At 28.4% G+C, this 230,686-nt stretch carries 232 protein-coding genes, 10 pseudogenes, 3 riboswitches and 2 other annotated features (2 of these 247 only partly in view); of the genes and pseudogenes, 43 read left to right on the top strand and 199 right to left on the bottom strand.

All coding sequences use genetic code 11. The features are described 5' to 3' along the window. The 11 genes and pseudogenes from CNEONATNEC86_RS07195 to CNEONATNEC86_RS07155 all read right to left on the bottom strand — a co-directional run. A protein-coding gene (locus CNEONATNEC86_RS07195) for an alpha/beta fold hydrolase (protein ID WP_159135776.1) crosses the window boundary here: on the bottom strand, positions 1–927 show its 5' portion. 75 nt of this gene lie to the left of the window's left edge; only the first 927 of its 1,002 coding nucleotides appear in the window; its start codon is at positions 925–927; its stop codon lies beyond the left edge, outside the window. A 206-nt stretch (positions 928–1,133) separates the two neighbouring features. After that, a complete protein-coding gene (locus CNEONATNEC86_RS07190; RefSeq protein ID WP_058294573.1) occupies positions 1,134–1,679 on the bottom strand; it encodes a folate family ECF transporter S component in 546 nt (181 codons plus the stop codon). 134 nt (positions 1,680–1,813) lie between these two features. Beyond that, positions 1,814–1,915, bottom strand: a riboswitch (THF riboswitch). Positions 1,916–1,998: 83 nt separating this feature from the next. Beyond that, a pseudogene (locus tag CNEONATNEC86_RS07185) lies at positions 1,999–2,289 on the bottom strand (pyridoxamine 5'-phosphate oxidase family protein); the annotation flags it as partial. After that, positions 2,285–2,392: pseudogene (locus CNEONATNEC86_RS07180) on the bottom strand (winged helix-turn-helix transcriptional regulator); the annotation flags it as partial. The pseudogenes CNEONATNEC86_RS07180 and CNEONATNEC86_RS07185, both read right to left, overlap by 5 nt. A gap of 172 nt (positions 2,393–2,564) precedes the next feature. Beyond that, on the bottom strand, positions 2,565–2,693 hold the full coding sequence (locus CNEONATNEC86_RS21795) for a hypothetical protein (protein ID WP_276508209.1): 129 nt from the start codon (positions 2,691–2,693) through the stop codon (positions 2,565–2,567). A gap of 79 nt (positions 2,694–2,772) precedes the next feature. After that, entirely contained in the window at positions 2,773–3,828 is a 1,056-nt protein-coding gene (locus tag CNEONATNEC86_RS07175) for an HD-GYP domain-containing protein (protein WP_125149055.1), read from the bottom strand. A gap of 31 nt (positions 3,829–3,859) precedes the next feature. Beyond that, a complete protein-coding gene (locus CNEONATNEC86_RS07170; RefSeq protein ID WP_159135774.1) occupies positions 3,860–4,924 on the bottom strand; it encodes an HD-GYP domain-containing protein in 1,065 nt (354 codons plus the stop codon). 118 nt (positions 4,925–5,042) lie between these two features. Beyond that, the gene (locus tag CNEONATNEC86_RS07165; protein ID WP_058294571.1) at positions 5,043–5,921 is read right to left on the bottom strand and encodes a DUF368 domain-containing protein; all 879 of its coding nucleotides are present in this window, start codon (positions 5,919–5,921) and stop codon (positions 5,043–5,045) included. A 196-nt stretch (positions 5,922–6,117) separates the two neighbouring features. Then, positions 6,118–6,276, bottom strand: a complete 159-nt coding sequence (locus CNEONATNEC86_RS21215) for a hypothetical protein (RefSeq protein WP_172437789.1) — start codon at positions 6,274–6,276, stop codon at positions 6,118–6,120. A 96-nt stretch (positions 6,277–6,372) separates the two neighbouring features. Next, complete coding sequence (locus CNEONATNEC86_RS07160) at positions 6,373–6,723, bottom strand: arsenate reductase family protein (RefSeq protein ID WP_159115950.1); 351 nt, start codon at positions 6,721–6,723, stop codon at positions 6,373–6,375. Positions 6,724–6,830: 107 nt separating this feature from the next. Further along, on the bottom strand, positions 6,831–7,115 hold the full coding sequence (locus CNEONATNEC86_RS07155) for a hypothetical protein (RefSeq protein WP_148097351.1): 285 nt from the start codon (positions 7,113–7,115) through the stop codon (positions 6,831–6,833). Between the two features lie 333 nt (positions 7,116–7,448). On the opposite strand from CNEONATNEC86_RS07155, the gene CNEONATNEC86_RS07150 reads away from it, so the two are divergent. After that, entirely contained in the window at positions 7,449–9,299 is a 1,851-nt protein-coding gene (locus CNEONATNEC86_RS07150; RefSeq protein WP_159115949.1) for a PspC-like choline-binding domain-containing protein, read from the top strand. Positions 9,300–9,601: 302 nt separating this feature from the next. Here the strand turns inward: CNEONATNEC86_RS07150 and CNEONATNEC86_RS07145 are convergent, their stop codons facing one another. From CNEONATNEC86_RS07145 to CNEONATNEC86_RS07115, 7 genes are all read right to left on the bottom strand, one after another. Next, positions 9,602–9,853 (bottom strand): hypothetical protein, encoded by a 252-nt coding sequence (locus CNEONATNEC86_RS07145; RefSeq protein ID WP_125149059.1) that lies wholly within the window; start codon positions 9,851–9,853, stop codon positions 9,602–9,604. Between the two features lie 116 nt (positions 9,854–9,969). Then, a complete protein-coding gene (locus CNEONATNEC86_RS07140; RefSeq protein ID WP_159135773.1) occupies positions 9,970–10,704 on the bottom strand; it encodes a YwqG family protein in 735 nt (244 codons plus the stop codon). 1,156 nt (positions 10,705–11,860) lie between these two features. Beyond that, on the bottom strand, positions 11,861–13,033 hold the full coding sequence (locus CNEONATNEC86_RS07135; RefSeq protein WP_159135772.1) for a M20 family metallopeptidase: 1,173 nt from the start codon (positions 13,031–13,033) through the stop codon (positions 11,861–11,863). Positions 13,034–13,171: 138 nt separating this feature from the next. Beyond that, a complete protein-coding gene (locus CNEONATNEC86_RS07130) occupies positions 13,172–14,029 on the bottom strand; it encodes a MetQ/NlpA family ABC transporter substrate-binding protein (protein ID WP_159135771.1) in 858 nt (285 codons plus the stop codon). Between the two features lie 19 nt (positions 14,030–14,048). Further along, positions 14,049–14,720 (bottom strand): methionine ABC transporter permease, encoded by a 672-nt coding sequence (locus tag CNEONATNEC86_RS07125; protein WP_159135770.1) that lies wholly within the window; start codon positions 14,718–14,720, stop codon positions 14,049–14,051. After that, the gene (locus CNEONATNEC86_RS07120) at positions 14,710–15,723 is read right to left on the bottom strand and encodes a methionine ABC transporter ATP-binding protein (RefSeq protein ID WP_159135769.1); all 1,014 of its coding nucleotides are present in this window, start codon (positions 15,721–15,723) and stop codon (positions 14,710–14,712) included. The genes CNEONATNEC86_RS07125 and CNEONATNEC86_RS07120 overlap by 11 nt, the downstream gene beginning before the upstream one ends. A 30-nt stretch (positions 15,724–15,753) precedes the next feature. Beyond that, positions 15,754–17,082: a CapA family protein gene (locus tag CNEONATNEC86_RS07115; RefSeq protein WP_159135768.1), complete on the bottom strand. Its 1,329-nt coding sequence runs from the start codon at positions 17,080–17,082 to the stop codon at positions 15,754–15,756. A 523-nt stretch (positions 17,083–17,605) separates the two neighbouring features. Here CNEONATNEC86_RS07115 and CNEONATNEC86_RS07110 point away from each other — a divergent pair. Next, positions 17,606–17,878 carry a hypothetical protein gene (locus CNEONATNEC86_RS07110; protein ID WP_230132072.1) on the top strand — a complete coding sequence of 91 codons (273 nt, stop codon included), beginning with the start codon at positions 17,606–17,608 and terminating at the stop codon, positions 17,876–17,878. 44 nt (positions 17,879–17,922) lie between these two features. Here the strand turns inward: CNEONATNEC86_RS07110 and argC are convergent, their stop codons facing one another. After that, positions 17,923–18,981, bottom strand: a complete 1,059-nt coding sequence (argC, locus tag CNEONATNEC86_RS07105; protein ID WP_159135767.1) for an N-acetyl-gamma-glutamyl-phosphate reductase — start codon at positions 18,979–18,981, stop codon at positions 17,923–17,925. 60 nt (positions 18,982–19,041) lie between these two features. After that, positions 19,042–19,289 (bottom strand) — a binding site (T-box leader). A 223-nt stretch (positions 19,290–19,512) separates the two neighbouring features. Next, complete coding sequence (locus CNEONATNEC86_RS07100) at positions 19,513–19,962, bottom strand: phage holin family protein (protein ID WP_268259405.1); 450 nt, start codon at positions 19,960–19,962, stop codon at positions 19,513–19,515. A 299-nt stretch (positions 19,963–20,261) separates the two neighbouring features. Here CNEONATNEC86_RS07100 and CNEONATNEC86_RS07095 point away from each other — a divergent pair, with 299 nt between their 5' ends. Continuing rightward, on the top strand, positions 20,262–20,876 hold the full coding sequence (locus CNEONATNEC86_RS07095) for a hypothetical protein (RefSeq protein WP_058294561.1): 615 nt from the start codon (positions 20,262–20,264) through the stop codon (positions 20,874–20,876). Between the two features lie 499 nt (positions 20,877–21,375). Here CNEONATNEC86_RS07095 and CNEONATNEC86_RS07090 read toward each other — a convergent pair whose 3' ends face one another. The 9 genes from CNEONATNEC86_RS07090 to CNEONATNEC86_RS07050 form a co-directional block, all read right to left on the bottom strand. Continuing rightward, on the bottom strand, positions 21,376–23,232 hold the full coding sequence (locus CNEONATNEC86_RS07090) for a PAS domain-containing sensor histidine kinase (protein ID WP_159135766.1): 1,857 nt from the start codon (positions 23,230–23,232) through the stop codon (positions 21,376–21,378). Between the two features lie 102 nt (positions 23,233–23,334). Then, complete coding sequence (locus CNEONATNEC86_RS07085; RefSeq protein WP_159135765.1) at positions 23,335–23,481, bottom strand: cyclic lactone autoinducer peptide; 147 nt, start codon at positions 23,479–23,481, stop codon at positions 23,335–23,337. 5 nt (positions 23,482–23,486) lie between these two features. Beyond that, positions 23,487–24,035 (bottom strand): accessory gene regulator B family protein, encoded by a 549-nt coding sequence (locus CNEONATNEC86_RS07080; RefSeq protein ID WP_230132071.1) that lies wholly within the window; start codon positions 24,033–24,035, stop codon positions 23,487–23,489. 107 nt (positions 24,036–24,142) lie between these two features. Continuing rightward, positions 24,143–24,580: a hypothetical protein gene (locus CNEONATNEC86_RS07075; RefSeq protein ID WP_159135764.1), complete on the bottom strand. Its 438-nt coding sequence runs from the start codon at positions 24,578–24,580 to the stop codon at positions 24,143–24,145. 291 nt (positions 24,581–24,871) lie between these two features. Continuing rightward, on the bottom strand, positions 24,872–25,315 hold the full coding sequence (locus CNEONATNEC86_RS07070; protein WP_125149070.1) for a xanthine dehydrogenase: 444 nt from the start codon (positions 25,313–25,315) through the stop codon (positions 24,872–24,874). A 468-nt stretch (positions 25,316–25,783) separates the two neighbouring features. Next, positions 25,784–28,387, bottom strand: coding sequence for a CHC2 zinc finger domain-containing protein (locus CNEONATNEC86_RS07065; protein ID WP_159135763.1), 2,604 nt, complete (start codon positions 28,385–28,387; stop codon positions 25,784–25,786). Between the two features lie 14 nt (positions 28,388–28,401). Next, a complete protein-coding gene (locus tag CNEONATNEC86_RS07060; RefSeq protein ID WP_125149072.1) occupies positions 28,402–28,623 on the bottom strand; it encodes a hypothetical protein in 222 nt (73 codons plus the stop codon). A gap of 108 nt (positions 28,624–28,731) precedes the next feature. Beyond that, the gene (locus CNEONATNEC86_RS07055; RefSeq protein WP_058294554.1) at positions 28,732–28,953 is read right to left on the bottom strand and encodes a helix-turn-helix transcriptional regulator; all 222 of its coding nucleotides are present in this window, start codon (positions 28,951–28,953) and stop codon (positions 28,732–28,734) included. A 331-nt stretch (positions 28,954–29,284) separates the two neighbouring features. Further along, complete coding sequence (locus CNEONATNEC86_RS07050; protein WP_159115943.1) at positions 29,285–31,279, bottom strand: oxidoreductase; 1,995 nt, start codon at positions 31,277–31,279, stop codon at positions 29,285–29,287. A gap of 195 nt (positions 31,280–31,474) precedes the next feature. On the opposite strand from CNEONATNEC86_RS07050, the gene CNEONATNEC86_RS07045 reads away from it, so the two are divergent. Further along, positions 31,475–32,020, top strand: coding sequence for a PadR family transcriptional regulator (locus CNEONATNEC86_RS07045; RefSeq protein ID WP_125149074.1), 546 nt, complete (start codon positions 31,475–31,477; stop codon positions 32,018–32,020). 189 nt (positions 32,021–32,209) lie between these two features. Here the strand turns inward: CNEONATNEC86_RS07045 and CNEONATNEC86_RS07040 are convergent, their stop codons facing one another. The 7 genes from CNEONATNEC86_RS07040 to CNEONATNEC86_RS07010 form a co-directional block, all read right to left on the bottom strand. Next, entirely contained in the window at positions 32,210–32,965 is a 756-nt protein-coding gene (locus tag CNEONATNEC86_RS07040) for an AIM24 family protein (protein ID WP_159135762.1), read from the bottom strand. A gap of 411 nt (positions 32,966–33,376) precedes the next feature. Next, positions 33,377–33,823 carry a hypothetical protein gene (locus CNEONATNEC86_RS07035; protein WP_159135761.1) on the bottom strand — a complete coding sequence of 149 codons (447 nt, stop codon included), beginning with the start codon at positions 33,821–33,823 and terminating at the stop codon, positions 33,377–33,379. Positions 33,824–34,290: 467 nt separating this feature from the next. After that, positions 34,291–34,590 (bottom strand): ClbS/DfsB family four-helix bundle protein, encoded by a 300-nt coding sequence (locus CNEONATNEC86_RS07030; RefSeq protein ID WP_407712866.1) that lies wholly within the window; start codon positions 34,588–34,590, stop codon positions 34,291–34,293. A 231-nt stretch (positions 34,591–34,821) separates the two neighbouring features. Next, positions 34,822–35,265, bottom strand: coding sequence for a GNAT family N-acetyltransferase (locus CNEONATNEC86_RS07025; RefSeq protein WP_159115941.1), 444 nt, complete (start codon positions 35,263–35,265; stop codon positions 34,822–34,824). Positions 35,266–35,307: 42 nt separating this feature from the next. Further along, entirely contained in the window at positions 35,308–35,493 is a 186-nt protein-coding gene (locus tag CNEONATNEC86_RS21920; protein ID WP_316338640.1) for an SRPBCC family protein, read from the bottom strand. Positions 35,494–36,305: 812 nt separating this feature from the next. Beyond that, positions 36,306–36,866 (bottom strand): GNAT family N-acetyltransferase, encoded by a 561-nt coding sequence (locus tag CNEONATNEC86_RS07015; RefSeq protein ID WP_159135760.1) that lies wholly within the window; start codon positions 36,864–36,866, stop codon positions 36,306–36,308. 117 nt (positions 36,867–36,983) lie between these two features. Beyond that, entirely contained in the window at positions 36,984–38,369 is a 1,386-nt protein-coding gene (locus tag CNEONATNEC86_RS07010) for an MDR family MFS transporter (RefSeq protein WP_125149080.1), read from the bottom strand. A 152-nt stretch (positions 38,370–38,521) separates the two neighbouring features. On the opposite strand from CNEONATNEC86_RS07010, the gene CNEONATNEC86_RS07005 reads away from it, so the two are divergent. Further along, positions 38,522–39,085 carry a TetR/AcrR family transcriptional regulator gene (locus tag CNEONATNEC86_RS07005; protein WP_058294545.1) on the top strand — a complete coding sequence of 188 codons (564 nt, stop codon included), beginning with the start codon at positions 38,522–38,524 and terminating at the stop codon, positions 39,083–39,085. A 524-nt stretch (positions 39,086–39,609) separates the two neighbouring features. On the opposite strand, the gene CNEONATNEC86_RS21485 is transcribed toward CNEONATNEC86_RS07005, so the two are convergent. The 3 genes from CNEONATNEC86_RS21485 to CNEONATNEC86_RS06995 all read right to left on the bottom strand — a co-directional run bounded on the left by CNEONATNEC86_RS21485 (position 39,610) and on the right by CNEONATNEC86_RS06995 (position 41,345). After that, on the bottom strand, positions 39,610–39,801 hold the full coding sequence (locus CNEONATNEC86_RS21485) for a cysteine hydrolase family protein (protein ID WP_230132067.1): 192 nt from the start codon (positions 39,799–39,801) through the stop codon (positions 39,610–39,612). A gap of 538 nt (positions 39,802–40,339) precedes the next feature. Beyond that, positions 40,340–40,510, bottom strand: a complete 171-nt coding sequence (locus CNEONATNEC86_RS21210; protein WP_185738741.1) for a hypothetical protein — start codon at positions 40,508–40,510, stop codon at positions 40,340–40,342. A 499-nt stretch (positions 40,511–41,009) separates the two neighbouring features. After that, on the bottom strand, positions 41,010–41,345 hold the full coding sequence (locus CNEONATNEC86_RS06995) for a YnfA family protein (RefSeq protein ID WP_159135759.1): 336 nt from the start codon (positions 41,343–41,345) through the stop codon (positions 41,010–41,012). Positions 41,346–41,572: 227 nt separating this feature from the next. Between CNEONATNEC86_RS06995 and CNEONATNEC86_RS06990 the strand changes: the two genes are divergently transcribed. After that, positions 41,573–42,394, top strand: coding sequence for a hypothetical protein (locus tag CNEONATNEC86_RS06990; protein ID WP_159135758.1), 822 nt, complete (start codon positions 41,573–41,575; stop codon positions 42,392–42,394). Positions 42,395–42,433: 39 nt separating this feature from the next. Here the strand turns inward: CNEONATNEC86_RS06990 and CNEONATNEC86_RS06985 are convergent, their stop codons facing one another. The 7 genes and pseudogenes from CNEONATNEC86_RS06985 to CNEONATNEC86_RS06955 form a co-directional block, all read right to left on the bottom strand. Continuing rightward, a complete protein-coding gene (locus CNEONATNEC86_RS06985) occupies positions 42,434–43,306 on the bottom strand; it encodes a methionyl aminopeptidase (RefSeq protein WP_159135757.1) in 873 nt (290 codons plus the stop codon). 104 nt (positions 43,307–43,410) lie between these two features. Then, positions 43,411–43,815, bottom strand: coding sequence for a ribosomal maturation YjgA family protein (locus CNEONATNEC86_RS06980; protein WP_125149082.1), 405 nt, complete (start codon positions 43,813–43,815; stop codon positions 43,411–43,413). Positions 43,816–43,977: 162 nt separating this feature from the next. Further along, the gene (locus CNEONATNEC86_RS06975; RefSeq protein WP_159135756.1) at positions 43,978–44,544 is read right to left on the bottom strand and encodes an HD domain-containing protein; all 567 of its coding nucleotides are present in this window, start codon (positions 44,542–44,544) and stop codon (positions 43,978–43,980) included. A gap of 92 nt (positions 44,545–44,636) precedes the next feature. Further along, a pseudogene (locus CNEONATNEC86_RS06970) lies at positions 44,637–45,097 on the bottom strand (GNAT family N-acetyltransferase). Positions 45,098–45,252: 155 nt separating this feature from the next. Continuing rightward, positions 45,253–45,687 (bottom strand): hypothetical protein, encoded by a 435-nt coding sequence (locus CNEONATNEC86_RS06965; RefSeq protein ID WP_058294538.1) that lies wholly within the window; start codon positions 45,685–45,687, stop codon positions 45,253–45,255. Between the two features lie 136 nt (positions 45,688–45,823). Next, positions 45,824–46,462, bottom strand: a complete 639-nt coding sequence (locus tag CNEONATNEC86_RS06960) for a lysozyme inhibitor LprI family protein (RefSeq protein ID WP_125149086.1) — start codon at positions 46,460–46,462, stop codon at positions 45,824–45,826. 328 nt (positions 46,463–46,790) lie between these two features. Further along, on the bottom strand, positions 46,791–47,120 hold the full coding sequence (locus CNEONATNEC86_RS06955) for a winged helix-turn-helix transcriptional regulator (protein ID WP_159115936.1): 330 nt from the start codon (positions 47,118–47,120) through the stop codon (positions 46,791–46,793). A gap of 127 nt (positions 47,121–47,247) precedes the next feature. On the opposite strand from CNEONATNEC86_RS06955, the gene CNEONATNEC86_RS06950 reads away from it, so the two are divergent. After that, complete coding sequence (locus CNEONATNEC86_RS06950; protein WP_159135755.1) at positions 47,248–47,640, top strand: pyridoxamine 5'-phosphate oxidase family protein; 393 nt, start codon at positions 47,248–47,250, stop codon at positions 47,638–47,640. 336 nt (positions 47,641–47,976) lie between these two features. Here CNEONATNEC86_RS06950 and CNEONATNEC86_RS06945 read toward each other — a convergent pair whose 3' ends face one another. From CNEONATNEC86_RS06945 to CNEONATNEC86_RS06875, 14 genes are all read right to left on the bottom strand, one after another. Next, entirely contained in the window at positions 47,977–48,228 is a 252-nt protein-coding gene (locus CNEONATNEC86_RS06945) for a kinase to dihydroxyacetone kinase (RefSeq protein ID WP_058294536.1), read from the bottom strand. 432 nt (positions 48,229–48,660) lie between these two features. Then, positions 48,661–50,121 carry an oligosaccharide flippase family protein gene (locus CNEONATNEC86_RS06940; protein ID WP_159135754.1) on the bottom strand — a complete coding sequence of 487 codons (1,461 nt, stop codon included), beginning with the start codon at positions 50,119–50,121 and terminating at the stop codon, positions 48,661–48,663. A 73-nt stretch (positions 50,122–50,194) separates the two neighbouring features. After that, positions 50,195–50,707 (bottom strand): tunicamycin resistance protein, encoded by a 513-nt coding sequence (locus CNEONATNEC86_RS06935; protein WP_159135753.1) that lies wholly within the window; start codon positions 50,705–50,707, stop codon positions 50,195–50,197. Between the two features lie 187 nt (positions 50,708–50,894). Next, positions 50,895–52,070 (bottom strand): acyltransferase family protein, encoded by a 1,176-nt coding sequence (locus CNEONATNEC86_RS06930; RefSeq protein ID WP_159135752.1) that lies wholly within the window; start codon positions 52,068–52,070, stop codon positions 50,895–50,897. Between the two features lie 210 nt (positions 52,071–52,280). Then, positions 52,281–52,535 (bottom strand): immunoglobulin-like domain-containing protein, encoded by a 255-nt coding sequence (locus tag CNEONATNEC86_RS06925; RefSeq protein ID WP_159135751.1) that lies wholly within the window; start codon positions 52,533–52,535, stop codon positions 52,281–52,283. Between the two features lie 120 nt (positions 52,536–52,655). Then, positions 52,656–53,138: a GyrI-like domain-containing protein gene (locus tag CNEONATNEC86_RS06920; protein ID WP_353797273.1), complete on the bottom strand. Its 483-nt coding sequence runs from the start codon at positions 53,136–53,138 to the stop codon at positions 52,656–52,658. Between the two features lie 16 nt (positions 53,139–53,154). After that, entirely contained in the window at positions 53,155–53,529 is a 375-nt protein-coding gene (locus CNEONATNEC86_RS06915) for a nuclear transport factor 2 family protein (protein WP_159135750.1), read from the bottom strand. Positions 53,530–53,620: 91 nt separating this feature from the next. Continuing rightward, positions 53,621–54,091 carry a pyridoxamine 5'-phosphate oxidase family protein gene (locus tag CNEONATNEC86_RS06910; RefSeq protein ID WP_159115930.1) on the bottom strand — a complete coding sequence of 157 codons (471 nt, stop codon included), beginning with the start codon at positions 54,089–54,091 and terminating at the stop codon, positions 53,621–53,623. A gap of 55 nt (positions 54,092–54,146) precedes the next feature. Then, positions 54,147–54,602 carry a GNAT family N-acetyltransferase gene (locus CNEONATNEC86_RS06905; RefSeq protein WP_159115929.1) on the bottom strand — a complete coding sequence of 152 codons (456 nt, stop codon included), beginning with the start codon at positions 54,600–54,602 and terminating at the stop codon, positions 54,147–54,149. A gap of 356 nt (positions 54,603–54,958) precedes the next feature. Then, complete coding sequence (locus CNEONATNEC86_RS06895) at positions 54,959–55,411, bottom strand: GNAT family N-acetyltransferase (RefSeq protein WP_159135749.1); 453 nt, start codon at positions 55,409–55,411, stop codon at positions 54,959–54,961. A 78-nt stretch (positions 55,412–55,489) separates the two neighbouring features. Continuing rightward, entirely contained in the window at positions 55,490–56,029 is a 540-nt protein-coding gene (locus CNEONATNEC86_RS06890; protein ID WP_058294527.1) for a nitroreductase family protein, read from the bottom strand. A gap of 60 nt (positions 56,030–56,089) precedes the next feature. Then, complete coding sequence (locus CNEONATNEC86_RS06885; protein WP_159135748.1) at positions 56,090–56,692, bottom strand: HD domain-containing protein; 603 nt, start codon at positions 56,690–56,692, stop codon at positions 56,090–56,092. Between the two features lie 138 nt (positions 56,693–56,830). After that, on the bottom strand, positions 56,831–57,331 hold the full coding sequence (locus tag CNEONATNEC86_RS06880) for a DNA topology modulation protein (protein ID WP_159135747.1): 501 nt from the start codon (positions 57,329–57,331) through the stop codon (positions 56,831–56,833). A gap of 122 nt (positions 57,332–57,453) precedes the next feature. Then, entirely contained in the window at positions 57,454–58,056 is a 603-nt protein-coding gene (locus tag CNEONATNEC86_RS06875; RefSeq protein WP_125149098.1) for a hypothetical protein, read from the bottom strand. Between the two features lie 376 nt (positions 58,057–58,432). On the opposite strand from CNEONATNEC86_RS06875, the gene CNEONATNEC86_RS06870 reads away from it, so the two are divergent. Continuing rightward, positions 58,433–58,837, top strand: a complete 405-nt coding sequence (locus CNEONATNEC86_RS06870) for a hypothetical protein (RefSeq protein WP_125149099.1) — start codon at positions 58,433–58,435, stop codon at positions 58,835–58,837. 29 nt (positions 58,838–58,866) lie between these two features. Here the strand turns inward: CNEONATNEC86_RS06870 and CNEONATNEC86_RS06865 are convergent. The 17 genes and pseudogenes from CNEONATNEC86_RS06865 to CNEONATNEC86_RS06785 all read right to left on the bottom strand — a co-directional run bounded on the left by CNEONATNEC86_RS06865 (position 58,867) and on the right by CNEONATNEC86_RS06785 (position 70,764). After that, positions 58,867–60,335 (bottom strand): annotated as a pseudogene (locus tag CNEONATNEC86_RS06865) (IS1182 family transposase). Positions 60,336–60,432: 97 nt separating this feature from the next. Then, positions 60,433–60,762, bottom strand: coding sequence for a hypothetical protein (locus CNEONATNEC86_RS06860; protein ID WP_125149101.1), 330 nt, complete (start codon positions 60,760–60,762; stop codon positions 60,433–60,435). Between the two features lie 317 nt (positions 60,763–61,079). Continuing rightward, entirely contained in the window at positions 61,080–61,310 is a 231-nt protein-coding gene (locus tag CNEONATNEC86_RS06855; protein ID WP_058294522.1) for a hypothetical protein, read from the bottom strand. A 385-nt stretch (positions 61,311–61,695) separates the two neighbouring features. Continuing rightward, the gene (locus CNEONATNEC86_RS06850; RefSeq protein WP_058294521.1) at positions 61,696–62,118 is read right to left on the bottom strand and encodes a flavodoxin family protein; all 423 of its coding nucleotides are present in this window, start codon (positions 62,116–62,118) and stop codon (positions 61,696–61,698) included. A 159-nt stretch (positions 62,119–62,277) separates the two neighbouring features. Continuing rightward, positions 62,278–63,249, bottom strand: a complete 972-nt coding sequence (locus CNEONATNEC86_RS06845; RefSeq protein WP_159135746.1) for a MerR family transcriptional regulator — start codon at positions 63,247–63,249, stop codon at positions 62,278–62,280. Between the two features lie 55 nt (positions 63,250–63,304). Then, the gene (locus tag CNEONATNEC86_RS06840; protein ID WP_157065767.1) at positions 63,305–63,451 is read right to left on the bottom strand and encodes a hypothetical protein; all 147 of its coding nucleotides are present in this window, start codon (positions 63,449–63,451) and stop codon (positions 63,305–63,307) included. 64 nt (positions 63,452–63,515) lie between these two features. Beyond that, the gene (locus tag CNEONATNEC86_RS06835) at positions 63,516–64,481 is read right to left on the bottom strand and encodes a phosphotransferase family protein (RefSeq protein WP_159135745.1); all 966 of its coding nucleotides are present in this window, start codon (positions 64,479–64,481) and stop codon (positions 63,516–63,518) included. A gap of 160 nt (positions 64,482–64,641) precedes the next feature. After that, entirely contained in the window at positions 64,642–65,208 is a 567-nt protein-coding gene (locus CNEONATNEC86_RS06830) for a GNAT family N-acetyltransferase (RefSeq protein ID WP_125149106.1), read from the bottom strand. 74 nt (positions 65,209–65,282) lie between these two features. Continuing rightward, complete coding sequence (locus tag CNEONATNEC86_RS06825; protein WP_230132182.1) at positions 65,283–65,423, bottom strand: aminoglycoside 6-adenylyltransferase; 141 nt, start codon at positions 65,421–65,423, stop codon at positions 65,283–65,285. 50 nt (positions 65,424–65,473) lie between these two features. After that, positions 65,474–65,602: an aminoglycoside 6-adenylyltransferase gene (locus tag CNEONATNEC86_RS06820; RefSeq protein ID WP_125149108.1), complete on the bottom strand. Its 129-nt coding sequence runs from the start codon at positions 65,600–65,602 to the stop codon at positions 65,474–65,476. Positions 65,603–65,762: 160 nt separating this feature from the next. Further along, complete coding sequence (locus CNEONATNEC86_RS06815; protein ID WP_159135744.1) at positions 65,763–66,266, bottom strand: DUF2798 domain-containing protein; 504 nt, start codon at positions 66,264–66,266, stop codon at positions 65,763–65,765. Between the two features lie 381 nt (positions 66,267–66,647). Next, the gene (locus CNEONATNEC86_RS06810) at positions 66,648–67,349 is read right to left on the bottom strand and encodes a LiaF transmembrane domain-containing protein (protein ID WP_159135743.1); all 702 of its coding nucleotides are present in this window, start codon (positions 67,347–67,349) and stop codon (positions 66,648–66,650) included. An 18-nt stretch (positions 67,350–67,367) separates the two neighbouring features. Then, positions 67,368–67,823, bottom strand: a complete 456-nt coding sequence (locus CNEONATNEC86_RS06805; protein ID WP_125149111.1) for a LytTR family DNA-binding domain-containing protein — start codon at positions 67,821–67,823, stop codon at positions 67,368–67,370. 8 nt (positions 67,824–67,831) lie between these two features. Then, positions 67,832–69,097, bottom strand: coding sequence for an MFS transporter (locus CNEONATNEC86_RS06800; protein ID WP_159135742.1), 1,266 nt, complete (start codon positions 69,095–69,097; stop codon positions 67,832–67,834). Positions 69,098–69,287: 190 nt separating this feature from the next. Then, positions 69,288–69,713, bottom strand: coding sequence for a VOC family protein (locus CNEONATNEC86_RS06795; protein ID WP_159135741.1), 426 nt, complete (start codon positions 69,711–69,713; stop codon positions 69,288–69,290). A gap of 22 nt (positions 69,714–69,735) precedes the next feature. After that, positions 69,736–70,287, bottom strand: a complete 552-nt coding sequence (locus tag CNEONATNEC86_RS06790; protein WP_159135740.1) for a GNAT family N-acetyltransferase — start codon at positions 70,285–70,287, stop codon at positions 69,736–69,738. 210 nt (positions 70,288–70,497) lie between these two features. After that, a complete protein-coding gene (locus CNEONATNEC86_RS06785; RefSeq protein WP_159115920.1) occupies positions 70,498–70,764 on the bottom strand; it encodes a LysE family transporter in 267 nt (88 codons plus the stop codon). A 224-nt stretch (positions 70,765–70,988) separates the two neighbouring features. Between CNEONATNEC86_RS06785 and CNEONATNEC86_RS21205 the strand changes: the two genes are divergently transcribed. Continuing rightward, positions 70,989–71,333 carry an aminotransferase-like domain-containing protein gene (locus CNEONATNEC86_RS21205; protein ID WP_200848179.1) on the top strand — a complete coding sequence of 115 codons (345 nt, stop codon included), beginning with the start codon at positions 70,989–70,991 and terminating at the stop codon, positions 71,331–71,333. Between the two features lie 274 nt (positions 71,334–71,607). On the opposite strand, the gene CNEONATNEC86_RS06775 is transcribed toward CNEONATNEC86_RS21205, so the two are convergent. Beyond that, positions 71,608–72,237, bottom strand: a complete 630-nt coding sequence (locus CNEONATNEC86_RS06775) for a TetR/AcrR family transcriptional regulator (protein ID WP_159115919.1) — start codon at positions 72,235–72,237, stop codon at positions 71,608–71,610. A gap of 163 nt (positions 72,238–72,400) precedes the next feature. On the opposite strand from CNEONATNEC86_RS06775, the gene CNEONATNEC86_RS06770 reads away from it, so the two are divergent. The 4 genes from CNEONATNEC86_RS06770 to CNEONATNEC86_RS06755 are packed head-to-tail and all read left to right on the top strand — an operon-like array spanning position 72,401 to position 78,035. Next, a complete protein-coding gene (locus CNEONATNEC86_RS06770; RefSeq protein ID WP_058294504.1) occupies positions 72,401–74,128 on the top strand; it encodes an ABC transporter ATP-binding protein in 1,728 nt (575 codons plus the stop codon). Continuing rightward, positions 74,125–75,975, top strand: a complete 1,851-nt coding sequence (locus tag CNEONATNEC86_RS06765; RefSeq protein WP_159135739.1) for an ABC transporter ATP-binding protein — start codon at positions 74,125–74,127, stop codon at positions 75,973–75,975. Before CNEONATNEC86_RS06770 ends, CNEONATNEC86_RS06765 begins: the two co-directional genes overlap by 4 nt. 26 nt (positions 75,976–76,001) lie before the next feature. Continuing rightward, positions 76,002–76,631, top strand: coding sequence for an HlyD family secretion protein (locus tag CNEONATNEC86_RS06760; RefSeq protein ID WP_159135738.1), 630 nt, complete (start codon positions 76,002–76,004; stop codon positions 76,629–76,631). Between the two features lie 27 nt (positions 76,632–76,658). Further along, on the top strand, positions 76,659–78,035 hold the full coding sequence (locus CNEONATNEC86_RS06755; protein ID WP_159135737.1) for an efflux RND transporter periplasmic adaptor subunit: 1,377 nt from the start codon (positions 76,659–76,661) through the stop codon (positions 78,033–78,035). Between the two features lie 334 nt (positions 78,036–78,369). Here the strand turns inward: CNEONATNEC86_RS06755 and CNEONATNEC86_RS06750 are convergent, their stop codons facing one another. The 37 genes and pseudogenes from CNEONATNEC86_RS06750 to CNEONATNEC86_RS06580 all read right to left on the bottom strand — a co-directional run bounded on the left by CNEONATNEC86_RS06750 (position 78,370) and on the right by CNEONATNEC86_RS06580 (position 114,595). Next, a complete protein-coding gene (locus CNEONATNEC86_RS06750) occupies positions 78,370–79,593 on the bottom strand; it encodes an IS256 family transposase (RefSeq protein ID WP_159135701.1) in 1,224 nt (407 codons plus the stop codon). Between the two features lie 470 nt (positions 79,594–80,063). Next, positions 80,064–80,915, bottom strand: coding sequence for a transposase-like zinc-binding domain-containing protein (locus tag CNEONATNEC86_RS06745; RefSeq protein WP_125149120.1), 852 nt, complete (start codon positions 80,913–80,915; stop codon positions 80,064–80,066). Positions 80,916–81,347: 432 nt separating this feature from the next. Next, entirely contained in the window at positions 81,348–81,482 is a 135-nt protein-coding gene (locus CNEONATNEC86_RS21790) for a hypothetical protein (RefSeq protein ID WP_276508208.1), read from the bottom strand. A 31-nt stretch (positions 81,483–81,513) separates the two neighbouring features. Then, the gene (locus CNEONATNEC86_RS06740) at positions 81,514–82,551 is read right to left on the bottom strand and encodes a polysaccharide deacetylase family protein (RefSeq protein WP_125149121.1); all 1,038 of its coding nucleotides are present in this window, start codon (positions 82,549–82,551) and stop codon (positions 81,514–81,516) included. Positions 82,552–82,827: 276 nt separating this feature from the next. Further along, a pseudogene (locus tag CNEONATNEC86_RS06735) lies at positions 82,828–83,562 on the bottom strand (ATP-binding protein). Between the two features lie 11 nt (positions 83,563–83,573). Further along, positions 83,574–83,981, bottom strand: coding sequence for a hemerythrin domain-containing protein (locus tag CNEONATNEC86_RS06730; protein WP_159135736.1), 408 nt, complete (start codon positions 83,979–83,981; stop codon positions 83,574–83,576). Between the two features lie 33 nt (positions 83,982–84,014). Then, positions 84,015–84,347: a cupin domain-containing protein gene (locus tag CNEONATNEC86_RS06725; protein WP_058294496.1), complete on the bottom strand. Its 333-nt coding sequence runs from the start codon at positions 84,345–84,347 to the stop codon at positions 84,015–84,017. A 262-nt stretch (positions 84,348–84,609) separates the two neighbouring features. Continuing rightward, a pseudogene (locus CNEONATNEC86_RS06720) lies at positions 84,610–85,166 on the bottom strand (GNAT family N-acetyltransferase). 193 nt (positions 85,167–85,359) lie between these two features. After that, the gene (locus CNEONATNEC86_RS06715) at positions 85,360–85,902 is read right to left on the bottom strand and encodes a BUD32 family EKC/KEOPS complex subunit (RefSeq protein WP_159135735.1); all 543 of its coding nucleotides are present in this window, start codon (positions 85,900–85,902) and stop codon (positions 85,360–85,362) included. A gap of 46 nt (positions 85,903–85,948) precedes the next feature. After that, positions 85,949–86,707, bottom strand: a complete 759-nt coding sequence (locus tag CNEONATNEC86_RS06710) for a DeoR/GlpR family DNA-binding transcription regulator (RefSeq protein ID WP_159115915.1) — start codon at positions 86,705–86,707, stop codon at positions 85,949–85,951. Between the two features lie 137 nt (positions 86,708–86,844). Next, entirely contained in the window at positions 86,845–87,672 is an 828-nt protein-coding gene (locus CNEONATNEC86_RS06705; protein WP_159135734.1) for a pentapeptide repeat-containing protein, read from the bottom strand. Positions 87,673–88,173: 501 nt separating this feature from the next. Further along, complete coding sequence (locus CNEONATNEC86_RS06700) at positions 88,174–88,980, bottom strand: MBL fold metallo-hydrolase (RefSeq protein WP_159115913.1); 807 nt, start codon at positions 88,978–88,980, stop codon at positions 88,174–88,176. Between the two features lie 21 nt (positions 88,981–89,001). Next, positions 89,002–90,147: a glycerate kinase family protein gene (locus CNEONATNEC86_RS06695; RefSeq protein WP_159135733.1), complete on the bottom strand. Its 1,146-nt coding sequence runs from the start codon at positions 90,145–90,147 to the stop codon at positions 89,002–89,004. A gap of 20 nt (positions 90,148–90,167) precedes the next feature. Beyond that, the gene (locus tag CNEONATNEC86_RS06690) at positions 90,168–91,025 is read right to left on the bottom strand and encodes an aldo/keto reductase (RefSeq protein ID WP_159135732.1); all 858 of its coding nucleotides are present in this window, start codon (positions 91,023–91,025) and stop codon (positions 90,168–90,170) included. Between the two features lie 8 nt (positions 91,026–91,033). After that, entirely contained in the window at positions 91,034–92,929 is a 1,896-nt protein-coding gene (locus CNEONATNEC86_RS06685) for a sigma 54-interacting transcriptional regulator (RefSeq protein WP_159135731.1), read from the bottom strand. Between the two features lie 137 nt (positions 92,930–93,066). Next, positions 93,067–94,023 carry a D-2-hydroxyacid dehydrogenase gene (locus CNEONATNEC86_RS06680; protein WP_159135730.1) on the bottom strand — a complete coding sequence of 319 codons (957 nt, stop codon included), beginning with the start codon at positions 94,021–94,023 and terminating at the stop codon, positions 93,067–93,069. 20 nt (positions 94,024–94,043) lie between these two features. Further along, a complete protein-coding gene (locus tag CNEONATNEC86_RS06675) occupies positions 94,044–94,946 on the bottom strand; it encodes a sugar phosphate isomerase/epimerase family protein (protein WP_125149131.1) in 903 nt (300 codons plus the stop codon). Positions 94,947–94,973: 27 nt separating this feature from the next. Next, positions 94,974–95,885 (bottom strand): sugar phosphate isomerase/epimerase family protein, encoded by a 912-nt coding sequence (locus CNEONATNEC86_RS06670; protein ID WP_159135729.1) that lies wholly within the window; start codon positions 95,883–95,885, stop codon positions 94,974–94,976. A 5-nt stretch (positions 95,886–95,890) separates the two neighbouring features. Further along, positions 95,891–96,823, bottom strand: coding sequence for a transketolase family protein (locus CNEONATNEC86_RS06665; RefSeq protein WP_058294486.1), 933 nt, complete (start codon positions 96,821–96,823; stop codon positions 95,891–95,893). Continuing rightward, entirely contained in the window at positions 96,823–97,650 is an 828-nt protein-coding gene (locus tag CNEONATNEC86_RS06660; protein ID WP_159136069.1) for a transketolase, read from the bottom strand. The genes CNEONATNEC86_RS06665 and CNEONATNEC86_RS06660 overlap by 1 nt, the downstream gene beginning before the upstream one ends. A 27-nt stretch (positions 97,651–97,677) precedes the next feature. Beyond that, the gene (locus tag CNEONATNEC86_RS06655; protein ID WP_159135728.1) at positions 97,678–98,334 is read right to left on the bottom strand and encodes an aspartate/glutamate racemase family protein; all 657 of its coding nucleotides are present in this window, start codon (positions 98,332–98,334) and stop codon (positions 97,678–97,680) included. A gap of 11 nt (positions 98,335–98,345) precedes the next feature. After that, positions 98,346–99,176 (bottom strand): sugar phosphate isomerase/epimerase family protein, encoded by an 831-nt coding sequence (locus CNEONATNEC86_RS06650; protein WP_159135727.1) that lies wholly within the window; start codon positions 99,174–99,176, stop codon positions 98,346–98,348. 748 nt (positions 99,177–99,924) lie between these two features. Further along, positions 99,925–100,572 (bottom strand): fructose-6-phosphate aldolase, encoded by a 648-nt coding sequence (fsa, locus tag CNEONATNEC86_RS06645; protein ID WP_125149135.1) that lies wholly within the window; start codon positions 100,570–100,572, stop codon positions 99,925–99,927. A 290-nt stretch (positions 100,573–100,862) separates the two neighbouring features. Beyond that, complete coding sequence (locus CNEONATNEC86_RS06640; protein ID WP_230132298.1) at positions 100,863–101,867, bottom strand: PdxA family dehydrogenase; 1,005 nt, start codon at positions 101,865–101,867, stop codon at positions 100,863–100,865. 48 nt (positions 101,868–101,915) lie between these two features. Further along, the gene (locus CNEONATNEC86_RS06635) at positions 101,916–102,839 is read right to left on the bottom strand and encodes an AEC family transporter (protein WP_159135726.1); all 924 of its coding nucleotides are present in this window, start codon (positions 102,837–102,839) and stop codon (positions 101,916–101,918) included. A gap of 94 nt (positions 102,840–102,933) precedes the next feature. Further along, positions 102,934–104,109 (bottom strand): amidohydrolase family protein, encoded by a 1,176-nt coding sequence (locus tag CNEONATNEC86_RS06630; protein ID WP_159135725.1) that lies wholly within the window; start codon positions 104,107–104,109, stop codon positions 102,934–102,936. 949 nt (positions 104,110–105,058) lie between these two features. Further along, a complete protein-coding gene (locus CNEONATNEC86_RS06625) occupies positions 105,059–105,655 on the bottom strand; it encodes a nitroreductase family protein (protein WP_159135724.1) in 597 nt (198 codons plus the stop codon). Positions 105,656–105,816: 161 nt separating this feature from the next. Continuing rightward, the gene (locus tag CNEONATNEC86_RS06620) at positions 105,817–106,485 is read right to left on the bottom strand and encodes an epoxyqueuosine reductase (RefSeq protein ID WP_159135723.1); all 669 of its coding nucleotides are present in this window, start codon (positions 106,483–106,485) and stop codon (positions 105,817–105,819) included. A gap of 169 nt (positions 106,486–106,654) precedes the next feature. Next, on the bottom strand, positions 106,655–106,909 hold the full coding sequence (locus CNEONATNEC86_RS06615; protein WP_058294478.1) for a TfoX/Sxy family protein: 255 nt from the start codon (positions 106,907–106,909) through the stop codon (positions 106,655–106,657). Between the two features lie 14 nt (positions 106,910–106,923). Beyond that, positions 106,924–107,169: a tautomerase family protein gene (locus tag CNEONATNEC86_RS21785; RefSeq protein WP_338149280.1), complete on the bottom strand. Its 246-nt coding sequence runs from the start codon at positions 107,167–107,169 to the stop codon at positions 106,924–106,926. Continuing rightward, positions 107,167–107,256: pseudogene (locus CNEONATNEC86_RS21780) on the bottom strand (tautomerase family protein); the annotation flags it as partial. The gene CNEONATNEC86_RS21785 and the pseudogene CNEONATNEC86_RS21780, both read right to left, overlap by 3 nt. A 726-nt stretch (positions 107,257–107,982) precedes the next feature. Next, a complete protein-coding gene (locus CNEONATNEC86_RS06605) occupies positions 107,983–108,648 on the bottom strand; it encodes a DUF5105 domain-containing protein (protein ID WP_159135722.1) in 666 nt (221 codons plus the stop codon). Between the two features lie 170 nt (positions 108,649–108,818). Next, positions 108,819–109,679 carry a MurR/RpiR family transcriptional regulator gene (locus CNEONATNEC86_RS06600; RefSeq protein WP_159115897.1) on the bottom strand — a complete coding sequence of 287 codons (861 nt, stop codon included), beginning with the start codon at positions 109,677–109,679 and terminating at the stop codon, positions 108,819–108,821. A 39-nt stretch (positions 109,680–109,718) separates the two neighbouring features. After that, on the bottom strand, positions 109,719–110,573 hold the full coding sequence (locus CNEONATNEC86_RS06595; RefSeq protein ID WP_058294474.1) for a Cof-type HAD-IIB family hydrolase: 855 nt from the start codon (positions 110,571–110,573) through the stop codon (positions 109,719–109,721). A 683-nt stretch (positions 110,574–111,256) separates the two neighbouring features. After that, positions 111,257–111,385, bottom strand: a complete 129-nt coding sequence (locus CNEONATNEC86_RS21475) for a DUF2798 domain-containing protein (protein WP_230132295.1) — start codon at positions 111,383–111,385, stop codon at positions 111,257–111,259. Between the two features lie 548 nt (positions 111,386–111,933). Next, positions 111,934–113,412, bottom strand: coding sequence for an SMI1/KNR4 family protein (locus CNEONATNEC86_RS06585; RefSeq protein ID WP_159135721.1), 1,479 nt, complete (start codon positions 113,410–113,412; stop codon positions 111,934–111,936). 430 nt (positions 113,413–113,842) lie between these two features. Then, the gene (locus CNEONATNEC86_RS06580; protein ID WP_159135720.1) at positions 113,843–114,595 is read right to left on the bottom strand and encodes a class I SAM-dependent methyltransferase; all 753 of its coding nucleotides are present in this window, start codon (positions 114,593–114,595) and stop codon (positions 113,843–113,845) included. Between the two features lie 279 nt (positions 114,596–114,874). Between CNEONATNEC86_RS06580 and CNEONATNEC86_RS06575 the strand changes: the two genes are divergently transcribed. Next, a complete protein-coding gene (locus CNEONATNEC86_RS06575) occupies positions 114,875–115,351 on the top strand; it encodes a GNAT family N-acetyltransferase (RefSeq protein ID WP_058294471.1) in 477 nt (158 codons plus the stop codon). A 138-nt stretch (positions 115,352–115,489) separates the two neighbouring features. Here the strand turns inward: CNEONATNEC86_RS06575 and CNEONATNEC86_RS06570 are convergent, their stop codons facing one another. Both CNEONATNEC86_RS06570 and CNEONATNEC86_RS06565 read right to left on the bottom strand, forming a co-directional pair. Further along, complete coding sequence (locus CNEONATNEC86_RS06570; RefSeq protein WP_159135719.1) at positions 115,490–116,416, bottom strand: DMT family transporter; 927 nt, start codon at positions 116,414–116,416, stop codon at positions 115,490–115,492. Between the two features lies 1 nt (position 116,417). After that, the gene (locus CNEONATNEC86_RS06565) at positions 116,418–117,170 is read right to left on the bottom strand and encodes an AraC family transcriptional regulator (protein ID WP_338149279.1); all 753 of its coding nucleotides are present in this window, start codon (positions 117,168–117,170) and stop codon (positions 116,418–116,420) included. 371 nt (positions 117,171–117,541) lie between these two features. On the opposite strand from CNEONATNEC86_RS06565, the gene CNEONATNEC86_RS06560 reads away from it, so the two are divergent. Beyond that, positions 117,542–118,117, top strand: a complete 576-nt coding sequence (locus CNEONATNEC86_RS06560; protein WP_125149149.1) for a helix-turn-helix domain-containing protein — start codon at positions 117,542–117,544, stop codon at positions 118,115–118,117. 92 nt (positions 118,118–118,209) lie between these two features. Here the strand turns inward: CNEONATNEC86_RS06560 and CNEONATNEC86_RS06555 are convergent, their stop codons facing one another. From CNEONATNEC86_RS06555 to lgt, 11 genes are all read right to left on the bottom strand, one after another. After that, positions 118,210–118,683 carry an LURP-one-related/scramblase family protein gene (locus CNEONATNEC86_RS06555; RefSeq protein ID WP_058294467.1) on the bottom strand — a complete coding sequence of 158 codons (474 nt, stop codon included), beginning with the start codon at positions 118,681–118,683 and terminating at the stop codon, positions 118,210–118,212. A gap of 204 nt (positions 118,684–118,887) precedes the next feature. Next, positions 118,888–119,205 carry a quaternary ammonium compound efflux SMR transporter SugE gene (gene sugE, locus CNEONATNEC86_RS06550; RefSeq protein WP_058294466.1) on the bottom strand — a complete coding sequence of 106 codons (318 nt, stop codon included), beginning with the start codon at positions 119,203–119,205 and terminating at the stop codon, positions 118,888–118,890. 172 nt (positions 119,206–119,377) lie between these two features. After that, positions 119,378–119,472: riboswitch (guanidine-I (ykkC/yxkD leader) on the bottom strand. A gap of 380 nt (positions 119,473–119,852) precedes the next feature. Further along, entirely contained in the window at positions 119,853–120,233 is a 381-nt protein-coding gene (locus tag CNEONATNEC86_RS06545; protein ID WP_125149150.1) for a desulfoferrodoxin family protein, read from the bottom strand. Positions 120,234–120,336: 103 nt separating this feature from the next. Continuing rightward, positions 120,337–121,440 carry a DHHW family protein gene (locus CNEONATNEC86_RS06540; RefSeq protein ID WP_125149151.1) on the bottom strand — a complete coding sequence of 368 codons (1,104 nt, stop codon included), beginning with the start codon at positions 121,438–121,440 and terminating at the stop codon, positions 120,337–120,339. A 9-nt stretch (positions 121,441–121,449) separates the two neighbouring features. Continuing rightward, the gene (locus CNEONATNEC86_RS06535; RefSeq protein WP_125149152.1) at positions 121,450–122,853 is read right to left on the bottom strand and encodes an MBOAT family O-acyltransferase; all 1,404 of its coding nucleotides are present in this window, start codon (positions 122,851–122,853) and stop codon (positions 121,450–121,452) included. Beyond that, positions 122,854–123,354 (bottom strand): DUF4358 domain-containing protein, encoded by a 501-nt coding sequence (locus CNEONATNEC86_RS06530; protein ID WP_159115891.1) that lies wholly within the window; start codon positions 123,352–123,354, stop codon positions 122,854–122,856. It lies immediately after the preceding gene. Positions 123,355–123,611: 257 nt separating this feature from the next. Continuing rightward, positions 123,612–124,526 (bottom strand): permease-like cell division protein FtsX, encoded by a 915-nt coding sequence (gene ftsX / locus CNEONATNEC86_RS06525; protein ID WP_058294461.1) that lies wholly within the window; start codon positions 124,524–124,526, stop codon positions 123,612–123,614. Then, on the bottom strand, positions 124,516–125,202 hold the full coding sequence (ftsE, locus tag CNEONATNEC86_RS06520) for a cell division ATP-binding protein FtsE (RefSeq protein ID WP_125149209.1): 687 nt from the start codon (positions 125,200–125,202) through the stop codon (positions 124,516–124,518). The genes ftsX and ftsE overlap by 11 nt, the downstream gene beginning before the upstream one ends. 117 nt (positions 125,203–125,319) lie before the next feature. Then, positions 125,320–126,498 (bottom strand): murein hydrolase activator EnvC family protein, encoded by a 1,179-nt coding sequence (locus CNEONATNEC86_RS06515; protein ID WP_159135717.1) that lies wholly within the window; start codon positions 126,496–126,498, stop codon positions 125,320–125,322. 190 nt (positions 126,499–126,688) lie between these two features. After that, a complete protein-coding gene (locus tag CNEONATNEC86_RS06510; RefSeq protein ID WP_058294459.1) occupies positions 126,689–126,949 on the bottom strand; it encodes a hypothetical protein in 261 nt (86 codons plus the stop codon). A 136-nt stretch (positions 126,950–127,085) separates the two neighbouring features. After that, a complete protein-coding gene (lgt, locus tag CNEONATNEC86_RS06505; protein WP_058296874.1) occupies positions 127,086–127,868 on the bottom strand; it encodes a prolipoprotein diacylglyceryl transferase in 783 nt (260 codons plus the stop codon). A 436-nt stretch (positions 127,869–128,304) separates the two neighbouring features. Here lgt and CNEONATNEC86_RS06500 point away from each other — a divergent pair, with 436 nt between their 5' ends. Further along, positions 128,305–129,000, top strand: a complete 696-nt coding sequence (locus CNEONATNEC86_RS06500) for a hypothetical protein (protein ID WP_125149156.1) — start codon at positions 128,305–128,307, stop codon at positions 128,998–129,000. A 133-nt stretch (positions 129,001–129,133) separates the two neighbouring features. On the opposite strand, the gene CNEONATNEC86_RS06495 is transcribed toward CNEONATNEC86_RS06500, so the two are convergent. The 4 genes from CNEONATNEC86_RS06495 to CNEONATNEC86_RS06480 all read right to left on the bottom strand — a co-directional run bounded on the left by CNEONATNEC86_RS06495 (position 129,134) and on the right by CNEONATNEC86_RS06480 (position 131,864). Continuing rightward, complete coding sequence (locus tag CNEONATNEC86_RS06495; RefSeq protein ID WP_125149157.1) at positions 129,134–130,009, bottom strand: 50S ribosomal protein L11 methyltransferase; 876 nt, start codon at positions 130,007–130,009, stop codon at positions 129,134–129,136. Positions 130,010–130,098: 89 nt separating this feature from the next. Further along, positions 130,099–130,344: a GNAT family N-acetyltransferase gene (locus CNEONATNEC86_RS06490; RefSeq protein ID WP_125149158.1), complete on the bottom strand. Its 246-nt coding sequence runs from the start codon at positions 130,342–130,344 to the stop codon at positions 130,099–130,101. Positions 130,345–130,371: 27 nt separating this feature from the next. Continuing rightward, positions 130,372–131,097 (bottom strand): DUF421 domain-containing protein, encoded by a 726-nt coding sequence (locus CNEONATNEC86_RS06485; RefSeq protein ID WP_125149159.1) that lies wholly within the window; start codon positions 131,095–131,097, stop codon positions 130,372–130,374. Between the two features lie 218 nt (positions 131,098–131,315). Next, positions 131,316–131,864 carry a DUF4865 family protein gene (locus CNEONATNEC86_RS06480; RefSeq protein ID WP_125149160.1) on the bottom strand — a complete coding sequence of 183 codons (549 nt, stop codon included), beginning with the start codon at positions 131,862–131,864 and terminating at the stop codon, positions 131,316–131,318. Positions 131,865–132,079: 215 nt separating this feature from the next. On the opposite strand from CNEONATNEC86_RS06480, the gene CNEONATNEC86_RS06475 reads away from it, so the two are divergent. Further along, positions 132,080–132,922, top strand: coding sequence for a LysR family transcriptional regulator (locus CNEONATNEC86_RS06475; RefSeq protein WP_230132291.1), 843 nt, complete (start codon positions 132,080–132,082; stop codon positions 132,920–132,922). Positions 132,923–133,065: 143 nt separating this feature from the next. Here the strand turns inward: CNEONATNEC86_RS06475 and CNEONATNEC86_RS06470 are convergent, their stop codons facing one another. The 4 genes from CNEONATNEC86_RS06470 to CNEONATNEC86_RS06460 form a co-directional block, all read right to left on the bottom strand. Beyond that, positions 133,066–133,980 carry a PhzF family isomerase gene (locus CNEONATNEC86_RS06470; protein ID WP_125149161.1) on the bottom strand — a complete coding sequence of 305 codons (915 nt, stop codon included), beginning with the start codon at positions 133,978–133,980 and terminating at the stop codon, positions 133,066–133,068. A 65-nt stretch (positions 133,981–134,045) separates the two neighbouring features. Next, positions 134,046–134,168, bottom strand: coding sequence for a hypothetical protein (locus CNEONATNEC86_RS21775; protein ID WP_276508207.1), 123 nt, complete (start codon positions 134,166–134,168; stop codon positions 134,046–134,048). 319 nt (positions 134,169–134,487) lie between these two features. Next, on the bottom strand, positions 134,488–135,699 hold the full coding sequence (locus CNEONATNEC86_RS06465; RefSeq protein WP_058294453.1) for a GNAT family N-acetyltransferase: 1,212 nt from the start codon (positions 135,697–135,699) through the stop codon (positions 134,488–134,490). A 339-nt stretch (positions 135,700–136,038) separates the two neighbouring features. Beyond that, positions 136,039–137,178 (bottom strand): deaminase domain-containing protein, encoded by a 1,140-nt coding sequence (locus CNEONATNEC86_RS06460; protein ID WP_410746161.1) that lies wholly within the window; start codon positions 137,176–137,178, stop codon positions 136,039–136,041. A gap of 721 nt (positions 137,179–137,899) precedes the next feature. Here CNEONATNEC86_RS06460 and CNEONATNEC86_RS06455 point away from each other — a divergent pair. Then, positions 137,900–139,323 (top strand): IS3 family transposase gene (locus CNEONATNEC86_RS06455; protein ID WP_230132317.1). Its coding sequence is split into 2 segments (ribosomal slippage): positions 137,900–138,389 and positions 138,389–139,323, totalling 1,425 coding nucleotides; the frame shifts between segments, so codons are not numbered across the junction. 1,089 nt (positions 139,324–140,412) lie between these two features. Beyond that, positions 140,413–141,903: a helix-turn-helix domain-containing protein gene (locus CNEONATNEC86_RS06450; protein ID WP_159135716.1), complete on the top strand. Its 1,491-nt coding sequence runs from the start codon at positions 140,413–140,415 to the stop codon at positions 141,901–141,903. A gap of 81 nt (positions 141,904–141,984) precedes the next feature. Here CNEONATNEC86_RS06450 and CNEONATNEC86_RS06445 read toward each other — a convergent pair whose 3' ends face one another. The 4 genes from CNEONATNEC86_RS06445 to CNEONATNEC86_RS06430 form a co-directional block, all read right to left on the bottom strand. After that, the gene (locus CNEONATNEC86_RS06445) at positions 141,985–142,509 is read right to left on the bottom strand and encodes a dihydrofolate reductase family protein (RefSeq protein WP_058294450.1); all 525 of its coding nucleotides are present in this window, start codon (positions 142,507–142,509) and stop codon (positions 141,985–141,987) included. 95 nt (positions 142,510–142,604) lie between these two features. Next, positions 142,605–142,985, bottom strand: coding sequence for a VOC family protein (locus CNEONATNEC86_RS06440; protein WP_058294449.1), 381 nt, complete (start codon positions 142,983–142,985; stop codon positions 142,605–142,607). Between the two features lie 488 nt (positions 142,986–143,473). After that, the gene (locus CNEONATNEC86_RS06435) at positions 143,474–144,532 is read right to left on the bottom strand and encodes an oxidoreductase (RefSeq protein ID WP_058294448.1); all 1,059 of its coding nucleotides are present in this window, start codon (positions 144,530–144,532) and stop codon (positions 143,474–143,476) included. A 291-nt stretch (positions 144,533–144,823) separates the two neighbouring features. Then, positions 144,824–145,135, bottom strand: a complete 312-nt coding sequence (locus tag CNEONATNEC86_RS06430; protein ID WP_058294447.1) for an ArsR/SmtB family transcription factor — start codon at positions 145,133–145,135, stop codon at positions 144,824–144,826. Between the two features lie 487 nt (positions 145,136–145,622). Here CNEONATNEC86_RS06430 and CNEONATNEC86_RS06425 point away from each other — a divergent pair, with 487 nt between their 5' ends. Further along, the gene (locus tag CNEONATNEC86_RS06425) at positions 145,623–146,336 is read left to right on the top strand and encodes an MBL fold metallo-hydrolase (protein ID WP_125149212.1); all 714 of its coding nucleotides are present in this window, start codon (positions 145,623–145,625) and stop codon (positions 146,334–146,336) included. Between the two features lie 134 nt (positions 146,337–146,470). Here the strand turns inward: CNEONATNEC86_RS06425 and CNEONATNEC86_RS06420 are convergent, their stop codons facing one another. Then, complete coding sequence (locus CNEONATNEC86_RS06420) at positions 146,471–146,623, bottom strand: zinc-ribbon domain-containing protein (RefSeq protein WP_058293307.1); 153 nt, start codon at positions 146,621–146,623, stop codon at positions 146,471–146,473. A 494-nt stretch (positions 146,624–147,117) separates the two neighbouring features. Between CNEONATNEC86_RS06420 and gltS (CNEONATNEC86_RS06415) the strand changes: the two genes are divergently transcribed. Continuing rightward, on the top strand, positions 147,118–148,341 hold the full coding sequence (gene gltS, locus CNEONATNEC86_RS06415) for a sodium/glutamate symporter (protein ID WP_058294445.1): 1,224 nt from the start codon (positions 147,118–147,120) through the stop codon (positions 148,339–148,341). A gap of 156 nt (positions 148,342–148,497) precedes the next feature. On the opposite strand, the gene CNEONATNEC86_RS06410 is transcribed toward gltS (CNEONATNEC86_RS06415), so the two are convergent. From CNEONATNEC86_RS06410 to CNEONATNEC86_RS06375, 9 genes and pseudogenes are all read right to left on the bottom strand, one after another. Further along, entirely contained in the window at positions 148,498–149,013 is a 516-nt protein-coding gene (locus CNEONATNEC86_RS06410) for a hypothetical protein (protein WP_058294444.1), read from the bottom strand. Next, positions 149,010–149,663 carry a response regulator transcription factor gene (locus CNEONATNEC86_RS06405; protein WP_159115879.1) on the bottom strand — a complete coding sequence of 218 codons (654 nt, stop codon included), beginning with the start codon at positions 149,661–149,663 and terminating at the stop codon, positions 149,010–149,012. Before CNEONATNEC86_RS06405 ends, CNEONATNEC86_RS06410 begins: the two co-directional genes overlap by 4 nt. 201 nt (positions 149,664–149,864) lie before the next feature. Continuing rightward, positions 149,865–150,017 carry a zinc-ribbon domain-containing protein gene (locus CNEONATNEC86_RS06400; protein WP_058293307.1) on the bottom strand — a complete coding sequence of 51 codons (153 nt, stop codon included), beginning with the start codon at positions 150,015–150,017 and terminating at the stop codon, positions 149,865–149,867. A 177-nt stretch (positions 150,018–150,194) separates the two neighbouring features. After that, entirely contained in the window at positions 150,195–150,530 is a 336-nt protein-coding gene (locus tag CNEONATNEC86_RS06395; protein ID WP_159135715.1) for a hypothetical protein, read from the bottom strand. Between the two features lie 55 nt (positions 150,531–150,585). Beyond that, the gene (locus CNEONATNEC86_RS06390) at positions 150,586–151,932 is read right to left on the bottom strand and encodes a HAMP domain-containing sensor histidine kinase (protein WP_159135714.1); all 1,347 of its coding nucleotides are present in this window, start codon (positions 151,930–151,932) and stop codon (positions 150,586–150,588) included. 334 nt (positions 151,933–152,266) lie between these two features. Then, positions 152,267–152,377: pseudogene (locus CNEONATNEC86_RS21915) on the bottom strand (hypothetical protein); the annotation flags it as partial. A gap of 13 nt (positions 152,378–152,390) precedes the next feature. Beyond that, entirely contained in the window at positions 152,391–153,776 is a 1,386-nt protein-coding gene (locus tag CNEONATNEC86_RS06385; protein ID WP_200848509.1) for an alpha/beta hydrolase-fold protein, read from the bottom strand. Between the two features lie 381 nt (positions 153,777–154,157). Continuing rightward, on the bottom strand, positions 154,158–154,859 hold the full coding sequence (locus tag CNEONATNEC86_RS06380) for a response regulator transcription factor (protein ID WP_058294438.1): 702 nt from the start codon (positions 154,857–154,859) through the stop codon (positions 154,158–154,160). Then, on the bottom strand, positions 154,852–155,115 hold the full coding sequence (locus tag CNEONATNEC86_RS06375) for a hypothetical protein (protein ID WP_159135713.1): 264 nt from the start codon (positions 155,113–155,115) through the stop codon (positions 154,852–154,854). Before CNEONATNEC86_RS06375 ends, CNEONATNEC86_RS06380 begins: the two co-directional genes overlap by 8 nt. A 197-nt stretch (positions 155,116–155,312) precedes the next feature. On the opposite strand from CNEONATNEC86_RS06375, the pseudogene CNEONATNEC86_RS06370 reads away from it, so the two are divergent. Next, positions 155,313–156,266: pseudogene (locus CNEONATNEC86_RS06370) on the top strand (IS30 family transposase). A gap of 44 nt (positions 156,267–156,310) precedes the next feature. On the opposite strand, the gene CNEONATNEC86_RS06365 reads toward CNEONATNEC86_RS06370, so the two are convergent. From CNEONATNEC86_RS06365 to CNEONATNEC86_RS06325, 10 genes are all read right to left on the bottom strand, one after another. Then, positions 156,311–157,168: an alpha/beta hydrolase gene (locus CNEONATNEC86_RS06365; RefSeq protein WP_159135712.1), complete on the bottom strand. Its 858-nt coding sequence runs from the start codon at positions 157,166–157,168 to the stop codon at positions 156,311–156,313. A 191-nt stretch (positions 157,169–157,359) separates the two neighbouring features. Further along, the gene (locus CNEONATNEC86_RS06360; RefSeq protein ID WP_159135711.1) at positions 157,360–158,316 is read right to left on the bottom strand and encodes an NAD(P)-dependent oxidoreductase; all 957 of its coding nucleotides are present in this window, start codon (positions 158,314–158,316) and stop codon (positions 157,360–157,362) included. Positions 158,317–158,799: 483 nt separating this feature from the next. Beyond that, on the bottom strand, positions 158,800–159,102 hold the full coding sequence (locus CNEONATNEC86_RS21770) for a beta-galactosidase trimerization domain-containing protein (protein ID WP_200848508.1): 303 nt from the start codon (positions 159,100–159,102) through the stop codon (positions 158,800–158,802). 35 nt (positions 159,103–159,137) lie between these two features. Beyond that, positions 159,138–159,923: a beta-galactosidase gene (locus CNEONATNEC86_RS21195; RefSeq protein ID WP_125149187.1), complete on the bottom strand. Its 786-nt coding sequence runs from the start codon at positions 159,921–159,923 to the stop codon at positions 159,138–159,140. A gap of 200 nt (positions 159,924–160,123) precedes the next feature. Next, complete coding sequence (locus tag CNEONATNEC86_RS06350; RefSeq protein ID WP_276328055.1) at positions 160,124–160,486, bottom strand: HD-GYP domain-containing protein; 363 nt, start codon at positions 160,484–160,486, stop codon at positions 160,124–160,126. Positions 160,487–160,948: 462 nt separating this feature from the next. After that, complete coding sequence (locus tag CNEONATNEC86_RS06345; protein ID WP_159135710.1) at positions 160,949–166,204, bottom strand: NPCBM/NEW2 domain-containing protein; 5,256 nt, start codon at positions 166,202–166,204, stop codon at positions 160,949–160,951. A 161-nt stretch (positions 166,205–166,365) separates the two neighbouring features. Next, a riboswitch (cyclic di-GMP riboswitch) is annotated at positions 166,366–166,449 on the bottom strand. Between the two features lie 194 nt (positions 166,450–166,643). Next, complete coding sequence (locus CNEONATNEC86_RS06340; protein ID WP_058294432.1) at positions 166,644–167,033, bottom strand: VOC family protein; 390 nt, start codon at positions 167,031–167,033, stop codon at positions 166,644–166,646. Between the two features lie 102 nt (positions 167,034–167,135). Beyond that, entirely contained in the window at positions 167,136–168,584 is a 1,449-nt protein-coding gene (locus CNEONATNEC86_RS06335) for a PTS transporter subunit EIIC (RefSeq protein ID WP_125149190.1), read from the bottom strand. 81 nt (positions 168,585–168,665) lie between these two features. Next, positions 168,666–170,060 (bottom strand): GH32 C-terminal domain-containing protein, encoded by a 1,395-nt coding sequence (locus CNEONATNEC86_RS06330; RefSeq protein WP_125149191.1) that lies wholly within the window; start codon positions 170,058–170,060, stop codon positions 168,666–168,668. Positions 170,061–170,300: 240 nt separating this feature from the next. Further along, positions 170,301–171,278, bottom strand: a complete 978-nt coding sequence (locus CNEONATNEC86_RS06325) for a LacI family DNA-binding transcriptional regulator (protein WP_058294429.1) — start codon at positions 171,276–171,278, stop codon at positions 170,301–170,303. A 472-nt stretch (positions 171,279–171,750) separates the two neighbouring features. Here CNEONATNEC86_RS06325 and CNEONATNEC86_RS06320 point away from each other — a divergent pair, with 472 nt between their 5' ends. After that, entirely contained in the window at positions 171,751–171,936 is a 186-nt protein-coding gene (locus CNEONATNEC86_RS06320; protein WP_125149192.1) for a hypothetical protein, read from the top strand. 506 nt (positions 171,937–172,442) lie between these two features. Here the strand turns inward: CNEONATNEC86_RS06320 and CNEONATNEC86_RS06315 are convergent. Together CNEONATNEC86_RS06315 and CNEONATNEC86_RS06310 are read right to left on the bottom strand one after the other, a co-directional pair. After that, a complete protein-coding gene (locus tag CNEONATNEC86_RS06315) occupies positions 172,443–174,365 on the bottom strand; it encodes a sucrose-specific PTS transporter subunit IIBC (protein ID WP_159135709.1) in 1,923 nt (640 codons plus the stop codon). Then, on the bottom strand, positions 174,355–175,761 hold the full coding sequence (locus CNEONATNEC86_RS06310) for a glycoside hydrolase family protein (protein ID WP_159135708.1): 1,407 nt from the start codon (positions 175,759–175,761) through the stop codon (positions 174,355–174,357). The genes CNEONATNEC86_RS06315 and CNEONATNEC86_RS06310 overlap by 11 nt, the downstream gene beginning before the upstream one ends. 141 nt (positions 175,762–175,902) lie before the next feature. Between CNEONATNEC86_RS06310 and CNEONATNEC86_RS06305 the strand changes: the two genes are divergently transcribed. Continuing rightward, positions 175,903–176,898 (top strand): LacI family DNA-binding transcriptional regulator, encoded by a 996-nt coding sequence (locus tag CNEONATNEC86_RS06305; protein ID WP_326998572.1) that lies wholly within the window; start codon positions 175,903–175,905, stop codon positions 176,896–176,898. 408 nt (positions 176,899–177,306) lie between these two features. Further along, a pseudogene (locus tag CNEONATNEC86_RS22010) lies at positions 177,307–178,084 on the top strand (IS256 family transposase); the annotation flags it as partial. A 236-nt stretch (positions 178,085–178,320) separates the two neighbouring features. Here the strand turns inward: CNEONATNEC86_RS22010 and CNEONATNEC86_RS21465 are convergent. The 3 genes from CNEONATNEC86_RS21465 to CNEONATNEC86_RS06285 all read right to left on the bottom strand — a co-directional run bounded on the left by CNEONATNEC86_RS21465 (position 178,321) and on the right by CNEONATNEC86_RS06285 (position 181,796). Beyond that, on the bottom strand, positions 178,321–178,617 hold the full coding sequence (locus CNEONATNEC86_RS21465; protein WP_230132175.1) for a hypothetical protein: 297 nt from the start codon (positions 178,615–178,617) through the stop codon (positions 178,321–178,323). A gap of 424 nt (positions 178,618–179,041) precedes the next feature. Beyond that, positions 179,042–179,971, bottom strand: coding sequence for an exonuclease domain-containing protein (locus CNEONATNEC86_RS06290; RefSeq protein ID WP_159115869.1), 930 nt, complete (start codon positions 179,969–179,971; stop codon positions 179,042–179,044). A gap of 256 nt (positions 179,972–180,227) precedes the next feature. Continuing rightward, a complete protein-coding gene (locus CNEONATNEC86_RS06285) occupies positions 180,228–181,796 on the bottom strand; it encodes a family 20 glycosylhydrolase (RefSeq protein ID WP_159115868.1) in 1,569 nt (522 codons plus the stop codon). A 251-nt stretch (positions 181,797–182,047) separates the two neighbouring features. On the opposite strand from CNEONATNEC86_RS06285, the gene pknB reads away from it, so the two are divergent. Both pknB and gltS (CNEONATNEC86_RS06275) read left to right on the top strand, forming a co-directional pair. Beyond that, complete coding sequence (gene pknB, locus CNEONATNEC86_RS06280) at positions 182,048–183,691, top strand: Stk1 family PASTA domain-containing Ser/Thr kinase (RefSeq protein ID WP_159115867.1); 1,644 nt, start codon at positions 182,048–182,050, stop codon at positions 183,689–183,691. A 152-nt stretch (positions 183,692–183,843) separates the two neighbouring features. Continuing rightward, complete coding sequence (gene gltS / locus CNEONATNEC86_RS06275) at positions 183,844–185,046, top strand: sodium/glutamate symporter (protein WP_058294420.1); 1,203 nt, start codon at positions 183,844–183,846, stop codon at positions 185,044–185,046. A gap of 60 nt (positions 185,047–185,106) precedes the next feature. Here gltS (CNEONATNEC86_RS06275) and CNEONATNEC86_RS06270 read toward each other — a convergent pair whose 3' ends face one another. The 4 genes from CNEONATNEC86_RS06270 to CNEONATNEC86_RS06255 form a co-directional block, all read right to left on the bottom strand. Further along, entirely contained in the window at positions 185,107–187,200 is a 2,094-nt protein-coding gene (locus tag CNEONATNEC86_RS06270; protein WP_058294419.1) for a glutamine synthetase III family protein, read from the bottom strand. Positions 187,201–187,609: 409 nt separating this feature from the next. Continuing rightward, complete coding sequence (locus CNEONATNEC86_RS06265; protein WP_125149196.1) at positions 187,610–188,296, bottom strand: YjjG family noncanonical pyrimidine nucleotidase; 687 nt, start codon at positions 188,294–188,296, stop codon at positions 187,610–187,612. 325 nt (positions 188,297–188,621) lie between these two features. Further along, the gene (locus tag CNEONATNEC86_RS06260; RefSeq protein WP_159135707.1) at positions 188,622–188,909 is read right to left on the bottom strand and encodes a YciI family protein; all 288 of its coding nucleotides are present in this window, start codon (positions 188,907–188,909) and stop codon (positions 188,622–188,624) included. 283 nt (positions 188,910–189,192) lie between these two features. Further along, positions 189,193–189,699, bottom strand: coding sequence for a kinase (locus CNEONATNEC86_RS06255; protein WP_125149197.1), 507 nt, complete (start codon positions 189,697–189,699; stop codon positions 189,193–189,195). 318 nt (positions 189,700–190,017) lie between these two features. Here CNEONATNEC86_RS06255 and CNEONATNEC86_RS06250 point away from each other — a divergent pair, with 318 nt between their 5' ends. Both CNEONATNEC86_RS06250 and CNEONATNEC86_RS06245 read left to right on the top strand, forming a co-directional pair. Further along, positions 190,018–190,398, top strand: a complete 381-nt coding sequence (locus CNEONATNEC86_RS06250; RefSeq protein ID WP_230132176.1) for a hypothetical protein — start codon at positions 190,018–190,020, stop codon at positions 190,396–190,398. A gap of 295 nt (positions 190,399–190,693) precedes the next feature. Then, on the top strand, positions 190,694–191,422 hold the full coding sequence (locus CNEONATNEC86_RS06245) for a 3'-5' exonuclease (protein WP_159115865.1): 729 nt from the start codon (positions 190,694–190,696) through the stop codon (positions 191,420–191,422). A 109-nt stretch (positions 191,423–191,531) separates the two neighbouring features. On the opposite strand, the gene CNEONATNEC86_RS06240 is transcribed toward CNEONATNEC86_RS06245, so the two are convergent. Then, entirely contained in the window at positions 191,532–192,137 is a 606-nt protein-coding gene (locus tag CNEONATNEC86_RS06240) for a 50S ribosomal protein L25 (RefSeq protein ID WP_058294413.1), read from the bottom strand. A 404-nt stretch (positions 192,138–192,541) separates the two neighbouring features. Here CNEONATNEC86_RS06240 and CNEONATNEC86_RS06235 point away from each other — a divergent pair, with 404 nt between their 5' ends. Further along, positions 192,542–192,940, top strand: a complete 399-nt coding sequence (locus tag CNEONATNEC86_RS06235) for a hypothetical protein (RefSeq protein WP_058294412.1) — start codon at positions 192,542–192,544, stop codon at positions 192,938–192,940. A 146-nt stretch (positions 192,941–193,086) separates the two neighbouring features. Here CNEONATNEC86_RS06235 and CNEONATNEC86_RS06230 read toward each other — a convergent pair whose 3' ends face one another. The 3 genes from CNEONATNEC86_RS06230 to CNEONATNEC86_RS06220 all read right to left on the bottom strand — a co-directional run bounded on the left by CNEONATNEC86_RS06230 (position 193,087) and on the right by CNEONATNEC86_RS06220 (position 195,135). Next, positions 193,087–193,614, bottom strand: coding sequence for a hypothetical protein (locus tag CNEONATNEC86_RS06230; RefSeq protein ID WP_159135706.1), 528 nt, complete (start codon positions 193,612–193,614; stop codon positions 193,087–193,089). A gap of 31 nt (positions 193,615–193,645) precedes the next feature. After that, entirely contained in the window at positions 193,646–193,999 is a 354-nt protein-coding gene (locus CNEONATNEC86_RS06225; RefSeq protein WP_083498747.1) for a cytochrome b5 domain-containing protein, read from the bottom strand. 296 nt (positions 194,000–194,295) lie between these two features. Further along, the gene (locus tag CNEONATNEC86_RS06220; RefSeq protein ID WP_058294410.1) at positions 194,296–195,135 is read right to left on the bottom strand and encodes a glycosyltransferase family 8 protein; all 840 of its coding nucleotides are present in this window, start codon (positions 195,133–195,135) and stop codon (positions 194,296–194,298) included. A gap of 209 nt (positions 195,136–195,344) precedes the next feature. On the opposite strand from CNEONATNEC86_RS06220, the gene CNEONATNEC86_RS06215 reads away from it, so the two are divergent. Continuing rightward, positions 195,345–195,569, top strand: a complete 225-nt coding sequence (locus CNEONATNEC86_RS06215; RefSeq protein WP_058294409.1) for a DUF1659 domain-containing protein — start codon at positions 195,345–195,347, stop codon at positions 195,567–195,569. 37 nt (positions 195,570–195,606) lie between these two features. Further along, a complete protein-coding gene (locus tag CNEONATNEC86_RS06210) occupies positions 195,607–195,825 on the top strand; it encodes a DUF2922 domain-containing protein (RefSeq protein WP_058294408.1) in 219 nt (72 codons plus the stop codon). Positions 195,826–195,909: 84 nt separating this feature from the next. Here CNEONATNEC86_RS06210 and CNEONATNEC86_RS06205 read toward each other — a convergent pair whose 3' ends face one another. Continuing rightward, positions 195,910–196,458 carry an ERCC4 domain-containing protein gene (locus CNEONATNEC86_RS06205; RefSeq protein WP_125149201.1) on the bottom strand — a complete coding sequence of 183 codons (549 nt, stop codon included), beginning with the start codon at positions 196,456–196,458 and terminating at the stop codon, positions 195,910–195,912. A gap of 33 nt (positions 196,459–196,491) precedes the next feature. Then, the gene (locus tag CNEONATNEC86_RS06200; protein WP_157065766.1) at positions 196,492–196,668 is read right to left on the bottom strand and encodes a hypothetical protein; all 177 of its coding nucleotides are present in this window, start codon (positions 196,666–196,668) and stop codon (positions 196,492–196,494) included. Positions 196,669–196,914: 246 nt separating this feature from the next. On the opposite strand from CNEONATNEC86_RS06200, the gene CNEONATNEC86_RS06195 reads away from it, so the two are divergent. From CNEONATNEC86_RS06195 to CNEONATNEC86_RS21755, 3 genes are all read left to right on the top strand, one after another. Continuing rightward, entirely contained in the window at positions 196,915–197,289 is a 375-nt protein-coding gene (locus CNEONATNEC86_RS06195; protein WP_083498746.1) for a helix-turn-helix transcriptional regulator, read from the top strand. Next, a complete protein-coding gene (locus CNEONATNEC86_RS06190) occupies positions 197,270–197,920 on the top strand; it encodes an ImmA/IrrE family metallo-endopeptidase (RefSeq protein WP_159135705.1) in 651 nt (216 codons plus the stop codon). Before CNEONATNEC86_RS06195 ends, CNEONATNEC86_RS06190 begins: the two co-directional genes overlap by 20 nt. Before the next feature lie 662 nt (positions 197,921–198,582). Next, positions 198,583–198,714, top strand: coding sequence for a hypothetical protein (locus tag CNEONATNEC86_RS21755; RefSeq protein WP_276508206.1), 132 nt, complete (start codon positions 198,583–198,585; stop codon positions 198,712–198,714). Between the two features lie 28 nt (positions 198,715–198,742). Here CNEONATNEC86_RS21755 and CNEONATNEC86_RS06180 read toward each other — a convergent pair whose 3' ends face one another. The 5 genes from CNEONATNEC86_RS06180 to CNEONATNEC86_RS06160 all read right to left on the bottom strand — a co-directional run bounded on the left by CNEONATNEC86_RS06180 (position 198,743) and on the right by CNEONATNEC86_RS06160 (position 201,356). Beyond that, positions 198,743–199,078: a DUF1801 domain-containing protein gene (locus CNEONATNEC86_RS06180; RefSeq protein ID WP_159135704.1), complete on the bottom strand. Its 336-nt coding sequence runs from the start codon at positions 199,076–199,078 to the stop codon at positions 198,743–198,745. Between the two features lie 120 nt (positions 199,079–199,198). Continuing rightward, complete coding sequence (locus CNEONATNEC86_RS06175; RefSeq protein ID WP_290369449.1) at positions 199,199–199,462, bottom strand: histidine phosphatase family protein; 264 nt, start codon at positions 199,460–199,462, stop codon at positions 199,199–199,201. A gap of 37 nt (positions 199,463–199,499) precedes the next feature. Next, a complete protein-coding gene (locus tag CNEONATNEC86_RS06170) occupies positions 199,500–199,985 on the bottom strand; it encodes an aminoglycoside phosphotransferase family protein (protein WP_159135703.1) in 486 nt (161 codons plus the stop codon). 23 nt (positions 199,986–200,008) lie between these two features. Continuing rightward, entirely contained in the window at positions 200,009–200,710 is a 702-nt protein-coding gene (locus CNEONATNEC86_RS06165) for a histidine phosphatase family protein (protein WP_159135702.1), read from the bottom strand. Positions 200,711–200,732: 22 nt separating this feature from the next. Then, positions 200,733–201,356: a DUF5052 family protein gene (locus CNEONATNEC86_RS06160; RefSeq protein WP_230132177.1), complete on the bottom strand. Its 624-nt coding sequence runs from the start codon at positions 201,354–201,356 to the stop codon at positions 200,733–200,735. Between the two features lie 249 nt (positions 201,357–201,605). Here CNEONATNEC86_RS06160 and CNEONATNEC86_RS06155 point away from each other — a divergent pair, with 249 nt between their 5' ends. Further along, entirely contained in the window at positions 201,606–202,247 is a 642-nt protein-coding gene (locus CNEONATNEC86_RS06155) for a glycosyltransferase (protein WP_125148293.1), read from the top strand. 198 nt (positions 202,248–202,445) lie between these two features. On the opposite strand, the gene CNEONATNEC86_RS06150 is transcribed toward CNEONATNEC86_RS06155, so the two are convergent. From CNEONATNEC86_RS06150 to CNEONATNEC86_RS06140, 3 genes are all read right to left on the bottom strand, one after another. Continuing rightward, positions 202,446–203,669 carry an IS256 family transposase gene (locus tag CNEONATNEC86_RS06150; protein ID WP_159135701.1) on the bottom strand — a complete coding sequence of 408 codons (1,224 nt, stop codon included), beginning with the start codon at positions 203,667–203,669 and terminating at the stop codon, positions 202,446–202,448. A gap of 297 nt (positions 203,670–203,966) precedes the next feature. Continuing rightward, the gene (locus CNEONATNEC86_RS06145; RefSeq protein WP_159135700.1) at positions 203,967–205,958 is read right to left on the bottom strand and encodes a M13 family metallopeptidase; all 1,992 of its coding nucleotides are present in this window, start codon (positions 205,956–205,958) and stop codon (positions 203,967–203,969) included. Positions 205,959–206,208: 250 nt separating this feature from the next. Further along, positions 206,209–206,835, bottom strand: coding sequence for a helix-turn-helix domain-containing protein (locus CNEONATNEC86_RS06140; RefSeq protein ID WP_159135699.1), 627 nt, complete (start codon positions 206,833–206,835; stop codon positions 206,209–206,211). Between the two features lie 1,291 nt (positions 206,836–208,126). On the opposite strand from CNEONATNEC86_RS06140, the gene CNEONATNEC86_RS06135 reads away from it, so the two are divergent. The 3 genes from CNEONATNEC86_RS06135 to CNEONATNEC86_RS06125 all read left to right on the top strand — a co-directional run bounded on the left by CNEONATNEC86_RS06135 (position 208,127) and on the right by CNEONATNEC86_RS06125 (position 209,885). Further along, a complete protein-coding gene (locus tag CNEONATNEC86_RS06135) occupies positions 208,127–208,648 on the top strand; it encodes a sigma-70 family RNA polymerase sigma factor (RefSeq protein ID WP_058294393.1) in 522 nt (173 codons plus the stop codon). Between the two features lie 17 nt (positions 208,649–208,665). Further along, positions 208,666–208,887, top strand: coding sequence for a BhlA/UviB family holin-like peptide (locus CNEONATNEC86_RS06130; protein WP_058294392.1), 222 nt, complete (start codon positions 208,666–208,668; stop codon positions 208,885–208,887). 119 nt (positions 208,888–209,006) lie between these two features. Beyond that, complete coding sequence (locus tag CNEONATNEC86_RS06125; RefSeq protein WP_159135698.1) at positions 209,007–209,885, top strand: C40 family peptidase; 879 nt, start codon at positions 209,007–209,009, stop codon at positions 209,883–209,885. Positions 209,886–209,997: 112 nt separating this feature from the next. On the opposite strand, the gene CNEONATNEC86_RS06120 is transcribed toward CNEONATNEC86_RS06125, so the two are convergent. The 3 genes from CNEONATNEC86_RS06120 to CNEONATNEC86_RS06110 form a co-directional block, all read right to left on the bottom strand. Continuing rightward, complete coding sequence (locus CNEONATNEC86_RS06120; protein WP_159135697.1) at positions 209,998–210,693, bottom strand: membrane-attack complex/perforin family protein; 696 nt, start codon at positions 210,691–210,693, stop codon at positions 209,998–210,000. A gap of 482 nt (positions 210,694–211,175) precedes the next feature. Further along, entirely contained in the window at positions 211,176–212,336 is a 1,161-nt protein-coding gene (locus CNEONATNEC86_RS06115) for an IS91 family transposase (protein ID WP_125148297.1), read from the bottom strand. Further along, on the bottom strand, positions 212,329–213,192 hold the full coding sequence (locus CNEONATNEC86_RS06110; protein ID WP_125148298.1) for a tyrosine-type recombinase/integrase: 864 nt from the start codon (positions 213,190–213,192) through the stop codon (positions 212,329–212,331). The genes CNEONATNEC86_RS06115 and CNEONATNEC86_RS06110 overlap by 8 nt, the downstream gene beginning before the upstream one ends. Positions 213,193–213,733: 541 nt before the next feature. Between CNEONATNEC86_RS06110 and CNEONATNEC86_RS06105 the strand changes: the two genes are divergently transcribed. Together CNEONATNEC86_RS06105 and CNEONATNEC86_RS06100 are read left to right on the top strand one after the other, a co-directional pair. Further along, positions 213,734–213,964, top strand: a complete 231-nt coding sequence (locus tag CNEONATNEC86_RS06105; protein WP_159135696.1) for a hypothetical protein — start codon at positions 213,734–213,736, stop codon at positions 213,962–213,964. Positions 213,965–213,984: 20 nt separating this feature from the next. Next, on the top strand, positions 213,985–214,338 hold the full coding sequence (locus tag CNEONATNEC86_RS06100; RefSeq protein ID WP_159135695.1) for a hypothetical protein: 354 nt from the start codon (positions 213,985–213,987) through the stop codon (positions 214,336–214,338). Positions 214,339–214,435: 97 nt separating this feature from the next. Here the strand turns inward: CNEONATNEC86_RS06100 and deoD are convergent, their stop codons facing one another. The 10 genes from deoD to CNEONATNEC86_RS06050 all read right to left on the bottom strand — a co-directional run bounded on the left by deoD (position 214,436) and on the right by CNEONATNEC86_RS06050 (position 225,626). Further along, on the bottom strand, positions 214,436–215,149 hold the full coding sequence (gene deoD, locus CNEONATNEC86_RS06095; RefSeq protein WP_125148301.1) for a purine-nucleoside phosphorylase: 714 nt from the start codon (positions 215,147–215,149) through the stop codon (positions 214,436–214,438). Positions 215,150–215,179: 30 nt separating this feature from the next. Next, positions 215,180–215,575, bottom strand: a complete 396-nt coding sequence (locus CNEONATNEC86_RS06090) for a cytidine deaminase (protein WP_058296870.1) — start codon at positions 215,573–215,575, stop codon at positions 215,180–215,182. 176 nt (positions 215,576–215,751) lie between these two features. Then, positions 215,752–216,705, bottom strand: coding sequence for an ABC transporter permease (locus tag CNEONATNEC86_RS06085; protein WP_058294386.1), 954 nt, complete (start codon positions 216,703–216,705; stop codon positions 215,752–215,754). Between the two features lies 1 nt (position 216,706). After that, positions 216,707–217,855, bottom strand: a complete 1,149-nt coding sequence (locus tag CNEONATNEC86_RS06080) for an ABC transporter permease (RefSeq protein ID WP_159115854.1) — start codon at positions 217,853–217,855, stop codon at positions 216,707–216,709. Beyond that, the gene (locus tag CNEONATNEC86_RS06075) at positions 217,848–219,374 is read right to left on the bottom strand and encodes an ABC transporter ATP-binding protein (protein WP_058294384.1); all 1,527 of its coding nucleotides are present in this window, start codon (positions 219,372–219,374) and stop codon (positions 217,848–217,850) included. Before CNEONATNEC86_RS06075 ends, CNEONATNEC86_RS06080 begins: the two co-directional genes overlap by 8 nt. A 405-nt stretch (positions 219,375–219,779) precedes the next feature. Further along, positions 219,780–220,892 (bottom strand): BMP family lipoprotein, encoded by a 1,113-nt coding sequence (locus CNEONATNEC86_RS06070; protein ID WP_159135694.1) that lies wholly within the window; start codon positions 220,890–220,892, stop codon positions 219,780–219,782. 180 nt (positions 220,893–221,072) lie between these two features. Continuing rightward, on the bottom strand, positions 221,073–222,086 hold the full coding sequence (locus tag CNEONATNEC86_RS06065; protein ID WP_125148304.1) for a LacI family DNA-binding transcriptional regulator: 1,014 nt from the start codon (positions 222,084–222,086) through the stop codon (positions 221,073–221,075). A 268-nt stretch (positions 222,087–222,354) separates the two neighbouring features. Next, a complete protein-coding gene (locus tag CNEONATNEC86_RS06060) occupies positions 222,355–223,443 on the bottom strand; it encodes a BMP family lipoprotein (RefSeq protein ID WP_159115852.1) in 1,089 nt (362 codons plus the stop codon). Between the two features lie 77 nt (positions 223,444–223,520). Further along, positions 223,521–224,609, bottom strand: a complete 1,089-nt coding sequence (locus CNEONATNEC86_RS06055; RefSeq protein ID WP_159115851.1) for a BMP family lipoprotein — start codon at positions 224,607–224,609, stop codon at positions 223,521–223,523. A 291-nt stretch (positions 224,610–224,900) separates the two neighbouring features. Then, on the bottom strand, positions 224,901–225,626 hold the full coding sequence (locus CNEONATNEC86_RS06050) for a GntR family transcriptional regulator (protein WP_058294379.1): 726 nt from the start codon (positions 225,624–225,626) through the stop codon (positions 224,901–224,903). A 344-nt stretch (positions 225,627–225,970) separates the two neighbouring features. Here CNEONATNEC86_RS06050 and CNEONATNEC86_RS06045 point away from each other — a divergent pair, with 344 nt between their 5' ends. After that, entirely contained in the window at positions 225,971–226,789 is an 819-nt protein-coding gene (locus CNEONATNEC86_RS06045; RefSeq protein WP_159135693.1) for a Cof-type HAD-IIB family hydrolase, read from the top strand. Positions 226,790–227,578: 789 nt separating this feature from the next. Here CNEONATNEC86_RS06045 and CNEONATNEC86_RS06040 read toward each other — a convergent pair. The 3 genes from CNEONATNEC86_RS06040 to CNEONATNEC86_RS06030 all read right to left on the bottom strand — a co-directional run bounded on the left by CNEONATNEC86_RS06040 (position 227,579) and on the right by CNEONATNEC86_RS06030 (position 230,381). Further along, complete coding sequence (locus CNEONATNEC86_RS06040) at positions 227,579–228,751, bottom strand: aminotransferase class I/II-fold pyridoxal phosphate-dependent enzyme (protein WP_058294377.1); 1,173 nt, start codon at positions 228,749–228,751, stop codon at positions 227,579–227,581. After that, on the bottom strand, positions 228,748–229,227 hold the full coding sequence (locus CNEONATNEC86_RS06035) for an Lrp/AsnC family transcriptional regulator (protein WP_159115848.1): 480 nt from the start codon (positions 229,225–229,227) through the stop codon (positions 228,748–228,750). The genes CNEONATNEC86_RS06040 and CNEONATNEC86_RS06035 overlap by 4 nt, the downstream gene beginning before the upstream one ends. Positions 229,228–229,281: 54 nt before the next feature. Further along, positions 229,282–229,534: a binding site (T-box leader), on the bottom strand. A gap of 301 nt (positions 229,535–229,835) precedes the next feature. Next, positions 229,836–230,381 (bottom strand): late competence development ComFB family protein, encoded by a 546-nt coding sequence (locus CNEONATNEC86_RS06030; RefSeq protein ID WP_159135692.1) that lies wholly within the window; start codon positions 230,379–230,381, stop codon positions 229,836–229,838. 212 nt (positions 230,382–230,593) lie between these two features. On the opposite strand from CNEONATNEC86_RS06030, the gene CNEONATNEC86_RS06025 reads away from it, so the two are divergent. Beyond that, positions 230,594–230,686, top strand: partial view of a DUF342 domain-containing protein gene (locus CNEONATNEC86_RS06025; protein ID WP_159135691.1) — the 5' end (the start) only. Its footprint extends 1,887 nt past the window's final position; only the first 93 of its 1,980 coding nucleotides appear in the window; it begins with the start codon at positions 230,594–230,596; its stop codon lies off the right edge, out of view.

Genomic DNA, 230,686 nt, shown 5'->3' with positions numbered 1-230,686 from the left:
CTCATGCCTTGAGCCTTTAATTCTTATAAGCTCACAATTTTTAGCATACTTTGCAAATGTATTTTGAGCTTCTGGCATCACATAATTATCATTTTCTGGCTGAAGTAGCATAACTGGAATCTCTACTTTTGAAGCATTTTTTTCTTTTATTATATTTTTTGCTGCCTTAGAAGCTTCTACATACCAATTTGCTGATGATCCACCGCTTTGAAATGCTTCATCTTCTATCATTTTATTATAGGAATAATCATATCTTGCCTTACATATAGTTGCTTTTCCCGGAAACTTATAATTACTGTTATATGCCTTTTGTCCTGGAAGATAATCTCCTCCTTTATTAATAAGTTTCATTAATCTTGAAACAATATCTGCCACTATCTTTGGATACTTTCCTGTATTTATTTCATGCATCGGAGCACTTAAAATAGCTGCCTTAAAACGTGTTGAATACTTTTCCAAATATGCTGTTCCTATTCCACCACCCATTGAATGTGCAAATAATAATAACTTTTTATCTCTGCTATCTGGATTTACCACTTGTTCTATAAACTTATTAAAATCTTCTACGTAATAATCAAACTTTTCTACATTTATTTGTGACTTGTCACTTCCAAGTCTGCTTGATCTGCTATGTCCCCTATGTTCCATTATAAATACAGAATAATTTTCTCTTAAGAAATAATATATAAGCTCATGATATCTTTCAATAAATTCTCCAAATCCATGACATATAACTATACTTGCCTTTGAATTCTTCTTAATAAAAGTTTCATAATAAAATTTCAAGCCATTACTTCCAGTTAAATAACCACCTTTTCTTAATGAATCTAAATATGGTTCAACTTTAGTTCTCATTTCTTCCTGAAAACTCTTTTCTGAAATATAGTTATTAGTAAATTTATTAAAATCTAAATTACTTACTTTCATTTATTATCTATCTCCCATAAATATAATTTTTTCTCTTTGGTTATATTGTATTTTAAATCTCACTATATATTATAATTCTTTATAATATTTAACGCTATCTTAATATCCATTTTATATTGCTTTCACAGTACCACCATATATTGTATAATTTCAAACATAATAAAAAAGTATGCATAGCCAGAGTAACACTATACATACTACTTTAATTACATATTAAATTTCACTGATATTTCTTTTACTTTCTTTAAAACAATATACATAAGTATAGTGTTTATGGGAATCATTACAAGATTCTTAATTAATCTCGGACCAAATAATACTAAAAATGCATTTTTATAAAGAATTGATAACCAGTATGTGTTTAATATAATGTCCACTATTAATATTATTAATGTAGTTGTAACTAAACATCTTTTTAATGTTATTTCTTTCTTATAAAGCATTGCCCCATATATTAATCCAGAAACTATAGCTGATATAGTGAATCCTGGAAAAAATGCTCCCTTAGGATAAAGTATATAATTGATTATATCTGATAATCCTCCACACATACCTCCAACTACAGGGCCAAACAACATACCAATAGTTGCACTCGCTAAGAATTCAAAGCTTATATGAAGCGTTGGTAGTAATTGAATTGTGAATAAATCCAAAAGTAAATGTACTGTTATTAAAAGTGAAGCTAACACTAAGTTTCTTACACTTTTTAATTCTTTTGATGAAGAAATCATCACTTCTACAACATTTTTCATAACAAAAAATCCCCCTTTCATTTAATCCTGCTAAAAATAAGCAAGGTCATTTCAGCTAAACTTAAAAAGTTAGTTGTTTTAAGAAAAGTTTATAACTTAATTACTGCTGAAATAAAAGAGAGACCTCTTTTAAATACAGCGGAATGCAATATTTGTACCGCAAACTGCTAGAGTTTTTCGTTTAAGAGACAACTTCCCGTCCTCTTAACACTTGACGCACAAATACCTACTCTGTACATATTTTTTTAACTTTTCAAGGTATAGTATATACCTTTTTTTATCTTTTGTATATATTATTAACATATATTTCTATATGCTTTTAGCAATCAAGGTCTTCTGATTTAAAGTTGCTATAAAATCTTCCACTTTCTGCTGTAAACTTCAAAACGCAATAATCTGGATCAATAGCACCTTTTGAATAATACATTGTGTCACCTTCTTGCCAAATCATTTCTTTGGAATTATTATCTTGAAGGACTTCCATAGTTCCTTTAAGCATCACCCATCTAAAGAACCTTTTATCGCAAAAATAAATACATGCTTTAGTATTATTAATATATTGTTTAACACGCATTGATGATCTATTGGTAGTAAAATAGAAAACATGAAGCATTACCTTTTCCAAGCTGCCATAATATAATCGGCTTCCACTTTCCGCGTATCAAATCATGTGTTAATTCTAATGGACAAGTATATTCTTCTCTTAATTTCATATTTTATCTCCCATTTACAGTGAACGCACTTTTATACTAAATCAATATTTTTCTGCATATGTCATTTTTAATAAAAGACATAAATTCTAAAATTCTTAAGTTCTTAGATTCTTAACTTCTTAAGTTCTCAAACTCTTAAATTCTTAAATTCTAAAGTTCTTTAATTCTTAAATCAATCTAAAATAGCACTAATATCTTCTTTATGAAATCCATACAAATCATCATCATAGGTAACAATTTTAGAACTATATATTAAAAGAATTAAAGAAAAAGCTGGTATAGTCAATAATTCATTAAGCACTGAATTTCATCTTTATAGTAAAATATAAATGCTTATTAAACTGACTAGAATACCAGCTTTTTAAATATAATATCAATAATTATCTTACAATAAGTTCTTTTATAAACATATCCTTCTCTTTATTTAAATCCACAAATTCTCCATCAACTAATATTAATGGCTTTGATATATTTTCAGTGTTTATTTGAAGAATCTTTCCCTCTCTACCATTACTTAATATAACATCTTCACCCATGTAATAATTTGCTACATGTTCTAAAAATGTCTTAGCATATGAATAATCAAATTTATTTAAACTGTTCTTTTTAATTTCTTCTAATGTTTCAAATGGTCCCTTTTTTTCTACACCTTTTATATCTGAATTCATAACATCTAGTTCATCTGCAATTGCAATTATTTTAGCAAAAGGATGAATCTTTTCACCTTTTACTCCTAAATATCCTGAACCATCTTCTCTTTCATGATGCATTAATACTCCATAGCTAACGGATTTATCTAAATATGGTATTGCATCTACAGCCTTATATCCTATTTTTGTGTGATCTTTAATTTCTTTATATCTATTTTCTAATAGTATATCAGGCTTACTTTGAAATTTAGAATCTAATTTTATTATCCCAAAATCATGAAGTAGTGCTGTATATATAAGAAGGTTTATTTTAGGTGCATCAAAATCAAGCCATTTTCCAAGCAATGCACTTAAAGCTGCTACATTTACTCCATGTCTATATATACAATCTTCTCCACTACCTTTAAATAGAATATTACTTACAACGATCTCAGTAGATTTAATTTCTTTTTGAATTTTATCTGCAAATTCTCTTAAATCATTATTTATTCTGTAGTCCTTTGTTCTTTTCATTTTCTCAAACATGTTTTCAAGATCTGTACTTACTTCTTTAAATTTTTCTTCAACTCTTTTTAATTCCTCTTCTTTACTACTTCTTCTAAGCACTTCTTCTGGAACAGTAACTTGAATCTTGTCCAAGAAATATGCTCTGTTTAAAACGTTTATAAGATCCTCTGTAACTACAGAGTCCTTTTTTATAAGAAGACCTCCATTTTTAAAAACATCACTTGCAATAATCATTCCAATTTTTAATTCATCGACAGATAAAAATTCTTTTTCGCTCATAAATTCTCCACCCTCTATCAATTTAAAATTATTATAAGACTAATTCCTCTATATATAAATTCTTTTCTTTAGTTAATTCAATAAATTCATTCTTTTTTAATATTAATGGCTTCTCTAGGTTATTAACATTCATCTGTATTATTTTGCATCTTTCTCCACTATTAATAATTGCTTCTTCTCCCAAATAATAATTGACTATATGCTCTATAAATACTTTAGAATATTCATAATTTAGCTTGCCTAAGCTTTCATTTTTTACAATTTGTAATGCTTCAAATGGCGGCTTCTTTTTCTTATATCCTCTATTTGAATTAATTGCATCAAAAACATCAGCAATTGCAATTATCTTTCCAAATTGGTGGATAGCTTCTCCTTTAAGACCTAATGGATAACCAGATCCATCTTCTCTCTCATGATGCATTACCACTCCGTATAAAACACTCTTATCTAAATAAGATACATCTTTTAACATTTTATACCCTAAAGTTGTATGTGTTTTTATTACTTCGAATTCACTTGTTGTTAAAGCGCCATTTTTTTTAAGTATTTCTTTATCGATTTTTGTTTTTCCAAAATCATGTAATATGGCAGAATATATAAGTCTGTTTATGTCTTTAGGTTCCATACCAATCCATTTGCCTATTAATGCACTTAAGGCTGCAACATTTACACCATGTCTATATATACTATCTTCACCACTACCTTGCAAGACAATATTTTTAATAATCATACTGCTTGGGCGCATCTCATTTTGTATTCTTTCAGAAAACTCTTTTAACTCATTTAAAGTTGAACCAGTTGGATTAGTAATTAACCTAAATGTCCTTTGAAGTCTTGTAGATATCTCTTTAAAATTTTCGTCAATTTTTTCATATTCTTTAATTTTTTTTCTTTCAATTTTATCTTCGTTAGTTACCATATCATCATATACTTCAATTCTATCAAGAAATAAAGTTCTTTTTAGCTTTTGTATAGCTGAGTTCGTTATTGCAAAATCCTTTTTTAGTAGTATCTGTCTTCCTTGCTCAACATTTTTTGCTATTACCATTCCAGGTCTTAACTCATTAAAGTTAATTAGCTTAGTTTTCCTCTCCATACTCCCCACACCCATCATCCAATCTATACTCTTTATATTTTTCTTGCTAAATAATTAATGTATTCGTTTTTCATACCTTTACATTAATGTATACTTTATATATATTATTCTATATTTTTCACTTTTTGTCAAAAAAACTTTTCAATTTCTGTAAGCCGACTATTATGATACCTCCTATTACAAAAAACACTAAATTAAATGTTTTTAATGTCATAGGATCCTTTGGTATTTCTAAAGATGTAGGTCCCATAAATACAGCATATATAGAACCTATCATAAGTCCTAATATTAAATAAACTGTTTGAGATCTATACTTCTTTAAAAGAATCCTAACAAATTTTATTATTGAGAATATACCTGTAAGTACACCAAATCCAAAAATCAAAACAACCGGAAGATACTTTAAGTTAAAATGTAATACTTCTTTTACTGCATTAACAACTGGTGCATAAAGACCAAAAATAAGTAGTAATGTAGATCCAGATATTCCTGGAAGCACCATAGCTGATATTGCTATCATGGCACATATAAATATGTATATTGAAAGTCCTAAAGATAAATTATCAATTGAAACCCCTACTCCACCTTTAGCTGGATTAAAGTAAGTTATGCCTGCAACTATTACTATTCCGATTATTGTAAAACTTAAATTAAAATATCTATTCTTTAAAATTTCCTTTTCTTCATTTATTATTATTGGAATTGCAAATATAATGAATCCTATAAATAATGAACTAATATTATAGATATGGGTTGTAAAAACCTTCCCTAAAAATAACATTGCTAAAACAAATCCAACTATCCATCCTATCCCTATCTTAATAAGAAATTTTAATGCCTCAATTTTTTCAGCCTTTTTTCCTGTAATTAGATCATCTAAAGAACCTATAAATTTATCATAAAATCCCAAAATAAAAGCTATAGTTCCTCCCGACACTCCTGGTACACTATCGGCTAGCGCCATACAAAATCCTCTTATAAAGTTTATTAAATACATGTCTTTCTCCTTCTTAATTGATAATTTTTATATACCACTACATTTTAGCATAATAATCATTATAAGTTTACTCTAAATTTGAAATAGTGCTTATAATCCTTCATTAAATAGTATATAAAACTATTATTTAAGATTATAAGCACTACTATTCATAAAAATATGTATAAATAATAAATTAAATATTATTTATGCTAATTTAGTTTATTGGACCAGCTTTTTCATTTCCTGTCTTAGCTTTTCCTTGTATTTCTGTTGGTATATCTTTTACAGAGTTTTTGTGATGATTCATTTTGTGATTACTTTCTGTTCCATGTGCATCACTTGGATCTGGTCTTCGCATACCTGCTTTAGCCATGAAATTCATCTCCTTTTAAATAACCTTCAAATTTAGTATTTAAAAAGAGATTACAAAGTATTCATATAAAATAAATACTTTTGTTAATTTTAAAAATTATTTTTCATTTTCAATCCACTTATTCCATATTTCTAAATCAACACCAACAGTTGCTTCTTTTCCATTTCTAACAACTGGTGTCTTCATTATTTTTTGATTTTTAAGCAAAACTTCAGCTTTCACTTCTGCACTTCTAATATTCCCCAAATTAGATTTTGCATATTCCTTTGCTTTTGTATTTATTAATTCATTTATTCCTATAGCTTTGCATACATTATTAAATTCACCTTTGCTCATTTCTTTTTCATTTAAATCAATAAGTTGATATTTTATTTTTCTTTCTTTGAAAAATCTTTCTGCCTTTTTAGTATCAAAACATTTTTTAGTTCCAAATATCTGTATATTCATTAGTTCTCTCCTATTTATTAAATTATAATGATAATTATTTTTGTGATATTTTGCCAATGCACAACCATGTCTATTATAGACATAAACATATATAATCTTTAAAATTACTACCCTATAATTATTCCAATTAAAATTATAGATATTATTTCTGTAGCTATATATCTAATTATATTTGCTTTCTTCTCTGTCTCAAAATCTCTTTCTAAAATTACTTTTTCATCAGCTTTAACCTTTTTAGAGAATTTTATACCAATAATTATCTCACTAATAATATAAGATATAAGTGGATAAAGTACAATAACTAATACTACAGTTATATATACTACTTCCATGTTTGATACAAATGCAAAGCATAATGTAAATATGCATAAAACAATAAAAAGTATAGCCATTATAAAAATTTATTTCCTAGTTTAACATGTTAATTTTATCTTAATCTTTTATCTACGCACTAACTTAAGATTCACATGTATTTCCACTAAATCTAGAATTATTATCTATAATTATTATGTTGAATCCTGCTATGGAATTATAATGATATTTAATAAAAATTCTACTCTAAATAAACTTTTTTCAAAAAAGGTACCCAAATCGACTAATATTGATTGTATTATATAGCGACAAGGGGATAAAACGAAATATATTTCGAATAATATTTAATTTAATAATACTTTTTACGCATATATGCTTATAAGATTTTGACTACTATTTTGGGAGGAATAAATATGATAAAAAGAGTAAATAAATTAACAAGCGGATTACTTGCTGCTGCTTCAGTAATTTCATTAGTACCTAGTACAAGCGTTTTTGCAGCAGACTATAAAAGAATTTCTTCAGAGGATGGGACAATCTATAATGCAGTAGCATATAAAGATGGGACATTCTATTTAGATGGAGACATAAATGATAAAGAAGCAACTTACTTCTTAAATAATGGAAAATATAATAAATTAGATGATATTGATACTGGATCTGATCTTGAAATATATGGTGAAAAATACATCAACTTTGAAAATGGTGATTATTTCTTAGATTTATCAAATGGTAAAGTGACTGATGATGATATAGAAGAAGACAATATTGATGATGCTAGTACTGCATTAAGAAGAAAAATAAAAGATGTCGATAGATATGGTGATGACAATAGATTACCTAATTTAGAAGCTCTCCGTGGGCCTAAATTCTCATCTACTTGGTATATGACAAAAGACTATACAACAGACTCAGCCGTTACCTATACAACAAACTCAGCTGTTTCAATATTCACTGATTCAAAAGGTAACTATATTGATGCAGATTATAACCTTGGAAAAATAAAGGTTACAACAAAATCTAATAATACAGAAAAAAATGTTAATATAGAAAACACTAAAGATACTTACGATGCTGTTAATGGAAAAGATGCTATAAAAGCTTCACTTTCTAACACAAAAGTATTAGGACAAGACTCTAGTAATATCTACAGACTTGCTACAATTACTGTAAGTGTTGATGCTAGCAAATCAGCTAACACTAAAATTACAGAAATTTATGGAATGGCTGTTGATAAGAGCGATGCTTTAGTAGTTAATTCTGATGGTACTTCAGTAACATTTAAAGTAATTCAAAAGATTTCTAAAGCTCAAGCTTCTGATGATGTTGATGATGCTAAATATGCAAAGACTGTAAACAACTATGTTCTTGCAAATGATAAAGGTCAAGCTAAATCATTATTAACTGAAGCAGAAGAAGATTTCACAATCTCTAACGGAAAAGTAACAAATTATAAATTAGATGGTAATAATATTGAAGCTGTTACATTAACTTTAAAATCTAAAAATGGATTCTACTATACTGACTTTAGTGATGGCGATGATCAAGATTTAGAAAATGCTGAAGCTTATGATGTAGATGCTAATGGTAATCTATGGGCTTTAAATGGTGGATTTGTTTACAAATATGATAATGATGATTCTTGGGATAAAGTTTATAAAGTAGATGGATCTATGGAAGAAATAACTGTTTACGATGATAACAATCTTGTTGTTTGGAATGAAGATGATGAAGTTTACTCTATAATTTCAGCTAAGAGCAACTCATCTGAAGATGACAATAAAGAAGAAGATAAAAAAGCTGGTTGGGATCAAAACTCTGATGGTACTTGGGTTTACTATAAAAATGATGGAACTAAAGCTACTGGTTGGTTAGATTTAAATGGACAATGGTACTATTTAAATTCTAATGGAACTATGGCAACTGGTTGGGTTCAAGTTGGTGGACAATGGTATTATTTAAATCCAATTTCTGATGGTACTAAAGGTGCTATGAAAACAGGTTGGGTTTTAGATAATGGTCATTGGTATTACTTAAATCCAATTTCCAATGGTTATAGAGGCGCTATGCAAACTGGATGGGTTAATGTTAGTGGTACTTGGTACTATTTAAATCCAATTTCTGATGGTACTAGAGGTGCTATGAAAACAGGATGGATAAATGACAGAGGAACTTGGTACTATCTATATCCAAATGGTGCTATGGCTCATGACACAACTATAAATGGTTACAGATTAGGCTCTAACGGTGCTTGGATAAGATAATTTCTTATATTAAATAATGTTAAGATTAATCTTTAAAATAACCCTACGTTTTAAATTAATCGATTATTAAAATCTATACAATTAATAAATTAACTATTATAAAAAATTACAATTAAACTTTTGTTGATCTTAAATTAAGAAATATAACTTTTCTACCCTATAAAATATAGAACCCCACTCAAGGCTTGAGTGGGGTTTATTTTTTCATGATTAATATTAGTTTTTTATATAATTTATTCTTTCAATTTTCTTGCTTTAACTTTGGATAATGTTTTATCAAACTTATTTATTCATTTTTTCTTTTAAATTTGGTTTATTAAATAATAAGCGTACTCATAATTTTCTTTATCTACAATAATACTGTATTCATAAGAGAAGTCTTCTTTTTGTCCTAATGTTCCTATAATCATTTTATCTACCATTGGTCCTAAATTTCCGTTCTTATTCTCTATTTTTTCTTTATACTTTATATTATTTAAGTTTAATGTATTTTTTATTTTATTATATGTTTCAATTGATGATCCTTTATATAATAAGCATTTATTCCAAAACATAGAGCTTTTACCTCTTTACTTCTTCAATAATAAAATTTAATTGCTTCTTTTTTACTTGATTAAGTATAGTCTATAAAGTAAATGTTATATAACTTTAAATCTTCATACTCTATTCATTAGCAGCATTGCCAATCATAAACAACCTTTGAAAAATCTCTATTTCTTAAATCTTCTTTTGAAATAGAAAATGTACAATTTCCTGAATCCCCAAACATTATTCCACAAGTGTCATCTATATCAAGCTGTAATAAGAGAAAATCATTTTCTTCAAAACCATAATTATTTTGTACGAAATATGGATATCCTCCTACTCTGCTGTCACAAGCATAACAATCATCTTGAAGTCTATTATATTGCTCTGGAGACAGGTTGTCCTCAAATAATTCATCAAATTTATCTAGTGAAGATGAAATTGGCATTTCCCTTAGTTCAAAATACATTTTTCCATTATTGCTGAAAGGTAAGCCTTCCTCATATTCATTCTCATAAGGATTTTCTCTTACCAAATCTTCTTCACTTTCCTTATAATTCTCAATATAATTTACAATAATAGGACTATCTAGGCCGTACATATCATCATTAGTAATGAAAAATTGTAGTAATCCCTTTGAAGGTAATTCATTTAAATTCTTTAGATCTGATAAATTTATTTGCGCCAAAAATGCCATTGCTTTTCCCTCATTATCCAAAGGATAATCTTCAATACATTCTAAATATGGACATCCTCCCAATTTACTATCCCAAGGTTTAGTCTCTTCAATTTTAAATGTTATTTCATTACTATACCTAGTATTCTCCATGATAATAGCTTCATGCTCTTTTAAAATCTCAGGAATCTCATATTTAATCATCACATCAACCCTCCAAATGAATATTTATTTCTATGCTAATTATAACATATCTTGTAAATAAAACATTATCCATAATCTAAATAGACCTGATCATTTCATTAATTATTTACCAGGCCATTTATTTACTTTTCTGTTTAAATTAGAGTGACAAAGCCACTTTAAGCACTTTCCTCCATTGCTTGCATCAATATATAATTTCGTTGGTAAATTTTTAAAGAATATGCTACTATAGTCATATACAGAGAATTGCTGAATTTAAAAATGGCTTATTTGCGTTGGATTAAGATTAAGATTAATATGAGATGTATTTAAATAATAAATTTTTATCTTTCTCAGTGTTCTTAAAACTTGATTAAGATTAACATGAGATGTATTTAAATATATATAATACAATTGCCTATTTAATTTTAGGTACTGATTAAGATTAACATGAGATGTATTTAAATAAATGCTGAAGAAGTCTCTTTATTAAAAGAATATGCGATTAAGATTAACATTAGATGTATTTAAATTGTGTATATCCCTTATCTATTGGATTATTAGTAGTAGATTAATATTAATATAAGTAGAATAAAAACTTTAGTTAAGTCACCCAAAGTTTTTATTCTACTTATATCCAGGTAAATACGTAATATTTTTGCCACTATCCTCAGATATAGTTAATTTAGACAATTACCAAGTAAAAACACCTAAAAACTAAATAAAACAATAATTAGATAAATCTAGTAATTTTACTTGATCGTATTTCTACAGACTCATATATTAAATCATTTTATTTATCTATTTTTGCATATTTTTTCAATATTGCACTGAATTTTATTAAATAATTAATTCCCCAAAAGATTAATATAAAAAACAATAGACATAAACTTGAATTATATTTATCCCAAAAATAAATTACTATAGATACAAGTATAGCATTTAAGCAACTAAAGAATAATTGCATTTTAAAAAATTTATCATTAACTATAATAAAATTCTTATCCTTTATTGTGTAAATAACTTTTTTATTAAAATAGTAAATAATATTATAAATAACAAATAATATTGGCATAATTACACCACATATAATAAATAGAATACATATTCTCCCATAAAAGCATTTTTTAAATTATAACATATATCGAAAAATATGGCACCTTCTAATTTTCAAAGATCACTTCTTAATTATATGATATTCTTTTATCTCTTCAACTAAAGACGGTTCTGAAAGCAATTTTAAACCTGTTAACGAAAGAAGTTTTGCTCCTAGATTAATAGCATTTAATCCATCTTTTGAAACAGCTACATCTTTAAATTCAACAGTATGAAGAGAATAATTTCCATTTGTAATTTTAATTCCTGCATGAAGTGTAGGAATTACCTGTGATACATTACCAGCATCAGTTGATGCAAATTTAATATCTCTTTCATATTCCTGTGATAATTCATTAAGATATCTTTCATAAACTTCATCCAATTTTTTATTAGGTACAAGATTATCAACTTTATTCTGGAATAAATCCATTTTGTAAGTACATCCTGTTGAGAGAGCAGCACCTTTCACTATATTTAATACTTTCTTACGGACCTCATTTACTCTTTCACGCGTATCAGCTCTTATATAAAATCTTCCACGACTATAGTCTGGAACAATATTAGGTGCAGTTCCCCCATCTAAAACAATTCCATGAATTTTTACATCTGATGTGAGATGTTGCCTTAAAGCATTTATTCCGTTATAAGTCAAAATCAATGCATCAAGAGCATTTATTCCTTGTTCAGGTGAAACTCCTGCATGAGCTGCTTTTCCAAAGAACTCAATGTCTACTGGATCTAGTGCTAAACTTTTGGGAGTAAGTGTATTCACTATATTAGGATGCGTTTCTAAAGCAATATCCACATCTTTAAAATATCCTAAATTAACAAAATCCTCTTTTGCACTTCCATTTTCTCCTCCTTCTTCTCCTGGTGTACCATAAACCCTTACTTCTCCTCCAAAATTATCTAAAAACTTTGAAAGAGCTATAGCTGCAAATACACTTATTGTTCCTATAAGGTTATGCCCACATCCATGTCCTAATCCTTCAAGGGCATCATATTCTGCAAGAAAGACGAGAACAGGTCCCTTTTTATCAGACTTTTTTACAGCTGTAAAACCAGTTCTATGGTTAGCAACATCAATTTTTACATCAAATCCATTTGCAGATAATGTATCAGCTAATAGCTTACTTGAAAAAAATTCATAATTAGACACTTCTGGTTTTTCGTGAATTTTTCTTGCTATTTCTTTATACCTTTCATCATTTTCATCTATATATTTAATAAGTTCTTCTTCATACTTTTCCATACGCACTTCCTCCTCATAATTTTATTAAGCTGAATTCATAAGTCATAAATTCATTTCTTTTCTATAAATATACTAAAAGCTCTTATTACAAATACATAATCATAAGTAATAAGAGCATAAATTTCAAATGAACTTCAATTAAAATACTGGAACTGCACCACCTTTATATATTTCATCTAAAACTTTTTTAGTTTCTTCTTGATGGTATGCTTCCATTAGTGTTTTGAATACTTCTTTATCCTTATCTTCAGTTCTTACAGCTATAATATTATAATATTGTTTTGCATTTTCTCCATTTGCATCTTCAAGATATATTGAATCAGTTTTAGGATTTAAACCTGCATCAGTTGCTGCACCTGTATTTATTGCTGCAAAATCTACATCATCTAATGAACGAGGTATCTGTACAGATTCCATAGAAACAAACTTTAAGTTTTTAGAGTTTTCAACTATATTCTTTTCATTAGGTGTTACCTTATCTTTTCCATCTAATTTAATTAATCCTGCTGATTCAAGAAGATTTAAAGCTCTTCCTCCATTTGTAGCATCATTTGGTATTGCTACAGTTGCTCCATCTTGAACTTCATCTAAGCTTTTAATCTTATTTGAATAAATACCCATAGGTGCAATAAATGTATATCCAATAGATGTTAACTCAAGATTATGATCTTTCTTGAACTGTTCAAAGTAAACTTCAGTTTGAAATGCATTTAAATCAATTTCTTTATCTGCAAGTGCCTGATTAGGTTTTATATAATCTGCAAAACTTACTGGTTCTAACTTAATATTCTTATCTTTTAATCTTTCATTTAAGCTATCCCATAAACGAAAATCAGTACCATTTACTCCTACTTTTAAAGTTGTAACTTCACCTGATGCTGCCTCTTCTTTTTTATCACTTACTGCTGTATCATTTGAATTTGCTGCACTGCTGCCACATCCTATTAGCCCTACTGATAAAATTCCTGTAATTAATAATGATAATACTTTTTTCATGATATATTCCCCCTAATATTTAATGATTAAGTTTTTTATAAATAAAATCTCCAATTCCCTGTACAAGATAGACAATTGCAATAATTACAATAATAGTTACTATCATAATGTCAGACTTGAAATACTGATACCCATATCGTATTGCAAAATCTCCAAGGCCGCCTCCACCAACTGTTCCTGTGATGGCAGAAAATCCTATAAGACTTATTAGAGATATTGTTATAGCTAAAACTACTTCTTTACGTCCTTCAATCAAAATAACTTTTCTTATTATTTTCATAGGTGTAAAACCCATAGATTCATAAGCTTCAATAACTCCCATATCAACCTTTAAAAGTGCAAGTTCAATCTGTCTTGCAACAAATGGAACGCAAGCTATTACAAGAGGTACAATTGCACCTTTTACACCTATTGTAGTTCCTACAATAGCTCTTGTAAGATTAGGAATTGATGCTATTAAAATTACAAAAGGTATTGACCTTAAAGTATTTACTATTTTGCTTACTACAGAGTAAACCTTACTGTTTTCAAGAATATGTCCTTTTGAAGTCACAACTAAGATTACTCCTATAGGAAGTCCTAAAATAGTTGAAAATACCCCAGATACAGATACCATTATAAGTGTTTCCTTCAATGCCTTTATAAGTTCTGGAAAGTACTCTATAACATTAGGAATCAAATTATTCAGCATCTTTAATCACCTCTACTTTTGTATTTAAAGTTTTGTAATATTCTATGGCTTTATCTACGTTTTCCTTATCTCCTAAGAATTCCACAACCAGACTTCCAACAACATTGTCATATAGATTTTCTATATTTCCAAAAAGAATATTAACATCTATCTCAAACTGCTTTTCAAGCTGTGAAAGAACTGGTTTACGAGTAATATCACCAAAGAAATTAAGCTTGTATATTCTACCTTTAAACCTTTTTAAATCCTCTTCTGAAATATTGTTTGATATAGAATGTGATACAAATTCTTTTCCTATGCTGCTCTTTGGATTTGTAAATACATCTACAATATCTCCTGATTCAACAATTCCTCCTTTTTCCATTATTGCAACCCTGTTACATATGTTTTTAACAACTTCCATCTGGTGAGTTATTATAACTATAGTAATATGTAGCTCTTCGTGAATCTTTTTTAACAAATCCAAAATAGATTTTGTTGTATTTGGATCTAATGCAGAAGTTGCTTCATCGCAAAGTAATATCTCCGGATCACAACTTAATGCTCTTGCTATTGCTACACGCTGCTTCTGACCACCACTTAACTGATTTGGATAAACATGAACCTTGTCTGAAAGTCCAACAAGTTCAAGCAGACTTAAAACTTTTTCTTCTATTTCTTTTTTGCCAAGCTTTTTATTTTTTAGCGGTGCTGCAATATTATCATATACATCAATACTGTTCATAAGATTAAAACTCTGAAATATCATTCCAATATGGCTTCGTACTTCACGTAATTGTTTTGTTGATATATCATTTAACGCTGTTCCATTAACAATTATCTTCCCCGAATCCGGTTTTTCAAGAAGATTAATTATACGTATTAAAGTACTTTTTCCTGCTCCACTATACCCAATAACACCAAAAATATCACCCTTATTAATATTTAGATTAATATTTTTTAATGCTTCAACATTCTTCCCATTTAAATGAAAGGTTTTGTTAATATTTTCAAATTTAATCAAACATATCCCCCCCTTTTTTATATGTCTTGATTATTTTTTTAATAGAATTTCATGTTTCTCTGGTATAAGTTTAAAAAACAAATCTTTCAATCTGTATAATTCCTTGATTTCATCTTCATTAAATTTGTATTTATTAATTTGTGAATCAAGCTCATCTATTAATTTCAAGAAATTTAATAACCTGATTTCTTTAAATTCATTATTCTCAAATATTTTGAATGTATATATAGGCATAAGCTTCAACTCAGATATAAGAGTTTTTTCTTCTCCATTTTCAATGCCTTTAACAAACTTAAACTTTAAAATACAACTTATAAGTGAATTTTTCACATCAAAATCTGCTACAAGATTTCCAAGAGAATAAGCTATGATGCTTGTCCTTTTTATAGAACTCTTATCTATATAGTCATATTTTTCAATAGGCTGAAATACATGTGGATGATTTCCTATTATAATATCAATTCCACACTCCTCTACAATCCTATGAGCCATTTTTATCACATTTTCAATAGGATATGATTCAAATTCAAGGCTCCAGTGAAGATATGCGATTACTATATCTGCGCCCTTTTCTCTTGCTATTTTCACATGCTTCTTTATGAGTGATATGTCCTCATCCTGCTTATTCAGCCTTATGTGATTAACCATATATTCTTTGCCTTCTGGCTCTTTATCACCATTAAGTGAGAATGTATATGCAACATGTCCAATATTAATATCATTTATTGATGTTATAGGAATATCATTTTGTTCCTCAGGTGTCCTTGCTGTTCCTACCTGTCTGTATCCTTCTTTCTCTAAAAAATCCAATGTTTCTATAAGCCCATCTTCATCTTGATTCATACAATGATTATTAGCTGTAGAGAAGAAATTTATTCCTTTTCCATTCTGCACAAATATATCAAACATTTCTTTTGTTCCATTTAATTTTGGTGCTTCAGAAACGCTCTTTGGTGCATTACCTACAGGTTTTGAAAGTGCAATTGGAGTTTCTAGGTTTGCATACACTATATCTGAATTGAAATAAAAATCCTTTATATCATTCCATAAATTTTTAGTAGTTTCAGGAGTTATCTGACTTCCTGATAATAAATCTCCCCCAGCCGTAAACACGACTTCTTTTTTTATGTAAAATTTTTTACTTAAATCAAATTTAAGATTCTGCTTGGTAAAATGTTCTTCTATATGTTTTCCTTGCTCAGCTTTTTCAATTTGTTTTATATAGAATTTGTATTTCCACCAATCAAATTCCCCTTCTTTTAAGCAACTAAAATTCCCCTCAACAGACTGAGAATATTCATATTTTTTATCTTTATATTTTTCTATTAGCCTCTTCTTTTCCTCTTCTAAACTAGACATAGCTTTCACCCCTTTGCTTTTCTATACCTTAGTAACTTGATATGAATTATATATTATACTCATCTCCTATTATTGTCAATGCAGTAATTATTACTTTTAATCTCCTAATTTCTTATATATTCGACACTGTTTTCTCAATCAATTTTAAATTTACTTTATTACACATTTTTTGTTTATCTAAATTTTAATTTTTTATAATAATTTTTAAATTTAAGTTGATTAGAAAGCATATAAATATAATTTATTCTCTCATTTACCAAATATGCTGTATAGTAAAAAATCATACAGTTAAATAAAAACACAGATATTATAAATAAAGGGCATTCACTTAATGCAAAATTACTGTTCATCCTTATACATAGACATTTTTATTATTTTACATGTCTACTATAAAGGAAGAATATAAAAATCAAAGTGAATGTCCTTTTATTACAATTTAATTTTCTATTTTCTCCATTACTTTTTCTTTTAGTCTACTTATGATAAAATATCTATAAAATATTTCTAATAAGTAGGTGTAAGTATGCAAATGCAATTTGATGGAGCTGTTATTAAAGAAAGGAATGTAACTTTTGCAATAGCTGTTGTAAAACCTTCTGTTTTTGCAAGTTCTGATATAGAAGGTCTTAGGAAGGATTTTTCTCGTGTATTTCAAAATCTGCCTGTAGTTCTTATGGCACAAAATGCTCAAGGTACTGCTAGATATAGCGGAAGACGTGATCTTGTAAATTTTATATCTAAGGTACCTTTAAGCCGCATTCCATGGAAAAAGTATACTATTAATTTCTATTATTAATTGATTATTAAAATAGAAATTAATTAATATTCATATGCTTAAATTTAATATGGATGCATTCCGCTTCTTGAAAGTCCAGTATTTTCATCTAAACCAAACATCACATTTAAATTCTGGACCCCTGCATGTGCTCCTCCCTTTCCAATACTGTCTAAAACGCTGTACACAACAATTCTATTTCTCTTTTCATCAACATCAACACCAATATGACAGTAATTTGTTCCTGAAACTGCTGAAACCCATGGATATGGTTCATAAATATAGCTTGATTTTTCATTCTTTTCATAGTCTAGAATTTTGATAAAGCCTTTGCTATCATTATAAAACCTCTTATACAAATCTAAAATTTCCTTTCGTGTTACTGTTTTGTTAGGAAAACAATGTGATATTGTTAATATTCCTCTTGTAATTGGAACATAAGCAGTTGAAAAATGAACACTTACTTTATTTTGCGTAAATCTAGATAATTCTTGCTCTATCTCATATGTATGCCTATGATTTACTACATTATATGGAAGTATATTGTTTCCTATCTCTGGATGATGAACACTTATATTAAGTTCTGCTCCTGCGCCAGCTGTTCCTGAAAGACCATCCACCACTATTTTATTTGTATCTATTATTCCTTCATTTACTAATGGAGCAAGTCCAAATATTGCTGATGAAGAATAACAGCCTGGATTTGCAATAAGCTTAGCATTTTTAATTTTATCTCTTTTAAATTCAGTGAGTCCGTATATAGCCTCTTTTATAAGCTCTGGCTGAGTATGTTTCATTCCATAGATTTCTTCCCAATCACTTATATTTTCAAGACGAAAATCTGATCCAAGGTCTATAACTTTAGTTCCTTCTTCAAGAAATTTCTGTGATAGCTCCATTGCATGGCCTGAAGGTAGTGCTAGGAACACAACATCACAAGGAGTGATTTCTTCCATTTTGCATAGCTTCATATTTAATCCATAAAAATTTCTGTGAAAGTCTGATACATATTTGTCATGTCTACTTGTTGCCCATACAGCTTCTGTTTCTGGATGTTCCAAAAGTACTCTTAACACCTCCCCACCCATATAGCCAGAAGCTCCACAAATACCAACTTTTATCATTATTTTTTCCTCCTATTTTCCTGCTACAAAAAGAAAAGCCCTAAGCTGATTTAATAATCAACTTAGGGCGAATATACAATCCGTGTTACCACCTAATTTCAGAAATAACTGCACTCAATCAGTACGAAGATTATGTATCTTTATACTGTTTTCCTTTTAACGGTAGAATCTCCGATGAAGCCTACTCATAATACACTTTCGGTTCATAGCTCCAAGACTGGTTCAATATTTTTTCATTAAAGTTTTTCACCTGGCAACTTCTCTCTGAAAAATCAAAAATATTTACTGTTTCTTTTCATAGCATTTGTAATTTATTTTTTATAATGTAACATATTTACTTTTATATGTCAATTAATACTTTTGTCAATGTTAATATTTTGTCAGTTTTAAAATGATCGATATTTTTAGTTCAAATTTTCCTATAATAGAATATATCGTATATTGGATTTCAGTTATTATTCAATATACTCTTATGCTACAAATAAAGGCAATAGCTAGGAAATCAAACCTAACTATTGCCTTTAAATTTTTCTACATATCATCATTCTTTTTACCACTTTTATCAATTGTATCTGCTAAGACTTCACCGCTATTTTCAACTGCTATTTTAAAATTTGATACTACTTTTATTAAAAATGTAGGCAAAGGCACATCTAGTTTCATTAAATTTTCTAATATTGATATTAATTCATTGATTATAAGCCATATAGATACTAAAAGTCCAAAAAATGTAGTCATTGGTATATTAATATCAATAGCTTGTGCAACATTTATTATTGTCCAATCTACAATCATTCCAACTGCTACAGCTACCCCATAGAGAAGTTTTTTTACTATCCCCCACAATCCAGTTTTGCTATTTAATACATTATTTTGAAAGGCTGATAACATTCCAGTTAGATAATCTGTAATAAGTACCGCTATTAACATGACTATTATGGGGGATAAAATTCCAAGTTTTGAGCTTAAATATGCTGATATGGCTGCAAATATTGATTTTATTAGGTTAGTTTTTTCTAATATTTTAGGTCACCTCCTTTCTTTTAGTAAAGATAAAAATTTAAATATGATATTTAGTACAGTGCAGTTTTCATAATTTTTAATAAGGTTGCTATTAGTATTAAAATTTAGGAACATTTTAAATTAATTCATCATGGAAAATATGTTAAAATAAATAATAGGTTAGGAATATTATTATTTAGAAACTTTAAAATTTCATATAGCACAAAATTCATAAATTATTTAAAATTTGCCTATTTACACAAAAGGAGATTTTTATTATGAAAAAGTTAGCATTTATCTTATTATTTTTTATAACGTTTTTTATATCATGTTCATCAGAGTCTTCTAAAGAAGAAAACAATTCTAAGATAAATAATAGTTCTGATAAATCTGTTTCAGAAAACCTTAATGAAAATAATGATTCAAAAGATACCGCTAAAAATGAAAATAATTCAACAAATAACAGTTCTGCTGCCAATGCTGAATCCAATGATAAAGATAAAAATATATCTGAAATTAATAATCAAAATGTTACAGAAAAAATTACTGACTATATTATTAATGGACAAGAAAATAAACCTGAAGCTGAAAAGTTAAAATGGAGTGAGTCATTTCTAAATAGAATTGATATTGGCTCATTATATGATCAATATATATCCAGTGGTGGAAATCCTAATGATTTAGAAAGTATTTCACAATATGTAACTTTAAATGCTCCAATTCTTAATGATTGGAAAAAATTATTTGAACGGGACCTATATAATATATATGGTCAAAAGGTAACAAAATTAGAACCTTTAGATAATGATCTATACCAAGCATATGTAAATATAGATGGTAAAGATGTTCCTTATGTGGTAGTTTCAGCAAGAACAGGATACTTTCATGGATGATGATTCATTAAAAAGTGAAAAATGATACTGTTACGTATGAAATAAATATATGGTGTTATATTATAGTTTAGTGAGAAATAACCAAAATTGAATATGTGAATTAATACCTTTTTTAAATGTATTAATAACTATTCCATTTTATTCATAACAATAATAATCTTGATACAATGAGGTTAGATGGAAAAAATAACAAAAAAAAATGATTAAGGTTAAATATTTCTTAATCAATTCTTTTGACAATATAATTATATTATTTATTAAGAAGACAAAAATGTAACTTTGCTGTTTTAAAACTGTTTAATATTTATCATCATTTCTCAAATAATGATATAATGCATAAGAATATAAAGTAAGTTGATTTATGAATAATGAATAACATTATTGTTTAAAACTAAAAAATTGTAATGAAAAAATCACTTGTTAAAAATAATAATAGCTAAAATATTAGTAACTATTCCAAATCAAACACTTTGCAAAAATCACTTCTATTTTAGCTATTTTATATTGTATATATATCAGAAAATTCTCTTTCTATCTTTTGTTCATTAGTTTCACCAATTACTTTTATTGTATAATCTTTATCTTCAACTAGCTGCGCTGGAAGTTCTATTATAGCTTCACATCCAAATCCTTCTTCACTTAATATTTCTATTGTTCCTCCATGAAGTTCAACAAATAATTTAACTAGATATAGTCCTATTCCAGTTCCTTCACATTCTCTTGATAAAGAACTGTTTGCCTGGCCAAATCGTTCAAATATAATATCTAGCTTACTTTCTGGAATGCCTTCACCATCATCCCGTACTTTAATTATAATCCTATCATTTTTATCCATTACAGTTACATATATATCTTTTCTATCATTACTAAATTTAATAGAATTTGATAACAAGTTTAATAATATTCTTTCTATTACTTCCTCATCATAGCTCATTATTTTTTCTTCTACATCTGTATCAAAAATTATATTAATATTTTTATCTTTCAAGTAGCTGGCAACCGATTGCACTATATTTTCAATAGTATATACAATATCGCTATTTCTCTTACTTAATTTAATAGATCCTGATTCCAATTTAGTAGTATCTAAAAAGTTATTTATCAAGCGTATTATCCTTAAACAATTTTTCTTCATTGTTTTTAAATATGCTTTACTTCTTAGAATCTTATTTTCATTAGGTAATTGAAGATCCATAGTAATCATTTGAACTCCTGAATATATAACATTAATTGGAGTTTTAAGCTCATGGGACATATTTGTAAAAAAGTTTCTAATAAGTAAATTAAATTCTTTTGTCTTATTTAAAACTTTTATATTTTCTTCTATATCTGATTCTAGGTTTTCTAAGGTTTTTTCTGAAGTTATATCTATTAAAAATGTTAATATTGTTGCTTCTTTTTTATAAACAAAAAAAGATGATGTATTACGAACTGGAATTTTAATTCCATTGCAGTCAAATATATTTTCTTCCTCAACATCCTTTATAAGGTTCTTATTTACTATATTTAAATATTTATTTTTAATCTCTTCTTGAGCTTCTTTAGAATAATGTTCATAAAAATCTATATTATCTAGGTTGCAAGAATCATCATATCCTAATAATTTTAAAGCACTTTGATTAGCATAAATGACTTTTCCTTTTCTATGTATAATAAGAGCGTTTAAAGAATTTTCAAATAACATATCATAGCATATCTCATTATTAAAGAGGATAACTTTCATTTCCTCCCTCTGCTTATTTCTTTCTTCTAATTTACTGCTTAATTTATTTAATTTTTCTTCTTTCTTTTTATCAATATCCTTTACTATATCTACGTAATATCCAAGTATGTATGAAACAAATATAAATATACAAACCATAATTAAATCTTTTTGAAACATCCTATTAATTCCATTATCTAATGGTACATATAATAAATCTGCCGTAAGTATTATTACTCCTGAGAGTAATGATGCTATAATTCCATATTTAGATCCATATTGGATAGTTGATAATGTTATAAGCAGTAAAAATAAATATTTATATTCATTTTCACACTCCATATCTAAATACATAGGTAAAGAAATGGCAATTGTTAAAAATATGTCTTCTATTATCCATTTTATTTTAATCTTGCTTGGATTTTGTTTTTCAATATAATTAATTAAAATCCAAGAAAAATAGCAAAATGATATTAAACATAGAAAAAAGGCTGATATATATATATTGAACTTTTCATTTTTAATTTTTCGTAGTTGATACCAATATTCTGAAGAATTTATATATCCAATAATTATAATAAATGCTATAATTGCAACTTTAATGATAGATAACATATCAACTATTTTTTGTCGTGTTTCCATATTTTTATCCATATTAATTCTATTCCTCCTTAAATAGAATTGTGTTAAAGCAAAAATAAAAATTGTTAGAATAATATAAATATTACATAACAATTTTTATTTTTGTTTTTTTCTTTATTTATCACTCTTATTTCTCAATGCCTTAGGTTCTTTAGGTTGATATGCACTATAAAAACAAGCTGAAGCTGAAACTGTATACGCCATTTTTTTACATACATCACTTGTAGTCTTTAAAATAACTTCATTTATCTTATTTTTCATATTTTTCACTTCCTTTCTATTATATATTTTAACCCCAAGTCAACTTGGGTTAATAGGCCAATTCCAATTTTAGTTAATGTAAAACTCTGCCACAGTATTCCTATAGCTATGCTTTCTATAGATTTTATATATATGTCTCTATAATATTTTGTATTTATAAAAATTATTATAATAATTAAAATAGTGATTATCATAATTAAAATTATTGACTTTCTTTTAAAAATTATCTTTGAGGGCTCATCAATTGGCTTTTCTAAGCTATCTACAGGTGCATTTCTTATCATTATTATTAAACTTGCAATCATTGAAAATATACAAAATGCAATAACTATACTTATATTTGATTTATAAAAAATCCTATTAACAAAAATACCACAAAAACCTGAACTAACTGCACCGATTATTGTACATCTCATAGGTGATGAAGCGTGTACTCCTCCCGAATATTTTCTTAAAATACTAGCTGTAATTGAAAATAAAAATGCTTCATATAATGATCCTGTAAAGAATCCAACTATAATTACCCCAAATATAGAATTTATAGTTTGAAGCAAGTTTATTGCTCCATATGTAATAATTTCCTCTTCATCAGAATCAATATTTAATTTTTTTTTACTAATTCTCCAAATTTAAAAGCAAGATTTTCAATAATAGACATTTCTCATTCCTCCTTTTTAGATATAAATTTTATTATTAATAAAAATATTAACATAATGAATAATGAAGGAGCTCCTAACAGTAATTTTTTAATGGGATTATTTAAATCATTATTAATATTGAAATTGTTCAATATTAATATATTTATAAATTCACTCATAGAAAGAAGAAAATACATAAGAAGTGTATTATATATACTTTTTATTAATGCTACTCCTGCAATAGTCATTATACTTATTGTAAAAATAATATTTATTATTATATGCACACCAAAAGATATAGGAAACATTCTTATAAAAACTACTGATACTGATAATATTAAACTAGAAATCACATATTTCTTTATTCCTATTTCATTTGATAATAAAATAATGCCATAATTTATGATAAATGCTTCTGGGACTGTCCTTAACAAAAAGTCCCAAAGGTTAAGTTGTAACATTTCATCCCCCTTATAATCCTATCTATAACAATGTCCTATTCTCCCTTTTAGATGTCATATTTAAATAATTCTATACTTTTTTTTATATTCCTTCTTTTTTTTTACTTTTTTTTATTTAAAATACTTTTTTCATAAAATAAGTAATTAATTCAAGAAAATATATTAAAAATCGTATGCAGAATAGGGAATATTTATTTAATATATTTGTATATATCATTTATTATTACAAAATCATGAAAAAAACTGATAAACAACGAATTTTTATTCATCATCTATCAGCATTTTATTATTTTATGGGTAAATCAATTCACTCATTTTCTTAATTATCTTACTTCTAATTTTTACACAATAATCCTTATCAAATCCAAGTTCCATTCCTACTGCAACCCATGTCTTTTTTTCTCTACTAAAATATCTTAGGTTTATTAATTTATATTCAATTGAATTTAGTTCTCCTAGTGCTCCTTCAATTTTCACTTTCAAATCCTTATTATATTTAAGTTTTGCTTTAAGTATATCAACCTGTTCTTTTATATATTCTTCTCTTTTTATAACTTCATTTTCTACACTTGAATTGAATGCATTTGTTTTACTTCCTCTCTGATCATATGATACAGCTTTAAGTGTTATATCATTTAATAAATTTTCTATATCTATTTGAATATTTTTTATAGCAATTTCCATTCTTTTATAATTATATAAAGCTTCTTCTGTTCTCTTTAACTTTTCCTTCATACATATCCACCTCATTTTTACACTAAATTTATCAATTTCTTTTCTTTTTGCATCTCTGTAACAAAAATTAATTTCAATTTTGTTACAACTGAAAGCCTTAATATACAAGGCCTTACATAACTTTTTGTTATGTGTAACAAAAAAATAAATATTATATGCTTATCTTTAATTTTTTCAAGTTACAATAAAAACTTAAATTTATTACTTTCTATCTGTTTTAGTTTTAATATTTATTATTAGTATATTATTTTTTTTATTTTGTTACAGAGGATATATTTTACACTGCAACAGCCCAATCCATGAGGCCTTAGCCTTGTAACAAAATTGTAACAAAAATAATTTTCATTAAATTCTCAAACTGTTCTTAACCCCCTAAATTACTGGGCTTTCACTTGTAACAAAATTTGTAACAAGATTTGCAATTTTTGTTACAAATATAACATCTATACCTACAATTACTATTTTAATTTAGTTTGGAAACATTCTTTCAAAAATTTCCTGTTCATATTCACATACATTTTCTTCAAAAATTTCTTCATTAGTTATATTACTTACGTTTAAATCCATAAGCTTTTCCTTATGGAACATGTCCACCCATACAGGCTTTGAAAATTCATTAAAGCCTGATAAGAATCTTGCCTGCTTTGCATTTATCTTTGTAATATACCCTGACTTAATTGCCTGTTTTCTAAAATCTTTTAACTTTAAAGGTATAACATCTGCTGATCCATAATCCTTAATGAACTTAAAAATTTCATCTATCATCTTTGATGTTCTTATATAAATCTCACCATCTTTAACTTCTATCATTGGACTGCTTACCCTATTATTTGCAATCATGTCATTATAAAGTATCAGCATCTGCTCCACTGTTGTTTTTACATCTTCACTGCCCTCAAGAATTTCTTCTTTGATATTTTGAATTATAAATTTTTCATACCCCTCTATCTTTTCAAGTCCATATCTCTCCATAAGAATATTAAAAATTTCTATTCCGCATCCTATATTAAGTGCTGTAGTTAATGTTCTGTCCTTTAATTCCTTGAATTTTTCCATGAGATTTTCTCTAATAAAAGCATATTCTTCTATCGGCATGTTTAATATTTCATCTATTAAACTTCTGCCAAATTTATTTAACGTTTCTTTGTGGCTAGTAAGATATAAAAAGGCTTCACTGCTTTCCTGTGTCCGTTCATTCTTAGAAATATAAACAATACATGACCGTGTTATGAGTGCTTTTTCTTGATTTGGATAACTTTCTTCACCTGCCATAATTATTGGTCTTTCCATTTTAAACGCCCTTGTTTTAAGTGTTTTCTCGCCTCTTGAAACAACACTTTTATCATAAGTATTTCTCAAAATCTCACTTAACCGCTGCAATTTATATCTGTCCATCATGCTTGGTTTAAATTCATCAAAAATAATAGGATAATTTCCTGTACTTAACGCTTTTATCATTGCAAATGGAGTTGTTGATATTGATTGTTTTTCTTCTAATGGATAATTAAGAATCGGTGCTATTATCTGCTCTAATATTGTAGATTTGCCACTTTCAGATTCACCAACTATAAGAAGATGATGAAGTTTTTGATCTAATGAGGAATTCTGTAATACTGCAAGATCATTTATTACTGTTCCAATGATGCTTAAACTTTTTTCAGGTGATAAGAATTTAAATACTCTCTCTTTAATCTCCCTTAATTCTTCTTTGTTTATTTGATCTTTATTTATGATATTTACCCTACTTTCTTCACTTAAAACCTCATAGTCTATTTTGTGTTTATAAATTGTTCCTCTAGACGTTATAAGTCCAATCTTTTTATCTTTTAAAATGAATTTTGTCCCTAAATGTACTTCTTCATTTTCTAAAGCAAAATACTTGTTAATATATAATTTGAGTTTTATTAAATCATCCATCTTTCCTAGAAAAGTTAAATCTATTCCAAGAAAATTTCTAAAGCTCTTTAAATCATCAAATATATTACTGCTGCCAGTCTTTTCTATAATTTTGCCTTCAATACAGCTTTTAAATTTAAGCTTTATACCTTCACATTCCTCATCTACTTTTATTATTTTTTTGGCTTCAAGAATGTTAAAGTCTGAAATATATATTTTTGTTTCAGAATCACCTTTATCATCTTTAACAATCTTAAACTTGTATATTCCTTTTCTATCCTGGACATATTCATATTTATTTTTTAAATCAATGCTTCTATCAAAAGCATTAAGTAAATCCTGAGTATTATGTCCAGATTCTAACCAGTCAGTTACATCTTTGTTTTCACCTAACTTATTTATTCCAGGTAAGTTTATTATTTTAAACTTTTTAGAACAGCCTATAAATTCTTCTTTAATTTTAGATACATATTGTTCACCTGCTTCTCCTGTATCACCAATAACATATACTTTCATATTTTCTTTTTTCAGTTTTTCAAAATCTTTAAATCCCTTTAATGATCCTGCCACATAACTTTTATTTCTAAAGATATTATTTATGGTATTAGCGTCCTTTTCACCTTCAACAAAAATTATTGTCTTTTCTTCCTCCATTGCTTTTAATAAATTGAAATAATTATATGGTACTTCATTGCATCCTCTTTTGTTTATTACTTTTCCATTATCAATGTGATAATATGGTGTTTCTTTTGAATTATCAGGCTTTAGAAACTTTGCCTTTGCATATAATGGCTTGCTGCTCTTTTCATCTACAAAAGTAAATATTCCAAGAAGTTCATAACCTTTTTTAATAGATTTCATTTGACCCTTAATATATTTTTTTATCTTTTCCTCAAAAATTTCTTTTTCAGTCTGTTTTTCATATAACCCCAAATACTTTTTAGCTTCCTGAAAAGTTAAATTCTTATACTTCATTACAAAATCTATTGCATCACCTTGCTCATTTGTGCTGAAATCCTTAAACTTTTGTTTATTGCAATTGCTGTCAAAGTATATGCAAAAAGAAGGTGTTTTTTCTTTCTTAAATGGAGAATATATTTTGTTTTCTCTGTTGAATTTTTCTCCTGTTAAAGATTCTATTAAAGATTTTAAGTCTATATCATTTATTTCTCTCATTCCATTTGCACCTCCTATAACACGAAGCCATTAATTAGTTCATAACTCGTCATCTTTCTACCTGTGAAATTTTCAATCTCTATGGCTGCCATGCTCACTTCTTTTGTTCTTAAATTAAATAACTTTAAATGCTTCATGCATTCTTCAACTGAATGCGACTTAAAATATTCTTCAGCATCATTAGCTTTCTTTAGTTTTTCATTATACTTTTCCTTAAGAAGAGTTAGCTTATCCAAAGATATCAGTCCTTCCTTTTTTATTCTTTTGATTACCTTAATAATATCCTGTCACTCAACATACAATTAGTTTTTATAAAATAAATTTTGTTATACCTGATTTAGGCTTCATTTTTCTTTTCCAAATATCTCTTCTTCTTTAATACCAAATGCATGTGCTATAGCTCGTCTACTATTTTTACGCGGATAAATGTTTCCCTTCTCCCATCCCCAATATGCTTTTTGACCAGTGCAGCACTTTTCAGCAGTTTCTTCCTGACTCCACCCCTTAATAGTTCTTAAAACTTCCATCTTTTTAAACCAAGGTAAATCATTTATTAAATCAGACATTTATACAACCTCCCTTTTACGTATTTTTACCACTTTTTAGCTTACAAATATATTTTACGTCTTTATGTCGTACTAATCAATTTCATTTATACGTCTTATCACGTCTTTTATGGATAAAATTAGGATGTTATCATTGCTTTTCTTTAGTTATCTGTTATTTATTGGCATAATGACGTTAAAAACGTAACTTCTAAATACAAAAAAGGCTGTAGTTTTAACTACAACCTCTTAATACTCTAATTTTTTACTACTTTTTTATTTGATTACCACTCTTTATTTATTCATAATAACATATATTCTAATATAATCTTTTTGAAGATTATATTAGAACTTATATATGGTTCGCAACCTCATAAGCATCCCAAATAGCATACATAATATTAGAAACTTTTCGTGCATCTCCTAAAAGATGAATTTCTGGAATTTCAAATTCTAATTCGTTATATAAAGAATTTTCTTCCTTGTATCCAACTGAAAGTATTACTGAATCACATTCTATTTTTTCTATTCCATTTTCTGTTTCTACTTCAAGCATTCCATCTTTATATGTTTTTACCTTTGAATTTGTTTTTACCTCAATACCGTTAAATGGTATTAACTTTTCAAGCATTTCACTATTTGCAGAACATAAAGGTCCATTTAATGCAAGGATTTTATGTAATGCTTCTACTATTGTAACTTTTTTACCTTTTTTAGCTAGGTCAAGTGCCAATTCACAGCCAACTAAACCTCCACCAACTACAACAGTAGTATTTCCTGCATCTTTATTTCCTAGTAATACATCTGCTGCTGTAAATACTTTGTCATCGTCTCCAAGTGAAAATACTTTTGGAGTAGATCCTGTGGCTATTATTACACTATCAGCATCATATTTTAATATTTCTTCTTTTGTTAGTTCACTGTTTAAATGTACTTCAACATTTAATTCCCCTAATGTATGAGCATACCAGTTAGCTAGTGCTATATCATCTTCCTTAAAATCTGGTGCTCCACCTGGAATAAGGTTTCCTCCTAATTTATCATTCTTTTCGTAAAGAACTGGTTCATGACCTCTAAGAGCTAAAACCCTTGCTGCTTCGCAGCCTGCAACTCCACCACCAACTATTAAAACTTTTTTCTTCTTAAGTATTGGTGTTAACCCATTATCTTTTTCCCTACAAGCTTGTGGATTTACAGCACAATTAAGCATTGAATAATGTTGAATACGTCCCATACAACCTTCTTGACATGAAATACATGGTCTAATAGATTCTAATTTATTGCTTCTTAATTTATTTACATAATCAGGATCTGCAAGCAATGGTCTTCCAAGACTTATAATATCGCATGTCCCATTTTCAATAGCTTCTAATGCCATATCTGGATCATCCATTCTTCCTGCACATATAATTGGCACATCTACAGTTTCTTTCATTAATTTAGCATATGGTCTGTATAATCCTTTTTCTTGATACATTGGAGGATGACTCCACCACCATGAATCGTAAGATCCAACATCTGTATCTAATGAATCATATCCATAAGATACAAGTAATTTAGCTGCTTCAATTCCTTCCTCTAAATCTCTACCCTTTTCTACAAACTCTTCTCCTGGAAGTGCTCCATCTCTTAAATCTTTGATAAAACTCTTTGGTGAATATCTAAGAGTTACAGGAAAATCTTCTCCACATCTATTTTTGATTTCTTCAACTATTTCACGTGCAAAACGAAGTCTATTTTCTAAACTTCCACCATACTCATCAGTTCTGTGATTAAATAATGAAATAGCAAATTGATCTATAAGATATCCTTCATGAACAGCATGAATTTGTACTCCATCAAAACCTGCTCTTTTTGCGTTATAAGCACCATCTCCAAACTTTTTAACTATAGATTTAATTTCATCTGCTGTAAGCTCACGGCAGATTTTATCAAGCCATCTATGTTGAATTGCTGATGGTGCAACTGGTGGAAATTCTCCTAGATTAGTAGGAATAGTAACTCTACCAAATCCGCCTGACATTTGTAAAAATACTTTTGCATTATAAGCATGTATTCTTTCAGTCATTTCTCTTGCGGTTCTAACAAAGTGAACTGGATTGTGTGTAGAACATGGACAATTTGGCATACCATGTTCTTCAACTTCATTATCTACAAAAGTCACTCCTGTAATAATTAATCCTGTACCACCTTTTGCTCTTTCAGTATAATAGTCAATTCCTCTTTGATTAAATCCACCTTCACTATCACCTAACCCTAACGGTCCCATTGGTGCTAATGCAAATCTATTTTTTATTTCACATTTTCCTATTTTAATTGATTCAAATAACTTTTTATACTTATTCATAGATATCCTCCTAAATTAAATATATAGCCGTTAATATTTTAACAAAATTCTTCCTATGTTTGGCATGCCTCCCTATTATTATATTATTCAAAATCAAAACATGTCAATACTTACATGTTCTATTTTTCATATTATATTTTACATTTAATTTAATTATGATAAAATAACTTTATAATAATAAAGAGGTAATAATATATGAGAAATTTAAAATATGCAATTTTAGGACTTGTTAATAGACAGCCATTAACAGGATATGATATAACAAAAACATTTAATGAAGGATTAGTAGAATTTTGGTATGCTAAACATAGTCAAATATACCCTGAATTAAAAAGACTAACAGATGAAGATCTTATTTCATACGAAACAGTTATACAGGGTGAAAAGCTAGAAAAAAAGTTATATACTATAACCGAAAAAGGAAAGAAATGCCTACAAAAATGGTTGGCAAAAGATGATCCTTTAGAGCCAACTCCAAAAGATGTTTTTAGACTTAAAGCCTACTTCTGTGATGAAATGGATAATAACACTTTATTAAAGCAATTTCAAAGCGCATTAAGTAAGCATTCTGAAAGATTAGAATACCTGGAAAATTCTATGGAAGAGCTTTTAAAAACTAAAGATATATCCAAAGTATCTTCTCCTTATTTTGGAGATTATATTGTTTTAAATGGTGCAATTATGAGAGAAAAAAGTTATATAGATTGGCTTGATGATTGTATAAAAAAAATAACACAATAAAATGATTGTGTTATTTTTTAAGTTATAATCAAAACAAATTAAAATAAATTCAGTTATAATATTCTTATATGGTACTTCACGCTTCTCTACAAAAACTTTTGAAACTTACCTTTAGTAGCTTTATAAAATTCATATGTTATAATTTAGAAAAATAAACCTATTGCAACATATATATTTATCAAAATTTTTTTAAGCTATAGGAGCCATAAGGATTTTTCCTGTTCCACGATATACATTTACAAAGCCTTCACCTGAAACAGCAGATCCAACTAAACTCTTACTAGATTTTTCAACCCTAAAATCTAATGACTTAGACCATGCAATTGCAAAATTTCCGTCAATTCTAACTTCATCATTATCTAAAACAAATTCTATAAGTTCATCTCTTGGAACTGGACTTTCAAGTACTGCAACTCCATCACCTTCAAGGCATAAATTAAATAACCCTTCATTTCCAAGCATAGCTGAAGAAAGATTTGTTCTAGCAACTACTTTTTGTTTAACTTTTGATTCACAAGCAAGGAAAAGACCGTCATCAAGTACTAATCCATTCCATTCCGCAACATCTTCAAGTAAAATATGTTTATATGTAGGTTCAAGCATTAATAAACCATTTCCTTCATATTTAGGTTTAATTGCAGATTCTTTTGTTACTTTAGAAGATATGGCTTTGCCTAAAAGATCACCAAAGCCTTTAACATCTGCTGCCATTTTCACATTTCCTGAAGTCCATTGCATTGACCCTGCGCTTATTGTATATGCATTTCCATTTAACTCTATTAAGACTTGTCTCTTTCTTACATTCATTTCTGATGCATAATATGCAGCTATTGCATTTTGTGTATTAACACTTAAATCTTTTTTATATTCAAGTACCTTAACCCCACCTTTAGCTGCTATGATTTCTATGTTCTTATTGTCGTAAAGATTTTTGTATGTTATCATTCTCATCATCTCCCTTTTATATCTTTCATTCATTTTTAATTATAAATTATTTTGCAATATATGGCAATTAATTTATAATTTAGTATTTCATATTTTACACCAATAATTTTATTATGATTCGTTTTTTTAAATTTTCCTATAGAACTATACTTAACCATAAAACAAATTCTTACGTTCTAATGTTCTAAGTCATAATTCATTTACTCGTATAAGTAATTATCGTTTATTTCTTTTAAAAGCATTTTTAAGTTTGTAAGTAGATAAAATAAAAGTCTTTTGTAGTATTGTAAAATAAAAAATATCACAAAATTCATTTATTATTTGAATAATGTGATATTTTTAAGGCTTTATTCTAATCTACAAATTGGGATTTAACTTAATGTCGGTGACTTAAAAATTGTGATATAAAAATTATTGTTCATTTTTTAACTCAAAAACTTCTGTATTCCCATCAATATTTATAGTAACTTCTATAACTTCATCTTGCTTCTCTATTGCTCCATTTTTACTACTTGATTGCATGGTATAAGTTTTTTCTACACTATCCCCCTCATCAGAATTACCAGTTATTTTTCCGCCTGAAACACTACTCTTATATGATATCTCTACATTTTTTACTGATGATAATTCTGATATATCCTTCTTATAAGTTACTGTAAAAACCTTATTAGCTTCAGTATTACATTTAGTAACATTATTTTCTTTAGTAAATGTTACTTTACCATTTACTTTGTATTCAGCAGTCCAAGATTCATTTTCTCCCCTATAAGTATAGTCGTGTTTAATAACTTCCTTATTTGAGCAGCCTGTCATTACTAATATAGTCAAGATAATCATAAAACTAATTATTTTTTTCAACTTTCTTATCCACCTTTTAAATTTTAATCAATGATAACTTTTATTATTTATTTTCCGTATATTTCTATAATTATTTATACTGAAAATTCATTAGAAATATAATTCTTTTTGAATGTATTTCAAAATAAAAATCATACCTAACTACCATACAATGATTTATCTCTAAAAATCCTAATTTATTCATTACTAATTATAGTACATTTTGTAATTATTAAGCTATTCAAATTTCAAAGAACATTTTTTTATTAATTAATGCATCAATTTCATACATTGCGCAATATATACTTTTAAAATTTTTAATCATAAAAAACTCCATTTCGGCATTTTATATAAATTTGTCCTCACTTTATGTTCTATGGTGCAAGAGGTCCATTTACGCCCACCTTCTATGAATAATTCATCCTCTGTAAAATTATTCACTCACTCAATAAACTCCTCTACTTTTTTATTAAACAAATTTTGTAGCTCTAATAAAGAGTACTCAAAATACTCAGTATAAAAACTTTTGTAAAACCCGCAAGGTTATTCCACTTATATCCTGATGCAAGTGTAACTACTACTTTACCATCAGCTTCGTCTTTGTCCCATTTTCTAATTAAGTCTAGCCATCCTAGCTGATAAGAAATAATTTGTGATGGTGTCCTGCCAACTCCATCTATCATTTTTGATTTATCTTTTTCATCAATATTAACAAATTCTTTCACAAAAAGAGAAGCAGTCTTTTCAATCTCATGTATTAAAGCATTTTTATTTTCATATCCTTGTATAATACTCCCTCCTGTTATACTAAATAATAATTTCTTTTAATTATCTCTAGTATAATATATAAAATCTGACATCAACATGTCAGGTTTAAAGTTGATTCTGGTCCCATACCTCCTACCAAGCCCAATTTTCCCATATAATGCACCTCCTTGAAGTAATATTTTTTAACAAATTATAACATATATTCAAATATAAAATTATTTAATTTTCATATAATAATCCCATTATAATCATTATTTTGTTTTTAAAGAGCATACCATTGGTGTATATCTTAATCCATCTGTAACCTGCTCTATATCTGTATCAGCAAATCCTAAATTATGATATACTTCTATAGCATATGGAGAAGAATTTACTGTTATAGTACCAGAAATATTATCTGAGCATGCTTTTTCAAACAACAGCCTTCCAATTCCTTTTCTATGATACATACCATCTACAAAAAATAATGCAATATGACTACCACTACTGCGGGTTGCAAGCATACCAACCATATTTCTATTTTCAAATGCTCCATAGATTCTAAGCATTTTTATATAATCCTTGTCATGTATAGAATCCCAAAAAGCCTGTATACCTTCTTCGGAATAGTCTGGTGATTCATATTTTTGAAAAACTGTCCATGCTAATTGTAATGCAGTATCAAATTCACTGCATGCAAGCTCTCTTATTTCCATATTTCCTCCTTATTAGTCATTCTTCTCTCTTTATTATTAATATTATTCACCTAAAGCTTTTTTTAAATCTTTAATATATAATTCCTGCTGCTTTTTTAAATAGATTCCAGCAAACAAATTCATAATAGGATTGTTTAAAGACACTTCTTCTGTAAATTCTATTTCAGTTCCATCACCTATCTTATTAAACTTTCCAATCCAATAACCTTTCATGTTCTTATTGCTCATATGAAACTCATAACGCTCAAAAGGCTTCTTTTCTGTAATCATAAAATTTGTTGGAAATCCTTTTGATGTATATTCTATAAAACTTAAGTTATCTTTACCAATTTCAATCTTGCTTAAATCACTTCTTCATTCAAAATTACTATTGTCAGTTACAACTTTCCAAACATTCTTAATATCTGATCTAAATCTAGCCTTTATCACACATTTTTTCATATCATAATCCCCTTTTTATTTAAAATATAATTTATACACTTTTTGAATTTGAAGTATCATTTATGGTTTTTATCATACACTTACAACTAAATTAATACTATTTATAATTTATAATATAATTTCAAAGTGATATTTATAAGTATGTGAATTTTATAATGAATGAGCTAACTACTGAAGAGACACAAGAAGCAGAATTAATTATACAAGCAAAAAGAAGCTTATATATTATAGAAGCTATATTAATGTTTTAGATATGTCTCTATTAATTTAAAATGTGTCCATAAAGATATACTAGCACCAGGAAGTAATTCTAAAATTCTAAAAAATAAAAATTCTTAAGTTCCTAAATTCTTAAATTCTTGAATTCTTAAATTCTTAAGTTCTAAGATTCTAAAATTATTAGTGGCTTAGGTCAATATTTAATAGTATGAGCAATTATCATTTATTTTTTAAAAAACCATATCTAAGTTTATAGATAAAATTTTATAATAAAGTAACAAAAAAACACCACATTTTCATTTCTGAATATGTGATATTATATATATTATTAATTTTAAAATATTTAAAATTGGTAAATCTTCACTTATCTATAAATTAGACTATATTTTTAATCTATCTGACGCTAATATTGCATAATAACTAGCATCACATATTCCTTGATTATTCCGATCAGATTGACGTAATGTTCCTTCATAAATCATTCCACACTTTTTCATTACTCTACCGGAATTAGGATTTCTAGGATCATGCCTAGATTCAATACGATTCACGTGAACTTCATCAAATAGAAAATTAATAACCATTTTTAATGCCTCAGAAGTAATTCCTTCATGCCAAAATTTACGTCCAATACAATAACCAATATGAGCCATTCCAACTTCTTCATCTTGATGTACAACGCTTATCGATCCTATTGGCTCAATACTGAAATCTTTCACTATAATAGCCCATTGATAGAAATCAGAATTTTTATAATTATTTACCCAATCTCTTAATACTTGTTTGCTAATGTCTAAACTTTTATGAGCTGGCCACGTTAAATATTTTGTTACTTCTGCATCTGATGCCCAATTATTAAACATTGCTTTATCATCTTCTAATACAAATTGACGCAAAATTAAACGTTCAGATTCTATTCTTTTTGTTCCAATATTATTCATAATATCCCCTCACAAATCATAATTAATTTATTAGTAAATTATAACACATATATAAATATAACGTTCTTTAATCTCTAAAGAACGTATATTTAGTTGCTATTGACCATATTTAAAATTTTAATTCTTCTTCTCTTTGATGCAAAACACAGCCATTAAAAGTAAAATTATTGTAATACATGACATTACTGCGAATGTTATGTTTAATCCATGTATATGTGCGCTTTCCCCAAAACTTGTGACTGAATTTTGTGCTACTAGTGTCATTATTGCAACAAATATAGCTGACCCAATTGATCCTGAAATTGTTCTAAGCGATGTAAGAAGAGCCGTTCCATGAGGTGTATCTTCAACTTCAATTCCACTAAGTCCCCAGGTAACTAAAGGCATCATAAGGCATCCTATTGAAATACATCTTATGGCATTTAATACTGCTGCAACTACTATAGACGCATTTAATGGTATAAATGCCATACCTACATTACTTATAAGCATAAATAAAGCACCAGCTATAAACAACTTTTTCATTCCAATCATATCATATATTTTCCCAGCAAATGGGCTTACTATTGCCATTAAAAGTGATCCAGGAAGAGTAACTAACCCTGATACTGTTGCAGACATTCCCTTAATCGCTTGTACATATAGAGGCATAATAATAGAAGATCCCATCATAACAAGATATAATACCATGCTTCCTATGACGCTCAACATATACTCCCTGTTCTTAAAAATTCTTAATTCAAGAAATGGCATTTCCATGTGTAGCTGTCTGTATACAAATATAATCATAGCTGTAATTCCTATTATAATAGGCAGAATAATATTTATACTTAATAATGCATAATTTCCTATGTTTCCAATTCCCAAGATAATACCGCAATAAGCTAATGCACTTAAAACAAAAGACAATATATCAAATTTTTGTTTTACAGTGTCAAGAATATCATCAAAAACAAAAATAGCTAGTGCAAATGAAATAGCTATAATAATTAATGCAATAACAAATATCATCTGCCATCTCATATGATCTACAATAAATCCTGCGATGGTAGGTGCAATTACAGGTGCTGCTCCAACAGAAAGTCCATATAATCCCATAACAGAACCTGCTTCTTCTTTTGGATAAATGCTAAGAAGAACAACTTGTGCCATGGATGTTAATATTCCATTTCCAGCTGCTTGAAAAATTCTTCCAATCATAAGCATCGTAAAATTTGGTGAAAAAATATCAATTATAAGTCCAAACATAAAACATACTAAAGCAGACAAATATAATTTCTTTGTTTCAAATCTTCTTATCAAAAATGCAGTAGCTGGCATCATGATTCCCATTGCAAGAGAATAACCACTTGTAAGCCACTGCCCAATAGTTGCACTAATTTTAAGATCGTTTAAAATAGGGGGAAGCGCTGTGGTAAGTGAAGTTGCAAGCATAGATGATGCAATGCATGTCACCAATATATTTATGAATATTAATGACCTCTTTTGTTTATTAATTTTCATTAAAGTTTTCATCCTTTCCATATCCTCAATGTATAATGTTTAGATAATGATTTTATTATCTAAACAGTTGTAACTTTAATAAAAGTATATTATAATGACTTTGTTTTAACCACTACACAATTTTGTAATATGTAAATATAAAGGGAAAAAGTATGAATAAAAGCAATAATAAAAGATACCAGATAACAGATGAAAAAATAGAAAATGCATTATTAACGCTTCTTAAAGATAAAGACTTTAACTCAATATACGTTAATGACATATGTAAAGAAGCTGGAATTGCACGTACATCTTTTTATTCTCATTATGATGACATAAATGATTTGATATTAAAAATCCAGAAAAAATATTCTAATAAAATCATTGATATACTTCTAAAAAATAAGCTTTCACCAAAAGATGCCTACACAAAGTATTTTTCTTATATAAAGGATCATTCTAGCTTTTATAAAGCATATTTTATGAGTATTGATAGCAAAATATTAGCAAAAACTACTTATGATTCTATATTTGATTTATATTCCAAGCCACTAAACGATGATGAGATAGCCAAGCGTAAAAGAAAATATCATATGATTTTCATTGGAAATGGAATAAAATCTATTGCATGCAAATGGCTTTTTGATGGCTGCATAGAAACACCTGAAGAAATGACTGAAATACTGCTTCAGGAATATAGTTATATATTTTCTAATCAAAATGCAGAAAATATTTAAAAAATAATTATGATTAAAAAGACAGTAATTTATTATAAGACTTATTTATAGATAAGATAACCCCACGAAAATCCAATATTTATAATTTTTAAGAGGTTCCTAATGCTATGGCATATCTCATTCTTAACTAGTTTTTTCTTCTTTATTTAGCTTCATAATTTTCCATTCTTGTTTAATGGTATGCAAATTAACATCATATACAATCTACTGAATTTCAATTTTTAAATCTATCTCACTTATTGGAATTTATTAAAGAAAAGTTACCCCTACTTTCAATAACTTCTCTTTTGTATGCTGAAATTTTTTCATGTTCCCAATTCCAATACAAGTCAAATCAAATAATACATCAAATTCTTCTCGTCCTACCAACGCTGAATATACAGCACAATGATTTCTATCTCCCCCAACAAATTCTATTGTTTGTGTGTTAATTTTCTTAAGATATTCAAATAATTCCTTGTTAGAAAAACAACTATTTTTCTTTTTTTCATAAATGTTATTTGAGACAACAGATAGTCCATCAACTAACTTTTTTCAATTTTTCCATTCTCCCACCAAAATTTATTTGTAATATAAAACACCATTTCTGCCGGATATTCACTTATTTTTTTATTGATATTTACAATTAGTTTTTTCTCATCATATGGATATCTTTTTTTATTTCTTTTGTTTCCGACATAATCTTCTTGCATATCAATAACCAGCAAACATTTCATTTTATCACCTCTACAAATTATAATTTATTTTTAGAAAATTATAGCCTATATGCAAATATAATACTATTCGATTTCTCAGATATTAATTTACTTCGTCACTTTATAGTTATCTATACTTAACCATCTAAAATTGACTAATACCAATGTTTTAATCATTGTTGATATATATTTAAAGCATCCTGGCTATTTACTTCTCATATAGTATATTTGATATGCATTCATAAATATCAAGAGTATACAAAGCATATCTCAACGCTCTTTACATTAATGAGCATATCAAATCAAAAGTCAATAGAGCAAATAGCCTATTTATACAAATACTTTGTATACTATAAATATTAGATATAGTTATAATATCTACAACGTATTATTTACACATGTTTTAATATCATTAAATACTTTAAATACGGTCATATTTAAAGGTATAGTTAATTTTAGTATTGCGTATTAAAAAAATCGCAAATTCAATCTCTTGAATAATGCGATTTTACAAAATGTTATTTAATTTTATTGATTCATAATTTAAGAATAAGACGACTTATTTTAATCTTCGCTCATTCCATAAATTAATAAGTCCTCTAATAAGATTTAATATAAATGAAATCATCAATAAAGCAGTTCCAATTATATGAGTATTATCCTTCCACAAAAAAGGGATTGCAACTACCAATAGAAGAATTGATATTATTAACATAAATTTTGTTTTCATAATATTCCCCTTTCATTCAACTTCATTGAATTGTATAATCAGTATACCATAATTTACTATTATGAACGAATTATAACACAAATTGTAAATATCACATTATTCAATTTTCAAAGAACAAATTATTATTTAAATTTACTACGTCAAATCTTCATTATTGTGCATAAAAAAATCGCCAAGGCGACTATGGTATAATCCCCTATAAAATATAAATCCAATAGAATACAATAACTTAAATTTAAGAAAATCCTTTAGCCGTCGATTTTTTTCAGCGCATTCTGGATTTTCTGAGCTTGCCGAAGAAAAGGCCAGGCGCATATATTTTATTTTTTTATTCTTTAGGTTCAATGACATTAGTTTATTACAATATTTTTCAAGTCAGTTTATCCACAGATTATCCATGAATATAATTTCCTAAAGAATAAAAAAATACCGCAAATTCATCACTGAATAATACGGTATCTTTATTATGTAATTCTAATATATTTAACTTTATAATATTTTAACCTCTAGGTGCATACATAATTATAATAACTCCAACTAGCGCTATAAAACCACCAATCAAATCAAACTTATCAGGTATTATATTATCAATTTTCCATCCCCATAAAATTGAGAGAACAATAAATATTCCTCCATAAGCTGCATATACCTTTCCAAAATTAGCACTTGAAGGTTGTAATGTTGGAATTATACCATACAAAATTAATATTATTGCCCCAGTGATTCCATACCAAAAACTCTTTCCATCACGTAGCCATATCCATATGAGATATCCACCACCAATTTCAAATATTCCTGCTAATATAAAGTAAAATATTGATTTTATAATTTCCATATGTAAATCCATGCTCCTCACAATCTATTGAAGTAATTTCCCCAGCCATTATATCATATTTATATATCGACTATTCAATTTCTAATAACATTTTATCAATAGCTGCACACTTTATATGATTTTATTCAACATACAACTTTTCCATCTCCAATATAAATTTAATTACTAAAGAAAGAAGTAATGATATAATAGAAATAAATTTAATTAATAAAAGGAGCATTTACAATATGAACATACTAGCATCTACAGTTAGTCATGCATTTTTGCAGACACTCATAATAATGTTTGAATTGTTTGGAATAATAATTATATTTGGACTACTGCTTGGATATTTAAGAAATAAATCAATTAAAAATATTCTATCTTCTGTGGGATTTAATGGAATTATATTCACCTGTCCTGGAGTATTTATACATGAGCTTAGTCATTATGTTTTTGCAAAAATCTTCACGTACAATATAAAAGAAGTAAGATTATTTAGACCTATCAAAGGTTCTCAAGATGGAGTTTTAGGGTATGTTAATTTTTCATACAATGAGCGGAGCATATTTCAAAAGATCGGCTTATTTTTTGTTGGATTTGCACCTATATTTGGCGGCACTTTTTGTCTTCTAATAGCTATGAGATTTCTACTGCATGACACATATACTCTATTAGTAAATAACATACATGCTTCATTAAACACTGTAAATATATTAAGTACTGACTTTTTTGCATTTCAAATTAATATTTTTAAGCAAATGCTTATTTCAATGTTTTCATTTAACAATATTCATACATTAAAATTTTGGATATTCATTTATATTACTATTTGTATTTCTGCACATATTTCATTAAGTGATGCTGATTTAAAAGGCAGTTATAGTGGACTTATAACTATGTTCATACTTATTTTAGCATTAAACATATTCAGTGGATTAAATATATCACTGCCTTTAATAACTACATACAACATCATTATTGTTATACTGTTAAATACTTCATTGCTATTCTCAGTGCTGCATCTTCTTTTTTCTATATTATTAAAAAAGGTTATCTCCTATTTTTAATAAAGTCTTATAAATAAAAAGTATAATTCTATCACTATATTATTTTGATATAATTTCTACTCCATCATTTGTTACAAGAAGTGTATGCTCCCACTGAGCTGAGTAAGAACCATCCTTCGTCTTCACTATCCATCCACTCTTTTTATCAATAAAAATCTTTCTATCACCAGCATTTATCATGGGTTCAATAGTGAAGACCATTCCTGGGACAAGAACCATTCCTGTTCCTCTTTTTCCATAATGAAGAACCGTTGGATTTTCATGAATAGCAAGCCCAACACCATGCCCGCAGAATTCACGAACTACAGTATAATGGTTATTATGAGCATGCTCTGCAATTACTGCGCCAATATCTCCAAGAGTTGTTTCAAATGGTTTTATTATTGATATAGCCTTTTCAAGACACTCTTTTGTTACTTGTACAAGTTTTTTATTCTCTTCACTTACATTTCCAATCATAAACATTCTTGATGCATCTGCAAAATATCCATTTAAATTAGTAGTAGCATCTACATTTACAATATCTCCATCTCTTAATACTCTGTCTGGCGATGGAATTCCATGACACACTTCATCATTTATAGATATGCATACACTCTTAGGGAATCCTTCATAATTCAAATCTGCTGGTATAGCGCCATGATCTATTGTATATTTATGAACCATTTTATTGATTTCTTCTGTAGACATTCCTTCTTTTATATTTTCTTCTACAAGATCAAGAAGTCCACTATTTATTTCTGCTGCTCTTCGTATTCCTTCAATCTGCTTTGAATTCTTTATCATCTTTTTAAGAGGAGTAATCTTTCCTTTTGATCTTAAAGAATTTATTTTTTCATCAAATTCAAGATGGCATTTATTATATTTTAATCCACTTCCACACCAACATTCATCATTTCTGTTATTATTCATAAAATCATATCCTATCTATATAAATTAATTCTTATCTTTCATTATATTCTTGTTTATATTATAATTCATATATTATAATATATTTTTTTACATACTTTATTTCCTCACTGTTCATATACACTTCCAAATCTAACTATTTCATACAAACTTATCAATAGACATCCAACTACATAGCATATTATATCTTTAACATCAAATACAGATCCCAAAAGCACACTCATAAACTTATTTTTTTCTAAGCCTAAGAATTGTACCAGATGAAAATACTGCAGACATTCAACCCCTGCTGCAAAAATAAATATGTATAATGGAAGCAGTTTGCATTTTTTAGGAATTATACTTCGTACAGCACAGTATAACACAATCACTACAAGAACATCTCCAACATATGGTCTAATAAATTTATCATGTACAAATAATGCTATAAGTCCTTCAATAAATAATAAAAAAATAAATGCTATGGCATATCTCATTCTTAACTTATTTTTTTCTTCTTTATTTAGCTTCATAGTTTCCCATCCCTATTATAAAATTTGGATATCAATACAATTACATTCTAGTAAACAGCACTATTTTCAGTATTCTTACCGTCTTTTAAATATCATTTTTATAAAATTATTGTTTACTTTTAAAAAGGCATTATATTATTCATAAATTGGAATTTTCTCACTCTAATAATCTAATAATTTCATAACAGATTGATATTTATCTTTATAGAGCTCTTTACTCTCATCTGAAAGTTTTTCAAAACTACGTTTAAGCTTATTCTTTACAAACTCCACACCTTCAATAAAGTCCAAATTCTTTTTTACATACGCTAAATATAGTAAACTAGGTACATTATCAAAATGTGAGATAGCATCTGCGTCTGCAATACATACTTCCTCTTTTGTTTGTTTTCCATTTAAAACACTGCCTCTATGATTCTTAATGCACTGTTGGACAAGCTTAATCTTATCTGGTTGATAATTCAATTCTTTTAAAATTTCTTCTGCTATTCTTGCTCCATGAATATGATGTTCTTCATATAAGCTATAATCTGTTACCGAAGCAATATCATGCAGCCATGCCGCAATTATTACAACCTCTCTATCTGCATTATACCTATCTGCAATTAATTCTGCATTATTAACAACTGCTTTAATATGGTAAAAACATCCCATACCAAAAAAATTTGAAGGTTGTTTACACCTAAATTCAACTTCTTTGCTTATATAGTTGATTATATCTCGTCTCATATTTGATTTCTCCCTTAATTAGAATAAGAAATTGGAATTTCCATATATAAATTAAACTTTATATTATCCTACTTTTACATGGATCCTATTTTTTAAATTGAATTTTTCCATTTTTCCATCACATAATTTATAAGAAAAATACCTTCTCGCTCAACCTGTTGTTCTTTCAAAACTTTATAGCCTATCTTTTCAAAAAATGGCTTTGCAGTAATTGAAGCATGAACTAAAATTGTCTTTCCAAGTGCATATTTTTCTAATTTATTGCATATTGCTGTTGCAACGCCTCTATTTTGATAATCCTTGTGAACATAGAGACGATCTAAATAATTGTTTTTATCAATATCGCCAAAACCAATTATTTTTTCATTTTAACTGCTACAACAGTATAATTTTCCAAAAGAGACTTATTCCATCTAACAGTATCTAATTTACCTGTTGCCCATAGATCCACTTGCTCTTTAGTATAGTCTTTTATATTGATTGTATGAACTGTATCATAAAATAGATTAGCTATTTCATCAAAATCCTTTGCTGTATATTCTCTAATTATCATTCTCTCTATCTCCATTTAAAATTCTGAATATTTATTTATAATGCTGTTTGCATTTCTTCGCATATTACTTTAAGTGATACTGATTTAAAATGTAGCTCTACTGGGCTTATAACTATATTTATACTTATTTTTTTATTGATCTTATTTAATTCCTTTTAAAGAACAATCTTTTTCTCTTTTGATATCTTAAATTTAGTTTCTTCCTTACTGAAAACAATACAATTAGTTAAATCTTCGTCTATATAATTTATTGGCAGTTCTACAAATGCTACTAACTTATCTGACTTAATAAATCCAATCATATTTATCGTGTCAAGATATTCTATATTAAATTGTGAATTTCTTGTACTTATTCCATCCTGACTTAAGATATCTTTAGGAGTCGAGTATGGAGTAAATATGTACATCTTATCCCATTCAAAATTTGTTATTTGGCTAAAGTCTATTTCGTTTGATTTGTCAGTAGCTTCAATGATTGTATTTTTTAAAGCAACATCTTCTTTTATCTTATTTAATCTGTTCACACATATAAAAACTATACTACATAAAAATAATAGTGAAAAACCTAAAACAACATATTTTTTCTTCATATAACATCGCCTCCTTTATAATTTTACCAATATGGTGACAGTCACCTATCGTTATTATTACCCAAAATCTTCACACCCCATAAACAAATATCTTATTAAAATAACCCTCTTTCACTTTAATCTTTTATATTTCTCTCTAATTTATATATTTTAGCAATTCATATATTCTATCGTGAGTGTACGTTATAGTATCAAGTGCAGAAATATATGCACAAATCGTCCCACCTTCATGTCTTTGTAAATCATCCTTAATAGCTGTTTCTTTTTTATTAATCCATTCTATTTCTTCCTTTTGTAATTTTTTAAATTCATTTTCTGGCATAACTTTTTTAAGATAATTATATATATCATTTAATAAAGTATCATATTGTTTAGCAAAATCACTCGCGTATATTGTAATATCATATGTTGTATTTGCTTTTTCATTGGCTACCTTATCATTTTTTTCAATTTTGTATAATCTATCTAAGAAACTATTAAATTTTTGATTATTTGCTGAATAATCAAAATGTGTCCATACTCCTTCAAGATTTACATAATAATCTCCAATCTTGGTTCCACTACTCATAACTCCATATTCATCAAAATAATACCATTTTCCATCAATTAATTTCCAACCTATAGCATATTTATTCCCTTCTGAATATTTCCACAAAACATCCTCAGCATATTCTGTTTTTATCCACTTTGCACTTGCTCTTATTGGATTTAATGCAAATACTGAAGTTACTACTAATAAACTAACCATTGCTTTTGTCAACTTTAATTTTTTCATTTTTATTCACCCAATCACTTTTTTATTTCTATTCAAATTACACTTTACTGATTCACACAATTTATCATTGCATCATATAAAATCTCCGGTAATAACGATACCTTCTTTGGCACTTTTATGGCATCTATATCAAATCAAAAATATTTAATTCAATACGAACTAAATATTTTTGATTAGTCATTACATGATTCTGTCCATGCATTTATACCTCTATAATCATCAATTATTATTTTAGTAAATGATAACATATTTACAAATATAAAACTATTAAATTTTGAAAGATTATTGATTATTAATTCTTAATTATTTAATATAATAATCTTATATTTTATTCTGCACAATGCTCTTTTTTGACCATATCTCCCCATTCCCCTAGCATCATAAGTACTGGTTGAAGAGAATGTCCTAAATCAGTTAGTGAATACTCTACACGTGGAGGAATTGAATTATATTGCATTCTACTTACTATCTTATCATTCTCAAGTTCTTGTAAGCTTTTACTTAACATTATATTAGAAATACCATTTAAGCTTCGCTGCAATTCATTAAAACGAATTGATTCTTGTTGAGTAAGATTCCATATAATAGGTAATTTCCATTTTCCATTTAGCATACTAAGAGCATAGCTCACAGGACAATTATCGTATTGTTTATCCATTAGTTATTTTCTCCTTACTTAGTAAGTTTTTTTTCAGTACTTGTATTAAGTTTACTATCTTTTATAATAATATCATAACGTGCAAAAAAAGATATTTATTTAAGATTATTATTATGGAGGAACAAATATGAGCAAAGTAGTTGATTTTTTAAATGAAATAAAAACATATTATTTAGCAACAGTAGAAGAAGGTGAAGCAAGAATTAGACCAATAGGCGCTACTGTTGAGTTTAATGGAAAAGTCTATTTAGGAACTAATAATCAAAAAGAGATGTTTAAACAAATTACTAAAAATCCTAGTATTGCTGTATCAGGATATAATGGTGATAAGTGGATAAGAATTACTGGTAAAGCAGTAGTTGATAGTAGTGCTGATGCAAAAAAAGCAATGCTAGATGCAAACCCACTTTTAAAGAATATGTATAGCGTTGAAGATGGTATTTTTGAAGTTTTCTATATAGATGATATGAAAGCTACGCTTTACCCATTTACTGATGCACCTGTAGAGTTAGAAAACTAATAAAATCAGACAAGCTATATATTATTAAGTATGTAGCTTGTTTTTATATTCAAAATCTCTATATTAATCAATTAATCATTATCTAATTGCACAAATCTAATTTCATATAAATAGATGTATCCATTGGACTAGTATTGTATTTGTTAATATAACACTATAAAATTTCAAAGAGTATTCTTTAATTATTTGATATCTCAATCTACAAATATATAAAAAATATCGCCTATTCATTTATTATAAATAAGCGATACTTCAATAAGCATATTAAATTTTTCATATATCAATATTAGATTTACTAATTCACCTTATTGATAACTTAAAATTTATAGTTATTATCTAACCTTGAAGACCGTTTGCCTGTCTTTCCATATTTTCTACGACAACATCATGAATATCTCCGAGTGAAGCACAATACTCAAGTACTTTCCATGGAGCGTTTGTGTGAAAATGAACTTTAACCAGCTCATCATCACCAACTGCAAGCAAGCAGTCTCCTTCAAAGTTTTTAGTAATATACTCATTTATTTCATCTTCTGAAAGATTTTCTCCTGCAATTAATAATTGTGTATCAAATCTATATTCAAGCATAATAATTCTCCTTTTAAAATTTAAAAATTTATATTTATTTGTTAGTAAATTATAGCACTTTTATTAATATAATACTATTTAATATTGCAAATTTTTATTTATGAATTTATTACTTCACCTCTAAATTTCATCAATAAAAAATATCACATAATCCATTGGCATATAATGCTTGGCGAGGCACGAAACTAGCATTATAGCCCATCTTCATCTGCTGATGAAGATGTTTCCTTTATCATTGAATAATGTGATATTTCAAACTAATATTTTAGCAATACATATTATAAAAATCTCATCTTATTTCTATTGCTATGATCTTAGTAAGTTTAACTCAAGTATTTTCTTAAACTAATTTATAATATATCATTTGAATATTATAAATTATTATCTCATATGGTTTAATACAATAATATTTAAATACTCATTAAGTAATATTTATCTTCTTAATAAAGACTTAAATTTACTATTACACCTATCATAAACATCAAAAAATACATTATCTTTTGTACTTATTAATATTCCCAAATATATTGCTCCACAAAGAATAACATCTAATGCACAAGAAATAATCATGTTTTCCACATATTTATTGACTATAAATGTTATTGGAATAAACAATAATGAATAATAGAAATATTTCATATTTTCAAATGAAAACAGCTTTATGTCCAATTTTAATTTTGTTCTTATAACCCTATATTCTAATAAAATTACTAATACATTAGAAATCATAGTCACCATAATTGAATTTGCTGGAGTAAATACATTAAGTAATACGAGAATAAAATTAACAACTACATTAAATATTCCACATATAAAAAATATTTTTACATCTTCATTTTCTTTTTTATACAGATATATAATCTGATTTGATATGATTCCTTGTACACCTAAAGTTAGCATATATATTGAAAATACTATCATTACAGGATACCATGGAACATATTTAGGTCCAAATATCCACATTACCTGCTTTGAAACACAAAGAAGTCCTATTGATGCCGGGAATAACAATAGAAAATATATTTTCATCACTTTATTTAATAATGAAAAATATGTATCATCATTATCATTTCCACGGTTATTAGCAAGCCTTGGCATTGTTACTTGAATTATAGTAAGCATTAATGTATTTATTATGAGCATTGCTTTTTGAGCTATCCCATATGCTGACAAATCTGCTTCACTGCCAAATTTTATTATTAATAGCCTGTCACATTGAGTATACAAAAGGCTTGTATTTGAAAGAATTACTGCAAGAAACATGGGCTTTATATACTCTTTTATTCTTAAGTTAGAAAAATCAAATCTTATTTTTTTTCTAATATAAAAATAGCTCCACAAATTATTTACTATATTTACTGCAACCCCAAGATAAATGTATATAAAGAAATCATCGATTGAACGTATAACACATAAAATTATGATTGAGTAAATTATCTTTACTATCATTGTTTTAACTGCAATAAAATCATAATTTTCTAAAGCTTCATTGATCCACTCTACATAAAATAAATTAAAGACTATATTGAATCCTAAAACAACACATGTATAAAAAGCTGGATTATCTCTATAAAATCTAAATAAAAATATCATATAACATGCTGATACAATTATTGTTGCGATTGTACTTATTAAAAATAAGCTTGTAAATGTCTGCCTCAACTTCTTTTTATCATCTCGAACCTTGCTTATTTCTCTTAATCCATATTGATAAACTCCAAAGCTTGCAAATGCTATAAGCACTGTATTAAACGTTTCTCCTTGCGTGATGTATGAAAACTGCTTTTCAGTAAATGTTCTTGTTATAACTGGCGTAACTATTATAGGTAAAATTATATTAAATATATTTAATATTGATTTAAAAACTGCATTTTTTGATATAGATTTAGCCATATTTTTTCTCCTAAACATATTATTAAATGTATTTGTTATAAACGTCTAGATCGATGCTTTATTTATATAGAAGTTAATTATTGAGATCAATATCTTTATAATTATTTCCTAAAATGATCCTTACTGCCTCTTTTGTACTTGCATTTGCATCTATTTTTATTCCATTAATATCTTTTTCAAATGCATTTAAGCATCTATCAATTTGCTGCACAGTCCATGAGTTATCATCTTCACCTCTTTTTGATAATCTTTCTAATATAACAGACTTTTTAGCAATAAGAATATAATGCTGAAGATCAACCCCTTCTTTTATAAGCCTTTCTATGATCTGGCCATAGTATTCTTTATTTGTAAGTGTCATTGGAACAATGATTGTCCCAGAATAATTTTCATGAATGTATTTTAGCATGGAATAATTAAACTCACGCCACATTGGTATATCTTGAAAATCACCTTTTTCCTTAATACACTGTGGTGAATTATCCCAAATAAATTCACCTGCCATTTCAGGATCATATATAAAAGAATCTTTATTGAGTATTTTTTTATATAGAGTTCTTATTTTTTCTTTAACATAATCAATCATTTCTAATTTTTTAACAATAACTCACTATCTTTTATCTAATTTACAATTATTCTCTTAAATTTATTATAATTTAAATCTAAAATGTCTCCACAAAGCTATAATAGCACTAATCACCAAATTCTTAAGGATTTGGGACTTTAAGAACTTAAGAATTTTTCTTCTTAAATTCTTAAGTTCTTAAAAATATTTAACTGCTATGATTTTTATTGAGCTCCACATCATAATATTTTTTTCCTTGAATTGCTTTTACAATCATTCCATCAACCTGATGAAGAACAATTGCAGTCATAATAGTGCATACATAAACTGCAGCCAGATAAAGAATATTATTTGAAATAGTTATATATTGTGAATTTAATACAACCAAGAAAAATCTATGAATAAGATAAACTTCAAGTGCTATTATTCCTAAGAAATCAAGAATCTTATTATTTAATCTGACTTTCATTGTTAAAATAAGAATAAAGCTTACAAAAAATGTTGTTGCTAATGTTTCGCATAAAAGACATACAATTGAGCATGCCCGTCCAGCTAAGCCTGGACGGTAATAAGAAAGCATCATTACAACAACAATTGCAACACCTGTTAATACAATTGTTCCTACGCTACTAATAGCAAAAAAAGTAGCATACCGTTTTTTAATACATGAAATAATTCGTTCTTCATTTTTAGCTACATACATGCCTATAAATAGTAAAAAGCTAGTATTATACCACCATTCACCTTGAAGCCAAAAAATTCCGTGGCCTGCTGCTATTCCTACAATTAAATATGCTATTGAAAAAATACCCATTATTTTAAATGCTTTATCCTCATTTTTGCCATATTTAAAAGCTAAGTAAAATATAATATAAAATATTGCAATAGTAATCATATACCATGCATTAGAATTCATAAGAGTAATACCTAAAAATGTTGTTATTCTGAAAAAAATATTATCCATTCCCATCACAAGTGGATTCATATCATTATACATTGTTCCACCTGTAACTAATACAATTACAGTCAGAATAGTATTTACTACATACAAAGGCACAAGAACAACTGGTATCCTTTTTCTTAAAAAACCATTTAAATAATTTGGTTTATTTTTATAACTTTTAAATAATCCATAACCTGAAAAAAAGAAAAATACCCCTACAAATAAGAATCCAATTAGAGCAAATATACTTAATGCTCCTGCTCCTTGTCCACTATAAACAAAAGGCTGAACAAAATGATGTGCAATAATACATACAGCCCAGAATCCCTGTATTCCTTTTGATACTTTTAAACTTAAGAAGTCTTCATTAAAATTTCCTTTTGGCGCTATTTTTACACCTAAAAATAATATAAATGCAAAAATAAGTAAATAAATTGTCATTATTGTCCCCCCATATTTTGGTAGCATCAACACTAATATATAAATTTTAAACTTTTATTCAATATGTATATTTATATATGTTATGTTATTTTTTTCAATTTATTATTTTCTTTATTATAGCACTAATTATAAAAAGTAAATACATTATTATTTTTTAATATTATCTTAAAGAAATCTATTATCAATGCAGCCATAACACCTTTTCTTAATTTAATCAATTTCAAATTCTGCTACAAGAGTCCTATATCCTATTTTGTTACTCACCTCTTTTACTATCTTATACTTTCCTGCTGTAAAATCTTCAAAATCTTTTATAATATCTAATTTACACTTATCCCTATTTATTTCTTTAGGTCCTATTTCATATGCAAGATCAGTAAAATATGTTTCATCAGAAAACTCCAAAAGATTCCCTTTATCATTTTCAAATTTATAAACCTCATAGTACTCCTCACAACTTAGCATGTAAACTCAGAAATAAAAATATAGCATTATTCAAAATTAATTTGTTAATTTGAATAATGCTATATTTAAAATTATTATTTTCTCTTTAAAGCTTCCTTCTATTTAACTCTCGATTAGATTTTATTTAATTGCACGCAGTTCTATATACCCTCTTGTTCCAATTGGTTCGAGTTGAATTCGAGGGTTTGAATCATCCCACGAATATCCAATTACAGATGGATCATATTTCTTCATAGAATCCCATATCTCTTCAATTGCCTGACAATAATCTTCTTCAGCAAAGGGCTCTCCTTGAAACATCATGTATTTTGCAGCAGGCAGTTTAATTACATCAAAGCCTTCTGGCACAATACCATCATAGTTTTCAGCAACTTCAACTCCCTGTACATATTCTGATGTACCATGAATTCTGTATTCAGATGGAAGCCATAAGCAAACTGGCTCACCACTGATTGATTTGATACTTTTAAGAAGCCCCCAGACATCACAGCCAACTTCCTCACAGTAAGCAAAATAGTCACTCGCCTTGACTCCCCTTTTGATAATAACTTTGCGAGCAGGTTTTTCAATCACTTGAATAAATACATTCTTTAGATTTCCCATTCCTAATTCTTATCTTCTATACTCCATAAGGATAATTGTGTTCATATTTTGACTGAAATTCTTTTAAGCTTATTATTTTTCCAGATTCATTAAAAGTGATTAATGAAACGCCCTCAAAAGAACTTACTTCGTCATTATATTTACATTGAAAAAACCATTCAACTGCAGTTACATTATTATCATGAATAAATGATTTAATATCCCAGCGTATAACTTTCCCTTTCTTATTCCAATCTTCAAACCATTGGTTAACTTGTTCTAATCCTCTGTATTCTGGCCCATAACATTCACTATATATTATAGAATTATCAAATACACCTTCTAAAGAACTTATGTCATTTTTAACCCAAGATTCAAAATATATTTTTATTAATTTTTCTCTTTCAACCATATCCACTTATCTCCTTGTATCCAAAACTAAATTACTATTTATCTCTTGCAATTCTTTCTTCATATACTTGAAAATATTTAGTTATTTCACTTTACTCTATCATTACAATATCAAAATCAAATGGAAATTCTTCTGCTTCCTTTGACGCAAAATTAACCTTATAGCCAGTACCATCTTTATAGAAGAAGCCATTATCTAATTCTACTTTTATATAGCACATATTTTCATCATCCTCATTATTATGTTCAAAGTACCAAGGTTCAAATACTTTAATTAACTTACTTCTTATTTCTTTGTTTTCTTCTTTTACGGGATGTCCTATATTATAAGCTTTTCCATTAAATCTATATAATTTATTGCAAAGTGAAACATTACAATTTGACTCTACTTCAATTGTTTTTTGTGATTTTGCATACGTAACAATATAAAACCTCACATCATCATAAAAAGTATCTACAAATCTAACTGATGGTATATTGTCCTTTGATGTGGCTAATGCAAATTGATAATCCTTACTAAATAGTTCTTCCAACGTTTTCAATGCTTTTTCAAAAGTATTCATTTTATAACCTCTCATTTCAAATTATTTTTTATATTTAAATTACTTTTAAGCTAATTTAACTTATCTCTTTTTCAAAAACTACTAATTCTACTGTGCCATCAATCATTTTATCTACTATTTTATATCCACATTTTTTATAAAAATAATGATTTCTTAATTTATCTGCTGGCGTTTCAAGTGACCATTTCTTAGCATGGGGAAACTGTTTTTCAATAAATGCTATTGCTTTTTGTCCAATCCTCTTATTTTCATATTCTGGTATTATACAAAGGCAATTCACATGATATTCATCATCTTTAATTTGCTTTACACTTATTTTCCCTACCACTTCTTTATCTGCAACAATTTTAAATACGAAATCATTTTTCATTGCTTCAATTATCTCTTTAGCATTTCTTCCATATCCAGGGCACATACCATATTTTAAATAATCTGAATAAAATGATTTATTTTGCACTTCTACAAATTTTTCTGCATCATCTTCAGATGCTTTTATAAATTCAATTTCCATATTAGTGACCTCGTTAACTTATTTATATGTGATTATGTTACAAACCTATTTCACCATTTTATATAAATATTATATAATATTTACATATATTGTATCATCCAATGATATTCCATATTATTTCTTAATAATATCACTTTTCTTTACCTTTCTTTTTTGCACGCACAGATTCATTTATATGAACCACATGATGTCTTGTAACTGGCATCAATATGATTCCTGCCACATTTTTTCTTCCCCAAAAATCAATAAGCCAATTTGTTGACTATTCCATGACTTTAAATCCATTTTCCCCACTCTTCTTTCCAGAAAGATTTAAAAGTTATTAATTCTTCTATGTATAAGCTAAAATTTAAATATTACAGATCCTTCTTCATACATATGCTATTTTCATTTCCTACATATGGTCCATAATTTTCAATCATTTCATATCCACTGCTTTTATATAAATTAATTGCTTCAATTTGTTTTTTCCCTGTTTCTAATACAGCATATTTATAGCCTTTTGCTTGAACTAATTTCTCAAGTTCATTAATTACTTTTTTAGATAATCCTTGTCTTCTATTTTCTTTCTTTACAAATACTCTTTTCATCTCTACAGACTCACTATCATGTTCTTTAAATCCACCACATGCAACTGGTACTTCATCATCATATATAATCACAACATCATTTATATAATCAACTTTGTTATGTTTATCATATTGTTTTTGTAATTTGCCATATTGCCCATTAAGATCATCATCCAATAACTTTATAAGTTTTATGAAATCCTTATTCCTGCTATCAGTATGTATTATTTTTATATTCATTAATCTTCCTCCCCATCAAATAGCTATTTTGTAATATATTAAATAAAAAAGACTATGTTTAAAAATTATATTTATTAATTACCAGCATTCATGATGCACAATATTATCAAGATTCTTTCTTGGGCGAGGTTTAGGGCTTTCATCTGGATAACCAACAGTTATAACTCCAACTACATATTTATCAGAAGGTATATTTAAAACTGGTCTAATTTCTTCTTGAGTAAATTCTGCAACCCAGCAAACTCCAAGGCCTGCATTATTAGCTTCAAGAAGCATATATCCTACTGAAATTGAAGTGTCTCTAATTATACGTTTTACTTCATCTTCTGGACTACTATCATTTATGTATACTTCTCTGTCATCCTTTATCCTACAGCGCACATCTGCAACACATACAATAAATACTGGTGCTGTCATCATCCATTTTTGATTATGAGAAGCCTCCATTACTTTTTGTCTCATCTCTTCAGATCTTACTATTATATAATGCCATGGTTGTGTATTATTTCCTGATGGAGCAAGTCTTGCACTTTCAAGAATCTGTGTTATCTTCGCCTCTTCAACTGGCTTGTCAATATATTTTCTTATACTTCTTCGCATTTCAATTTCTTTAATCATGTATATGTCCCCCTTTTTATAATCAGTTCTTTTCATATATTTTTTATTAATTTTTTGCAATTAATCTATAAATGTTGTTTCTTTAACATTTGGTAATATATCATAAACTGAACATCCCATTTGTTTTTCAAAATATTCTTTAATTTCTATAGTTGCATTCCATCTATCAATTGTAAAAGGAAAAACTCCATATCTTCTAGTAGTATCTACAAATCGTTTTTCCAAAAGACAAAATCCCTGTGCAGTGGCCAATGAATCACATAAAATTATTAACTTATCATATTCGTCATATGTAACAGATTTCAAAAAACGGTCTATTCTATTATATTCCTCTTCAGTAATATCAAATTTTCCTATCTCAGCTTTAATATCTTGAACAGAATATGAATGAGTTAAACAAACTCTCGCCACCTCATCCCATCCTTTTTCCATTGCATAATCATAACCTGTGATTATATGTTTAACCCCAACAATACCTACTCTTCTTCCTATATCATGTAGGCATCCAAGAACATATGCTTTATCTGAATCAAGATCTTTACAATGTTTAGCAATTTCTTCTGCTGCTCTCCCCACATTTCTAGCATGCTCCTCCCATAACCCCTGATTCAACTGTCCTGCTAATTTCAATTCCTCTTCTGCTTGCTTTCTTGTTGGTATCATTATAACGTCTCCTTTAAAACTATTCTTCTAAAACATTCATTAATACAAAAAAAGACCATATTAAAATATGGCAATTTAGGCATTGCTATATCTTAATCATCTTTATCAACTGCTATTAGTAAGATGTAATATTTAACATCAAACTTCAATCCTATTTCTAACATCATCCCTATTTCTGCAAACTATCACCTTATCTTTATATTTGTTGCAGATATTTTCATATCTCTCTTTATATTTTTTGCTTCTTCCATCAATTAAAACCCATTTTGCAAATTCAAAATCAAATTTTTCCTCGCAGCCTTCTGACATACTTTCTCTTACTTTTTTTTTAGAATTTAAGTATCTCTTATAAGCTTGTTTAAAGCACACATGCCTTGGAAAGTTCATGAATATTATTTTGTCTGCTTCTTTCATTCTTCTATCCTGATAAAAATCAAAGTAATTGCCATCTATAATCCATGAATCATTTTTCATAAATTCTTCTACTATTCTTTTGGCTTCTTCTTTATTACGCTCCTTCCAATTAGCTTCAAAATTTACAGTATCCAAATATAGGAGTGGGTAATTGTATTTTTCACTTATTTTCTTTGCAAATGTAGATTTTCCAGATCCACTATAACCTATTATTGCTATCTTCATAATAAATTTATTTCCTCCACATAAGATAAAAATATAAAAGGCATAACATAAAATTATTTTCTGTCATGCCTTTTTCTTTCACATAATATTTAGATTTAATATGATATATTATTAATATATAACTATTTCAAAAATACTTTCAATACATTTACTACATTATCATTATGATCTGTATTTGATATTACTACAAGTATATCATCATCTCTTTCTGAATTTATATCCTTTAAAATATTCAAATCTTTTGCCTCTATTCCATAAAGTCCTTCTTTTCCTGAACTATCAAGTTTTTTAATTACTCCATATTTTTCAAGAGGTAAATCTGAAACCCCATTAAGAGTATCTAAGTTTAAGAACATATCATATTTAAAATTCTCTTCAAAGAATTCTTTGCTTACAATTGCAATATCCACCTGCCTGTTTGAAATTTGCATCATATCAAACTGAGAATCAAAATTAATAACGTAATCTTTATTATTTTTTAAAACTATATCATTAAGTTTATCTGCTGCAACAGTTAATTCTTGATTGCTGATATTATTATCAATATACTTAATATTACAGTAAGGTGATTGCCTACTTAATAAATCTGAAATAAAAATGAATAGTAAAAATAGTATACTTACTATAGCAATTATATGTATCTTATAGTATGTCCATAAATAATCTATTTTTTCTAGAAAAGTTTTACCTTTAAGTCCTTCTCTCAATGTAATGTTACGATCCATTAAAACTCCTCCTAATCATTAGTATTATAAAATTCACCTATAATAATTCTATATTTAACGTTTCACTTACTATAACTCTAATTACTAATAAATAATAAGTAAAATCATTTACATTATAACATATATTCTAAATATAATATCATTATTTTTTTAAAACATGCTTTATTTTATCTTTTATCCATTTTGATATCTGCCTATCATATATATTTTCGTATAATTTTACAAGATCATTCTTAATTATAACTTTTCTACCTGCCCCCATAGAATTATCACCAAATTAAAAATTTAATTTTATATAAGGTTTACAAAATATATTAAATTTATCTTTTAATATATGATTGCGATCAAAAAATAAATAATAAAAGGAGATTTAATCATGAATGATAAATTAGTCACAAAAAGTTTCTCAATTTCAGATTTAGACAAAATTGTAAAAAAGACAGGAAAGGCTCAAAGCTTTGTCAATAGTAATGTTACTGATTATGATATTATAAATGCAATCTTAGCTTCTGTATCTGGAACTATTGTAGGTGCAGCAGCAACTGTTATGGGCGGATCAGCAGGTGCTTTGGCAGCAGGCTTCACAACTCCAATTATTTTAGGTTTTTTAGAAAACCAAAAAATACAAATACAATCACTATTAAAAAGTATACAAACTCAAAAAAAGAATGGATTGATGACTATTACTTATTGTAAATTCACTGGCTATGGAACAGGTTCAGGTGGAGCATCAGGATATCCAACTTATAAAGCTTATAAAACAGTTTGTTCTATTTATTAATTTTAAAGAGGAAAATTTATATTTTCCTCTCAGTTTGTAGACAAAAGAGGGTAAATGAAATTTGCATTTACCCCTTTTGCTATTATTAATAGAATTTTTTCTATATTTTTCATTAAATTAGCCAATAAATTGTCCGAACCGGTAGGCAATAATCCATTTCGATCCACCCATGTGGCTAATTTTTTTAAATTCATGCATGCAAATAAGAGGTTAAGCTCCATCTTAACCTTTTTTATTCCACGATATTGTGTATATCTCATACCATGCTTTTCTTTTGCATCCGCAAATACACGTTCAATTGTTTGACTTCGTAACATATAGATTTCTTTCATACCTTTTATATGTCTTATATCTTCTACTTGCTCCATGTATTCTTCCCAAACATGCCTGCATATTACTTTTACATGATTTTTACTTTGAGTACATTGATTAAGAAATGGACAATTAGCGCAAGTCTTTTTGTTACTTTTATATTCTTTATAACCGTCTCTATTAGTTGTAGAATATTTTAATATTTGGTTATTAGGGCAAATGTAACAATCATAGTATTCATCATAAGCATAGTCATATTTTTTGAAGAATCCTTGTTTAGTCATAGGGCGTTTATAAGGCATTATTGGTGTCTTTCCATCATCAATTATTTGCTTCGCAATCGCAGGGATTTTATATCCCGAATCTACAACAATACCATTCACATTGCTATGTTCTTTCTTAACTTTTTCATATATTCCCCAAAATGAAACTGAATCATGGACATTCCCAGGTGTCAATTCAAAGCCTAAAATATAGTTATTCTTATCGCAAGCTGTGTTAGCAGTATATGCAAATACTTTTTTATGTTCACCTTTATGAAATAATCCACTTTCAGGATCGGTAGTGCTTACTTTAATGTTTTTTTTAATTCTTCTGAAGTTTCTTTTTCTTTAAGTGGTTTTTTATTATGTAATTCTCTGTCTTTATTAATTTCTTCTTTCAATGATTTTTCATATACTCTTGCAGATTCTTCAATAACTTCATTTCTATATTTATGAGTATTAGCATTAGCTTTTATATGTGTTCCATCTATAAAGATATTCTCATCATCAATAAAACCGTATTTATTAACTTCGCACAATATTCTTGCAAAGATAGTTTCAAATAAATCGGAATCTTTAAATCTTCTTGAATAGTTTTTACTAAATGTTGAGAAATGAGGTAATTGTTCATGCATGTTATATCCCAAATACCAACGATATGCAAAATTAACCTCAATTTCTTTAAGTGTTTGTCTCATTGAACGGATACCAAAAAGATATTGAATCATTACTATTTTTATTAAAACTACTGGATCAATGCTTTCGCGCCCGTAAGGCTTGTATAGATCTTTTACTTCATCGTAAATAAAACTTAAATCTATTGTTGCATCTATTTTTCTAACTAAATGATTTTTAGGAACAAGATCATCTAAACTTAACATTTCAATTTGTGTTCTATCTGCTTTCTTTTTAATTCCCATCATAATGAAACACCACCTTACTTTTACTATCATATTTTAACATAAAAATAAACAACTAACTTCATTTTGAAGTTAGTTGTCAACAGTCTGAGAGGAAAATTTATATTTTCCTCTTTTTTATTATAGCAATTAAAAAACCATATATACTTGAAAAAACAGTCATTAAGATTACCATATTCTTTAATAATTGATTAAAAGAGTGATTATTAATCATCAGAATAATTGCATAGCCCACTGTGACAAAGGAAAATGTTGAATAAAATAATCCATAAATAGCTAGCAAGGTTGTATGATTGTGATTTTCAATATTTTTTTTATTAAAACTTTTAGTTAGTAAAGTATCTTTTTTTAGTAAAAGAGAGAAATATGCCAATATACCATATAGGTAAATTAGTATAGCTATTATAAGAATAAATACAATACTAGACAATAATGTTTCCTCCTAAATTATAAATCACATCTATATTATACCATTACTTTAATTTATTGTATATTTTATTATCTTTTTTGTAATTATAGGTTTATATTTTAATTATTATGTTGCTTTAACCAATTGATAGATGATAATTATCAGTGTAGGAAATCTTATGGCTTTTAGCCATTTATAGGCACTATTTTGTTCAAACTTTATTTAAAACCTACATTTACGACTATATTTTTATTTCTTTATAATTTCTAACTCTTCTTCATACTTATGATATATCTAAAAAAATTCCCCAAAATGGAGAATTTTTTAGATATATTAAATTACTTTACACGACATCTTCCATTTCCAAAATCGTTTAAAGATTCAGATACATAATTTGCTTTATATGATGCAGTTATTTCTGAAATTTCTTTTTCTCCATCAATATATGGCTGATACATATCATATCCGTCTGAAGTATCTTCACAACAAATATCACTATATCCTAATGAATCCCTTACAATCTTTTCTCTTTCTGCTCTTGTTGTATTTTTAATTAAAAACTTATCCATGTCTATCCTCCAAAATAACTTATAATTTCTTAAATATGTACTTTATAATTCTTTTTTATATATTCTTTAAACTCTTCTATAGCATTTTCATTTCTAGCAAAAAGTGTCCATTGCCTTACTTTTATATAATCCTCTCTTCTTCCCCTGCTTCATAATACTATTCTATATAGATTATATTTTATGTCAATATAGCTAATAATATTTTAATGTAGACATAGCATTGGATTTAATGAAGTAGTTACATGGGGTAAATAATACAATAGAACTGTTTTCAAATTCTATTATATAATTTGAAAATAGTTCTATTATTTCCTTATTAATACATACTTTCTCATTTCTTCCTCAAACGTGTTTTTTGATAGCTTGATTGCTACTTTCTCTTATACTATTTAGAAACTTTAATATTATGATAAGCTATCAATTTGCAGTTTTTATCTTGAATCATTTTTTTAGTGCCTTCTTCACTCTTTGGAGCTTCTCCACCTCCTGAACACATAAAAATTTCAACCTCTTTTCCTGCTGGCAATAAATTAACCATTGCATTAAATGCAGGAACTGGAAATCCAGCCCATATTGGAGCCACAAATATGATTCGATCAAAATCTGATAAATCATATTGTACATCTTTTATTTCTACCACTTGTCTCTTCATTGCCTTTGGGCATCCTAAAATAAATGCTGTAAAAATATTATATTTTTTCTTTTGCTGTACCTCACAAATAACTACATTCTCATTTTCACTTGCTATACGTTCTGCTTCTTTTTTTGATGTTCCACCTAATGTATAATACATAATTATTGTTTTCATTTTTTCTCCTCACTTTCAATTTGTTATTATCACATAAAATTAATATAATTTTTTTGCATCTTCAAAATTAAAATTGAGATAAGTTCATATATTTATTTTATATTATTCAAAGAATTTAAAAACTTAATATTTAGGGCATACCACCAATTGTGTCTATAATTATGATTTTTTCTTTATTGGTATAAGCAAATCTAGTTGTATAAACTGCTTTTCTTTAGAAGTATAGTAAGTGAAAGCATTCAAATGTTCTTCAAGACATCCACCCATCCCGTAAGGCTCCCGGTAATCAATATCATATTCTGGATTATTTTTTGCCCATTCAAAGAACTGCTGCCACTCATGAAAATCCCCCATCTTAATGCAGTGCGCAGCATATAATCCACCATCAAAGTTCTTTTTTGTAAGTGGTTCTGGTACATTCATGTTTTCCGGAATTGTAACCCAAAATTCATACCCATAATACTCTTGATCTTCATTAGGTGATGGATTATTAAAACCAAACACTCTAAAATCAGGCTTTATTTCATTTAATCTGACTGCTCTTATAAATTCATCAATTTGTTTTTGTGCAACATCTTCAGGATTTGGTCCTATAAAATGACTTGAAGCAATGGTCATTGGAGGAATATATATTATCCTCACATCTTTCATTTTATCAATTGTGTTGTTTGCATTGTTTATTTCTTCCATAGACTTCTTCTCCTTTAAATTAATTTTTGAAAGGCTCAAGGATTCAACAAGTGTCAAAATTTCTTTATCATTAAGTAGATCAAAATTGCTTTTAAGTCTAATATGTTCACTCAACTTGTCCACAAATTCTTTTAATACGTTACGAACAGTACTCCTAGCCGATATTTCTTCTTCAAGTTCTTTTATATTTTTCTGAAATATCTTAAGCCTTTGTGATAAATCATTATTCTCAAAAATAAAAGCAATCTGTTTTAATGGTATTCTAAGTTTTCTAAGAATAATTATCTGCTGCAGACGTCTAATTGCTTCATCATCATAAGTACGATAAGCATAATCCTCTTTCTTGCAGCTATTTAGTAAACCAATCTTTTCATAATACCTCAAAGTTCTTGTGCTAACATTATATTCTTTTGAAACCTGACTTATTGTTGTAAGCTCCATCCCCTCATCTCCTTTCTGAAATTGATTATAAAGGACGACATCGCGTCAAAGTCAATTAATTATGATTCTTTTTAAACTCCAATGATTCTTTCATGTATTTTTCATAATCTCCTGGAAACATATCTGCTAAAGTACGAAATATAAAATTTCCATCACATTCATGACCATTCCAATATTCGTTTCCATTTTTATATTCGATCATATATCAATCTCCTATTCTAATAACAAATTAGAATTGTCATACTAGATATGTTGAAGTGCTAATTTTACTTATTTGATTTCAAAAGTTCTACTATACTCTTATTAAGCATATCACATCCCCAAACATAAGTATCTGTATTATCATACATTCGATACCTACATTCTAGGCAAGAAATTAAAAACAAATATATATCATACCACTTTGCCCTTCGTTTTTCTTCATCACTTAATTTATCAATCCCATATCCTTTGTAAAATGCCTTTTTATAACCATATGTTCTAAACCCTACTTCCATAAGTTCATCTGCCCATAAACATCTTTCAAAGTCTATAATTCCTTCTATTCTGTTGTTTTTCACAAATACATTTCCTGCCCATATATCCCAATGAACTAATTTAGGTGTATGAACATTTTCAAAAATGTTTTTATCCTTTTCTAATAATATTAATATTTCTTCTTGAGAAATGGGAATTATAATATCTTTATACTTTGCATCAGAATATGTATCCATTATCATTTCTTTAAATGTTATATACCAATTTTCATTTTGCTTTTCTTTTTGACCGTAATAACCAAATTTATTATTTTGAATACTATTTATTATTTGGGTATATTTCCCCATTTCAAAATATATTTTATCTTTTTCTTCTTGTGACATATTGTCCATAATACTTGAAAAACTGCTACCTTGTAACATATTCATAAAGAAATAATCACTTTCACAAATATCATGACTATTATCATAAAATAAAATTTTTGGCACTGGAACAGGTGCTTTTTCCGCTATCATTTTCATTACATCCACTTCACTGTACATAATATTCTTTTCATATGTCATAATTTCTGTATCTACTGGAGGTGCGATTTTAAGAATTACATTTTTATCCTCTAAACCAATTCTAAATGCAACATTAAAGAATCCTTCTGTTAGTTCAACAATCTCTTTAACTTTTTCTGTTAGAAAAGCTTTCTGAACCATTTTTAAAATAGTCCTTTTATCTATATTATTTTTTGTTATACTTACTGGCATTATATTCATCTCCTCCACAAATTACAATTTACCTTTCAATTAAAATTTAATTTTTGTAATATCTTTGTTTATAAATTATTTTCTTATTTCTTCGTGAACATACTTTACCTAAAAACTTTGCAAATTTATCCACAGCTTCTTCTATATCTTTTAATACTCATTATTCCATTTGCTTCACCCAATAATGCTTATAAGCTGTTCCATCATGTCCAATTAATTGCTTTTGTGATTCAACAAATCCCAGTTTATTTAATACACTGATTCGTTCTATTGCATCAGGTATTGCTTTTGTTGCAATCATACTGCAATTAAACAAACGAAAGGCTGCTGGAATAACAATGGTTAATATCTTAAAAATACACTCTTGTATCTCATAATCACTTCTTAAATCCAATCTAAGAAGACCACAATCATTAAAATCATCATCTAATTTTCTATTGAATAATTCAATTGTTCCAATTACTTGATTTCTCTTTTTATCACAAATGCACCATCTTACAAATCCTTTACTTTCATATGCAAAGATCCAAAATTTAATTGCATCCTGCATTCTTTGAAGGCTTTCATAATAAAAATCATCTCCATTGCAATTATCGCTGTTAAAGAACTGAACAGCATTTCTATCACTGTATACTTTTAATAAATCATCTGCATCTCCTTCTTCTACCAGTCTTAAGCTATATTGGTCATCTTCTAAAACAGGGCATATTTCATAAACATCCTTCATATAATTCACATCCTCTTTCTTATTTTCTTAAATATAGCGAAATAACTATGGCAACTGTAAGTCATAGTTATAAATTAATATACCTCTTTTGCATCTCTTGAAAGCAAACTCACATCTTTTAAAAACTTTAAACTGTTATCCGCTTCTATATTGCTGTATTCAATATTCATTTTGGAAGATACACATTTTGCTGTATCATTAAATAAGTCACACATAATGAAAACATATTTCCAAATATCTATTACACATCCAAAGGGATATGTTTTTAAGCCTGAAAAATATCTTTTATTGCATTTGGGTTTGTTCTTGAGCCATTTAAAATAACATCTCTAATCCTCTTATCTTCCCTTGCAGTATTTAATATCAAATCAAACATTTCTTCTTCTGAGCACATAGTACCTCCATAGTTATAGTAAATTACTATTTTCGTTATACATATGTCATTCAAAATTACATAAATAAATTTGTTATGGTTTTATTTTCCAACTTCAAATAAATTATAGCATACTATTGAGATCGAAGCCAAAGGAAAACTGGCTCACTGATAATTGATCTTATTCTTTATAGAATTCCCCACATTTCTTATCTGTAGCTTCATGGATTTTCACCATAACTGTTCTGGCTATTGGCTGTGCGATACATAACTCTACTGCAAGAGCTATTGCGAAATTACGAGGCCATTTATAAAAGAATGTATAAATTGGCTCCATGCTCAATGTTCTAGTACCAATCCAAGTTCCTATTACAGTTAATAATATTGACATCAAAAATACTGTCCATAAAGTATTTATGATAATATGTGCATAAAAACTATCTTCTTTCTCTACAAATTTGTTTGTTAATAATTCTGCCGGCTTATGTGTAGCTAAAACAACAGCAATTACAGAAAGCCAGATAAATGGACTCACTTTTAATACATCAGCCCATATATACATATGAAATCCTGTTTCAAAACAAGTGATTAATGGTGCAATAATATTTACTGATAATATAGATATAACCCCTATAAATATAGCAAATTCCTTGCCGTTTCTTGGTAATTTCATGTAAAATTCCATACTTTATTTACCTCTCCTCTTTCATTTATAATTTTTTTAATAAACACTGCATAAAACAAATAAAGCGTGAAACCAGTAATTACACTTACTGATTTCACGCTGAACAATTATACGCACATATTTATTTTTAGATTATTAGTTTACCACATTTTTTGTATTTTATCAAAAGAATAATTTTATTATTTCTAATGATACAAATTCCTAACATCCTTACTGTTTTTGCAAATAGTCACCTTATCTTTATATTTGCTTCATATACCTTTTCCTTCTATTTTTCCATTGCATAATCCTAACCGGTGATTAATGTTTCATTTAAACAAGTCATACTTCTCTTCCTATCCCAGGTAAACATCCAAGAATAATTCTTCATTATGATATGGATTATACAAATATTATTTCTACAGCACTCAATTTGATATTTCCAATCAAAACTAATGTTGTTAAACCATCAGGTTCATTTTCATTTTTTTGATCAACACCACTAAGAAAAACTTCAAGATGATTTTCAACATTCCATTTTTTAGGCACATATAAATTAACTCCTGAACAATATGCATTAATTCTTACTATTGCTTTGCCTTCTTTAACATTCGCTTTATCAAAATAAATCTCCATTGCTCCAACATTACAGTCAAAATCAGCTTGTTTAAAATTTTCCGAATTAATATACTTTGTTGTTGCACCAAATGAAGTTTTCTGAACAACATTACTTTCATCTTCACTATCAATAACATCAAAATTGTAATTATCAATTTTCTTATGACTGCTATAACGTTCTCTTCCATGAAAAATCATAGATAATCCTATTTTTCCAAGTGCTGCAACTATTAGTACTGTCCATGGTGTAAGTTCTTCTATATTAAGCTGTTTGTCATAAATTATACATAAAAAAGCAATTGGAAATAATATACCGCCAAAATTTATTGGGTAAATGCTTTTAATAATTACGTAAATCAAAAATATAGTAAAAAGTAATGACCAAATTCCAAAATCATTTAAATATCCAAGCTTGCTGATAATCAAAATAATAGCAAGTATAATTAATGTAATACCTCCAAATATTCTATGTGTTTTTGTTTCCATAAATATTATCCTTTCATATCAATTTTTGCGTTCCTGCAAAATATATTTCAATGTCTTATAATAATTTCGTGATACATACACTCTCTTATGTGTTCCATGAAATTCAACTTTACTTGCTGATGTAATATTTTTAGTTATACTGTACACCTCATGAGTATTCAAAATTGTAGATTTAGATACTCTCATAAAGTATGCTGGAAGTAATTCTTCTAATTCATACAATTTGTATCGTACATTAAATATATCATCTTTTGTATGTGCGTCAATTCCATTTTCAGACGTTTCAAAAAATAATATCCTGCTCACATCAAAATAATATTCTTTTTCCTTTTGATAAAAAATAACCTGCTTTTTGTCTTGAGAGATATCTGAAAGATACCTCTGAAGCTTCTGCACTTTATCATTAATTACTGCACATTTTATAATAACTTCTAAATCTTCTATATTCTCATCAATATCTATCTCTATTTTCATATATACACCTAAATTTCTGAATAATTTGTATGCATTGTCTCCTCAAGATTTCTAAAAAGTTTTATAGTACATATTCCAATAATTACACCAATACTTAGGGCCCCAAAAAATACTGTCTGTGGTATATTAGAAAATTTCTGAAAAATCATGCCATAAAAAGCCTGCCCAACCGGAGTTGCACACATTGAAATGCACATTACACATGAAATAACTTTTCCTAATAATTTATTTGGAGTAAGCATCTGCAAGCATGACATAAGCTGCATACTGAAAAGTGTAGCTAACATCATCATAACAAACGAACTTATCATAATTATAACATAAGAAGTAATAACTGGTAGATTAAATGATAATACTAATGCAATAGGTAGAATACTTAAACTACAGATAACAAGCAAAACACTGCAGTTCTTGATTTTTATTTTCTTTGCAAATACTCCTCCAATTATTCCACCAGTAAGACTTCCAGCTCCCATAGCTCCTTCAATATAACCATATAATCTATTTGCTGTTTCTAATTGAAATCCCATTTTCTGAGTAATTATTATAGGAAGACCTATCATAACACATGCAGATAATACTAAATTAAATGCAGATATAATAAGAGATCCCTTTAAAATTTCAGGTCTGTCATTTAATATAAAGTTAAAACTTTCCTTCATATCTGAAAATATAATATTAAATACTCCTCTTTCATTGTCTTTTTTAGTTACTGGAATAATAATGAATATTTCCATTATTGCCGCTATTAAAAAACATATTCCAGAAACAATCAAAATAGGCTTAATTCCTAAAAATCCAAATAACATTCCACCAATAACAGGTCCTATTAAACTTGAAAGTGAACTTACAATATTGATAAGCGAATTAGCCTGCATTAATCCATCAGAAGGAACAAGAACCGGTACGCTTGCCTGTACTGCTGGCTGATATGCTCCTTGTATTCCATATAGTAAAATTAATGCAATCAATAATAGTATTATTAAATTCACTTTACCAAGCAGAATCATTACAGCTAATGTTATAATTGCAGTTAAAAAATCTAAGATGACCATTATATTTCGCTTATTTACTCTGTCAGCAATAATTCCTCCTATTGGTGTTATAAGAATCATTGGAATAAATGCACATGCTGATACAACTCCAAACAATGAAGCAGATCCTGTCTTGTTTAAAAGATACAATGGTAATGCAAAACGTAATATTGTATTACCAAATAGTGAGATAATCTGTCCTATTAATACCATAATAAAATTCCTATTAAATAATTTCATTTTAAATTTAACCTCTCTTCTTTTTTTCTATATCCTCATTATATCTGGGAATTTTTTAAAATAAATAGAATTTAATCAAGAGGTTTATTAATAGTAATAAGAGGTTAAAATTAGAATGTGAAGCATAACTTTTTCTCTAAAAATAAAGCATGAAACCAGTAACCATATTCTGATCTCATGCTTTATTATTTTAATATTTAACTCTTTTAAACATAGGATGATTTTCATCAAATTCAACTAAATCCCAAAGGTTTCCGTATAAATCCTTGAATACTGCCACTATTCCATAATCTTGTTCTTTTGGCTCTCTAACAAACTCTATACCTATAGTTTTCATCTCATTATAATCACGCCAAAAGTCATCAGTTCCAAGGAAAAGAAAAACTCTTCCCCCTGCTTGATTTCCTATAAAAGACTCTTGCTCTGGTTTTGAGGCTCTTGCAAGCAATATTGTTGTTCCTAAAGAACCTGGTGGAGATACAACTACCCATCTTTTATTCTGTTCTGGCTGATATGTATCTTCTACTAATGTAAAATGTAGTTTTTTAGTATAAAAATCTATTGCTTCATCGTAGTCCCTTACTACTAAAGCAATATGCACAATTGATTGAATCATTATTTTCCATCCCCATTTATAATTATAATAACATTCTTCCCATTATAATTTCATCACGATATGTTCCATCTTTAAGTTTATATGCATTCTTTGAGGATCCCCAAACTTCAAATCCATGCTTTTTATATAGAGCTTGCCCCTTCTTATTATCCTTAAATACACCAAGTTCAATCTGCTCATATCCTATTAGTTTTGCCTGCTTAATTATTTCTTCAAGAAGTACATTTCCAATACCGTTATTCCAATATTTTTCTTTTATAGATATTCCAAAAACTGCTCTATGCCTAAGTTTAATATGATCTCCTACACAACTGATGCTTGCATTACCTGCAAGTTCACCATCTAAAAATGCTGCAATCATAATATATCTATCACTTTTTAGATTCTCATTTAAAATCTTTTTCTCTTCCTCAATGGTTATTGTAATTTCTTCAGGATATCTAATCATAAAATGTGTTTCATCAGATGTTATTTTCAAGTACTCAATCATGCTTTCTGCATCTTGTTCATTTGGACTTCTTAAAACACATCTTGTCCCATCCTTTAATTCTACTTCCTTGGCTTCAAATTGCATTTCTATTCCTCCTAAGCTACTATCTATTAGTTTATAAATTCTCGCCGTATCTTTATATACACTTTCTGTTTCTATAGGTTAATTATACCACAGCAATAACTCCAACTAAAAATATAACAATACTTTTTATAATGAACTCATATAAAGATTAATTGCAAAAACAATGAATATAATTCCAAATAGTTGTTGAATGTATTGGAGTCTTTTAGGTCATTTTGTAGCAAATTTTTTCATTAAACCTGCTAGAATTCCATAACCGCAAAAAATTAAAAATGTAAGTATCATAAATAATATACCAATCAGAAAACTTTCTTTAACATAGTTTTGGATATTATTGCTGATATATTGTGGTAAAAATGCAAAGAAAAACAATGTAAGCTGTGGATTGAAAAGATTAATTAAAGCTCCTCTTCCTATAACTATAATTGCTTTATCATCATCATTTGTTTCCCTAAAGTTCAAATTTGATTTTTGCAAAATCATCAAAATTCCAAGATAAGGTTATTCTTCCTATTAAACGTAGAATTGAAATGATTCAGTATGCAAGAAAGCACAATAGTTATATAGTTGAGGATGATTATGACAGCGAATTCCGCTTTGATGGAAATCCAATACAATCCATGCAAAATCTTGACCCAGCACATGTTATTTATGTATGAACATTTTCAAAAACTTTTATGCCTTCATTACGAATGGGATATATGGTATTACCTGATGTCTTATGCAGTGAAATAGAAAAAGCTAAATATATAGCCGATATCCATTCTCCAATACTTGATCAACTTGTCATGGCAAAATTCATTGAATTTGGTTTTTTTGACTTACACTTAAAAAAAATGAGAAACATTTATTTAAAAAGAAGAAATCATTTAATCAAATGTCTTAAAGATCTCTTTGGAGATTCAGTTTCCATTTCAGGAGCAGATGCAGGTATGCACCTTATTGCAACTTTCAATAACATATACTTTGATAAAATTTTAATGCAAAAAATAGAAGATAATGACCTACAGTTAACCCCTGTAAGTAAACATTATCTTCATGATTAAAATGATATATACAATAAGCTTAATTATCATAGTTCACTGATTTTTGGCTATGGAAATACAGATCTTGACTCAATTCAGGCAGGTATAAAACGTTTGTATAAAATTTTATATTAGATTTTTTATAATTTCTGATTTTGCTCAAAATATAAATTTCACTTTTAATTTTATTAATTGATAAATTTTTATCTTGAAAAATTTCTTTTCAAATCTTAGAACTTTATATTTACCTGCTCTTAGCAATTTGTATTTGCCTGTATATTGTAACTATAAAAAATTAAATATCAAACAAAAACTCTTCATCTATTTCCTTACACTTTCTATGCTCTTCCGAGACATCTAAAATTGTTTCAAACAAATATCTTGATACATATTCAAAATCAAATGTTCCATTTCTAAAACACCATCTTAAAGCATTTGCATGTAATTGTTGAATCACTAATATTGAAAGAACTTCTGGTCTTGTTTTATTTAAAAATTCTCCACTTTTTTGACCTTTTTTTATTATATCTAATTGAATTTTAAAAAGCTGTTTATGTTCATCATTAAATTTAAATGTTCCAGTGTTATTATCATTTAGATTTTTTATTACTATTTGTTTTATTATACTTACCCCTGAATTCTGTACAAAATCAACAAAAATTTTATTTAAAAGCCATAGTTTTTCTACATTAGAATCTGCAATCATTATTTCAGCTAAGTCAATTGATGTTAACTCACATGGTATTTTATAATATCCTTTTAAAAGTTCATCCTTAGACTTGAAATAATAATAAAATGTATGCTTATTAATTCCACTAACTTCACAAATTTCTTTAAGAGTAACATTTTCATAACCTTTTTCATCTATGAGCTTCAATGCCACTTCTCTAATCTTTTTTTTCGTTGAATTTTCATACTTTCTCATTAATTTCTCCTCCCATCATATAATTCCATAGTAGCAATATTTTATAACTCAGTCAATAATTTATGTAAACAGTATATAATTTTTTTAATAACCTATTTACATTTTTATTATACTGAGGTATCATAATTTTCATATATTAGTTAATCGAGGTGATTTTTACTACATGGTTAAACTACTTAAATATGCAGAGCCTTATATACTATCAATTATTGCGTCTATAATTCTTTTATTTGGTCAAGCTATTTGTGACCTTTCACTACCAGATTATATGTCTGACATAATAAACAAGGGCATAACTGTTGGTGATAAGAGTTTTATTATAAAAACAGGTTTTACTATGCTTGGTGTTTCTCTACTTAGTGCATCTTTCACTATTATTGTTAGCTTTTTAGCATCTAGAGTTGCTGCTGGAATGTGCAGAACAATAAGAAATGATTTATTTACTAACATCGAAAGTTTCTCAAATGCAGAATTTGATAGATTTTCTACTTCATCACTTATAACAAGAACTACAAATGACATAACACAAATTCAAACATTGATAGTTATGATTATAAGGATGATTTTTTATGCCCCTATAATGGCAATTGGAGGTTTTGTACATGCACTTGCTAACAGTAAGTCAATGTCTTGGATAATTGCATTAGCTATCATATGTCTATTAGGCTTGATATTTACTGTTTTCACAATAGCAATGCCTAAATTCAAAGCAATACAAAACTTAATAGACAAGCTAAATCTTGTTGTACGTGAAAATCTTGATGGTATTTTAGTTGTAAGAGCATTTAATACTCAAGACTTTGAAGAAGACAGATTTGATAAGGCAAACAAAGATTTAACAAATACAAATTTATTTGTTAATAGAGTTATGGTATCAATGATGCCACTCATGACCTTAATAATGAATCTAATTACTGTATTAATAGTCTGGGTTGGTGCTAATCAGGTATCAGCATTTAAAATGGATGTTGGTGAGATGATGGCATATATGCAGTATGTAATGCAAATAATTTTTGCATTTTTAATGCTTTCAATGATGTTTATTATGATACCAAGGGCATCAGTTTCTGGTGATCGTATTGCCGAGGTACTTGAAGCTGTTTCATCTATTAAAAATAATGAAATAGCATCTAAACTAAAAAAATGTACCGGATTAATAGAATTTAACAATGTTTCTTTCAAATATCCTGGTGGTGATGAAGACGTACTTCATAATATAAGTTTTACTGCAAGACCAGGAGAAACAACTGCGTTTATTGGTTCCACTGGTAGTGGAAAATCAAGCATAGTTAACTTAATTCCAAGATTCTATGATGTTACTTCTGGAGAAATATTACTAGATGGAATAGACATTAGAAATATAGATTTACATGATCTTAGGAATAATATAGGTTATGTTCCTCAAAAAGGTGTTTTATTTTCAGGAACAATAAAAAGTAACATTTCCTATGCTGATAAAAACGCAAATGAAGAAGATATATTAAGAGCTGCAACTATTGCACAATCTATGGAATTTATAGATTCAAAACCTGAAAAATTTGATACTGGAATTGCACAAGGCGGAAATAATGTCTCAGGTGGTCAAAAACAACGTCTATCTATTGCAAGAGCTTTACTAAAAAAACCACAGATATCTATTTTTGATGATAGCTTTTCAGCATTAGACTTTAAAACAGACGCTGCTCTTAGAAAAGCGCTTAAAGAAGAAACAGGTGGCAGCACTATGCTTTTAGTTGCTCAAAGAATAAGTACAATCATGAATGCTGAACAGATAATTGTTTTAGATAATGGTTATATAGTTGGAAAAGGAACTCATGAAAGTTTAATGCAAAGTTGTGAAGTATATAAAGAAATAGCTTTATCACAGCTTAGTAAGGAGGAATTAGCATGAGTGAAAAAAGAAATGGTCCTTCCATGGGCGGCCCTGGTGGCATGGCTGGAAAAATGGGAGGCGGACAAAAAGCTAAAGATTTTAAAAAGACAATGCTTGATTTAATAAGCTATCTTTCGGAATATAAGGTAAAAATAATAGCTGTTATTGTTTTAGCTGCATTTTCTTCCTTATTTTCAATTGTAGGTCCTAAAATTTTAGGTAAAGCAACAACAAAGCTTTTTGAAGGCTTGATGGCATATCTTTTAGGAACTAATTTACTTACTGACTTTGATTATATAAGAAACTGTATTTTATTATTAGTTGTACTTTATTTAATATCAGCATTATTTGCATACATTCAAGGATATATAATGTCTGGTGTATCAATGAATGTAACATATAATCTTAGAAAAGAGATTTCAAAAAAGATGAACAAGCTTCCTCTAAAATATTTTGATACTAGAACACACGGAGAGGTCTTATCAAGAATAACAAATGATGTTGATACTGTAAGCCAGACACTAAATCAAAGTTTATCACAGATGATAACATCAACTGCAACTGTTATTGGTGTACTTATTATGATGCTTTCAATCAGTGTTCTTATGACATTTGTTGCTTTTTTAGTAATTCCACTATCAGGTCTTCTTATAATGTTAGTTGTCAAAAAATCACAGAGTTACTTTAAAGATCAACAAAAATCTTTAGGATCACTAAATGGTCATATCGAAGAAATATACTCTGGTCATAATATTGTTCAAGTATTTAATGGTGAGAAAGAAGCCATTGAAAAATTCACTACTATAAATGATGACCTTTATACTTCTGCTTGGAAATCACAATTTCTATCAGGAATGATGATGCCCATAATGACCTTTATAGGAAACCTTGGGTATGTTGCTGTTTGTATTTTAGGTGGTTACTTGGCTGTAAAGAAAACCATTGAGGTTGGTGATATACAATCATTTATCCAATATGTTCGTTCTTTTACTCAACCAATAGCACAGCTTGCCAATATATCTAATACTCTTCAATCTACTGCTGCTGCTGCAGAAAGAGTATTTGAATTTTTAAATGAAGAGGAAGAAATTCCCGATACTTCTACACCAGTTAAAGTTGATAATGTAATTGGTAATGTTGAATTTAAAAATGTTAGATTTGGATACACTGAAGATAAAATTATTGTTAACAATTTTTCATCTTCAATAAAGTCTGGACAAAGAATTGCAATTGTTGGACCTACTGGTGCTGGTAAATCCACTATTATAAAACTTCTTATGAGGTTCTATGATATAAATTCCGGACAAATTTTAATTGATGGACATGACCTAAAGAATTATACACGTCATGACCTTAGAAGCATGTTTGGTATGGTTCTGCAAGATACATGGCTTTATAATGCAAGTATTTTGGATAATATCAAGTATGGAAACTTTGATAAAACTGATGAAGATGTCATAAATGCAGCAAAGGCTGCTCATTGTGATGAATTTATAAGGGCCCTTCCACATGGGTATAATTTAATCCTAAATGAAGAAGCAAGTAATATATCGCAAGGACAAAAACAGCTTTTAACAATAGCACGTACTATTTTATCAGATCCTAAAATATTAATACTTGATGAAGCAACAAGTTCTGTTGATACAAGAACTGAAGTTTTAATTCAAAAAGCAATGGATAATCTTATGAAAGAAAGAACAAGCTTTATAATTGCCCATAGATTATCAACAATACGAGATGCTGATATTATCCTTGTTATGAAGGATGGGGATATTATCGAACAAGGTAGCCATAATGAATTATTAAAAGCTAACGGATTTTATGCTGGTTTATATAATAGTCAATTTGATGAAGGCGAGGAATAATCTAATTTAATATGGAGGAACATAATATGAAAATATCAAAGAAAATCATTTACCCTGCATTAATAGTACTAGTAATAATAGGTTGTAGCATAGGATATTATTTCTATAGTACTAATGCTTTATATTTTAAAACTGATAATGCTAAAATCACTTCAAAGATGTATACAATAGCTCCTGTGACTAATGGAAAAATCCTTGAATGGAATGTTGATGTTGGAGATATAGTTAAAAAAGATCAGGTACTTGGACGTCAAGAAATACTTCCTTATATAACATCTCCAATTGATGGAACAATAATAAAAAATGATGTTGTAGAAAACGAAAGTGTAAGTGCTGCTTCTGCTCTTGCAATTGTTGCAGATACAAATAATATGTACATTGGAGTAAATATCGAAGAAACTGATATAAGAAAAATTTCAGTTGGACAAGATGTTAAAATAACATTAGATGCATATCCAAGTAAAAAATTCAAAGGGAAAGTTACTGAAATAGATAATACCACACAAACTTATTTTTCAGGTACTTCAAGTTTTTCTACCAGCGGTACTTATACAAAAGTTACACAACTTGTACCTGTGAAGGTTTCAATAGAAAATGATGAAAATCTTCCTCTTACATTAGGTATGAACGCGGTAGTAAAGATTAAATTGAAATAGTAATTTGTGAAAGGACTGAAATAAATAATGAAAAGTAATATAATCAAAATCTTATGTATATTATCATTAAGTACATTTTTAGTAAGCTGCTCTCCTTTTGGAAGTAATAATATAGCAAATGTTACAGTAACTAAAGTTAAAACTTCTGATTCCATAAGTGATACAGTTTATACAACAAATATCTCAAGTGAGGAGAATATTTCTGTTTTTCCAAGCAGTGTTGGCAAAGTTCAAGCCATAAGTGTTGAAGTTGGACAAGAAGTTAAGAAAGATGATGTACTCTTTACTCTTGATAATACAGATTTAACATATAAATATAATGCTGCAAAAGCTAATTATGAATCAGCTAATGCTTCTTATGATAAAGTTTCTAGCGGCAGTGCAAAGCAAGCACAAGTAGATGCTGAAAAAGCATTAGAAGCTGCAAAAAACGAATTAAAAAATGCACAGGAAGCTTATGATATAGCGAAAAATCAGTATTCAAACAACACAAATGTAACTTCTGCCCAAACAGCATATGATGCTGCAAAGCAAAATTATGACCGTACAAATGATCTTTTTAAAGCTGATGCAGTAGCACAAATTGATTTAGAAACTGCTCAAAATAAATTAGATACTGCAAAAGCTGCCTTAGATATTGCTATAGATAACGCAACAATGGCATTATCTAGCGCTGAAACAAGACTTAGTAATGCTAACGCAAGCTATAACAGTGCAAGCACAAATGCAAATATTACAAATTCAATTACAAATCCAGATAATATTGCAGCTGCTAAGGCAACTGTAGATAGTGCTAAGGCCTCTTTAGATTCAGCTAAGTATGCTTTAGATAATGCAACTGTAAAATCACCTATTGATGGTAAAATAAGCGCTAAGAATATAACTGTTGGTGAATATACCTCTAATCAAACTCCTTCAATTGTAATTACTGGTGAAAATTCTTTAACTGCGACAATTAAGGTTACCGAAACAAATATACAAAATGTAAAAGAAGGTATAAAAGCTAATATATATCTTCCAGCTTCTGGTCTGTCATATGAAGGAACTGTATATGCAGTATCTCCTTCTGCCGATACTTCTAATGGTATGTTTGATGTTAAAATAAGCATTGATAAACCGGATGAAAACTTAAAAGTTGGTATGGTAGCAAATATTACATTAAAGAATGATAAGGAAGATAACTCATTATTAATTCCAAGCAAATGTGTCTTCAAAGATGGAGATAATTCTTATGTATATGTAATAAATGGTGATGTATTATCAAAAAAACAAGTAACTATATCAAAGAATAAAAATGATTACTTAGTAATTACAAATGGTATAAATAAAGACGATAAAGTTGTTATTCAAGGAAGCTCTAATATGGCTGATAATATGAAATACAATATAGTTAAGAGTAATTAATACATGTATCATTACCCTTGTATAGAAAATATTAATATAATAAATAAAAAAGAGCTGTTACAATATAAAATGTACCCTTTGTCAAGGACATTAAAAAACGGCTAAGCAATATTAAGAGGATGATTTCTGTAGTTAACAGGATTCATCCTTTTTAAATTCCATTGAGCTCTATAATGAGCGTGTGAAAAATTTTCTGTAAATAGCTTTCTATGATAAGATTTTTAAGATTAGATAACCTAAAAATTATTTAAGTTATATTTTCAATATAATATCTATTTTTTTACATGTCAAGTGCGCCCTGTCTTAGGGCGTATTTTTTTGTATTATAAAATGATTAAACTAAGCGTCCTTCAAACATAATTGATAATTCTCCATAAACTCTACCCCAATTACGCAAAGGTAGTGTCCACTTCTTTGTAGCCTCAAAAGTAGCTAAATACAAAGCTTTAAGAAGAGATGTATCACTTGGAAATACGCTACGCTGACGGTTAAGTCTGCGATATGTACTATTAAGACTTTCGATTGCATTAGTTGTGTAGATAACTTTTCTTACATCTGCTGAAAATTTAAATATAGGACTTATAACATCCCAATTATCAGACCAAGATTTCATTGCGTTCGGATAGTGGCTTTGCCACTTCTCAGTTACTTCAATCATCCTAGAATGTCCATGTTCTTCTGAAGGTGCATGGTATATTGTTTTAAGATCAGCTGCAAATTCCTTTTTGTCTTTATCTGATACATATTTTAATGTATTTCTAACTTGATGCACCAAGCATCGTTGATATTCAGTATTAGGAAATGCCACGTTTATAGATTCCTTGATTCCAGGAAGTCCATCAGCACATAATATCAAAATATCCTTAACCCCTCTATTTTTTAACTCATTAAGTACACTTAACCAATACTTGCTACTTTCATTTTCTCCTATTTGAATACTTAGAACTTCTTTTCTACCTTCCTCATTAATGCCAAGGATAACATATGCAGCTAATTTTTTTATTACATGGTTATCTCTCACTGAAAAGTGGACGGCATCTATAAATATTATAGGATAAATACTTGATAACGGTCTTTGCTGCCAATCCTGAATGTCAGGAAGTAACTTATCAGTTATATCTGAAACCATACCATCACTGACTTCAAACCCATAAATATCTTCAATTTGTTCTGATATTTGTCTTGTTGTAAGTCCTTTTGCATACATTGAAATAATTTTATCTTCAATACTTGAGATATCTTTTTGTCTCTTTTTCACTATCTGTGGTTCGAAAGTTCCTTGTCTGTCTTGTGGAACTTCTATTGGAATTTCTCCATACTTGCTACGTATAGTCTTTTGCTTTTTTCCGTTTCGTGCGTTAGCACTGTCGGTACGTTCATAAGGATCATATCCTAGATGATTGTCCAACTCTGCAGTAAGCATACTTTCAATAGTTCCACCTAGTAAATCTTTAAGTGAATCTTGAATATCATCAGCAGTATGAATGTCATATTCTTCAATTAATTGAGTTATGATATTCTTTTTCCTTTCATTTAATCTTTCTCTTCTTTTACCCATAAAAAACAGCCTCCTATGATATTTTAATTTTATCATAGAAAGCTGTTGTATTGTATAATTTACAGAGATTTCTTCGCAGGCTCTCTATAATTGTTGCTATAATCAACATAATTACCTATTACTGTTACAATAATGTAATATTTCTTTTCTATTCATAAAATCAATTTATATGTAGTAATATGATCCATAAATATTACTAAGACTTCTTCTTACAAAGCTATACTATGCAAAATATTAACACCATAAGTAACAGCTTAATACAGCTTTTGACCTTTTCCAAACACTATAATCTTCAAAATATTGTAGGTTAATGTTTTAAAATAATGTTGTTAATATCATATTACTATTATTATACCAGTTCATCTTCACATCTATATTAAACAATCCTACATACTACTTAACTAAAATTCAACGTATCTCACAAATATAACTTTTTAAGATAAACTGCAAGTATAATCAAGGCGCTAATATTAAGCCAAGCTAAAATTAACATACTGGTTTTTAGATAATTCATATGTAAAATTAAGACTATTGAATTTCCTATACACATTAAAAATAGTAAAATATGAAAGATATCGTTCTAAATATTTTGTTGCTACCCCTCTAAATCCACCTATCCATTTTTTTAAAATCCCTCTAAAATTTTTTATACATTCCTCTTTATATGCATTTAAAACTATTCCTTTATTATGTTTCTTTGCAACATTCATCATATATCTGTCATAGTCCGAAACTATATATGAATTTTCTTCTATTTTTGAATACACTAATTGATTAAAATTAAATTCATTCCAATGCTCTTTACACACTGGAGCTATTATCATAGAATCATGTCTATCTTTTGCCGCTACAATCCATATATTTTTTCTTTCTGAATTGGTTATATTTCTGCAGCCCTTAAAGTTTTCCTTTTCAATTGCTTTTGTTATAAAAACTTTTCCTTCCAATTTATCTGGCATTACATTTTTAAGCATTCCCTGCATAACTTTATGTCTCCATAGGAAAGCTGTTCTTATATTGATTTCTAATATTTTTGAACATTCTCTTAAAGAACTCTTTTTAAGCATAAGTTCCATAAATTCAACCCACTTTTCTGGTTCTTTTTTTGAATAACTCCATAAAGCTTTTGTAGTCTTAGAAAAAGTTTTATTGCATTCTTTACATCTATATCTCTGAATGCCTTTATACTTTCCAAATTTAATATAATTTTTTCCATTACAATTTGGACATTCTTTAATACATCTGTTTTTATAAATGTTACATTTCAAAAGATATCCTGTATGCTTTCTCAATTTCTCAAAATTATTATCTTCTTGTATCATGTCAATCTCCTCTATCAAAATAAAACTATTATTTTCATCATTTATCTTAAACTTTAATTCATAAGACCAGTTATAAATATAAAAATTAATATATATTTTGATACTTGCCGCAAAGCAGCACTTTTAAACATAACAACACTTTTTTAAAACATTTCTTAATATAATTTAAAAGCATATAAATCTAAAACTATTTGGAGTAAATATGAGAACAAAAACAAGTTTTTTTAGATAATATATATGTTGCAATAATAAAATTGCATTTAGAATGTTTACAGTCTAAATAAATACCAAGATATAATATGAGGTTTACACACTAATTAAATATTTTTTATTGCTCTTTTTCTCTTTCATATACCATTCCTCCTAATTATAACTACAAAAAAATACCATATAAAAATAATATGGTATTTTCTTATGTTTAAATCTATTATTTTAAGAATTCTTCTTAATATAGATTTTCAGTGCCTTTATAGCCAATATAAGTACGTAGACTCCAATCCCTGCAAAAGCTAAAATTATTATCAAATTAATCATTGTGAATAGCGTTGTTGTTAATGCTATATCCATATTTCTCTCCCTTTTATACCTATTTTATATACTATTTATTATATTCTGCAAACTCATATCCATTCCCTTGAGCATTATCAATAAACTGACTTAAAATATCTGTATTTGTTTTAGAAACTGCATGAAGTAAATAAATTGCTCCTGGATGAAGCTTATTTGTAAGCTTTTCTAAAGATTGAGCTTCATCTGGCTGATTATTAGGATCCCAATCTGCATAAGCAAAGCTCCAAAATACTGATTTATAGCCAAGACTACTCATTAAAGCCAATGACTGTTCACTATAGATTCCTGCAGGATATCTAAATAAATACATTTCATATCCAAAATTATCTTTTACGTAATTATGTAATTCCTCTATATCTGATTTTTGTGCATCTAAAGATAATGATGGCATCCCTTTTTCAGGATGTGTTGTACTATGATTTCCTATAACATGTCCTTCATTTATCATCCTTTGAACTAATTCTGGCTGGCTTTTTGCATAACCCATTGTAATAAAAAATGTTGCCTTAATATTTTTAGCTTTTAATATATCTAATATTTGAGGCGTATAGCCATTTTCATAGCCTTCATCAAAAGTCAGGTAAATTTTTTTATCATTTGATTTTATAAAATCCACATTATAATTTTTATACTTTTCTTGTGCAGCAGTAACAACATCAGGTCGTCCACTTTCATCTGTACTTCCTCCAAAAGACCAGTTTATAGACTCATTAGATAAGTTGGCAATCTCACCTGAAAATGTTTGTGTTTCAGAGGTCTCTGTTTGTACATTATTCTTTTCTTCAGTCTTTTCTGTATTATCTATTTCATCTGTTTCTTCATTTATTTTTTCTTCTTTTTCCTTCTCATTATCTACTTTTTCTTCATTTTTAATAGATGGCTTATCCTTCTGTTCCTCTTTCTTAAACTCATTCTTGTCGTTAAGTGTATTTTCTTCTTTTTCATTAGAAGATACTATGTATTGATTATTTTTTGATGTAGGTTCTTCGCTTCCACATCCATAAAGAAAAATACATGATACAGTAAAAGCCATAGCAGCTATCCATATTAATTTCTTATTTTTCATTTGTTTTACCTCCTCAAAATTTTATTATTTTACTTATAATAAAACCATTCCCTATACTACCTCATACTTATACACAGATGATAGCACCAAGTTATCAATTATACTTATATTCTATCATATAAACAATTATTATATAATAAAAAGGCGTTATATAAAGGTAAACTTATAGTTAACTCAATTATATTACGCCTAAATAAACTCTATATAAAGTTGTTAATATATAAAAACATTCAAATTTTTGATTGCTATTCATATAAAAAATGTTCTACTTTCATTTTAATCTTCTTTAATTTTTCCATCACATGTTATAGTAACAACCTGCCATGGTATCATTTTCCCACTATTTCTCATAGCTTCTACTGCAGCATGTTCTAATCCTCCACAACAAGGCACTTCCATTCTAACAATTTTAATGCTTTTTATATTATTGTTACTTATAATTTGTCCTAATTTTTCAGAATAGTCGCCTTCATCAAGCTTAGGACATCCAACTAAAGTTATATGATTTTTTATGAAATCTTCATGAAAGTTTGCATATGCATAAGCTGTACAATCAGCTGCAATTAATAAATTTGCGTTTTCAAAATAAGGTGCCTTTATTGGAACTAATTTAATTTGAACTGGCCACTGCATAAGTCTGCTTTTGCTATGAACTGAATTTAATTGCTCAGCTACTGATTGTGAATTATCAGCCTCATTTCTTTCTAAAGCTCTTGCCATGCTCCCTGGACACATATGCATGTTTCCTTCACCAATATTTAATGTGTTTCTCTTTGTTTCCATTCTCTTCTTTACAGCCACTTCATCATATATAGCTGCTTCTCTCTCAATAATAGAAATAGCATTTGTTGGTCAAGCAGGTAAACAGTCCCCAAACCCATCACAATAATCATCTTTTATTAGTTTTGCCTTTCCATTTATCATTGCAATCGCCCCCTCATGACAGGCATTTGCACATACTCCACAGCCATTGCATAGCTCTTCGTTTATTTCTACAATCTTTCTAATCATTCACCCATCTCCTATGAAATCAATTTATATATTCCATTTTCTTCTTTTTTAATACGATTTTCAATTTTTCTAATAATAAAATCTATTTCACTTCTAAAATCTAATTTGTTTATAAGTAACTTTGATTTTGTATTATATTTATCTTTGAAATTAGTAAATTCTAATGCTAAATCTCCCATCTCATCTTGATATTCTTGTGCAAGATTAGCTACATTATTATCCTTAGATTCTTTCAAATTAGGATATAAATATCTATCTTCATTTAATAAGTGTATCTTAAGTTTGCCAGCAAGTGTATTAATGTGATGTGCAATTTCATCTGCATGTTCTTCAAAATCATTTATTTTGATAATTTCTTTTATTTTCTCTATCTCTGAACCAATTGATTTATGCTGTTCTAAATAACTTAAAAGATTCATATTTCTCCTCCATTACAATAAATGAATTTACTATTAAAATACAACTACAAGAAGCATTTTAAATTGTTCTTTTCCATAAACTGCATGTGGATGATTTGCAGGCATTACTATTGACTGTCCTTCAGTAAGTTCATACTTTACTCCATCAATTGTTATTTCACCAACACCATCTAAGCATGTTACAAATGCATCGCCTTTAGACTCATGTGTACTAATTTCTTCTCCTTTTGCAAATGCAAATAATGTTATACTTACAGCTCCATTTTGTACAAGTGTTTTACTTGCAACTTGACCATCAATGTATGTTACTTCATCTTTTAATTTTAATACTTCTGATTTATTAATATTTTTCATGATTTCGCTCATATATTTCTCTCCTCTACCAGTTAATTGATTTCTGTTTCTACAATCATACTATCATTTTAGCGAGACTCATTCTGTAACATATGTTACATTTTTAAATTATTTTAATCATAATTTTGAAAAATAACCATATTTTTATTTAGATATCCTTTTATATACTAGAATGATATTTTTTCATTGTTTAATCAGTATTAATCTGCTTTTTATATAATAAATAAATCTCAAACTCCCTAGAGAATGAGATTTTTAATGAATATAAGTACATCTATTTTTTATCTTCTTCAAGAAATCTTCCCATAATAATTGTGTTATAGTAACTTCCATCTTTATGAAGTCGATCATTTCTTAATACACCTTCTTCAATAAATCCATATTTCTTATATAAATTAATTGCCTTTATATTAGTTTCTACAACTGTTAATGAAATTTTTTTAATTCCAACATTGTCTGCCCACATCAAAACATTTTCTAAGAGTACTTTTCCAATACCATATCCAAAGTATTCTTTTTCTATGCATATTCCAAATTCTGCTTTATGTTTAAATCTGCTTAATTTATTTCCTTCACATCTTGTAAATCCAACAATTTTATTATCTGCTTCTACGACTAAAAATAAAGTTCTTTCATCTGCATTATCTTCATTAATTAATTTTTCAAAATCTTCTTTTGTTAATAATCCCTCTCCAGTTCTCTATAAAGATTTTCTGTTTGCCCATCAATTTTAACTCTTAATTTACTTAGTTCTTCTGCATCTTCTTGCTCTGGGCATCGAATTATATAAGATATTTTTTCATTTTTTATTATTTTACTTTGAATAACCATAATTTATCGCCCTCATTTCTATTTTGCTATAATTTATTTCTAAAATGTGTCCATAAAACTATACTAGCACCAATCTTCACATTATAGTACTAATTCTAAAATTCCTAAGAATTTAAGAATCTTAGAATTTTAGAATAAAAAAACTTAAGAATTTATATTCTTAAATTCTTAAGTTCTTAATAATCAAAGCTTATTATTTCTCACTCTTATGAGCTGAATCATATTCTAAAAACTCTGGTGTCTTTGACCAATACTTTATTCCCCAATTTTCAAAGTTCCATTCACTCATATAATTATTACACTCATAATCTATATACCAAATAAGATCATCCTGAACAATAAAGTTAGTTGGAAAATAATCTATATTTGTATTACTTTTATATAATAAATTACACATTTCTTTTATTTGATCCAAATAAATCTCACACATTTTATCTTCTAATACAAGATTATAAATTGTGTCACCATGAATATATTCTTTAAGTATTCGTTCATTTTCTATATCAACATCTAGCATCTTAGGAATTCTAATACCTATTTTATTAAGATTCTTATAATCATTTATTTCAGATTCAACTTTATTTCCAAATTCATAATAATCACATGGCTCATGATGAATCTGTTTTAAAACATATTTCTGTGCACCATCCGTTGCAAGATATGAATAACCGCCTTTTCCTTTTCCAAGTAACTTTAATATTTGGAATTCATTATTATTGACTTTCATTATATCCATAAATTCTCTCTCCTTATATCCCATATTATCATCTATTACTAAATCACTAAACTGTAATAAGCTCAATATTATCTGGAATTAAATCACGCTCATTCCTATTAATATTTTCATCAGTTATTAACAGATTAAATTTATCAAAAGTTGTAAATCTATATAAACCTTGCTTGCTGAATTTTGAACTGTCAGTTATTAGAACATTTTCCTTGGAATTCTTTAAAATCGCCTGCTTAATATCAACTTCTCTATAAGATCTTATACACGGTCCATCTGCATGAAATCCATCGCAGCTCATAAATGAAATATCTGCATTTATACTTGAAATGGCATTAGCTGCCCAGTTTCCAACAAAAGACATACTTTTCTTTCTTAAGTGACCTCCAGTTACAAGAAGCTGATTTTTAGTGTTTTCTAATGCTTGAGCAACTATCAATGAAGTTGTAATAATCACCAAATCATCTCTTAAATTTAACAGCTTAGCTATTTGAAGCACAGTAGTTCCAGAATCTAATATAACAACACCATTTTTAGGTATAAGTTCAACGGATTTTTGTGCAATCTTAGATTTTATACCCATATTTTTGAATAGCTTTGTATCAAAATGACTTTCTAAATAATTAGTTGAAATTGTTGCACCACCATGCCCTTTATTAATTATATTATCCTTTTCAAGTGATATTAAATCTTTTCTAATAGTTTCAGTAGAAACATTAAACTCGTGTGCAAGTTCTTTAACCGATAAGCTTCCCTTCATCATAATAAGCTTGGCTAACTTAGCTCTACGTTCCACATTTATAGCTCTTGCCAATATAACCACCTCATTTTTTACAAGTATAACCAAATTATAAACTTGTTTTTAGTTGTAGTCAATAATTCCCTATTATATGTATTTATTGGTATTTAAACATGTATTTCATTACAAATTTTTATTGTATACATAGTTAATTATTTTTCCCAGTGATTAGGCATAACAATTCTTTTGGGAAGTTTTGTTTTTAAGTCTCCTTTTGCACTATTAATTTGAGACTGAGTTAAAAATATACTTCTTTCAAGATTGGCACCATTAATATTAGCATCCCTAAAATCTGCACCTATTAAGTCTGCAAAACTCAAATCAACATTACTGAGATTAGCTGCAATAAGAATTGCCCCTCTCAAATCAGCACCTTTAAGATCTGTTTTTCTAAGATCCTTTCCAAAATAATCTTTTCTTATTGATTGCTTATTCTTATTATTAGCTTTACTGCGAATTTTTTCACTTGTATTTTTAAGGAACTGATTAACTTTATCTCTATGTCCTTCAACATTTACCTTAAGCAAATCATCAATGTGCAAAAGCGTAAGATTTTCTGTCTCATCTATAAGTAAACCTATTTTATCTTTTATATTAATATCACTCTGTAATTCAAATGCCCATGTAAGATACCAAAGCATTTCATGAAGCTGTCTCATAATCAAAAATCCTTCAAACATCTTTTGTGAAGATTCTTTATTTTCTCTCCAATCCTTTCCTTCGTAAGTAACCTGTGCTATCTTCTGTCCTGCGCCAAAACAATCATAAGCAGTGCATCCTTTAAGGCCCTTAGCTGTAAGATTTTTATGGACAGCACAAGTAAAGTCTTTTTTTAAGTTTATACAAGGAGCTCCTGCATCCTTATTTATTGGAAATCCTTCAAATTTAGAAAAATATAATGCTATGCAGCATAATCCAAAACAGTTTTTGCAGTCAACTTTAAGTTCATTAATATACTTATCTATATATATATCTACCATTTTTATCACCTCATTAAACGGTTACTACCTACATGTTCATAAATATTTTAAAGGTATAATTAATATTAACTTCCCGGTAAATTATATCATATTTAGATTTATATTCTAAACATTAGTTTAAAATATATATCTTGCACTAATAAAATTACATTTAGGATGTTTGCAGGCTAAGTGAATACTAGGATATAAAATGTAGAAAACTAATTGCAACATATATATAAAATTATCGCCCTTATATAATAAAGGCATAGCATAAATATTAATTTTATGCTATGCCCTACAAATACACCATTAAAAACTTTTAATCTTTAAAATTTATTCTCTATTAAGTTTTATCTGTTTACTTATTTTTTCTATAGGCTCATTATCCTACTTGAGTTAATACTTAATCAAGTCCAATTTAAAATTATGAAACCATATTAATCTTTATTTTATTTCTTCTTCAAATAAGATTTAAAATCAAATGTTCATATTATCTATGGACTTTGATCTAAAATAATACTATAGATTAATTTTTGTAAGATCATCAGGAATTAATAGATTTCCAGAGTAATATTCTCTGCCTTCTTTAAGATATAATTCTTCTCTTTTTTCCAAATTTCTATCTTCAGTATGATATAATATTAAATTGACTGCCTGCAATTTTTCTGCAATTTCACAAGCATCCTTCACAGTAGTATGATCTCTTTCATAAGGAGTAAATATATCTCTTTGCGCATAAAGGCAAAACGCTTCATGTAATAACCAATCTGACTTAAATGCATATTGATATTCATGTTCTCGGTATGGCTCATCTCCCAAAAATGTAAACTTCTTTCCTGACTTTAACGTCATTGTAAATCCATATTGCTTTGCCTTTGTAGAGAGAATATCAAAAAATGTTATCTTGTATCCTAAAATATCCTTAATCTCCCCATCTTCTACTTCGTGAAGAAATATACGTTCTCCAATCATTTTCACAAACTTATCTTGAACTGTTAATTTTACTATTGTTAAGATTGTTTCTTTAAGTTGTGCATGACAATATATATTCAAGTTACCTTCATATTTACCTTTTTTCATCTTAGTAGCAATCATTCTAATCAGCCAAATAAGACCAAGCAAATGATCTGTATGTTCATGGCTTATAAATATCTCATGAATCTGTTCCATTGGTATTTCTGCTTTTTCTAACTGTGTCATGATACCATTTCCACCACCAGTATCAATCAAAAAATACTCTGATCCATTTTTAATAGCAAAACAAGTATTATAACACTTTGTCACAGTTGCATTGCCAGTTCCAAGAATAATTAGTGTCTCTTCCATACATTTTACCTACTTTCAATATTATCTTTTTTTAGATTCTACAGCAGCTATCAATCTAAAAATCTGTTCTGTTGTTTTTACCATATTTTTTCTTGCAGTTTCCTTTTTCATGGCTTCATGCAAAGGAATAACTTTTGATAGGATTGGAAAATATGCATCTATGCCATTTTCATTACACTTGACAGCATCATCTGTAATACTTCCAGCTAAAGCAATAACAGTTTTATCATATTTCTTAGCTAATTTAGCAATTCCAACAGGGGCTTTTCCCATAGCTGTCTGTTTATCCAAGCATCCTTCTCCAGTAATTACATAATCAGCATCTTTCATACACTCTTCTAATTTTACAGTATCAATAACCAATTCAATTCCTGGCTGCAAATCACCATGTAAGTAACTTAAAAATGCAAATCCAAGTCCCCCTGCTGCTCCTGCTCCTGAAGTTTCTGAATAATCATTGTTCAAATACTTTTTGGTTACTTTCGCATAATGGGCCATATCTTTATCTAATTTTTCTTTAATTTTTTCAGTAACCCCCTTTTGAGGTCCATAGATATAAGTGGCACCATTTTCTCCACATAACTGATTGGTCACATCACATGCTATTTTAAAATGGCATTCTGAAAGTTCAGGCATAGCATTTTCTGTAGAAATTATAGAAATCTTCCTTAATTCCTTTGCATCAATTCCTAATTTATTACCATTATTATCATAAAAATCAAATCCTAATGCTGTAAGCATTCCAATACCGCCATCATTTGTCGCACTTCCTCCAATTCCAATAATGAAGTTTCTGCATCCTCTGTTTATGGCATCTTTAATCATTTCTCCAACTCCATATGTTGTTGCTTCCATGGGATTTTTTTCTTCACCCACTAGCATAATTCCTGCAGCTGCTGCCATTTCAATAATTGCTGTTTTAGATTCTTCAATATATCCATATGCAGCTTTTATTTTGTCTTTTTGCGGTCCCATAACAAAAATTTCAACTATTTCTCCGCCAAGTCCTTCAACTAATGCTTCAGTGGTACCTTCCCCACCGTCTGCTAATGGCTTAACAATAACTTCTGCATCAATTACATTTAAAATTCCTTCTTTAATAGCCTTACCAGCTTCAATTGATGTAAGACTGCCTTTTAGTGAATCAATTGCAATAACTACTTTCATATTATCTTCCTGCCTTTCCTCTATACAATATCCAAGTATGTTTTACATTTAGGTGAGGGAAATATTACATCCAGAGATTTTAATTCTTCATTTGTTAATTCAAGTTCTAAGGCTTTTGCATTATCTTCTACATGTTTGATAGAAGATGCTTTTGGAATTGCAAATACATTATTTTCTTGCAATATAAAATTAAGTACTATCTGTGCAGGTGTTGCGCTATGAATTTTTGCTATATTCTGCACAATCTGATTATTAAAAATATCTCTTTTCAAAGATCCGCCCTGAGCTAAAGGACAATATGCCATTAGTGGTGTCTTGTGCTGATTAAGCCACGGAATAAGGCTAAACTCTACACCTCTTGATCCAATATGATATAATACCTGATCTACCATACAGTGACTTCCTTTTGCAACGCTCCAAAGCTCTTCCATATCATCAATATCTAGATTAGATACACCCCAGCTTCTAATTTTTCCAGTTTTAACTTGTTCCTCCATACACTCTACAGTCTCTTCCAATGGAATGCTACCACGCCAATGAAGAAGATACATATCCAAATAATCTGTTTTCATTCTTTTTAATGTATTTTCTAAACTATTTTGTAATTTACCTTTTCCTGCATTATGTGGATATACTTTAGAAACCAAAAAAAGTTTTTCTCTTTCTAATCCTTGTATTGCTTCTCCTACTAATCTCTCAGAGGCACCATCTCCGTACATTTCCGCAGAATCAATTAAAGTCATTCCTAATTCTACTCCACGACGTAATGTCTCTATTTCTATAGAACGTTTACTTATATTTTCGCCCATAAACCAAGTGCCTTGTCCTAATCTTGGAATTTTAATACCATTTTTTAATGTTAATGATCTAGCTAACATTTAATCTCCTACTCCACTTTATATTTATTTTGTTCTTTTTGTTTTTTTGACATTCTCCATAAGGTTGTTCTGCTAACTCCCAGCTCATCAGCAATATCTTTTTTCTTCTTTTTACGCTTAAAATTTGCATAAACTGGATCTATACAAACATTTTGTGCTTTTTCATTTTCAATTTCAATAGTTTTGTTTTTAAATATTTTTAACTGTCTTAATAAATCTACTCCAATATTTTGATTTTCATTTAATACAATCAGCCTTTCACAAATGTTTCTAAGCTCCCTTACATTCCCTGGCCAAGAATATTCAGTAAACATTTTCATAGCTTCGTTGGAAATACTCGGAATAGGATTACCCATTTCACATGAAAGTTTTGTAAAATAGTACTCTATAAGCTTTTGAATATCCATATTTCTTTCTCTAAGAGGCGGTATAAAAATATCTAAAATATTTAAACGATAATATAAATCTGATCTAAATTTTCCATTTTGAACTTCTTTTTCAATATTAATATTAGTTGCTGAAATAACTCTCACATCAATTGGATGTACACAATCACTTCCTATTCTACGAACTTCTTTTTCTTGCAAAACTCTTAATAATTTTGCCTGGAGAGCACATGGTATTTCACCAATCTCATCCAAAAAGATTGTTCCCCTATGCGCAAGTTCAAATAGTCCTATTTTACCATTTTTAGATGCTCCTGAAAATGCACCTGCTTCATATCCAAATAATTCACTTTCCAATAAATTTTCTGGTAATGCTGCACAGTTTAATGCAACAAAAGGTTGCTTGCAGCGACTGCTTTCTTTATGAATACTGTGAGCAAAAAGTTCCTTTCCTGTTCCAGTCTCTCCTATAATTAAAACATTAGAATTAACTGTGCTGTATTTTTTTGCTATTGCAATACTATATTGCATATTCTGACTGCTTCCTATAATATCATCAAAACAATATTTCGCAATTAAACCGTTATCATTTAATCTTTGCCTAATTTTCATTTCCTCTTCTATAACAGCATCTGTATTTTTTAATGTTATAATCACTCCAGCTCCTGCATTATCAACTGCAAAAGGCTTATACTGAACAAAATAATTTTTGTTGCTTAAAGCAATAATTTCTTCTTCATTGCTTTCATTATTAATAACAGCTTTCCATTTAAATCCTTTATATATATGTTCAATGAATGCCCCTTTATAATCTTCTGATGTAGAAAGTTCAAAAGTACGATACGTTTGATTATTCACTGCTAAAATTTTTCCATTTTTATCAACTATAATTATGGAATCTTCCATTTTATTCACCATAGTACTAATTAAACTAGCTTCTGCTCTTTCATAATTAATTGTGCGGGCTGCATTAAACGCTTCAAATAAAGCTGATTCAAGTGCTTTTTGTTTTGTTTCAATATGCACTCTTGGAAGTCCTAAGTTATCACATATTCCACATATTGTACCTGCTCCTACATATATATCAGCACCATTTAACTTAGCTTCTTCTATAGCCCTATTTGCAGTAATTTCATCACAAACATCATATATATCAATTTTTGCATTACATAATTCTTCTATCACTTCTATGGAATTCAAAACATCCCTTTGAAGAAATAAAGCAATTTTTTTAGCATGGTACACTTCTTTGCATTTTACTAATGCATCTATTATATCAAAGCTACTAAATTTAATTTCAATAATATGCTTATGTGGGTGTAAAACTTTTAATTGCTTATAGGTCATTCCACGTGCAACCAATATATCTGCATCTCTATCATGTTTTAAAGATTCTGGCGTTCCAAACACATAAATTAGCTTATATTCTACGTCATCATATTTAGGCATAGTTTCTACTATTTCCTCTATATTTTGCCTCATATTCATATGTGGTATAAAAACAAGTATTTTAGCCATAAACTTTAACCCTCCCTAAACTAAACAACTAACGTTAATAAAAATACTCAACTATGGTATAATACTTTCATGTTTATGATTAAATATTTTACCATAGTTGGATCTATTGTGGCATATTATAAAATTATTTTTACTTATTATTTATTAACAACATTCTTTGGTGCACCCTTTATAAATGCATCTAGATTATCTACCGCTATGTTCATAAGTCTTTGTCTACTTTCTTTAGGAGCCCATGAAATATGAGGAGTAATGATACATTTTTTTGCTGCAAGCAATGGATTATCACCTTTTATCGGTTCTGTTGATACAACATCTAAACCTGCTGCGTATACTTTTCCACTATTTAATGCATCGGCAAGGTCTTGCTCTACGATTAATGGACCTCTTGAATTATTAAGTATAATTACACCATCTTTCATTTTTGCAATATTATTCTTATTTATAATTCCTTCTGTTGATGGGAATAAAGGGCAATGTAATGCAATAACATCTGATTGAGCAAATAAAGTATCGAGAGATACATATTCAGCAAGTTCTTTTCCGAAATCATTTGGATATTCATCAAATGCTATGACTTTCATTCCAAGTGCTTTTGCAATTCTTCCTGTAGCCTGTCCTATGCGGCCAAAACCAATAATCCCCATTGTCTTACCTGCTAATTCAATTAAAGGATAATCCCAGAAGCACCAATCATCATTATTTTCCCAACGTCCCTCGTGTACTGCTTTACTATGATGATCAATATGATGGCATATTTCTAGCAAAAGTCCAATTGCAAACTGACCAACTGCATCTGTACCATATGTTGGAATGTTAGTTACTACAATACCTTTCTCTTTTGCCGCTACAACATCAACAACATTGTATCCAGTAGCTAACACACCAACAAATTTCACATTAGGGCATGCCTCAAAAGTTTCTTTTGAAATTGGTGTCTTATTTGTAAAAACAACTTCTGCATTACCAATTCTATTAATAATCTCATCAGCAGGTGTCCTATCATAAACTGTTAAACTTCCAAGTTCCTCCATACCTTTCCATGTGATATCACCAGGATTTAATGTATAACCATCTAATACTACAATATTCATAATTTAATTACCTCCTATTATTAATCTTCCACAAGAGCCCATGCCCTATCAATTACTCTCTTTGTATTTGCTAAAATAATATCGCCATCTTCATCACCCCAAGGTTTTACTTCTAATGACAATACATAAGGATTCTTTGCATTGAAAAATCCTTCTTCTTTTAGAACTGTAAAAAAGTCTACTAATTCTTCAACATCATTTGCACTATTTGGAAATCCAAACCTTGGATGTTGATCTCCATAAGCCTCACAACCTTTTTCTACTACTGCATTTCCAATATGAAAATGAGTTATATAAGGTCTTAAAGTTTGTACAACGAACTTTGATGTTTCATAAGTTGTTGGAAAATGTGATAAATCAACTAACAAACCAAAGTTATTATGTGTAATTCTCATATCTGCTGCAAATTGTGCTGCATAAGGTGCAGGTCCAATTAATGCCGCCTTGTCCATATCATAGTCAAACACTTCAATTTCAATCATCATATCTTTTTTAGCTGCATAATCACATAGATTTCTTGTTGTTTTTAGTAATTGAGAATATGCCTGATTTTTTGTTTCTATCTCCCATTTTCCAGCTAAAAATGCAATGCCTTTTGCACCTAAATATTCAGCTTCATCTATTGCTTCAATTAATGTAGCTTCTGCTTTTTTTCTTCCTTCTTCATTAATATCATTTGGATTTAGACCAGAACCTAATAATCTAGGTTGTGCACCATAACAAACTTTCATATGTGATTGCTCTAATATTTTTTTCATAGCTGCACGAGTCCCATCATCTGCTACTTTAGTTACTTCTAAAGCTGTAAAATAAGGATCACAAGCAAGTGATTTAACGGATTCAAGTAAAGGATAATTTACTGGTGGATGTGACATCCATTGTATAGTTCCTATTTGAAAATATTTTTGAATTGGGTCTTTCATTTTTGTACCTCCTAAATATCTGATTTATTAAACAAGTTCCCATGCCAAATTTAATGTTCTTTTTGCATTGGCAATAACTATCTCACTATCTTCATTACCATATGGCTTTACTTCAAAGCTTACAATTGGCCTATTTTCTTCATTTAAGAAGCCAATTTTAAGTAGTAACCTTAAATAATCTGCTAGTTCTTTTACGTCATTTTCACTATTTGGAAATCCGAATCTTGGATGTTGATCACCATATCCAGGCATTTCAGAACTTTTAATTACTGTATTTCCCATGTGAGCATGTTTGATATATTTACGAATTGGGAGAATACTTTCTTCGATGCTCTCATGAATCATTGGAATATGACTTAAATCAACCATTAATCCAAAATTGTCATATTCTGAAGTTATTTTTTCAGCATACTCCTTTGCCAAATTTACAGGTCCAATTAATGATTTTTTATCAATATCATAATCAAAAACTTCCAATGTAATTGGCATATTACCTTTTGATTTGGAATATTCACATAATTCTCTTGTTGATTTTAAAAGTGCCTTAAATGACTCCTCTTTTGTATCTTCTTCATATTGTCCTGCTAAGAAGGAAAATCCAGCTGCACTAAGTTCATATGCTTCATCAATTCCTTTTTTTAACGAATCAACTGCTGCAAGACGTTTTTCCTCATTCAAATCATTTATGTTCATTCCTGTTGTAAGCATTCTTGGCTGTCCGCCATAGGCTACTGTCATATGACTACACTGAATCATATCTCTTACTTCTTTACGTACATTATCATCTTTTATCTGCGTAACTTCTACTGCTTCAAAATAATCATCAATTACTATTTTCTTAAGACACTCTAAGATAGGACCTTCACCAGTAGCCAGTCCATTAAATGCCATATGAAGGATAATTCCAACCTTCATATATTTTCTCATTGATTTTTCCATACTACTCACTTCCTAGCAATTACCTTTTTACATTTTTCTGAAATTGATTTTGCGCTATATCCATATTTCTCTAGTAATTGTTCATAGTCACCTGATTCAGCAAATTCAGTTGCACCAATTATTTCTATAGGTGCTGGGCATTCTTCTGCAAGTACTTCTGCTACTGCACTGCCAAGACCACCATAAACACTATGCTCTTCTACTGTTACAATAGCTCCTGTATTCTTAGCACATGAAATTATCAATTCTTTATCAATAGGCTTTATAGTATGCATGTCAACAACATTTGCACTAATACCTTCTGTTTTTAATAACTCAGCTGCTTCTATTGCTTTATGAAGTACTGTACCAGTTGCAATGATTGTTACATCCTTTCCTTCTCTAACTGTGATACCTTTTCCAATCTTAAATTTCATATTTTCATCATATATTACAGGTGCAGCAGCACGGCTTAACCTTAAATAAACAGGTCCTTCATATTCTGCTGCTGCAAATACTGCCTTTTCAGTTTCTACTGCATCTGAAACACTTACCACAGTCATATTAGGAATTGCTCGCATTAAAGCAATATCCGTAATTGCCTGATGACTTGCACCATCATAAGAATCTGATAATCCGCAGTATGTACCTGCTAATTTTACATTTAGCTTATCATATGAAATCAAAGCTTGAATAGGATCTGCGCCTCTAGTTGTTAAAAACACTGCAAATGTATTTGCAAATGGAATATATCCATCAGCGGCTAGCCCTGCTGCCATTGATACCATATTCATTTCACTTATACCTACATTGAAATATCTGTCTGAATATTCTTTGCCAAATACTGCACTCTTTGTAGAGCCTCCAACATCTGCGTCTAAAGCAACAACCTTATCATTTACTCCGCCTAATTTTTTAAGAGCTTCACCAAAAGCATCTCTTATTGCAATATTACCCATTAACAAGCACCTCCTAACTCAGCTTTTGCATTCTTATAGTCTTCATCACTAATTGCTTTTCCATGCCATGTATTTTTACCTTCCATGAAAGAGATACCTTTTCCTTTTACTGTTTTAGCCAAAATTAAGGTTGGTTTGCCTTTATTTTCTTTTGCCTTATCAACAGCATCAGAAATTGAACTTACATCATGTCCATCACATGGAATCACATTCCAGCCAAAGGCTTCCCATTTTGCTTTTATATCGCCCATTGGCATAATAGCCTCTAATGTTCCATCTAATTGAACTCCATTATTATCAAGAATAGCAATCAAATGATCAGCATTGAATTTTGAAGCTGCCATAACTGATTCCCAAATAGACCCTTCTTGAATTTCACCATCGCCTAGAATTACATATATATAAGAATCGTTACCTTTTAAGCGTTCTCCTAAACACATTCCAAGTCCAGCGCCAAGCCCTAATCCCAATGGGCCAGTAGATAACTCAACACCAGCTGTTTTGTGCATACAAGGATGACCTTGAAGATTGCTGTTAATTTGTCTTAATGTCTTTAATTCCTCTTTTTTAAAATATCCTTGTTCTGCTAAATTCATATACAAGATAGGAGCAGCATGTCCCTTTGAAAGAATTAATCTATCTCGTCCTTCCATTTTAGGATTCTTTGGATTGTGATTCATTTTCTCTGTATATAATGTTGTTAAAATTTCAAGACATGATAGTGAACCACCTGGATGACCTGTTTGAATTTCATGTAATAGGTCTATTAATTCATTTCTAAAGCGTAAGCAAAGTGACTCTAGCTCTTGTTTTCTTTCATCTGTCATCATAACTCAACCTCTTTTCCATTAATATTATTTATATAAAAGTTTTTTAACTTGCTCCATACAAAGTTTTGGACTAGATAAAACCGGGCATCCACAAATTTTCGAAATATCTGATTCCAAATGTGCCATTGATGCCTGAGCTAAAACAATGCAATCATATCCTGATACATCTTGAACCATCTTTTTTATTAAATTATCATGTTGGTCCATTTCCATTGTTTTCAAAGCTTGAAAAGCAGGTGCACAAACCAATTCATCAACTTTTATCTTTATATTATTTTTTGTTGCTTCTTCTGCAAGCTTATCTTTAGTTGGGATAATTGTACTTTCCGCTGTTGCAAGTACCAATATTTTTTCTCCATATAGAACTGCCTTTTCTCCCATTGCATCGTCTATTGCTATCAAAGGTACTTTTATAAAAGGTCTTATCATTTTGACAACTGGAGTTAATGTAGAACATGTTACAACAATTACATCGGCCCCTGTCATTTCAGCAGACTTTATATCATTAAACAATCTGTTACGATTATCAATAGTAAATTCTCCAATTTCATTAGGATTATTTGCTAAAAAATCATCCCATATATTATGAATTTTCACTTCTTCATTTAATATTTTCTTTAGTGTCTTACCAAAAGATACTGCTACACTTTCTACAGTATGAATTAATGCAATACTTTTCATTACGCCATCTCCTAATCACCATATACTCTTTTAATAATAGGCTTCACGTATTCTATTGCACCTTTAGCAGCCTCTTCTTGATTTGGTATTTGGAAAATTTCCGTACAAAAGTTACCATCATAACCACACTCCTTAAATGTAGTAAAAATCTTTTCAAAATTTAAACCACAATGTCCTGGATATCGTCTATTATTATCAGCTAAATGAACATGAATATTATATGGACTGTACTTCTTTATAGCTTCAATAACGTCTTTTTCTTCTAGATTTAAATGGAAGATATCCATCATTAACTTAAAATTCGGTCTATCAACTGCATCTACCATAGCCGCGCCTTCCTCCAAAGTATTAATAAAATTTGTCTGCATAATAGTTACAGTTTCTAATGCAATCATTACATTCTTTTTTATAGAATAATCAGCTAATTCTCGAAAAGCCTCCACTGCATATTTGTAAGTTTCTTCTTTAGTTAATTCACTACAGTATTGGCCTCTAATCCTGCCAATATTAATATTGGCACCAAGATAACTTGCAAAATCAATTATTTCTTTTGATCTTCTAATTGCTTCTTTTCTATTTTCTTCTTTAGGATTAGTATAACTTAATCCAAGCTGGCCAAATATCTCACCTGTGCAAACTAAAGCAATATCTAGGTGATTTTTTTCTGCTTCTTTTTTGACAAAATCCCAATCCAATTCACTTGGATTTAAAGTCATCAATTCAACTCCATCATATCCAAGAGCAGATAAATCTGAAAAGCTTTTATCTAATGGCCCCTGATATGCTGTGACAGAATCTGAAATTGCTACATCTGGGGTTGCTACTTGATAACATAACTTCATGTGCCATTCACCTCCTTCTACACATCTTATACTCTTAGTTATTTTTTATAGTTTATTCATACACAAATATATTAAGCAACTTCCGTGCCAACTTATTTTCTGCGCTTATATTTTCTTGATTTCATTAAAACAACAGTAAAAAAGTTCTTCACTTTAGGCTGTTTATGATATTTATCACCTTGAAATAAAATGTCTTTCTTTATTAGTTTTATGACTTTATTGCTTTTAAACTTCATTATTAATGTTTCATATGTTTCACATTGTTTTTAAATAAACGTTTCATAATGTTTCAAAAGAATGTTTCATAATTCTCTTACATTAATTATGAAATAATCATATACAAAAAAATCACCAAGGATACTATGCTATATATCAATAATATTAACCAATGCAAGTTATACTCTCAAGTGACACCTTGGCCGCAGTTATATTGCAATATAATTTTCTAAAGAATAAAAAAGGTTCCCAAACTTGCTTTTGGGTTCTTTTGCGGGACTATAATTTTTTTAATGTATTGAACCCATCTATGTTACATAAAAGTTCTATTATTAAGGCTTTTACTATGCTAAAAATTTTATACTTTCATATACGTTAAAAAACATACATAGATTTGATTTTACATAAATCTATGTATGCTCCTAAATAAACCTGCTAAATTAATCTATTGATATTTAACATAATATTTAATATTCTATATGTTTTTTAGTTAAGTTTTTGTACCGAAATTTTCATCATATTTTGTCATAGATTATTTATTAAAAGCGTCATTCCAATCCTTCATAAATCTTTCAATACCACTATCTGTTAATGGATGTTTTAACATTGCTTTAATTACATTAGCTGGAACTGTAGCTATATGAGCTCCTGCTCTTGCTGCATCCACCACATGTAGCGGACTTCTTATACTTGCAGTTATTATTTCTGTTGTAATATCATGGATTTTAAATATATCCACTATTGTTTTAATTAATTCTAAAGAATTTGTAGCAATGTCATCTAATCTTCCTAAAAAAGGACTAACATAAGAAGCTCCTGCTCTTGCAGCAAGTAAAGCCTGTGCTGGTGTGAATATTAAAGTAACATTGGTCTTTATATTTTCCTTTGATAAAACTTTTACAGCCTTAAGTCCTTCTTCTGTCATAGGAATTTTAACTACCATATTTTTATGTATTTTAGCAATTTCTCTTCCTTCTTTAATCATTCCATCTGCATCTAAGCTAATTACTTCTCCACTTATTGGACCATCTACAATTGAAGTTATTTCTTTTATTACCTCATTGAAATCTCGCCCCTCTTTAGCTATAAGTGAAGGATTAGTAGTAACTCCGCAAATAACACCCATGTCATTTGCCATTTTAATATCTGCTACATTAGCTGTATCTATAAATAATTTCATTTCTTATTTTCCTCCTTTAATGTCTAAGAAACATTAATATTTAAGACTATATTTTAAGGGCTTTATTCAAGCCCTTAAAATGATAATGTATTTCCAATTATTTAATACAAACAGTAACTATAATGTTTCTGTATTTCTATTTAAAAATATTGTTCATTACAGAACTCCCCTGATAAACTAAAAATTTAATTATAATTGGGTTAAAGGCATTTTCATATAGACAAATAATTATCAGGGAAAAGGGATTAATGAGAATTATATAAAATTTATAGGTAAAACTTTATTAAATATTAGTTTTTATCGTGTTTTACTATAGCCATTTTAGTACACATCTTTACAGCATTTTCAATAGAAGATGTGTCTACAATTCCTTTACCAGCAATATCATAAGCTGTACCATGCGCACATGTAACTATAGGTGCTGGCTGTCCACCCGCAATAGTAATTCCACCTCTAAAGCCTTTAAGCTTTAAAGCAATTTGCCCTTGATCATGATACATAGTTACAACACTGTCAAAATCACCATTAAATGCTTTTATGAATAAAATATCAGAAGAATAAGGTCCTTTTGCATTTATTCCCAATTCCTTCGCTTCTTCGATAGCTGGAACGATTATATCCAATTCCTCACGTCCACATAGACCATTTTCACCACAGTGTGGATTCAAAGCTGCAACTCCTATTATTGGGTCTTCAACGCCCATTCCTTTTACAGTATCATAAGATAATCTTACTGCACGTAATATGCTTTCCACTGTTATATGTTCACTTACATCCTTTATTGGAATGTGACTAGTTGTTCTTGTGGTACATAACTCACCAACTACATTAATTTCACCAAAAGGTCCTGTAACTCCGAATAAGTTGGCTAATAAGTGGTGTTCACTTTCAAATGAGCATCCACCTTCGATCATAGCAGCCTTGTTAAATGGTGCAAAACAGAAACCTTCTATTTTTCCATCATTATATAACTTTGCAGCTGTCTTAATCATGTTCAAAACTGCTTTTCCACATTCTGCACTTATTTTACCTATAACAATATCCTCAGGATTTTGATCCTTCATATCTAATACTGGAATACCCTTGCTCCAATCAGCTTCATCTATATCAGAAATTACATAGTGTCGCGCAGTTTCTCCAATAATTTTTAATCCATTTTCAAATACTCTAACATCACCTATAATAACTGGTCTACATTGATCTGTTAAAAAACCATTAGCTGCTATCTTCGCTATAAGTTCTGGTCCAACCCCTGTTGTATCTCCTAATAAAATTCCTAAAATTGGTTTATGCATAATTTATCTTCCTCTCCTACAAAAAATTTTTCAATTTAATTTTATTTATTACCCAATCCCCATGCCAAGCATAAGTACTGTCATAATTACAACACTAATTAGAATTGATATTGAAACTGCAAGACTTGCTTGTACCGAACTTCCACCTGCTTTTTCGGTAAATGACGAAGCAACGATTGAAGCTGGTGCAAATGCAACAACTGTCAATGCTTGTCTAATAACCAACTCAAATGGAGTATAAAAATAGAAGACATATGCAAGAATTGCTGCAAAAATATAACGAATTTCCAAAACTTTAAAAACTTCTTTTATAAACTTTGGTTCTACATTGATTTCAAGCATTAGCCCAATCATAAACATTGAAACAAATGCATGTGCATTACCGATTGGAGCAACAAAGTTAATAAGCTCAACAGGTAATTTTATTCCAATAAAAGTGATAGCAAACATAATTAAGTACGTATCAAATGGTACTGATGAAAATAATTTTTTTGCAACTTGTTTTGCAGTGATTCTTTGTCCTTTATCAATATCAATAATACTTGATGTTAGCATATAAGAACCACCGGTACACATAATAGCGTTCCCCATATCAAACATACAGGTAGTAATAACACCAAGAGGTCCAAAAAAGTTTTGCGCAAACGGCATTGCAAAAGCTCCAATGTTATAATCTGGAGTATTAAGCATATAAAATGCTTTTGTTGGGTTATCTTTTTTTCGAGATGCAAAATAGCCCACAAATAATAAAAATATATTACATGCCAAGGCAATTAAAACTACCAAATAAAGCACTGAGCTTTTTTGAAAGTTTCCAAATGCACTAAGTACTGTACCAGGAAGAGTTATATTCACCATGATCTTATTAAGAACTTTATAATCATCCTTCCTAAAAAAACCTTTCCTTTTCAACACATATGCCAATGCAAAAACAAAAATAAATATTGATGCTTTGAAAAAAATAGCTATCAATTTAAGATTCCCCCTTAATTTCATTTATATTTTAAATACCTTGAAAAAAATATATATAACTTATTCATACGATAGTGCTAATCCTAAATAACGATTACATTTTATACACTTTGCCATCTTTCATAACAAATGTGACTTGTGAAAGACAAGAAACATTTTCTAATGGATTTCCCTTTACAGCAATTATATCTGCAGCAAGGTTTTCTGCTATAGAACCTGTTTTGTTTTGTATACCACACATTATAGCAGCATTTACAGTCACACCTTTTATTGAATCTACAACACTTGCACCAAGTTGATTAGCATATTCTACTTCTCTGTATAAAAACGTATGATAGGCATCTGTTCCAAGAGAAAACTTCATCCCATTCTTCACTACTTTCTTCAAAGTGTTAAAAACTAGCTCTCTATTCTTATGCACATTTTTAACAAAGCTTTCTGGGCAGAATTGTTCACGACTCGGATCCAGAAAGATACCAGAAGTAAGGTCTATCCATCTATCATTTTTTTGGATTAATTCCAATTCATCATCAGTTGCACAATAAACATGTTCAAAAATTTCTACACCGGCTTTTACACCAATTTTCAAGCCTTCACCTCCAACGCAATGTGCAGATGTGTTCAAATTCAGCTGTTTTCCCTCATCAACTACAGTCTTCATTTCTTCATAAGTCATAAAATATGGTACCCAACCTCCATTCATTGGTGGTGCCCCAGCTGTAATAAATATTTTTAAAAGATCCACACCTTGCGCCATATTCTCACGTGCAGTTCTTCGTACTTCTTCTACTCCACTATGTGGAAGTCCAACATACCCATGACCATGAATGCTGCGCATACCTATACCACACACTAAAAGATTAGGTCCAATAACATTTCCCTTTTCAACTTGTTTTTTTAAACAAACATCAATATAGTTTCTATCTCCCAAACATCTTGCGGTTGTTACACCAGACATTAAATCATCTTTCATGCTCTTTATTGCCATAACAGTAAGTTCAGCTTCACTGCATATATTCATCATATCAAGATGTCCATGCAAACGTGCATCCAGTGAAAGGTGATTATGACAATCAATCATTCCTGGCATCACAGTACAATCCCCTAAATCAATTTTTTCGTAGTCTGCATTTGTATTTTCATTCAAAAAATTTTCTTGTGTTGTAATTTTTTCTATCTTTCCATCTACAATTACAATACATCCATTTAAAATAGGTGTTAATTCATTTCCAACTAATATTCTGCTCGCAAATAAAACTTTATTATTCATTTTTTCCCTCCAATTATTTAATAACATTTACAATCCAACAATATCAAAATCATCAAGAACTATAATATTTCTCCAAATTTTTTTTACATCTTTCACGTATAATACATAATCAAGTTTTTTACCTTTATCCTAGATTTATTTTCATGCACCTCCTTTACTTTGACATGATGTTTCTCATATTGATTAAATATATACTTTTGTTATGATGAGTGATAGGTTTAACAAAAAATGTAGTCCACATTATTGACATATTTAAATAGTACTCCCAACAAAGTTTATTTCCTAAAAATCTATCTTTTTCCTTATTAAATATATCACATACCAAAAAATTCCATAGAATAACTCGTTTTCTTTATTCTTCAAATGATTAATTATCACTAATATAAATGTATTTTTTATTACAAATTTTCTATTTCTATATGATCCACACCAAATACAACTCTGATACCTGACAAGTTCCTTAGGAATGATATATCATCTCCCCCCTTTCGTATACTTATTTATAAAGCAACTTTCATGCCACTTTTATCTCTTGTATCATATTTTTCTCAAGGCCATTTTCTTGGGATTTCTAAAAAATCACCTTCAATATGTGTTGCAACAAAAAACGTTTTATTTCATATTTATGTTACTAACAAGTTTCATCTTGTTTCATAAACTTTTCAATACAAAAAAGTTAGAAAAACCTTTAATATTTTTTTCTACTAAAGTTTCTCTAACTTCTTTTTCTTAAATATCTTTATACTAGTTGTTATTTTATAGTAAAATAATTTTATTTATAGTCTACATAAAAAAATTCTTAAATCCTAAAGTTCTTAATAACTCTAGAATTTAAGAATTTTTATTTATAGCAAGCAAAATTTATTATTAATTGCACATATTAGAGACAATATACATCTAAATCTAAAATTAACATTTCTTGATCTGTCTCCAATAAGTAATTCACCGTTTAAATCCTATATTCTACTATACTATCAATAGGCTTTCTTGGTCTTACATCCGGCTTCTCATTTGGGTAGCCAACTGCTATCGCACCAACTAGCTGCATATCTGTTTCAAGATAACTACATAGTTCTTCATATGCAAAAAATGTATTTCCAACCCATAACGTTCCCAGTCCTAAATCTTCTGCCTGCAATAACATATTTTGAATTGCCGCTCCTATAGAAAGTGTATTTACTATTTCTGTGATCCTGTATTCAGCTGTAATGCGCTCAAATGGTGTTTTGCAGTCTGAATCTAAAACCATAATAACTATTGGTGCTTCTTTCATAATTTTCAGAGTATTAATTGCGTCTGGTAAACCATTTCTATCTTTAGGCAATAATGACTCTTCATTTAACTCTCGCTGAATTCCACGTTCCATTGCTAAAAGCATCTCATCCTTTTGATCTCCACCAAAGACAGTAAATTTCCACGGTTGCTTATTTTTCCCTGAGGGCGCATTTCTTCCTGCTTCTATTATTTTCTCAATCATATTTAGCGGTACTTTATCAGCTTTATATTTTCGTATGCTTCTCCTACTATAAATTGCTTCTATACTCATTTTCCTCTCCTTACAAATAATTTTTCCTTTATCTTCTTAAAAACTCTTTTAATCGTTTATTTAAAATTAATAACTATTTGATTTTCATTTTAAAGAAAATATTATTTCATAAAAAGTTTTTGTATTTTTAAAAAGTGAAGTTTGTTAATATAAATACTTAATTATATGTTTGCAAATGGACATACCTTTCTGCAAATATTACACCCATACACAAATCCTCCACCATCAGTTACATAGATGCATCGTTCCCTGCACTTCTTTTGATTTACAGTAATCCCATCTAATGCAGATTGAGGACAGGATTTTATACAAATATTACAATTTTCAGGACATAAATTGTTTGATAAATCATCTTCAGTTAATTCTGCATTTGTAATTACCGCTCCAAAGTAAAGACGATTACCATATTCTTTATTTATTAATAAAGTATTTTTTCCAATGGATCCAAGTCCACATAATTGCGCTAAATGTTTTAATGAGAGTATCCCCCTACCATGTTTATTTTCTGCATCCCAATATTCATAAGGTTCATCTGATGGAATAGGAATTGCCTTGTACCCTTCTGATTCAATTGCCAAAGTAAGTTGAATAGAAATATCATCTAACAATTTAGCAGAATTATTTTTAAAAAATGTGTAAGGTACATTAGTGTTTGCTTGAAATAGACTTGATGGAAATTGCTTACCAAATACTATAACAGATTTTGTTTCAGCATAAACATCTAATGGATGAAATCCTTTGGGAGCATTATCGAATCTTCCTATATTTGCGAATCCACATACATCAGCCCCTAAAGAATATACAATTTTTTTAATATAATCATTGTTCACAACATTTCTCCCTCTTTAAATCATAATATTCATAAACCAAATATTACACCTTTACAAATATTCTTTCTTTAATATATAAAAAATTATTATTTTAAGTCTTCACTCATTTCATATAAATCTGGATTTCCAAGTAATATATATTTCTTACCGTATATAAATTGTCCATTTATTACTTTACTGTATCATAAAATCCTTTTAATTCTGCTTTCACTTCTTTTGATAATTGACTTTTCTTAATCCCTTGAATAGCACCTTCTAGTGCATATAATCTATTGATACATGCTGAATCATCTATAGATTTTATATCTAGCCATGCCTGTTTACTGCCTATTTCCTTTAATTTCTCATATGTCATTATTCCAACTTCATTTAATTGCTTTTCAACAACCTCTCCAATGTTAGGTAACTTCGATAGTTCTCCCATTGTTTTACCTCCATTTATTGCTCCATTTTATTTCTTTCAGTCATTGAAATTCCATCAAATCCCCATCCATCTGGATTTAATTCATCAATAACAACATAGTTAGTTATTGCACTATTTCCTAATACCCTAACAATCAATTCTTTTATAGCCTTTATCATTGTATTCATTTCATCTGGATTTGTAGTTCCTTTTGATACTTTTATGTTTACAAAAACAGCTATTTCTTTATTAGAACTTTCGTCTAAAGTAACTCCGCCTATTGCCCATTGATACTCTTTAAGTTCATCAATTGTTATTACTGTGTATTCTCTTTCTCTTCCCATAACATTAACAATTAAATCCGTTAACTCAGCAACTAACTATTTCTTTTTTTCTAAAGTAATTTGGTTTTCAATAACTTTAACATTTACAAATGGCATTGATATATCCCCCTTAATTAGAAAACATAATAATATAATTAATATTAGGAATCACTAATTATCCTCCAATTTGTGATTTAAATTTATATATTATCCATAATATCACATTTTACCATTTTTGAACATATTATAAATTATATTCAAAATAAACTATTAGATCCATTTCTTAAAGCAATCATATTTCCTATAGCTATATAAAAAACATCCACTATTATATATTTCAAAATCATTATATTTTTTATTAAACTAAGTTATATAAGACTTAATTCTTATGAATGCTTTATTGCTTTAGATAAAATAAAAAATATGGAACTCTATTTTTTTATAAATAGTGCCATATTTATATATTATCAATTTTAGCATATTATTGATCTAATATTTGTTTATTATTTCATTATTAAATTAGATTATAATTACTTTATCTTTATGTCATCTCACGAAATTTGTTTGATATGCTATCTCAGTATTTGGAGTGTCAATTCCATTCTTTTTAGCGCATTCAATACATTTTAACATCCACGCCATATTAGTTCCTATATAAAAATAATCTATAGTATTAAAAAGTACCTAGTACGAAATTTTTATGATTATATAATTTTCTTTTCTATAAAGAACAAAAAAGACTAGTATGAACATTCATACTAGTCCTTAGCTCTATTTAGTTACCATTGTTCCTATATCATTTCCAAAAGTAACAGGATTCTCTGGTGACCACATTTTTTTAGTTTTACCACTAACATCAAATACTTGTAACTTTAATGTTACATTTTTCTCAACAGTTTCAGTTGATGGTTGGATATTATTAAGAGCTTCTATTAACTTATTTATATAAAGTTCAGTAGCTTTATCTAATACCTCTTGTTGAGTTGTTAAATTCATAGCTTGTACCTCTGCTATAGCATCTTCTGCTGCTTTTTGATCAACTTCTGTTATACTTACATAATTTGTTTTTAATGTAACAACTGCAGTTTCTTTGTCACTTGATACTGGTTCTACAGTACAAGTTACTTTTTTCATAGCATCAAGCTGTGCTTGCATTACCTTATTTAACTGCTCATCACTTATTTTTAGCCCTGATACAGAAAATGTATTTTTTATTGTTGTCTTTACTTGACTTTCTCTTTGTTCTTTTATAGTATTTACATCATCTGCTGCAAATCCCATTGTTTCTAATTTACTAGTATCTCCATATACAATCAAATCATAATATGCCTCTGCTACTAATTCTGGTGGTTCGATTTTTTGACCACATCCTGCAATCATTGTTACTAGCATTAACATACTTACTAGTGCCATTATAAGTTTTTTTGAGTTTTTCATTAAATTTCCCCCTACTAATTTAATTTAATCCATTTTACATTTTACATTTATTTTCTTTTTATGTCAATCTTTTTTATAACTGTTATTAAATTCTTGTTATGTAATCAGAATACTTTAAAATAGTATTACTTAATTTCAATTTATACTAATCTTATTAATTTGTAGTTTAATTAACACTCATAATCCTTTGGAAACTTCCTCATCCTTTTATATGCATCTGTCTTATATTTTAAATTTTTATCATAATCAAGTTTAAAATAACATGCGTAAATAATATCTAAAATATATAAAAGTGATAATCTTGTTGAAAAAGATGATATCTTATTAAAATGGTTTTCAAAAGAACTCATATACAAAATATATTTAGCATGTTTCTTAAGAGGATTATCATCTGTAGAGGTTATTAAAATAATCGGAGTTTTTGTTTCTTTTAAAAGTCCAGTAATACTGCTTGTGCATCTCCCTCTTCCACCAAAAGATATAACAATTGCAATATGAGTTTCATCACTTGTTGAAGCAGTTAAATGCTGCAAATACTCTTCTTCAGGTACATTTATATTAACTCCAATTTCAGCCATTTGAAATTTAAAATTTTCAGCAAAAAATAGATTTCCAGCTGAAGTATAAACATCTATAAACTTTGCTTTTTTTAATTGTGAAACTATAACATTAAGCTCATGTAAATCTATTAAATTATATGTACTATTTACTGTACTGCTATAAATAGTTTTTAAGCTGTCCAAAACTTCATATTGTGTCTGATTAGATTTAATTGGGAAATCATAATCAATATCATCTTTTACATAATCTTTCAATCCTGCTGATACTGCTACTTTCAATTGTGATATACCGCTTAAATCTAGCTTCTTACACAAACGATATATAGTTGATTTAGAAACAAAACATTGACTACAAATATCTTCAATTTCTAAATTTATAAAATCAAAGCGCTTATTTTTTATAAAATCAACTAATGTCTTTTCATTATCTGTTAAGTCAATTAATTCATCCATTTTACTAAAAATGTTCATGATATCACCTCATGAACATTATAAATTATAAAAACAATATTAACAATTGAGCTGTGGTATATGCTTTAATAATGAATATGCAATTCCATCATCTTCATTGGATAAAGTTATTTCATCAGCTTGTTCTTTTAGCTCATCAACAGCATTTTCCATAGCTACTCCAATGCCTGCATATTTTATAATAGATAAATCATTTTGGCCATCTCCAAAAGATATTATTTCATCTTCATTTATTCCCATTGGTTTTAATACTGTCTCTAAAGCTTTTGCCTTATCAATTCCTTTAGCAGTAAACTCAAAATAAAAATCAGCAGTAAACATGCAGCTTAATTTGTCTTTAAAAGGCTCCATCATTTCCCTATAATGCTCCTTTAAATAATCCGGCTGCCCAGCTGTTAATATTTTATTTAGTGGATAGTCAATATACTCTGCAAGATCATCTATTTCACATAATTTATAATTTCCGCCTCTTGACTCATATTCAATAATGTTTATTTCTTGCCCATTCCTAGCATATATCTTATTATCAAAGACATTGTTAACAAGCATATATTCGCCTTTATCAACCATAGGTCTTACCTCAAACTTTTTCATATGTTCAAGTACTGCTTTTCCTTCTTCAATACTCATTGGTTCATTGAATAGCTCTTCAAATGTTTCACAGTCAACAACCTTGGATCCATTAAAAGAAACAAGAAGGCCATTATTCTTGTCCATTTCTAACTCTTTTGCGAATCCTATTAATCCAGTTGTTGGCCTTCCTGAAGCCAATATTAATTTAATTCCTTTTGATTGCGCTTTTAAAAGTACTTCCTTTGTCTTTTCAGTAATTTGTTTTTTACCATTAGTAAGTGTACCATCAACATCCATAACAATTGCTTTTATTTTACTCATTCGTTTGTCCCCCTTATATAAAACTCTTTATATAAGTCATTATAATCCTATAAATATATCTGCCAATAAGTTTAATAAAAGTTGAAACTTACGTTTCATTAAAAATAAAAAAAATACATTTCTTTTGAAATATATTTTTCATATTATAAATTCAACCTTCTTTCACCATATAATTAATTTATCATCAAAACAATTCATGTCATAATTCAAAAATTTATGATTTATCAATAAATATATATATTAAATTATATATTTGTTTTATTTTCCTATAATTAACTTATATATTTCGCAAAAACTATTTACTTATATTGTATTTTATGATAAACTTTGCAATGGTATAGATTATGTGAGGTTTTTGGGCAGAGATTTATAGGGTAAATCTCTGCTTGTGTAAATATATTTTTTATTTAGTTCCTACTTTTCATATTTTATCTTTAATCTAATATTACACACAAAAAATACCGCAAATTCATTTTTACTTATGAATTAATGCGATATTTAAATCTTATATTTCTTTTCAGATATTATTAATAAAATTCCATTGTTAAATTTGAATTTTATTTATCAGCCTATTATTCTAATATATTTCATTCCACTTTAAAGTACTTTTCTATAATATTATGCAGCGCAAACTTATTGTTCTTTAAGCTGCTTTGCAAAAAGTTTTCTAAAAATAAATCTAACTAATGGCCTGCTATGAAAATCTGCCAGCATAAAGCCATTGGAAAATCAATTACCACAGTTTGAATCCATTTTGCAAAAAATTCAACATCAACTCCTTTAAACAATATTGTTGCTACTAAACTCATCATTGGACACATGCAACAAACTGTCATTACAGAAATTGCTAATATGATTACAATTGGCTTGTCTTTTTTAGAATCTACAAGTTTAAAGGCTAGTTTTCTAGCTAATGGACCTCCTATTTAAGGAAATCCTTTAGCCGTCGATTTTTTTAGCGCATTCTGGATTTTCTGAGCTTGCCGAATAAAAGGCCAGGCGCATATATTTTATTTTTTATTCTTTAGGTTCAATAACATTAGTTTATTCCAATATTTCTTAAAACAGTTTATCCACAGATTGTCCATAAATATAATTTCCTAAAGAATAAAAAATGCGTAAATCCAATAACCTGGATTTACGCATTTCTACCACTCGGTAAATTTATTTTAACAAAACAGATTTTTTCTGTCAAGATTATACAAATGAAAAAAATCAAAAATATTGTACCTATATGATCATTTTAACTGAATATAATTAATAGTATTTGTATATAATTTATATATCCTTAATACAAATCAACCTCGAAAATGGAGACAGCTAAATTAATAGCTATCTCCATTTTATTATATAAATAATATCAATTCTCCATATATCCCCAAGAGTTCAATTCAATATAACTTTTTATTTTAGAAATAAGATTATCAACATTTTCTTTTGAAGAAGCATTATAAACCATAACACTTCTAATATTTGTATCCTTCAACATTTCAATATTAAAAATATTTTCTGCATCAACACCTATTTCTTCAATACATGGACATTCTTTATAAATACTCATATCTGAAACTGGATATTGAACTTCCTTAATTTTTTTAAGGTTAGAAATAAAATTAATGTTCCTTTCATCTTCTGCCTTATATCTCATAATAAATTTATTTAACATAGTTAGATTTTTAAGAAAGCTTAAATCTTTAATTTTAATTTTATCAATACAGAGTTCTTTAAGTGATTTTAAATTATTAATGAAATCAAAATTTGGAATGCTTAATTCTTCAAGACTTAAATGTTCTAATGATTTAAAATTTGATAGTTCTTCAACATTCAGTTTATCTATTTTACGCAAACTAAGATCTTTTAGATTCTTTAAATCACTCAAACATTTTATACTTTCTATTTCCATTATATTTAAACTAAGTTCTTTCAAATGACTCAAAGATGACAAATATTTTAATTCATCTTTAGAAAATTTACAATTTACAATATATAGTTTTCTAAGTTCTGAAGCTTTAGAAATAAAAGAAAAATCTGTAATATTACAATTATGTATTACAACTTCTCTTAAATTATTCATATATTGAAGTGGCTTAAAAGACAGATTTTCATTTTTAATAAAGAGGCTCTTTTCATTTGCCAGAAGTTCTTTACTTACCTTATCATCTTTTAAATGATCAACGTAATATGATTTCCAAAAATCCCTAGGCATCTTAATATATTCATTAGAATCTCTTCCAACTTCACCTGAAATACCATCTAATTTATTAAATAGATGTCCACTTTCAAATTCAAAATAAGCTTTACCATTATCGCCAACAGTAATATACATCTTTTTACATTTAAGAGTTTTAAAAATAAACTCATACAATCCTTCTAAGCTGTCTGCTAAAAGATATGATCTATTATTGTCTAAATCAACAGTGATTATTTGCCCTATTATTCCATTTTTATCTGGATTCATATCAAATGCTATAAAATTTCCTGATCCATCAGATGCAAAAGGTACTTTACTGCTTATAGTATCATCTTTAATGAATCCTGTCTGCATTGACATAAGTTCAAAATCCATATGTTTAAAATTATTAATTGTATCTAGTATATCATTTGTGCTCATTAAAGAAAATCCAAGCATCAATCCTAAATATTCATCATATTTTTCGCCATCATATTTAGAATACAAGTCTACAAAAACTCCTGGCAGCTTATGTTCTATCAACCTTTCAATATTTTTTATATTATCTTCTGTATCACTTTTATTGAGTTTTTCTTCAATATCAGGAATAAAATCACTAAACTTTTCAAATAACTCATTGTTACACTCAAATTCAAAATATTTTCTCATATGCCACTCCCCTTATTATTTCAATTTAACCATTATTAACATGTTAATTATATTTTACCATATATACATCTATTAGACTTTATTTTTTTAACTAATAGTCAAAAAATTAAGGCAGTTTATACTAAATAATTAATAAAAATGCTGTTGCAAAAACTGCAACAGCTACTTCATTTATATAAAATTAATATACTTAAGTAAATCAAATTGAATATTCTACTTCTGCCTTAAAGGCTATGATGAAAAATACACTCATAGTAAAAGGCAACGATAAATTAAACTTTTCTATTCTATCGTCTTAAAATCATAAAAAATATATTTCTATATAAACTAAATTCATTGTATAAATGCTGTTTTGTCATTACGATTATATCCTGCTTGTTAATAAAAATTTAATGTACTTTCTTTCTTTGATCCAGTTAACAGCATCATTTTAGAATATCTTTTGGGCTTTTATTCTAATACGAACATAATCTGCATACCAAGTTTCATCTTCATATAAAATTGGTTTTAATTCTTGTACAGCTTCTTCAATAATTTCCTCTGTCAATACTTTATCTAGACTCTCAAATGGCAAAGTAACAAACATTTTTATCCACTCCTTCATTCCATCTTCCCCAATTAGTGCAGTCTTTCTATCAAATAAAGTAGCATATAAAACTTTTAATCCATGCTTTTCAAGAATAGGTGCATACTCTCCAATTGTTGGAAAGTAAAAAGTACGTTTATATTTTAATCCTCTCTTTTCAAAGGCCTTCTGCAAAGCTGAATGAATGGTTTCTGCACAACCTTTTCCTCCAAATTCACATACCAATTGTCCATTAACTTTTAAAGATTCAGATATACTACCTACTAATTCATCTTGATCATCAATCCAGTGAAAAACAGCATTAGAAAATATGCAATCCACAGGTTCGTCCAAAGTAAATTTTGTAGCGTTATCCTGCATAAATGTTAACTCTGGATAATTGCTTTTAGCTACATTTAACATCTCCATTGAAGCATCCATCCCAATTGCTTCTACTCCCATGTCTGCTATTTTTCTTGTTAACGCACCATTACCACATCCAAGGTCAAGTATCTTCATACCTTTCTCAGCATCAATTAAATTCAATACATCTTCACCATATTTATGCACAAATTGAAAGTCTTTTGTATATCCTTCAGCATTCCATTTAATATTCATAATCATCCCTCCATTAAAAAATCATATTAACTTTAAAAATACTATATCATAATGATTTTCATAACTGAAATATATATTATTTATAACTTATATGATTTTAAGTTATATGATTTTAAGTTATATAATTATTTTTACGTCCTTGATTAAGAGTAAAATAATATCCTAATTAATCATCTATTGATTGTATAAATTTTACAATATTTCTCTGTCTGAAATCCAATAATTGGTTTATAATAGTGCCATATATTAACTATTTTATATTGTTAGGTGGTAATAGAAATGAACTATAGAAGAGCTACAAATTCTGATATTGATTCTCTAGTAAATATGAGAATTGCATATCTAAATGATGATTATGGGGTTCTAGATGAAATAACAGAAGAAAAAATCAAAAAAAGTCTCCCAGATTATTTTTCAAAACATTTAAATCATGATTTATTTGCCTATTTATCTGAAGATGATAATATGTGCATCGTTGCAACAGCATTATTACTAGTTGCGGAGAAACCAGCTAATCCAAATTTTATCACTGGAAAAACAGGAGCAGTTTTAAATGTTTATACTGATAAAAATTACCGTAGACTGGGGATTGCTAAACATCTTATGGAAATGTTATTAAGTGATGCTGAAAAAATGAGACTTGATTTTGTAGAATTAAAAGCTACTAAAGATGGGTATCCTTTATATAAAAAGATAGGATTTTTAGAGGAAAAGTCAAATTATACATCAATGAAATATATCTTTGAAGATAATTAAAATTATTTTATACTATAGAAATATTAACTAAACAATTTCAATATTAAAGAATATAAATTCTAAAATTCCTAAATTCTAAAATTCTCAAGAATTTTAGAATTTTAGAATTTTTCTTTACATTCGTCATATAAGAAAAATTTATTGATCATTCTCCATTGCTAAAGTTTGAGATTTCTTTTTAAATTCAATTTTACTTTGAGAGAAAAATAATCCTGCCAAAGTAAATAAAGTTCCTATAGCTGCAACTTTAGTTATCTTCTCATGTAATACAATTACAGATGTTACAACTGTAATAACTGGAACTGCATAAATATATACGCTTGTCTTTACAGCACCTAAAGCTTTTACAGCTAGATTCCATGTAACAAAGCAAAGTGCTGATGCTCCAAATCCTAAAAATAAAATATTAAATAAATAAGTTGTATTTGTAAATCTCTCTAACCCTATTTGGAAATCAAAGAAGAATAAAGCAGGTGTCATAAATATTAAACCATATAAGAAAGTTCTTCTTGTGGTTTGGATTGTGTTATATCCGTAAGCACTTATTTTCTTTGTAAATACAGAATATACTGCCCACATAATTACTGCGAGTAGTGCAAGAAAATCCCCAAGTGGATTTAAATGAAACTCTGTAGTTCCATTAAAACTAATCATAAATATTCCTATCATTGATGTAATAAACCCTATAAAAAAGTTTCCTTTAGGTCTTTCTTCTTTTAAGAAAATATAAGACATAATTCCTGTAAAAAATGGAGCTACTGCAGTGATTACCCCAACATTTGAAGCCATAGAATAAGTTAATGCAATATTCTCCAATAAAAAATAAAGTGTTACTCCAGATAATCCAGCCAAAACAAACATAAGCTCTTGTTTTATACTTGTCCCCTTTAATCTCTTAGGATAAATTACCATTAATGTAAGAAATCCAATTACAAATCTAAAAAATAAAATCTCTATTGCCTGAAAATCTACCAACAAAATTTTTGTTGATATATATGTCGTCCCCCATATAAATACAGTAAATAAAGCTGCAAAATGTTCTCTTATATTATTATTTTGTTTCATATTAACTTTCCTCTTCTTTAAATATAATTTGATACTGCTTAGGTGTTATTCCAATAAAACTCTTAAAAAATCTAGTAAAGTGACTTTGATCTGAAAATCCTGTTTGCATAGCAACTTCAATTGGTTCAACTCCACATTCCAAAAGCTTTTTTGCATGATTAATACGAACAGCTTCTAAATACTGATAAGGAGTTACTCCGCATTGTTTTGTAAAGCTTCTAAGCAGTGTATATTTTTTTAGTCCAGAAACATTACATAAATCTTCTAAACTTACTTGATTTCTATAATTTCTATCCATATAATCACATGATTCCCTGATCTGTGTACTTATTTGTGCACTATTTGTTTCTACTTTCTCAGTATATTTTTTCAAGAAGTATTCAATAAGAAAATTAAATGCTTCTTCCTTTTCAAATTCCTTATATTTTTCCATAATCATATGATGAAGTTCTCTAATCAAAGTTACTTCATTTGAACTATAGATAACATTCCGAGTAAATTGTGGCATATAACGTTCCCCTGTTATTTCATATACCATCATTTCCATGATTTCAGGTTTAATATTTAAACACCTATAATCTAACGGTTGTCCATCTATTGATTCGCAGGTATGATTTTCTTTTGGATTCATAAGCATTAAATCTCCTGATTGCAAATCATAACTTTTGTTTTTGCACAAAAGATGACGATTACCTCTTTCAATTAAGCCAATTACATAGTGTTCATGAAAATGATTGGGGAATTTCTGCATAATCCTTTCAAATTGATATGCTTCTATATTTAAATCCTCATCAAATACAGCTTTTCGTGCTTCCTGTCCTATAATAATCCCCCTCCTTACTATAAGTAGTATATCATGAAATTTCTTTTTTTCTTGAATGATATTAACACAAATTTGTACAATAACACATTAAGCAATCATTAATGTGTTTCTATTATTAAGTATCGCCCAATTTATAGAAATATCTTTTAAATATTACCACTATCTACATTATATCATAACCACATTGTTATAAATATTTCTACAGTGTTTAGTGACCTTTAACTCTACTACATTTATGCAGTTTTGAATCAAATTTTTCATATATACTTTACTTTATATTTCAGAAAAAGGAGGTAAAATTTATGGATTATAATTATGTCGAATCCTTAGCTATAAATGCCAAGCAAGGAGATGAAAAATCAAAAGAACTTATTATAAAAGAATTTGAGTCTTATATCTCAAGTCTTTCCAGAAATACTTTTATATACGGATATGATGTTTCTGATATAAAAAGTGAATGTTATAAGACACTGTTTACCTGTCTTAAATTATACAACTTTAAAAATCATAGATTTGTTGCTTATGCTATTAATGGAATAAAACAGCACTTGCATTATCTTATTAGAAGTGACAATTACAGAAGTATATTTGAAGGCAAAAAAGTATTTTCTTTATTAGATAATGATGAAGATTCATTAATATGTGATGATATCACCGCTGAAGAATCTATTTGTAATCAATCTGATTATGATTTTTTATCCAAACTCATTAATAATCTAAGTGAAGATGAAAAAGAACTTATATCTTTTATTTTCTATAATGGCAATTCTGCTAAAGATTATTCCAGACTTAAAAATATACCTTATACAACTGTCATTTACAGGCGGGATAATATTTTAAGAAAGCTTCACTCACACTTTTTGGAAGTAAATGTATAGCTATATCTTAATGGAGATGATTTTTTTGAAAAGGCTGATTAAACTAAAAAGACACTAAACAAAAATTTAATGTTTAGTGCTTTTTTTAGTGTCTAATTATTTCTAGAACATATTTCACAATCTACAGCTAATACAATAGCTAAACTTAAAAGTTCATCTTCTTCTCTGTCTATATCAAGAACGTAACTATCTCCCCAGGTCATCCATTCTTTATATATTCTCATTATTGGCATTCCTCTATTTTTTAGAACATAATCATGTTCCATTATTTTTCCTTCAAGTTCTAAAGAAGTTCCTTCAATATAATATCTAGGTTTAAAAAATGTAACCTTTTTTACAAGTTCACCTGTAAAGGCTCCATTTATACTTATTTCAAATCTTGGTACAAAAGTTAACACCTTTTCTTTTATAAAAGCTACTTCATTGTTGTCTAAATCATAAATATGAAGCTTATGTCCCCATGAAAAAAATTCTCCCTGAACAAAATATCTATCATTTCCATAATCATCTTTTACAACAAAAGTATCTGCAAAAGTAAATACTCTTTGCTTTATAAATAATTTCATTCATTCTCTCCAATCATTAAATGCTTTTCTTAATTATATCATGTTTATTAAGTTTCATTGATAATATTAATGCAAATTATATTGAAAGTTTCGGATGTTTAAAAAATTCCCTACAAAAATAAATTGAACATGTACTCTCAAAATATGATTAGAATACATGTTCAATTTATTTTTGTAAAATTTTTTTCACACAAATTATTATAGTTAATTTGATGTTAATTTTAAACCAATAATTCCACTAACTATTAATATGATACAAATTATCCTTATAATATCCAATGGTTCTTTAAATAGAACAATACCCAATATTACTGTTCCAATAGTTCCTATACCTGTCCAAATTGCATATGCAGTGCCTAATGGCAAGCTTTTTAAAGATACTGATAAAAAATAGAAACTTAAAATCATACCTACAATAGTTAAAATACTAGGCAATATTCTTGTAAAGCCTTCAGAAAATTTCAATTCTACTGCCCACCATACCTCAAAAAGACCTGCAATAATTAAATAAATCCATTTCATAATTTTACCTCCTATGAATTATTATTTCTTAAGAATTATATGGTACTGATTAAAGTATCCAATTTAATTAATCATAATACTAATAATGAAGCTTTATTATTAAAATATTTAATAGCTATCCTACTTATTAAAATTGTGCAAAATAAAAAAGCCTAGAGAAATATTGTTAAATTTCTCCTAGGCTTTTATCCTTCCGTGTCCACTTTTTACTGTGGGTTTTCCCTCGGACCTGCCAGATAAAACTGCGGAACCCTAGAAAACTAAAATATATAATTTTTATATATTACTAATAATAATTGAATTCTAACATACATAGAAATTAAATTCAACTATAATAAACCAATTATGTCATTTCATCTATTTCATTCACGAAGCAAACTTATTACTAGCCTTATCAAATAATGCATCAAAATACTCAACGTATATAGCCCCAAATAAATTATATATAATACGCATAATTATAACTCTTTAAAGCCTAAAATAGATACTACCACCATCAAAAAATTTAAAAATAATTTTCCATTTATAAGTTGCAGAAAAAACAATCATTAAAATATCACATATATTAGAAAAATACATAATCATTAAAAATTAGAAACAAAAAATCACTAGATACAAACTACCTAGTGATTTTAATATTTTAAAATTTATTTTACAGTTTTGTCCCATAATCCATGTAAGTTACAGTAAGCATATGCTTCAACAACTTCATCTCCTTCAGAAAGAGCAAACTCTGCTGCTGGTCTTTGCCCAACTTCTAATTTCTTTAATTGAATTCCTTGGTTTGTTTTTAATAAAATCCATTCAATAAAATGTTCTTCAACCATTGGATGCTCAACTTCTCCAACAACAACACTTACTTTATTATTATTAACACTTACAACTGGGATATGTTTTTCTGTAGCGGCTTCTACTGATCTTGAAACAAGTTCTTGTAATTTAGCGCCTTCAAGTGCTATTTCCTCACTTCCACTAACTACTATTGCATTATTTTTATTATCATTTAATATATAAAACTTTTCGTTCATTTCCTTTACCTCCAAAAATTAATAACTTTATCTATAAATGTATTATACATTAATTAATAATAATTATCAATAGATAGTTATTAAATTTTCTGATTTTTTAAAATTATTTTTTTATTCTAGTAATATCAGCATCTTTAATAAAATTATTGAAATTATAAATTATCAAGACATTATATAACTTATTTTCTTTTGCATATTCATTTACACTTTTAGAAAATGATCTTAAATCAACGACATGTATTTCTTCAAAGCTTTGAGTTAAAAATGGAATCATACAATTTGCATATGAATCTTTAACTATAAGTAATTTGTCTTTATTAATACTATTATCATTTTTAATAATAGTTAAAGGATTATTTCCATACAAAAATAAAGAATACTTATCTCTTATATTTAATTTAGTATGATCATATAAGCTATTATAAGTTTTTTCATTAATATTCATTTTAATTCCCGGGAAATTATAATAAGTTAACGTGTCAAATTCGTACTTAAAAGGTTTTGCTTTAGAGTAATATGTACCAAGAAAATCTTCGCACATATTTTTTTCATATTGATTTAATTTAATGGGTTCCTTCCCCATGCTTTTTGCATATTCTAAGTAACCTAAATAAGCACCTTCTGTTGTCCAATGATGATCATTTTTATAATACAAAAGTTCATTATCTTTTTTATTATTCATGCTTTCAAACAGATTAATATTATGTGTACCTTTTAATCTACTATAAATATTAGATATTTCTTCTTTACCATTTAAAACTGGAGCAAAGAGCGGCAATTTTTCCTTATAAATTGTATATGAGTTTGGAACTATCATTATACTCACTTTAAAATCACTATTTTCTACAAATATGTTAATTGAATTTATATTAGAATCCACTCTCTTTTTATCCATAGATGTTAATTTTTCAAATAAAAAATTCTCATTTCCATAAATGATATTATTGTTTTCTATTTTCCCTAGTGCATATTCACTTCTAGATTTCAAATTAATCCACATATCTCTTCCTATAAACTGATCACTCATATAATTTTCATACTTTTCTGGAAAGCTTCCTTCAATATATCTTTTTAAAGTAAATTTGGGTCTGCTTTTTAAATATCTATTTTCAAGCTCTGAAAAATTCTTATCAGATTTAAATATATCTAAACCTGTAAATCCTAGAAGTACAATAAAAAAACAATATAATAATAAATTTTTCTTCATAATATCCTCCTAGAATCTAAAATATAAAAATGGATTATATGTAGCATCAACCAAATATGCCACACTTATAATAAATATGGACATTAATATTATTGTCTTAATTATCTCCATAGCTATTTCAGACTTCATTGTAATCATATTTTCAATCTTTAAATAAAACTTTGAAGACATTGGCATTGAAAAAAATATGCCTATGCATAAAGAAATTGCATAGTTTCTAAGATAATAAATATACTCTGTTCCATTATTATATATAAACAGCTTACTAAAAAATACCTTCATACTTTCAAAGTCTGTAATTGCAAATACTGTCCAGCCTATCAGTAGAAAAAATATTGTATATATGTGAGAGAATACTTTATACTTATTTAAAACACGTATTAATCCAAGCTTTTCTATGCATATTAAACTGAAAAATAGAAGTCCCCATATTATAAAATTAAAACTTGCACCATGCCACAAGCCTGTTAATGCCCATACTACAAATAAATTTATTATTGTTCTAAATTTGCCATTTCTGTTTCCACCTAAAGGTATATAAACATATTCCTTAAACCATGATCCCAATGTAATATGCCATCTTCTCCAAAACTCTGATATACTTCTAGATGCATAAGGATAATTAAAATTTCTTGGGAAATTAAATCCAAGGATCTGCCCAAGACCTCTTGCCATAAGAGAATATCCACTAAAATCAAAGTAAATTTGAAGCGAAAAGGCAAGAATCCCAACATATGCAAAAGGAGTAGATATGTTATTAAAGCCTGTATTTTCCACTTCACTCCAAAGCATTCCTATATTGTTTGCTATAAGAACCTTCCTTCCAAGGCCTAATATAAACTTTTCTATTCCTTCCTGGACCTTATCTTTTTCAATATTTCTCGCTTTTATTTCATTTTGTATATCTGTATATTTCACTATTGGACCTGCAATAAGCTGTGGAAATAAAGTAACAAATGTAGCAAAGTTTATTATATTTATTTCTGGTTTAATTCTTCCTTTATATACATCTATGCTGTAAGACATTGTTTGAAATGTGTAAAAGCTTATTCCAAGTGGAAGTGTTATATTAACTTTACTTAATGCTAAGCTAAAAATAATGTTTATATTATTAATGAAGAAGTTTACATATTTAAATATAAATAATATTCCTAAATTGAATACAATAGAAAGGCATAATATACTTATGCCCTTTTTCTTATGTTCTTTATATCTATAAATAGCAATTCCTGCACTATAATCAACTAATATTGAGGTTATCATTATTAGGAAATACTTTCCTTCTCCCCAAGAATAAAATATTAAACTTAAAATGGTTAAAACTAGATTCTTATATTTTCTTGGAGTTAAGTAGTAACAAATAAGTCCCATTGGCAGAAATCTAAATAAAAATAAAATACTGCTAAAAACCACTTATCTCAAGGCCTTTTCGAAAATATCTACTGCTTTTTGCGCATTATTTTCACTACCTTCTTCATAATCTGGAATTATGAATAATCCAACATAATTACCAACAACTCGTATTTCTGCCTCATCTACAGCTTCACTTTCTCCTGGATAAAATGCACTTGCTCTTTTATCTTCTATAACTTTTTCAAATGCTTCTTTAACTGAATCTATCTTTTGATCTTTTGCTTTTACAATAGCTATTGTTTCAAGTCCTGTATTTATAACACCACTTTCTATTCTCTGTTCTTCAATATCATCCATATTTAAATGATATTTTTCTGAAACAAGATCTCCTTCCACTACTTCCATAGGTCTTAATTCTAATTCATTTTTTATCTTTTCTATAATACTTGGTATAGACGCATGTCTTGGCTGATCATTGTTTATGTTAGTTGACCATGAGCACCCTGAAAACATTCCAAATGCTATTACTACTACTAACATTTCTCCTATTATTTTTTTCATTTGTATACCTCTTTTCTTTTGTTAAGTCTCATATATTTTAACTCATTATCTATAGTTGTATGCTTATTATAATATTATAAGAGAATTTAATAATAGACTTAAAAAACATATTCGTAATAGGCTTATTCTACTATTTTTTAACCTATCCTTATTTTTATTATACTAATATGAATAAGACCATATTTACATAGATAAATATTTTACTTTAAACAAAAAAGATGTTTGAAATAATTGTTTTTTCAAACATCTTTCTTAATTTATACTTCTAAATATTTTCTAATTGATATGAAACTTCCTATTACCCCCATAATTATTCCTATACCAAGAACTATTGGAATTAATGTGCTTAACAACTCCCATGTACTTGGATAAATCAAACTATCCATTATAGGATTACTCATTATATTCTTACAAACAATACTATATACAGTACTTACTATAATAATACTCACAGTTCCTCCAATAGCACCTATAGCACCGCCTTCAATTAAAAATGGAAGCCTTATAAAATTATTTGTTGCTCCAATATATTTCATTATTCCAATTTCTCTTCTTCTAGTATAAACAGAAATCTTTATGGTATTTACAATTAGTAAAATCGATGCAAACCCTAGCACTACTGTAGATATTAAGCTTGCAGTTTTTACTGTCTCATTTAAGCCAGATAAAAATCTAGTTATAACATCATCGTCATTAACCTTATAAATTTCAGAATATTGTTCTAATTCTGCTTTTATTTCTTTATTTTGAGTAGTATCTATTAATTTAATTTCAAAGCTGGCTGGTATTGGATTTTCACCATTTTTACTTACTTCATTGATGATTCTCTCCATTTCAGAATCACCTTCTTCTTCAAAGCTATCTTTATATTTAGTTAATCCCTCTTCTTGCGAAACAAAAGTTACCTTTTCAACATTAGGTAATTTAGATATTTCATTTTTCATAGTTTCTATTCTTTCTTCTTTTGTATCATTTTCAATAAAAGCTATTAATTCAATCTTATCTTGTAAATTTTCTATATTGATTTTACTTACTTCTATTATTGAAAAAAACGCACCAAATATTGTTAATGAAATTAACACTGTTGTAAAAGCCACAAAAGAAACTAGTCTGTTTTTAAATATATTGCTTATCCCTTCACCACTAAGCTGTCTTACTGTTCTAAGTTTCAAGAGAATAACCTCCTTTTTTATTGTCACTTATAATCTCACCACTGCTCATAGAGATTACTCTTCTTCTCATAGTATCAACAATATTACTATCATGTGTTGCCATTACTACAGTAGTTCCATTATCATTTATTTCTTCTAATATCATCATTATTTCTCCAGCAGTACTTGGATCTAAATTTCCTGTTGGCTCATCTGCAATAAGAAGCATTGGCTCATTAACTATAGCTCTAGCTATAGCTACTCTTTGCTGCTCTCCACCTGATAATTCATTTGGATACATATTATATTTATGTGCAAGACCAACTGCTGACAATACCTTGGGCACTCTTTGTCTTATTCTTTTGGGGCTTTGCTCAATAACTTTCATTGCATAAGCTACATTTTCATATACTGTCTTATCTGATAATAATCTAAAATCTTGAAAAACTACTCCAAGCTTTCTTCTGAAATAAGGAATCTCTTTTTCTTTTAAATCATTAAGTTTTGTTCCATCTACTATTATTTCACCATTTGTTGGCTCTACTTCTTTTAATAGCATTTTTATAAATGATGATTTACCTGAACCTGAACTTCCAACTAAAAATACAAATTCACCTTTATTAATAGAAACATTAATGTTTTTTATGGCATATACATTGTTATCATAAATCTTGTTAACATCTGTAAGTTTTATCATTTGTTCTTTTCCTTCCGTCTTCATATGTTTTTCTTATTTCCCCAACATATTCCATAAGGTAAATTAAAGCACAAAAACTGTAGATTTAAATTCTACAGTTTTTATTATTAATAATTATTATTTTAAATAGCTCATAGGATCTACAGGTGTACCATTTTTTCTTACTTCAAAATGAAGGTGGTTCCCTGTTGAATAACCTGTTGTTCCAACTGCTGCAATCTTATCTCCTTTTTTAACTGTCTGTCCTGATGAAACAGATAAACTTGTATTATGTGCATATAATGTTGTTAATCCACCACCATGATCAATAATCACATAATTACCATAGGATTCACTATATGTAGCTACTATAACAGTACCTGAATTTGCTGCTGCAACTGTCACTCCAGCTGGTGCTGGTATATCTATTCCTGCATGTAATTTACTTACTCCAGTTATTGGATGAATTCTATATCCAAAATATGAAGATATTGTACTATACCCTGGTACCGGCCATCCAAATGCTCCACCTTCATATGAACCAGTTGAACCTGCTGTTAAATTATTGATTTGATTTTCAATATTTTTACTTTCTTTTTCTAATGCTGCAATTTGTTCATTATTTAATTCTATTTCTTCTTTTAAACTATTTTGAATAGCTATAAGTTCGTCTACCTTTGCTTGCTGGTCTATAACTAATTCATCTACCTTTGCCTTTTCTTCAAAAAGAATATCTTGCTTTTCTTCCATGACAGTTCTTTCTTCATCTAACTGTTTTTCTTTTTCTTCTAATTCAATTTGAAGCTCAGTTGTATCTTTAATTATTTTATCATTTTGCTTTGTAATACTTGTTATCATTTCTAATCTTCTGATAAAATTCGGAAAGCTACTTGCTTCTAACAGTAATTGTAAATATCCACCAGCTTGCTGTTCATAAGATATTTTCATTACATCGCCTATTAGTTTATAATTTTCTTCAATTTTTAATTCAGCTTTTTCAATTTCATCTTTTGTCTTTTGGCTTTGTTCTAAAATCTTATTTACTTCAGCTTGAATCGTATTAATATTACTTTTTAACTTATTAACTTGTTCATTTAAATTTGCTAATTCAACTTCCAGCTCTTTTCGCTTTCCTTCTGTTTCACTAAGCTCTTGTTTTGCTGCATCTATATTCTTTTTCTTTTCTTCTATGCTGCTTTCAATATTTTTTTGCTCTCCTTTTAATTCTGATTCTGTCTTAGCACCAGCCTCCATTGTGGAGAACAACGTTGTTAATGTAACAATAGCGCTAATCATCATTATTAAAATTTTTTTCATCTTTTGTTTCCCTCATCCCTATTGATTAAAATATATTTATATATATTTACCCCTCTAGGCACCATCATATTGATTATAGTAAATTTTCATACTAACTTCATTGTTAAAACTTAGCATTCATAAGTACTTATATGATTTATTGCAACCACTACTTTATCATAATACAAGCATCTATTTCAATAGTTATAAACTATTCTTTGATTTCTTTTTCCTTTTTTTCAGAGCAGCAACTATGATTATTTCCTTTAAACATAAAGATCATCATAAGTATCATCATAATTGGGCATAATAATTGTGTAATCAATGGTATTAATCTTGAGCCACCAAGACTTCCCCCTATGAATGGTAAAACAATTGCTAATATTATAGGAAGCAAACAGCATACTCCCATCATTCCAAAGAATTTAAATATACCTTTATTATTCTTATTTGTCTCATTATTTCTTTTCATATTTCTCACTCCTCAATAAAATCGTTTATTCAAATACTTAATTATTTAAATATATTTTATCTAATACAAATGAAGATAATATGAAGAAATACAAAATTATCAATCTTTTTATACTTATTTATAATGTAATCTAAAATTATTGTTCAAAAGCTCTACTTTTCAATACTTTTTTTATATATATAATGTATAAAATCCCTGAAATAATACCTACTATGCTTATCAACTGGGCCATTTTTATATTTCCAATCATCAAACTATCTGTTCTCAATGCTTCTATAAAAAATCTTCCCGTAGAATATAATGTCACATAACTTGCCATAACTACTCCATCTTCATTTCTATTCTTCTTATATAAAATAAATATTAATATAAAAAACACAAAGAAATTCCATAGTGATTCATATAAAAATGTAGGATTATAGTACTCGCCATTTATATACATTCCTTTTTGTATGAATTGTGGAAATTTACTTATAAACTCATATGTTACTAAATCACCATGAGCTTCACCATTCATAAAATTTCCCCATCTTCCTATTGACTGAGCAAGTATCAATGATGGTGCTACAACATCAAGATATTTAGCCATTTTTATCTTTTTTATTTTACAATATATAATTGTAGCAATAAGTCCGCCTATAAGACCTCCATGTATAGCTAATCCCCCTAACCTTAAATTAAATATACTAAGCAAATCATTTTTATAATTTTCAAATTCAAAAATTACATAATATGCACGTGCACCTATAATTGCACATGGGAATGCTATTATAAATCCATCCAGTATTTTTTCAAAATCTAAATTTAATTTTTTCGCATTATAATCAGCTAATAGTATTCCTAAAATTGTTCCTATAGCTATTAATATTCCGTACCATCTTATTTCATAATTTCCCACACTAAATGCAATTGGATTCATCATTGTTAACACCTCTATTCATATTTTTAATTATAAATATAAACTAATAACACCTTGTAAGCCTATAAATTAGTTTATCTAAAATAAATACTGTTTGTCTACTTAATTTGATTTTCTTTTATTATATAAAAAAAATGTGTAAATTATATAAAGATGAATATAAATTTAACAACTTCACTTGGAATATAATTACTTAATATGGTATTATTATCTAAATAATAGATTTGACTTATAGACAACTCTAAATTTATATAAGAAAAATGGTTTTGAAATAGAAGATATAAAAAGAAAATCACTGTATGTTTATGGAGAATATATGGATGAATATTATATGTTTAAAATAATTAGATAATAGTAATCTAATTACTTACAACGTCATATTATTTTTATATGGCTATAATATTAATATACCTGTTAAATAAGAGGGGTTTAAATTGTGAAAAAGATAGTAATTTCAATATTATGTACAAGTATAATCTTAATCTTTGCTGCCTGCAACGATAGTGATAATAAAACTGATAAGTCAATAAATAATGCAGAGCAAAGCAAAACTTTAAAAGATGATTCAGAAAATTATAGCAGTGAAACAAAAGATAATGCTGGGATAATTCAGGCTGATGATAATAAAAATAATGCTAATGATAAAAAAGACACATTTTCAGATGAAAACAATAAAAAATCTATAAATCCAGCTAAGACAGCTAACCATAAACAAACAGAAGAAAACAGAAACAATTATTTACAGAAGAAAAAAGATAACGTAAATAGAAAAATCAACTTATATGAAGGAATGTATTTTGATGATAAATGTTTTGGAGAAAATTCATTAATTGATTATTGTGAAATTGAAATTTCAAATGTAACTGATACTTCTTTTGATTTTACAGTTTATAAAGTAAATGCCTCAAACCAAAAAGAAGACAGGAAAATTATTTTTCTTAAAAACACAGCAGTTTTTATGAGATCTGGAACAGAAGCTGCTTTTTATGGAAATGATTATAATCTTAGTTTTACATTTCCTGATAATCATCTCGCATATCCTATTGTAACAGACATACAAGTATCTGGTTTTAAGCCATTAGAAGGCGGAACTTATGTTAATAACCGCATCCCAGGACATGAATTCGGTTAAGCAATCTAGTAAAAAGACTTTATTTGTATCTCATCCTTTATTCTAAAAAATTTGTGATTATCGCATATTTTGCAATAATCACATGTTAAAATTATATATTTACTTTATATGTAGTTACTCAAATTATATATGTTTATTTCATATTTTTAAGAACCATTGTAACCCATTCATTAGTTTTTGTTTTCTTTACTAAATTATAGCCCTGGTTATTTAGCTCATTATAAATTTCATTACTGCTCCACTCAACAAGGCCTGATACAAAAAGTATTCCATTATCCTTTGTTACATTGTTAATAAGCTCCATAGATGATAAGGTTTCTTCTCCACCTATATTTATGAATACTACATCAAATTTTTCATCCACAACTAAGTTTTTTGAAGTAACATCATTAACAAGTACATCTATATTCTGTATATTATTAAGACTTGCATTGTATAAAACTTCACTAGTTACATCCCTTATATCTAATGCAATTATGTGTTTTGCATTTCTTAAGGCTGCTGCTATACTTAATATTCCAGAACCTGTTCCTAAATCAAGTACGTTTAATCCTGTAAAATCTTCTTCTAATATATATCTTAGTAAATCCTGAGTAGTTTCATGAAGCCCGGTACCAAATGATCCCTGAGACTCAAAATTAATCTTTCCTTTTTCATAAGATATTTCATCATCTGGCTCTGCAATAACCCATCCATTCTTTAAATCAACAGGTTCAAAAGGCTGCTGCCAGTTATCTTCCTTAATCTCAGATAATTTTATATTATCTTGTATATTTAAAACTTTCTTAATTTCTTCAATATGTCTTAAACAGCTTTCTTTATCATTTTCTATAGGATATACCTTTAAATCGGCAACTTCATTTTCTTTTTCAAAAAATCCATATCCATTAGAATCTACTGTCACTTCATATGGAGCATCATAATAAGTAGAATCCAATCCTATGCTTATAAGCTTGTTTAATACTGAATCTATTTCTGAATGTTTTACCGGAAATGATATTTCAAACATAATTTCACCTCATTAAATATTTGTTCTTTGATAATTATACAATAAATATTAAAAAACTTTAAATAAGTGATTTTTTAAATTGTTCACCTCTACATAAAAGTTACATTTAACAATCTAGTTCTTGAATATCTGCCACAACTATCAAATGTACGCTTACTTGCTATATTTCCATACCAGCAACCACCAATGGGAATTAATCCATTTCTTCGGCAAATTTCAGCCATATTTAATTGTAAACTTTTTGCTACACCTTTTCGTCTATGCTGTTCAAGTACAATTTCACCACATGCAACATATGCTTTTTCTACAGTAAAATCACTAATTATTCTATTCATGATTTCCTGTGCTAAACCATTTAAAGCCTATTGTATCCCAAATCTATTTTCTGGATTAAAATCATCTGGATACTTTTTTGAAATAATAAGTTTTTTATTTTTATCTACACCTGCATAAAAAACCTCTTCAATATTATTTATACTTTTCTTTTTAAGTTCAGATTGTAGCCACTTTTTATCTATACCAGCTATTTTAAGATTCTTATCTACTATTTTTCCATCAATTATAATATCATTTACCAAAGAAGAGCTCTTTACCTTTAAGTCCATATCACATGGAGTTATTGGCTTTTTATTGGCTTTTATTAAAACTGATAATTGACCATTGCTCTCCATTATTGCAAATTGTACATCCTCTAAATTAAAAACATCTTTTTCTCTTAACTTCATCATAAGCTCATTTATTGTAATCCTAAGTCTTTTCAAATTTTTATCAATAATACGTCCATTTTCTACTAATATCAAAGTCTTGGCATTTATTATTCTTCTAGCTGAATAACTTTTTAAATTTAAATAACTAGTTGATATGGTCAACAATGCAAAAGTTATCAATGCTACAATTCCCGAAAAAACCACATGATCTTTATCAATTATAATTTTAGCAATCATTGAGCCTACAGAAACACCCACTATAAAATCAAAAAAATTCATTTGTGAAATGATTTTGATACCAATTAATTTACTTAGAATTAATGCTAAAATATATATTAAAATACCTTTAATTATTGTGCTAAATAATATACTACTATACATGCAAAATTACGCTCCTTATCTAAAATATAGGTATATTTTAAGCAAGTTGAGTAATTTTATTCATTTATCACAGCTTTGCAATTGACATTCCAAGACTTGAGCACTTTATATTTTCTCTTTCAAAAGAAAAAAATCCTGGAGTTTTTTCTGCTCTAGGATTTTTTTATCTATTCCATATTGATACTTATAATAAAAATCATCTCTGCTATATACTTAGTTCATATTTTTTCTTGTGATATGTGAAGTATATCATAAATTGTTCCTTCTTCTAATTTTACTTTGCTTAAATCATCAATAAAGTAAAACACATTATATTTCCACTTGTCAGGATTATAAATTACTATATATTCTGCATCTTTAATGGTAATTATATTTTCTTCTATCTTATCTTTTAAATTATTAAGACTTTCTTGCGGCTGTATTTCTCCTGTTATTTCAAATACATATCTACTATCTTTAATTTTATATGTTGTCCTATCGATTAGTGGTATTCCAAGATTTACTTTTTGCCATCCAAAAGAAGTTATTATATTGTCATAAAAACCATTAAACAAAAACTTGTTTAATCCATTACTATCTCTCCAAATATATAAAGGACAATAGCTATTTTGTAAACTTCTATTTATTCCTTTTTCAGTTGTTAGATATAGTTTAAACTTCAATTCTTCAAATACATCTGTTTTATAACCGTTATTTTTTACTCTATCCTTTATTATATTCATATCATAATCATTCGGTAATGTAATCTTATATTGCATTGCTATCATTTTATCTTATCCTCCCTTTTAATATCTATTTTATTTTTAAATTAATGAGTAAAATTATTACTCAATTAATTTATTATCTTTTACACTTACAGTTTAACTCCTCATATAAAAGTTGTATAATACTTATAAATAATCTTTAATATCACTATTAGTGATAGCAATGCAAATATATATTGGTTTTAATGAAAGGTTTCTATAACATGGAGATTAATGATTTGAGAATATTTCAAACAGTTGCTTATGAAAAATCTATATCAAAAGCAGCTTTAAAGCTTGGCTATGCACAATCAAATATAACTATGAGAATTAAATTACTCGAAAATAAATTGAACACTACTTTATTCATTAGAAACAATAAAGGCACTATAATTACATCTAACGGAGAAAAATTACTTAAATATGCAGATAAAATTCTTCAATTAATTGATGAAGTTAATGAAGAATTTCTCCCTTCTCAAATTACTTCTAGTATTAAAATTGGAGCTACTCAGACTATTTCTGCTTCTATTTTACCTAAAATATTTTCTTTATTTTATGAGCAAAATCCTAAAGTATCTTTAGGATTAAAAACTGAAAAGCAAAAAGTTCTTCTAGATATGGTTATAAAAGGTGAATTAGATGGTGCTTTTATATCTGGTGATATTTTATCTTCGAAAATAAAAAAAGTTATTACTTTTAAAGAAGAACTCGCACTAATATCTTCTTTAAGCATTAATGATATGAATAACTTAACTTCTCCAATAATAATAAATTCAGATACCAATTGTCCTTATCGTAAAACATTACAAAAATGGTTGATTTATAACACCTCCAAGCCTACTGCCATTATTGAATTTGATTCATTAGAATCTATTCTTAAGGGTATTTCCGAAGGCCTAGGAATATCACTTTTGCCAAAAAGTATTTTACCTAAAAACAATAACTTTTTTATTTATAATTTAAATCATAAATTTAGTAAATTAGAGGTTAAGTTTATAATCAATAAAAATTTACGAATAAATCCTTTGCTTAAAAACTTTATTAACATAACAAATAGTTATCTTTCTAGTTCATATTAATTAATTGTAAATTTTTACCCTTTTTCTTGCTCATAGCCTAAAATATTTTTTTCTTCTTTGATTTAAATTTATAAAATCTAATAAAATAAGGCTTTAAATAATACTACAACAAATAGTAAAATCTAAAGCCTATAGCAACTGGATCATTTATTTTCTAACACCAATTCAGATTTAAATATCACCACAGCATCTCCTGAAATTTTAATCTCTGTTGGTTCATTATCTTCTATTTTCACCTCAACTTCAATAATCCCTGATCGATTTATTGCTTCTCCCTGCTTGGCTTTAAATTTTAATGAAGAGTTATTATGCTTAACAAAATTATAATGAACAAGATATGCACCTAAAGGACCATTTGCATTTCCAGTAACAGGATCTTCATTAATTCCTATCGCTGGAGCAAACATTCTTCCATGTACTAAAATATCAGCATCATTTGAATCCATTTTAAATACATAATATCCATTACAATTAATAATTTTGCTTAATTTAGAGAGTTCATCATAATTAAGCTCCAATGAATGTAAAGTATTGATACTTTTTATACCAATCATAACCTTAGAGTGGCCTGTTGAAACAATCTGTATTTTATAATTTTCTATTAAATCACTCTCTTTTATATTAAGTGCTTTTAAAAGTTTTTCTTTATTTATTCCATCAATAATATTTCCAAATTCAATTTTTCCTTGTGTCATTACAATTTTATAATCATTATTTTCTTTTATTACATCAACTGGTAGAATTCCAGCTCCTGTTTTATGAAAAACCCTTGAAGTATCTAATTTATTTTCAATGGCACGTGCATAATGAGCAGCAATAGTAGCATGTCCACAGATTGGCACTTCATTTCTTGGTGTAAAAAATCGTATATGAGCATCATACTCACTACCGTTTGAAGAAAATATAAATGCTGTCTCAGAATTATTAATCTCTCTAGCTATTTTCTGCATTTCTTCATCATTAAGTCCATCTGCATTTGTTATAACTCCTGCTGGATTTCCTGTAAATTTTTCTTTAGTAAATGAATCTATCTGATATAAATTGTATTTTCTAACCATGTATCATTCTCCTAAAATATTCTATTAATAATTACAATATACCTAGCTGATAATATAAGTTACCTTTAATAGTGAACACGAGCTACATCATATCTATTCTCTTGTGAAAATAACATTTCTATTTTTTCTTTTTCAACCTTCTTATCATTATAGTTTCTTATGCTCACTCTATTAAAAATTGAATTCATTTAAACATCTCCTAATTCTAATAAATTTTAAATATTACTTAGCTGTTTATTCATTACTAGTAATAAATATCTATATATTATATAATCAATTATAGTTATATCTAGATATTTAATCTAGTACGCACTTTTTGCTCAGATACTTACCATTTGGAAAGAAGGAATTTACATGAATAAAGATACTACTATAATCTGAATTATATCTTAGTGTTAAAAAGTATGTAATACCATTTAAACTATATATTAGCAAAGTCCACGACATTACATCGCGGACTTTATATTATAAAACTCTTATCCTAGCTTTTTATAAGCTTTGTTTCTTCTAAAAGTAATCAGAAAAATATGCCGTTTGTTGTTCTATTGAATCTTCAAGCATATCAACTGTTTCAGGACTACAAGTAATACGACCTATTTTATGAAGATAATCTGGGCGCTTATATCCAAGAAGCATTGTTGTCATTGTCTTTATATCAATTCTATCATTTACCCTATTTTGTACACGAACAACCTGACCTTTTCCGTCATTTGAAATAGTAAGTTTGAAGGTTCCTTGATTGCAGGCTAATACTGGATCATCCATTGTGAAAGTCCACTCTCTATTTATTGTATCAGGCTTAAATGGATACTGATCAATAAACTTCTCCAAATCAACAATTCTAGCCATATAATAAGGCGAAATTGTTTCTTTAATATCTGCATCTTCTAATAAAAATGCTAAAGGTTCATCTGTATATGTGTTTCCTATAACTTTTGTAATCATTGAAAAATGCGCACTTATGAAATTCCACAATCCACTACGTGCTTCTTCATTAACAGAAATCATATCTTTAATATGAAATATCTCATCTTTAATCCAATATATGACATACCCATCTGGTTCATTGTCTTCATTATAATACACAGCTGCCATTAAATCATCAGAATCCCAAAGTTGATATTCATTCCATGCTAAATCATCACGAACTAGAGCTCCATGAGTCTGCATAGCAAATCGTTCATATGCCTTTTTAACTTCTTCACCGCCTACATCAACTCTTTCTACTTCACCAGATACTTGTTTATTCTTTGGCAGTTGGTAATCATTAATTTCATATGTAATCTTATCAGATATAATCTCCCATCCTTTTCTACGATAATATGGGATAGAATAAGGATATAAATATGATATAGACTGATTTTTATCCCTCATATTTTTTAATGCTTGATCTAATAATTTATGCATTAATCCCTGATTAGCATACTCTGGATAAGTCCCTACACCAGTAAGACCTCCCATATCGTATGTTTTATTAAATATACGAACCTTCATAGGGTAAACTGCCACTTGGGATATTAATTTATCTCCATCAAACCATCCTAAAACATCAGCCTTCTCTAATGTAGGAGACTTTGCTCTAATGATTTCTTTTTCTTCCCATCCAACTTGTTGTAGTTCTTGATCAGTAACCTGAAAAACATATCTTAGAAGTTGATTATATTGTTCAAGATGCTCAAGTCCAACTTTTTTCATTTTTAATTGTTTCTTTCTACTCAAACGTCTTCTCCTCACTTTCATCAAATTGATTATTTTTACTAATTTATTATATTTAAATTTATATATAATTTTTAATATAATAAGCCTGCATATACATAAGTGAATATTTTTTCTTATAACATTAAATATCTATATTTCAATCCCTTATATTTATTTTAAATAATAAATATTTTCTCACAGTTTATTTTTGCTATACTTTATTATACCACTAATAATATGTAAATACTTAGTATTCTATACCCATATAATAAGAAGCAAATTAATATTGAGTAATTCAATTTGACTTCTACAGTAGACATAAAATTTCCAAGTGATTAATTTTAATTTAGTAACTATAATCTAATCTCTGCTAACTCCTTCCCCATACTTTTTGTTATACTTAACTTCAACACTTATCTTTGGATGCTTTTCACAAAACTGACTGATTACAAAATAGCAACTTGGACATGGTTCCCACTTGCTATACAAAGTAAGTTTTCCATAATCATTCAACTCTTTTTCTTCTATCTGCTTATGTATTTCCTCTAATATCTTCTTTTCACTATCATTAACCCTATTATATCCAATGCCTAACTTTCCTAATTTATTGACTTTACTGCTTTTAAATATTGCTTCTTTAAATGGTGGCGCTTTGCAATAATCCTCTATATCATTACTTCCGCTTATTGCCTTAAACTCTTTATTATCATACATTGCTACTGCTATATTTATAGAATCCTGAAGTGCTTTACTTTGATCTATTTTAAATGATTTCTTTTCATTTTCATCATTTTTCATATACTTATTTATGTTTTTTCTTAAACGCTTTATTCTTGGAATATTGTTATTTAAATGATCATGATATTCTACACTACCTTCTTTTGCTTTAATATATTCACACTTTATGTTTTCAGGTATTTCTATGGATATTGTTTTTGTTCTTGTTTTATCATTATATTCTTCTTTTACATCTTCTTTTTTAAGAAAAATCATCTTTTTCAAAAGTTCAATATCTTTTGCATAAATATAATTCTTATCAATTTCTATTTCTAGCTCTTTTAACCTTGCTTTTTCTTCTGTATTTATTGCTCTACATATATTATTTTTTGTTTTTTTTATAACTTCCAGCATATGTTTAACGTTGTCTTGAACGCCTGGCTCTCTTTCATATTCAACTCTATCTATATGAAGTTTTTTAACTTCATTCATTTTTTCACATAATTTATTGTGTTCCTCTTCAAACAATACTATTTTTTCTATATAATCAATAAAATCATCTATGTCATTTGCTTTATATGTGATTTCATTATCATTAATACATACCTTTAATCTTTCAGCCACACTTTTATCAAGGTTAAAAGTTTTTGCAATTTTTTCTGTAATATCTTCTTCATCATATTCACTTATTTTATAACCTTCTTTTCTTAACGAAGATTTAAAGTCATGAATATTGCTAATCTTTATTCGGTTTCTTTTTTCTAATCGCGTCCCTTTATGCACTATATTTACCTCATATTTTCGTTCTTAATTAATTTATCTTTTAAATATATAATTATTTCAATTCTCTTATCTTAAATATTCTTATTATTTATAGCAGACTTTTCCAATAATTATATTAGGTAATGATACTAAAAATACTATTTACGGTTTAATTAAGCCATCACCATCGTTTTTTATTCGATTTACTCTTTTTTTGCTAAAATTGACTACAATAAGAGCAACTTAAATTTCCATTTTCATCCAAAGCAAAGCTTCCAATGAAAAATCTGCCATTTTATTATCCTCCATAAATTTCAAATTTACTAGTCTATTAAATCTGAAGTTTATAACTTAGTAAAGTATAACATTTGCATAAGTACCACACTATTCAATTTTCTAAGAATATTATTTTTATTAATGGCTTTACAGATTTACATATTCTTAAATAAAAAACACCGCATATTCTTTTTGGATAATACGGTCTTCTTTGAATTAAATACTCTATTATCAAATTTTTAAAAAACATTTTTATGAGTTACTTTGTACTTTCTAACTGATAAGAGTAACAACTTTTAATATATTTTAAAGTCGTAATCATACTTATTTAGTATGTAAGATACATATCGTATCACCTTAGGTTCTACACTTTTTACTAAAATAAAATAAGAAGTTAAAAAGGAATTTTACATGAACCGACACCAAAAAGTTAGACCAAAAATCTAATGATTTGGAGGTCGGTTTTTTGGCAAAATATAGTTATGAATTCAAAAAAGAAGTTGTTCAAGCGTATTTGGATGGTAAAGGTGGTTATAAATTTCTTGCGAAAGAGTTTGGTATTCCTTCTCCAAGCAAGGTTAAATTATGGGTTGATAATTACCGTACATTAGGCGATGAAGCGTTGATGCGTTCAAGAAAAAATGAATCTTTTACTTTCGAATATAAACTTCATGTAGTAGAATTATATCTAACAAGTGAGGTCTCATATCAGGAGTTAGCCCTTCAAGAAAGGATACATAATCCAACGCAAATAGTTAAGTGGGTAAATGATTTTAGAATTGCTGGTCCTGATGCTTTGCGGCCGAAGAAGAAGGGACGAAAGATATCGTTGGAATCATCAAATAAATTGTCTAGTAAAACAGAATCCGCCGAAATTGTTTCAGTTGACACTACTGCTGAACATGTAAAACAGCTTGAAGATGAATTGCTCAAGCTCAAAATTGAGAACGCATATTTAAAAGAACTGAGGAGGCTGCGTTTAGAGGAGGAAGCTCTTCTGAAAAAACAGCGAGAATCATCCACAGCCTCCGAGGAGAATTCAAATTAAAAGATATTCTCGCAGTTGTAGGCTTTCCAAAAGCGACATACATGTATTGGCAAAAGCGATTTAATAGAGAAAATCCTAATAAAGAACTAGAAGAAAAGATCCTTGAAATACGTAGTATTAATAAAGATTGGGGTTATCGACGTGTATACGGAGCACTACGTAAACAAGGAATACTTATAAATAAAAAGAAAGTTCAGAGAATTATGCAAAAGCTTAATCTTCAGGTGACTTCCTTTACAAGAAAGAGTCGTAAGTATAGTTCATACAAGGGTAAAGTTGGAAAGGTTGCTCCTAACAGAATTCATAGACGTTTTGACACACAGATTCCTCATCAGAAAATCACAACAGATACTACTGAGTTTAAGTATTATGAGGTTGATGATAAGGGACGAATGATAATAAAGAAACTATACTTAGATCCATTCATGGATATGTGTAATAGAGAAATCTTAAGCTATGGAATATCTCAACATCCGTCAGCGGCCAATATCATGGGAGCACTAAACCAGGCAATTGAAATCACAGCTGATTGTCCATACAGAAGAACTTTTCATTCTGATCAAGGTTGGGCTTACCAAATGAAAGCTTATGTACACACTCTTAAAGAAAATCGAATTTTTCAAAGTATGTCCCGAAAGGGCAACTGCCATGACAATTCAGTAATGGAGAACTTCTTTGGAATAATGAAACAGGAAATGTACTACGGCGTTGTTTACTACAGTTATGATGAACTCAAAGAGGCAATAGAACAATACATCAAGTACTACAATGAACAAAGAATTAAAGAGAAACTAGGATGGATGAGTCCCGTAGAATACAGGCTCAACCTCTTGGCTGCATAAAAATAGCGTAGCAGCCATTAAAACTGCTACGCTTAAAAAGTCTAACTTTTTGGGGTCACCTCAACATTAATAAGTATCCTTTTAACTTCTTATTTTATATTATAAAAATTCCAATCCCCCATATTTCCCCTACAAATAATTTATAATTATTATTTGTCCATAATACAATATCATATGAATACTTTACATCATAACTATTTACTGGCTTCAAAAAATAATCCCCTTGAAGAACTTAATCCCCAAATTATTTGATATACTAAGCTCTTCTTTATTCCCTAAGCCATCTATGAATTAAATTCATATTTTCTTTTCATATACATAAATAACATGCATGATATTTTGAGTTTTTACACTCTCTTTAAGATAATTTATTAATAATGTATATCTTTATTATATCTATATTAAGATTAATAAGTACTAGTAAACTTTATCTTCCCATATTAGTTATCTATTTTTTCATAAAACCCTATTTCTTTAGGTTTAATACTACATTTGCTTTTTATCTATTTCATTAATTTATATATCCCCTTCAGTTATTTCAAAATCTAGTTCTTACTTAGGTTTACTTAATATAATATTTTAATAATCATCTTTTAAATAAAATCATATTACAAATATTTATTGATATTGATATTATTTTCCCATTTTACTTCTCAATTCTCTTATTACTATTTTCCCATTTTACTTCTCAATTCTCTTAGTTGAAAGATTACCTTATTCGGTATATAGAAGTAATACTGTCATGATTTTCTTCTATATATTTTCTATTCTTATTTTTATAGATTCTCCCTATTATATAGCTTTAAATATTTCATTAGTAATCTTAGCCATTAATAAAATTCAAATATTTATGCTATATCTTAATTTAAGCTAAATTATATTATCTCCACTCCTCACTAAAGTCAAATATTGTCGAATTGTATTTTCATTTTTCACATTTTTAAACTCTTTTTTAATTTTATTTATATAGCGCTATAAAACCTTTGACTTACCTGGATTATTATAATAAAATAAATTGAATTTTAAAAGATTTAATGTAAACATTTCACTTTTTGTCACAGTGACATTTTATAAACGGAGGACTAATATATGAGTAATAATAAATTCAGTTATTTATTAAATCTTCTAAAAATATCGCCTTCGCAAATGGCTGAATATTTAAATGTTGATCGAACATTAGTAAGTAAATGGAAAAATGGGACAAGAACAATATCAATTAATAGTGATTATTTTGATAAAGCTCTAGAATTTTTAATTCTTAAAAATGAAACATTAAATGCAAAATTACTTGAGAATTTATTATCATCAATTTATCCTGATCTAAATAATGAAGTTAATCATAACCTTTATTTAATGAATCATTTAAAAAATTATATTTTAAATGATAATAATGATAATAAAATCTCAAAAACAAATGAAACTATAGCTCCCAATTCTATTTATAGCGCTTCTGTACCAATATATTCCAGCGAAGAAAATATGCTTCTTGGAATACTAAATATGTTAGATTCAGTAATTAACGATGGAATACCTCAAAAACTTATATTTATATTTAATGATACATTGGACTTATTAATGGATTATGATAATTTTAGAAATAAGTGGCTTGAAAAAGTGTTAACTCTTTTGAATATGGGATGTAAATTAAGACTTGCTTATACTATAGGCAATAGTTCAAAATTATTTATATATTTATCATCACTGATTTTTCATAAAAACTGTAGTATTTTATCATATATGAATTCATCTAATTATGACTCTAAAAAAACTTCTTTCCATATTATAGAAGATAGGAAAATATTTTTATCTATCTATCACTGTGAGGAACGAAATTTATATTCTTATGGGGCAATATTTTTTGATCCGGTCAGCATTGATTTTTATACTAAAATTGCAGAGGACATTATATCAAAAGCAAAACCAACATTATATAAATTGAATGCTTATACTTTGTATGATACTTTATTTCGTCAAATAAATATCCAAGCTAATGAAATATTTGCTAACCATCATACAATATACTACTACGATAAAATACCTACAATTTATCCAACTATTAGTGAGGATTTATTTTATGAAATACTTTGCAATTCTATCCAATCTAAAGATACTATAAAAAAGGAATTTGATCTATTTAAAAAAATTAACCAGTATATTAAAGATCACTATTACAAAAATGAAAGAAAACATTTTTATCCAATTGATTCACTAATTAAAATGGCTGATATGGATACTATAGTTTATAGAGAAGCACTTAATCAATTTCCTAAATTAGTTGTTTCAAATAGTCAATTTAAAAGACATATGAAAGAGTTAGCAGATTATTTATTATCAAATGAAAAATTCAATATATGTCTGTGCCCAACTACTTTAATCCCTTCTGCGCCATCTGTTCATTGCTGGTGCAAAAAAAATGAACGTCTTATTATTTTTGATGACAATTATATATCTCAAGTTAAAATGTGTAGTGATGCTTCATTTACAAATTCTGCTTGTAATTTACTTGAACATCAATTTTTATGTGCACCAGAAAATTTAAAATCAAAAACTATAGTTGCTGATTTTTTAAGAAGCCTATAAACTTATTAGTTTTTATTAAACAATATAAATTAAGAGTATTTACCTAAAAACATAATCTGGGAAAATACTCTATTTTTAATATTATCTTTTTGAATATCTAAGTATTATAATACCCTTATCTGATACATACTCTTGTAAATGTAGGTCTATTTTAGGAGTTCCCCCCAAAAACAATGGTCTTCCTCTTCCTAATATTGTTGGAATTATTCCAATAATATACTCATCAATAATATCAGCCTTAAGAAAACTGTCTACAAGTACTCCTCCACCAAATAGAAATATATCCTTTCCTTCTTTCTTTCTTTCTTCTTCTATGATTGTGCATATATTTCCATTTATGAAATGAAAATTATCATAATCTTCTAATTCTTTTGATGTTGCTATATACACCTTTTTATCCTTAAAATCATCAACAAAACCTTGATCATAACATTTCTTTCCCATAACAACAGTATCTATGCCTTCAAGAAATTTCTCATAATTCCATTTGTTTTGTGTATCTAAACTTTCATCACCATCTCCAACTATCCAGTCAAATCCACCATCTTCATTTGCAATATATCCATCTATACTCATAGCTAAATTTAATATTATTTTTCTTTTCATTCCACTATCCTCTTCTGCTTACTTTATTAATTTATAATACCTTAGATGCAAAGAGGACAACTTGCCTAAGTTCTCCCCTAAAGTTTTATATTTAATTATTTATCTTCTCTTATTAAGTATGCATTTCCTTCATTATCGTTAAATGAAAACATCCTTCCATATGGCATTTCCATTAATTTTCCTAATTCAACACCATTATCTTTTAGTTCAGAATAAGTCTTATCTATATCAGTAGTACTTAATAATATTGACGGATGACCAACATTTGCAGCTGGGTTTTGTGATTCCATCATACTCTTATTATATAATACAAAAGTAGTAAATTCACTTTCACTTGGTCCTACTTCTATCCACTTAATTCCTGGTCCCATTTCTTGTTCAAATTTAACTACAAAGCCCATCTTTTCAATCCAAAACTTCTTAGCCTCATCTTGATTATTAACATATATTGTTATCTTACCGATTTTATTTACCATGTAAAATTCCTCCTCATTTGTTTATGGTCTTTTATTATATTACAATAGCTACTCTTATTCAATAACTATAACATCTGCCTTTTGTAGTTTAATTATATACAGTGTATTATTTAATTTTCCAGAATCTTTCTTTTCGTTAAAAGGATTAATCATGCACGATACACCAGTATTAGCTGTTTCACATTTAGTACCTCCTATACACTTTTGCATACATCTAGTACAATAGAAAATCTCAGTTTATTAGTTGATTTTGATAAAAATTGTGCCACAATATATCCATTAGCTTCATGAATTTCAACTCCAGCTGAAAATTTGTACACCTTTCTAAATATTAAAAATAAAAAAAGATTGTAACATTGAACCTTATGTTAATCCCAGAACTAAATTACATCTATATTGTCACTGTACTGCTTCAAATATGCACCTAATACCTGTAATTAAAGTATTAGGTGCATATTTTGAAGCTTTCTATCAATAATAGTGTTAAATTACACTGCCTTATTTCTTTCAAATATAACTTTTCCTGCGCAAACCTTAGATTGACCAAACCACATACATTTTGCACAGCTTAAGCATTTACCAGTATCTTTACCTTCTTTAGCGTCATTTGCCCAATTAGGATTAATAAGAGCTCCCTTAGCAATATCCACCATGTCCACATTTGTTTCATTTAATATGTTTTCAGCAGTTTCAGCTGAATAAATTCCATTAACTGCAAATACTGGAGCAGAAACTTCTTTCTTAATTTTTTCAGCTGCATAAACAGCATTAGAGAATTTATAGCCTTCATCTACATGAATTTCTTGCTCACTACCGAATCCATAAGAAATATCAAGGAAGTCTATTCCATTTTTATCTAATATTTTGGCATAATGTAATCCATCTTCTATAGTTGGTTCAAATCCTCCAAGGCGTATTCCAACAACAAATTCTTTTGGAGTTATTTTTCTAATACCTTCTAATATTTCTATTACAAATTTTTCAGGGTTAGTTCCATATTCGTCAGTTCTTTTATTTACCTTCTTATCTAAAAACTGACTTATTAAATAACCGTGGCATCCATGAAGTTCAATTCCGTCATATCCTGCTTCATAAGCTCTTCTTGCAGCTTCAACATAATCATTTTGTATAGATTTTATATCTTCTATAGTCATTTCTCGACCAACAACAGTTCTTACATGGTTTTTATATTCATAGGAACTTGGACATATTGGATTTTCTGATATTCCAACAACTCCTGCATGATGAATTTGAATAAATATTGGACAGTTTTCTTCATGAACTACATCAACTATGCTCTTTAATCCTTCAATTTGGTCATCTGCCCATATTCCAAGCTGATGTTCTGATAATTTCCCATCACTATTTACACATGTAGCTTCTTGAATTATTAGTCCAGCTCCCCCTTGGGCTAGCTTCTTATAACGTTCAACATTTTCAGGTGCTACAGATCCATCATTGCTAAATCCAATTACCATTGGAGGTATACAAATACGATTCTTCATTTTTACATTTTTAATAGTAAATTCATTAAATAATTTTTTCATAACTCCACACTCCTAATTTTCTAATTAACCTACATTATCAATTTCAAGTTTTTCTATTTTAATTGGTTCAAAAGTTTATTAAGCATAATACAATATCTTATTGCCATTAATTAACTAATATACCAAATCACAAAATTTAAATCTATAATTATCGATTTAATTAATCTATATTTACCTATTAACTAAATCGTTTTTAACAGATTAACATATTTATATTATAATTGCAATATAAATATAAAAAGATAGTAATAAATAAATTGAGCTAATTATTTATTACTATCTTTTTAATCTCTATAATTCAATTTTCATCCATTCTGCAATTTCCTTAATTGTTTTCTCATTTCTTCTAAAATAAGTATATTGCCCAATATTTCTTGATTCTACAAGCTCTGCCTCTTCTAGTATTGATAAAAAACCTGATATAGTTGATTGACTTAATCCGGCTTTTTTTCTTATGGTTCCTACACATACACCTTCTTGAAAATCATCCATTATTGATAAATGTATCTGAGGCTCAAAATTTTTTTGAGGTTCTTTTAACCATAATAATATATTTAATCTAGTTTCATTTCCTAGCGCTTTAAAAATCTTCACTTTATCCATGCTCTTCTCCTTTAACACCTATATCTTTACATTTGTATAACTTTAATTTATATTACCATAAATTTTTTATTATATGCAATTTAATAATAAAAACCTTCTAGGCATTAAATCTTTTAAGTAATAAAAAAAACTATTTTATCAAGTCTAATACTCATAATATTAGCTAATTCGCTTACTGAATTCTAACTACAAAATTAAATATTCCTTTGTGCTTAATTCCAATTTTATATTGTTTTTATATGCAGAACATTCATAAAAAAAATAGCAATTGAAATATCTAGGAGTATATTTCAATTTTATAAAACAAATGGTAAACTAAATAAATCCATAATACTGCTTAAATCTAAATGAAGCAGAGCAATCATTAACTTTCCTAAAAAGGATTGTAGGACATATATTTGTTATAATGGTTAAATATTTAATCAATAAAATTCCAGTTTTCTATTCAGAAGACTGGTCCAAATATGGAAATTTGAAAGGAAAACTTATGGAACTAAAAAAATTAACAGAACGTATTTATTATACAGAAAGTGATTCAAAATCTGATCGTCCAGTATTAGGATATATTTTAGGTGATAAATGCTCAGTCATGATTGATGCTGGAAATTCAGAAAATCATGTTAAAGATTATAATTATGCATTGGAGAAAAACGGATTCAAAAGGCCTAAATATTGTATTATCACACATTGGCATTGGGATCATACATTTGGGATGCATGCTCTTGATGCAGAAACCATTGCTCATTATAAAACAAATGAAGAATTACATAGACTTTCCTCATGGATGTGGAGTGATGGAGCAATGAAGCAAAGACTTATTGATGGAGAGGAAATAGCATTTGCTGATGAGCATATCCGTGTGGAATACAGCCCTTTAGAGGATATAAAGGTAATAACCGCTGATCGTACGTTTAAAGACAAAATTGTCATTGACTGTGGAAAAATCACTTGCCAATGTTTGCACTTATCGTCGGCACATAGTGATGATTCAGTTGTAATTTTTATTCCAGAAGAAAAAGTGATTTTTATAGGAGATCTCTATAATGACGACTTTTATAATAATCATTATAGAGATACAGAAAAAACAAAGCAATTATATGATGCACTCACTCAAATTGATTTTCAAATAGCAGTAGTTGGTCATAGTAATCCAATTGGTAAAAAAGAAATTATAAATTTTTTAGGAAAATTTATTCATTAAATTTCAATTTGCGAGCAGAGATTCAGAGGGAACAACATTAAGGTTGCCCTCTCTTTTTATATCCAATTCTATAGATAATTTTTTATAAAACAAAAAAGCTATAGTTTAAACTACAGCCTTATAACATTCTAAAATTATCTTCTATTTTGTTCTTTCTTAGCTCTTCTACAAGATACACATCTTGTTGGCTCATTTTCGAATCCTTTTTCTTTGTAGAACTCTTGTTCTCCTACTGAAAATATGAATTCACTTCCGCAATCTCTACATGTTAATGTCTTATCTGTCATAAATATTCCTCCTAAATTTAAAGATCCTGATTTGATAATACTTTCTAAATTTATGAGAAATTATTTATCCAAACGAAACTTAAATTATCTTTTTATTTTGTTAGCTTTTTGCTACTCATTTATAATAACATAATTTTTAATATAATGCAACCACTTTTGTTGAAATATATCGAAAAATTAGATTATTTGCTATTAATTCTCTTCTCTACAATTTACGAATTACGAAAAATCTTTAGAATGAAAATACAAGAGCAAATGTACTAAAGCTAAATTTAATTGACTTTGCATTCAAAATAAATTATCATACATAATATCTATTTTATGAATTAACAATCTAAGTATATCTAAGATGATACGATAGAATTATATTATTCATATTAATAATATAATTCTGAAAATGAAATGCCTACTTAGTTTTAACTACTAGGTTAAAATTTCAAGTTACTAATGATAAATGCAAAAATATTTTTTTGTAGCTTTTAGGAGGATTTTAAATGACAATTCAACTTAACATGATTCAATCTATAGGACTAGCTGTCATTTTCCTTTTACTTGGAAAGGCAGTTAAAAATGCTGTACCTTTATTTTCAAGATACGCAATACCTTCACCCGTAATTGGAGGACTTATGTTTTCAATTATACATATGATTCTCAGACAGAGTAATATTGTTTTATTTGAATTCGATACAACACTACAAAACTTTTTCCAGATTATGTTTTTCTGTACTGTTGGATTTAATGCCAGTTTGAAGATGCTTAGAATCGGTGGTAAAAAAATACTCATGTTTCTACTTATAGCAACGGTTTTTGCCATACTTCAAAATGTATTGGCTGTTGGTCTTGCTGAAGTTGTCGGAATCAGCCCACTTCTAGCACTACTTACCGCATCCCCTTCTCTAACTGGTGGACACGGTACATCAGCAGCTGTAGCGCCTAGTATTGAAGTCCTTGGATATCCTGAGGCTCTAACAGTAGCTTTAACAGCTGCAACATTTGGACTTATTGCAGGTTCGTTACTAGGTAGTCCTATGGCCAATCGTCTTATCATTAAAGATGATCTCGTAAATAAAAAAAGGCTTCAACCATCTGATGAGGTTGAGTTTGATTTATCAATTATAGAAACTAAGAAAACTACACTGGATACTAATAAAATTAAAATGGCTTTCTTCCAAATATTAATAGCTATGGCTCTTGGAACTTATTTAACTGATGCTTTAAATACATTCGTTGGGCATCTATTTAATGGAGTAACTTTTCCTGCATATATAGGAGCAATGCTTGTGGCAGCTGTTATAAGGAATATTTCAGACAACTCAACTCTTTTTAAAACTCCATTAGAAGAAATTGAAGTAGTTGGAGAAGTGTCATTAAATTTATTCCTTGGTATGGCACTTATAACATTAAAGCTTTGGCATTTAATAGACTTGGCACTTCCAATGCTAATTTTACTTTTAGCTCAATGTATAATGATGTACCTTTATGGTATCTTTGTATCTTATCCATTAATGGGCAAGAATTATGATTCAGCCGTAATGGTGGCAGGTTTAACTGGATTTGCAATGGGATCTACATCAAATGCAATGGCAAATATGAATTCAGTTACTGAAAAATATGTATATTCAAGAACTGCATTCTTCGTAGTACCAATAGTAGGGTCATTATTTATAGACTTTATAAACATTGGAATTATCTATGGATTCATCGGTTTTCTTTCTTAGATATTCACATAAAATAGATACTGATATCTTTTCGTAGTTATCTTTCACAATATAAAAAACTTTTTAAATATAAAGCCCTGTAATTTCAATATTACAGGGCTTATCATTATGTACTATTTTACTAATGTCCTTCTTCATACTACTCTAGATAATCCTTTATAATAAGCTATTTCCATTTTCACAAGTTTTATAGATAATTTCATATTGCTTATCTATTAATGGATTTATTTTTATAGTCTTCTTCTTTTTAATATAGACATAACAAATATATGGTATAATCCAACCTAATATTCCCTGTATTGAAAATAATATAGAAAGAAAAATCTTATTTCCATCATAAGCAAATACTGATAAAGCCATAAAAGCTGTGCCAATCACTCCCACTATATATGCTACTGTTGATGCTTTAAATGACTTATCCCTCTTAACAACCGTTATTACACAAAATATTAATGATACCAAAGCCCAATAGCTTACATAGGAAATTATATATCCAGAAGGAACTTCTGTAACAAAACGATTTTCTTTCTCCAAATGAGCGTTATAAATAAGAGATTGAGCTGTACTTAATACTAATAGGGTGAAATAAACAGCTATATACTCTTTCCAAACCACATGTTTGGCATTTACTCTTTTATCCTTCTTTTTATTTTTTTCTTCTATTATCTTCATGTGAGTATCGCCTTATATCCAAGTCCATGAACTGTTATGATTTTAAACTCTTCACACATAGAGAATTTATCTCTTAGCTTTGTAATGTACACATCAACAGCTCTTAAACTTGTATTACTTTCTAGCCCCCAAAATTCATTCATAAGCTGCTGTCTAGAAAAGGTATGTTTTGGGTAGGAGAGCAACTTATATAAAATATTAAATTCCCTAACTGTAACTGGGATTTCTTCATCATTTATAGTAGCCGTCATTTCATCAGCGTCCATTGTAAGCCTGCCAACAATTATTTTCTTTTCATTAGCTATATTAGCTCTTCTAAGTAATGCATCTACTCTAAGTACTAGCTTTACCATATAGTCATCTATTCCCAATCTAAATCCCTTTTTCTTTGACGCGATATCATCACGTGCAGTCATAAATAAAATTGGAATAATTCTATTTATTTCTCTTACAGATTGTGCAAATTCATACCCATCGACCTTAGGCATCATAATATCTGAAATAATTAAATCATATATATTATTGTACATTAAATCATAAGCCTCTACAGGATTTAAACATCCATTAGATTTATATCCATTGTCATCTAAGTATGTGCATACTATTTGATTTAATTTTACATCATCCTCGACTACAAGTATATTAATCATAAAATCCTCCATCCTTCAAAATAAATCATCTTATTTTATAACTAAAATGTTAAAGAATTGTTTAAATTAATACTTAATAAGTAATTTAATATCTTTTTTTCATTATAAATTGAAATTCTCATTCTGTATAATCATTAGCCTTCATTATTTAAACAACAAAAAAGACTATAGTATAAACTACAGCCTTGTAATAATCTAAAATTATCTTCTATTTTGTTCTTTCTTAGCTCTTCTGCAAGATACACATCTTGTAGGTTCATTTTCAAATCCTTTTTCTTTGTAGAATTCTTGTTCTCCTACTGAAAATATGAATTCACTTCCGCAATCTCTGCATGTTAATGTCTTATCTGTCATAAATATTCCTCCTAAATTTAAAGATCTTGATTTGATAATACTTTCTAAATTTATGAGAAATTATTTATCCAAACGAAACTTAAATTATCTTAATTATTTTGTTAGCTTTCCGCTATTTATTTATAATAACATAGTTTTTAATATAATACAACTATTTTGTTGAAATATACCGAAAATTTAGATTAAGTTTAAATTTTTCTCTAGAAAATCAGCTACAGTAAATTCTTCTTGTGACCATGTAGCTGTACTAAATTTTGCTCTTTCACTTTCAAAAACTGTTTTAAGATATTTCATTCCTACAGATGCTTTTGTGTCTCCTTCTCCTACAATGTAGAAGAATTTATCATCTGCAAGCACTCCCATTTTACTTGTATCCCATTGTCCTTCAACGTATAATGATGCTGCAAATAAATTAGGATATTTAAGATTTAAATACATAGAAGTCATACATCCCATAGATTGACCAGTTGTATATAATCTATTTTTATCATGCTTTTTTCTACAATTCTTCATATGAAGTGAAACTTTTTATGTGGAGTTTTATACTCCACCTGAATTTAGGATAAACTTACCCTTCATTGAATTCCATAATAATTTGCAGCCTTGGTTTTTGAAATTTCGCAGATATTAAACCATTCATTAAATTAACACATTCTGCAACAATGGATAATCCTAATCCAGAGGAATTATCAGTTCGACTTTCATTACCTACATACATACGTTCAAAAATATTGTCTACTTTATTGCTTAAATCCTGGTCTGTGCTATTTTCAACAATAATTATAACCTTATGATCTATCTTCTTAATATAAATAGTTGCGTCTTCGCTTCTGATACCATATTTTCTAATATTATCAAACAGATTATCAAAAATCCTATTTATTAGGTTCCTATCTATTGATATAATTGCTTTTCTCTCCTTTGACTCAAGATTTATCTTAAGCCCTTGCTCACTTATAATTTCCTTTACAATCTCAATTATATCATCCTTTTCAATAGAAATAGGAATATCCTTATTTATCAGCTTGTTATAAGTAAATAACTCTTCAATAAGCGTTTGCAGCTTAAAACATTTTTGAGATGCACAATGAATAAAGTCATCTGCCTCTTCTTGATTTTCATAAATATGATTTTCTAATAAATCCAAATAACCTATTAATGCTGTAAGTGGTGTCCTTAAATCATGTGAAATATCAGTAATTAACTGACGTTGTTTAATGTCACTCTCTTTTTCAATGTCCATTCTTTCTTTTAATGAATTGCTCATTTCATTTATATTGGCTGCCAAACGAGATAACTCATTATTTCCCCTTATTGGTATTTCATATTCCAATTTACCTCCAGCGATAATATCAATACTTCTATCTATTTCTTCAATATACCTAATAGATTTTCTGATGAAAAGGAATAATGTTAACATAAATATAAAGGCTGAAATTAATACAATTATAAACTCATAATACTGCGGCACCAACATTCTACGCATAGGCCTAATTAAAATTTGTCCACTAGAGTCAGAATAGTTAATTGGAAACATATATAGAATATCATTAGAATGGAAATTCATTCTTTTATTATCATTCGAGTGCTTTTCTCCATTGTTTGATACAAGACGAATATTTTCTTCATAATATTGTGTTAAATCTATAGTTTCAATAGCCTGATAATATGTGAGATTTTTACTTTCTACCATTGTTGTAATCTCTCTAGAAATAGCTTCAGCACGTTTGCCGTAATTCCTTAAATACAGCATATTCGAAGCATTATTCAATATTAACCATGTTACTATACTTAAAATACCTGCAATTATAGTTGCAAATAAAATATAAGTATAAAGATGATTTCTAGGTTTATTGATTAATCTTATAACCCACGCCTCAAACCGTTTTGATATACTTTGGTTTTTTATTGTCATACTCAATTTCCTCTCTTAATTTTTTATATGAATTGAAACGTATTTTCTGCATTTAATATGCTTTCACGCCCCATACATTTTCATATATCTGCTCAATACTAAATACTTTGAAATGGTCTTGTAATTCGTCATCTACTACCAATATTTTTTCGTTATCCATAGCAAACCTCCTTTTCTTTATTATATAAAATATCCGCATTTATTGTATTAAAATTAGAACTAATTGTAAAATGAATAAGTATTATAAATAATTAATTTATTTAAACTTCAAAAAGCAGTAGTAATTCTTATACTACTACTGCCTAAAACTTCTATCTTTAATATTTATCATTCTTTATTTCTGTTTCACTCTATCAAGTGATGCTTTGGCATCAGCATAACCTACATCTACTGCTTTTTGATACCATTCCATAGCCTTATTTGTATCCTTTGCTACTCCCAAACCATTTTCATAGAGATTACTTCTTCACCTGTTGAAATAGCCAATCACGTATACCTTCAATTGAATAAGCATATTGCCAAGTATATCTATGGCTGCCTCCCTTGAAGACTGTATAATTGATACTGCTATTTGAAGCAAGCATTTGACTTACATCAGTTGCTAATTCCTCTTTACTAGCTTCTGCATTCCAAGTTGCCTTGCTTACAGTAGCTCCTTGTGTCTTTAATTCCTCAGTAATGGCATCCTGACCTGGATTAGCCTTGTTATCACCCTCAGATACAACTATCCATAAGTTTTTATTTGCCATAGGATCTACCTTTGTTGGATCCCACTGACAAGCAACTAATAGTGATGCTGCAAACATATCAGGATACTTGATGTTCATAGCAATAGAAGTCATTCCTCCCATTGATTGTCCAGTGTTATATAAACGGTTAGAATCTATGCTGTACTGAGTTTCCAAATTTTTTATAAGGTCTACTGTCATATCCATTGCTTCAGTAGTTTGAGAAGTATCATCAGCAATAATACTATTATATTGTGGTGCAAGTACAAAGCATTCATTCTTTGCCTGTTCAGATGGTTCTGCCCATACAACAGCTCCTAAGCCCTGAGTTAATGTATTTGTAGGGTTGTTACTTACAACACCAGCATCATGCATAAATAACACTAATGGATACTTTTTAGATGGAGCATAATTTTTTGGTACATATAAATTATACATAAGTTTTGCATCATTATAGTTTGGATCTGTATAAACAAGCTGTTGGAAGTCATCTACTACTAAATTAACGGCATTAGTATTTGTCATGACTTTTGAATCTGCCTTATATATTTGACCATCTACAGTTGAGATATCATCACTTTGCGTTATGTTAACTGTCAATGGTTTGCTTTCAGCTGAATCAGTGGCTGGATCTCCTAACTTTGGGCCACCTTCACCAGGGGCCTTATCGCCCCCCTTAGAAGCGCCTTGAGAATCGCCTTGCTGATCATTTCCATTTTGGTCCTTACCACCGCCGCCATCGCCTCCGTTTCCACCATTTTCTGACTCAGATGTAATAGTCGTATCAAGTTCAGCAATTACATATTTACCATTTGCACCTTCATCAGATTTTTCTGCTGCAGTATTAGCATATACCTTTGTAACAGTCTTTCCTTCAACTGTAAAATCTGATGTATCCAGCTTAGAGGTATCTATCTCACTATCGTATTCCAATGCTACAGCACTTACCTTTTGTCCATCCCCAAATACTTCATTAATTGCTGTGACGCTTTTTATATGATCACTTGCAGGTGTTGTTTTAGCACTTCCTCCATTGTATGAACATGCTGATAAACTTGTTGATGTAAAGATAATTAAGGCTACTGCTATAGTCGATATTATTTTTTTATTTCTCATTCTTTACTTCCTTCTTTCTTAAATATCTAGCGTACAAGCAAGTACACTATACTCTCTTTTTTAATAGTTTATAATTTTTTTAACCTATCCCCTCATTACTTATATTATAAATTATTATTTTTAAAGCTCTTTGACAAATTCTTTAAGACTTCTTTAAGAATTTTTTAAGAAATAAAAAAATCGCCAAGGCGACTATGTTATAACCTATTTATGAAAAAGTTAGCCATATAAAAATTAATTACTTTAAATAAAAAAGCACAACTTTAGTCATGCTTTTTTCAACTATATTTTTAATATCAACCTATCCTTCATTAAATTTCATAATAATTGGCAGCATTGGTTTTTGGAATCTTGCAGATATTGTATTGATGATTTCTAGTTTTATTGATCAATCTTATAACCCACGCCCCAAACCGTTTTGATATAATTTGGCTTTTTATTATCATCCTCAATTTTCTCCCTTAATCTTTTTATATGAACCGAAACCGTATTTTCTGCATTTAATATACTTTCATGCCCCCATACATTTTCATATATCTGCTCAATACTAAATACTTTTCCTCTATTTTGAGCCAATAGCTTCAATATTGAAAATTCAGTCCTAGTTAAATTTATTTCCCTACCATTTTTCTCTACAGTATGGGAACTTAAATTAATATTCAAATCATTAATACAAATGTTGACCATATCATCTTCAGTAAAATTTTTATTCTCCATTTGTGTGTATCTTCTTAAATTTGCTTGCACTCTAGCAATCAGCTCAACACCTTGAAATGGTTTTGTAATATAATCATCTCCTCCAGCTGCAAGTCCTGCTACCTTATCAATTACCTCTGATTTAGCTGTTAAGAATATTATAGGCATATTATACTTTTCACGAATTTTTACACAAACATCTATTCCATTCATTTCTGGCATCATCACATCAAGGAGTATTAACTTAATGCTATCCTCTATAAGTTCTAATGCTTCTTTCCCATTGCTAGCAAGTACTACTTCATACCCAGCATTTATTAAGTATATTTTAAGAATTCTTATAATATCTTCATCATCATCTACTACCAATATTTTTTCCTTATGCATAGCAAATCTCCTTTTCTTTCTTATATAAAACATCACTCCTTATTGTAGTGATATTAAAACTAATTGTAAAATGTCTTAATTGAAGATCAATTGATAAATTCTCAATATTAGCGCTATTAGCTATAGCTTTTTCAATGAGATCAACAAATGCTGCAGACATTTCAATATGAATTCCATCTTTGTTGTTAATTAAAATAGCATCTATTTCCTCAATTTTTTCTTGTTCTGGATAAACAGAAGCTCCTAAACGAGCCATTTTGTAATCCCCCTCTAATTGTTAGTAGCATAATTTAATTATACAACCAATGTAAATCTTTCGAACTTCATATTTTTATTTTTGCGATAAATTACAATATCAAGTGCAACACTAATTAATTGCAAAAAATAACCCATATGGGCACGTTCATGTTAAAGTAATAATTACGAGAAAACCACTTTAAAGGACGTGACTATATGAGTTATAAACATATTACTATAAATGAACGTTGTTGTATAGTAGAATATTTAAATTTAGGATGGAGTTTATCTAAAATTGCTAAAGAGCTTGGAACAAATAAATGAACTATATCAAGAGAAATTAAAAGAAACAATCTTAATGGAAAGTATAGTGCACATATAGCTCAAGAAAGTTATGAAAAAAGAAGAATGAAATGCAGACCTTGTGGTAAAATTGCTGACGCTTCGATAGTTGATTATGTTCAAGAAAAATTGAGTGCACATTGGTCTCCAGAACAAATTTCAGAACAAATTAAGATTGATCTTATTAATAAGAAAATTTCATTCAGTAGCATATATAACTGGATTTACAAAAGATTATTAGAAAAATGTTCCGTTGAACTGCTACGCAGGAAAGGAAAATCTTTAAAGCCTAAAGAAACTCGTGGTAAATTCAATACAGGAAAAACAATTAAAGAAAGGCCAAAGGAAATAAAGAAAAGAGAAGAAATTGGTCATTGGGAACTTGATACTGTAGTTTATAGTAGAGGTAAATCAAAAGCATGTCTTTCAACATTCGTTGAAAGGAAAACACGATTAACCAAAATTAAATTAATACCTAATAGAAAAGCTAATACTTTTAATGAATATTGCATTAAAGCTTTCAATAGCTTCAATAATACTACTGTAAAGACACTAACTGTAGACCGTGGCAAAGAATTTGCAGTTTATTTAGATTTAGAGAGTACTTTGAAAGTTAATGTGTATTTTGCAGATCCATATAGTTCATAGCAAAGAGGAACAAACGAAAATACAAACGGACTAATTAGAGAATTTTTTCCTAAGAAATTCGATTTTTCCACTATAACACAAGAAGATGTTGATATTGTTGAAAATATTTTAAATAATAGGCCACGGAAATGTCTTGGATTCAAGACTCCATTAGAAGTATTTAACGAGTTGTCAAGCTAAGTGTTGCACTTAGCTTGACAATTCGTCATATAAAAAAACACATATTAATGTAGATTTAATTTATACTTAATATAGTCAATTATATATTGCTGCGCTTCTATAGCTTTTTTATCATGTCTCATAGTAAACCCATGTGCTACATCATAAAATCTTTTTCCAGTAACCTCAACACCTGCTTGCATTAATTTCTTTGCATACTCTTCTGCTTCTTCTCTCAATGAATCAATTTCACAAGTAATAATTAATGCAGGAGGTAATCCCATCAATTGTTCATTGGTCGCAAATACTGGCGAACACAAAGGGTTTTTAGCATCCTCTTCAGAACGATACGCCTTATCAAAAGCATATGCTATTTGTGGCTTAATTGCTCCTTCTGCGTAAAATTTATCATATGGTGAAGTAAAAATATCTAATGGTGGATAATCCAATATTTCCGAAACAAACTTAAATTCATTAGAATCATTAGCCATCATACACACAGCTGCCGCGATATTACCACCTGCGCTATGTCCACCAATAACCATTAATTTTGGATTAGCATGAAACATATCCGCATGTTCTACAACATATTTTATAACTGAATAAACCTCTTCTTTATCTTCTGGAAAAGTATGTTCAGGTGCAAGAACATAATCAATATTTATAATAGTCATATTTGTCTGTTCATATAGTCTTTGACAAAAATGGTCCTCATTTTCTGGACATCCCATTACAAATCCACCACCATGAAGATTAAAATAAACTGGAGCATTTAAATCAGTTGACATATGAATTAACGCTCTTGTTTTTCCTTGGCTACTTGGAATATAGATTTCTTTCCCTGTAACTACATTATTTTTATATCTTTCAATATTATCTTGACGCATTTGATTAATAAGATTAATTAATTTTTCTCTATCCATTTTCCTATCCTCAATTCATTTTTAAATATCTATTACTAAATAACATTCTTGGTAGACAGTAATAGCAATAGCTAATTGGGTATACACAGTCTCCAATTTGCGCTACATATATATGGCGCACACTCAATTAATTACAAATCTTAAGTCTATGGTAATCTTTTTTTGCACTTATATTTAAACATACTTTAATATTATTTAACAATATTAATAGGATTTCCTTTAATAAATGCTTCAGCATTTTCAGCTAATAGGTTTATAAGTCTTTGTCTTGATTCAAGGCATCTCCATCCTATATGTGGAGTAAGAATAACATTCTTCATATTAAAAAGTGGATTATTTAATTCTGGAGGCTCTTGTTCTTGAACATCAAGTGCTGCTCCTGCAATTTTTTTATTTTTAAGGGCTTCAATTAAATCAATTTCATTTATAATTGCACCTCTTGCAGTATTTATAATACAAGCTCCTGGCTTCATAAGTTCTAATTTAGATTTATTAATAAGATGTTTTGTATCAATAGTTAGAGGGCAATGCAAAGTAACAAAATCACATTTTTTAAGAAGTTCTTCAAGACTCACAAATTTAATAGTTGAATCTCCTAAATCTTTTGGAGTTCTACTATACACAAGTATGTTCATTCCTAAAGCCTTAGCCACTTTTATTACTTGCTGACCAATAGATCCAGCTCCAATAACTCCAAGAGTTTTATTTTGTATTTCAAAATGAGGTACTTGAAGATACTTAGTAAAGTTATCATAATTTTTATTTTCAATCATCCTTTGCTGTTCTGATAATGATGATGTTAAATTCAGTATAAATGTAATAACCAATTGAGCTACTGCCTCACTGCTATAGCCTGGAACATTAGCTACATATATACCTTTTTCTTTTGCAGCTTCAATATCAATGTTATTATAGCCTGTACCAGCTTCACAGATTAATTTAACACTAGACGGAAATTTTTCAATTAAATCTCTGCCAATTGTCATCTCCTTGGTAATTACTATTTCTTGATCTTTAACTCTTTCTAAAATCTCTTCAGTACTACTATCTTCATATTTAGTAACTTTACCCAAATCATCCATTTTTGAAAAATCTAACTTATTATCAAAGTTTATTTTGCTTGAATTAAGAAATACAATATTACTCATTTTCTCCCCAGCTTTCCTAGTAATATAATTTTACTATATGCTAATATTCTTAACAGGTAATGTTTTTACTTATATTTATACTTTTATCCCTGTTTATATTGATATTATACAACAAATATATATAATGTAAAAAAATATTACTGGAAAACAAAATTCCCAGTAATATTTTAATGATAAATGTCTTAATAACACAAAACTATCTAGAGTCTTATTTAATCCTTTCTTAGATTAGTTCAACATTATTGTTTAAATTTTATTTTCTATAAGGCTTTCAGTTAATAGACTCTATTCCTTATTATTTCTTTATTATCTTACTTTCATATGCCTTAAAAGCAATTCCATCAAAGACTTTAACCTCTTGAGAAAGCTATTTAAAGTTACTACTGATAATTCATTATAAAATTCATCATCATACATAAATAAGCTTTCTGCAGTAGTTGTTTTAAACATATCTCTAAATACTGTGCCACTACCTTCTATACCTTAAAATTCATTTATATCTTTGATTGTAACATTTTGTCCTTCTTGAAGTGATTCTATTTCTTCAACAAATCCACCTATTAAATCTGTATAAAAACTTGGATTGTATTGACCTAATGTTAGATTATTATAGTAATCTTTAATAGCTGTTCTAAAACTAAATACTACTTTACCGCCATTTTTAACAAATTCTCTAATTCTTTCTTGAACTTCATGAAATTTTCTTCTTTTCTTGTTATCTTGATCTATTATTCCATAACAATATTGCTCTGCGCCCTTAGTTGCACCTCTATATCTAAAATACATAAGAGAATTACAGCCATGTGCATAGCTTGATATGATCACATCTTAGCTTGGTTTGGTCTTGGGAGATATCCAATAACATCATGGCCTTGTGCTCCCATTATAGCTTCTGTAATCATCCAGAAATTTTCTCTTTTAGTACCTCTCATGAAATCTAATCCGCAAGCAATTTCATGAGCTGGTATTGGCTCTCTTTGCCCTCCCCATACTGGATAATTATTATATGCCACAATATCAATATGTTTTGCAACCTTTGAAAAGTCAAAACTTTTATCAAAATAGCCCCCTGAAAAATCATGTATTATCACTGAGTCTTTTCCTAGTATTTCTTTTAAAATATTAACTTGTAATTTTGCATAATTCTCTACGCTTAAGCTTCTAAATCTTTCCCATTCCATTCTAAGGCTTGGATTATGAGTCGTTATTGTCTTTGCTGGAAGAGGAATTTCATCAAAGTCATTGTAAGTCTGAGACCAAAATATAGTACCCCAAGTTTCATTTAACTTATTTATATCATTATTATAAGCTTCCCTTAAATAATTTCTAAAAGCTTCTCTACATTCATTACAGAAGCATACGTCACTACCTTCATGTCCAAACTCATTATCTATTTGCCATGCAACTATAGCTTCTTCATCTTTAAAATGTTTTGCAAGCTCTCTTATTATTTTTTCAGTATATTTATGATAAGTCTTACTATTAAAACAGTATTGTCTTCTTCCACCAAAGACTCTCTTAGTATTATCTTCAAATTCTCCTAATACATCTGGATGTCTTTTAGCAAGCCATGCTGGCATAGTCGCTGTAGATATTCCAAAAATCACCTCAAGTTATTTGTGCTGGTAAATAACATGCTAATCTAAATACTCCTTTCAAAGATTTTCTATTATAAATTTTAGCTTAATATAGCTATTTAAAGAATAAGGACCGTATCATCTACTTGTGATACGGTTCCATGCTATATGCCTATATGAGGCTACTTTATTCATAACTGTAAATCTTATATTATAAAGTTAAACGTCTATTAAATAAGCCTCTTTTTTTCAAAGTTACTTAAAAGATCTTCATATTCTTTCATTATATTATTATATATAGTTAACGTTTCCTTTGTATTTGCTCTTACTCTACCCAATATGAAATCATATTTATCTATTACTATGTTACAAATATCACTATCAATCTTATTATTTAATGCCATATCATATAATATTGATATTACTGTTTCTTTAGGGAATTCCCCTTTATAACTTCTTTTACCAACAAGAGCACTTATTATATCTGCTATTGCAACTATTCTTACTTCGAGTGAAATCTCACTATCTTTTAATTTAAATGGATATCCTGTCCCATCTAATTTTTCATGATGTAATGCAGATATATCTCTTATGTCATCTAAACCTAAATCACTTAATATTCTATATCATATGCTGCCTCTTCTCCATGCCCTACCATTCTATTATCTACTGAATCTAGAGTTTTTTGTATTATCATTAAAATGTTCTTTAAACTTACTTCTATCATTTTCCACCCCTGAAGCATTTATTGTTATAAATTCTAAAAAAATCAATGCTATTATAATACTATATATTATAAAGTTATCTCAACGTTAATTTTTGATATTGTTAAACATAATATACAAACATCTAAATGTTATCAATCTTTAGGATTACTCTCTATTATTTACTCTTAACTAAATACTGTATATTAATAATTTTAATATTATATACTGCTTCTGATAATTTTATAAAATCTAATCCAAATTACAAGTAAATTAATTTTTCTAACTTAAAATCATAAACAAAATCCCCCTTAGATTAAGTCTTCATAATCTAAGGGGGTTTTTATGCTATTATTTTACATTAAACATATAAAGTGATTGAGTTAAGAAGTTATCTTCTTTATCCTCATATATTACATACATACTATGGAAATATTTATCAAAGTCTGAAATATCAAAAGAAATAACCCCATTTTCATCTACTAATTTATCTAAAGATAAATCAATAGCTTCATTACTTCTATTACTTCTTATAATTATTTCTTTTGGTTTTAATTTCTCACCATTTCTATTTAATACTTTATAATCTAAAGTTATTTTATTATCTTTTGCATAAAGCATACCTTCTGTTATTACTTGAGGATTTGCATTTAAATTAGTTAATTTTTTAAGATTCTTAAGTGGTGATAAATCTTTTATTTGATTATTTGATACATCTAATAACTCTAAGTTTTTAGCATATTCTAAACCTTCTAAGCTTGAAATCCATTTATCTGAACATGATAACTCTGTTAATTTATGCATATTACCTAAAGTTATATCATCACTTGATAAATTAAGTGTCTCTTTTATACTGTTTTTAAGAGCTTCATCTTTTATAGTTATAACCTGATTTATGTCTACATTTTCCTCTAAATTAGATATTGCTCCATTTAATTCTAAGATAGTAGAATCTATTTCATCTTGACTGCTCACCTTATCTCTTAGAATAGCTTCAGCTTTCTTTAAAGCTTCTTCTAATACTTCAAATGATTTTTCAGTATATTTATCCTTCTCGTAAGTCTTTGCTGTCTCAACTACTGTCTCTAATTCTTCATAATCTGATTGTATCTCATTTACAAAATGAAGTTTAGCATCTCCCCATGTAGCGTGATCTGATCCTATTCCATTTCCACCATCAGTTACTACAAGCTTTAATTCTTTAGCTCCATTTATATCAACTTCTAAATACTTCATAGGATCTTTTGATTTCATTAATTTACTATCAAATTTCTTCTCTCCATCTACATATACTTCAAATGTAACTGATCCTACTGTACCAAACATTTCTCTATCCACACCAACATATGAGCTGAAGTATGAATAATCTTTATCTGTTAAATCATATGTTATAGTTGAATTTGAGTGAGCTCCTATACCTCTTTCAAATGATACTTCCTTACCGTTTTCATTAGTTAATCTTAAAGTATTATTACCATTTGATATATCTTTTTTAGGGTTAGCATAGCTATTTTTAGTAGATGTCCAATCATAATCTGTTAAGTATCTATAATCATTCATATTAACTACTGCTATAGTTCTAGTTTTAACTACCTCATTACCATCATTATCAATTACTGTATAAGTTATTGGATACTTTCCTGTTTTATTAAAGTTTACTTTACCAGTTACTTGAACCTTATCAGTTATATCTCCATCTTCAGCATCTATTGCACTATATTTTTCGTTTAAATCTATTACTTCTCCAACTTTAGTAGATACTGATTTTGGTATAGTTAATTTTGGTTTTGCATTATTGGTAGTTAATTTAGGATTAGCTATTACTGAATGGTCTGAAGTATTTCTATCTCCAGCATCAGTAACTTTTATTACTAATTCTTTTACTCCCTTAACTGGTACATTTATATATACCATATTATCTGCATGCTTTAAAACATCAGTTGTAGCTAGAACTTTATCATCACCTATTATTTCAAATTTTATACTAGAGTTATTTTGTGCTTCTATTCCTAAATCAACTCCAAGTAAAGCTTCGAAGTTATCATAATCTTTATCTGATAAATCATAAGTTATTGTACCATTTGCATGTATTCCAAAGCCTTTTTCAAATTCTTTTAACTCTCCATTTACTCTGCCTTTTATACTAGAGTTTCTTCTTGGAGTCCCCCACTCCGTTTTTACAGATGTCCACTCTTCATCTGATAAATAATCATAATCACTTACTACTTCAACTTCTACAATCTTTTCTGCCACTACGTCATCATCATTTACTGTATACTTAACTTGATATACACCTTTCTTGCTCGTGTCTACATTGTGGACAGCTTCAACCTTAGAAGTTATGTCATTTCCTTCATAGTCTAATACTTTTATATAATCCATAGGATTAAACTCTTCTTTTAATTTTAAAGTTATCTTATTCTGTTGAATGTTTATATTTGGTGTAAATTGATATATTGAAACAGACTTACCTGTCCCTAAGTTAAGATCATAAGGTACTACTTCATACTTAGAATTCTTAGCTTTATCTGCATTAGTATCTGTGAAAGTATTAGTTCCAGTAAATCCTATTACCTCACCATCTCTTAATATTTCATATCCTAATAAATCTGGTTTAACTTTATCATCTACATCAAATGTTAACTTAATTCCATTTTCTACTTTGTTTAAAGAAACTTCTAAATTTGTATCTTGAGTGAATCCATTTCCTTTATAATTAGCCTTGCTATTATTTAAATACCATATCTTCTTATCTGGTTTTGGATATTTGATAGTTTCTTTTTTAGTTTCCTCATTAACCTCAAATCCATGTCTAGCAAAGTATTCACTTAAATCTTCGCCTATTACTTCTGATGAAAATTTAATTAAATATTGCATTTTTACGTTCTCAGGATTTTTATCTCCTAAGCTAACATTTCTTTCTCTATATAACTTATTTAAATTGCCCCAATAACCTGGCTTATACATTTCTAATTGCCAGTATACAGCCAATCTTTCAAATGCTTCACCATCTGCATATTTATTAGAATTTTCACTTATTACATTTTTATAAATTTTAGATTCATATGGTATTCTATTATCTATTTTATTGTAATATACAGACATATGCATAGGTAACATATTATTTGTAATTTCACCATATAATCTTGCATTTACATCCATTCTGTGACCTATTTCATGAGTTAATCCCCAAGATGGTCCTCTGTCTTCAAATGGAATTAAGTGATTTGCCATTACGTCACTTAATACTCCTATATGATTAGTATATGAATACATATATGCAAATGGTTGTGCTAATCTAACATTTTCCCTTATATATTTAGGGTCATTTTGCTCACTACTTCCATCTAAACCGTAGTATTTAAAAATTTCTTCCATATGAGTATTGTAAGATTTTATTGTATCTAAAGGATTTACTCCTTGTTCAATATAAGTCTTATATGCTCCAGTTGCAGTACCTGTCCATACTAGATGATCACTTACGAACTCGAAAATATCTAATACCTTTCTGTCTAAAACATTAGGATTTTTAGCTATATCTTCATCCATTGCTTTTTTATATTCTATTAAGAATTTTTTGAATTCTTCTTCATTTGTATCTTTTGTAAGGAATGGGAATTTATCTCCCGAAGCAAATCTTATAACTGGAGCTTTAGGTTGCTCTTCTTTAGTGTATGGATTTACTATATATATTGGGCCACCTTTAGTTACCTCATGCTTATACCAACCATCTTGTGGTATCTCAGGAACAGCTATTACATTCTTACCTACCTTCAAACTCACTGTTCTCATCCAATTACCAAAGCTTCCCTCTTGTTGAGAAAATGCTAAGCTTGGTAGAGGCTTGCTTGGATCTGCATCAACATAAACAGTTATTACATCACCTGGTTTTGCAGATATACCTGTTGGTTGATTGTTATTACCAAAGCCAAACTTCAAATTATTTTTAGCATGCGCTACCATATCTCCATGTTGTTCTGCTGTAATAACTTTTACAGTAGACAATTCACCATTAAGTATTTCTTTTGCTAACTCTAATGGTTCTTTGAATGAACTTTCTAAAGGATGTCCTTTAGTTTCATTTTCTAAAGCCTGTAATTTTTCTTTAGTATTAAAGTCTTCTGATAATTCATTTCTTAGTCCATTTGTAAATAAATTATCAATTTTATCGCTTACAACATCTTGTTTATAAAATGCTATTTCTGATAATGTAGCCCAGTTTTGATCTGAATTTTTAAATTTAAATTTAACTCGTTTAAATTTAGTAGGATTAAATTTTGCCTCAACTAATCCAGATACTTTATTATGACTACCAGTTGCTACAAGTTTATATGTATCTCCTTTAGATGTTGTAGAACCATATATCTCAAATTCCTGTGCAAATCCTTTTCTATCAGATTTTCTTGCTCCATATACTATTCTATTTAATTCTACAGCGTCTTTAAATTCTACCTCTACTTCATTTGTAAAATCACCTTTATTTGATGTATTAGTTTCCCAATATGTATCCACATTACCATCGATAGCATTTGTTATTACTTGTCCAGAATAATAACCTCCATTATTGCTAATACTCTTTATATTATTATTATCCATTTTAAATAAATTTGAATATTCTTCATTAGAATAATGTTCAAATTGCTTTGTAGTTGCTGTTGTAGCTTCTACATTTTGATCATTTAATAATTCTCTAGCATTTTCTATATATTCTTTAAAATCGCTGTATAGTGGATGATTTTTTACTTCTTCCTCTAAAGCATCTATCTCTTCTATACTATTAAACTCTTCATTAATTTCACTCATTGTATCATCAGTAAATAGTCTATCCATTTTATCGCTTAATTTATCTTCTTTATAGAACATAAATTCTGATGCTGAAGCCCAGTCTTGATCAGCTTTTTTAAATACAAACTTTATTCTTTTAAACTTTGTTGGATTAAATTTAATTTCTACCACATCACCAGTAGAACCTTTATATTCCCCGCTACTTACTAATGTAAAATCATCTTCTCCATCAGTAAGAGAGCCGTATATTTCTAATTCTTTAGCAAAACCTTTACCCTTAGCTGATGATTGTCTCGCTGCATATACTATTCTATTTAAAGTTGTTTCTTCATTTAATTTAAATACTACTTCATTTGTAAAGTCAGATTTATTTTGCTTTTTTGTTTCCCAATGTGTAGTAAAATTGCCATCTATAGCGTTTTCAATAGATGAATTATTATTATAGTTACCTCCATTGCTAGTTATAGATTCAATATTTGAATTATCCATTTTGAATATTTCGTTATAAGCACCTATATTACTGCTATTTAATAAATCAAATTTACTTATAGTTGCTGTTACAGCAGCACCTGTAGTTTCCATTATAGGCTCTGTCTCAATTTCTGTTATAGTTGCTGCAGCTTCAGTTGTAGCTTGTACTCCTTGCTCACTTACTAATTCACTAGCATTTTCTATATCTTCTTTATCCAATATAGGTTCTGCTGTTGAGGCCAATTCTTCCTTAGCTTTTGATATTCTACTTGCTAATGCCTCTATTGATGATACTGAGAAATTAATAGTTACTGCGGCTGCCACTATGGCTGCTATTTTTCTTTTATTCATTTTTTACCCCCATAATTATTATTCCCCATAAGATGTACATTAAAAAAAGGCTACTCAAAAAAAGAGTAGCCTCATATTATCTTTATAAATTTAGTATTTTACATATTCAAAGAATGTAATATTACTAAATTAATCTAAAAAACAAAAAGTATAATGTACTCTTTGGCAACTGGCTGACATAGTTATAAACCTTAGTCCCTATAGCTTTGCGTCTCTAGATTTCTCTAAATTTGCCTATTTAATTTTACATACATTAGAATATTATCATCATTATAGAATAATTTCAATATCTCTTTATTAAACATTTTATTGTTTTAAAAAACATGTTAGTGAAACATGGCCTAATGGAAAGCAAATTCAAACATTTTATATTTGTGCTAAGATATTTTAATTTGCTTTATTCTGAATAAATTGAGTATATATAAATTGACTTATAACTCTATAACTTCTGACAAAATTCTATTTTTTCATTATTTACTCCTTGAATTTCAAAGTGCTTTATTCCATTGCTCCAAAATGGTAGAAATTCAATATTTTTATTTAATATAGTTAATTTATTTTCTTTACAATCCTTAAAAGCAGCTTCAATATCACATACATCTAAGGCTATATGATCTATAACTCCAATTTCATTGAAATTAGATTTATTCTCCCATGTTTCTATTATTAACTTATTCAATTCAAGAAACGCAACTTTTGATCCATCTTCAAGGCTTTCTCTTTGAATCACCTTAAATCCTAAGCTCTCATAAAACTCTATAGTTTTATCTATCACTAATGTTGGTATCCCTATGTGTTGAAGCCCTGTTATATTTTCATTTAAATTCATATCTTTTTCCCTCTCGCCTTCCTGTTAGTGTATTTATATCAAAAGCTATGATTTAAGTATTAACTTAGATAATAGCTTTCATCAATTCTATATAATCTTAATCTAAATAGCTTTACTATTTTTTTTGCTTACATCCTCATAACCTTTAGGTACACCCTTCACCTTATCGTATATAAATAAAAATACAATTGGTAAAGTAAATGCAACTAAGTTTCCTACAATATAAGGTATAAGAGTTTGTGGTGTTACTATTGTAAGACCTGGAAGTACAGTTAACCCTTGACCTATTGCTTTAACATCAAATATTTTCATTATTACCCCACCAAATCCTGCACCTATAAAAGAACAAATGAAAGGTATTATTGAATACTTTAAATTAACTGCAAAAATTGCTGGCTCTGTTATGCCAACTAATGATGGAATAAAGCTTGACATAGCTATCTCTCTGTCCTTAGACTTTTTCTTATATAGAAGATACATACCTATAGCACCTCCACCTTGCGCTATTATAGATACTGACCATATTGGTTGTATATAGTTAAATCCTGTAACAGCAACTAAGTTTGCCTCTATACCTTGTATAGCATGTTGAGTTCCTGTGACAACAAGTGGCTGAAGTGATGCTGCAAATACAAATGCTCCAAATGCTCCACCTTTATTGTATAATAAATCTATAACTGCTCCTAATCCTGTACCTATCGCATTTCCTAAAGGTCCAAATATAGTAAACAATGCTAAGTTTGAAAATAGTATAGTTATGGTTGGAACTAATATATAAGCTAAAACTTGTGGTGCGTACTTATCAGTAATCTTTTCTACTTTAGATAAGAACCATGCTGTAAGAACTGCTGGAAATACTCCTCCTTGGAATGCTACAGCTGGTATTACAAGTCCAAATAAATGCCAATATTCAGGTTTTACTGTACCTAATACATATTGATTTCTATCTGCAAGTCCTGGATGTATCATAACAAATCCAACCAAAAGACCTAATATAGGATTTCCACCAAAACGCTTTGTTGCACTGTACATTACTAGTACTGGTAAATAATCAAATGTAGTTGCTATTATTTTTAAGAACTTAGCTAGATCGGCAATAGTTGTGCTCTTATCAGCTAGAGAACCCTCCATTCCAAATAAACCTTGTGTAGTAAGAATAGATCTTATACCAAGTATCATCGCAGCTCCTATAAAAGCTGGTATTATTGGTATGAATATATCCGAAAATACTTTAAATCCTTGTTGTAGTTTTCCTTGTTTACTAATGCCTTCATTTTTCATCTCTGAAACAGACACTTCTTTAGCACCTGTCAATCTAGCAAACTCAGCATATACTTTTTCTACAGTTCCTGAACCAAATATAATTTGTAACTGACCACTGTTGAAAATTACTCCCTTAGCTCCTTTTATATTTTCAATGGCTTGTCTATTATATAGAGAATTGTCTTTTAATATTAAACGTAGTCTAGTTATACAATGAGTAGCACTACTAACATTTTCTTTTCCCCCAACATTCTCAATGACTTCTTGGGCTATTTGCTTAAAATCCATAAGTTTTATCCTCCCGTATATTCATTATATTTCTATCAAGTTTTATCTTGCTAGAAATACTTTATTTTTTATTCGATTAAATTATCTATTCAAAGTTTTTGATATAGTTGTGTTCGATGTAGTTATAGCACCATCTGTAACCGTAAGCGCTATTGCATCTCCAAATTTCTTATAAATTCTAGCATTTAATGCTACTCCATCTATATATAAAGTTGATATTGTATCATCTACTATTAATCTTAAGTTGTATTCTTTATTTACTTCCAAATATATTGGTCTTTCTAATCCTTTATTCATCATTTGGAACCACTTATAATTTGGATTTTTATCAAAAGTGAATCTATTATCTACTAAAGAGAATTTATATTCATACGCTTCGCTTAATTCTTCATCTTCATAAAATCGTATAGAAAATTCTCTTGTCCCTTCTTCAAATTTTATTGTTGTTTCAAATGCGAATAATCTTCCAGCATCTTTACAAATAATTGCTTCTTCTCTAGTATCTATTGTTTTTAAAGACAAAGATTCTAACTCTTCTCTATTTGTAAATGTATTCCAAACTGAGTCTGGTACCTTAGTTCCTAGAGTTCCATCTTCTCTTTGATAAACTTCATGAGGTACTAAAGTTCCGCCCCATTCATATTGGTTCATATCTTCACAATTTAATTTTGTAGGAACCCATCCAAATAATATTCTTCTATTTCCATCAAATGCAGTTCTTCCTGCATAATATGCACTTCCATCAAATGCATCATCTTTAGGTCTAATCCATGGTCCCTTTAAACTTTTGCTCATTCTATATAATATTTTATTTTGTTGAGAGTACTCTGAGTAAACTAAGTACCACCATTCACCTATTTTAAATATCTCTGGCATCTCAAACATTGTATATATACCAGGACTCCAGAAATCACCTTGAAAATTCCAATCTTTTAAATTCTTAGATGTAAATGTAACTAATCTTCCAGTTTGTTTTCTTTTATCACCTTCAGCTCTAGCCCCTAATATTAAGAAATATTCTTGATTTTCTTCATCCCATATTACGTATGGATCTCTAAAGTCATATTGACTATATCCTTTAGGTGGAACTAATTTTAATTTTTCTTCCGATTTATTCCAATCAACTAAGTCATCACTAGTTGCATGCATTAAAACTTGAGATACTTTTCCTACTTTTAAAAATTCTCTATTGTATCCTGTGTAAAATGCATGAAGATTTCCATCTTTATCTTCAAATACGCTTCCAGCATATATAAATTGATCTGGTTCATCATCTCTTCCTCTTTTTAAAGATTCGCCAAAATTTTTGTAGTTAACAAAATCTGTAGTAGTGGCTAATGCCCATCCAAATGGCTCTCCAAATGGAGCTGGATTTCTAGTGTCTCTTTGGTGGTAAACATAAAATACTCCATCTTTAGAAAATGGCATACAGTCTCCAAACCAATAACCTTCGGGTTGATAATATAGTTTATGCATAGTGTTTTCCTCCCAAGTAAATAAAATTTTTTTCATGTATATGATTGCAAATTTTTATATGTCAATCGTTAACATGTTTATGTAATGATTATATGCTAAACGTTAACATATGTCAATCGTTAACATATATATTATTAAATAAAATTTATTATCTTAATTAGAGGTTATTTAAAAATAAATAATATAAGACAATCTTCTATGCCATTAACACAAGCAATAGACTATTGTCTTATTTATCACTTATATAGTTTTGCCTTTATGTAGAACTACAGGTAATCCTATTTCATTATCTACTTCTTCACCATTTATTTTCCTAATTAGTTTATCTACAGATACTTCCGCTATCTTTTTGATTGGTTGTTTTATTGTTGTTAATTTGGGCAAGTAAACTAGAGTTTGACTAGCACCGTCAAATCCGATTACTTTTAAATCATTTGGCACGTCTATACCCTGATTTTCACATATATTGAGTACCATAGATGCTAATAAGTCATCTCCTGCAAATACCCCATCAATATCTTTATTTGCAAGAATTATCTCTTTTACTAACTCAAACTTTTCTTCAATAGACTTTATAAACTCTACTTCTGCAATATTTACTTTCAGATTATTCTCATTCATTATATCTATATATGCTTGTGATCTTTTATTAGCAGGTAACTTTAGCTTACTATTTCCTCTAATACATAATATATTTTTACATCCCTTTTCTAATAAGCTTTCTACTGCCAACCTTCCTCCTGCATAATTATCGCAAGATACTGTAACTACATTTTCACCTAAATATCTATCTATAGCTACTACTGGTAATCCAGATATATTATAATCTGGTATGTTGTCATTATGTGTTCCTACAATTATTCCATCAACTTGGTTTCTACGTAGCATAGTTAGATAATCTTGTTCTTTCTTAGGGTTATTCATACTATTACATAATAATACTTTGAATCCCTTTTCAGATAATATAGTTTCTATGTATGATATTAACTCTACATGAAATGGATTGTTTATCATAGGAAATATAAGGCCTATAAGATTTGTTTTATTACTTAATAATGCTCTTGCTATATCATTTGGATAATACTCGACATCTTCTATTGCGGCATAAACTTTCCTTTTTGTTTCTTTACTAATATATCCTCTATTATTTAGCACTCTAGAAACAGTGGTAGCCGAAACACCTGCTACTTTGGCTACATCTTTTATACTTGGTTTCATAACTAAAATACCACCTTATCTTATTAAAACATTTATTTTTTATTATATCAGATATATCAATCTTAATCATTAAAATAGTTGACTTTATAATTCCCCTTAATAAACTTATAAAAATGAAAGTCACTGTATGTTAGGTGTTAAAAAGTATTCTCTAGCTATAATTACGTTGTGTTGTTTTTCTCTTGTATCATAGTAATGCTCGTTATTTTGTTTGTTATATCCATAAAAAATTCAATAACTATTTCATAAAAATATCTGCTGTCAATGTTTGAGATTATTATTCCAGGATAAACTAATGAAAGTTTATCCTGATACCACAATCATTTCTATTGACATTTATAGTTTTTATCTAAACAAAAGTAGTGATTATAAACATTTAACCTATATTATAAACATACTTCAAAAATGTAACTACTTATCACTATAATCAACTAAAAACAAACTGGTGTTAGTATAGAACTTTAATTAAATCTTGCTAACTGCTGAAAAATACAATTACGATCTTGCAGTATGTACAGCTGAAGATTCAGATGATATATGGTATTTAGCCACTAATATGAATAGTAAATATGCTGTAATTAAATATAAAAAAAGATTTATTATAGAAGAAATGTTTCGAGATTTAAAATCTAATGGATTTAACATAGAGGATACATAGACAGTATATAGTATATTTTAAAACTCTATATTTATGTGTAAGTATGGCATATACATGAATGATACTATTAGAAGCAGATTGCTCTAAAAATAAAAAAGTACAAGATCAGATTTGATTTTGTATTTTATGACATATAATTTATTTAACTGTGAAATAATGTCGTTGAATGTTCAAAGGGTACGTATATCTATTTTTATTTCAATAAATTTCATATTTATAAATATATATATGATTCTAATGTTTTTATTTTATTAATTATCATTATAATTATAATAAAATATATAAATTACTTAGAAAATAAGCATATTTAATACAAAGAACTGTATATAAGCCAGGAGTATAGCTATCACTTAACGTTTCTTTGCACAAAATTTTTAATTGATTTTATAAATAAATTATAAAATGTAATTAGAAAAAACGAAAAATATATACTTATCGTGTATAAATTCATACTCAAAAAAGGTAATAACAAAATAAGTTTGTTACTACCTCTTCTTACATTTCCATTAATATCGATTATTTTTTTTAACTTTTATAACTTCGTTATATTTATTAGCATATTCATTTGGATAAACTTCTATATTTAAATTTTCATTCTGTGCTAATACCATCATTGTTTGAGTACTATATCCGGAGTTTTTTATTATGTCTAAATTTACATTTAAAAGTTTATCATGTGCCTTAACAATATCGCCTTCTTGTATGTAGCTTTCAAATCCATTTCCTTCTAATTTAACTGTATCGATACCAATATGAATTAAAATTTCTAATCCATCAGGTGTTGTAATACCTAAGGCATGTCTAGTAGGATAGATGAATTCGATTGTGCCATCACAAGGCGCATATACATTTCCATCGATGGGTTCGACGACTATTCCCGATCCTAGTGCCTTAGATGCAAATACCTTATCTTTAGATTTCTCTATTGGAAGTACCTTTCCATCCATACAAGATGTTAATGAAGTAGTAACTGATGATGAAAAAGCCAAATCGTTTTTAACTTCATTTTCATTAATTGTTTTTTTACTCTCTTCATCTAATCCGAATTTTTTCCAAAATATAATGGTAAGTATGAACGCAACAACGACTGAAATGATAATTCCTATTATAAAATTAAAATAAGATTCAGGTCGCATCGATATGATTCCAATCAATCCTGCGGCGCCTAATGACTGTGCCAATGTTTTTGTTAATGCAAGATATGCGCTACCACAAGCAGAAGCAATTATTGCTGCATAGAATGGATATTTTAACTTTAAAGTAACTCCAAACATTGCAGGTTCAGTAATTCCTAATAAAGCAGTAATCCCTGAAGCAGAGCATGTTGACTTCATCTTCTCGTCTTTTGTCATAAATAAAACCGCTAAAACAGCCGCCCCTTGTGCCACATTGTTCATAGACGCTGTTGCAAAGATAAAACTTCCACCGGTTATTTCTTTTGCAGCCAGTAACTGTGTTTCGACAGCAATAAAACTATGGTGCATACCAGTTAATGTAATAGGAGCATATAATAAACCAAATATTCCTCCACCTAAAACACCTAAAGTATTGTATATCCACATTATTCCAGTTGTCAATATATTACCTGCTCCTCGTAAAACAGGACCTACTCCAATAAATGTCAAAAAGCCAGTTATCAATATAGATAGAAGTGGAGTTGTTAAATTATCCAACCAAGATGGTGTCACTTTATGCAATTTCATCTCTAATTTTGCAAGAATCCAAGAAATTGCTAATACAGGCAATACTGTTCCTTGATATCCTACTGCATCTATATGTAAACCAAATAAATTCCAAAAAGGAATTTTTACCCCTGTTCCAACAGAATATGCATTAAGTAAATCTGTAGATACCATAATCATTCCCATCGTTGCTCCTAAGAATGAATTTCCTCCAAACTTTTTAGTAGCAGAAAATCCAATTAACACAGGTAAAAATGAAAATGCTGCACCTGAAAACGTATTTATCATACTTGCTAATCCTGAAATTTGTGGATATAAACTGATAATTGATTGAGTTCCATTTTGAAAAAAATTAGCAGCGAGTATATTACCTAATCCCATCAAAAGCCCACAAGCTGTAATAGCAGGAATAATCGGAACAAATATATCACTTAATATTTTTACACTCTTTTGAAATATATTCCCTTCATTTTTTTCTTCAACTGATATTTCAGTTGTCAAATTTAATTGTTTTTGTATTTCTTGGCAAACAAGATTAACAGTACCAGATCCAATAATTATTTGAAACTGATCTGCCGTCATAAACATTCCTTTTACAGTTTCTATATTTTCTAATTCAGTCTCATTTCTTTTATTATAATCATTCAAAACAAATCTAAGTCTAGTTGCACAATGTGCAACTGACAAAACATTTTCTTTTCCACCTACAGATTCGATAATTTTTGAAGCTATAAATTTATAATCCATATTTACCCTTCTCTCTAATTCTACCGATTTTCATATTTTTCGTATATAAGCTTCCATTTGTAACACTTAAACTTAACAACATACCTGGCTTATTATACATTCTTGCAGTTAGAGCAATCCCATCAATATATAAAACTGCTATATCATCATCTACAATTAGTTTTAATTCATATTCAATTCCTGCTTTTAAGTTTATCGGACGCTCCAACCCCTTTGACATATATTGGTACCATGGCCAATTAGGAGTTTTATCAAAATAAATTTTTTTCTCTGCTAGAGAAATACGATATTCATATGCTTCTTCTAATTCATTTTCATATAGATATAACGAAATATATCTCGTTTCATCACTAAAGGTAAATGTAGTTTCAAATCGAAAACATTCCCCAGTGTTTTGAACAATAACCTTTTCTACATTTCCATCCACTTTATTTAAATCAATATCATTTAATTTTTCTTCATCGTTAAAAACTTCCCATATAGATTCTAATGGCTTAAAACCTAGTGTTTTATCTTCTTTTTGATAAACTTCTTGCGGAACAAAAGTTCCCCCCCATTCATAATTACCTAAATCATTATCATTTTCCTTTGTTGGTACCCAACCAAAGAAGATTCTCTTTTTTCCATCAGTTGAAGTTCTTCCAGCATAATAAGCTCTACCATCAAATGCATCATCTTCAGGTGCAAGCCAAGGACCATCAAGACTTTTACTCATGCGATAAATCATTTTATTTTTCTCACTAAATTCAGAAACAATTAAATACCACCAGTCTCCAATTTTAAAAATATCAGGCATTTCCAACATTGTAAATAAATGCGGATACCAAAAGTCTCCTTTAAAATCCCATTTTTCCAAATCTTTGCTTGTAAACGATACTAGGCGTCCTGTCTTTTTTCTGTTATCTCCAGGTTCTCTTGCGCCTAGTACTAATAGATATTCCTGTTTATCTTCATTCCATAAAATATATGGATCTCTCCAAGCATAAACATCATATCCTTCCTGTGGTGCAATTTGATCTGTAATGCCTTTCTTTTCCCAATTCACAAGATCATCACTTGTTGCTTTCATTAATTTTTGTGATGGAATACCCTTGCTTTTAAAAATTTTATTTGCACCAGTATAAAAAGCCGTATATTTATTTTTAGAAGTTTCGTATATACTTCCTGCATAAATATATTGATCTTGTTCATCATTTCTTCCGTGTTCTATAACTGTTCCATAATCTTTGTAATTTAAGAAATCTGTTGTTGTTGCCAAAGACCATCCAAATGGTTCACCCATTGGGCCAGGATTCCTAGTATCCCTTTGATGATACAAATAGAAAGTTCCATCCTTACAATAAGGCATACAATCTCCAAACCAATACCCTTCTGGCTGGTAAAATATTTTATACATATCTCTCGCTCCTCCTCTTTTTTGAAACCGGTTTTACTTGATTTTATACCATAATTTCATACTTGTCAATAACAAAAAAATAATATAGTGAAATCGGTCTTAAATTGATTTAAGATAAATAATATGCTATAATATTTTTAAATATGTAGGAGGAAACACATGATTACAATTAATGATATAGCTAAAATGGCAAATGTATCAAAAAGTACAGTATCTCGTTATTTAAACGGTAAAAATATTAAACCTTTAGCGAAAGAGAGAATTGAGCAAGCAATTAAAGAAACTGGTTATAAACCCAACTCTTTTGCCCAAAGTCTTAAAGCTCACCAAACAAATTTAATCGGTATTGTTGTTAGTAAATTAGATTCATATGCTGTTACGCAAAGTCTTCAAGGAATTGACAATGAATTGAAAAAGAGTGGATACCAAACACTTATTACAAATACTTATCAGGATATAAATAATGAAATTCAAGGACTATATACTTTTGAGAAGCAAAAAGTTGCAGGAATTATTATATTTGGTACTATTATAACTTCTTCACACATTAAAGCTTTTTCTCAAATTTCATGTCCTATTGTTATGATATCCCAAAAAAGTGAACATGTTCATTGCGTTTATCATGATGACTACGGAGCTGGAACACAAATAGGAAATTATATTGCTGCTTTAAATCATAAAAAAGTTTTATACTTTGGGGCAAACGAAGATGATGTAGCTATTGGAATCAAGAGAAAAAAAGGAGTTACTGATGCATTAACAAAAGCTGGTGTTTGTTTTGAATGTATTACAACCACATTAATGATTGAAGATGCTTGTGCAACAGCATTGAAAGTTCTTCCAACTACTAAAGCAACATATATCGTTTGTGCTACAGATCAAATTGCTGTTGGTGTTATGAAAGCAATTAGAATACTTAATAAAGATATACCGAAAGACTTTTCAATATCCGGATTTGGTGGCGATGAAATAGGTGACGCTATCCACCCTACATTAACAACTGTAAAATATCATTATATTGAAGCCGGACGTCAAACAGCAAAACAATTAAAAAAAATACTTAAGAATAGAGAAGTTGACAAAATGCTATGTTTAGAAAATGATTTGCTTATTCGAAATTCTACCAATTCATTATAAATCTATAATGAATTGATCAAATTAAAATAAAAACTAAATAATACTGTAGACATATTAAATTTAAACACTAAAACAATCACAATATCGATTAATGAAATTTTACATGCATAGAAGAAAACACGATATTTGATTAATACTGGATAGTTAAAAAGTCCTATAAGAAGTTAGCTCTTTTAAGTAAATTTATGATGATTATATTCCTGCATTTATTGGCATTTAAATAATAACACAGTATAATCCACTATGGATTTTATTGCTTCAATTTCATTTTAACAAGTGGCTCTGTAAAAAATTTTGTGTAAACTGAATAAAAACGACTCTTTCTTGGCAATAATTGAGATAACAAATTATTACAAGAAGGAGTTTTTTTATATGGGAAACGTCTCGAAATAATTATTAAGATAATATATCAAAGAACAGAATTTTAGCAGTGCTGATAATATGATATATTAGTAGGTTTAAAAGAAATGTTTAGGGATATATTGCAAGAATCATTGGAAGCTGAAATGGATGAGGCATTAGGTTATGGAAAATATAATACTATGGATAAAAATAATGATAATAGCCGAAATGGATATTCGAAAAAAACTGTAAAAACAGAACTTACCCCTGTACAAATTAATATACCAAGATATAGAAATGGTGATTTTGAACCTAAAATAGTACCAAATCATCAACGTTCCGTTAATGGAATAGAAGATAAAATTCTAGACCTTTGCAACAGGAATAACAACTAGAGATATTTCAGAGCAGATAAGAGAATTATATGGAGTTGATATAAGTGCAGAAACTGTGTCAAATATAACTAATAGAATTTAGAATGGCAAAACAGACCATTAGAAAAGACATATTCATCTATATTATGGATGCTATACACTATAAAGTAAGAGAAGATAAACAAATTATAGTTAAAGCTGCTTATGTGGTAATAGGAGTAAATATGGATGGTGAAAAAGAAGTTTTAGGAATATAGATAAGTGCTAATGAAAGTAGTAAGCTTTGATTATCTGTTTTAAATGACCTAAAAAATATGGGTATTCAAAATGTGCTAATATTTTCTGTTGATGGCTTAAATGGCTTCAAAGAAGCTATTGTCGCTACATTTCCATTTGCGAAAATACAAAGATGCATAATACATCAAATAACATCTAGTATGAAGTATATTCCTTATAAAGACATGAAAGCCCTGACTTACGAACAGTTATTTGTATTAAGCATCTTGTTTTTCTGAATAATGCATACATTCCATCATGATTACAATGGAAATTAATGAAATAAGAACATTATAACTATAAACAAGCGAAAATGCAAACAAATATTTCCAGCCAAATAACCAAAGAGAGACTTATGCAGCATTAAAAAGCTCTAAAATGGCATCAAGAGGCTCTCCAAATTGAGTTTTTCATAAATGAAAGTATTTTTTTAACCATTAATTTCCATTTCAATAGAATTAAATTTATGAGATACTGTTTCAAGTACGGAATATGCTATTCCTGTAGAATAGAACTCCATCTCCTCAATTTTAATGATTTGATTCACAATTCGATTTATAATAATCTTATTATTCCGCAAATTAACTTCATTAATAGTTTTTTTGTATACATACTGAAGTAAGCTATCACTCTCTCTATTTGTACTTTTCTTATTTAAATTTGGATACGTATCTTCTTTTCCAAGTATTCTTTTCTCATTACATTCCGAATACAGCACTTTTTTCAATTCTTGATAACTTAGGACATTCAGCTTTTTACGCAAACGAATAATGGTAGATTTACTTGTAAAAGTTACCCTCCCTAATTACTCACTAGTCATTTTTTGAAATTCATTTGAATGATTTAATATAAATTCAGAAATAATTTTTTCACTCTCTGTAAAATTTCTACCTATTCTCAATTCCTCGATCACCATATCATGTACTCTTCTTTCTTTATTTTCTTATTTATTTCTATTATATATTCAATTATATTAACATTAATGTGTAAATTTATTAACTTTCCCTTGATATAAAAAAAGATAAACCTACTCCGTCTGAACTTGGCTCTCCTCCATTGCTTAGGTACATTATTAAGTTATAGTAAATACCTTTTTTCAAACCAGGTTTGAACTCTACATCTTGCATCTTATCTATTACTAAACCATAAATTTATTCCTGATGAATTTTAAATCTATTTAAAAACTCTTCTTCACTTAAAAAAAGTATATTTTGCCCCCTTACTCTTAAATCCACAGCTTTTCTAAGTTTATTACTCATTTCATCTCTGCTTAAGTCATCTATATTTTGCATGTTAGTAACAAGAATTGTTGTCTTCTTAGTTACAGAACTTCCACAAGTTCCTCCAAGCCTTCTTACAAATCTCATGGCTTCATCTCTTGCCATGGATGCAAGTCCTCCTGTAAATACAACAACTTCATCTTTAAATGCATCATAATCAAGTTGTTCTCTTATGTCATTTTTAGCAGGCTGTCTATTAGAAAATCTGAATATTCTTCCTCTAGATGAAGATGGCTTATATCCTTCATTGTCAACGCTTCCTAATGTCACACCTAAAAGCTTACATATTTCATTAATATCTTTACATTCTAACTCATCAGATATATTAAGAAGTATATTACTGCAAGCAAGAGCATCATAAAGAGCATCATGGTGTATGAACTCATATCCCAAAAATTTATTTACTGTATTTAATTTTGCATTATCAATATTTCTATAAAAGTTCCTTGAAAGTTTCATTGTACATATGTAATTAAATTTAGGCATTTCTATTTTATAAAGTTCTAATGTTTTTCTAAGTACAGATATATCAAATGCAGCATTATGCGCTATTACTAAATTATCATCAAAGTAATGCTTTATCTTATTCCATACTTCCTCAAATTCCAATTCATTTTCAACCATCTTAGGACGTATCCCATGAATACCGATATTAATTGGCATAAATCTCATTTCTTTAGGCTTTATTAAATGATGTACCTTTTCTACTACATTACCATTTTTAACTTCAACAATACCTATTGAACATGGACTATTTCTTTTTTCATTTGCTGTCTCAAAATCTATAGCTATAAAATTCATTTGTTTTCTCCCACAATAATTTTAATTAATTCTTGGTTATTTATTATTTCTTTTCAGCTACACTATAGTATCTAATCTTTAATTATATAAATAACTTCTTTATTATAAATGGTATAGTCTAAAATTCAAGCTATATCTTCTTAAATTATAATCAGTTTATAAAATTTATCATAAAATGCTGGTGCAAAATGATAATAATATCACTCTGCACCAGCACTTCTAAGTTTACATTATATTCTATTTTTTATTCATATGTTTAGCCTTTATAATAATTAACCCCTTCAATTTTCAATCTTTCTTCTGCTTTTTTCAATCTATTTTTATATTCATTCCAATTTCTATTACTTTTAGGAGTCCACCCTATTTCAGCATAACCTAATAATCTTGGATATATCATATAATCCATTGCCTGCACATTTGGAATAAATTCAGTCCAAAGTGGTGCTTCTATTCCTTGTATAAGATTTTTAGGTGCAAAATCTGTAAGATCAAAATCATATGCAGTTTTCACATCAATATATCCTGCCCAATCTGTTCCATAAGGAGTATCTTTATTATATTTCATATCTAAATATGTCTTTTTAGCAATAGAAATTATAATTTTCATCTGCTTTTTCACAGCTGCTTCATTTGAATCCTTCCAGTTTTGCAGTATTACACTAGAGTTTATTTCTGGAGAAGTATCAATGGGATCCCATCCTATTGGTGTTTTATTATACTTTTCTGCAATTTTAGCAACTCTTCCTACAAAATAATCATAATCAGCTTTTGGAGTACTATCTGCTTCATCCCCGCCTATATGAAAATATTTTGATGGTGATATTGCAGCAGTTTCCTTAATAACATCTTCTATAAACTCATATGTTCTTTCATCATGGGTCATAAATGAACTAAATCCAACTTGAGTACCAGTATATAGTGGTTTTCTTTTGCCATCAGGATTTAAAAATCCATATGAAGCTAATGCTGCATTACAATGGCCTGGCATATCAAACTCTGGAATTATTTCTATATATCTTTCAGCTGCATATTTTACTATTTCCTTAAATTGTTCCTGAGTATAATATCCACCTGGACCACCACCTACTTCTGTACTTCCACCTATTAGTGTTAAGTCCGGATATTTCTTAATTTCAAGGCGCCATCCTTGATCATCACTAAGATGTAAATGTAATCTATTTATTTTATATTGTGACGCAAAATCTATTTGGCGTTTTATATCATCTACAGTAAAAAATCTTCTTGCCACATCTATCATAAATCCTCTATGTTCATGCTCTGGCTTATCATTTATTATAGATGCAGGAACAATCCATTTTATATTTTTTACTACTGCTTTCTTTTCAATATCAGATGGAAGCAAAGCTATTAAACTTTGAATTGCTCTAAATATTCCTTCTGGCTTATATCCTATAATTTCTATCTTTTGTGGTGTTACTACAAGTTCATAACCTTCATTTCCCTGCTCTTCACTTGAATTTAATGTTGTTAGAAATATACTATTATCAGGTACATTATCGCCTTCAATTATTTTTAATTGAAATCCAGTAGGTATGCTTAGTTTGTCTCTCATATACTGAGCAATTTTAATTATTTCTTCAGTTTCCTCCTTTGTTCTTCCTTTTACATAAATTACAGTATCACTTGAAATTACAAACTCTCCCTTACCACTTTCATAACTTAAAGGCTTTGGAATAATATTATTTTTATTGTTAAAAAATGAAGCTGCATTTGCACTATTTTCATTATTTATCATAAGAGAAAAAGTTATTATTAACATTGCTATTGCTATACTTTTTATAAATACATAATATTTCTTTGTCATTAGTTCACCTCTATAAATTATAAATTCACCTAATATTTTGTTTCCCAATTATACTGTTTAATATTCTTTTTACTTTAATTTCTATAAAAAATAAATATAACTCCAGCTATAATCTCATAAGTTTACCTGGAAGTATAAAAAATTATACAGAAAAGGAAGGCTACTTTGCCTTCCATGTTTTATATCAAATAATTTTCCACTAGATTTAATATGTTATAATACACATACTAATATTTTTTTAGGAGGACACCATGGCAAAGACATTACTTTTAAACAGATATGAGTTATTAGAGAAAATCGGTGAAGGTGGTATGGGCATTGTTTATAAAGCACGTTGTACCATATTAGATAGACTTGTAGCCATAAAAATATTAAAAACAGAATTAAATAATTCCAAAGAGTTTATACACAGGTTTAAACTTGAAGCTAATTCAATTGCAAAGTTATCACATTCAAATATAGTTAATGTTTATGATGCAGGCTCAGAAAATGATATTAATTTTATAGTTATGGAATATATAAATGGAAAAACATTAAAACAAATAATAAAAGAAAATATTAAGCTTAGCTTTTCAGAATCTTTAGATATAGCTTTTCAAATATCTAAAGCCCTTGAGTGCGCCCATAAACATAATATAATTCATCGTGATATAAAACCAGATAATATTTTAATTACTAAAGATAATATAGTAAAGCTTACAGACTTTGGAATTGCTAAAATAACTGATTCAGTTACTCTGACTTATCCAAATAAGATTATAGGGTCTGTACATTATTTTTCTCCAGAGCAGGCTAAAGGCAAGCTAGTTGACTACAGGACTGATATATATTCTCTTGGAATTGTCATGTATGAAATGATTACTGGTAAAGTTCCTTTTAAGGCAGAGCTCCCTATTTCTGTAGCAATGATGCATATTCAAGAACCTGTTACTCCACCAATAGAAATATTTTCTAGTATACCTGAAAATCTAAATAAAGTGATTTTAAAAACTCTAGAAAAAGATCCTATTAATAGATTTCAAACTGCCAAAGAGCTTTCGCATATTTTAAATTTAATTAAGGAAAATTCAAAATACAAATTCTCATTTAAAAATAAATCATTTAATGATACAACTATTGTTATGGAAAATAAATCATTTAATGATTCGAATATTATGCTGGAATCTGATACATCATTATGTGATAGTAAGATTGATTCTACTGATATTACGACTAAAGCATGTGACCAAGAAACATTACTATTAAAGAAGGATAAAAATAATAAAGCTCTAAATAGCAATTCTAAGAAAAATAAAAAGATAATCTTAATATCAACGATGCTTGTTTCTGCAATATTTATAGGTGCTTTATGTAGATATACTTTAAAAGAATCTTCTAAAAATGTAGATGTACCAAGTTTTGAAAATACAGACATACCTGATTCTGAAATTATAGTTAATGAAATATCTGAAGAGAATAATGATTCACTAGAAGAAAACAATATACCTGTACCTTCGCTTATTGGAAATACTCAAGATATTGCAGAAAAGATTATAATCAGTAATGGATTTTTACTTGGTAATATAACACAAGAATATAGTAATACTATTCCTAAAGATATAATTATTAGTCAGTCACCTTTATCAAATACGTTATATGAGAAAAATACCAAAATTAATTTGGTTATAAGCCTTGGTGAAAAAATTACTGAGCCAGTAGTAGAAGTAAACGAATATGAGAAAGTTACCGATGTTATAAATAATAGTAATACAGGAAACAATAGAAACGGCAATGGTAACGGAAAAGAAAAAGGAAATGGCAATAATAATGGTAACAGCAATGGTAATAATAATGGTAATGGAAATGCCAACGGCAAAGGTAACGAAAAATCCAATAAAAAAGAAAAAGAAAAATAGCATATTTTTAAGTTATATTACATTAATAATTCTAAAAAGAGCTTATAAAATTTATAATAATTTAGAAGTTTTAATGTAAATTAATATTTTTATATTATTTTATACATACTAAGTTATAGAAATAATTTACTAAAGGAAGGACAATATTCTATATGGAATTTAATTTAGACATCTATCTTACAATGGCTTTAGTTTCTATTGTATTTTATATCGGTAAATATATAAGAAATAAAATTTCATTACTTTCAAAGTACTGCATACCTCCATCTGTTGTTGGCGGCTTTGTATTCGCTCTGCTAATACTTATATTTTATATTACTGGCATAGCTTCAATAAATTTAGATACAACTTTGCAGAATATATTTATGACAGCATTTTTCACCAGTATAGGTTTTACAGCAAGCTTTAAGGTCTTAAAAGAAGGTGGCATAAAAGTAGTAACATTTCTTATTCTTGCAGTGCTCCTTGTTATCGCGCAGAATGTTGTTGGAGTAATTTTTGCATTTATTTTTAAACTGCCACCATTACTTGGACTTTGTACAGCATCAATCCCTATGATAGGCGGCCATGGAACTGCTGGTTCATTTGGACCTATGCTTGAAGAAATGGGCATTAATGGTGCTACTACAGTTTCTATTGCTTCTGCAACATTTGGTCTTATAATGGGTAGCATAATTGGTGGCTTAGTTGCTAGAAGCCTAATACATAATCATAAGATAAGAACTCCACATGATGAAGATTCAAAAGAGCCTGTAGAGGAATTTGGAGATTATAATGAAGAAAATCATAATATTCTTTCTTTTAAAAAGCTGATGAATGGTGCATGCTTCTTATTTATTGCAATGGGACTTGGATCTATTGTCTCTAAGTTAATTCAAGATTTAGGCTTGACGTTTCCTTCATATATAGGTGCAATGCTGGTTGCTGCTATTATAAGAAACATCTATGACTTTAGTGGAAAACAAATTGTAGAAAAGGAAATTGAAACCTTAGGAGGATTAAGCTTATCATTCTTCTTAACAATGGCTTTAATGGGCCTTAAGCTTTGGCAACTAGCTGATTTAGCTCTACCACTTCTAATCATGCTATTTGCTCAAGTTCTTTTAGTTGGATTGTTTGCTTATTTTATAACTTATAGGGTAATGGGCAAAAATTATGAATCTGCAGTATTTTCATCTGCAATATGTGGTTTTGGAATGGGTGCTACTCCAAATGCCATTGCTAATATGGATGAATTAACAAATAGATATGGATTTGTTCACACACCATACTTTGTAGTCCCAATTGTCGGCTGCCTTTTTATTGATTTTGTAAATTCAGCTATTATCACAATATTTATAAACTTTATTAGATAATATAAAAAGATGTCTTAAGACTTAGTTAATCAGTCTTAGGACATCTTTTCTAATTATATATTAAACATTGAATAACATATCTTCGTATGTTGGCATTGGCCAGAATTCTTTATCAACTAAAGTTTCAAGCTTGTCAGCATCTTCTCTTAAAGTACTCATTTGTTCAAATACTTCGTATCTGTACATCATACCTAAATCGAAGATATCACCATCAAAGCTATCAGCTTTTGCAACTACTTCTTCAAGAATTCCAATATTCTTCTTTAATGAAGCTGTTAAAGTTGATACTTCTTTTAATAAATCAGCTTGAGCTGATACGTCAACGCCTAATCCTGTAGCATTTATTGTGTTAATTGATCCTGCAAGACTTGTAGCAAATTTAATTACTGCAGGTAATATTTGACGTTTTGCCATTTCAAGTGTTGTTAAAGCTTCTATATTTATAATCTTATTGTAATTTTCAAGAGTAATTTCATAACGTGATTCTGCTTCCACTTTTGTTAAAACTCCATGCTTTTCAAGAACAGCTTGGTTCTTTTCTGAAATCATAGCTTTAGCAGCTTCAACAGTAGACTTGATATTTGGAAGTCCTCTTCTTGCAGCTTCTTCAACCCATTCATCAGAATATCCGTTACCATTAAAGATAACTTTCTTATGATTTTTAACTATATCTGTTAATATAGCTTGAATTTCACCATTTAAGTCACTAGCTTTTTCAAGTTTATCAGCTATTTCAGATAAAGTTTCAGCAACAATTGTATTTAATACAAAGTTACATCCAGAGATTGAAGCTGAAGATGGAACCATTCTAAATTCGAATTTGTTTCCTGTAAATGCAAATGGAGATGTTCTATTTCTGTCAGTTGCATCCTTTGGAAGCGCTGGCAATGTATTAACACCAATTGTTAATGCACTTGAACACTTACTGCTTGTAGCTGGTCCTTTTTCAATTTGTTCTAATATATCTTCTAATTGATCTCCTAAGAATATTGAGATTATAGCTGGTGGCGCTTCATTAGCTCCAAGTCTATGATCATTTCCTGCATTAGCAGCTGATACTCTTAATAAATCTGGATATTCATCAACAGCTTTTATTACTGCACAAAGGAATAAAAGGAATTGTTTATTTTCATGTGGAGATGTACCTGGTTCAAGAAGGTTCATTCCATCATCAGTACCCATTGACCAGTTGTTATGCTTACCTGATCCGTTTACTCCTGCAAATGGTTTTTCATGAAGTAAGCAGTATAATCCATGTTTTTCTGCAACTTTCTTCATAACTTCCATTGTAAGTTGGTTATTGTCAGTAGCTATATTTGTTGTATTAAATATTGGAGCTAACTCGTGTTGAGCTGGAGCAACTTCGTTATGCTTAGTTTTAGCGGTAATTCCAAGTTTCCAAAGTTCTTCATCAAGCTCTTTCATAAACTCAGAAACTCTTGGTTTAATTACTCCAAAATAATGGTCTTCAAGTTCTTGTCCTTTTGAAGGTTTTGCACCAAATAATGTTCTTCCAGTTAATATTATATCTTTACGAGCATCATACATTTTCTTATCAATTAAGAAATATTCTTGTTCTGGCCCTACAGTTGTAATAACTTTTTGAGTTGTAGTATTACCCAATGCTCTTAAAACACGTAATGCTTGTTTATTTAAAGCTTCCATTGAACGTAATAGTGGAGTTTTCTTATCTAATGCTTCTCCATTGTAAGAACAAAAAGCTGTTGGAATACATAATGAACCATCTTTTATAAACGCTGGTGAAGTACAATCCCAAGCAGTATATCCTCTTGCTTCAAATGTAGCTCTAAGTCCACCTGATGGGAATGAAGATGCATCTGGCTCACCTTTAATTAATTCTTTACCTGAGAATTCTAATATAACTTTTCCATCAGATGTTGGGTTAATAAAAGCATCATGCTTTTCAGCTGTAATTCCAGTCATTGGTTGGAACCAATGAGTAAAATGTGTTGCACCTTTTTCAACTGCCCAATCTCTCATTGCAGCTGCAACAACATCAGCCACTTCAGCCTCTAAACTTGTTCCTTGTTCAATTGTCTTTTTTAAAGCTTTATAAGTAGCCTTTGGAAGACGTTCCTTCATAACTGAATCGTTAAATACATTTGATCCAAAAATTTCATTGATTTTGCTCATTAATAAAATCCCCTTTCAATTATATGCGTATATGCGATATTTATTTATATTTCTTATTTAATCAAATTTAGGCAAAGTTAAATTTTTTTCATAGAATTCAAATTAAAAAGGAGCCAAAGAAATATTCTTATATTTCTTTAGCTCCATTGCTAAAATTCGTATTCAATTAATAAATAATCTACAAAATAGATCATTTTTTTATAATTTCAAATAAAACTGCCATAGTTTTTACTTATTCAATAACCACATTATACTATGTAGGTAAGAATTGTTCAATATGCAAATTAAATTATTTTTTCATTTTTTTAGTTTTAAATCTGCAAAAGATAAAAAAATCCCAAAAACTCGGCACTTTAATAAAAAAATTTTTTTCTAGGAATTTTTTCATATTTTAAAATTATAAATGCGTTCAGCTTTCTATTATTTCAAATAATTCATCTAAAGCATGTATTTCATAAGTTGGAATTATTCCTGTGTTATTTACAGTTCCTTCTTTACAAAACCAACATGTATCTATTCCTGCAAGATTTCCACCTTTTATGTCTGAAGTAAGTGAATCCCCAATTATTAAAGTATTTGAAGGATTAAAATCATCAATATTATTCTTCACATAATCAAAAAATTCACTTGAGGGCTTATTGGCACCGATAGATTCTGATATAAATCGTTCTTCAAAGTATTTAACAAGTCCTGACCTATTCATTCTTGAGTCCTGAGTTTCCTTAATACCATTTGTTATAACATATAATCTATGATTTTTCTTTAATTCAGACAGTACCTCATGTACATTAGGCATCTCTTGTATACCTCTATTTAAATAAAATCTATATGTATTTTCGTATTCTATACCATCAACCTCTTTTCGATACATATTCATAAGCTTTGAAAATCTTGTGTACAAAACATCATCAATTGTTATTTCTCCTCTTTCAACTGCTTCCCACATTCTGTGATTCATTTTTTTGTAAGTTTCATATAGTTCTTCTGAATATTCTTCACCTTTATCTAAAATCATGCTCTTAAATGATTCTTTTTCATTTGCATCAAAATCAAGAAGTGTATTATCAACGTCAAATAATAATGTATCGTATTTCATGTATTTCTCCTATCTAATATTTGAATATCTTATATGCTATATTAATAATATCTTATATTTTTTCATTTTACTATCTTTGTATTTTCCAATTAATATTTTTAACTTACTTTATCTTTAAAATTAAAGAGCATTTTTATGAGTTACTACCTAAAATTTAAATTTTAAACATAAAAATCTCTCTTTCGAGTAACAGATTTTTATTTTTTAAATCAGTCTACTTTAAAGAGAGCATATCATTATGACTAGTACAATATTATGATTTACTATTAAATATATATTATTTCATATAATAAACATTATAATAGCCTTACTGCTAAATTAAAATTTATTCAACAAATATCTTAAAATCTTCGGTATACTTTGTTGGCTGAAATTCTACTACATCATAATTTGCAATACTATTTTTATTAAATGGATCTTCACTGATAATTTCGTTTACCTCTTCCATATTTTTTGCATTGCATAAAATGACTCCACCAGTTCTAGGATTTTTTCGCCCTGAACAGATAAATTTATTTATGGTATAGTATTTATTTAAGAATTTAATATGCTCTGCCAAATGCTTTTCAACCTCTTCCAGTGGTTTAACATAAGTTAGATTTACTATAAACATTGCCTTTTCCTCCAAATCTAAATTAGAATTTATTTATTTATTTATTTATTTATTTATTTATTGGTAAATTATGACACATACGCAATACCTATGCTATTAAATTTTCAAAAAACACTTTATTATTTAGCGAGAGGACATACATACTATATAAGTATTCTGCAGTGTTTTAAACAAAAAAATATCGCAAATCTATTCTTAATTATGAATAGTGCAATATTCTAATTTACTATTAAATCTTTAAATACATTAACATCTACAATCAACTCTACAAATTGGAATTTGTCTATTTCTCATTAATATGTTCTCTTATCATATCAACAATTGCATATTCTGTCATATCCTCATTTATCAAATGTTCAGGTATTATTTTTATATAATCTTTTTCTCTCCACCATCGTTTCATCTCTGTTTCTCCAAATTCATGTGCATTCGGTTTTGTCATATGACGAATCAATGTTTCTTTAAATGGAATATCAAAATAATATGCATATATATTGTTTTCAAACTCTTTTTTTATGACTTCAAACAGTTCTTGATACCAATCTGAATATAAAATGCCTTCCAATATAACAGTAGTACAATTTAATCTTCCATATTTAACAAGTTCCATAAGCATTCCAATTGCTTTTGTTCCTGCTTCATCTTTCACATACAACATTTCTCGCCTTATTACATCTTGTGAAATAAGTAGTGTTCCACGCCCTACTTGCCTTTGTAGCATTTTGGCAATTGTTGTTTTTCCACTTCCAGAATTTCCTCTTAATATAACTATTTTTGAGGTTTTAACCATAATATTTTCCTCCATAAATTACAATTTATCTTTTAATTAATTATAGCATATTTTGTAAATATTACACTGTTCAATTTTCAAAGAACCTCGCTTCTTATTTTTCCATATAAACTTTGATTTAATCAACCAACGATGCTTTCGCTTTTAGCAATTTAATTCAATAAAATCAGTACTACTATAACAGTACTGATTTTATTTCTGTTGTAGGATTTGGCATAATCACTCCTTATTTATTTTATAAAATCTTATCCATTAAATATATAACACGATTTTCCTCAAAGATGAATATGATGTATCTGAAAGGAGATGATTTAGAAAATGGTAATGGATAGAATTGATTATAATAATATGCGAAATTCACAAAGCGAATTCCAAAAATACTTATACTACAATGTTACTTTAATAATGTCAGATGGCGGTATATTTGATGGAATAATTGAAAATGTAGAACAAGATCGTATTGTGATGTTGGTTGGTGAGGACGTAATGGATCTAGATGATAATGAAGATACTTATGATGAAAACAGGCAGCATGGGAATGTTGGATTTAATCGTCGTCCACGAAGAAGATTTAGACGTTTTAGACGTAGATTTTTTCCATTCGCTAATGTAGTGCATTGCAATTATTACCATACATTCCTCCACATCCTTATCTTTTTTATTAAAAAATATAGAGGTTGTCGCATTAATGGTTACTAAATCCGTTAGCGACAGCTACAGTGTTATTATAAATTTATGTACTTTGTCTTTCTATAGGTTTATACTACATTACGCTTACTTATTTTCATATAGGTTATGAAATAAAAGAAAATATGTCTAATGCTAGCTTATATATATTAAATAACAGCAATTACTATAGCTGGTCATGTTATAAACGAAATAGTATACTAGTTTATATATATATATATATATATATATATATTAAATAGCAATTCCATGCTAATATGGGGTATACTATTATTTAGAATATTGATTCTAAAGGACGGTAAATGCAATGAACTATATAATATATGATTTAGAATTTAATCAGCCACTATCAAAAGATAATAGTATTTCAGATCTTACTTTTGAAATAATTCAAATTGGAGCATTAAAATTAAATGAGAATTTAGAAGTAATTTCGACTTTTAATAAATTAGTTAAACCAACTGCTTATTTAGAAATTCATCCATACATAGAAAATTTAACACAAATCTCAACTGATATGGTTATGTCACATGCACAATTCCCACATATATATAATGAATTTATAGATTTTATTGGAAATGATGAATTTGTTATGTGTGTCTGGGGTGCTGGTGATATAAAAGAACTTATAAAAAATATAAATTTTCATAAATTAAAAACATTAGATAACTTAAAAAGATATATAGATGTACAAAAACTTATGTCTAAATATATAAAGACTCCAAAGGGTACCAAAATAGGTCTTGGGTCTGCTGTTGAATTTTTTAACATTTCTCTTGAAAAAGAATTTCATGATGCTTTTAATGATGCATACTATACTGCTGAAGTATTTAAAAAGCTTTATAATCCAGAAATCAAATTTAGTATTTATGAAAATAAACCATCCAAAAGAGTTGATCTTCCTAAACGTAAACTTGATACCTTAAGGCTTTTTGCTCAAATTGAAAAAATGTATGACAGGTCATTGTCTGATGAAGAGAAGTCATTAATAAAGCTTGCTTATAATATGGGTAGAACACATCAATTTTTAAGATAAAAAAATCGTTAATGTTATAATTAAATAGCGAATAAAATATACTGTCAAAACAAAGTGCTAAAAGTTATATTAACATAACTTTTAGCACTTTGCTTTTTTAATTAAGCTTTTATTTTTCTTCTTCTTCATCTTCTGTTACTGTAACATTTCCTTCTACTTTAGCTATCACAAGATCTTCATCAACCCCTAATTCTATTCCTTCTGGAAGAGTCAAATCTTTAGCACATACCTTGTTACCATATTCCAAATTTGATGCATCAAATTCTATTTCTGCTGGAAGTTTATCTACTTCTCCATGTAATTCTATTTCATTTAAGAATGTTTCTAGTAATAATTGCTTAGACTCAAGCATTCCTTCACCAAGAAATGTTACTGGAATCTTTAATTTTATCTTTTCATCTTTTCTTACATTTTGAAAATCTATATGTATTACCTTTCCGAAATTATCTTTTTGTAATTCTTTAACAACACAATTTTCAACTTTTCCATTTAAATTTAGAGAAAACATAGAACTCTTAGGGTAAGTTAAAAGTTCATTTACATCACGTTTAGACATTTTTGCAGATGTAGATTTATGTATATCTTCACCATAAACTATGCATGGTATTTCTCCATTTCTTCTTACTTTTTTGCCTTTTTCATTTCTTTCACTAATATTAAATGCTATACTTTCCATTATAAAGCCTTCTTTCAATTTTTCATTTATTGAATTCATCTCTATTATAGTCCTCTAATTCTATTAATTCATTGTCCATTTTTTATAATATTCTACCATAGAGCACCATATTATCTAATTGAAAGCATCTATCTCCTCTAAGTTTATTTTTATGGATAATTAGCTTAAATTCCTAGTTAATTCATACTAAGCAAGTACTTTATTGAAATTTATACCATTGTGCATTTAGAACAATTTATTTTTAAAATATATCCATAAAGCTATATTAACACCAAAGATCCCATTCAAAATTTCTTAAATTCTAGTATTCTAATATTCTTAAATTCTAAAATTCCTAAGTTCTAAAATTCTTAAGAATCTTAGAATTTTTCTTCTAAAATTCCGTATTTCCAATTCTTCATGCAAATAAACATAATATAGAAAATTTAATGGAGGTCACTTAAATGAGTAAAAATAAAAAAGCTATACCAAATGACTTTGAAGTTGAGGAAAATGAATATATATGTAATTTTGACGTAGATGAAAGTTCTCTCGGGGAATGTGTTTCTGTTTTTTCTTTTGACAATAATGATTCCCCTTCTAAAAACTCTACAGCGGATATTATTTTTGATACCTCTAAAATAAGTTCAAGGATAAAACCTTTATCTAATGGTGCTACTCCTATTTTAAATGATGAAATACCAACAATTAAAAGGAGTTATACTTTAAGAGCTTCCACAATAAGAAAATTAAATGAGCTAAAAAGTCTTCACCCAGTTCTTAATATATGCGTAAGTACAATTGTAGATTCTGCTCTTGATCATTATTACACATATATAACAAAAGAAGGTGGAACTCAATAAAGGATGTGCAAATTAAATGCACATCCCTCATTATTCATCACATTATTAACTTTATATGAATACAAGCCTTATTATAGATACATCCTTCATTAATATGAACATAATGTATTTGCAGAAAGGTAAATGTCATATTTTTGTTATCTGCATTAAGCTAAAATATGAATAATCATCATTATAGTGAATAAAATTCCTGCTATCTTATGAAACTTAATGCCAATTCTTTTGTATCTAAATATACCTGATATAATCTGAACTGTTAAAATTAATAGAGCTAAGATTCCAGATATATAGCGTAAACTCACAAATATGCCCCTAGAAAGCATAATGTATGCGTGAAATAATATTATAGAAAATGATATTATTGATATTGGAACGTGCCATTCTCTTAATATTTTAGCTAACATTAAAATGTTTTTCTTAAAATTATTTAAGAATGTTAGTTTTGCTATTCTTCTAACAGCATACATACTAATTGCTACTGCAAATCCATAAGCTGCGACTTGTCCAATTAATCCAGCATATCTTCTTATTGATTTAAAATTTAATATATTTAATACAAGATAATTTTCCAATATAAGAAATCCTATAAATAGAATCATTATTACAGAGACTATCAGTGAATAAAATACGCGCTTTCTTTCTTTTTCGTTGGTAATTAATTTATTATTATTCATATTAATATCTCCTAAAATTATTTCATTAATATTACTTTAACTTCCCAACTACAGGTAAATCTTTAAGAACATCCTTTCCATGAGGTGATTTATTTATTTCCTCTGATAAGTCCTTCCCTGCTGTTATACCATTTTTATGTTCTCCATTTTTCCATGCACCTACATCCGTTACATCATAAACTACTCCATCTACTGCAACATAAGCCTTGTTTCCATTTTGACCATCATATTCTTTAAGTTCATCTAATGTAAATTCTTTATTTGAAACCGCTTCAACACTTGCATTACTATTTGATGCTGAATCACTTGCACCTGTTCCAGTATTTGAGCAGCCTACTGCTAGTAATCCTAAAAGTAATAATCCTGAAATTAAAATTTTCTTCATTAATATAGCTTCTCTCCTTATTTTATAAAATTATTAGTTGATATCTATTATCATTTAATAATTTTATTATACATAATATATATGTCAATCATATGTCATCTTTATTATCATTTATTTACATTAACTTTTAAAATAGAAAATCCTAATTACAACCCCAATAAAAATTATTATAAATAAAATACCACATATTCAATTTGAATACTGTGGTATAAATAATTTTAAAATATATTTATTTGTATACGTTAGACTATGAGTTTATCTCAGTTTTTCCTCACTAAACTTAGTATAGCCCTTATTTATATTATATGACATCCAATTTCTTCAAACTGTCTTAGCCTTTTTTCATAAATATGATAAAAGACATCCAAGTCACCAATATAGTCTTCTTTCCAAGGCTTATTTCTTCCATAATAGTGAATTATACAGGCATTATTCACTATCCACTTCATATCTATCTTTTCACCATTTATTGATAGATATTTAGTTTTAATAAAATCTCTTTCACCAAAATTATATTTTTTTTCACTAACACAAATTATTTTATCTCCATATAAACCATTAATAACATCTTGATCTGGAAGATATAATCTTATACTGTTTTTCTTAATATATTCTGTAACTTCTTCTTCATTTTGTTCTCTTCTTAAAGCTTTTAAATTCATAAGAAGTACACCTGAATTAATATATTCACATTCAGGAGGCATATTAAGTCGTACTTCATTTAACTTAGTGATTGGCTTTCCAATATGTGTAGCACCTGCATAATACATATCTTTTAAATCCATATTATAAAATTCATTTAACGAGTTTATAATAACTAAATCTGGATCTAAGTAAAGTATCCTGTCTAAATTATCTGGAAGCAATTTAGCTGCAAATATTCTAAAATACATTTCTCTTGGATATCTATCTGTTATAGGTACATTAGTGAACATACTGTCAGGAACTTTTATATCAAAAATTTTAGTTCTATTTATATCTGCACATCTCTTTATATTCTCTATATCACCACTAGTCAGCTTTGAGTTTAACACATATACGTAAAACTCTTCATTATGATTTTCAATTTGTAATGAAGTAAGCATAACCTTTACTTGCTTTATATAATTTGAATCTAATGATACTAATATATTCATGAAAACTCTCCTTACATATACCTTCTATTTTATATTGTTATCACTAAAATTTTTTACTATTAATATGATTATACCTATTTAAGTTGAGCATTTACAACAACTTCTATTCTCATATATAAATAATTAATTAAAATTTTTATTAATTTTCCGTAATCTCTCATACTCATGCATATATTCAATATGTACTACAAATAAAAGGAGGTGAGTTTATGGCAATAAGTACAATAATTGATTCTACTTCTTTAACTATTGAAGTTCAAAATGGAGTAGATAAGGCTGGCGATGCAATTTATTCTAAAAAGAATTTTGCAAACATCAGAAATGATGCTTCTCCTGATTCTCTTTATGAAGTTGCAGAAGCTATAAAAGATGTTATGGATGCTAGTACTAGAGATACATTTGTAAATGTTACTTCTAACTTAGTAAATGCATAACTCTTAATCAAAAATTTTATGAAAGGAGGCTACGATTATGGAGTATATTTTAACAATGATTTTCACTACAGAAGGTGGTAAAAGCACTACTTTAAGTATAAATAAAATAAAGCAAGATATAACTCAATCTGAAGTATTAACTCTTATGGATTTAATAATCTCTAAGAACATTTTCATTACTGATTCTGGTGCACTAGTTGGTAAAGGTAGTGCCAAGCTTACTAAAAGAGAAATCACAAAATACCAAGTTGCTTAATTTTATTATTTCTAAATTAAAAAGAAGTCTGCAAAACATGCAGACTTCTTTTTTAAAACCCTAAATGACTTTTACACATGGCTTTTAGATTTCCTTCAAAAAATTTCTTACTGAATAATACAAAATTCTATGAATGTGGTATCCAGTATTTTCATTAGATGTAAATACTGTATTTTGAATATATTTATCTTGAAGTGATGAAAACTTGCCCATAAATGCCTTAGGATTAAGCGAGCTTCTATATATTCCATTTCTTATGTTTTCTAGTCCATCAGGATCTTCAATTATCATAGACATCTTAATACCATTGACCTTTCCTCTCATAAGCTGCCTTTCTAATTTCATTTCTTCTCTATAGTCCCTTTTTTCAATTAAATTTTCTGCTATTTCATCAATTGAAGTTTTTCTTATAACTCCAACCTTAAAAGCCAAATCTCTATATATGCCAATTTCAGGTCTTACTGTAATTATTGCAGTATAATCCCCCACATCGAGTTTTTGCCTTTTGTAAGAAATGTTTTCTTTATCAAAGTACTCTAAAATATGACCATTTACAGTTTCTCTAGTATCAAAAAGAATTTTCAAGTTTTCTTTTAATAATCTTGTTATTTCTGTATTCGTAAGTTTATACATTATCACTCATCTCCTAAAACTAAGATTTTATATTTACTTCTTTTTATATATGCTTTCATATGATACACATTTCATATCATCCTCAAGATAATCACGTCTTTTTCCTTCTGTATCTTCATAATACTCAAAATCTTCTAATCTAATACTTTCTTTAGTACATTTACCTTTGGAATTAGATACACATGTACACGCACTGCAATAAACAATCATATTCCTCCCCCTTATTACCATAAATAAGTTTAATTGCATCTTTTTTTGCTTACATATATTTTTTACGTCTTCTGTTTGTAAAATTCAATTTCATATTCACGTCATATAACGTCAGGCATACAAACTATCCATCTATTATGATATATTATCTATTCTTTACTTTTATTCTCTTCAATTTATTGACATATTGACGTAAAAAACATAATATTATACTAAAGGAAGGAACTTTAGATAAGGAGCATGGTTATGAGTAAAAAATTAGGTTTAAAGATAAAACAATTAAGAAGTGAATATGGTTTTAAAACTGGAAATAAAATTACTCAAAAAGATCTTGCAGATAAGCTAAGTATATCTAGATCATATTTAGGAGACATAGAAAGCGGAAGAACTCCTGCTAGCGATGAAATTATACATAAATTAGCTAAGATATTTGAAATTGATGAATCTGAACTTTTAAACTTAAAATATTCTGATGCTGATGATAATATTAGTGAAGGAAATAATTTTATGGATGATGACTTAGTTATTATAGAGCGTGCTAGAAAGAAAATGAGTGAAAAAGACAAAGAAAAAATGATGAATATGTTAAAGGCAGCCTTTGATGAATACTTTGATGATTAGATATAAGTTCATACACCAGATTATTAATGATATTTATATTAATGCAAACATCACTCAATTTCCTGTTGATATACTTTCTATAATTGACTCTTTTAAAAATATTAAGATTGTTTCATATAGTACTTATGCCAAAGACCTTAATCTAACAAAAGAAGAATTCCTAGAGTGTTTTACTTCTGATGATGGATTCAGCGTTTTTTCTAAATCTAAAAATAAATATATTATATTCTTTAATGATTTTATTGATAATTCAAAGCAAAGAATGAGATGGACATCCACTCACGAGTTAGGACATATATTATGCAGACACCATTCACTGAATATGGACAACTTTACTAATGATGAAATATATGCTTTTAAAGAACGTGAAGCAAATCATTTTGCAAGTATGCTTCTTGCCCATTCAACTATTTTAAATGAACTTAATTTAATATCATCAAGAGACATAGAATTCTACTGTGATTTATCCAGTTCTGCTGCAAAATTTAGATTTGATAACTATAAAAAATCCTCTATCTATTCAACAAGCTCTGACAGATGTATTTTAAGAAACTTTAAATCATTCATTGATGCAAAAAATCAAGATTATCAGGAGCATATGGCTTTTTTACGTGCTTTTCAGCTATATTGATGTAAATTTTATTCATTACTTTAAAATAATGTAGATTTTTCACGCAAATATGGACATTAGATACAAACCTTTTTGTAAATACTAACTTTTGCTATAAATATAGCCTCTGTTACATATAAATATTGCACTAAAGGCTGGAAGAGCCAAAAAAGCTATGCCCATATTTGCATCAAAAAAACTGAAATTATTAGCCAAACCAATGTATATGAATTAAAAACTGTTATTTGCTTTTAAAAAATTTTTGTATCAAACCATAAACTGTAAGTTATATATTATTCTTTTCTCAAAATTTCCTTTGGTGGCTATATATCATTAGCTATAGTATGTTCTGTGAGTTCTGATAATATTTTTAATTTTCTTGTTTATTAAAGGTCGCATACAGTTTGGTACATGTTCTTCATGTGCCCTGTGAATTGCAACACACGCTTTACAATTTCCATGGTATCTACAGGCTTTTTTACAAGGACAGTGGTCTTTATTTTTATAGGGAATCTTTTAGCTTTAGTAAACTTTTATTTTTATTATTTATGGCTAACTCTACATAGTGTGCAAATATAATGCATATAAATATAATAGATCCATAATCTAATAATAATTTAAACACATTCATAAATTATAAGATAAAATTACTTATAGATGCTTTTGAGAAGAGAAAATAAATTATGCTTAATAAAGACATATGGAAAATTGCTATGGAGCAATCTGCAATAGATTTAAACTGTTCATCCGATGATTTTTCAAATAATGGGAATACAGTTTTAATATCTAAGCCAAACGAAGAACGAAAAAAATGATTGATTTATAATTTAAGAATATTACAAATTAGCGATATTCAAAACTTTCTTCAAATATTGTTTTTAATAATTCACACGTAACCTGTTGATTATGAAAAATTTGCATCATACCTTTAGGTGTTATTTTATATCCTGTCAATTCATCTTTATGAAAAACTATTGCTTTGGCTTCAATATTAATATGATCCTTAAAAGGAATAAGACGAATAAAATTATCATTTACATAAAATGATGGTAGTTTAGCCCACAATTTTTCATCAATATTTCTGGAGGTACTTTCATAGATAACTTTATATAACTCCCAAAATCTTTTCTTTGTTTGTTCTTCAAACTTATCTAAATAATTATATATATCCTCTTTCATATTTCAGTTCTCCCCCTCTATTATTTATTTGTATCTACATATTATAAAACATTGCAATTTCTCCATCTTGATGTGTAACACATATATTTACGGTTGGCTCATTACAAAAATCTTTTGCTATTATATCCCACTGATAGAAATCAAGATTTTAATAATTTTATGTATGGCATTTAAAACACGTTTTAACATATTTTCGTAGGATTCTCCATTAGGTCGTTCAGTGTATCTTCTATTACAATACCATTGACAATATTCTATAGGGTATTTTTCTTTTACTTCTTCCCATGATAAGCCTTGCCATTCACCAAGATTAACTTCTTCTAATCCTTCTAATGGTATGCAGTTAACATTAATAATTTCACTTAAAATTTCTGCCGTTTTTATTATCTAGTTTTCAAATGTAATTTATTAACGTAACCAATTACTTCAATTCATATTTACGACATCTTCGTATTATTGATACATATTTACTAATCTCATTGTATGAAACATTAAGTTTTTTCAAATAAATATCCGCTAATTGCTTTTGCATATGTCCAATTTCTTTTCTATTGTGTATCTCTTGTTGTATATCACCTTCTGAAATTAATACATATGTACTAGCCACATCATATTGCCTTGGTCCATGACATACATTCATAAAATCAATCACCAAAACTTTCCCATTTGTATCTACCCAAACATTTCCTGGATGATAATCTCCATGGCACAAACAATTTCCATTTGATAAAGCTGCTATTTCATTATATATATCAGCATTAAGATTTGTTTTTTCACCAATGCATAATTGAAGAAATTCTTTATATGACATTACTTCACAAGTATTATATTCTAGTATTTTTTTATGCAGGTCAGCAATTTGATTAACTAAAAAGTTAACATCTTCACCATAAAATAATTTTTCCAATACTGATTGTCCATCAAGTCTATCTATAAATTCTGTTTGCTTATTTCTTTTCCTTTTTCACTATAGCTATTATCATTTACAGATTCAATTTTAAATTCTCCATCTCTATAAGAAATCATTGATATGCTTGAATTATCTATATTTCTTATATTAAAGCTTTTATCAAGATAATCTATAATAAGTCTTATAATTCCTCCATGAGCTACTACAAGTATATTTCCTCCTTCCTGTGAATTCTCCTTGCAGATTTGCTTAAGCTCATTCATAACTCTTGTTATCGCAGTATTATAATCTTCTGCTTCTTTAGTTTCGTCTAAAGCAGCACATGTATCACAATAGGCCCTTTGAAATTCATATTTCTTTTCTGCTTCTTCAATAGAAGTTACATTAAGATAGTTCAATATGTCATTAAACATCATCTTATCAATCTCACCTTCATATTTTCCAAAGTAAACTTCTCTTAATCCTTCACGTTCTTGTAATTTTAAATCCTTACTTGCTTTATTTTCTTTTATAACAATTTGTGCAGTCTTTCTTGCTCTTCCTAAATCACTGCTATAAACACTTTTGAATTTAATATCTCTTAGACCAAAGCCAACATTTACAGCCACTTCTATTCCTTCTTTAGTCAAAATACCATCACACCATCCTTGTGTTCTTCCAGCTTTATTTAAAATAGTCTCACCATGCCTCATTAAAAATATCTTTACTTCTTTACTGATCATTATAACTCCCCCAATTTTTCTATTATCCTTCGATCATCTCTGTATCAATAATAACATAATTAGCTCTGTGTATATATAAGGCCTTTCCATCAATATTGAGTCTTGTCATCTTAGGTAAATCCTCTGGAATTGTAACATAAACATCATCACCTTGATATACTCCTATTGGTACTCCTTGCTGTGAACTTATTATTATTGTTTTCTTCTTACCTAATTCATTTTTTAATTTATTTACAGCTCTATCAAAAGGAACATATCCCCCACCAGAATTTGCTTTAATTTCATCTTTTATATCATAATGTTCAACAACATTTAATCCATCTTCTTCAAAAATTACAGTATTCCCAACTTGAAACATCTGCTTTCCATTAATAGTGATTTCAAGAACTTCTGATTTAAAATCTGTTGATTCCGCATCAAAATTCGCACTATTTTCTAAAAGTCCAACTGTCACTTTTTTGCCTTCTATACTTAAAGTTTTGTTTGCATAATCATCATATGTAGTTATTGTAAAATGCTGACCTACTAACTCTCCTTTTATTTTTCCAATCCAATCCTTTAACTTAGCACATCCTAAAACAGAAACACCTAAAAGGCATACTAGACTCATACATATTATTGGTTTAATTTTCAATTTGATTCTCATTAACATCACCTTACTCTCAATTTAATATATATAATATAATACCATCTTTAAGTTTATATTTCTCAATATAATTATTTATTATCACAAATAATTATTCATACGTTAGCTAAGTTTTATTTTGATATCTTTAAATTCATTGATCTAAAGCATTATATTTTTCCTTTATGTTTTTATAATAAGCATTGTGCATACTTATGTATAACTTTGAACACACTAAAATTAACTTTAATACAAAAGGAGTATATACAAATGAAAAAATTTTTTAGAAACTCATTAATAATATTATCACTATTAACATTAGTCTTAGTACCAATGAAAATTCATGCTATCCAAAACAAATCTTATGATAATACTTCTGCCTCTAATAATGCTAGATGTAATCTAAAGATGGACGAAAGAAGACTTTGGATAGATCATGTTTCATGGACTAGAAGCGTTATTATGAGCGATTTAGCTTCACTTGAAGATACACCTCTAGCCCTTGAAAGACTTCTTAAAAATCAAGATGACATTGGAAATTCAATTAAGCCCTATTATGGTGAAGAAGCAGGGAATAAACTTGCTGCTCTATTAAGAGAACATATAAATCTTGCAGGTAAAGTTGTTGGTTCAGCTAAAAGTAACAACAAATCAGACCTAGAAAAATACAATAAATTATGGTATAAAAATGCAGATGAAATAGCTGATTTTCTAAGTTCTCTTAATCCAAACTATTCAAAGAAAGATTTAAGAGATATGTTACATAAGCATTTACAATTTGTTACTGATCAAGCCGTGGCACGATTAAATAAAGACTGGAAAGCAGATATTGAAGCTTACGATAAAGGTGAAGATCATATGATTATGTTTGCTGATATGCTTACTGACGGTATAATGAAACAATTCCCATAATACGTGATTAGAAAATATTAATTAATATAGATTTTAAAGGAGCGTGTGAAAAATTTTCTGTAAATAGCTTTCTATGATAAGATTTTTAAGATTAGATAACCTAAAAATTATTTAAGTTATATTTTCAATATAATATCTATTTTTTTACATGTCAAGTGCGCCCTGTCTTAGGGCGTATTTTTTTGTATTATAAAATGATTAAACTAAGCGTCCTTCAAACATAATTGATAATTCTCCATAAACTCTACCCCAATTACGCAAAGGTAGTGTCCACTTCTTTGTAGCCTCAAAAGTAGCTAAATACAAAGCTTTAAGAAGAGATGTATCACTTGGAAATACGCTACGCTGACGGTTAAGTCTGCGATATGTACTATTAAGACTTTCGATTGCATTAGTTGTGTAGATAACTTTTCTTACATCTGCTGAAAATTTAAATATAGGACTTATAACATCCCAATTATCAGACCAAGATTTCATTGCGTTCGGATAGTGGCTTTGCCACTTCTCAGTTACTTCAATCATCCTAGAATGTCCATGTTCTTCTGAAGGTGCATGGTATATTGTTTTAAGATCAGCTGCAAATTCCTTTTTGTCTTTATCTGATACATATTTTAATGTATTTCTAACTTGATGCACCAAGCATCGTTGATATTCAGTATTAGGAAATGCCACGTTTATAGATTCCTTGATTCCAGGAAGTCCATCAGCACATAATATCAAAATATCCTTAACCCCTCTATTTTTTAACTCATTAAGTACACTTAACCAATACTTGCTACTTTCATTTTCTCCTATTTGAATACTTAGAACTTCTTTTCTACCTTCCTCATTAATGCCAAGGATAACATATGCAGCTAATTTTTTTATTACATGGTTATCTCTCACTGAAAAGTGGACGGCATCTATAAATATTATAGGATAAATACTTGATAACGGTCTTTGCTGCCAATCCTGAATGTCAGGAAGTAACTTATCAGTTATATCTGAAACCATACCATCACTGACTTCAAACCCATAAATATCTTCAATTTGTTCTGATATTTGTCTTGTTGTAAGTCCTTTTGCATACATTGAAATAATTTTATCTTCAATACTTGAGATATCTTTTTGTCTCTTTTTCACTATCTGTGGTTCGAAAGTTCCTTGTCTGTCTTGTGGAACTTCTATTGGAATTTCTCCATACTTGCTACGTATAGTCTTTTGCTTTTTTCCGTTTCGTGCGTTAGCACTGTCGGTACGTTCATAAGGATCATATCCTAGATGATTGTCCAACTCTGCAGTAAGCATACTTTCAATAGTTCCACCTAGTAAATCTTTAAGTGAATCTTGAATATCATCAGCAGTATGAATGTCATATTCTTCAATTAATTGAGTTATGATATTCTTTTTCCTTTCATTTAATCTTTCTCTTCTTTTACCCATAAAAAACAGCCTCCTATGATATTTTAATTTTATCATAGAAAGCTGTTGTATTGTATAATTTACAGAGATTTCTTCGCAGGCTCTTTTAAAGTCTTAATAAAAATTTTATATTATTGACACAAATTCGCCACATAGCATATATATAATATAAACATAAAGTGATTTAAAAGTTTTTCATTATTATCCCTTATTAAATAAATATAAAATAGATTAAAGAGCAGTCTGTCCCCGCAGACTGCTCTTTAAATTCATAAAATTATTTCTATAATTTTTAAATAACCCCCTCTAATCATGCTCTTACCAAACGCCAACTCTCTTTTCAGGACTTATATACATCTTATCAGTTTCTTTTATATTATATACATTATAAAATTTATCATTTGAACTAAGTACTGCATTAACTCTTATCTTATCAGGTGCATGTGTATCTGTATTTAATTTTAGTAGTGTATATTTCTCATTTTCTTTCATAGCCCAAATATTTGCATAATTCTTAAATAATTTTTCTAGTCCTTTCTTATCTTCTCCTGCAAGTTCCGTTATACATGACATAGCTCCAAGATCTGCAATATTCTCAGACAAAGTAAGTTTTCCGTTTACCTTATTACCTGGAAGCACTTCAAATTGATCATAGTATTCAATTATATTCTTTGAAAGGTTATTAAAATTTTCATAATCTTCTTTGGTCCACCACTGATTAAAATTTCCTTCTTCATCATATAAGGCACCATTATTATCAAATGCATGTGTTATTTCATGAGCAATTATTAATCCAATTCCACCTAAGTTTGTTTCATAATCTGCTTTTTTATCATAAAAAGGTGCTTGCAGAATCGCAGCTGGAAATACTATCTCATTAGCACTTGGATTATAATATGCATTAAGAGTTTGTGGCGTCATTGACCACTCTTTCTTATTCACTGGTTTATCTAACTTTTCTAAACCACGTTTATTATTTTCTTTATCACAATTTAGTATATTAGATACTAAGTTTCCTCCATCTTTCTTCGGAATTATATCTACATTTTCAAAATAACTAGACCATTCATCTGGACAACCGATTTTTATTGTCATATTATCTAACTTCTTCTTAGCATTTTCTTTTGTTTTTTCGCACATCCAATCTAAATTATCTATCCTCTTCTTATATACAGAAATTATATCTTTAACCATCTTTTCTATAGCTTCTTTATTTTCTTCTGGAAAATGTTCTTTTACATAAATTTTTCCCAAATCAAATCCAGCCAAGCTTTGCACCAGCATATTAGATAATACATCGTCAGAATATCTTTCTTCTACTCCATTTAATGAATTGTTAAAATCCAATTTAGCATTCCTTATATCTACAGAAAGGTATTCAGCATAATCATTAAGTATAATAAATTCAGAAAATTTCTTTAATAGCTCCAAATTTTTTTCACTTAAATACTCGTTTATCTTTTTTTCCACGTTTACCTCATTTACAACAAATTCATTACACTTAGATACTTTCATATTTTCCAGTACTCTTTCAAAATTAATATTTGTAAATAAATTAGCTAAATCTTCTTTTGTGTATTTGTTATAAACATTTGAAGGATTTTGACCTTCATCCATAGTCATGGTTACACTTGCTAAATCTTTTTGAAATGCAAAAATATCTTCCGCTATTTTCTCTGCTTCTTTTTCATCTTTTCCAGTAAGCATAAACATTTTTGATATATATTCTTTATATTCTGTCCAGCTTGCTTTATATATATCATTTTCTAAATATTCTTTACCTAATATTAAATCTGGTATCTCAATATATACTATATTTTTATTAGATTCTTTTAAATCAGGTGAAATGTAATAGCATAACAAACTCATTTCTCCTGTTTCACCTGCTATTTTTGAAATAGTTTCTACGTATTCTTGTATATTCTTTGCAGATTCAATAGAATTAATTGTATCTTTTAATGGTCCTAGCCCTGTTTTATTTCTTCCATCTAAATCAACTGCACAAGAATATAAATCTGATATCTTTCTATTAATACTACCTTCTTCATTCTTATCACCGCTACTTACAATATCATTAAGAATTGAATTAACCTGAGTATTCGCTGTTTTCTGAAGATAATAATAGTAATTCCAGCATGGATCTTCTGGTGGAATTTCTTTTTTCTTCAGAGTTTTATAATTGATATTCTCATAATAATCATCTTCCAACCTTGGTTTATTATTGTCTGTTAATAAATTTTGTTTACATCCAATATTAATGCTGCTAAAAATTATAAGCAAACATAATAAAATACTAATTTGCTTTCTCATAAAGTCCCTCACTTTGATTAATCATTTAATAGAATCTTAACATATATAAAACACATTGTAAATTTTTGTATTCTAAGACTAAATCACATAAACAAAATCGCCAAGGTGACTATGATGTGATCCTATATAAAATGCAAATTCAATAAAATACACTAATCTTATATAATTTTCTAAAGAAAAAAAAGAAGTCATCCAATGACTTCAAATAGACATTTATCTAGCTTATGACTGGTGTTATAAATATTATTTTTTATATAATATTGCTAATAAGTAGACTTATACTAGCCATTAACCATATTACAAATGTAACATAAAGGATAGTACATATATTTTTTTTCGCTTTAATATTATAATTTAATACTTTTGAATTATACAATACCTTTGTTAAAGAAATCCCTAATATAGGTATTCCATACTCTATAAATAATATAATTGTGGCAAAAATAATGAATCCAAGTGTAAGTAAAGCATCATCCAATGTTTTTTCATCTTTTATTAAATAAAAACATGCAACTGCAAATATAGTTAAAGCTACAGGAAGTAATCCTATAATTATCCCTATTAAAATTGTTACTTTTCTTTTTAATCTCTTGATTGTTTCCCCTGAATATTTTACTGTATCTTCAATAATTTTATTAGCCTTTTCATTAGATATATCACTTTCTGAATTCTTCTCTCCATTTAATAATTCAAGAACACTAATATCTAAATTCTTAGCAATCTCCTCTATAATACATATATCTGGAAGGCTCAAGCCACGTTCCCATTTAGAAATTGCTTTATTGGTTAAGTGCAATTTATCACCTAATTCTTTTTGTGTCATGCCTTTTTCTTTCCTAAGATAGCAAATAAATTCACCAAATTTCTCTTTATCCATCTAAACACCTCCATATCAAATATATGGTATGTTATGGATAAAATCAATCTACTGATAGTAGATTATACATATATTACTTTTTAAATTCTATACCTTTTACTTGTAGATTTCCAACTCATCAAGATGTTCAATAAAACTACTATAATCTGACTTAAATTAATATTAATCATTTATTTTAATATTTTATATTTGACACAGCTTCGTCATATTAAATATATATAATGTAAACATAAAGTGATTTAAAAGTTTTTCATTATTATCCCTTATTAAATAAATATAAATTAAATGTAAAGAGCAGCTCCCCCTAAAGCTGCTCTTTACATTTTCTAAATATTCGTGTAACAAAAATCTCTTAATTTTGTTACAAATCTTGTTACATCCTTAAACCCTCTCCATATAAGAGACAGGCTACATTTTAAAAATTACATAAAAATTTTTTTGTTACACTTTTGTTACAAGCCTAAGCCCTCATATATTGGGGCTTTTAATATGAAAATATATACTTTGTAACAAAAATAAAAAAATAATATCAGTATAAGAAATATATTTAATAAAGATTTATACTAAGTTAAAGATGAGCACATTATATTTATTTTTTTGTTACAGATAGTATAAATCTATACTAATTTCCCTATATATATAGGTTACAGCTGTAACAAAACTATATATAATTTTGTTACAGTTTTTGTTACAGATCCTCAAAAAGATAAATATTTAAATTTTCAAACATTAAAAGATTATTGATATAAAGAAATTTTAATTTGGAAATATATTTTTAATTCCAGTTACTTTATTTATTATTTTTTATACTATATTGGAATTATAAAGGTTATGTATAATTTATACTAGTAACTAGTTTAACCTTTTTAATTATTTATTCAGATATTTTATATTTGACACAAACTTGCCATACTGAATATATATAATGTAAGTATAAAGTGATTTAAAGTTTTTCATTATTATCCCTTATTAAATAAATATAAATTAAATGTAAAGAGCAGCTTCCCCTAAAGCTGCTCTTTACGCTTTTTAAATATTAATATGATCTTTAAAAGGAATAAAAAATATTAAACCACATCATCTTTTCTTCATAAAATAAAATTACTCAGTATTATCCAGCTATTAAATAAATAGTTCTAATCTTGACCAAAAACATTACAGTTTTTGGTCAATTTTCTCCTTCTTTAAATTTATAAAATATAGCTATAGATAAGATTGTATCGTTAACAATATTTAATTCTTTATCTTAGTTTTCAATTTATAATTTTATATTTTTAAAGGAGTTGATTATATGTCACTAAATTTAAGTCTATTAGACCTATTAACTTTATTTAAATACGATTCTGAAAACTATCCAGATATAATTAATTATTTTCATTCTAAACTGAATTATTGCAGTTATAAATTAAAATATCCAGAAGCATACACAGATCTTATAATTTATCTTTATGAACTTCTTAAAAAAATTGATTTGGATAAATTTGAAACAGATGCTGAAGCTTCTAAATATATTCATGTTTGCTTAAACAACAAATGCAATCAATTATATAAATCTGTTTATATAAAACCAGACTATAATGCACTAAATTTAGATTCAGTTGATTTTAATATTGAAGATGATATTAATTATTTTTCAGATACAACATTTTATGATCTAATCTCAAAGTTACAAAAGAAGCAACAAATAATTTTATACTTACGCTTCTATCTTCAATACTCTGATATAGAAATCGCAGATATATTAAAAATTTCCCGCCAAGCTGTAAATAAGAGCAAAAGGCAAGCTTTGAATTTATTAAAGGTAAATTTATAAAAGAAGGAGGTATATTAATGGATGAACTATTAAACGCTGCTACAGCTCAAGGCATATGGGCCCTGTTAAGCTGTACTCTAATTGTATATATATTAAAAAAGCAGGAATCAAGAGATCACATGCAGGATGAAAGAGAACAAAAATATCAGGATATTATTGAAACATTAACATCTAAATTAAGTATCTTAGATTCATTAAACACATCTATTCAAGAAATAAAAGACGAATTAAAAAAATAATTTAAAAATCATGTTTACATTCCCTATATTATTTCTCTTTATATTAGTGTAAAACAAATTGATCAATAAGTTTTAAAATAAAATTTCATTATTTATACAAATATTTAGGAGGTCTAATTATGGGAAAAATTGAAACAGCAACACAATGGATGATTAACTTAGCAAACGATAACACTCATGGATATGATCAAACATGCAGATGGGGAGAAAAAGGTGATTATGACTGCTCTTCTGCAGTTATTACAGCATGGCAAACTGCTGGTGTTTCAGTAAAGAGTAACGGCGCAACTTATACTGGTAATATGAAAAGTGTTTTTCTAAACTGCGGTTTCTCTGATATAACATCATCAATAGGGTTATCAAGTGGAAGTGGATTAAACCGTGGTGATGTATTGCTTAATACATCTAGCCATACTGCAATGTATATTGGAAATGGGCAGATTGTTCATGCCAGCATAAATGAAAATGGTAGTACTACTGGAGGAAAACCAGGTGACCAAACTGGTAAAGAAATATGCATCAGAAGCTATTATAATTACCATTGGAACTATGTTCTAAGGTATAATGAAAATGGTGGCAGCACTCCTAGTACTGGCAATAGTATCATTAGAGCAGGACAAGTTCAAGCAAACAAGTATTTAGGAACTAGTATTGATACCGATGGTATCAGAGGTAGTGAAACTAAAAAGGCTGGTATTAAAGTTTTACAAAAGGCTATGAACTCAGATTATAATGCTGGGCTTACTATTGATGGTATATGGGGAACTGCATCAAACACTGCTCTAGGTAGTCATTATGTAAAAAGTGGCGAAACACAATATATGGTTACTGCAGCTGAAATTCTTCTAATGTTAAATGGATATAATACAAATGGTGTAGAATATCCAGGAATATTTGGAGATGGCTTAAAATCAGCAGTAAATTCATATAAAACAGCTCATGGTTTATATGCAAATGGAATATGTGATAGCAATACATTTCTTGCATTAATAAAATAATGAACCTAGCTTATTTAACTTAATAATTTAATTGTAAAAATGGGGTATCGCAGTAAATAATCTGCGATACCCTTTTCTATTTGTATTATAAATCTGGATTTTACTCTATTGTTTAGCCAAATTCATGTCCTGGAATCCTGTTATTAACGTAAGTTTTACCTTCTAATTTCTTAAATCCAGATACCTGCATGTCTGTTACAACAGGATATGCACGATGATTATCAGGAAATGTGAAACTAAGAGTATAATCTTTTCCATAAAAAGCTGCTTCTGTTCCAGTACCTGTAAAGACAGCCGTGTTTTTGAGGAAGATCATCTTTCTGTCTTCTTTCTCATCTGTCACATTTACTTCATAAACTGTAAAATCAAAAGAAGTATCAGTTACATTTGAAATCTCAATTTCACAATAGTCTTTTAATGCATTTTCTCCAAAACACTTATCATCAAAATATATTCCTTCGTGTAATTTAACTTTGCTCTTTACACTATCTTTTTGCTTCTGTGAGTCATTGGCTGCATTCTCTTCTGTTTGTTTATTATTAACTGTGTTAGATTGCTGTGTATATTTTTCATTGGCATCATCTGAAGATTTGTTTTTTTTATCATCGACATCACTTTTATTATCATGGGTCTGCATTATCTCATCATTCTCTTTTGTTCCACTACTATAATTTTCTGAATCATCTTTTACATTTTGGCTCTTGTCTGTATCATTCTTTTGTGTATCTGCTTTTTTATCACTAATGCTGCAGCCAGCCAAAATAAAAATCATACTTATAGATAATATTGAAATTAATTTCTTTTTCACAATTTAACCCTCTCTGATTTAATAGTTATCTTAATATTATAACATAAAAAATAATTCCTTTTGCAAATGATTAAACTCTAAATTACATAAATACAATAAACATATTTTTTTGAGATCTATCACTTCACAATTGCATAATCATTTGTATCTGCTATTTGTCGCTTCTCCCTAAATTGGAATTTGTAGAACTTCGTATTATTCATAGCAAATTATACGAAGTTAGGCAGAAAAAAACTCAAACTTTGATTTTAGCTTGAGTTTAAAAGTTACAGAAGTCCGCCTAACTTTGTATAATTACAATAGCACGAAACCGCGGAAATACAAGCAGTTATTATGGGGATTGAATAACCTCACATCTACTAATTTTAGAAGATAATTTAAAAATTAAATTTAAAAATATAGATATAAAGATACAAAAAATCATAAAATATTGTAAACTAGGCATAGTTTCCCCCTCCCCATTATAAGACACATTACAAATGTTATGAAGTTTTGATAATTGTAGGAGGAGAGTTACAAAATGTAATAGACCTACTAAGTTTGTTTGAACCGCAGTTAGGACATTTTGATAAATCTCTGCCTGTAATTTCTTTAATTAGTTCAAGAGTTGGAATTTTATGTCTAAGTAAAATAGGGGTATTAGTAAGTTGTTTACAAATATTCAGCTTTGCAGTTTTATTCCGATTACCTAGCAAACCGTAGTGCCTAATTTTCATAAATCCACTTGGAAGTATATGAATAAGAAATCTTCTAATAAATTCATCAGCAGAAATAGTCATTACCTTATACTTATTTTTGTCTTTATAATCACGCCATTTAAATGTGACAGTGCCATTATCAATGCTTAGAATACGAGTGTTTGATATGGCAACTCTATGTGTATATCTACCTAAATATTCGACGACGCAGGCAGCATCTTTAAAAGGTGGTTTACAGTAAACAATCCACTCTTTAGAATAGGTAGCTGAAAGCAATTTTTCGAATTCAGATTCATCTGAAAGATAATTTTGATTCCCATGAAATTCAAGCTTATTTTCATAGTATAATTGTTTAAGATAATACAAAAACTTACCTCTAAATTTGCGAGAAAGTACTTTAACTGGTATAAAAAATTTTTTTCTGCTGTTTATCCATTTTCCTGTTGAAGACAATCCCCCACCTGGTACAATGCAGTGAATATGTGGATGATGCATAAGGTTTTGTCCCCAAGTATGTAGAATTGATGTAAAACCAAGTTTTGCACCAAGGTATTTTTTATCTGAGGATAATTCAGACAAAGTTTCAGAAGTAGCCTTGAATAAAAGAGTATAGAGCTGTCTTTGATTTTGATATATTATGGAATTTAAAGTATCTGGAATAGTGAATACGACATGGAAATAGCCTACGTTAAGTAAATTGGATTTTTGATTGTAAATCCAACGTTCTTTAGCAAGAGTCTGGCATTTTGGACAGTGCCTGTTACGGCAGGAGTTATAAGAAATCTGAGTATTTCCACAGCTATCACAGATATCTACATGCCCACCTAAATGTGAAGTTCTACATTTACGTATTGCAGATATAGCCTTATGTTGAACAAGGGTAATCTTATGATTATCCAAATAATCGTCACCGTATTCCATTAATATATCTTGAACCTCAACCATTAGTTTTCTCCGTTTCTGTCAAGAAATCTAGAGGGCTTTGTACATTTAAGGATTGAATTTTAAGTAAATGCAAATAAAAGCACGTAGAGCTTATATCTGAATGTCCAAGTAATTGTTTAATATGAAATATACTTATTCCAGACTCAAGTAAATGTGTAGCGAAACTATGCCTTAAGCTATGAACGGTAACTTTTTTCGAGATATTAGCTTTTTCTATGTATTTGTGGAATATATTTTGTACAGCCTTAGAAGTTATATGTGTTCCAGTGTTGACTCTGCTATAAAAAAGCCATTCTTCTGGACGATAAGCTTTCCAATAAGTTCTTAGAATTTCAAGATTAGCTTGCGAAAGCAAAGCATAGCGATCTTTAGAGCCTTTGGCATTGCGAATAAATAACTGCATTTTTTTACTATCAATGTCAGTAACTTTTAAACTAGCAACTTCACTAAGCCTTAGCCCAGCACCATAGAGAGTCATTAATATACATTTATCTCTAAGATTATCACATGCATCAAAAAGGCATTGGATTTCACTTTTAGTAAGTATTTCTGGAAATTTACGTTGCCTGCGGTGGCGAGGGATTTGTTTGTAGTTCAAAGTAGTATTTAAAGTTACACCATATAAGAATCTAAGACCACTATTGTATGAATTTACACTTCCGGAAGTAAGACCTTTTTCTGTTGAAAGATAATGAAGGAATTTTCTAATATCTTTTTCGTCAAGTTCAGTAGCGGATTTGTTAAAATGATCTTGAAAAATTTTAACTTTAGTATAGTATTCAGCTTGGGTATGTTTGCTTAGACCTCTAAGCTCCACATCAAATTTCAACTTTTCTAAGACTTGTTCTTTTGTCATAATTAAAACATCTCCTTTAAAATTAGAATTATCTATATATTAAAGGATTTATAGAAAAAATAAACTGTTATAATTAAAATATGAGAACTAAATAAGTGAAAACATATATTACCACCGCGCTAGCGGTTTAGTGCTATTCTAATAATCTATCCGCTTACAATATTTGCATTATATAATTCATTAAAATATTTATTAGAACTTATAAGTGAATCAAAAGTTCCTTGAATATAATGCGATTATCATATTGGAAACTGAGATTGGAAATCGTATTATCTCCTTTTGCACTTTCTATTCTCTTTCCAACAAATAGCTGGTTATCTTCCTTTTCATTAAGGAAGTTAACGTATCTAACATACGCTGATTTATCTAATTTATATTGAACAAACAAAACATTAAATATAGCTATTGGTGTATATGTATTGTCCACTAGCGTGACAAGGGCTACTACCATAGCAATTATAATTTATATACTTATTATAATATATATTACATAATATGCTATAATTGTAATTAATAAATATTTTTCAGGAGGTAAAAAGTTATGGAAGTTAGTTCCTTTAATAGGCCAACAACACATTATGATGAGAAAATTTATGAAATTGATAAAAAAATTTTTGAATTAATTAAAGAGTGTAAAGACATTTCAAATAATAATCCAGGCTACCCACCTTTAAAATATATATCTAAATGGGCTGACGAATTTATTTGCCATATATTAAAATATTTCATATGTGCAACGAACACACAAATTGAAATTTGTAGAGATGTTTAATATTAAGGAGTAAGTATTTTATGTATTATAGTTATGTAATGGGTATAGACAATTCGATAAATGAATTAAAAAAAGATTGGTTCGTTATAGAACCCGATGGAAATAATTACATGATATCTTTTCCAGAAAATAAAGCAATAGTTTGGGAAAAGTATATATCAAAACACTTAGAACTTGAATATTGGAATGAATACATAGCAGATAATAATGTAGTTTTTTTGTTTCATTTACAAGATGGAATCAGAAAGTATGAGGTCTATAACTACAAAAATGATGAGGTTCTTGCCCTTTGTGAAAAGCTATGTAAATGTAAGTTTGAATCAATAAAAGCTATGCTTGTAGAAAACAATTTCTACAAAGATAAAATCAATTAGTATAGATTGTTAACTTGCAATTTTACTATTAAAGTATAAGCTAAAAAGCAGCTATCATTATTAACTAATAACGATAGCTGCTTTTCATTATATCATATTAAGCATCTAATGAAGCTATTGTTTCTAACGCTACTTCCATCATGTTAGTGAAAGTTGTTTGTCTTTCCTCAGCAGTTGTAACTTCACCAGTAATGAAGTGATCACTTACTGTCATGATTGCTAGAGCTTTTACATGATACTTTGCTGCTATTGTATAAAGACCTGCAGCTTCCATTTCAACACCTAAGCATCCGAACTTAGCCCATTTCTTCCAATCTTCATTGTCATCACCATAAAAAATATCTGAACTATAGATTGGTCCAACCTTTGGATCTATTCCTTTTTCTACAGCAACATCATAAGCTTTCTTTAATAAATCAAAGTTAGCTGTTGGAGCATAAGTTCTTCCTTGGAATCTTGTTAAGTTAAGATTTGAATCTGTACAAGCTGACATAGCTATAACTAAATCTCTAACTTTAACATCTTCATGATATCCACCACAAGTACCAACTCTTATAAGATTTTTAACTCCATATTCGTTAATTAACTCATTAGCATATATTGAAATTGAAGGGATACCCATTCCTGTTCCTTGAACTGATATTCTCTTTCCTTTATATGTTCCTGTATATCCATACATTCCTCTAACATCATTATAACAAACTGGATTTTCAAGAAATGTTTCAGCAATAAACTTTGCTCTTAAAGGATCTCCTGGTAATAATACGCTTTCTGCAATATCTCCTTGCTTAGCATTAATATGAACGCTCATCTTTATACCTCCATTGATATATATATTCTATTATCTTATATTTTCTTTTCTAAAAGCACCTGGCATTAAGCTCTTAATGTCTGTAACAATATAATCATCTTCACTCTTACCAAGTATAACCACCATATCTTCATCTCCAAATTCACAAAGAACCTGACGACAGATTCCACAAGGATAAGTAATTTCTTCTAAACTTCCAACTTCAGCAATAGCCTTGATTTTAGTTTCTCCTTCACTTACACCTTTAAATATAGCAGTTCTTTCTGCACAATTTGTAGCTCCAAAAGATGCATTTTCAACATTGCATCCTCCATATATCTTTCCACTTTCAAAAAGCACAGCTGCACCTACTTTAAATTTAGAGTAAGGAACATAAGCTCTTTCTCTGTATTCTAAAGCAATTTTCATAAGATTTTTGTGATCAATATCACTCATAAATAAACACCCCTTCTTTTTAGTCGAGAATTGACAGTGTACAGTTGACAGTTAATTGTAAATTCATTGTATATTTATTTAAATTATTTATATTGCCAAAAATAAAACTTTAAAATTCAATAAGAATTTTCTAACTAACTCTTAGCTCTCAACTGTAAACTATAAAACTATCTCTTACCTTTATCAAATGGTTCTCCTGAAGCCTTTGGAGCTTGAGAAGATTTTGAGAATAATACAAGTGCAATTAATGTCACTATATATGGGAATGTTTTTAACACTACTGGTGGTATTGATCCTAAAGATGGAATAACTTGTGATACATTTGCAATAGTAGTTGCAAATCCAAAGAATAATGTAGCAGCTAATATTCCAAGTGGTTTCCATTGACCAAATATAAGTGCAGCCAATGCTAAGAATCCAAGACCAGCAACGCTACCTGTAAACTCTCCACTATATGTAACAAGAATTATTGCTCCACCTAGTGATGAAAGTGCTCCAGATAAAATTACTCCTATATATCTCATTTTATAAACATTGATACCTGCTGCATCTGCTGCTTGTGGGTTTTCACCACATGCTCTAAGCCTTAATCCAAATCTAGTCTTATATATTACAAATGCGCTTATTAAAAGTATTGCAAGTGAAATCCATGTTGTGATATAAGTCTTTGTAAAAAATAGTGGTCCTATTATAGGTATTTCTGAAAGTACAGGAATATTCTTAGGATAAAATCCTGAAGTAATTCTTATACGTCCACTACCTGAAATTGTTCTTGATAAAAATATTGTTAAAGCCCCTGCTATCATGTTTATAGCAGTACCACTTATAGTTTGATCTGCATTTAAGTTAATACTTGCAAATGCATGTAGTAATGAAAATAATCCTCCAACTACTGTTGCTACTATAAGTCCTATCCAAAGTGGTAATGAACTTCCTGGCATAGATGCTTGAAGTTCATATATAGTTAAAGCTCCTGCAAATGAACCTATAATCATAAATCCATCAAGTCCGATATTTATTACCCCACTACGCTCACAATACAATGCTCCAAGTGCTGTTATAAGTAGAGGAATTGTGTATGTAATAGCATATGGAAAGATTTGTACAATTGTTTCCCACATATTATTTCTCCTCCTTATTTTCATCTGATATATTTTCTTCGATTATTTCATCTTGTGGCGGCAATATTCCTTCTCCATCATCGCCAACACCTTTTTTATTTGCAAGCATTGCTTTTCTATGCTTAATTTTATTAGCTATCATTGGCACAGCGGCACTAATAGCTGCAAAGTAAATTATAATTGCAATAATTGTATCTGCAATTTCAGGTGGAATACTTGTATTTGCAGTCATGAATCCTTTTCCTGAATATAGTACTCCAAAGAATATAGCTGATACTAATATACCAAATGGATTGTTAGCACCAAGAAGAGATACTGCGATACCATCAAAACCTTGCGAAGGCATAACACCTATTTGAATACTTGATGCATTTCCTAAGTACTGAGTAACTCCTGCAAGACCTGAAAGTGCACCGGCTATCATCATAGATAAAATAATATTTTTATTAACACTCATACCACCATATTCAGCAGCATATCTGTTAAAACCAACAGCCTTTAATTCATATCCAAGTACTGTTTTATTTAAAATGAATGCAATAATTATTACAGCAACAACTGCAAGTAATATACCTAAATTAATATACGAATAATCGAACATTTCAGTAAGCCATGACATCTTTAAAGATGCAACTTCTGGAATTATTTTTGATTCAGTTTCACTTGTACCTTTAAAATATTTAGGTACTGCATAATAAACAATCCAGTAACAAGTCCAGTTCATCATGATTGATGAAACAACTTCATTAACATTGAATTTAGCTTTTAAAAATCCTGGTACAAATGCCCATACTGCCCCTGCAAGTAATCCTGATAAAATAAGAACTACTAAAAGTACTGGTCTTGGCATACTGCTTCCATAAGTTAAAGCTATGCTTGTTGCAACAAAACCACCAAATAACATTTGTCCTGGAGTTCCAATATTAAAAAGTCCAGTTTTAAATGCAAACCCTACTGAAAGACCAGTAAGAATTAAAGGAGTTGCTGTTGCTAATGTGTCACCAATTCTTGAAATATTCATAAGTCCGCCTTTAAATAGATATGAATATCCTACAATTGGACTATCTCCTATTAATAACATTAGAAGTGCACCTGCAATTAATCCAAGTACAACTGCAAGTATGGAATTGAAAATTTCCTTCTTATTCACTCTTTTCGCCTCCTTTAACCCCAGCCATCATTAATCCAACTTCATTTTCATTTGTTTCTTTAGCATTAACTATACCTATAAGTTCTCCATTGTTAACAATAGCTATTCTATCTGATAAATTTAAAATTTCGCTAAGTTCTAGCGAAACAAGTAATACCGCTTTACCTGCATCCCTTTGTTCTATAAGTCTCTTATGAATATATTCGATTGAACCTACGTCAAGACCTCTTGTTGGCTGAACAGCAATTAAAAGTTCTGGATCAAGTTCAATTTCACGGCCTATTATGGCTTTTTGTTGGTTACCACCTGAAAGACCTCTTGCAATTGATGCTCCACCTTGACCACTTCTTACATCAAATTCATTTATAATTTTCTCTGCATATTCATGTATAGCTTTCTTATTTAATAAACCTCTCTTAGAAAATGGCTCTCTATTATAAATTTCAAGTACCATGTTGTTTTCCATAGTATAATCAAGCACTAGACCTCTTTTTTGACGGTCTTCTGGAATATGTGCAATACCACTGTTTATACGCTTACGTATTGATATATTCGTTATATCTTCATTTTTAAAGAAAATCTTACCAGAAGCAATGCTTCTCATACCTGTGATAGCTTCTACAAGTTCTGTTTGACCATTACCTTCAACTCCGGCAATACCAAGTACTTCCCCACTTTTAACTTCAAGTGAAAAATCTTTAAGTCCAAGCACCTTCTTGTTGTTCATAACAGAAACATTCTCAAGTTTTAATATTACGTTTCCAGGCTTTTTATCTTCTTTTTTAACTTCAAAGCTTACAGGTCTGCCAACCATCATTTCAGCCATTTTAGCTTCTGATGTTTCTTTTACATCAACTGTTCCTATGTATTTACCACGTCTTATGACCGTACACTTATCTGCAACAGCTTTTATTTCTTTTAATTTATGGGTAATTATTATAATTGATTTTCCTTCAACTATAAGATTTTTTATAATCTTCATAAGTTCATCTATTTCTTGAGGTGTAAGTACGGCTGTTGGTTCATCAAGTATTAAAACTTCTGCATCTCTGTAAAGCATCTTTAATATCTCAACTCTTTGCTGCATACCAACTGATATATCTTCAATCTTTGCATATGGATCAACATTTAAGCCATATTTCTTAGATAATTCTTCAATTTTTTTTGCAGCACTTTTAACATCTACTACTAAACCCTTTTTGGGTTCTGATCCTAGTATTATATTTTGGGTTACAGTAAAGTTATGAACTAATTTAAAATGTTGATGTACCATTCCTATTCCTAATTCATTAGCTACATTAGGATTTGAAATTTTCACTTCTTTACCTCTTACTTTTATGATTCCTTGTTCTGGCACATACATACCGAATAAAATTGACATTAAAGTGGATTTACCAGCTCCATTTTCACCAAGTAGAGCATGAACTTCACCTTTTTTAAGTCTAAGCGTAATATTATCGTTTGCTACTATTCCCGGAAATTCTTTACGGATATTTAGCATTTCAACTACATATTCCACAACATAGTCCTCCTTACTTAATAATTAACAATAAAATAATTGCCAATTGACAATACACAATATACACGAATATAGTTTAACTATTATGTTTTATCATATTTTAAAAGGTATGAAAATAAGTAATTTTAACCATCCTTTTAAGAAGTGTGCAGTTAATATTATATATTCTCAATTAATAACTAAAATTATTTATAATTTTATTTTTTTCTACATACAAAATTAACAATGAGAGAAAAATTTTTTTAAATTCTTTAAGAAAAATAATTCTGTATTTTTGTAATAAACATAAACAAAATAAAGATATTTTTTCTAATTTTATTAAATAAATCAGTCCCCCATTGTTAATTTATTAATTTCTATAATTTATAAATATTCTCAGATTTAACTTAAAATATAGTGATTTTATTATTTTATTAAATCTCCTTGTTCATCAGAAACTTTTATTGAACCATCTTTAAGTTTTGAAATTACATCATTAACTGCTGGCATAACATCTTCTCCAGTTAAGTTTGGATTTTTTTCTGGTATACCAACACCATCATTATTAATATCAAATGTTAATACCTTACCGCCTTGGAACTTGCCATCTTTATATTCTTTTACCATATTATAACTTGCTGAATTAACTTTCTTTACAGCAGAAGTAAGTATTACTGATTTTCCACTATCTATAACACCATCATTGTATTGATCACTATCAACACCAATAATCCATACATCTTGACCTTGAGCAACTCTAGTCTTAGCTTCAGTTATAGCACCTGTACCAACACCACCAGCTGCACAGAATATGGCTTTAACGCCTCTGTCATACATTTGAGCTGCTAATTGTTGTCCTGCAGCAGTATCATTAAATGTTCCTTGATATACTACGTTTTCAGCTTTTAAAGACATCTTAGTTCCTAAGTTTTCATTAGCATAAGCTATACCTTGTTGGAATCCCCAGTTGAACTTTTGAACTGGTGAACTTTCCATACCACCAATGAATCCTAGTTCTCCTTCTTTAAGTTGCATTGCTGTTGCAATTCCTGCTATAAATCCAGATTGATGTTCAGCAAACATTACTGAAACTGTATTTTCTCCTATAATATCTTTGCCATTTGCATCTTGTGGTGCACTATCAATGATTACAAATTTTGCATCTTTGTATTTATCTTGTGCCTTACCTATTGCTGTAGCAAATTTATATCCTGGAGTAACTATCATCTTATAACCAGCATCATACAAATTACCAATTTCTTTCATGTAATCTGATTCTGTTTCTCCTGATGGTTGTAAGTATTTAATTTCAGTTCCAAGATCTTTTTCAGTTTGCTTTAAGCCTTCCCAAGTACCTTGATTAAATGATTTGTCATCAATTGTACCCGAGTCTGTAACCATACCTACTTTAACTTTTTCTCCTGTAGCAGATTTATTCCCTGAAGCTGCATCGCTTGTGTTTGAAGAACTTCCGCAACCTGCAAATAATGACATTGTTAAAGTTACGATAGCTAGTGCTGATAATAATTTTTTTTTCATGTACCTTCCTCCTAATAAATATAAAATCGTATATTATTTAAAATCATAATAATATGATCTTAATGCTAATTAATTATTTCTAATAACAATATACTTATCCTAATATTTATGAAGAAAAGTTTTATGTCACAGCACATTATTATTAGTATTCTATTTTTTTACTAATTATATGTAATATATTTAACGCTTCTTTTCTGAGCCTTTTATGATTAATTTAGGTACTATAATTACCCTTCTTTTAAAATTTTTATCAGAATCATTAAAAATATCGCAAAGCAAATTCATCGAATTTCTTCCAAGTTCCATAGGGCATTCATCAATATATGTTATTCTAATACCAAGAACATCTAAAAGATCTACCTTATCAAAGGCCACTATTGCTAAATCTTTAGGTATATTTTTATTATTTTCTTTTAATGCTTTAATAGCTCCCATTGTCATTCTATTACTTGATGTAATTAATGCAGTTGGCTTGTCTTTACTATCTAGAAGCTTCTTAGTTAGTTCATATGCTTTTTCCATACTAAACTGCCCATCTAGTATATATTTATCATTTATTTCTATATTTGCTTCTTTTAATGCTTTTTTATATCCTACTACTCTTTCAGCTGCAGGCTCTGAACTCAATATTCCTGTCATGATTCCTATTTTCGTATGTCCTTCGCTAATAAGAAGGTTTGTAGCATTAAATCCACCTAATACATTATCAACAAATATTCCACTTAATTCTTTAAATTTTAAATCTGCTGAAACCAAAACAATTGGAATATTAAGATTATTTATAGTTTCTATGTATTCTTTGTTATTTTCTTCACCAAAGCCAGGAGTCATTATTATTCCTTTTATTCTTTGCTCCTTAAGTACATTTAAAGCTCGTACTTCTTTTTCTAAATAGTTATCTGTATTAAACAATATAATGTTTAAGTTATTTGCTTCTGCGACTTCACTAATTCCTTTTATTACTTCCCCAAAGTAACTATTTGTTATATCCGGTACAATAACACCGATTGTATTAGTCTCATTTTTAGACAAGCTCCGCGCTATTGCACTAGGAGTAAAATTCATCTCTTTTATTGCAGCTTCTATTTTCTCTCTCGTAGATTGTTTAACATATCCAGAATCATTTAAAACCCTAGAAACTGTAGCAGATGAAACGCCTGCCTTCTTTGCAATATCGCTTATTGTTACCGCCATTTTAATTCACCCCAGTATTTTTATTGTGACATTTTAACATTATATAATTGTAATTTTCTCCCACAGATACATAGAATTTATCATAAGTGGTAGCGCTTTCATATTTAATAATAATATATCTACGTATTACATGTCAATTAAGAATATTATATTTTTTTATAATATTCTTAATATTATTATATAATTCATTTTTTTATCCATTATTCTTTTATTAATTATTAAATTTAAGGATACTAAAATAATTTTAGTATCCTTATTTATATTATAACTATTTAATTAAATTCCCTTTTTCACTTGATACAGTAATATTTCCTGCTTTAAGTTCTGCATATAACTTTTCAACATCAGCCATTGTATCTGAACTTAAATTTGGATTTTCTTTAGGAATACCAACCCCATCATTTTGTACATCGAAATTTAATACTTTACCACCTTGGAATTTGCCTTCTTTAAAGTCTTTAATCATATCATAAGTTGCAGTATCTATTCTTTTAATTGCCGAAGTTAATACTACTGACTTATTGCCTTCGTAAATACCATCTGCGTATTGATCGCTATCAACACCAATCATCCAAACTTTTTCTCCTGAAGAAACTCTATTTTTAGCTTCAGTTATAACACCATTTCCAACTGCACCACCTGCACAGAAAATAGCATCAACTCCTCTGTCATACATTTGCGCTGCTAATTGTTGACCAGCAGCTGAATCAGTAAAAGTTCCTTGGTATACTATATTTTCGGCTTTTAAAGATATTTTAGTTCCTAAGTTTTCATTAGCATAAGCTACACCTTGTTGGAATCCGTAGTTAAATCTTTGAACTGCTGGAATTTCCATACCACCAATAAAACCAAAGTCTCCTTCTTTAATCTCTACACTTGCTGCAACTGCTGCAACAAATCCTGCTTGTTCTTCAGCAAAGTATATAGCTACTGTATTTTCTCCTACTAAAGCTTCTCCTGCTTCACTTCTTGGTTCTCCATCAAGTATAACGAAGTTTGCATCTTTATATTTATCTTGTGCTTTATATACTGAACTTTCAAACTTGTATCCTGGAGTAACTATAAATTTATATCCTGCATCATAAAGATTTCCAATTTCTTTTAAGTAGTCAGCTTCTGTTTCCCCTGCTGGTTGAAGAAATTTTGCATCTGTTCCTAACTCTTCTTTACTTCTAGATATTCCTTCCCAAGAACCTTGATTAAATGATTTATCGTCAATTGTTCCTGAGTCTGTTACCATACCTACTTTTAATTTTTCACCATTTGCTGCATTATTTGAAGAAGTACCTCCACATCCTGCAAATAATCCTAATGATACTACTGAAACTGTTAATAACGATAATAATTTCTTTTTCATTTGTTACCTCCTATTTTGTGTATGGATAATATATGCCCATACCACAATAGCATTAATTTTTATATGTTAAATTTTAATTATCTAATTAAATTACCTTGTTCTGCTGAGACTGTGATATTACCTTGCTTAAGTTCATCATAAACTTTTTGTACAGAAGATATTGTTTCTGCACTTAGATTTGGATTTTCTGCTGGAAGCCCAACACTATCACTTGTAATATCAAAAGTTAATATCTTTCCTCCGTCAAATTTGCCTTCTTTAAACTCTTTAATCGTATTATAACTTGCAGTTTCTATCTTTTTTATTGCAGAAGTTAGGATTACTGATTTATTATCGCTATATATACCATCTGCGTATTGATCGCTATCAACACCTATAACCCAAGCTTCTTCTCCTTGTGAAGATCTTGTTTTAGCTTCTGTTATAACACCATTACCAACTCCACCAGCTGCACAGAATATAGCTTTAACACCTCTATCATACATATGAGCTGCTAATTGCTGACCAGCTGCTGAATCACTAAATGTTCCTTGGTATACTATATTTTCTGCTTTTAAAGACATATTAGTTCCTAAATTTTCATTAGCATATGCTACACCTTGTTGGAATCCCCAGTTAAATTTTTGAACGGCGCTACTTTCCATACCACCTATAAAACCAAGTTCTCCTTCTTTAAGCTCTACAGATGCTGCTACACCAACAAGAAATCCTGCTTGTTCTTCAGCAAAATATATTGCAATTGTATTATCAGCAACTGATGTATTTCCAGAGTCATCTCTTGGTTCACCATCAATTATAACAAAGTTAGCATCCTTATATTTATCTTGTGCTTTGTGCACTGCACTTTCAAATTTAAAACCTGGTAAAACTATGAATTTATATCCTGCATCATAAAGATTTCCTATTTCCTTTAAATAATCAGCTTCTGTTTCCCCTGCTGGTTGAAGATACTTAACATCAGTTCCTAATTCTTTCTGACTCTTAAGTATTCCTTCCCAACATCCTTGGTTAAATGATTTATCATCAATAGTACCTGAATCTGTTGACATACCTACTTTTAATACATCACCTTTAGATGACGTGCCAGGTGATGTGTTTCCACATCCTGCAAATAATCCTAATGATATTACTGAAACTGTTAATAAAGATAATAATTTCTTTTTCATTTGTTACCTCCTAAATTGGATATTTATAAATTTTAAAGCACAGATATATTTATCTATGATTAAAATTTTTTACAATTTCTTCTTCATTTGCTAAAACTATATGTGTATTTGTCCATTTACTATAAAAATTCCTTAGCTATAGTATTGTACTATTTTTATTAATTATGTATTATTTCGTAAATGCCCTTATAGAAAGCACTCACGCATATAATATATTATATTAATAATACTGTGTCAATAAATAAATAGCATATATTTTATATATGCTATTTAATATATTGTATATCAAATTTAATTAGTTAGTGTAACTCTATATTTATACTTATCGCCTCTGGCAATTGTAATAGTATATTCGATTATATTTTTATTTTCATAAGTTATCCTTTTAAATTTTAGTGCTGGACTTCCAACATCTACTCCTAAATAAACACTTTCCAGCTTACTTGTTAATACACTTTCTATACTCTCTTCAGCAGAAGTTATTTTTATGTTAAACTTTTTTTCAAAAGCTTCATATAGAGGAATCTCTTGTATTATTTTTTCATTTAATTCTTTAAACCTTTCATATGGCAAATATGTTATTTCATATATCATTGGTATTTCATCAGCAAGTCTTAATCTTACCATTTTAAATACAAGTTCCTTTTCTTCTATTTTTAATTTTTTACTAATTGAATAATCAGCTTCTTGTATTTCAAAATTTAATAATTTGGAAGTTGGGGTCTTTCCTGCTTTTTTCATGTCCTGAGTAAAAGAACTTACTTTTGTTAAATGCTGCTCCACAACTCTGCTTGCAACAAAATTTCCTTTGCCTTGGATTTTATATATGTATTTGTTTTTCTCTAATTCATCAAGTGCTTGCCTAACTGTTGTTCTGCTTACTCCATATTTTACACATATATCTCTTTCAGATTCCAACTGTTCATTTTCTTCCATATAATTGTCAATTTTATTTATTAATATATTCATTAACTGTACATATAAAGGAGTCTTAGATTCCTTATTTATTATACTCATCTTACCTTCCCTCTTTTCACAACTTATATCCATATATCAACCGTTCATTATATTTATTTTCAAATTATTTTTTATACTTTTTTAATTATAATTTAATATCAATGAGTAGTAAATAGAGCTTACTCAAATTTGCTCTCCTTCAATAATTATATACTCTACAAATGAAATTAGCCTTTAAATAAAACACTACGTTTTATTAATGATACAAATCACATTCTTTGTTAAATATAACTAATTCAGAAACTTTGAAGATTTTTCTTACAATTTATACTATTATTTAATCATGAGATTTATTTTAATATAACTATATCATAAATCTAAACTCATAACATCGGAGATAAAATATGTATAAATTAATAGCATGCGATTTAGATGAAACTTTACTTGGAGATAATTCAAAAGTCCCTAATAAAAATATAGAAGCAATAAAAAAAGCAAGTAAATTGGGTATTAAGTTTGTACCTGCTACTGGAAGAGGACATAGATCAATAAAACCAACTTTGAAAGAATTAAATTTATTAAATAAAGAAAATGAATACACTATTTCTTTTAATGGTGGAGCAATAGTGGAAAATAATAATTATAAAATTCTAAAATTTCATGGATTGAGCTTTGATTTAGCAGATGCATTATTGAAATCCGGGCTTGAAAATAATGTATGCATTCATGTATACACTGAAAATGATGTTTTTGTTTTTAATATTAATGATGATGAAAAAGACTATATTTCAAATAGACTTAAAGGTTTTATAATCAAAGAAGATACCTCAATAGATTTTTTAAAAGATACACCTATATCTAAAGTGCTGTTCCAAAATTTAGATAGAACTTACTTAAACAATATAGAAAATAAAATTCAACATATAACAAATGATAAAGTTACTGTTACTTATTCATCAAATAGATATATAGAATTCAACTCAATTGGAGTTAATAAAGGAATTGCTGTAATTGAGCTAGGCGAAATGCTTGGAATAAAAAAAGAAGAGATTATTGCTATTGGTGATAATTTTAATGATTTGTCCATGCTAAATGCTGCCGGGCTAAGTATTGCTGTTAATAATGCAGTTCCACCAATAAAGGAAATTGTTGACTACGTATGTGAATGTAACAATAACGAAGGAGCAGTTGCAGAAGCAATAGAAAAATTTATTTTTAATTAGTTTATCTAAGTATTTATGTGCTTAAATAAACTATACTTTCCATAACCCATAATCTCTCATAATTAATATATAAAATAAAGCATATAGTCTCTGCTCCCTGCATAGACTATATGCTTTATTCTTAAGCAGAGATCCCAAATCTTGTATTTGGTGTGAATTGCCGGCATTTACCACTTAGCGAGGTATGAGCTTATATCTATAGCCCTCATTTTTCTACAAGGAAAATACGTTCCTACTAATATGAGTAGGTGTTTCCTCTAAAAGAATTCATTCCAACCCTCACAAAATAAGCAAATTTGCAAGAATTTGTATTCCTAAATTCTTAAATTCTTAAATTCTTAAATTCTTAAATTCTTAAATTCTTAAATTCTTAAATTCTTAAATTCTGGCCATTTTTTCATTCTTCAAATATTTACGCAATACATTTCTGTGGCATATAATGCTTGGTAAGGTACTAGCCTAGCATTATAGCCCATCTCTATCGATGAAGATGTTTCCTTTATTTAAAATCTGTCACTTTTATACTTTTACCCATCATAATTTCTAACTATTCACTTTTTAAAAGAAACTCACTATTCACATCCGTTCATAGGAGTAAGTTCGATCATCCAAATATAAAATTTTGCTTCTCACTTAAATTCTAGGCATTTTATCTTGTATTAAAAATTTTTACAAGATAAATTTATTTTTTATTTTACATATAAATAAAAAGGAACTGAGCTATAATTGAACCGACCCCAAAAAGTCTAACTTTTCGGGTCACCTCAAATTCTCAATTCCTTTTTATAATTATTTATTTTTAATAGTCTTAATAAATCTTTCGATTCTCTTTAATGCTTCCATTATATTTTCCATTGATGAAGCATAGCAAGCTCTTATAAAACCTTCTCCGCAATCCCCAAAAGCATTACCTGGTACAACAAGAACTTTTTCTTGTCTTAATAGCTTTTCACAGAATTCATCAGACGACATTCCTAAAGATTGTATATTAGGGAATACATAAAATGCTCCAAGAGGTTCAAAACAATCTAATCCCATTTTTCTAAATCCATCAACTAGTACTCTTCTTCTTCTATTATATTCTTTTCTCATTTCTTCAACACTGTCATCGCCTTTTTTTAAAGCTTCAACCGCAGCAAATTGAGCAGTTGTTGGTGAACACATTATTGCATATTGATGTATCTTTTTCATTTGGGATATCAACGCTTTATGCCCACACAGATAACCTAATCTCCATCCAGTCATTGCATATGATTTAGAAAATCCATTTATAACTAGAGTTTTATCTTTTACTTCAGGGAATGATGCTATTGATACATGCTTCTCACCATAACAAAGCTCTGAATATATTTCATCAGAAATAATTATAACATCTTTGTCTTTTAGCACATTAACAATTCCTTGAAGTTCTTCTCTCGTCATTATTGCACCTGTAGGATTGTTAGGAAATGGAATTATAACTACTTTTGTTTTAGGAGTAATAGCTTTTTCTAAATCTTCTGGCATAAGTTTAAATTCATCGCTTTCCTTGAGTTCAAGTACTTTTGCAGTGGCACCAGTGAAGGCTGTACATCCTTTATAAGCAACAAAGCTTGGCTCAGGAACTATAACTTCATCACCAGGTCCAACTAAGGCTCTAAGAGCAATATCAATTCCTTCACTACCTCCAACAGTTACAATAACTTCATCATCAGGATTATAAACTAGATCAAATCTTCTTTTTAAATACTTGCATATTTCATTTCTTAATTCAATGAAACCTGCATTAGACGAATAATGGGTATGTCCTTGTTCTATAGAATAAATACCTGCTTCTCTTACATTCCATGGAGTAACAAAGTCCGGTTCTCCAACCCCAAGAGATATTACCCCTTCCATTTCATTTACTATGTCAAAGTACTTTCTTATTCCTGATGGAGGCATATTTTTAACATTATCTTTTATCATATTTTCTATTATCATATGAATATAGCCTCCCTATCATCAAGTTTCTTTTCTTTAAATATTGTTCCATGATCTTTATATTTCTTTAATACAAAGTGAGTTGCTGTACTAAGTACATATTCTTGAACTGCTAATTTTTCTGATACAAACATAGCAACTTCCTTCATTGTTTTTCCTTCAACAATAACAGTTAAGTCAAATCCTCCAGACATTAAATAACATGCCTTAACTTGTGAGAACTTATATATTCTTTCTGCCACCTTATCAAATCCTTCTCCTCTTTGAGGTGTTATCTTAACTTCAATAAGAGCAGTTACAGTCTCACTTCCTGTGTTTTCCCAATTTATAAGAGTTGTATATCCTGCGATTATACTCTCTTCTTCATACTTTGTTATGGATTCTCTAACTTCCTCTACAGTCTTTCCACACATTACTGCTATTTGTTCATCAGTATATCTGCTATTCTTCTCTAAAATTTCTAAGATTTCTTCCATTAAAAATCACCCTTCCATTCTATAATTACAAATAAAAAAACCTCCATCCCCAAAACAAGGGACGAAAGCTATTCTCCGCGGTACCACCCTAATAAACAATAAATATTGTTCTCTTAGTTAGAATATCAATTAATATTCTCCTTCTATAACGTGAAGTCTACGTCATTACCTAATTAAGAAGTTATCTTATTTTTCAGTAATGAAATTCAAAGGCTGCTTCTATTATGATGCTTTACTAGATTCTCACCAACTTCTAGCTCTCTTCAAAGCATGATTATAATATACTCTTCCTTATCAACATTTTTAAATATCTTTGTTTTTTATAATTATAACCTCAATGATATGAGAAATACAATAGTTTTATAAACTTTTTTCATAATTAATGATAAATATTTTTCAGACATATACTATCTATAATAAAAAATACTTAAATAATTTTATAGCTGAACAAAACAAAAATCACCTACATAAATCTATTCTATGTTCAATTCTGGTATCTTAATAAAATAAATTCCTTTACGGAATCAGAAAATTTCAATAATATCTTAAATATAAATGGAACAGAAACTTTATAGCGTGGTTTCAATTTATCACTCATAATAATCTATTCATAATTTAAATCCTACATGAATATTATTATTTTTAACATACTCTATTGCTTTTTCTGTTTCTATAACTATATTAGTCTTATATTCTTCTCTTTTTAAATTAAGAATTATGGATCCTTCTTTTGAAACGTAATAACATGGCCTAATATTATTTAAAATAAATTTATATACTTCATTTATGCATTCATCACACTTACACATATCACTTTCTTCAATTATTTTAGGTACATATTCTTCTAAATAAATTTCTGCACAATTAGCTACACTTTCTATATGATCTTTATTATGGTTCGGATTGTTTTTTATTTTATCTATTGATATCTTTATTTGATCAATGATAGTATCTTTCACTATTTCAAACTTAGAATCCAATTCCTTACTATTAATGCCTTTTGTTGATATTATATAATTTGGTTTTAGCCTATTTAATGTTAATGCATAAATATCCTTTAAACATTTATCACAAGTACAGACATCACTTTTCGCAATTACTTCTGCCATGCATTTTTCTACCCAAATTTCCATGGTATTAATAACATGTAACATAAAATTCCCTTCTTTACACTATAGATTTTTATATTTCCATGATTTAATATAATTATATAATATTTCTATTGCTTTTTCATTTAAAAATAGATTTAATCCTATATATTTTTATAGATGTAAATAAATTTATATATTAAACAAATTTATAGTTTGATGATATAATTATAGTATAAAATCGTATTTCATCTTCATAAAAAGGGAGGTAAATAAAAATGGATTTATTATTTTATGGAAAAGATATAAATGATTGCTTAAATCAAGCTTCCAAAGAATTAAATATTCCTGTAGAAAATATTAAGTATAAA

The organism is Clostridium neonatale (genome assembly GCF_900465025.1).
GTDB classification, from domain to species: domain Bacteria; phylum Bacillota; class Clostridia; order Clostridiales; family Clostridiaceae; genus Clostridium; species Clostridium neonatale.
This window is presented reverse-complemented; position numbering and strand designations above follow the sequence as displayed.

What these genes read in the sequence shown, in the direction of transcription:
- CNEONATNEC86_RS07075 (WP_159135764.1), bottom strand. Translation starts at nt 24,580, where the DNA reads ATGTTACAACTTAACCTTTGGGACTTTTTGTTAAGGACAGTCCCAGAA.
- CNEONATNEC86_RS06485 (WP_125149159.1), bottom strand. Translation starts at nt 131,097, where the DNA reads ATGTATAGTAGTATATTATTTAGCACAATAATTAAAGGTATTTTAATA.
- CNEONATNEC86_RS06585 (WP_159135721.1), bottom strand. Translation starts at nt 113,412, where the DNA reads ATGAGAAAATATTTTGAATTTGAGTGTAACAATGAGTTATTTGAAAAG.
- CNEONATNEC86_RS06045 (WP_159135693.1), top strand. Translation starts at nt 225,971, where the DNA reads ATGTATAAATTAATAGCATGCGATTTAGATGAAACTTTACTTGGAGAT.
- CNEONATNEC86_RS06385 (WP_200848509.1), bottom strand. Translation starts at nt 153,776, where the DNA reads ATGAGAAATAAAAAAATAATATCGACTATAGCAGTAGCCTTAATTATC.
- CNEONATNEC86_RS07150 (WP_159115949.1), top strand. Translation starts at nt 7,449, where the DNA reads ATGATAAAAAGAGTAAATAAATTAACAAGCGGATTACTTGCTGCTGCT.
- CNEONATNEC86_RS06250 (WP_230132176.1), top strand. Translation starts at nt 190,018, where the DNA reads ATGGTAATGGATAGAATTGATTATAATAATATGCGAAATTCACAAAGC.
- CNEONATNEC86_RS07010 (WP_125149080.1), bottom strand. Translation starts at nt 38,369, where the DNA reads ATGAAAATTAATAAACAAAAGAGGTCATTAATATTCATAAATATATTG.
- ftsE (WP_125149209.1), bottom strand. Translation starts at nt 125,202, where the DNA reads ATGATAAAACTTACAGATGTTAACAAGATTTATGATAACAATGTATAT.
- CNEONATNEC86_RS06230 (WP_159135706.1), bottom strand. Translation starts at nt 193,614, where the DNA reads ATGAATAATAATAAATTAATTACCAACGAAAAAGAAAGAAAGCGCGTA.
- gltS (WP_058294445.1), top strand. Translation starts at nt 147,118, where the DNA reads ATGACAATTCAACTTAACATGATTCAATCTATAGGACTAGCTGTCATT.
- CNEONATNEC86_RS07115 (WP_159135768.1), bottom strand. Translation starts at nt 17,082, where the DNA reads ATGTCTAGTTTAGAAGAGGAAAAGAAGAGGCTAATAGAAAAATATAAA.
- CNEONATNEC86_RS07155 (WP_148097351.1), bottom strand. Translation starts at nt 7,115, where the DNA reads ATGGCTATACTTTTTATTGTTTTATGCATATTTACATTATGCTTTGCA.
- CNEONATNEC86_RS06330 (WP_125149191.1), bottom strand. Translation starts at nt 170,060, where the DNA reads ATGCATAAACTATATTATCAACCCGAAGGTTATTGGTTTGGAGACTGT.
- CNEONATNEC86_RS06625 (WP_159135724.1), bottom strand. Translation starts at nt 105,655, where the DNA reads ATGAGTATAGAAGCAATTTATAGTAGGAGAAGCATACGAAAATATAAA.
- CNEONATNEC86_RS06150 (WP_159135701.1), bottom strand. Translation starts at nt 203,669, where the DNA reads ATGGGTAAAAGAAGAGAAAGATTAAATGAAAGGAAAAAGAATATCATA.
- CNEONATNEC86_RS06655 (WP_159135728.1), bottom strand. Translation starts at nt 98,334, where the DNA reads ATGAAAAGTATTGCATTAATTCATACTGTAGAAAGTGTAGCAGTATCT.
- CNEONATNEC86_RS06650 (WP_159135727.1), bottom strand. Translation starts at nt 99,176, where the DNA reads ATGAAGTTATGTTATCAAGTAGCAACCCCAGATGTAGCAATTTCAGAT.
- CNEONATNEC86_RS07145 (WP_125149059.1), bottom strand. Translation starts at nt 9,853, where the DNA reads ATGTTTTGGAATAAATGCTTATTATATAAAGGATCATCAATTGAAACA.
- CNEONATNEC86_RS06065 (WP_125148304.1), bottom strand. Translation starts at nt 222,086, where the DNA reads ATGGCGGTAACAATAAGCGATATTGCAAAGAAGGCAGGCGTTTCATCT.
- CNEONATNEC86_RS06575 (WP_058294471.1), top strand. Translation starts at nt 114,875, where the DNA reads ATGAACTATAGAAGAGCTACAAATTCTGATATTGATTCTCTAGTAAAT.
- CNEONATNEC86_RS06180 (WP_159135704.1), bottom strand. Translation starts at nt 199,078, where the DNA reads ATGAAAGAGGATATATATAATTATTTAGATAAGTTTGAAGAACAAACA.
- CNEONATNEC86_RS06530 (WP_159115891.1), bottom strand. Translation starts at nt 123,354, where the DNA reads ATGAAAAAAATAATAGGAGAAATGTTAGTAGTAGTAATAGCATTTGGA.
- CNEONATNEC86_RS06570 (WP_159135719.1), bottom strand. Translation starts at nt 116,416, where the DNA reads ATGAAACAAAATAATAATATAAGAGAACATTTTGCAGCTTTATTTACT.
- CNEONATNEC86_RS06615 (WP_058294478.1), bottom strand. Translation starts at nt 106,909, where the DNA reads ATGGGAGAACTATCGAAGTTACCTAACATTGGAGAGGTTGTTGAAAAG.
- CNEONATNEC86_RS06845 (WP_159135746.1), bottom strand. Translation starts at nt 63,249, where the DNA reads ATGGAGCTTACAACAATAAGTCAGGTTTCAAAAGAATATAATGTTAGC.
- CNEONATNEC86_RS06035 (WP_159115848.1), bottom strand. Translation starts at nt 229,227, where the DNA reads ATGGAAGAAATCTTAGAAATTTTAGAGAAGAATAGCAGATATACTGAT.
- CNEONATNEC86_RS06800 (WP_159135742.1), bottom strand. Translation starts at nt 69,097, where the DNA reads ATGAAATTATTTAATAGGAATTTTATTATGGTATTAATAGGACAGATT.
- CNEONATNEC86_RS06160 (WP_230132177.1), bottom strand. Translation starts at nt 201,356, where the DNA reads ATGAGAATCAAATTGAAAATTAAACCAATAATATGTATGAGTCTAGTA.
- CNEONATNEC86_RS07040 (WP_159135762.1), bottom strand. Translation starts at nt 32,965, where the DNA reads ATGATAACATACAAAAATCTTTACGACAATAAGAACATAGAAATCATA.
- CNEONATNEC86_RS07085 (WP_159135765.1), bottom strand. Translation starts at nt 23,481, where the DNA reads ATGAAAAATAAGATAAATGAAGTTATTTTAAAGACTACAAGTGATGTA.
- CNEONATNEC86_RS06165 (WP_159135702.1), bottom strand. Translation starts at nt 200,710, where the DNA reads ATGATCAGTAAAGAAGTAAAGATATTTTTAATGAGGCATGGTGAGACT.
- CNEONATNEC86_RS06975 (WP_159135756.1), bottom strand. Translation starts at nt 44,544, where the DNA reads ATGAGACGAGATATAATCAACTATATAAGCAAAGAAGTTGAATTTAGG.
- CNEONATNEC86_RS06480 (WP_125149160.1), bottom strand. Translation starts at nt 131,864, where the DNA reads ATGATAGCAATGCAATATAAGATTACATTACCGAATGATTATGATATG.
- CNEONATNEC86_RS06360 (WP_159135711.1), bottom strand. Translation starts at nt 158,316, where the DNA reads ATGAGTAATATTGTATTTCTTAATTCAAGCAAAATAAACTTTGATAAT.
- CNEONATNEC86_RS06245 (WP_159115865.1), top strand. Translation starts at nt 190,694, where the DNA reads ATGAACTATATAATATATGATTTAGAATTTAATCAGCCACTATCAAAA.
- CNEONATNEC86_RS06910 (WP_159115930.1), bottom strand. Translation starts at nt 54,091, where the DNA reads ATGAATACTTTTGAAAAAGCATTGAAAACGTTGGAAGAACTATTTAGT.
- CNEONATNEC86_RS06820 (WP_125149108.1), bottom strand. Translation starts at nt 65,602, where the DNA reads ATGTGCTCAGAAGAAGAAATGTTTGATTTGATATTAAATACTGCAAGG.
- CNEONATNEC86_RS06240 (WP_058294413.1), bottom strand. Translation starts at nt 192,137, where the DNA reads ATGAATTCAATAAATGAAAAATTGAAAGAAGGCTTTATAATGGAAAGT.
- CNEONATNEC86_RS06960 (WP_125149086.1), bottom strand. Translation starts at nt 46,462, where the DNA reads ATGAAAAAATTAAAGTTGACAAAAGCAATGGTTAGTTTATTAGTAGTA.
- CNEONATNEC86_RS06055 (WP_159115851.1), bottom strand. Translation starts at nt 224,609, where the DNA reads ATGAAAAAGAAATTATTATCTTTATTAACAGTTTCAGTAATATCATTA.
- CNEONATNEC86_RS07135 (WP_159135772.1), bottom strand. Translation starts at nt 13,033, where the DNA reads ATGGAAAAGTATGAAGAAGAACTTATTAAATATATAGATGAAAATGAT.
- CNEONATNEC86_RS07090 (WP_159135766.1), bottom strand. Translation starts at nt 23,232, where the DNA reads ATGGATAAAAATATGGAAACACGACAAAAAATAGTTGATATGTTATCT.
- CNEONATNEC86_RS06915 (WP_159135750.1), bottom strand. Translation starts at nt 53,529, where the DNA reads ATGGTTGAAAGAGAAAAATTAATAAAAATATATTTTGAATCTTGGGTT.
- CNEONATNEC86_RS06770 (WP_058294504.1), top strand. Translation starts at nt 72,401, where the DNA reads ATGGTTAAACTACTTAAATATGCAGAGCCTTATATACTATCAATTATT.
- CNEONATNEC86_RS06580 (WP_159135720.1), bottom strand. Translation starts at nt 114,595, where the DNA reads ATGAATATTAAATGGAATGCTGAAGGATATACAAAAGACTTTCAATTT.
- CNEONATNEC86_RS06155 (WP_125148293.1), top strand. Translation starts at nt 201,606, where the DNA reads ATGAAAAAATTTTTTAGAAACTCATTAATAATATTATCACTATTAACA.
- CNEONATNEC86_RS06840 (WP_157065767.1), bottom strand. Translation starts at nt 63,451, where the DNA reads ATGATCGAATATAAAAATGGAAACGAATATTGGAATGGTCATGAATGT.
- CNEONATNEC86_RS06855 (WP_058294522.1), bottom strand. Translation starts at nt 61,310, where the DNA reads ATGGATAAGTTTTTAATTAAAAATACAACAAGAGCAGAAAGAGAAAAG.
- CNEONATNEC86_RS06100 (WP_159135695.1), top strand. Translation starts at nt 213,985, where the DNA reads ATGTATTATAGTTATGTAATGGGTATAGACAATTCGATAAATGAATTA.
- CNEONATNEC86_RS06990 (WP_159135758.1), top strand. Translation starts at nt 41,573, where the DNA reads ATGAACATACTAGCATCTACAGTTAGTCATGCATTTTTGCAGACACTC.
- CNEONATNEC86_RS06405 (WP_159115879.1), bottom strand. Translation starts at nt 149,663, where the DNA reads ATGATTAATATACTTGTAGTCGAGGATGATGTAAAATTAAATCAAATA.
- CNEONATNEC86_RS06555 (WP_058294467.1), bottom strand. Translation starts at nt 118,683, where the DNA reads ATGAAATTATTTATAAAGCAAAGAGTATTTACTTTTGCAGATACTTTT.
- CNEONATNEC86_RS06775 (WP_159115919.1), bottom strand. Translation starts at nt 72,237, where the DNA reads ATGAGAAAGTATGAAAATTCAACGAAAAAAAAGATTAGAGAAGTGGCA.
- CNEONATNEC86_RS06835 (WP_159135745.1), bottom strand. Translation starts at nt 64,481, where the DNA reads ATGCCAGTAAGTATAACAAAAAATAATATAGATAAAAGGACTATTTTA.
- CNEONATNEC86_RS06670 (WP_159135729.1), bottom strand. Translation starts at nt 95,885, where the DNA reads ATGGAAAAATCAATGAGAAAATATATGAAGGTTGGAATTATCCTTCAT.
- deoD (WP_125148301.1), bottom strand. Translation starts at nt 215,149, where the DNA reads ATGAGCGTTCATATTAATGCTAAGCAAGGAGATATTGCAGAAAGCGTA.
- CNEONATNEC86_RS07025 (WP_159115941.1), bottom strand. Translation starts at nt 35,265, where the DNA reads ATGGAAATAAGAGAGCTTGCATGCAGTGAATTTGATACTGCATTACAA.
- CNEONATNEC86_RS06445 (WP_058294450.1), bottom strand. Translation starts at nt 142,509, where the DNA reads ATGAAAAGAAAAATAATATTAAATTTAGCTATGAGTATAGATGGATAT.
- CNEONATNEC86_RS06130 (WP_058294392.1), top strand. Translation starts at nt 208,666, where the DNA reads ATGGATGAACTATTAAACGCTGCTACAGCTCAAGGCATATGGGCCCTG.
- CNEONATNEC86_RS06290 (WP_159115869.1), bottom strand. Translation starts at nt 179,971, where the DNA reads ATGAATTTTATAGCTATAGATTTTGAGACAGCAAATGAAAAAAGAAAT.
- CNEONATNEC86_RS21210 (WP_185738741.1), bottom strand. Translation starts at nt 40,510, where the DNA reads ATGAAAACAAAATTTATGTTAATAATATCAATTCTTCTATTGGTAGTT.
- CNEONATNEC86_RS06805 (WP_125149111.1), bottom strand. Translation starts at nt 67,823, where the DNA reads ATGAAAATAGAGATAGATATTGATGAGAATATAGAAGATTTAGAAGTT.
- CNEONATNEC86_RS06110 (WP_125148298.1), bottom strand. Translation starts at nt 213,192, where the DNA reads ATGACAAAAGAACAAGTCTTAGAAAAGTTGAAATTTGATGTGGAGCTT.
- CNEONATNEC86_RS06540 (WP_125149151.1), bottom strand. Translation starts at nt 121,440, where the DNA reads ATGAAGAAAAATTTATTATTATATTGTTTTTTTATTGTACTTCTAGGA.
- CNEONATNEC86_RS06145 (WP_159135700.1), bottom strand. Translation starts at nt 205,958, where the DNA reads ATGAGAAAGCAAATTAGTATTTTATTATGTTTGCTTATAATTTTTAGC.
- CNEONATNEC86_RS06795 (WP_159135741.1), bottom strand. Translation starts at nt 69,713, where the DNA reads ATGATTCAATCAATTGTGCATATTGCTTTAGTAGTAAGGGACTACGAT.
- CNEONATNEC86_RS21770 (WP_200848508.1), bottom strand. Translation starts at nt 159,102, where the DNA reads ATGTATTTTAGATATAGAGGTGCAACTAAGGGCGCAGAGCAATATTGT.
- CNEONATNEC86_RS06495 (WP_125149157.1), bottom strand. Translation starts at nt 130,009, where the DNA reads ATGTTTGAAATATCATTTCCGGTAAAACATTCAGAAATAGATTCAGTA.
- CNEONATNEC86_RS06715 (WP_159135735.1), bottom strand. Translation starts at nt 85,902, where the DNA reads ATGGATATAATGAAAGTCAATAATAATGAATTCCAAATATTAAAGTTA.
- CNEONATNEC86_RS07190 (WP_058294573.1), bottom strand. Translation starts at nt 1,679, where the DNA reads ATGAAAAATGTTGTAGAAGTGATGATTTCTTCATCAAAAGAATTAAAA.
- CNEONATNEC86_RS06890 (WP_058294527.1), bottom strand. Translation starts at nt 56,029, where the DNA reads ATGATTAAAGAAATTGAAATGCGAAGAAGTATAAGAAAATATATTGAC.
- CNEONATNEC86_RS06895 (WP_159135749.1), bottom strand. Translation starts at nt 55,411, where the DNA reads ATGAATATAAAAATAATACATACTGATAGCAGGAATAAGGATTTCATA.
- CNEONATNEC86_RS07140 (WP_159135773.1), bottom strand. Translation starts at nt 10,704, where the DNA reads ATGATTAAATATGAGATTCCTGAGATTTTAAAAGAGCATGAAGCTATT.
- CNEONATNEC86_RS06285 (WP_159115868.1), bottom strand. Translation starts at nt 181,796, where the DNA reads ATGACAAAGAAATATTATGTATTTATAAAAAGTATAGCAATAGCAATG.
- CNEONATNEC86_RS06470 (WP_125149161.1), bottom strand. Translation starts at nt 133,980, where the DNA reads ATGGTTAGAAAATACAATTTATATCAGATAGATTCATTTACTAAAGAA.
- CNEONATNEC86_RS06060 (WP_159115852.1), bottom strand. Translation starts at nt 223,443, where the DNA reads ATGAAAAAGAAATTATTATCGTTATTAACAGTTTCAGTAGTATCATTA.
- CNEONATNEC86_RS07130 (WP_159135771.1), bottom strand. Translation starts at nt 14,029, where the DNA reads ATGAAAAAAGTATTATCATTATTAATTACAGGAATTTTATCAGTAGGG.
- CNEONATNEC86_RS06790 (WP_159135740.1), bottom strand. Translation starts at nt 70,287, where the DNA reads ATGCAATTTGAAGCCAAGGAAGTAGAATTAAAGGATGGGACAAGATGT.
- CNEONATNEC86_RS06195 (WP_083498746.1), top strand. Translation starts at nt 196,915, where the DNA reads ATGAGTAAAAAATTAGGTTTAAAGATAAAACAATTAAGAAGTGAATAT.
- pknB (WP_159115867.1), top strand. Translation starts at nt 182,048, where the DNA reads ATGGCAAAGACATTACTTTTAAACAGATATGAGTTATTAGAGAAAATC.
- CNEONATNEC86_RS06600 (WP_159115897.1), bottom strand. Translation starts at nt 109,679, where the DNA reads ATGAACATTTTTAGTAAAATGGATGAATTAATTGACTTAACAGATAAT.
- CNEONATNEC86_RS06410 (WP_058294444.1), bottom strand. Translation starts at nt 149,013, where the DNA reads ATGAAGATAATAGAAGAAAAAAATAAAAAGAAGGATAAAAGAGTAAAT.
- CNEONATNEC86_RS06210 (WP_058294408.1), top strand. Translation starts at nt 195,607, where the DNA reads ATGGAGTATATTTTAACAATGATTTTCACTACAGAAGGTGGTAAAAGC.
- CNEONATNEC86_RS21485 (WP_230132067.1), bottom strand. Translation starts at nt 39,801, where the DNA reads ATGAAATGTTTGCTGGTTATTGATATGCAAGAAGATTATGTCGGAAAC.
- CNEONATNEC86_RS06945 (WP_058294536.1), bottom strand. Translation starts at nt 48,228, where the DNA reads ATGCTTGAATATAGATTTGATACACAATTATTAATTGCAGGAGAAAAT.
- CNEONATNEC86_RS06630 (WP_159135725.1), bottom strand. Translation starts at nt 104,109, where the DNA reads ATGAATAATAAAGTTTTATTTGCGAGCAGAATATTAGTTGGAAATGAA.
- CNEONATNEC86_RS06740 (WP_125149121.1), bottom strand. Translation starts at nt 82,551, where the DNA reads ATGAAAAATAAGAAATTAATATGGATAGCTGCTATGGCTTTTACTGTA.
- CNEONATNEC86_RS06930 (WP_159135752.1), bottom strand. Translation starts at nt 52,070, where the DNA reads ATGACAATTTATTTACTTATTTTTGCATTTATATTATTTTTAGGTGTA.
- CNEONATNEC86_RS06420 (WP_058293307.1), bottom strand. Translation starts at nt 146,623, where the DNA reads ATGACAGATAAGACATTAACATGTAGAGATTGCGGAAGTGAATTCATA.
- CNEONATNEC86_RS06885 (WP_159135748.1), bottom strand. Translation starts at nt 56,692, where the DNA reads ATGATACCAACAAGAAAGCAAGCAGAAGAGGAATTGAAATTAGCAGGA.
- CNEONATNEC86_RS06220 (WP_058294410.1), bottom strand. Translation starts at nt 195,135, where the DNA reads ATGAATATATTAGTATCATTAGATTCAAATTATATAAAGCAAGTAAAG.
- CNEONATNEC86_RS06040 (WP_058294377.1), bottom strand. Translation starts at nt 228,751, where the DNA reads ATGATAATAGAAAATATGATAAAAGATAATGTTAAAAATATGCCTCCA.
- CNEONATNEC86_RS06665 (WP_058294486.1), bottom strand. Translation starts at nt 96,823, where the DNA reads ATGGGTAATATTGCAATAAGAGATGCTTTTGGTGAAGCTCTTAAAAAA.
- CNEONATNEC86_RS06125 (WP_159135698.1), top strand. Translation starts at nt 209,007, where the DNA reads ATGGGAAAAATTGAAACAGCAACACAATGGATGATTAACTTAGCAAAC.
- CNEONATNEC86_RS06070 (WP_159135694.1), bottom strand. Translation starts at nt 220,892, where the DNA reads ATGAAAAAAAAATTATTATCAGCACTAGCTATCGTAACTTTAACAATG.
- CNEONATNEC86_RS06215 (WP_058294409.1), top strand. Translation starts at nt 195,345, where the DNA reads ATGGCAATAAGTACAATAATTGATTCTACTTCTTTAACTATTGAAGTT.
- CNEONATNEC86_RS06950 (WP_159135755.1), top strand. Translation starts at nt 47,248, where the DNA reads ATGAGCAAAGTAGTTGATTTTTTAAATGAAATAAAAACATATTATTTA.
- CNEONATNEC86_RS21790 (WP_276508208.1), bottom strand. Translation starts at nt 81,482, where the DNA reads ATGGATATAGCATTAACAACAACGCTATTCACAATGATTAATTTGATA.
- lgt (WP_058296874.1), bottom strand. Translation starts at nt 127,868, where the DNA reads ATGAATCCAATTGCATTTAGTGTGGGAAATTATGAAATAAGATGGTAC.
- CNEONATNEC86_RS07175 (WP_125149055.1), bottom strand. Translation starts at nt 3,828, where the DNA reads ATGAGCGAAAAAGAATTTTTATCTGTCGATGAATTAAAAATTGGAATG.
- CNEONATNEC86_RS07165 (WP_058294571.1), bottom strand. Translation starts at nt 5,921, where the DNA reads ATGTATTTAATAAACTTTATAAGAGGATTTTGTATGGCGCTAGCCGAT.
- CNEONATNEC86_RS06685 (WP_159135731.1), bottom strand. Translation starts at nt 92,929, where the DNA reads ATGGCTAAAATACTTGTTTTTATACCACATATGAATATGAGGCAAAAT.
- CNEONATNEC86_RS06980 (WP_125149082.1), bottom strand. Translation starts at nt 43,815, where the DNA reads ATGAAGCTAAATAAAGAAGAAAAAAATAAGTTAAGAATGAGATATGCC.
- CNEONATNEC86_RS07055 (WP_058294554.1), bottom strand. Translation starts at nt 28,953, where the DNA reads ATGTCTGATTTAATAAATGATTTACCTTGGTTTAAAAAGATGGAAGTT.
- CNEONATNEC86_RS21475 (WP_230132295.1), bottom strand. Translation starts at nt 111,385, where the DNA reads ATGATGAGTTTAGTAGCAACAATATTGTTTAAAGGAGTTGATGTTGAA.
- CNEONATNEC86_RS06725 (WP_058294496.1), bottom strand. Translation starts at nt 84,347, where the DNA reads ATGAGCGAAATCATGAAAAATATTAATAAATCAGAAGTATTAAAATTA.
- CNEONATNEC86_RS06085 (WP_058294386.1), bottom strand. Translation starts at nt 216,705, where the DNA reads ATGTGGGAAACAATTGTACAAATCTTTCCATATGCTATTACATACACA.
- CNEONATNEC86_RS06965 (WP_058294538.1), bottom strand. Translation starts at nt 45,687, where the DNA reads ATGAAGAAAAAATATGTTGTTTTAGGTTTTTCACTATTATTTTTATGT.
- CNEONATNEC86_RS21920 (WP_316338640.1), bottom strand. Translation starts at nt 35,493, where the DNA reads ATGAGCAATAAGAACATGAAAGGTTATTGGATTGGAAAGTTTAATAAG.
- CNEONATNEC86_RS06105 (WP_159135696.1), top strand. Translation starts at nt 213,734, where the DNA reads ATGGAAGTTAGTTCCTTTAATAGGCCAACAACACATTATGATGAGAAA.
- CNEONATNEC86_RS07095 (WP_058294561.1), top strand. Translation starts at nt 20,262, where the DNA reads ATGAAAAAGTTAGCATTTATCTTATTATTTTTTATAACGTTTTTTATA.
- CNEONATNEC86_RS06680 (WP_159135730.1), bottom strand. Translation starts at nt 94,023, where the DNA reads ATGAATATTGTAGTATTAGATGGTTATACATTAAATCCTGGTGATATC.
- CNEONATNEC86_RS06745 (WP_125149120.1), bottom strand. Translation starts at nt 80,915, where the DNA reads ATGATACAAGAAGATAATAATTTTGAGAAATTGAGAAAGCATACAGGA.
- CNEONATNEC86_RS06695 (WP_159135733.1), bottom strand. Translation starts at nt 90,147, where the DNA reads ATGAAAGTAGTTATTGCAATTGATTCACTAAAAGGCAGTCTTACATCA.
- CNEONATNEC86_RS06905 (WP_159115929.1), bottom strand. Translation starts at nt 54,602, where the DNA reads ATGGAAATTGAATTTATAAAAGCATCTGAAGATGATGCAGAAAAATTT.
- CNEONATNEC86_RS06395 (WP_159135715.1), bottom strand. Translation starts at nt 150,530, where the DNA reads ATGAAGAATTGTAGAAAAAAGCATGATAAAAATAGATTATATACAACT.
- CNEONATNEC86_RS06940 (WP_159135754.1), bottom strand. Translation starts at nt 50,121, where the DNA reads ATGGCTAAATCTATATCAAAAAATGCAGTTTTTAAATCAATATTAAAT.
- CNEONATNEC86_RS06690 (WP_159135732.1), bottom strand. Translation starts at nt 91,025, where the DNA reads ATGTTAGCTAGATCATTAACATTAAAAAATGGTATTAAAATTCCAAGA.
- CNEONATNEC86_RS07125 (WP_159135770.1), bottom strand. Translation starts at nt 14,720, where the DNA reads ATGCTGAATAATTTGATTCCTAATGTTATAGAGTACTTTCCAGAACTT.
- CNEONATNEC86_RS06810 (WP_159135743.1), bottom strand. Translation starts at nt 67,349, where the DNA reads ATGGAAACAAAAACACATAGAATATTTGGAGGTATTACATTAATTATA.
- CNEONATNEC86_RS06985 (WP_159135757.1), bottom strand. Translation starts at nt 43,306, where the DNA reads ATGAATAATAACAGAAATGATGAATGTTGGTGTGGAAGTGGATTAAAA.
- CNEONATNEC86_RS06830 (WP_125149106.1), bottom strand. Translation starts at nt 65,208, where the DNA reads ATGAAGGATGTTTATGAAATATGCCCTGTTTTAGAAGATGACCAATAT.
- CNEONATNEC86_RS06995 (WP_159135759.1), bottom strand. Translation starts at nt 41,345, where the DNA reads ATGGAAATTATAAAATCAATATTTTACTTTATATTAGCAGGAATATTT.
- CNEONATNEC86_RS06200 (WP_157065766.1), bottom strand. Translation starts at nt 196,668, where the DNA reads ATGATTGTTTATTGCAGTGCGTGTACATGTGTATCTAATTCCAAAGGT.
- CNEONATNEC86_RS06515 (WP_159135717.1), bottom strand. Translation starts at nt 126,498, where the DNA reads ATGAAAAAAATTTTAATAATGATGATTAGCGCTATTGTTACATTAACA.
- gltS (WP_058294420.1), top strand. Translation starts at nt 183,844, where the DNA reads ATGGAATTTAATTTAGACATCTATCTTACAATGGCTTTAGTTTCTATT.
- CNEONATNEC86_RS06335 (WP_125149190.1), bottom strand. Translation starts at nt 168,584, where the DNA reads ATGGATTTTAAGCAAATAGCCCAAGAAGTCATTGAGAATGTTGGGGGA.
- CNEONATNEC86_RS06750 (WP_159135701.1), bottom strand. Translation starts at nt 79,593, where the DNA reads ATGGGTAAAAGAAGAGAAAGATTAAATGAAAGGAAAAAGAATATCATA.
- CNEONATNEC86_RS06340 (WP_058294432.1), bottom strand. Translation starts at nt 167,033, where the DNA reads ATGAATTTAAATGAAAATATAACAGGGCTTCAACACATAGGGATACCA.
- CNEONATNEC86_RS07110 (WP_230132072.1), top strand. Translation starts at nt 17,606, where the DNA reads ATGCAAATGCAATTTGATGGAGCTGTTATTAAAGAAAGGAATGTAACT.
- CNEONATNEC86_RS06700 (WP_159115913.1), bottom strand. Translation starts at nt 88,980, where the DNA reads ATGGAAGAGACACTAATTATTCTTGGAACTGGCAATGCAACTGTGACA.
- CNEONATNEC86_RS06605 (WP_159135722.1), bottom strand. Translation starts at nt 108,648, where the DNA reads ATGAAAAACTCAAAAAAACTTATAATGGCACTAGTAAGTATGTTAATG.
- CNEONATNEC86_RS06815 (WP_159135744.1), bottom strand. Translation starts at nt 66,266, where the DNA reads ATGGAATTTTACATGAAATTACCAAGAAACGGCAAGGAATTTGCTATA.
- sugE (WP_058294466.1), bottom strand. Translation starts at nt 119,205, where the DNA reads ATGAAATGGATTTATTTAATTATTGCAGGTCTTTTTGAGGTATGGTGG.
- CNEONATNEC86_RS06765 (WP_159135739.1), top strand. Translation starts at nt 74,125, where the DNA reads ATGAGTGAAAAAAGAAATGGTCCTTCCATGGGCGGCCCTGGTGGCATG.
- CNEONATNEC86_RS06560 (WP_125149149.1), top strand. Translation starts at nt 117,542, where the DNA reads ATGGATTATAATTATGTCGAATCCTTAGCTATAAATGCCAAGCAAGGA.
- CNEONATNEC86_RS06925 (WP_159135751.1), bottom strand. Translation starts at nt 52,535, where the DNA reads ATGCTAAGTTGTGAGGAGTACTATGAGGTTTATAAATTTGAAAATGAT.
- CNEONATNEC86_RS06430 (WP_058294447.1), bottom strand. Translation starts at nt 145,135, where the DNA reads ATGGATAAAGTGAAGATTTTTAAAGCGCTAGGAAATGAAACTAGATTA.
- CNEONATNEC86_RS06205 (WP_125149201.1), bottom strand. Translation starts at nt 196,458, where the DNA reads ATGTATAAACTTACGAATACAGAAATAACAAGATTATTAAAAGAAAAC.
- CNEONATNEC86_RS06345 (WP_159135710.1), bottom strand. Translation starts at nt 166,204, where the DNA reads ATGAATAAAAGAAAAATAGCAGCCATAGTGGCAGCCGCAGTAACTATT.
- CNEONATNEC86_RS06380 (WP_058294438.1), bottom strand. Translation starts at nt 154,859, where the DNA reads ATGCATAAGGAAAAAATATTGGTAGTAGATGATGATGAAGATATTATA.
- CNEONATNEC86_RS06675 (WP_125149131.1), bottom strand. Translation starts at nt 94,946, where the DNA reads ATGAAAGACCCAATTCAAAAATATTTTCAAATAGGAACTATACAATGG.
- CNEONATNEC86_RS06920 (WP_353797273.1), bottom strand. Translation starts at nt 53,138, where the DNA reads ATGGGAAATCTAAAGAATGTATTTATTCAAGTGATTGAAAAACCTGCT.
- CNEONATNEC86_RS07065 (WP_159135763.1), bottom strand. Translation starts at nt 28,387, where the DNA reads ATGAGAGAAATAAATGATATAGACTTAAAATCTTTAATAGAATCTTTA.
- CNEONATNEC86_RS21755 (WP_276508206.1), top strand. Translation starts at nt 198,583, where the DNA reads ATGCTTAATAAAGACATATGGAAAATTGCTATGGAGCAATCTGCAATA.
- CNEONATNEC86_RS06440 (WP_058294449.1), bottom strand. Translation starts at nt 142,985, where the DNA reads ATGGTAAATAAAATCGGTAAGATAACAATATATGTTAATAATCAAGAT.
- CNEONATNEC86_RS06235 (WP_058294412.1), top strand. Translation starts at nt 192,542, where the DNA reads ATGAGTAAAAATAAAAAAGCTATACCAAATGACTTTGAAGTTGAGGAA.
- CNEONATNEC86_RS07045 (WP_125149074.1), top strand. Translation starts at nt 31,475, where the DNA reads ATGAGAAATTTAAAATATGCAATTTTAGGACTTGTTAATAGACAGCCA.
- CNEONATNEC86_RS06030 (WP_159135692.1), bottom strand. Translation starts at nt 230,381, where the DNA reads ATGTTACATGTTATTAATACCATGGAAATTTGGGTAGAAAAATGCATG.
- CNEONATNEC86_RS06755 (WP_159135737.1), top strand. Translation starts at nt 76,659, where the DNA reads ATGAAAAGTAATATAATCAAAATCTTATGTATATTATCATTAAGTACA.
- CNEONATNEC86_RS06325 (WP_058294429.1), bottom strand. Translation starts at nt 171,278, where the DNA reads ATGAAACCAAGTATAAAAGATGTAGCCAAAGTAGCAGGTGTTTCGGCT.
- CNEONATNEC86_RS06375 (WP_159135713.1), bottom strand. Translation starts at nt 155,115, where the DNA reads ATGGCTCGTTTAGGAGCTTCTGTTTATCCAGAACAAGAAAAAATTGAG.
- CNEONATNEC86_RS06365 (WP_159135712.1), bottom strand. Translation starts at nt 157,168, where the DNA reads ATGGATAGAGAAAAATTAATTAATCTTATTAATCAAATGCGTCAAGAT.
- CNEONATNEC86_RS06935 (WP_159135753.1), bottom strand. Translation starts at nt 50,707, where the DNA reads ATGATTGATTATGTTAAAGAAAAAATAAGAACTCTATATAAAAAAATA.
- fsa (WP_125149135.1), bottom strand. Translation starts at nt 100,572, where the DNA reads ATGAAATTATTTATAGATACAGCTAATGTAGCAGATATTAAAATGGCA.
- CNEONATNEC86_RS21215 (WP_172437789.1), bottom strand. Translation starts at nt 6,276, where the DNA reads ATGGCTAAAGCAGGTATGCGAAGACCAGATCCAAGTGATGCACATGGA.
- CNEONATNEC86_RS06225 (WP_083498747.1), bottom strand. Translation starts at nt 193,999, where the DNA reads ATGAAGAAAATTTTAATTTCAGGATTATTACTTTTAGGATTACTAGCA.
- CNEONATNEC86_RS06315 (WP_159135709.1), bottom strand. Translation starts at nt 174,365, where the DNA reads ATGGATTATAAATTTATAGCTTCAAAAATTATCGAATCTGTAGGTGGA.
- CNEONATNEC86_RS07160 (WP_159115950.1), bottom strand. Translation starts at nt 6,723, where the DNA reads ATGAATATACAGATATTTGGAACTAAAAAATGTTTTGATACTAAAAAG.
- CNEONATNEC86_RS06050 (WP_058294379.1), bottom strand. Translation starts at nt 225,626, where the DNA reads ATGAGTATAATAAATAAGGAATCTAAGACTCCTTTATATGTACAGTTA.
- CNEONATNEC86_RS06425 (WP_125149212.1), top strand. Translation starts at nt 145,623, where the DNA reads ATGGAACTAAAAAAATTAACAGAACGTATTTATTATACAGAAAGTGAT.
- CNEONATNEC86_RS07170 (WP_159135774.1), bottom strand. Translation starts at nt 4,924, where the DNA reads ATGGAGAGGAAAACTAAGCTAATTAACTTTAATGAGTTAAGACCTGGA.
- CNEONATNEC86_RS06390 (WP_159135714.1), bottom strand. Translation starts at nt 151,932, where the DNA reads ATGACAATAAAAAACCAAAGTATATCAAAACGGTTTGAGGCGTGGGTT.
- CNEONATNEC86_RS06115 (WP_125148297.1), bottom strand. Translation starts at nt 212,336, where the DNA reads ATGGTTGAGGTTCAAGATATATTAATGGAATACGGTGACGATTATTTG.
- CNEONATNEC86_RS06255 (WP_125149197.1), bottom strand. Translation starts at nt 189,699, where the DNA reads ATGGTTAAAACCTCAAAAATAGTTATATTAAGAGGAAATTCTGGAAGT.
- CNEONATNEC86_RS06270 (WP_058294419.1), bottom strand. Translation starts at nt 187,200, where the DNA reads ATGAGCAAAATCAATGAAATTTTTGGATCAAATGTATTTAACGATTCA.
- CNEONATNEC86_RS06545 (WP_125149150.1), bottom strand. Translation starts at nt 120,233, where the DNA reads ATGAACGAAAAGTTTTATATATTAAATGATAATAAAAATAATGCAATA.
- CNEONATNEC86_RS07015 (WP_159135760.1), bottom strand. Translation starts at nt 36,866, where the DNA reads ATGAATAATATTGGAACAAAAAGAATAGAATCTGAACGTTTAATTTTG.
- CNEONATNEC86_RS06435 (WP_058294448.1), bottom strand. Translation starts at nt 144,532, where the DNA reads ATGAAAAAATTATTTAATGAATTTACTATTAAAAATGTAAAAATGAAG.
- CNEONATNEC86_RS06140 (WP_159135699.1), bottom strand. Translation starts at nt 206,835, where the DNA reads ATGGATAAAGAGAAATTTGGTGAATTTATTTGCTATCTTAGGAAAGAA.
- CNEONATNEC86_RS06190 (WP_159135705.1), top strand. Translation starts at nt 197,270, where the DNA reads ATGAATACTTTGATGATTAGATATAAGTTCATACACCAGATTATTAAT.
- CNEONATNEC86_RS06955 (WP_159115936.1), bottom strand. Translation starts at nt 47,120, where the DNA reads ATGGATAAACAATACGATAATTGTCCTGTGAGCTATGCTCTTAGTATG.
- CNEONATNEC86_RS06260 (WP_159135707.1), bottom strand. Translation starts at nt 188,909, where the DNA reads ATGTTTATAGTAAATCTAACTTATGTTAAACCACTGGAAGAGGTTGAA.
- CNEONATNEC86_RS06490 (WP_125149158.1), bottom strand. Translation starts at nt 130,344, where the DNA reads ATGAATAGAATAATTAGTGATTTTACTGTAGAAAAAGCATATGTTGCA.
- CNEONATNEC86_RS06510 (WP_058294459.1), bottom strand. Translation starts at nt 126,949, where the DNA reads ATGAAAAGAAATAATGAGACAAATAAGAATAATAAAGGTATATTTAAA.
- CNEONATNEC86_RS06310 (WP_159135708.1), bottom strand. Translation starts at nt 175,761, where the DNA reads ATGTATAAAATATTTTACCAGCCAGAAGGGTATTGGTTTGGAGATTGT.
- CNEONATNEC86_RS06825 (WP_230132182.1), bottom strand. Translation starts at nt 65,423, where the DNA reads ATGTGTGACTTATTTAATGATACAGCAAAATGTGTATCTTCCAAAATG.
- CNEONATNEC86_RS06135 (WP_058294393.1), top strand. Translation starts at nt 208,127, where the DNA reads ATGTCACTAAATTTAAGTCTATTAGACCTATTAACTTTATTTAAATAC.
- CNEONATNEC86_RS21205 (WP_200848179.1), top strand. Translation starts at nt 70,989, where the DNA reads ATGGTATTACCTGATGTCTTATGCAGTGAAATAGAAAAAGCTAAATAT.
- CNEONATNEC86_RS07005 (WP_058294545.1), top strand. Translation starts at nt 38,522, where the DNA reads ATGAATAAAAGCAATAATAAAAGATACCAGATAACAGATGAAAAAATA.
- CNEONATNEC86_RS06730 (WP_159135736.1), bottom strand. Translation starts at nt 83,981, where the DNA reads ATGAATCTTTTAAGTTATTTAGAACAGCATAAATCAATTGGTTCAGAG.
- CNEONATNEC86_RS06660 (WP_159136069.1), bottom strand. Translation starts at nt 97,650, where the DNA reads ATGACAGATGAAAGAAAACAAGAGCTAGAGTCACTTTGCTTACGCTTT.
- CNEONATNEC86_RS06875 (WP_125149098.1), bottom strand. Translation starts at nt 58,056, where the DNA reads ATGGATCGTAACATTACATTGAGAGAAGGACTTAAAGGTAAAACTTTT.
- CNEONATNEC86_RS06760 (WP_159135738.1), top strand. Translation starts at nt 76,002, where the DNA reads ATGAAAATATCAAAGAAAATCATTTACCCTGCATTAATAGTACTAGTA.
- CNEONATNEC86_RS06595 (WP_058294474.1), bottom strand. Translation starts at nt 110,573, where the DNA reads ATGAGTAAAATAAAAGCAATTGTTATGGATGTTGATGGTACACTTACT.
- CNEONATNEC86_RS06705 (WP_159135734.1), bottom strand. Translation starts at nt 87,672, where the DNA reads ATGGTAGATATATATATAGATAAGTATATTAATGAACTTAAAGTTGAC.
- CNEONATNEC86_RS21775 (WP_276508207.1), bottom strand. Translation starts at nt 134,168, where the DNA reads ATGAATTCAATTTTTAATAGAGTGAGCATAAGAAACTATAATGATAAG.
- CNEONATNEC86_RS06850 (WP_058294521.1), bottom strand. Translation starts at nt 62,118, where the DNA reads ATGAAAACAATAATTATGTATTATACATTAGGTGGAACATCAAAAAAA.
- CNEONATNEC86_RS07050 (WP_159115943.1), bottom strand. Translation starts at nt 31,279, where the DNA reads ATGAATAAGTATAAAAAGTTATTTGAATCAATTAAAATAGGAAAATGT.
- CNEONATNEC86_RS06870 (WP_125149099.1), top strand. Translation starts at nt 58,433, where the DNA reads ATGAATGATAAATTAGTCACAAAAAGTTTCTCAATTTCAGATTTAGAC.
- CNEONATNEC86_RS06640 (WP_230132298.1), bottom strand. Translation starts at nt 101,867, where the DNA reads ATGCATAAACCAATTTTAGGAATTTTATTAGGAGATACAACAGGGGTT.
- CNEONATNEC86_RS06450 (WP_159135716.1), top strand. Translation starts at nt 140,413, where the DNA reads ATGAGTAATAATAAATTCAGTTATTTATTAAATCTTCTAAAAATATCG.
- CNEONATNEC86_RS06265 (WP_125149196.1), bottom strand. Translation starts at nt 188,296, where the DNA reads ATGAAATACGATACATTATTATTTGACGTTGATAATACACTTCTTGAT.
- CNEONATNEC86_RS06400 (WP_058293307.1), bottom strand. Translation starts at nt 150,017, where the DNA reads ATGACAGATAAGACATTAACATGCAGAGATTGCGGAAGTGAATTCATA.
- CNEONATNEC86_RS07070 (WP_125149070.1), bottom strand. Translation starts at nt 25,315, where the DNA reads ATGAAGGAAAAGTTAAAGAGAACAGAAGAAGCTTTATATAATTATAAA.
- CNEONATNEC86_RS06880 (WP_159135747.1), bottom strand. Translation starts at nt 57,331, where the DNA reads ATGAAGATAGCAATAATAGGTTATAGTGGATCTGGAAAATCTACATTT.
- argC (WP_159135767.1), bottom strand. Translation starts at nt 18,981, where the DNA reads ATGATAAAAGTTGGTATTTGTGGAGCTTCTGGCTATATGGGTGGGGAG.